At 59.2% G+C, this 226,835-nt stretch carries 215 protein-coding genes, 1 tRNA gene and 2 other RNA genes (2 of these 218 cut by a window edge); 115 read left to right on the forward strand and 103 right to left on the reverse strand.

Annotated elements, in window-relative coordinates; genetic code table 11:
* From B0E33_RS20600 to B0E33_RS20610, 3 genes are all read right to left on the reverse strand, one after another.
* Positions 1-444: the beginning of an NAD-dependent succinate-semialdehyde dehydrogenase gene (locus tag B0E33_RS20600; RefSeq protein ID WP_077292278.1), read on the reverse strand. 993 nt of this gene lie to the left of the window's left edge; the window shows 444 of its 1,437 coding nt (coding positions 1-444); it begins with the start codon at positions 442-444; its stop codon lies off the left edge, out of view.
* 96 nt (positions 445-540) lie between these two features.
* Positions 541-1,506, reverse strand: a complete 966-nt coding sequence (locus B0E33_RS20605) for a LysR substrate-binding domain-containing protein (protein WP_077292279.1) — start codon at positions 1,504-1,506, stop codon at positions 541-543.
* A gap of 10 nt (positions 1,507-1,516) precedes the next feature.
* The gene (locus B0E33_RS20610) at positions 1,517-2,287 is read right to left on the reverse strand and encodes an aspartate dehydrogenase (protein ID WP_077293497.1); all 771 of its coding nucleotides are present in this window, start codon (positions 2,285-2,287) and stop codon (positions 1,517-1,519) included.
* Between the two features lie 143 nt (positions 2,288-2,430).
* Here B0E33_RS20610 and B0E33_RS20615 point away from each other — a divergent pair, with 143 nt between their 5' ends.
* The 5 genes from B0E33_RS20615 to B0E33_RS20635 all read left to right on the forward strand — a co-directional run bounded on the left by B0E33_RS20615 (position 2,431) and on the right by B0E33_RS20635 (position 6,945).
* On the forward strand, positions 2,431-3,384 hold the full coding sequence (locus B0E33_RS20615; protein ID WP_077292280.1) for a dihydrodipicolinate synthase family protein: 954 nt from the start codon (positions 2,431-2,433) through the stop codon (positions 3,382-3,384).
* Between the two features lie 147 nt (positions 3,385-3,531).
* On the forward strand, positions 3,532-4,074 hold the full coding sequence (locus tag B0E33_RS20620) for a 3-hydroxyanthranilate 3,4-dioxygenase (protein WP_062487951.1): 543 nt from the start codon (positions 3,532-3,534) through the stop codon (positions 4,072-4,074).
* Between the two features lie 27 nt (positions 4,075-4,101).
* Positions 4,102-5,079, forward strand: a complete 978-nt coding sequence (locus tag B0E33_RS20625) for a TRAP transporter substrate-binding protein (RefSeq protein ID WP_077292281.1) — start codon at positions 4,102-4,104, stop codon at positions 5,077-5,079.
* Between the two features lie 64 nt (positions 5,080-5,143).
* The gene (locus B0E33_RS20630; protein ID WP_077293499.1) at positions 5,144-5,683 is read left to right on the forward strand and encodes a TRAP transporter small permease; all 540 of its coding nucleotides are present in this window, start codon (positions 5,144-5,146) and stop codon (positions 5,681-5,683) included.
* Complete coding sequence (locus B0E33_RS20635) at positions 5,680-6,945, forward strand: TRAP transporter large permease (protein ID WP_077292282.1); 1,266 nt, start codon at positions 5,680-5,682, stop codon at positions 6,943-6,945. The genes B0E33_RS20630 and B0E33_RS20635 overlap by 4 nt, the downstream gene beginning before the upstream one ends.
* Positions 6,946-7,011: 66 nt before the next feature.
* Here B0E33_RS20635 and B0E33_RS20640 read toward each other — a convergent pair whose 3' ends face one another.
* From B0E33_RS20640 to B0E33_RS31420, 4 genes are all read right to left on the reverse strand, one after another.
* A complete protein-coding gene (locus B0E33_RS20640; protein ID WP_062487959.1) occupies positions 7,012-7,890 on the reverse strand; it encodes a M48 family metalloprotease in 879 nt (292 codons plus the stop codon).
* A 185-nt stretch (positions 7,891-8,075) separates the two neighbouring features.
* Entirely contained in the window at positions 8,076-8,444 is a 369-nt protein-coding gene (locus tag B0E33_RS31240) for a hypothetical protein (protein ID WP_206051386.1), read from the reverse strand.
* Positions 8,405-8,800, reverse strand: coding sequence for a helix-turn-helix domain-containing protein (locus tag B0E33_RS31245; protein ID WP_206051387.1), 396 nt, complete (start codon positions 8,798-8,800; stop codon positions 8,405-8,407). Before B0E33_RS31245 ends, B0E33_RS31240 begins: the two co-directional genes overlap by 40 nt.
* Positions 8,797-9,282, reverse strand: a complete 486-nt coding sequence (locus B0E33_RS31420; RefSeq protein WP_156912455.1) for a hypothetical protein — start codon at positions 9,280-9,282, stop codon at positions 8,797-8,799. The genes B0E33_RS31245 and B0E33_RS31420 overlap by 4 nt, the downstream gene beginning before the upstream one ends.
* A 223-nt stretch (positions 9,283-9,505) precedes the next feature.
* Between B0E33_RS31420 and B0E33_RS20655 the strand changes: the two genes are divergently transcribed.
* From B0E33_RS20655 to B0E33_RS20665, 3 genes are all read left to right on the forward strand, one after another.
* Positions 9,506-10,369, forward strand: a complete 864-nt coding sequence (locus B0E33_RS20655) for a glycosyltransferase family 2 protein (RefSeq protein WP_167579575.1) — start codon at positions 9,506-9,508, stop codon at positions 10,367-10,369.
* Positions 10,370-10,431: 62 nt separating this feature from the next.
* Positions 10,432-11,559, forward strand: coding sequence for a hypothetical protein (locus tag B0E33_RS20660; protein ID WP_077292286.1), 1,128 nt, complete (start codon positions 10,432-10,434; stop codon positions 11,557-11,559).
* A 5-nt stretch (positions 11,560-11,564) separates the two neighbouring features.
* Positions 11,565-12,386, forward strand: a complete 822-nt coding sequence (locus B0E33_RS20665) for a hypothetical protein (RefSeq protein WP_077292287.1) — start codon at positions 11,565-11,567, stop codon at positions 12,384-12,386.
* Here B0E33_RS20665 and B0E33_RS20670 read toward each other — a convergent pair.
* From B0E33_RS20670 to B0E33_RS20715, 9 genes are all read right to left on the reverse strand, one after another.
* Positions 12,377-12,826: a hypothetical protein gene (locus tag B0E33_RS20670; protein WP_077292288.1), complete on the reverse strand. Its 450-nt coding sequence runs from the start codon at positions 12,824-12,826 to the stop codon at positions 12,377-12,379. The genes B0E33_RS20665 and B0E33_RS20670 overlap by 10 nt on opposite strands.
* A 3-nt stretch (positions 12,827-12,829) precedes the next feature.
* A complete protein-coding gene (locus B0E33_RS20675) occupies positions 12,830-15,013 on the reverse strand; it encodes a glycosyltransferase family protein (RefSeq protein ID WP_077292289.1) in 2,184 nt (727 codons plus the stop codon).
* A 47-nt stretch (positions 15,014-15,060) separates the two neighbouring features.
* Positions 15,061-17,037, reverse strand: coding sequence for a caspase family protein (locus tag B0E33_RS20680; RefSeq protein ID WP_167579576.1), 1,977 nt, complete (start codon positions 17,035-17,037; stop codon positions 15,061-15,063).
* 20 nt (positions 17,038-17,057) lie between these two features.
* Positions 17,058-17,651: a hypothetical protein gene (locus tag B0E33_RS20685; protein ID WP_077292291.1), complete on the reverse strand. Its 594-nt coding sequence runs from the start codon at positions 17,649-17,651 to the stop codon at positions 17,058-17,060.
* Between the two features lie 592 nt (positions 17,652-18,243).
* Complete coding sequence (locus B0E33_RS20695) at positions 18,244-19,407, reverse strand: M20 aminoacylase family protein (RefSeq protein ID WP_077292293.1); 1,164 nt, start codon at positions 19,405-19,407, stop codon at positions 18,244-18,246.
* Complete coding sequence (locus B0E33_RS20700) at positions 19,408-20,223, reverse strand: ABC transporter permease (RefSeq protein ID WP_077292294.1); 816 nt, start codon at positions 20,221-20,223, stop codon at positions 19,408-19,410.
* 1 nt (position 20,224) lies between these two features.
* Positions 20,225-20,953 carry an ABC transporter permease gene (locus tag B0E33_RS20705; RefSeq protein ID WP_077292295.1) on the reverse strand — a complete coding sequence of 243 codons (729 nt, stop codon included), beginning with the start codon at positions 20,951-20,953 and terminating at the stop codon, positions 20,225-20,227.
* An 80-nt stretch (positions 20,954-21,033) separates the two neighbouring features.
* Positions 21,034-21,813, reverse strand: a complete 780-nt coding sequence (locus tag B0E33_RS20710) for a transporter substrate-binding domain-containing protein (RefSeq protein WP_023000375.1) — start codon at positions 21,811-21,813, stop codon at positions 21,034-21,036.
* 76 nt (positions 21,814-21,889) lie between these two features.
* Positions 21,890-22,663: an ABC transporter ATP-binding protein gene (locus tag B0E33_RS20715; protein ID WP_031269084.1), complete on the reverse strand. Its 774-nt coding sequence runs from the start codon at positions 22,661-22,663 to the stop codon at positions 21,890-21,892.
* A gap of 299 nt (positions 22,664-22,962) precedes the next feature.
* On the opposite strand from B0E33_RS20715, the gene B0E33_RS20720 reads away from it, so the two are divergent.
* The 3 genes from B0E33_RS20720 to B0E33_RS20730 are packed head-to-tail and all read left to right on the forward strand — an operon-like array spanning position 22,963 to position 26,418.
* Entirely contained in the window at positions 22,963-23,607 is a 645-nt protein-coding gene (locus B0E33_RS20720) for a TetR family transcriptional regulator C-terminal domain-containing protein (protein ID WP_031269085.1), read from the forward strand.
* Positions 23,608-23,617: 10 nt separating this feature from the next.
* Positions 23,618-24,811 (forward strand): pyridoxal phosphate-dependent aminotransferase, encoded by a 1,194-nt coding sequence (locus B0E33_RS20725; RefSeq protein WP_077292296.1) that lies wholly within the window; start codon positions 23,618-23,620, stop codon positions 24,809-24,811.
* Complete coding sequence (locus B0E33_RS20730; protein WP_077292297.1) at positions 24,802-26,418, forward strand: 5-guanidino-2-oxopentanoate decarboxylase; 1,617 nt, start codon at positions 24,802-24,804, stop codon at positions 26,416-26,418. Before B0E33_RS20725 ends, B0E33_RS20730 begins: the two co-directional genes overlap by 10 nt.
* 22 nt (positions 26,419-26,440) lie before the next feature.
* Here the strand turns inward: B0E33_RS20730 and B0E33_RS20735 are convergent, their stop codons facing one another.
* Positions 26,441-28,468 (reverse strand): sensor histidine kinase, encoded by a 2,028-nt coding sequence (locus B0E33_RS20735; protein WP_077292298.1) that lies wholly within the window; start codon positions 28,466-28,468, stop codon positions 26,441-26,443.
* Between the two features lie 51 nt (positions 28,469-28,519).
* Between B0E33_RS20735 and B0E33_RS20740 the strand changes: the two genes are divergently transcribed.
* The 3 genes from B0E33_RS20740 (at position 28,520) to B0E33_RS20750 (ending at position 30,785) form a co-directional block, all read left to right on the forward strand.
* Positions 28,520-29,173 (forward strand): response regulator, encoded by a 654-nt coding sequence (locus tag B0E33_RS20740; protein WP_077292299.1) that lies wholly within the window; start codon positions 28,520-28,522, stop codon positions 29,171-29,173.
* Between the two features lie 101 nt (positions 29,174-29,274).
* Positions 29,275-29,928 carry an SH3 domain-containing protein gene (locus B0E33_RS20745; RefSeq protein WP_077292300.1) on the forward strand — a complete coding sequence of 218 codons (654 nt, stop codon included), beginning with the start codon at positions 29,275-29,277 and terminating at the stop codon, positions 29,926-29,928.
* An 83-nt stretch (positions 29,929-30,011) separates the two neighbouring features.
* The gene (locus B0E33_RS20750; protein ID WP_156912456.1) at positions 30,012-30,785 is read left to right on the forward strand and encodes a hypothetical protein; all 774 of its coding nucleotides are present in this window, start codon (positions 30,012-30,014) and stop codon (positions 30,783-30,785) included.
* Positions 30,786-31,188: 403 nt separating this feature from the next.
* Here B0E33_RS20750 and B0E33_RS20755 read toward each other — a convergent pair whose 3' ends face one another.
* Positions 31,189-33,021 carry a vWA domain-containing protein gene (locus tag B0E33_RS20755; protein ID WP_077292302.1) on the reverse strand — a complete coding sequence of 611 codons (1,833 nt, stop codon included), beginning with the start codon at positions 33,019-33,021 and terminating at the stop codon, positions 31,189-31,191.
* 123 nt (positions 33,022-33,144) lie between these two features.
* Positions 33,145-33,555, reverse strand: a complete 411-nt coding sequence (locus tag B0E33_RS20760) for a hypothetical protein (RefSeq protein WP_077292303.1) — start codon at positions 33,553-33,555, stop codon at positions 33,145-33,147.
* Positions 33,556-33,898: 343 nt separating this feature from the next.
* Between B0E33_RS20760 and B0E33_RS20765 the strand changes: the two genes are divergently transcribed.
* Positions 33,899-35,482, forward strand: a complete 1,584-nt coding sequence (locus tag B0E33_RS20765) for a PAN domain-containing protein (RefSeq protein WP_077292304.1) — start codon at positions 33,899-33,901, stop codon at positions 35,480-35,482.
* A gap of 56 nt (positions 35,483-35,538) precedes the next feature.
* On the opposite strand, the gene B0E33_RS20770 is transcribed toward B0E33_RS20765, so the two are convergent.
* The 6 genes from B0E33_RS20770 to B0E33_RS20795 form a co-directional block, all read right to left on the reverse strand.
* Positions 35,539-36,966 (reverse strand): carnitine 3-dehydrogenase, encoded by a 1,428-nt coding sequence (locus B0E33_RS20770; protein ID WP_077292305.1) that lies wholly within the window; start codon positions 36,964-36,966, stop codon positions 35,539-35,541.
* On the reverse strand, positions 36,963-37,727 hold the full coding sequence (locus B0E33_RS20775) for an SDR family oxidoreductase (protein ID WP_077292306.1): 765 nt from the start codon (positions 37,725-37,727) through the stop codon (positions 36,963-36,965). Before B0E33_RS20775 ends, B0E33_RS20770 begins: the two co-directional genes overlap by 4 nt.
* 1 nt (position 37,728) lies before the next feature.
* Entirely contained in the window at positions 37,729-38,646 is a 918-nt protein-coding gene (gene bcoG / locus B0E33_RS20780; RefSeq protein WP_031269089.1) for a 3-dehydrocarnitine:acetyl-CoA trimethylamine transferase BcoG, read from the reverse strand.
* Positions 38,647-38,758: 112 nt separating this feature from the next.
* The gene (locus B0E33_RS20785) at positions 38,759-39,541 is read right to left on the reverse strand and encodes a carnitinyl-CoA dehydratase (protein ID WP_023000390.1); all 783 of its coding nucleotides are present in this window, start codon (positions 39,539-39,541) and stop codon (positions 38,759-38,761) included.
* Positions 39,541-41,568 (reverse strand): acetate--CoA ligase family protein, encoded by a 2,028-nt coding sequence (locus B0E33_RS20790; protein WP_077292307.1) that lies wholly within the window; start codon positions 41,566-41,568, stop codon positions 39,541-39,543. The genes B0E33_RS20785 and B0E33_RS20790 overlap by 1 nt, the downstream gene beginning before the upstream one ends.
* Positions 41,569-41,571: 3 nt before the next feature.
* Positions 41,572-42,732 (reverse strand): acyl-CoA dehydrogenase family protein, encoded by a 1,161-nt coding sequence (locus B0E33_RS20795; RefSeq protein WP_077292308.1) that lies wholly within the window; start codon positions 42,730-42,732, stop codon positions 41,572-41,574.
* Between the two features lie 77 nt (positions 42,733-42,809).
* Here B0E33_RS20795 and B0E33_RS20800 point away from each other — a divergent pair, with 77 nt between their 5' ends.
* Positions 42,810-43,757 carry a GlxA family transcriptional regulator gene (locus tag B0E33_RS20800; protein ID WP_077293501.1) on the forward strand — a complete coding sequence of 316 codons (948 nt, stop codon included), beginning with the start codon at positions 42,810-42,812 and terminating at the stop codon, positions 43,755-43,757.
* A gap of 67 nt (positions 43,758-43,824) precedes the next feature.
* Here the strand turns inward: B0E33_RS20800 and B0E33_RS20805 are convergent, their stop codons facing one another.
* Positions 43,825-44,187, reverse strand: a complete 363-nt coding sequence (locus B0E33_RS20805) for a hypothetical protein (RefSeq protein ID WP_023000394.1) — start codon at positions 44,185-44,187, stop codon at positions 43,825-43,827.
* 374 nt (positions 44,188-44,561) lie between these two features.
* Here B0E33_RS20805 and B0E33_RS20810 point away from each other — a divergent pair, with 374 nt between their 5' ends.
* Positions 44,562-45,044, forward strand: coding sequence for an RNA polymerase sigma factor (locus B0E33_RS20810; RefSeq protein ID WP_023000395.1), 483 nt, complete (start codon positions 44,562-44,564; stop codon positions 45,042-45,044).
* Positions 45,045-45,077: 33 nt separating this feature from the next.
* On the opposite strand, the gene B0E33_RS20815 is transcribed toward B0E33_RS20810, so the two are convergent.
* A complete protein-coding gene (locus B0E33_RS20815) occupies positions 45,078-45,401 on the reverse strand; it encodes a hypothetical protein (RefSeq protein WP_152505949.1) in 324 nt (107 codons plus the stop codon).
* A gap of 214 nt (positions 45,402-45,615) precedes the next feature.
* Positions 45,616-46,344 (reverse strand): LexA family protein, encoded by a 729-nt coding sequence (locus B0E33_RS20820; RefSeq protein WP_167579577.1) that lies wholly within the window; start codon positions 46,342-46,344, stop codon positions 45,616-45,618.
* Between the two features lie 178 nt (positions 46,345-46,522).
* Here B0E33_RS20820 and B0E33_RS20825 point away from each other — a divergent pair, with 178 nt between their 5' ends.
* The 5 genes from B0E33_RS20825 (at position 46,523) to B0E33_RS20840 (ending at position 48,635) form a co-directional block, all read left to right on the forward strand.
* Positions 46,523-46,870 carry a hypothetical protein gene (locus B0E33_RS20825; protein WP_077292311.1) on the forward strand — a complete coding sequence of 116 codons (348 nt, stop codon included), beginning with the start codon at positions 46,523-46,525 and terminating at the stop codon, positions 46,868-46,870.
* Positions 46,870-47,286 (forward strand): hypothetical protein, encoded by a 417-nt coding sequence (locus B0E33_RS20830; RefSeq protein WP_077292312.1) that lies wholly within the window; start codon positions 46,870-46,872, stop codon positions 47,284-47,286. The genes B0E33_RS20825 and B0E33_RS20830 overlap by 1 nt, the downstream gene beginning before the upstream one ends.
* Before the next feature lie 156 nt (positions 47,287-47,442).
* Positions 47,443-47,607 (forward strand): ribosome modulation factor, encoded by a 165-nt coding sequence (locus B0E33_RS30975; RefSeq protein ID WP_023000400.1) that lies wholly within the window; start codon positions 47,443-47,445, stop codon positions 47,605-47,607.
* 86 nt (positions 47,608-47,693) lie between these two features.
* Positions 47,694-48,077: a DUF6362 family protein gene (locus B0E33_RS20835; RefSeq protein WP_023000401.1), complete on the forward strand. Its 384-nt coding sequence runs from the start codon at positions 47,694-47,696 to the stop codon at positions 48,075-48,077.
* Positions 48,078-48,341: 264 nt separating this feature from the next.
* Positions 48,342-48,635, forward strand: a complete 294-nt coding sequence (locus B0E33_RS20840) for a DUF6916 family protein (protein ID WP_031269092.1) — start codon at positions 48,342-48,344, stop codon at positions 48,633-48,635.
* Between the two features lie 57 nt (positions 48,636-48,692).
* On the opposite strand, the gene B0E33_RS20845 is transcribed toward B0E33_RS20840, so the two are convergent.
* The 5 genes from B0E33_RS20845 to B0E33_RS20865 all read right to left on the reverse strand — a co-directional run bounded on the left by B0E33_RS20845 (position 48,693) and on the right by B0E33_RS20865 (position 52,113).
* Entirely contained in the window at positions 48,693-49,241 is a 549-nt protein-coding gene (locus B0E33_RS20845) for a GNAT family N-acetyltransferase (protein WP_077292313.1), read from the reverse strand.
* Complete coding sequence (locus B0E33_RS20850) at positions 49,238-50,461, reverse strand: DUF8189 domain-containing protein (RefSeq protein ID WP_077292314.1); 1,224 nt, start codon at positions 50,459-50,461, stop codon at positions 49,238-49,240. Before B0E33_RS20850 ends, B0E33_RS20845 begins: the two co-directional genes overlap by 4 nt.
* 64 nt (positions 50,462-50,525) lie before the next feature.
* Positions 50,526-51,053 carry a phage tail protein gene (locus B0E33_RS20855; protein WP_023000405.1) on the reverse strand — a complete coding sequence of 176 codons (528 nt, stop codon included), beginning with the start codon at positions 51,051-51,053 and terminating at the stop codon, positions 50,526-50,528.
* Between the two features lie 10 nt (positions 51,054-51,063).
* A complete protein-coding gene (locus tag B0E33_RS20860; protein ID WP_077292315.1) occupies positions 51,064-51,582 on the reverse strand; it encodes a phage tail protein in 519 nt (172 codons plus the stop codon).
* An 18-nt stretch (positions 51,583-51,600) separates the two neighbouring features.
* On the reverse strand, positions 51,601-52,113 hold the full coding sequence (locus B0E33_RS20865; protein ID WP_023000407.1) for a phage tail protein: 513 nt from the start codon (positions 52,111-52,113) through the stop codon (positions 51,601-51,603).
* 521 nt (positions 52,114-52,634) lie between these two features.
* Here B0E33_RS20865 and B0E33_RS20870 point away from each other — a divergent pair.
* Positions 52,635-56,891: a choice-of-anchor D domain-containing protein gene (locus B0E33_RS20870; RefSeq protein WP_077292316.1), complete on the forward strand. Its 4,257-nt coding sequence runs from the start codon at positions 52,635-52,637 to the stop codon at positions 56,889-56,891.
* Between the two features lie 55 nt (positions 56,892-56,946).
* Here the strand turns inward: B0E33_RS20870 and B0E33_RS20875 are convergent, their stop codons facing one another.
* The 7 genes from B0E33_RS20875 to B0E33_RS20905 all read right to left on the reverse strand — a co-directional run bounded on the left by B0E33_RS20875 (position 56,947) and on the right by B0E33_RS20905 (position 64,722).
* On the reverse strand, positions 56,947-57,699 hold the full coding sequence (locus tag B0E33_RS20875; protein WP_023000409.1) for an ATP-binding cassette domain-containing protein: 753 nt from the start codon (positions 57,697-57,699) through the stop codon (positions 56,947-56,949).
* Positions 57,696-58,907, reverse strand: a complete 1,212-nt coding sequence (locus B0E33_RS20880) for an alanine racemase (protein WP_077292317.1) — start codon at positions 58,905-58,907, stop codon at positions 57,696-57,698. Before B0E33_RS20880 ends, B0E33_RS20875 begins: the two co-directional genes overlap by 4 nt.
* 14 nt (positions 58,908-58,921) lie before the next feature.
* Positions 58,922-59,875, reverse strand: a complete 954-nt coding sequence (locus B0E33_RS20885) for an ABC transporter permease (RefSeq protein WP_031269094.1) — start codon at positions 59,873-59,875, stop codon at positions 58,922-58,924.
* Between the two features lie 67 nt (positions 59,876-59,942).
* Positions 59,943-61,010, reverse strand: a complete 1,068-nt coding sequence (locus tag B0E33_RS20890; RefSeq protein WP_055655587.1) for a substrate-binding domain-containing protein — start codon at positions 61,008-61,010, stop codon at positions 59,943-59,945.
* A gap of 137 nt (positions 61,011-61,147) precedes the next feature.
* Positions 61,148-62,203: a substrate-binding domain-containing protein gene (locus B0E33_RS20895; protein WP_077292318.1), complete on the reverse strand. Its 1,056-nt coding sequence runs from the start codon at positions 62,201-62,203 to the stop codon at positions 61,148-61,150.
* A gap of 24 nt (positions 62,204-62,227) precedes the next feature.
* Entirely contained in the window at positions 62,228-63,508 is a 1,281-nt protein-coding gene (locus B0E33_RS20900) for a M20 family metallopeptidase (RefSeq protein ID WP_077292319.1), read from the reverse strand.
* Positions 63,508-64,722, reverse strand: coding sequence for an ROK family transcriptional regulator (locus tag B0E33_RS20905; RefSeq protein WP_077292320.1), 1,215 nt, complete (start codon positions 64,720-64,722; stop codon positions 63,508-63,510). The genes B0E33_RS20900 and B0E33_RS20905 overlap by 1 nt, the downstream gene beginning before the upstream one ends.
* A gap of 526 nt (positions 64,723-65,248) precedes the next feature.
* Between B0E33_RS20905 and B0E33_RS20910 the strand changes: the two genes are divergently transcribed.
* The 4 genes from B0E33_RS20910 (at position 65,249) to B0E33_RS20925 (ending at position 68,451) form a co-directional block, all read left to right on the forward strand.
* Positions 65,249-65,731, forward strand: a complete 483-nt coding sequence (locus B0E33_RS20910) for a hypothetical protein (RefSeq protein WP_077292321.1) — start codon at positions 65,249-65,251, stop codon at positions 65,729-65,731.
* Entirely contained in the window at positions 65,703-67,283 is a 1,581-nt protein-coding gene (locus tag B0E33_RS20915; protein ID WP_156912457.1) for a terminase, read from the forward strand. The genes B0E33_RS20910 and B0E33_RS20915 overlap by 29 nt, the downstream gene beginning before the upstream one ends.
* A gap of 44 nt (positions 67,284-67,327) precedes the next feature.
* Complete coding sequence (locus B0E33_RS20920) at positions 67,328-67,759, forward strand: hypothetical protein (protein WP_077292323.1); 432 nt, start codon at positions 67,328-67,330, stop codon at positions 67,757-67,759.
* Between the two features lie 74 nt (positions 67,760-67,833).
* Complete coding sequence (locus B0E33_RS20925; protein ID WP_062488037.1) at positions 67,834-68,451, forward strand: hypothetical protein; 618 nt, start codon at positions 67,834-67,836, stop codon at positions 68,449-68,451.
* 14 nt (positions 68,452-68,465) lie between these two features.
* Here B0E33_RS20925 and ftrA read toward each other — a convergent pair whose 3' ends face one another.
* Positions 68,466-69,467: a transcriptional regulator FtrA gene (gene ftrA / locus B0E33_RS20930; RefSeq protein WP_077292324.1), complete on the reverse strand. Its 1,002-nt coding sequence runs from the start codon at positions 69,465-69,467 to the stop codon at positions 68,466-68,468.
* 79 nt (positions 69,468-69,546) lie between these two features.
* On the opposite strand from ftrA, the gene B0E33_RS20935 reads away from it, so the two are divergent.
* From B0E33_RS20935 to B0E33_RS20950, 4 genes are all read left to right on the forward strand, one after another.
* Positions 69,547-69,903, forward strand: coding sequence for a rhodanese-like domain-containing protein (locus B0E33_RS20935; RefSeq protein WP_077292325.1), 357 nt, complete (start codon positions 69,547-69,549; stop codon positions 69,901-69,903).
* 106 nt (positions 69,904-70,009) lie between these two features.
* Positions 70,010-70,264 (forward strand): hypothetical protein, encoded by a 255-nt coding sequence (locus tag B0E33_RS20940; RefSeq protein ID WP_023000448.1) that lies wholly within the window; start codon positions 70,010-70,012, stop codon positions 70,262-70,264.
* Between the two features lie 132 nt (positions 70,265-70,396).
* On the forward strand, positions 70,397-70,996 hold the full coding sequence (locus tag B0E33_RS20945) for an FMN-dependent NADH-azoreductase (protein WP_031269103.1): 600 nt from the start codon (positions 70,397-70,399) through the stop codon (positions 70,994-70,996).
* A gap of 749 nt (positions 70,997-71,745) precedes the next feature.
* Entirely contained in the window at positions 71,746-72,891 is a 1,146-nt protein-coding gene (locus tag B0E33_RS20950; RefSeq protein ID WP_023000450.1) for a DUF2336 domain-containing protein, read from the forward strand.
* Between the two features lie 5 nt (positions 72,892-72,896).
* Here the strand turns inward: B0E33_RS20950 and B0E33_RS20955 are convergent, their stop codons facing one another.
* A complete protein-coding gene (locus B0E33_RS20955) occupies positions 72,897-73,523 on the reverse strand; it encodes a LysE family translocator (RefSeq protein ID WP_023000451.1) in 627 nt (208 codons plus the stop codon).
* A 50-nt stretch (positions 73,524-73,573) separates the two neighbouring features.
* Here B0E33_RS20955 and B0E33_RS20960 point away from each other — a divergent pair, with 50 nt between their 5' ends.
* Positions 73,574-74,410: an extensin-like domain-containing protein gene (locus tag B0E33_RS20960; protein ID WP_167579579.1), complete on the forward strand. Its 837-nt coding sequence runs from the start codon at positions 73,574-73,576 to the stop codon at positions 74,408-74,410.
* A 73-nt stretch (positions 74,411-74,483) separates the two neighbouring features.
* Positions 74,484-75,704 carry an alanine racemase gene (locus tag B0E33_RS20965; protein WP_055655505.1) on the forward strand — a complete coding sequence of 407 codons (1,221 nt, stop codon included), beginning with the start codon at positions 74,484-74,486 and terminating at the stop codon, positions 75,702-75,704.
* Positions 75,705-75,874: 170 nt separating this feature from the next.
* Here the strand turns inward: B0E33_RS20965 and B0E33_RS20970 are convergent, their stop codons facing one another.
* Positions 75,875-76,315 (reverse strand): BA14K family protein, encoded by a 441-nt coding sequence (locus B0E33_RS20970; protein ID WP_062488097.1) that lies wholly within the window; start codon positions 76,313-76,315, stop codon positions 75,875-75,877.
* A 183-nt stretch (positions 76,316-76,498) separates the two neighbouring features.
* Between B0E33_RS20970 and B0E33_RS20975 the strand changes: the two genes are divergently transcribed.
* Together B0E33_RS20975 and B0E33_RS20980 are read left to right on the forward strand one after the other, a co-directional pair.
* Entirely contained in the window at positions 76,499-77,263 is a 765-nt protein-coding gene (locus tag B0E33_RS20975) for a HugZ family pyridoxamine 5'-phosphate oxidase (RefSeq protein WP_077292326.1), read from the forward strand.
* Positions 77,264-77,620: 357 nt separating this feature from the next.
* Positions 77,621-78,223 (forward strand): DUF1062 domain-containing protein, encoded by a 603-nt coding sequence (locus B0E33_RS20980; RefSeq protein ID WP_228148137.1) that lies wholly within the window; start codon positions 77,621-77,623, stop codon positions 78,221-78,223.
* 115 nt (positions 78,224-78,338) lie between these two features.
* On the opposite strand, the gene B0E33_RS20985 is transcribed toward B0E33_RS20980, so the two are convergent.
* Positions 78,339-80,093 (reverse strand): methyl-accepting chemotaxis protein, encoded by a 1,755-nt coding sequence (locus tag B0E33_RS20985; RefSeq protein WP_077292328.1) that lies wholly within the window; start codon positions 80,091-80,093, stop codon positions 78,339-78,341.
* Positions 80,094-80,315: 222 nt separating this feature from the next.
* On the reverse strand, positions 80,316-83,900 hold the full coding sequence (locus tag B0E33_RS20990) for a hydantoinase B/oxoprolinase family protein (protein ID WP_077292329.1): 3,585 nt from the start codon (positions 83,898-83,900) through the stop codon (positions 80,316-80,318).
* Between the two features lie 202 nt (positions 83,901-84,102).
* On the opposite strand from B0E33_RS20990, the gene B0E33_RS20995 reads away from it, so the two are divergent.
* On the forward strand, positions 84,103-84,345 hold the full coding sequence (locus B0E33_RS20995) for a hypothetical protein (RefSeq protein WP_077292330.1): 243 nt from the start codon (positions 84,103-84,105) through the stop codon (positions 84,343-84,345).
* Between the two features lie 2 nt (positions 84,346-84,347).
* On the opposite strand, the gene B0E33_RS21000 is transcribed toward B0E33_RS20995, so the two are convergent.
* A complete protein-coding gene (locus B0E33_RS21000; RefSeq protein ID WP_077292331.1) occupies positions 84,348-85,799 on the reverse strand; it encodes a glycosyltransferase family 39 protein in 1,452 nt (483 codons plus the stop codon).
* Between the two features lie 223 nt (positions 85,800-86,022).
* On the opposite strand from B0E33_RS21000, the gene B0E33_RS21005 reads away from it, so the two are divergent.
* From B0E33_RS21005 to arsH, 7 genes are all read left to right on the forward strand, one after another.
* A complete protein-coding gene (locus B0E33_RS21005) occupies positions 86,023-87,018 on the forward strand; it encodes a TRAP transporter substrate-binding protein (protein ID WP_077292332.1) in 996 nt (331 codons plus the stop codon).
* Between the two features lie 75 nt (positions 87,019-87,093).
* Positions 87,094-87,651: a TRAP transporter small permease gene (locus B0E33_RS21010; protein WP_077292333.1), complete on the forward strand. Its 558-nt coding sequence runs from the start codon at positions 87,094-87,096 to the stop codon at positions 87,649-87,651.
* Positions 87,651-88,955: a TRAP transporter large permease gene (locus tag B0E33_RS21015; RefSeq protein ID WP_077292334.1), complete on the forward strand. Its 1,305-nt coding sequence runs from the start codon at positions 87,651-87,653 to the stop codon at positions 88,953-88,955. Before B0E33_RS21010 ends, B0E33_RS21015 begins: the two co-directional genes overlap by 1 nt.
* Positions 88,956-89,157: 202 nt before the next feature.
* Entirely contained in the window at positions 89,158-89,616 is a 459-nt protein-coding gene (locus B0E33_RS21020) for a winged helix DNA-binding protein (protein ID WP_208984317.1), read from the forward strand.
* A 66-nt stretch (positions 89,617-89,682) separates the two neighbouring features.
* The gene (locus B0E33_RS21025) at positions 89,683-90,021 is read left to right on the forward strand and encodes an ArsR/SmtB family transcription factor (RefSeq protein ID WP_023000467.1); all 339 of its coding nucleotides are present in this window, start codon (positions 89,683-89,685) and stop codon (positions 90,019-90,021) included.
* A 16-nt stretch (positions 90,022-90,037) separates the two neighbouring features.
* Positions 90,038-90,451 carry an arsenate reductase (glutaredoxin) gene (gene arsC, locus B0E33_RS21030; RefSeq protein WP_055655490.1) on the forward strand — a complete coding sequence of 138 codons (414 nt, stop codon included), beginning with the start codon at positions 90,038-90,040 and terminating at the stop codon, positions 90,449-90,451.
* Positions 90,444-91,184: an arsenical resistance protein ArsH gene (gene arsH, locus B0E33_RS21035; protein ID WP_206051388.1), complete on the forward strand. Its 741-nt coding sequence runs from the start codon at positions 90,444-90,446 to the stop codon at positions 91,182-91,184. The genes arsC and arsH overlap by 8 nt, the downstream gene beginning before the upstream one ends.
* Before the next feature lie 19 nt (positions 91,185-91,203).
* Here the strand turns inward: arsH and B0E33_RS21040 are convergent, their stop codons facing one another.
* Positions 91,204-93,408, reverse strand: a complete 2,205-nt coding sequence (locus B0E33_RS21040; protein ID WP_208997674.1) for a putative bifunctional diguanylate cyclase/phosphodiesterase — start codon at positions 93,406-93,408, stop codon at positions 91,204-91,206.
* 366 nt (positions 93,409-93,774) lie between these two features.
* On the opposite strand from B0E33_RS21040, the gene B0E33_RS21045 reads away from it, so the two are divergent.
* The 3 genes from B0E33_RS21045 (at position 93,775) to B0E33_RS21055 (ending at position 96,239) form a co-directional block, all read left to right on the forward strand.
* A complete protein-coding gene (locus B0E33_RS21045) occupies positions 93,775-94,467 on the forward strand; it encodes a J domain-containing protein (RefSeq protein WP_077292335.1) in 693 nt (230 codons plus the stop codon).
* A complete protein-coding gene (locus B0E33_RS21050) occupies positions 94,464-95,228 on the forward strand; it encodes an N-acetylmuramoyl-L-alanine amidase (protein ID WP_077292336.1) in 765 nt (254 codons plus the stop codon). Before B0E33_RS21045 ends, B0E33_RS21050 begins: the two co-directional genes overlap by 4 nt.
* A 411-nt stretch (positions 95,229-95,639) precedes the next feature.
* A complete protein-coding gene (locus B0E33_RS21055) occupies positions 95,640-96,239 on the forward strand; it encodes a lytic transglycosylase domain-containing protein (RefSeq protein ID WP_023000473.1) in 600 nt (199 codons plus the stop codon).
* Positions 96,240-96,328: 89 nt separating this feature from the next.
* Here B0E33_RS21055 and B0E33_RS21060 read toward each other — a convergent pair whose 3' ends face one another.
* Positions 96,329-97,003 (reverse strand): pyridoxamine 5'-phosphate oxidase family protein, encoded by a 675-nt coding sequence (locus B0E33_RS21060; protein ID WP_077292337.1) that lies wholly within the window; start codon positions 97,001-97,003, stop codon positions 96,329-96,331.
* 84 nt (positions 97,004-97,087) lie between these two features.
* Between B0E33_RS21060 and pdxR the strand changes: the two genes are divergently transcribed.
* A complete protein-coding gene (gene pdxR / locus B0E33_RS21065; protein WP_077292338.1) occupies positions 97,088-98,560 on the forward strand; it encodes a MocR-like pyridoxine biosynthesis transcription factor PdxR in 1,473 nt (490 codons plus the stop codon).
* An 11-nt stretch (positions 98,561-98,571) separates the two neighbouring features.
* On the opposite strand, the gene B0E33_RS21070 is transcribed toward pdxR, so the two are convergent.
* The 4 genes from B0E33_RS21070 to B0E33_RS21085 form a co-directional block, all read right to left on the reverse strand.
* Positions 98,572-99,222 carry a 3-oxoacid CoA-transferase subunit B gene (locus B0E33_RS21070; RefSeq protein WP_077292339.1) on the reverse strand — a complete coding sequence of 217 codons (651 nt, stop codon included), beginning with the start codon at positions 99,220-99,222 and terminating at the stop codon, positions 98,572-98,574.
* On the reverse strand, positions 99,222-99,875 hold the full coding sequence (locus tag B0E33_RS21075) for a CoA transferase subunit A (RefSeq protein ID WP_077292340.1): 654 nt from the start codon (positions 99,873-99,875) through the stop codon (positions 99,222-99,224). The genes B0E33_RS21070 and B0E33_RS21075 overlap by 1 nt, the downstream gene beginning before the upstream one ends.
* A 129-nt stretch (positions 99,876-100,004) precedes the next feature.
* Positions 100,005-101,690 carry a methyl-accepting chemotaxis protein gene (locus B0E33_RS21080; RefSeq protein ID WP_077292341.1) on the reverse strand — a complete coding sequence of 562 codons (1,686 nt, stop codon included), beginning with the start codon at positions 101,688-101,690 and terminating at the stop codon, positions 100,005-100,007.
* Between the two features lie 12 nt (positions 101,691-101,702).
* Positions 101,703-102,305, reverse strand: a complete 603-nt coding sequence (locus B0E33_RS21085; protein ID WP_208997675.1) for a hypothetical protein — start codon at positions 102,303-102,305, stop codon at positions 101,703-101,705.
* A 428-nt stretch (positions 102,306-102,733) separates the two neighbouring features.
* Between B0E33_RS21085 and rnpB the strand changes: the two genes are divergently transcribed.
* Positions 102,734-103,156, forward strand: an RNA gene (gene rnpB, locus B0E33_RS21090) — RNase P RNA component class A.
* Positions 103,157-103,169: 13 nt separating this feature from the next.
* Here the strand turns inward: rnpB and B0E33_RS21095 are convergent.
* Both B0E33_RS21095 and B0E33_RS21100 read right to left on the reverse strand, forming a co-directional pair.
* The gene (locus B0E33_RS21095; RefSeq protein ID WP_077292342.1) at positions 103,170-104,657 is read right to left on the reverse strand and encodes a flavin-containing monooxygenase; all 1,488 of its coding nucleotides are present in this window, start codon (positions 104,655-104,657) and stop codon (positions 103,170-103,172) included.
* A 94-nt stretch (positions 104,658-104,751) separates the two neighbouring features.
* The gene (locus tag B0E33_RS21100; protein WP_077292343.1) at positions 104,752-105,198 is read right to left on the reverse strand and encodes a cupin domain-containing protein; all 447 of its coding nucleotides are present in this window, start codon (positions 105,196-105,198) and stop codon (positions 104,752-104,754) included.
* A 125-nt stretch (positions 105,199-105,323) separates the two neighbouring features.
* Here B0E33_RS21100 and B0E33_RS21105 point away from each other — a divergent pair, with 125 nt between their 5' ends.
* The 20 genes from B0E33_RS21105 (at position 105,324) to recN (ending at position 129,646) form a co-directional block, all read left to right on the forward strand.
* Complete coding sequence (locus B0E33_RS21105) at positions 105,324-106,376, forward strand: AraC family transcriptional regulator (protein WP_208997676.1); 1,053 nt, start codon at positions 105,324-105,326, stop codon at positions 106,374-106,376.
* 414 nt (positions 106,377-106,790) lie between these two features.
* Positions 106,791-107,258 carry a division/cell wall cluster transcriptional repressor MraZ gene (locus B0E33_RS21110; protein ID WP_023000484.1) on the forward strand — a complete coding sequence of 156 codons (468 nt, stop codon included), beginning with the start codon at positions 106,791-106,793 and terminating at the stop codon, positions 107,256-107,258.
* Positions 107,255-108,295 (forward strand): 16S rRNA (cytosine(1402)-N(4))-methyltransferase RsmH, encoded by a 1,041-nt coding sequence (gene rsmH, locus B0E33_RS21115; RefSeq protein WP_077292344.1) that lies wholly within the window; start codon positions 107,255-107,257, stop codon positions 108,293-108,295. The genes B0E33_RS21110 and rsmH overlap by 4 nt, the downstream gene beginning before the upstream one ends.
* A gap of 1 nt (position 108,296) precedes the next feature.
* On the forward strand, positions 108,297-108,650 hold the full coding sequence (ftsL, locus tag B0E33_RS21120) for a cell division protein FtsL (RefSeq protein ID WP_023000486.1): 354 nt from the start codon (positions 108,297-108,299) through the stop codon (positions 108,648-108,650).
* 10 nt (positions 108,651-108,660) lie between these two features.
* Positions 108,661-110,373 carry a peptidoglycan D,D-transpeptidase FtsI family protein gene (locus B0E33_RS21125; protein WP_023014553.1) on the forward strand — a complete coding sequence of 571 codons (1,713 nt, stop codon included), beginning with the start codon at positions 108,661-108,663 and terminating at the stop codon, positions 110,371-110,373.
* 101 nt (positions 110,374-110,474) lie between these two features.
* The gene (locus B0E33_RS21130) at positions 110,475-111,944 is read left to right on the forward strand and encodes a UDP-N-acetylmuramoyl-L-alanyl-D-glutamate--2,6-diaminopimelate ligase (protein ID WP_077292345.1); all 1,470 of its coding nucleotides are present in this window, start codon (positions 110,475-110,477) and stop codon (positions 111,942-111,944) included.
* Entirely contained in the window at positions 111,941-113,371 is a 1,431-nt protein-coding gene (locus tag B0E33_RS21135) for a UDP-N-acetylmuramoylalanyl-D-glutamyl-2,6-diaminopimelate--D-alanyl-D-alanine ligase (RefSeq protein WP_077292346.1), read from the forward strand. The genes B0E33_RS21130 and B0E33_RS21135 overlap by 4 nt, the downstream gene beginning before the upstream one ends.
* A 10-nt stretch (positions 113,372-113,381) precedes the next feature.
* Positions 113,382-114,467, forward strand: a complete 1,086-nt coding sequence (mraY, locus tag B0E33_RS21140) for a phospho-N-acetylmuramoyl-pentapeptide-transferase (RefSeq protein WP_023000490.1) — start codon at positions 113,382-113,384, stop codon at positions 114,465-114,467.
* Positions 114,468-114,471: 4 nt separating this feature from the next.
* A complete protein-coding gene (gene murD, locus B0E33_RS21145; protein WP_077292347.1) occupies positions 114,472-115,872 on the forward strand; it encodes a UDP-N-acetylmuramoyl-L-alanine--D-glutamate ligase in 1,401 nt (466 codons plus the stop codon).
* A 1-nt stretch (position 115,873) separates the two neighbouring features.
* Positions 115,874-117,031, forward strand: coding sequence for a putative lipid II flippase FtsW (gene ftsW, locus B0E33_RS21150; RefSeq protein ID WP_023000492.1), 1,158 nt, complete (start codon positions 115,874-115,876; stop codon positions 117,029-117,031).
* Between the two features lie 17 nt (positions 117,032-117,048).
* On the forward strand, positions 117,049-118,155 hold the full coding sequence (murG, locus tag B0E33_RS21155; protein WP_077292348.1) for an undecaprenyldiphospho-muramoylpentapeptide beta-N-acetylglucosaminyltransferase: 1,107 nt from the start codon (positions 117,049-117,051) through the stop codon (positions 118,153-118,155).
* Positions 118,152-119,552, forward strand: a complete 1,401-nt coding sequence (gene murC / locus B0E33_RS21160; protein WP_062488129.1) for a UDP-N-acetylmuramate--L-alanine ligase — start codon at positions 118,152-118,154, stop codon at positions 119,550-119,552. Before murG ends, murC begins: the two co-directional genes overlap by 4 nt.
* Positions 119,553-119,564: 12 nt before the next feature.
* Positions 119,565-120,536, forward strand: a complete 972-nt coding sequence (gene murB / locus B0E33_RS21165; protein WP_077292349.1) for a UDP-N-acetylmuramate dehydrogenase — start codon at positions 119,565-119,567, stop codon at positions 120,534-120,536.
* On the forward strand, positions 120,536-121,462 hold the full coding sequence (locus B0E33_RS21170) for a D-alanine--D-alanine ligase (RefSeq protein WP_023000496.1): 927 nt from the start codon (positions 120,536-120,538) through the stop codon (positions 121,460-121,462). The genes murB and B0E33_RS21170 overlap by 1 nt, the downstream gene beginning before the upstream one ends.
* A 23-nt stretch (positions 121,463-121,485) precedes the next feature.
* Positions 121,486-122,364 carry a cell division protein FtsQ/DivIB gene (locus B0E33_RS21175; RefSeq protein ID WP_023000497.1) on the forward strand — a complete coding sequence of 293 codons (879 nt, stop codon included), beginning with the start codon at positions 121,486-121,488 and terminating at the stop codon, positions 122,362-122,364.
* Positions 122,361-123,683 (forward strand): cell division protein FtsA, encoded by a 1,323-nt coding sequence (gene ftsA / locus B0E33_RS21180; protein WP_023000498.1) that lies wholly within the window; start codon positions 122,361-122,363, stop codon positions 123,681-123,683. The genes B0E33_RS21175 and ftsA overlap by 4 nt, the downstream gene beginning before the upstream one ends.
* Positions 123,684-123,798: 115 nt before the next feature.
* Complete coding sequence (gene ftsZ, locus B0E33_RS21185; protein WP_077292350.1) at positions 123,799-125,577, forward strand: cell division protein FtsZ; 1,779 nt, start codon at positions 123,799-123,801, stop codon at positions 125,575-125,577.
* 257 nt (positions 125,578-125,834) lie between these two features.
* Entirely contained in the window at positions 125,835-126,779 is a 945-nt protein-coding gene (gene lpxC, locus B0E33_RS21190; RefSeq protein ID WP_077292351.1) for a UDP-3-O-acyl-N-acetylglucosamine deacetylase, read from the forward strand.
* Between the two features lie 264 nt (positions 126,780-127,043).
* A complete protein-coding gene (locus tag B0E33_RS21195) occupies positions 127,044-127,856 on the forward strand; it encodes an outer membrane protein assembly factor BamD (protein WP_023000501.1) in 813 nt (270 codons plus the stop codon).
* A gap of 122 nt (positions 127,857-127,978) precedes the next feature.
* Entirely contained in the window at positions 127,979-129,646 is a 1,668-nt protein-coding gene (recN, locus tag B0E33_RS21200; RefSeq protein WP_077292352.1) for a DNA repair protein RecN, read from the forward strand.
* 87 nt (positions 129,647-129,733) lie between these two features.
* Here recN and B0E33_RS21205 read toward each other — a convergent pair whose 3' ends face one another.
* On the reverse strand, positions 129,734-129,967 hold the full coding sequence (locus tag B0E33_RS21205; protein ID WP_023000503.1) for a hypothetical protein: 234 nt from the start codon (positions 129,965-129,967) through the stop codon (positions 129,734-129,736).
* A gap of 148 nt (positions 129,968-130,115) precedes the next feature.
* Here B0E33_RS21205 and ligA point away from each other — a divergent pair, with 148 nt between their 5' ends.
* From ligA to B0E33_RS21220, 3 genes are all read left to right on the forward strand, one after another.
* Positions 130,116-132,269: an NAD-dependent DNA ligase LigA gene (ligA, locus tag B0E33_RS21210; RefSeq protein WP_077292353.1), complete on the forward strand. Its 2,154-nt coding sequence runs from the start codon at positions 130,116-130,118 to the stop codon at positions 132,267-132,269.
* 292 nt (positions 132,270-132,561) lie between these two features.
* Entirely contained in the window at positions 132,562-132,858 is a 297-nt protein-coding gene (locus tag B0E33_RS21215; RefSeq protein WP_077292354.1) for a GIY-YIG nuclease family protein, read from the forward strand.
* Positions 132,859-133,248: 390 nt separating this feature from the next.
* Positions 133,249-135,687, forward strand: coding sequence for an ATP-dependent helicase (locus B0E33_RS21220; protein ID WP_055655459.1), 2,439 nt, complete (start codon positions 133,249-133,251; stop codon positions 135,685-135,687).
* 135 nt (positions 135,688-135,822) lie between these two features.
* Here the strand turns inward: B0E33_RS21220 and B0E33_RS21225 are convergent, their stop codons facing one another.
* Positions 135,823-136,389 carry a tetratricopeptide repeat protein gene (locus B0E33_RS21225; RefSeq protein ID WP_077292355.1) on the reverse strand — a complete coding sequence of 189 codons (567 nt, stop codon included), beginning with the start codon at positions 136,387-136,389 and terminating at the stop codon, positions 135,823-135,825.
* Positions 136,390-136,528: 139 nt separating this feature from the next.
* Between B0E33_RS21225 and B0E33_RS21230 the strand changes: the two genes are divergently transcribed.
* On the forward strand, positions 136,529-137,419 hold the full coding sequence (locus B0E33_RS21230; protein WP_023000508.1) for a 50S ribosomal protein L11 methyltransferase: 891 nt from the start codon (positions 136,529-136,531) through the stop codon (positions 137,417-137,419).
* Positions 137,420-137,633: 214 nt separating this feature from the next.
* On the opposite strand, the gene B0E33_RS21235 is transcribed toward B0E33_RS21230, so the two are convergent.
* Positions 137,634-137,837, reverse strand: a complete 204-nt coding sequence (locus B0E33_RS21235; protein WP_051990144.1) for a hypothetical protein — start codon at positions 137,835-137,837, stop codon at positions 137,634-137,636.
* A gap of 248 nt (positions 137,838-138,085) precedes the next feature.
* Here B0E33_RS21235 and B0E33_RS21240 point away from each other — a divergent pair, with 248 nt between their 5' ends.
* Positions 138,086-139,900, forward strand: coding sequence for an aminopeptidase P family protein (locus B0E33_RS21240; RefSeq protein ID WP_077293513.1), 1,815 nt, complete (start codon positions 138,086-138,088; stop codon positions 139,898-139,900).
* Positions 139,901-139,969: 69 nt separating this feature from the next.
* A complete protein-coding gene (locus tag B0E33_RS21245) occupies positions 139,970-141,004 on the forward strand; it encodes a phytanoyl-CoA dioxygenase family protein (RefSeq protein ID WP_077292357.1) in 1,035 nt (344 codons plus the stop codon).
* Between the two features lie 42 nt (positions 141,005-141,046).
* Here the strand turns inward: B0E33_RS21245 and B0E33_RS21250 are convergent, their stop codons facing one another.
* The gene (locus B0E33_RS21250; protein ID WP_208997677.1) at positions 141,047-142,711 is read right to left on the reverse strand and encodes a chloride channel protein; all 1,665 of its coding nucleotides are present in this window, start codon (positions 142,709-142,711) and stop codon (positions 141,047-141,049) included.
* Positions 142,712-142,961: 250 nt separating this feature from the next.
* On the opposite strand from B0E33_RS21250, the gene B0E33_RS21255 reads away from it, so the two are divergent.
* Complete coding sequence (locus tag B0E33_RS21255; protein WP_023014552.1) at positions 142,962-144,776, forward strand: chloride channel protein; 1,815 nt, start codon at positions 142,962-142,964, stop codon at positions 144,774-144,776.
* A gap of 75 nt (positions 144,777-144,851) precedes the next feature.
* Here B0E33_RS21255 and B0E33_RS21260 read toward each other — a convergent pair whose 3' ends face one another.
* A complete protein-coding gene (locus tag B0E33_RS21260) occupies positions 144,852-145,391 on the reverse strand; it encodes a thioesterase family protein (RefSeq protein WP_023000514.1) in 540 nt (179 codons plus the stop codon).
* 76 nt (positions 145,392-145,467) lie between these two features.
* Between B0E33_RS21260 and B0E33_RS21265 the strand changes: the two genes are divergently transcribed.
* Both B0E33_RS21265 and B0E33_RS21270 read left to right on the forward strand, forming a co-directional pair.
* On the forward strand, positions 145,468-146,898 hold the full coding sequence (locus B0E33_RS21265) for an FAD-binding oxidoreductase (RefSeq protein ID WP_439126665.1): 1,431 nt from the start codon (positions 145,468-145,470) through the stop codon (positions 146,896-146,898).
* A gap of 181 nt (positions 146,899-147,079) precedes the next feature.
* Complete coding sequence (locus B0E33_RS21270) at positions 147,080-150,928, forward strand: AsmA family protein (protein ID WP_077292359.1); 3,849 nt, start codon at positions 147,080-147,082, stop codon at positions 150,926-150,928.
* 246 nt (positions 150,929-151,174) lie between these two features.
* On the opposite strand, the gene B0E33_RS21275 is transcribed toward B0E33_RS21270, so the two are convergent.
* The 4 genes from B0E33_RS21275 to ssrA all read right to left on the reverse strand — a co-directional run bounded on the left by B0E33_RS21275 (position 151,175) and on the right by ssrA (position 152,830).
* Positions 151,175-151,408: a ribbon-helix-helix domain-containing protein gene (locus B0E33_RS21275; RefSeq protein ID WP_023000517.1), complete on the reverse strand. Its 234-nt coding sequence runs from the start codon at positions 151,406-151,408 to the stop codon at positions 151,175-151,177.
* 6 nt (positions 151,409-151,414) lie between these two features.
* The gene (locus B0E33_RS21280) at positions 151,415-151,693 is read right to left on the reverse strand and encodes a DUF4169 family protein (protein WP_077292360.1); all 279 of its coding nucleotides are present in this window, start codon (positions 151,691-151,693) and stop codon (positions 151,415-151,417) included.
* A 17-nt stretch (positions 151,694-151,710) separates the two neighbouring features.
* A complete protein-coding gene (locus B0E33_RS21285) occupies positions 151,711-152,286 on the reverse strand; it encodes an SspB family protein (protein WP_023000519.1) in 576 nt (191 codons plus the stop codon).
* A gap of 174 nt (positions 152,287-152,460) precedes the next feature.
* Positions 152,461-152,830: a transfer-messenger RNA gene (gene ssrA, locus B0E33_RS21290) on the reverse strand.
* Between the two features lie 155 nt (positions 152,831-152,985).
* On the opposite strand from ssrA, the gene B0E33_RS21295 reads away from it, so the two are divergent.
* Positions 152,986-153,780, forward strand: a complete 795-nt coding sequence (locus tag B0E33_RS21295) for a thymidylate synthase (RefSeq protein WP_062488153.1) — start codon at positions 152,986-152,988, stop codon at positions 153,778-153,780.
* Between the two features lie 12 nt (positions 153,781-153,792).
* Here B0E33_RS21295 and B0E33_RS21300 read toward each other — a convergent pair whose 3' ends face one another.
* Positions 153,793-155,127, reverse strand: a complete 1,335-nt coding sequence (locus tag B0E33_RS21300; protein ID WP_077293515.1) for a multicopper oxidase family protein — start codon at positions 155,125-155,127, stop codon at positions 153,793-153,795.
* Positions 155,128-155,340: 213 nt separating this feature from the next.
* Here B0E33_RS21300 and B0E33_RS21305 point away from each other — a divergent pair, with 213 nt between their 5' ends.
* Positions 155,341-156,411 (forward strand): serine hydrolase domain-containing protein, encoded by a 1,071-nt coding sequence (locus B0E33_RS21305; protein WP_077292361.1) that lies wholly within the window; start codon positions 155,341-155,343, stop codon positions 156,409-156,411.
* Between the two features lie 221 nt (positions 156,412-156,632).
* Here B0E33_RS21305 and B0E33_RS21310 read toward each other — a convergent pair whose 3' ends face one another.
* The 3 genes from B0E33_RS21310 to B0E33_RS21320 all read right to left on the reverse strand — a co-directional run bounded on the left by B0E33_RS21310 (position 156,633) and on the right by B0E33_RS21320 (position 159,153).
* The gene (locus tag B0E33_RS21310; protein ID WP_077292362.1) at positions 156,633-157,991 is read right to left on the reverse strand and encodes a GH1 family beta-glucosidase; all 1,359 of its coding nucleotides are present in this window, start codon (positions 157,989-157,991) and stop codon (positions 156,633-156,635) included.
* Between the two features lie 107 nt (positions 157,992-158,098).
* Positions 158,099-158,782, reverse strand: a complete 684-nt coding sequence (locus B0E33_RS21315) for a DUF2461 domain-containing protein (RefSeq protein ID WP_077292363.1) — start codon at positions 158,780-158,782, stop codon at positions 158,099-158,101.
* Positions 158,779-159,153, reverse strand: a complete 375-nt coding sequence (locus B0E33_RS21320) for a TfoX/Sxy family protein (protein ID WP_077292364.1) — start codon at positions 159,151-159,153, stop codon at positions 158,779-158,781. The genes B0E33_RS21315 and B0E33_RS21320 overlap by 4 nt, the downstream gene beginning before the upstream one ends.
* A gap of 150 nt (positions 159,154-159,303) precedes the next feature.
* Here B0E33_RS21320 and B0E33_RS21325 point away from each other — a divergent pair, with 150 nt between their 5' ends.
* From B0E33_RS21325 to B0E33_RS21350, 6 genes are all read left to right on the forward strand, one after another.
* Complete coding sequence (locus tag B0E33_RS21325) at positions 159,304-159,822, forward strand: dihydrofolate reductase (RefSeq protein ID WP_077292365.1); 519 nt, start codon at positions 159,304-159,306, stop codon at positions 159,820-159,822.
* 21 nt (positions 159,823-159,843) lie between these two features.
* The gene (locus B0E33_RS21330) at positions 159,844-160,317 is read left to right on the forward strand and encodes a GNAT family N-acetyltransferase (protein ID WP_023000527.1); all 474 of its coding nucleotides are present in this window, start codon (positions 159,844-159,846) and stop codon (positions 160,315-160,317) included.
* Between the two features lie 232 nt (positions 160,318-160,549).
* On the forward strand, positions 160,550-161,743 hold the full coding sequence (hflK, locus tag B0E33_RS21335; protein WP_023000528.1) for an FtsH protease activity modulator HflK: 1,194 nt from the start codon (positions 160,550-160,552) through the stop codon (positions 161,741-161,743).
* 2 nt (positions 161,744-161,745) lie between these two features.
* Positions 161,746-162,681, forward strand: a complete 936-nt coding sequence (gene hflC / locus B0E33_RS21340; RefSeq protein WP_023000529.1) for a protease modulator HflC — start codon at positions 161,746-161,748, stop codon at positions 162,679-162,681.
* Complete coding sequence (locus tag B0E33_RS21345) at positions 162,678-162,863, forward strand: DUF2065 domain-containing protein (RefSeq protein ID WP_023000530.1); 186 nt, start codon at positions 162,678-162,680, stop codon at positions 162,861-162,863. The genes hflC and B0E33_RS21345 overlap by 4 nt, the downstream gene beginning before the upstream one ends.
* Before the next feature lie 131 nt (positions 162,864-162,994).
* Positions 162,995-164,482: a DegQ family serine endoprotease gene (locus B0E33_RS21350; protein WP_031269138.1), complete on the forward strand. Its 1,488-nt coding sequence runs from the start codon at positions 162,995-162,997 to the stop codon at positions 164,480-164,482.
* A gap of 463 nt (positions 164,483-164,945) precedes the next feature.
* On the opposite strand, the gene serB is transcribed toward B0E33_RS21350, so the two are convergent.
* Positions 164,946-165,836 (reverse strand): phosphoserine phosphatase SerB, encoded by an 891-nt coding sequence (gene serB / locus B0E33_RS21355; RefSeq protein WP_077292366.1) that lies wholly within the window; start codon positions 165,834-165,836, stop codon positions 164,946-164,948.
* Here serB and miaA point away from each other — a divergent pair.
* The 3 genes from miaA (at position 165,820) to B0E33_RS21370 (ending at position 168,164) form a co-directional block, all read left to right on the forward strand.
* On the forward strand, positions 165,820-166,788 hold the full coding sequence (gene miaA / locus B0E33_RS21360) for a tRNA (adenosine(37)-N6)-dimethylallyltransferase MiaA (RefSeq protein ID WP_322853548.1): 969 nt from the start codon (positions 165,820-165,822) through the stop codon (positions 166,786-166,788). The genes serB and miaA overlap by 17 nt on opposite strands.
* A gap of 210 nt (positions 166,789-166,998) precedes the next feature.
* Positions 166,999-167,538, forward strand: coding sequence for a GNAT family N-acetyltransferase (locus tag B0E33_RS21365; RefSeq protein ID WP_208997678.1), 540 nt, complete (start codon positions 166,999-167,001; stop codon positions 167,536-167,538).
* Between the two features lie 80 nt (positions 167,539-167,618).
* Positions 167,619-168,164, forward strand: a complete 546-nt coding sequence (locus tag B0E33_RS21370) for a GNAT family N-acetyltransferase (protein WP_167579580.1) — start codon at positions 167,619-167,621, stop codon at positions 168,162-168,164.
* Positions 168,165-168,188: 24 nt separating this feature from the next.
* Here the strand turns inward: B0E33_RS21370 and B0E33_RS21375 are convergent, their stop codons facing one another.
* On the reverse strand, positions 168,189-168,767 hold the full coding sequence (locus tag B0E33_RS21375) for a TetR/AcrR family transcriptional regulator (protein WP_077292370.1): 579 nt from the start codon (positions 168,765-168,767) through the stop codon (positions 168,189-168,191).
* A gap of 119 nt (positions 168,768-168,886) precedes the next feature.
* Here B0E33_RS21375 and B0E33_RS21380 point away from each other — a divergent pair, with 119 nt between their 5' ends.
* The gene (locus B0E33_RS21380) at positions 168,887-169,303 is read left to right on the forward strand and encodes a 4-oxalocrotonate tautomerase (RefSeq protein ID WP_077292371.1); all 417 of its coding nucleotides are present in this window, start codon (positions 168,887-168,889) and stop codon (positions 169,301-169,303) included.
* 85 nt (positions 169,304-169,388) lie between these two features.
* Here B0E33_RS21380 and B0E33_RS21385 read toward each other — a convergent pair whose 3' ends face one another.
* The 5 genes from B0E33_RS21385 to B0E33_RS21405 all read right to left on the reverse strand — a co-directional run bounded on the left by B0E33_RS21385 (position 169,389) and on the right by B0E33_RS21405 (position 176,100).
* A complete protein-coding gene (locus B0E33_RS21385) occupies positions 169,389-169,934 on the reverse strand; it encodes a P-loop NTPase family protein (protein WP_023000538.1) in 546 nt (181 codons plus the stop codon).
* 136 nt (positions 169,935-170,070) lie between these two features.
* Positions 170,071-171,627, reverse strand: a complete 1,557-nt coding sequence (locus B0E33_RS21390) for a 2-isopropylmalate synthase (RefSeq protein ID WP_023000539.1) — start codon at positions 171,625-171,627, stop codon at positions 170,071-170,073.
* Positions 171,628-172,193: 566 nt separating this feature from the next.
* Positions 172,194-173,282 carry an HD-GYP domain-containing protein gene (locus B0E33_RS21395; RefSeq protein ID WP_077292372.1) on the reverse strand — a complete coding sequence of 363 codons (1,089 nt, stop codon included), beginning with the start codon at positions 173,280-173,282 and terminating at the stop codon, positions 172,194-172,196.
* Positions 173,279-175,600 (reverse strand): ATP-binding protein, encoded by a 2,322-nt coding sequence (locus B0E33_RS21400; protein ID WP_077292373.1) that lies wholly within the window; start codon positions 175,598-175,600, stop codon positions 173,279-173,281. Before B0E33_RS21400 ends, B0E33_RS21395 begins: the two co-directional genes overlap by 4 nt.
* Positions 175,597-176,100, reverse strand: coding sequence for a putative pterin-binding protein (locus B0E33_RS21405; protein ID WP_077292374.1), 504 nt, complete (start codon positions 176,098-176,100; stop codon positions 175,597-175,599). Before B0E33_RS21405 ends, B0E33_RS21400 begins: the two co-directional genes overlap by 4 nt.
* Before the next feature lie 437 nt (positions 176,101-176,537).
* On the opposite strand from B0E33_RS21405, the gene B0E33_RS21410 reads away from it, so the two are divergent.
* Complete coding sequence (locus B0E33_RS21410; RefSeq protein ID WP_156912460.1) at positions 176,538-176,774, forward strand: glutathione binding-like protein; 237 nt, start codon at positions 176,538-176,540, stop codon at positions 176,772-176,774.
* Positions 176,775-176,830: 56 nt separating this feature from the next.
* On the opposite strand, the gene B0E33_RS21415 is transcribed toward B0E33_RS21410, so the two are convergent.
* Positions 176,831-177,595: an SDR family NAD(P)-dependent oxidoreductase gene (locus B0E33_RS21415; RefSeq protein WP_077293517.1), complete on the reverse strand. Its 765-nt coding sequence runs from the start codon at positions 177,593-177,595 to the stop codon at positions 176,831-176,833.
* Positions 177,596-177,770: 175 nt separating this feature from the next.
* Between B0E33_RS21415 and B0E33_RS21420 the strand changes: the two genes are divergently transcribed.
* Positions 177,771-178,667 carry an AraC family transcriptional regulator gene (locus B0E33_RS21420; RefSeq protein ID WP_077292376.1) on the forward strand — a complete coding sequence of 299 codons (897 nt, stop codon included), beginning with the start codon at positions 177,771-177,773 and terminating at the stop codon, positions 178,665-178,667.
* A gap of 24 nt (positions 178,668-178,691) precedes the next feature.
* On the opposite strand, the gene B0E33_RS21425 is transcribed toward B0E33_RS21420, so the two are convergent.
* The 3 genes from B0E33_RS21425 to B0E33_RS21435 all read right to left on the reverse strand — a co-directional run bounded on the left by B0E33_RS21425 (position 178,692) and on the right by B0E33_RS21435 (position 181,965).
* Positions 178,692-179,603 carry a PhzF family phenazine biosynthesis protein gene (locus tag B0E33_RS21425; protein WP_077292377.1) on the reverse strand — a complete coding sequence of 304 codons (912 nt, stop codon included), beginning with the start codon at positions 179,601-179,603 and terminating at the stop codon, positions 178,692-178,694.
* A gap of 227 nt (positions 179,604-179,830) precedes the next feature.
* Positions 179,831-180,982 (reverse strand): GNAT family N-acetyltransferase, encoded by a 1,152-nt coding sequence (locus B0E33_RS21430; protein ID WP_077292378.1) that lies wholly within the window; start codon positions 180,980-180,982, stop codon positions 179,831-179,833.
* 80 nt (positions 180,983-181,062) lie between these two features.
* Positions 181,063-181,965, reverse strand: a complete 903-nt coding sequence (locus B0E33_RS21435; RefSeq protein ID WP_023000550.1) for a pirin family protein — start codon at positions 181,963-181,965, stop codon at positions 181,063-181,065.
* Between the two features lie 245 nt (positions 181,966-182,210).
* Between B0E33_RS21435 and B0E33_RS21440 the strand changes: the two genes are divergently transcribed.
* From B0E33_RS21440 to B0E33_RS21455, 4 genes are read left to right on the forward strand one after another with little or no spacing between them, the layout of a single operon-like run.
* Positions 182,211-183,134: an ABC transporter ATP-binding protein gene (locus tag B0E33_RS21440; RefSeq protein ID WP_077292379.1), complete on the forward strand. Its 924-nt coding sequence runs from the start codon at positions 182,211-182,213 to the stop codon at positions 183,132-183,134.
* A gap of 7 nt (positions 183,135-183,141) precedes the next feature.
* On the forward strand, positions 183,142-183,633 hold the full coding sequence (locus B0E33_RS21445) for a GNAT family N-acetyltransferase (protein ID WP_023000552.1): 492 nt from the start codon (positions 183,142-183,144) through the stop codon (positions 183,631-183,633).
* Positions 183,630-184,391 (forward strand): ABC transporter permease, encoded by a 762-nt coding sequence (locus tag B0E33_RS21450; RefSeq protein ID WP_023000553.1) that lies wholly within the window; start codon positions 183,630-183,632, stop codon positions 184,389-184,391. Before B0E33_RS21445 ends, B0E33_RS21450 begins: the two co-directional genes overlap by 4 nt.
* A gap of 36 nt (positions 184,392-184,427) precedes the next feature.
* Positions 184,428-185,315, forward strand: a complete 888-nt coding sequence (locus B0E33_RS21455; protein WP_077292380.1) for a D-alanyl-D-alanine carboxypeptidase family protein — start codon at positions 184,428-184,430, stop codon at positions 185,313-185,315.
* Here B0E33_RS21455 and B0E33_RS21460 read toward each other — a convergent pair.
* The 3 genes from B0E33_RS21460 to B0E33_RS21470 all read right to left on the reverse strand — a co-directional run bounded on the left by B0E33_RS21460 (position 185,306) and on the right by B0E33_RS21470 (position 188,581).
* Entirely contained in the window at positions 185,306-186,493 is a 1,188-nt protein-coding gene (locus tag B0E33_RS21460; protein ID WP_077292381.1) for a GGDEF domain-containing protein, read from the reverse strand. The genes B0E33_RS21455 and B0E33_RS21460 overlap by 10 nt on opposite strands.
* Positions 186,494-186,812: 319 nt before the next feature.
* Positions 186,813-187,832, reverse strand: a complete 1,020-nt coding sequence (gene ilvC / locus B0E33_RS21465; protein WP_006935853.1) for a ketol-acid reductoisomerase — start codon at positions 187,830-187,832, stop codon at positions 186,813-186,815.
* 98 nt (positions 187,833-187,930) lie between these two features.
* Entirely contained in the window at positions 187,931-188,581 is a 651-nt protein-coding gene (locus tag B0E33_RS21470) for a TetR/AcrR family transcriptional regulator (RefSeq protein WP_055655398.1), read from the reverse strand.
* A 270-nt stretch (positions 188,582-188,851) separates the two neighbouring features.
* Between B0E33_RS21470 and B0E33_RS21475 the strand changes: the two genes are divergently transcribed.
* Both B0E33_RS21475 and B0E33_RS21480 read left to right on the forward strand, forming a co-directional pair.
* Entirely contained in the window at positions 188,852-189,292 is a 441-nt protein-coding gene (locus B0E33_RS21475) for a L,D-transpeptidase (protein WP_077293519.1), read from the forward strand.
* A gap of 223 nt (positions 189,293-189,515) precedes the next feature.
* A complete protein-coding gene (locus B0E33_RS21480; RefSeq protein WP_077293521.1) occupies positions 189,516-190,562 on the forward strand; it encodes a transporter substrate-binding domain-containing protein in 1,047 nt (348 codons plus the stop codon).
* Positions 190,563-190,572: 10 nt separating this feature from the next.
* Here B0E33_RS21480 and B0E33_RS21485 read toward each other — a convergent pair whose 3' ends face one another.
* Positions 190,573-191,472, reverse strand: a complete 900-nt coding sequence (locus B0E33_RS21485; RefSeq protein ID WP_077292382.1) for a LysR substrate-binding domain-containing protein — start codon at positions 191,470-191,472, stop codon at positions 190,573-190,575.
* A gap of 167 nt (positions 191,473-191,639) precedes the next feature.
* Here B0E33_RS21485 and B0E33_RS21490 point away from each other — a divergent pair, with 167 nt between their 5' ends.
* From B0E33_RS21490 to B0E33_RS21505, 4 genes are all read left to right on the forward strand, one after another.
* Positions 191,640-192,770 (forward strand): TauD/TfdA family dioxygenase, encoded by a 1,131-nt coding sequence (locus tag B0E33_RS21490; RefSeq protein WP_023000560.1) that lies wholly within the window; start codon positions 191,640-191,642, stop codon positions 192,768-192,770.
* Positions 192,767-193,537, forward strand: a complete 771-nt coding sequence (locus B0E33_RS21495; protein ID WP_077292383.1) for a class II aldolase/adducin family protein — start codon at positions 192,767-192,769, stop codon at positions 193,535-193,537. Before B0E33_RS21490 ends, B0E33_RS21495 begins: the two co-directional genes overlap by 4 nt.
* A gap of 425 nt (positions 193,538-193,962) precedes the next feature.
* Positions 193,963-194,556 (forward strand): DJ-1/PfpI family protein, encoded by a 594-nt coding sequence (locus B0E33_RS21500; protein ID WP_077292384.1) that lies wholly within the window; start codon positions 193,963-193,965, stop codon positions 194,554-194,556.
* A 235-nt stretch (positions 194,557-194,791) separates the two neighbouring features.
* Positions 194,792-195,142, forward strand: a complete 351-nt coding sequence (locus tag B0E33_RS21505; RefSeq protein ID WP_023000563.1) for a ribbon-helix-helix domain-containing protein — start codon at positions 194,792-194,794, stop codon at positions 195,140-195,142.
* 99 nt (positions 195,143-195,241) lie between these two features.
* Here the strand turns inward: B0E33_RS21505 and mdoH are convergent, their stop codons facing one another.
* The 7 genes from mdoH to gatC form a co-directional block, all read right to left on the reverse strand.
* On the reverse strand, positions 195,242-196,996 hold the full coding sequence (mdoH, locus tag B0E33_RS21510) for a glucans biosynthesis glucosyltransferase MdoH (protein ID WP_077292385.1): 1,755 nt from the start codon (positions 196,994-196,996) through the stop codon (positions 195,242-195,244).
* 1 nt (position 196,997) lies between these two features.
* Positions 196,998-197,366: a hypothetical protein gene (locus tag B0E33_RS21515; RefSeq protein WP_077292386.1), complete on the reverse strand. Its 369-nt coding sequence runs from the start codon at positions 197,364-197,366 to the stop codon at positions 196,998-197,000.
* On the reverse strand, positions 197,363-198,955 hold the full coding sequence (locus B0E33_RS21520) for an OpgD/OpgG family glucan biosynthesis protein (protein ID WP_228148032.1): 1,593 nt from the start codon (positions 198,953-198,955) through the stop codon (positions 197,363-197,365). Before B0E33_RS21520 ends, B0E33_RS21515 begins: the two co-directional genes overlap by 4 nt.
* A 199-nt stretch (positions 198,956-199,154) precedes the next feature.
* Complete coding sequence (locus B0E33_RS21525; RefSeq protein WP_077292387.1) at positions 199,155-200,264, reverse strand: NAD(P)/FAD-dependent oxidoreductase; 1,110 nt, start codon at positions 200,262-200,264, stop codon at positions 199,155-199,157.
* Positions 200,265-200,709: 445 nt separating this feature from the next.
* Positions 200,710-202,194: an Asp-tRNA(Asn)/Glu-tRNA(Gln) amidotransferase subunit GatA gene (gene gatA, locus B0E33_RS21530; protein ID WP_023000568.1), complete on the reverse strand. Its 1,485-nt coding sequence runs from the start codon at positions 202,192-202,194 to the stop codon at positions 200,710-200,712.
* 12 nt (positions 202,195-202,206) lie between these two features.
* Positions 202,207-202,680, reverse strand: a complete 474-nt coding sequence (locus B0E33_RS21535; RefSeq protein WP_077292388.1) for a GNAT family N-acetyltransferase — start codon at positions 202,678-202,680, stop codon at positions 202,207-202,209.
* A 14-nt stretch (positions 202,681-202,694) separates the two neighbouring features.
* The gene (gene gatC, locus B0E33_RS21540) at positions 202,695-202,982 is read right to left on the reverse strand and encodes an Asp-tRNA(Asn)/Glu-tRNA(Gln) amidotransferase subunit GatC (RefSeq protein ID WP_077293523.1); all 288 of its coding nucleotides are present in this window, start codon (positions 202,980-202,982) and stop codon (positions 202,695-202,697) included.
* A gap of 156 nt (positions 202,983-203,138) precedes the next feature.
* Between gatC and B0E33_RS30980 the strand changes: the two genes are divergently transcribed.
* The 5 genes from B0E33_RS30980 (at position 203,139) to B0E33_RS21560 (ending at position 206,541) form a co-directional block, all read left to right on the forward strand.
* The gene (locus B0E33_RS30980) at positions 203,139-203,522 is read left to right on the forward strand and encodes a darcynin family protein (protein ID WP_156912461.1); all 384 of its coding nucleotides are present in this window, start codon (positions 203,139-203,141) and stop codon (positions 203,520-203,522) included.
* Positions 203,515-204,123 (forward strand): TetR-like C-terminal domain-containing protein, encoded by a 609-nt coding sequence (locus B0E33_RS21545; protein ID WP_167579581.1) that lies wholly within the window; start codon positions 203,515-203,517, stop codon positions 204,121-204,123. The genes B0E33_RS30980 and B0E33_RS21545 overlap by 8 nt, the downstream gene beginning before the upstream one ends.
* A gap of 151 nt (positions 204,124-204,274) precedes the next feature.
* On the forward strand, positions 204,275-204,769 hold the full coding sequence (locus tag B0E33_RS21550) for a YHS domain-containing (seleno)protein (protein WP_031269160.1): 495 nt from the start codon (positions 204,275-204,277) through the stop codon (positions 204,767-204,769).
* A 191-nt stretch (positions 204,770-204,960) separates the two neighbouring features.
* Positions 204,961-205,758 (forward strand): siderophore-interacting protein, encoded by a 798-nt coding sequence (locus tag B0E33_RS21555; protein ID WP_206051389.1) that lies wholly within the window; start codon positions 204,961-204,963, stop codon positions 205,756-205,758.
* A 168-nt stretch (positions 205,759-205,926) separates the two neighbouring features.
* A complete protein-coding gene (locus B0E33_RS21560) occupies positions 205,927-206,541 on the forward strand; it encodes an MliC family protein (RefSeq protein WP_077292391.1) in 615 nt (204 codons plus the stop codon).
* A gap of 74 nt (positions 206,542-206,615) precedes the next feature.
* On the opposite strand, the gene B0E33_RS21565 is transcribed toward B0E33_RS21560, so the two are convergent.
* Positions 206,616-207,632 carry a 1-aminocyclopropane-1-carboxylate deaminase gene (locus B0E33_RS21565; protein ID WP_023000576.1) on the reverse strand — a complete coding sequence of 339 codons (1,017 nt, stop codon included), beginning with the start codon at positions 207,630-207,632 and terminating at the stop codon, positions 206,616-206,618.
* Positions 207,633-207,789: 157 nt separating this feature from the next.
* Between B0E33_RS21565 and B0E33_RS21570 the strand changes: the two genes are divergently transcribed.
* From B0E33_RS21570 to B0E33_RS21580, 3 genes are all read left to right on the forward strand, one after another.
* The gene (locus B0E33_RS21570; RefSeq protein ID WP_075283526.1) at positions 207,790-208,254 is read left to right on the forward strand and encodes an Lrp/AsnC family transcriptional regulator; all 465 of its coding nucleotides are present in this window, start codon (positions 207,790-207,792) and stop codon (positions 208,252-208,254) included.
* A gap of 212 nt (positions 208,255-208,466) precedes the next feature.
* A complete protein-coding gene (locus B0E33_RS21575; RefSeq protein ID WP_077292392.1) occupies positions 208,467-209,681 on the forward strand; it encodes a GTP-binding protein in 1,215 nt (404 codons plus the stop codon).
* Positions 209,678-210,310 carry a DUF1826 domain-containing protein gene (locus tag B0E33_RS21580; RefSeq protein ID WP_077292393.1) on the forward strand — a complete coding sequence of 211 codons (633 nt, stop codon included), beginning with the start codon at positions 209,678-209,680 and terminating at the stop codon, positions 210,308-210,310. Before B0E33_RS21575 ends, B0E33_RS21580 begins: the two co-directional genes overlap by 4 nt.
* Positions 210,311-210,334: 24 nt before the next feature.
* On the opposite strand, the gene B0E33_RS21585 is transcribed toward B0E33_RS21580, so the two are convergent.
* The 6 genes from B0E33_RS21585 to B0E33_RS21610 all read right to left on the reverse strand — a co-directional run bounded on the left by B0E33_RS21585 (position 210,335) and on the right by B0E33_RS21610 (position 215,232).
* On the reverse strand, positions 210,335-210,877 hold the full coding sequence (locus B0E33_RS21585) for an NADPH-dependent FMN reductase (protein ID WP_167579582.1): 543 nt from the start codon (positions 210,875-210,877) through the stop codon (positions 210,335-210,337).
* 89 nt (positions 210,878-210,966) lie between these two features.
* Complete coding sequence (locus B0E33_RS21590; RefSeq protein WP_023000581.1) at positions 210,967-211,590, reverse strand: LysE family translocator; 624 nt, start codon at positions 211,588-211,590, stop codon at positions 210,967-210,969.
* Between the two features lie 45 nt (positions 211,591-211,635).
* Positions 211,636-212,220, reverse strand: a complete 585-nt coding sequence (locus tag B0E33_RS21595) for an HD domain-containing protein (RefSeq protein ID WP_077292395.1) — start codon at positions 212,218-212,220, stop codon at positions 211,636-211,638.
* Entirely contained in the window at positions 212,220-212,969 is a 750-nt protein-coding gene (locus B0E33_RS21600; RefSeq protein WP_077292396.1) for a pyridoxine 5'-phosphate synthase, read from the reverse strand. Before B0E33_RS21600 ends, B0E33_RS21595 begins: the two co-directional genes overlap by 1 nt.
* A gap of 102 nt (positions 212,970-213,071) precedes the next feature.
* Positions 213,072-214,799: a saccharopine dehydrogenase family protein gene (locus B0E33_RS21605; RefSeq protein WP_077292397.1), complete on the reverse strand. Its 1,728-nt coding sequence runs from the start codon at positions 214,797-214,799 to the stop codon at positions 213,072-213,074.
* The gene (locus tag B0E33_RS21610) at positions 214,792-215,232 is read right to left on the reverse strand and encodes a thiol-disulfide oxidoreductase DCC family protein (protein ID WP_077292398.1); all 441 of its coding nucleotides are present in this window, start codon (positions 215,230-215,232) and stop codon (positions 214,792-214,794) included. The genes B0E33_RS21605 and B0E33_RS21610 overlap by 8 nt, the downstream gene beginning before the upstream one ends.
* Positions 215,233-215,487: 255 nt before the next feature.
* On the opposite strand from B0E33_RS21610, the gene B0E33_RS21615 reads away from it, so the two are divergent.
* Positions 215,488-216,747: a GGDEF domain-containing protein gene (locus B0E33_RS21615; protein WP_062488204.1), complete on the forward strand. Its 1,260-nt coding sequence runs from the start codon at positions 215,488-215,490 to the stop codon at positions 216,745-216,747.
* 85 nt (positions 216,748-216,832) lie between these two features.
* On the opposite strand, the gene serA is transcribed toward B0E33_RS21615, so the two are convergent.
* A complete protein-coding gene (gene serA, locus B0E33_RS21620; RefSeq protein ID WP_023000587.1) occupies positions 216,833-218,077 on the reverse strand; it encodes a phosphoglycerate dehydrogenase in 1,245 nt (414 codons plus the stop codon).
* A 273-nt stretch (positions 218,078-218,350) separates the two neighbouring features.
* On the opposite strand from serA, the gene B0E33_RS21625 reads away from it, so the two are divergent.
* Positions 218,351-219,094, forward strand: a complete 744-nt coding sequence (locus B0E33_RS21625; RefSeq protein WP_156912462.1) for a hypothetical protein — start codon at positions 218,351-218,353, stop codon at positions 219,092-219,094.
* A gap of 62 nt (positions 219,095-219,156) precedes the next feature.
* Here B0E33_RS21625 and B0E33_RS21630 read toward each other — a convergent pair whose 3' ends face one another.
* The 3 genes from B0E33_RS21630 to B0E33_RS21640 form a co-directional block, all read right to left on the reverse strand.
* The gene (locus tag B0E33_RS21630; protein WP_077293525.1) at positions 219,157-219,969 is read right to left on the reverse strand and encodes an arylamine N-acetyltransferase family protein; all 813 of its coding nucleotides are present in this window, start codon (positions 219,967-219,969) and stop codon (positions 219,157-219,159) included.
* A gap of 181 nt (positions 219,970-220,150) precedes the next feature.
* Positions 220,151-220,723 (reverse strand): acetolactate synthase small subunit, encoded by a 573-nt coding sequence (gene ilvN, locus B0E33_RS21635; protein WP_023000590.1) that lies wholly within the window; start codon positions 220,721-220,723, stop codon positions 220,151-220,153.
* A 29-nt stretch (positions 220,724-220,752) separates the two neighbouring features.
* A complete protein-coding gene (locus B0E33_RS21640; protein WP_055655364.1) occupies positions 220,753-222,528 on the reverse strand; it encodes an acetolactate synthase 3 large subunit in 1,776 nt (591 codons plus the stop codon).
* Positions 222,529-222,798: 270 nt separating this feature from the next.
* Here B0E33_RS21640 and B0E33_RS21645 point away from each other — a divergent pair, with 270 nt between their 5' ends.
* Positions 222,799-223,155 carry a hypothetical protein gene (locus tag B0E33_RS21645; RefSeq protein WP_077292400.1) on the forward strand — a complete coding sequence of 119 codons (357 nt, stop codon included), beginning with the start codon at positions 222,799-222,801 and terminating at the stop codon, positions 223,153-223,155.
* A gap of 80 nt (positions 223,156-223,235) precedes the next feature.
* Positions 223,236-223,311 (forward strand) — tRNA-Lys (locus B0E33_RS21650).
* A gap of 129 nt (positions 223,312-223,440) precedes the next feature.
* Here B0E33_RS21650 and B0E33_RS21655 read toward each other — a convergent pair.
* Positions 223,441-223,848, reverse strand: coding sequence for a hypothetical protein (locus tag B0E33_RS21655; protein ID WP_055655361.1), 408 nt, complete (start codon positions 223,846-223,848; stop codon positions 223,441-223,443).
* A gap of 432 nt (positions 223,849-224,280) precedes the next feature.
* On the opposite strand from B0E33_RS21655, the gene B0E33_RS21660 reads away from it, so the two are divergent.
* Both B0E33_RS21660 and B0E33_RS21665 read left to right on the forward strand, forming a co-directional pair.
* Entirely contained in the window at positions 224,281-224,997 is a 717-nt protein-coding gene (locus tag B0E33_RS21660; RefSeq protein WP_023000594.1) for a hypothetical protein, read from the forward strand.
* Positions 224,975-225,430 (forward strand): hypothetical protein, encoded by a 456-nt coding sequence (locus B0E33_RS21665; protein ID WP_077292401.1) that lies wholly within the window; start codon positions 224,975-224,977, stop codon positions 225,428-225,430. The genes B0E33_RS21660 and B0E33_RS21665 overlap by 23 nt, the downstream gene beginning before the upstream one ends.
* A 4-nt stretch (positions 225,431-225,434) precedes the next feature.
* On the opposite strand, the gene B0E33_RS21670 is transcribed toward B0E33_RS21665, so the two are convergent.
* Complete coding sequence (locus B0E33_RS21670; RefSeq protein ID WP_023000596.1) at positions 225,435-225,698, reverse strand: hypothetical protein; 264 nt, start codon at positions 225,696-225,698, stop codon at positions 225,435-225,437.
* A gap of 558 nt (positions 225,699-226,256) precedes the next feature.
* Positions 226,257-226,835, reverse strand: partial view of a malonyl-CoA decarboxylase gene (locus B0E33_RS21675; protein ID WP_077292402.1) — the 3' portion only. Its footprint extends 696 nt past the window's final position; only the last 579 of its 1,275 coding nucleotides appear in the window; the start codon falls outside the window, past its right edge; it ends in the stop codon at positions 226,257-226,259.

Below are 226,835 nucleotides of genomic sequence, written 5' to 3' on the forward strand. Positions count from 1 at the left end.
GGGAGCCAGCCCGAGCGTCACACCGATCGGCTGGTGATGCACCAGGTAACGCACGCCGGGCGCCGAAGGGATGACACGTCCGTAGCTACGGACGGCTTCTCCGGCGTCCCATTCGAAGAACTCACAGCCCCGAATGACCTCCAGACGCGCCTGAGCCAGCGGTTTGCCGTGTTCGGCGGTGATGGCCCGGGCGATCTCTTCCTGTCGTTCGCGCAACAGGGCCGAAGCCTTCAAAATGATGTCGGCACGCTCGCGCGGGGCCGTGCGGCACCAGACTCGGAACCCGGTTTCCGCCGCTTCAAGCGCATCGTCGAGATCGGAAATGCGCGCATGCGGAAGACGACCGATTTCCTCTTCGGTCGCCGGGTTTACAACCGTCAGATCGTCACGCGTTTTCCGCCACTCTCCGCCGATATAAAGGCGCAGGTCCGGGTAGATGCTCATGTTGTCCTCGCAATCAGTGTGTTGCGGTCAACGTGTCACGCGCCAGCTCCGGCTCTCAAGTGAATTGAACTGATACTGATATCCGTTTGCCTGATATCAGATTAGGGTCTGACCATATCTCATCTGCGTTGCGGCTTGCCGCAGCGCGGTCAGGAATGCGGCCCCAGCGGGTGACAGGCTCTGCTCGCCGCGGTGCGACACCCCCACCGGTCCCGCCCCGAAGGGTACGGTCCAGTCGACCTGCGTGAGGAGCCCGCGTTCAATATCGAGCGAGGCGACATGCGCAGGCATCAGCCCGACGAAGTCATGGCTGCGCAATAGCGAGCGATTGGCCAGATAGGAAACGGACTCGATGGCGACCACCGGCACAAATTGGTCCTGCTTGACGAAATACTGGTCGGTTTGGCGGCGAAGCGTTGTTTCGACCGGCGGCAGGATCCAGCCGAAAGGCATGAGCTGTTCGAATGTCGCCGAGCGTGCCTTCGTCAGCGGGTGTTGGGGGCCGACAATTGCCAGAACGCGTTCATCGAAAAACTTCTCCTGGACGATTTTTGCACGGTGCCGCCGGCTGGGAAGACGCCCGACAACCATGTCGATCTCGCCGGACAAAAGAGCCGGCATCAGGACCTCGTTGGTGCCTTCCACGATCTTGATCGCAACCTTCGGACGGTCTTTCAGAAGCGTCTCGATCGCCGCAGGCAGTAGGGCAGGGGACGCGGCAAGCAACGTGCCCACAACAACCCGGCCGCTGTTGCCCTCGTTCAGGTCGTCCAGTTCCTGTGCGGCGTTCGATACCTGCGCAAAGATCAGCTTGCCGTGACGGATCAGAGTCGCGCCGAAGACCGTAGGCACCACACCGCGATTGGTGCGTTCGAACAGCTTGACCTCGAAGTCGAGTTCCAGATCCTGGATCATCTTTGTGGCGGCAGGTTGCGAAATGCCGAGATCCTGCGCTGCGTTCTGGATGCTGCCCTGCTGGCCGACAGCAATCAGAAGCCTGAGCTGACGCAGTTTCAGGCGGGTCAGCGCACGGTCGACGATACGGGTATGCCGGGTAACCAAATGCGATACCTCAGATCACGATAGCTGATTGTTGGCGCTCGATGGCGGCAACGACGCTCATCGCCGCAAGGGCGGAGCTGCGCGGATTGTCCGGGAGCGCACGTCCCTCTATGTGGAACGTGAAACTGCCGAATGCGCCGGAGGCCTTAACCTCGTGGATGTTTGCCGCTATGCCGGGATCGGCGATCAGCCGAACTTTCGTCGCTTCAAAACCTGCCCCGGCCAGCGCCACGGCGGCGGCGACATTGGCGTTCTTCGGGTAAAGGGTCGCTGCCTGCCGTGCGCTGCCCTCGAAATGTGTAGCTGCCTGGTCGAGCGTGTCCAGGTCCAGCCGGTCTTCTGCCGGCGAACCCTTCCAACTCTGTGGAGGTTTTCGGCCTGTATAGGTAACCTCTGACAGCCCGCCAACCTGCGCAGCCCGCAGGCAGTCGAGAGCTCCTATCGATCCGCTTGCCAGACGAAGCCGGGCACCGCCCCGCTCGGCTGCCGAATTCAATCGGCTGTAAAGATCGGTGTCGGCCAGCGCTCCAAGGGAAACCGTGACGAGGTCGATGCCCCGCTCGAGGATGGCCGGTCCGTGTTCTGCCAGGGCCGCGTGACCCGCGCAATCGATCATCACATCGACATCACCGGGCAATTCGTTCACGTGCAGGACACGCAAGAGGCCGTCGTTGTCCTTGCCGACAGGCGGTTCGGACCTGACAAGTACCGCATGCGTCGCATTCAGACTGGTGCAGACATAGCGCGCGATAGCGCCTTCGCCAATGATCCCGATTTTCATGGTTCCCTTCATGCGGGCTTAGTTATCCGAATTTCAGGGAGGTTTGATATACAATTTTTTGATAGCCATATCCGTGCAATCTGTTGGCGCTTCCGTTTTGTCCCGGGCCTTTATACGGCCGAAGATTAACGGGAGCACACCCAGTGGACTATGCAAAACACGAAGCAAAGGCACATGCCCGCGAGACGATGCGCGGCATCTGGGCGGCTGCTTTGAATCCTTTCGACAAAGACCTGGCATTCGATGAGGCCGGGCTGCGCCGCAACATCCGCCACTGGATCGACGACCTGGGCATCAGAGGCCTTTTCATCGCCGGCAAGCAAGGCGAGTTCTGGTCGATGTCGCTGGAAGAGCGCAAGCACAATATGAGCGTTGCGGTGGACGAATGCGCCGGCAAGGCCGGAACAATCATGTCGATCTCCGACCAGAACGTCGGCACTGTGCTGGAGCTTGGGCGTCATGCCGAAGCTTGCGGTGCCGATTACGTTGTGGTTCACGCGCCGATGCTCAGCTTCTGCCACGACCGGGGCGAGGTTCTGTACAATTACTACAAGTATCTGTGCGACAGGCTCGATATCGGCATCGCCATGTGGAGCCACCCTGACAGCGGCTACCTGATGGAGCCTGAAACCTGCGCGCGGATCGCCGAACTGCCCAATATCATGGCAATTAAATATTCCGTCCCGCGTGAGATGTATGCACGACTGACCCGGATGGTCGGCGACAGGATACTGGTTTCGACATCCGCTGAAGAAGACTGGCTCGACAATATCGAGGAGCTGGGATGGCAGCTTTACCTCTGCTCGTCTCCCCCCTACCAGATCCAGACCCGGAACGACCGCCGGATGCACGAATACACCGAACTAGCCTTTGCCGGAAAATTCGACGCGGCCCGGCGGGTCCGCGACAGCCTGGCGCCGGTGCGCGAGGCAATCCGCAAGACGAAGCCAGGTGGCAAACCAACTGCGCACGGCAAATACTGGCAAGAGCTTCTCGGCCAGGTCGGCGGCCGGGTCCGCCATCCCATGCTGGAACTGACGGAGACAGAAAAGGCCTCGGTCTGCGCCGCGTTCGAGGATTGTGGCCTGCATCTGTGATGCGGCCAGCGGCCGGAAAGTCGGTCAGGTTCAGGGCGTCCGGGTATCACGAATCCGGATATCCAATTTCCCGGAAACAAATGTTTCTTTGCTTCAATGTCACCTAGGCTGAGCCATGCCGAGGTGAGGTTTATTCGAGAGGTGGCTATGTCCAGATTGAGTGCATTCAACTTCAAGCAATGGATCGACGAGCATCGCCATCTGCTGAAACCGCCAGTTGGAAACCAGCAGATCTGGGAAAATGCAGACCTGATGGTGACCGTCGTCGGCGGACCCAACAAGCGCACTGACTATCACGACGATCCAGTGGAAGAGTTCTTCTATCAGCTCGAAGGCGACATGGTGCTGAAGATCTACGATGGCAAGGAATTCTACGATGTGCCGATCCGCGAAGGCGAGATCTTCCTGTTGCCACCGCACGTTCGCCATTCACCGCAAAGGCCACAGGAAGGTTCGATTGGCCTCGTGGTCGAGCCCAAACGCCAAACCGGAGAGCTCGACGCCATCGAATGGTATTGCTTCGACTGCGGAACGCGCGTGCATCGCGCAGAGATGCAGCTGGAATCGATCGTGAGAGACCTGCCTCCGGTTTACGAGAGTTTTTATGCGTCCGAGGAAGCACGCACGTGCCCGAACTGCGGAACGGTGCATCCGGGTAAGGAACCGCCCGAGGGCTGGGTGCAGCTCTGAGCGTTCTCAGTGTAAAGGGAGGAAAACATGAAACTTATCGCCAAGATGCTTGCAGGTGCCGCGATCGCGTCGGCCTTTGTTATGCCCGCCACTGCAAAAGACTTCCGCATCGGCCTGATAACACCGCCGCCGCATATCTGGACCAAGGCCGCTGAAGCCTTCGGCGCGGAACTGGCGGAGAAAAGCGGCGGAACCCACAGTCTGACGGTCTTTCCAGCCCGTCAGCTTGGAAACGAGGCGGAGATGCTGCAGCAGTTGCAGACCGGTGCTCTCGACATGGCCTTTATGACCGTGGCCGAAGTCTCCAATCGCGCGCCGGACCTAGGGGCATTCTATGCGCCTTATCTGGCAAACGACGTGGCTCATGCCGGGCGCATCCTGCGATCGGATACGGCAAGGAGTCTGCTTGACCAGCTTCCCGCCACCGTTGGCGTGGTCGGGACCGGTTACGGCATGGCCGGTCTGCGCCAGATTGTCAGTCGGGGCAAAGTGACCTCCGCGGCCGATCTTGCTGGGCTAAAACTCCGGATCACACCGTTCGAACCGATACTCGATTTCTACAATGCCTTGGGCGCGGCGCCGACGCCCATGCCGCTGCCTTCGGTCTATGATGCGCTCGCCAATGGTCAGGTGGACGCGATCGATATGGACGCGGAACTGATCTGGGTCCTGAAATACTACGAGAATGCCGACACAATCGTGCAATCGGATCACATGATGTTCCCGATGGTCGGTCTTGTTTCGGCCAAGGTCTGGGCAGGTCTGCCGGAAGATGACCGGGCGCTGATCGGGCAGCTCATGTCGCAGCACGTGGACAGCACCATCGACAGTTACATCGGCAAGGAACAAGGGTGGCTGGACCAGATCGCTGGTACCGGCAAGACCTACACCAAGGTTGGTCCGGAGTTTTTCGGCGATGCGGTGGACCAGTGGAATGCAATCTGGGTCGAAAAATCCTCTGCACTGAATGACCTGCGTACCGTTTCTGCGGAAACGGCGAACTGACCTGTTCGAACAGGAAACCGTGGCGCGCGAGATCCCGTGCCGCGGTTTCTTATTGGAGGGCTTCATGTTGATGCGTATCTCGTCGGCCTGGGCGCGGATTGAAATTGCCCTTGCCGCATGTCTGGCCGTTTCCGTGACGCTGCTCATCCTTCTCAATGTTGTTACCCGCAGCCTCGGCTCGGCCCTGTACTGGGTCGATGAGCTGGCGATCTACGCGATGGCATGGATGACCTTCCTGGGCGCTTCGGCTGCGATCCATTTCGGCCATTCCGTTGCCATCACCGTTCTGACCGACGCTTTACCGGCCGGAGCCAGGCGGGTCGTGGCAATCCTTGTCGATGTCATCGTTCTGGTGTTCGCGCTTTTCATGCTCTGGTTCTGCTGGCGCTGGTTCGGCCTTTATATGCTGGGGCAGCAAGGGTTTGATGTGCTGGCCTTTCAGGCAAAAACCTTCAATTTCATCTATGCAGAACCGACGACCACCCTTGGTATTGGCAAGGTGTGGGTCTGGAGCGTGATGTGGCTGTTTGCCTTCGGCGCGACACTCCACGGCCTGGCCAATTTGTTCTCCCGCCCTGGAGCTGTAACGGAACCTGCGCAATGACGCCGCTCATCTTCATCGTCAATCTGCTACTCGCGGTTCCGGTCGCCCTGGTCCTTGCGCTGACGGCGATCTGGTACATCTGGGAATCCGGTAACACCATTCTTTACGACAGCTTCGCTCAGAAGATGTTCTCAGGAATTGAGAACTACGGGCTTCTCGCCATCCCGCTTTTCATGCTGACCGGCGAAATGATGAACGAAGGCGGTATGACGCGGCGCCTGATCAATGCAGCCCGGATCTTTGTCGGCGGTTTTCGCGGTGGGCTTGCCTATATCAACCTGCTGGCCAACATGTTCATGGCAGCGATCATCGGTTCGGCCACTGCACAGATCGCGGTGATGGCGCGCGCCATGACGCCGGAAATGGAAAAAGAGGGCTACGACAAGGGTTTTGCCGCAGCCACCACGGCGGCAGGCGGTCTGCTTGCCCCCGTCATTCCGCCGTCGATGATGTTCGTAATCTTCGGCGTTCTGGCACAGATCCCCATCGGCGACATGTTTCTGGCAGGTGTCGTGCCGGGACTGATGCTGGCGGTTTCCTTCGCGTTGGTTATCGCGGCAGTCGGTTTCCTGCGTGGCTTTCCAAGAGGAGCCTGGTACACGGGCCGCGAGGCCGTATCCGCTCTGCTCTTTTGTCTGCCGGCAGCCCTCATTCCGCTTGCGATTATTGGCGGCATTCTTTTCGGCATTGCGACACCTACGGAATCCGCGGCCATTGCCTCACTCATTGCGTTTTTGGTCGGCTGGCTCGTCTACCGCGAATTGAAGCCGTCCACTCTCTTTGCAATGTTCAGGCGTACCGCGGTCAGTGCCTCGATGATCATTTTCATGATCGCCGCCGCCAACGTGTTCGGTTGGGTGATTATCTACGAAGCACTGCCGCAGAAACTTGCCAGCCTTATTACTTCGCTCACTGCCGATCCGTTTGTGTTCCTATTGATCGTCAACGTGGTCCTGCTAGGCGTTGGCATGGTGATCGACGGCATCGCCGCGGTTATTCTGATTACCCCGATCCTGCTGCCCATTGCGATGAACAACTATGAGATCAGCCCTTACCAGTTCGGTGTCGTGATCTGCCTGAACCTCGTCCTCGGGCTGCTGACGCCTCCTGTTGGTGTGGGCCTATATATTGCATCGACGATGAGTGGCACCTCACCGGGTCGTATCCTGCGCGCACTCTGGCCATTCCTGCTGGCGGTCGCGGTGGTTTTGATCCTACTCAGCCGCTTTCCATCGCTCTCCACCATGCTCATCCAGACATGAGCCTGATGGGGCTTTGGTCCTTCGGGCTGTAGCCGCGTCACGTGAGAGCTGACTGGTTGCGCATCTTCAGGACACCCGTTTTGAGACCTCTTCATGGCGAAGTTCCGCCGGAGGGTGGGAACGCATTAGCCACGTACTGAATGTGTCGTTCTTTCTTTCGCCCAATTCCGAGAAGTCATCCAGGATCTCAGAAATCCCAACGCCATCCATAAGCCGGGCCGCAAAGCGGTCGGCTTCGTATTCGGTTAGCCTGGATACCGAGCTGTTGAGCATTTGGGCAGCGTTGGCCGGAATGCGCAAAATCGCCGTGATGGCGGTGAAGAGGAACCCGATGAAAGGAATTCGGTTGAGCGTGCCGTTTGCCAAACCAATACCAAGGTTGACCGGCAGATTGAGATAATGGAGGAACATCAGGATCCGGGTATCCCAATTACACAGGTGTCCAATTTCGTGAGCGGCTATTCCGGCAAGGCGCTCGATGCCAGATGGTGTGTCTCCGTATTTCAGCAGCAGCCCCTTCGTAAAGCAGATCCGATTATGGGCGTAGGCAAAGGCATTGAGTTCACCGCAATCCTGTACTCGCCAAACGATCCTGGGAAATTTGATCTCGGAGACAGACGATCTTTCCTGCAGGACTGCCTCAACTTTGCTGATCAGGTCCATTTCCCTTTGAGAAGGGCGCCTTGTAGCGAAGGTGATATCGAAAGCGCCTGCACCGACTGACGGTACTTTGGCAACAAAGACTGCCGGCAGAAGCGCTAGTCCAAGCGCCAGGACAAAAACCTGCCAGTCCTGAAGAGGGATGTCGCCAACTAAGATCGAGTACGGCAACGACAGTATGTTGAAAGAGAGCATAACCAGGCAGAATGCCGAGGCTGCTGCGGCGATCAGAGCGACGGAACGGACTAGTTCAATAGCTGCAATCCTTGTGATGATTTTTAACATGAGTATTCCGGACTTATGAAAACGAACTGCTACTTTTAAGTGCATTTTTCAACAATTCACCAAAAAGAAGATGGCTGAGCAATTCGAGTTCCCGCCTGCCTGCGCCAAGTTGCAGAAACTTGCGACCCTTGCGAGGTTTTGTGCCCCAACGAAATGGCGCCTTGCGCTTGTTGGATCTGCCAAAGTCATGCCGCGTCGAGGTACGCTGAGTGTGAAACCGATTGGTGCGCGATTGCCGGCAGTCTGTTCAGAAAATAGGAAAGGCAATCCTGCTCCTTGTCTGAGCCATCTTCCGGTGGCCAACTGCCTGGAAGCTGATATCCGGATGATCCGTTGACGCTGGTTGCGAGTTTGAACCGCGCCAGGTCCGGCAGGGTCTTTTCGGCGAGCCAGGCGTTCCACTCATCGACCTGCCGGGTCTGAGCCGTTGGCAGGACGACGACGGGAATGGAGCGGCGTATGACGGCCTTCGCGTGCGGCTCGCGCGCGTTAGGTTTTTTATTTTTTTCTTTCTCTAAGTTTGGTGGACAGATTTGACCACCTTCGCCAGACACATCTGACCGCCTTCCGGGACAGATTTGTCCGTCTTTTCTCGAAGCTCGCAGGCCTTTAAGATCGAGGCGTCGGTAGGGCAATACTCCGTATTGTGCCCGACGCCATTCCCGCGTTGAACGCAAAGCCATTCACCGATTTCCAGATCTCGGATGGCGCGTTGGATGGACTTGATACTCTTGCCGGTTGCTTCGGCAATGGTCTTGTAGGACGGCCACGCCTTCTCGGTGTGGCCGTTCACATGTGCGGTCACGATATATAGTGCGACGCACTTGGCATTGTCGTTGATATTGGCATCACAGCTCAGCAGTCTCAGCCACTGAAGCTTCACTTCCCGGAATGGACGGCGCTCGCTCATGCGTGCCTCCAGAGACCTGCCTGGAAAGCAATTTCGAGTGAGGCAAAGCAGCAAAAAGGTGGGACAACGGCCATTGTAAGCCATTGAAATCCTTCAGGTAGGTGTTTTGTCCCACCTTCTGCTAAGCTATTGACTTTCTTCAGTTTGGCTAGGCTCTCCGGGCCCACCATTTTTCTTTTCTCCCACTCGCATTTGCCGTCCGAAGAAAGCTGATCCTGTTCTGCTGATGTGCAGTCCCGGAATTGCTCAATCGCCGGCGTCTGCCTGGCGCTGTTGCGGCATTGGGGAGGACCGGCAGTTCGCCGTTCTCGATCACCGGTGCGGCGCTGGACCGGGATGTGGCGCTTGTTGATGCGGGGCTGAATTTCGGTGTGACTGACAACCTCAACATCACTGCCGACTACACCGGCTCCTTCTGTGAGCGCCTGCAGGACCACACTTTTGCTGCGAAACTCAGGGCAAAGTTCCAAGGAGGCTGGCATGGGTTTATGCGGTCTTGTCGATCCCGATAGAAATGGCTGCCAGGAACGAAAGATGCCCCGCGATGCTGGACGAGGCCATGTTAGGCGCTTAGCTTTATTCGGACGGCCCGAGGGAGCCCTACGTGGGCCACATCGTCGATCAAGTCAGCCACGTGCTGCAACGTTGAACGGATGTGTACACACTCGACGGGCTTCATGATCGGGCATGAACGGGAACGTGAGTTTGGCTTCCTACACGCAGGCAATAGGGCATTTCGAGAACGGCGAATTTGCAAAGGCGCAGCATGCCGTTTCCGCCTGCCTGCAGGAGATCTACGCGAATATTCATGGCTTCGTCCTGACAGAAAACCTTCAAAACATATATGGCACGAAAGTTTCGGTGATTGTCGTTTCCCATCGGAGCGGCCTTGAGGCCTGCGAGGTTGGCCGGGGTATCGAAGATTTCATCCGCCGTCCGGACGTCGAATTGATTTTCGTCGGCAATGGGCCTGGAGCCGCTGAGGGGGCATCCGGCCCGTATGCTGACAAGGCGCGGGTATTCGGCTTGCCGGAGAATATCGGCTGTTCGGCGGCGCGAAACGTCGGTGCCTATGTCGCGCGGGGGAGCTGCCTTCTGTTTCTGGACGATGATGCATCGACGGGCGTTGCAGATCTTGATCTGCTTGCCGGCACCTGTATCGAGCGCAGGGCCATGGCTGTGCGCGGGCGCATTGCGCCGAAGTCCGGTGCCGGATTGACGGGCAACCACTACAATCTCGGTGACAGTCTGAAACCCGCACCGCCCACAACGGAGGGGTTTTCCGCCTGGCAGGCGGCAGCCTTCGAAAGATACGGCGGATTTGATCCGCTTCTGGCGGGGCACGAAGGCATGGATCTTTGTTGCCGGATGCTGGGCGAGACGGATGCGAAGCAGTTCCTGTATCAGCCCGGCGCAGTGATGCGTCACGACTATGCCGGAGACGACCGGCAATGGTTGCAGAAGGTGGAGAAGCTTCAGCTTTCGGACAGGTATCTTGCGTTCAAGGGGATAGACAAGGACCGGGTTGCCGTCGCCTTCAAGGAGGTTGAGAAGGCGGATGCTGTCTGACACGTCAACGAATGCGCCATTCGCACGCGGGAACGCATTCAAGACCTTTCCGGGCAAACTGCATGGATAGGCCTGACGACACCTGGCTGAGCCAGCGCTTTTGTTCCAATCCGTTCGAGCGAATCGAAACCCTGCCGAACCAGGACATTCACTTCTGTCCCGCAGCCTGGCAACCGGCTGCAATCGGCAGTCTGTCTGACGATCCTGAAACCGCCTGGAACTCGCCCAAAGCCCAGGACATACGACGGTCGATCCTTGCGGGTGACTTCTCGCATTGCTGCCATTTGAAATGCCCACGTATCACAGGGCGCGATCTTCCGGCGCGCGAGGAGATCCTGTCGGAAATAGACCCGTCTCCTGCGGTGGCCTACTATCGGGAGATCATCAAGACTGGCAGGACCCGACTGGACAAGCCTCCAGCGTGCGCCAGCCTCGGTCACGACCTGAGCAGCAACACCGCCTGTCCTTCGCAGGCGACAAAACCGGTTCAACTGAAAAAATACGATGCCGACCGGCTCGACTGGATCTTCAACGAACCGTACGCGCGCTTTCTGTCCAAAGCTGATCGAATAACCATCGGCCGTGAAGGCGAACCTTTTGCCAGCCGGCATTTCCTGAACTTTCTGAAGACCTATTGCGCGGAGATAGAGCCGAGAAAGGCGCTGGACCTTCACACCAATGGCCTGCTGCTGACGGAAGCTGTCTGGAACCGGCTCGATCTTTGGAGCCATGTCGGCAGCGTTCATGTGTCTGTCGATGCCGCGACCCCGGAAACCTATAATGAACTGCGGCCAGGCAGGCAGTTGGTTCAGCTCCTGCCCAATCTGTCTTTTCTCGGCCATTTGCGCAGACTGAAAGCCATAGACACCTTCCAAATGAATTTTGTCGTCCGGCAGGAAAACTACACAGAGATGCCGGACTTTGTCCGTCTTGCACGCCGGGTTGGGGCAACAGGTGTTCTGTTCCACCGGGTTCACGATCAGCAGGTTCGGGAGGAAGGTGAAGGTCCTGCGGTCGACGTCGCTGACCCTCGCCATTCTGATCATGAAGCGTTGCAGTTGATCCTCGAAGACCCGGTTCTGAATGCTCAGGACGTCGAATTGGTTGATCTGGGACTTGCCCCACGGCACAGGGAACTTTCCGGGGCAGCGTGCTCAGGCGCAACGCCTGATCAGGTTCGGCAAGGCTGAGGTCCATGGTGCATCATCTCATCCTGCTTTCATCGGGAAGAAGCGGCACGCATCTGCACCAGACCATGATGCGGAACGGACTTGAAAAGGCCGTCGTTCTTGGCGAGCTGTTCAACCCGTCGTCTCCGTTTGGTCTTGAAGCCCAGACGCCGGACTTCATCGCAATGCTGGAAGAAGAAAGCGGCATTGAGGTCGACCCGGGCAAGGCAAGAGCGCTGGCCAACTTTTTCAGGGACGATCCGGTCTTCATGCTGAGTGCGCTCGCCAGGGTTTGCGACCGCCTTGGTCAGGACTATCTGTGCTATTCGATCCTGCCGAAGCAATTGGCCGGCAGGTCGATCGAAGACATTCTGTTCCGGTTTGACTGCTCCTGCACCTTTCTCACAAGGCCGAGGTTCGCCAGATATGTCTCTCTCGTAAAGGCGCGGCAGCTCGGGGCCTGGAAGTGGGTCGATACCACGTCCCTGAAACCGGAAATAACGATGGAAGGGTTCCTGGAAGATGCAAGAGCCACAGACGACTGGTTTCAGTTCCTGTCGGAAAGGGCGCTGACTGCGGGGCTGGACGTTCGACACCTTTCCTATGGCGCTGATCTCAACCAACCGGCCCGGACCGCGTTTTACAGCCTGCAGCGGAAGTATGAAGGCATCTGCGAGCTGTCCGCCTTCGATTTCAGCCTGATCCCGGATTTCAAGCAGGAACGGGAGGCCGATCCTTTCCGGTCGATTGGCAACGGCGAGCATATGCGGGACGCTCTTCATCAAGCTTCCTTGCTCGATTATGCCTTTGCCGAGCCCGCCGTCTTTTCAGCGGATGGTTATGTCTGATCCCCGCTCGGCAGCGATTGAACATAGCCTTCCGGCGACGTACCGATGGTGAACTCGAAATCCGGCGACCAGCTCTCCCGGATGCGGGCTATCCGGCGTTCGAGATAGAGGTCCCAGTTGGCCGAGGCACCACATCGGGGAAGATCCGAAGACATCGGCAGGGTTTCGAAAAAGAGGCCTCTGCTTCTGAGTGCGGAGAAGTACCTGGGCGGGCACACGACGACGATCGTTTCGAACTCCGCGAGCTTCTCCAACTGGTCTTTCAGCGCGCTGGACAGGTGATCGCCTGCCTCATCGAGCGCCCAGACAAGCGCGACTGTTCCTTGTCTGCGGTGTTCCGACAAAAGGGCTGCGCTGTGCTTGGTGTTGGTTTCAAGTTTCCGGATGCTGCCGAGGGCAACCCGTAGTCCGATCTTGCGAAGGCTGCGTTTGAAAGACACGGTTCAACGCTCCTCCAGGGGATTTGCGGGAAGCTGAGCGACCGCCTGCAACAGATGTGCAGTCTGCTGCGCACCGTTCCACCAGCCGGACTTTCTGAGGCACGACCGAGCCAGCGATTGGCGGAAATCGGGATCGAGCATCTGCACAAGATGGTCTCCGATTGCGTATGGATCCTCGGCAGGTGAGGTGAGGTTCCACCCTGCGCGCGCGCCATATTCCGCGCGGGCTTCTTGCACATCCATGATCGGGTTGCTGTTCGGAATGAAGATCGACGGCAGCGCGGCGGCAATGTTTTCGTGAAAGGTATTGTATCCGGCCGCGCAGACGGCAAAGTCGAAGGCTTTCAGATACTGCCCGAGCGGATAGACCTTCCGCATCACCAGGCGCTCATGGAAATCCGCGTACTCCTCGAAATGAAGCGGGGACCTGACGTCGACCGCGATCACCTGCGGATGCCTGTCCAGAAACTCCAGCAGACGTGCCCGGGGAAGGGACATGTCGAAATTTGCTTCCGAGCCAAGTTGCACGAGACAAAGGATCGCGTCGTCCGGCAGGTTCAGCGCCCGTCTTGCGGTGGTTCTGTCAAAGAGCTGATCTCTTGGCGTCATCAACACCGGGTCGACCCGGGTGACGCTGTTGGGGTTGGGGCGTGAATAGCCTTCGTCCAGAGGCGCGCAGAGTTCCCCGGGTTCGATGATTGCGTCGAAGAAGCCTTCCCGGGAGATGCTGTTGGGCTGGGGCGTGCGCCAGAGGCCGCGCCGGATCCAGACGCTGGTGGCGCGGCCGTAGCTTTCAACCGCGTCCACGAAACCTGCGTACGGCAAGTTGCCGTCAAACAGTGTGAGGCAAGGCTTGTAGTGGCTGAGCGCCTCGCGCAATTCCTGAAAGAAATAGCTGTTCCAGGCTTTGAAATCCAATTCCAGTCTCTGCCGGAAAGGCCGGAATTCGGCGAGATATCCCATGGACCTTGCAATTTCGATTGCTTCGGAAAGCGAGAAGAAAACGACATTCGCACTCGGGCCGATCGCCCTGGCGATGGCAAGCTGCCGGGAGAGATGCCCGAGGCCGACGCCGTTGGAAGTGATCGTAAGCACGACCGGGGCAGGGGCGGGTCTGCGTGTTTTCGGGGCAGGCAGGGCGGCGACAGAGGGGGCGGCGATTTTTTCGAATTTCGCGGTGAACTGGTCCAGGCCAAACCGCTCCTCCACAAACGTGCGTGCCTTTCGGGAGGTCGTTTCATAAAGCTGAGGATCCGTACGAAGCTGCTCATAGACCAGTGGTGCTTCGTCCGGCTCGGCATAAAGGCAGGCATCGGAAAAACTGGTTTCCATATAGCGCGGAACGACGCAGGGCAGTCCGGTGGCAAGGGCTTCGAGCACACAATATCCGAACGCCTCGATCAGCGCTTTGGAATGGAAATAGCTGTAGATGTCGAGCCCTTGAAGAAATCCGGAAATCGGTCCCTTCGAGAAGGGCAGAACCTGCCAGTTGGACGGCAGGTCTTCGAACTGGTCCACGAAGCTCTGCGGCACGCCCATCATGCGGAAGGCAAAGTCAGTGGATTGCGGATAGCAGGTCGTGGCGACCGATAGAGACGGCCATTTGTCGGCGCTGGGGCGACTGTGGCGGCCGATGACCAGAGGGGATTTCGGTTCCCGGGATTGTTTCTCCGGATAGTCGGCCAGATCGATCAGATTGGCCCAGCTGCCCTGGTGAACGGCGTGGGACAGGCCGTTCACCACAAGGTCTTCGCGCACGATCTCGCTCACCGGCAGGAGTTTGAGCGAGTGGCCATACCAGTCGGAGATGAGCGCCGACCAGTGATCTGCCGGAAAGGCACGTTGTCCGTCGCGGTTTCGTATCGTCTGGTGCACGACAAGGTAACAGGCATCCGCATCGAAACGGGTTCGGCATTGCACCCGTTTGTCCAGCAAGGTCGGGTGATACAAAAGCGCGACCCTGGACCGCGGTCTTTCGTTCTGCGGAACAATGACGGTGCCGGTAGCCCTGATCTCGGCGAGTACGGATGCGTTCAAGGTCCGGTTTCGGGAAAAAAAGGGGGAACACAGCGGTATGATACCGGCTTTCAACCCGGCTTGCTTGCAGGCGCGAAGATCATATTTGAGCGATGTGGACGTCCCGCCGGGAAAGCGCAGGTCGGCCAGGTATAGGACGTCAAATTCCATGTGCCGGTCGGCCCCCCAGGAAATCCATCAAACGATCTTGCCGGAAATCACGATGGGGAGCCACCATAGAGCCGCCAGGACTCCAGTCCACGGTTGAACAGAGGGCCCGGAACACCATCCAGCGTGCCCTCATAGTATCCGGCAGACTGCAATCTGGTCTGGATCTCAAGGATGGTATCGCGCGACCAGCTGCGGGCGTCGGAAGAAATCTTCGCAAGTGTTTCGCCGCTGTCCACCGTCAATGCGGACAACAACAGTTCCGATGCCTTTTGTGGTGATTTGTCGGTGTGGAAACCTTCGTCGTAAATCGCAGCGGCGGCAAGGGCGCCTTCCGCGTATCCCTGCTGTGCGGCCAGTTCGAAATAGGCCGCTGCGTCTTCGGGGGTCTTGTAAATGCCTTCCTTGGCAAAGACGCCCAGATTGTAGGTCGCTCTGGCGGCGCCTTCCGAGGAGGCATATTCCAGAAGGGTAATTGCACGCGGAACATCACGAGCCCCACCTGTGCCGTTATAGAGGGAAACTGCAAGGTTGATGGCGCCGTCGGCGCTGCCGTTGGCATAGGCGCGTTCGAACAATTCGCGGGCTTTCAGCAGGTCCTTGGGCAGCCCCTGGCCGAGTTCGTAGAGGAGGCCAAGGCTGACGAGTGCCCTTGTGTCGCCTGCAGCTGCTGCCTGCTGATAGAGATCGACGGCAATCTTGGTATCGCCTGCGGCTGCCCGTGCCCGCGCCAGCAGGGCCTTGTAGTGCGGCACATCCGGATAGTCCTTGACGGCCTGCTCGCAGGAATGAATGGCCGCCCCGGAGTTCTTTGCCAGAAGGTTGAGAGAGACGCCCCGGTAGATGACGGTTGAATCGTTCGGGTGTGTGGCGAACCGCCTGCACAGTTCGGATTGCGTCAGATTGTTCGGATTGTTGGGCATCATCTGGGTGACAAGCGTTTTGGCCTGCTCCAGATATTGCCCGTCCGGAAATCGCTCGATGTAATACTGCAGCAGGGCCCGGTTACGGGAGGCCAGGGCGTTGGACCAGATTTCCTCTTCCAGACTTGCGAGGCCGACCGATGGCGTCGGCAGGACGCCGTTCGTGTCCTTCAGGGCTCTTTCGAGGATCGTTTGCGCTTCATCGACAAACCTGCCTTCCGGATAGCGCTGCAGGTACAGCTGGATCAGCCTTGGATCTTCCTGCTGCACCGACAGCTTCCACAGGCCCGCTTCAAGGTCGCCGTCCGACTCCGGGCCCGGCTTGAAATAGAAATCGGGTTTGACCGAGAACTGGACGTAAGGCACCTGGGCGCCACCGGTTTCCTTGCGTACGTTCTGGTTCACGTCCGCCAACACGGACAGGACCTCGCGGCCGGAGGAGTGCATGTAGGACAGGAGCGCCGTCGCGTAGGGACTGTTGTCACCCGCGCCGTCATAGGCAACCTTGCCTGGTTGTGTGGCGTAGCCGATCAGAAACCCGCTGACATCCGGCGGTGGTGCCAGGCCCACTTCCAGGCTCTTGATGCGATCCTGAAACGGATTGTTCTGGCAGGCGTCCAGGAAGACCATCTTGAAGGCGCTGCTGCGCCCGACAAGCTTGAGCAGCTCATCGAAATGAATGCTGTCGCTGACAAGCGTATCGATGTCACTGATCCGTGAATCAACCGGAATGAGATAGTTCTTGCCCGCCAGTTGAACGCCATGCCCGGCGTAATAGACCAGTACGACGTTCGCGTTGCGCCGAATGGTTGCCTGGGAGAACTCTTCGGCCTTCTTCAGGAAGGCCTCCTGCGTTGCATCCAGGATCAAGGTGACGTCGAAGCGAAGGGTCTGCAGGGTTGCAGCGATACTCTCCGCATCATTGCGTGCATTGGGGAGTTTCTCGCCATTGTAGTTGGAATTGCCGACGATCAGCGCCATACGCGTGTCGGGTACAAGCTGCTGGGCTCGTGAGGTTTCAGGTAAGGAAACCGAGACAACGAGTATCAGGCCTGACAGAAGCAGGACCTTCTCGAGAAGTTGCCGGACCAAATGCAATTTCATGGTTTGGAACCGCATTCCGCTCAAATTGAAATCATGGACGCCAGATTGACTTCGACCGCCGCGATGGTCTCGGTCAGGACAGCTCGCTGTTGCTGCTGCAGGTTCGTGATGACGGTGTCCTGGGACCGGACGATCTGAATGCGCTGAACCTTGCTGATGCCTTCGCGGACCGCTTCAAGAGCTGCTTCGCCACTTTCGGCCTGCTCGACTTTGACGACCATTTCGCGAACAATCGGCAGGGCCGACTGCGCAACAGCGCTTCCATTTTCCGCTTCACGCGCCAGCCGATTTTCCAGATCCTGCAGGACTTCGGTAATGCATCGGACCGGTTCGATGCCGCGCAATACCTTCTGCTTGCAGCGTTCACAGGCGTTATTGACCCGAACACGGTTGTTCAGGAACCGCTCGAGAATGGCTCGTTCCCGGGCCACGGTTGTCGGTTCTCCATCGCCTTTCGGAATCAAGAAAAACGGTCTGACCGCTTCCTTGCCGGAGCCTGCCTTGACACTTGGGGATTCGCTTTCGTAAGCGGCGATGGTGATCGGCTTGCCGTTTGGATTTTCCAGCTTGCTGCCTGCGGCTGACGGGTCAAAGGACTCATCAAAGGGCAGCATCGTGCTCCTTGTAAAAATCTGCTGTGCGTTCGAAAGCTGCCAGGACGTATTCCTGACTGGATCGTTCAAGGCCTGGGTGCTGGCCTTGGCCGAACTTGTCGCGCCTGTTAGCCAGGCCACCAAAATAGACGCAATAAATGATAGGAAACCGAGCATCTTACGCTTGGTAATCTCTGCCATACTTCACCGAATTTTTAAAACTGACTTAGCGTTCTATGACACTTTCATCAGATAATTGAAAAATTTGCATTGTCGGCGGCTCACTACATCCTATCAAGTACAGAGGTTTAGTGAAGCAAAAATTCGCGCCATCGCCTGCCTGGCGATCGGGCTTGCCGTCCCATGAGTGGGCTGTGAGAGCTTTGAAGCGGTGGAGACCCGACGTGTGTCCGATTGAATTTCGCAGGTGAAGCGTAACGCTCCGGCCGAGAAGGGGTTTCCTGTCGCAAAACAACAGGATAGGGCAGGCCAGGTGGCCTGCCCACTATTTCGGGAAACGTCGTCCAGTTGCAATATGAAGGCGTCTGGCCGGTGAAATTTCACCAGACGCTCCGTTTGCAGGCAGGTTCAAATTGTGGTGATTTCCGTTGCGTTACTTGCTCGACAGGAAATCTTCCGCCAGCTCCACCCAAAAACTCGTGCCGATAGGCAGGATGTCGTCATTGAAGTCGTACTTGGGGTGATGCAGGGGCGGGTCGCGATCGGTTCTGGCAGTGCCGAGCATGAAGTAACAGCCAGGCCGTTCTTCCAGGAAATAGGCAAAGTCCTCGCTGCCCATGAAGGGACGGGTGAGGTCTGTGACTTTTTCCTCGCCGGCAAAGCGCCTGGCAAGGTCACGCAGGTAGCCGGTCTCGGCCGTGTGGTTGATCATCGGCGGATAACCGCGCTCATAATCGACCTCGGCCCGCATGCCGTAGCTGGCAGCCTGTCCTTCGGCAATCATGCGGATACGCCGTTCCAGCTCGTCGCGCACATCCGGTTCCAAAGCTCGAACGGTCAGGTTCATTTCCGCCCGCTCGGGGATCACGTTGCTGGCGATACCGCTGTTGAAGGCACCGACCGTGATCACGGCGGACTGCAGCGGGTGGATGTTGCGCGCGGCGATAGTCTGTAGCGCCATGATGATGCTGGCGCCGCATACGATCGGGTCGGATGCCGCCTGCGGTTCTGCGCCATGGCCTCCGTGGCCGACAACGGTAATCTTGCACTCGTCGGCAGCTGCCATCATCGGGCCGTCCCGGAAGGCAAATTGTCCGAAGGGCAGGCTCGGGTCATTGTGAAGGCCGAATACGGCATCGCACGGGAAGCGCTCGAACAGCCCGTCGTCCATCATCAGCCTTGCGCCGCCGAAGTTTTCTTCCGCTGGCTGGAAGATCAGGTGCACCGTTCCGTCGAACTGCTTGCGTTCCGAGAGGATTTTCGCGGCGCCGAGCAGCATGGCCGTGTGGCCGTCATGGCCGCAGGCGTGCATGACACCGGGATGGGTGCTGGCATAGTCCGCCCCGGTTTCCTCCAGGATCGGCAGGGCGTCGAAATCCGCACGAATGCCGATGCTTTTCGAAGACGTGCCATTGCGCAGGGTTGCGACAATGCCGGTTTTTGCCAGGCCACGCGTAACCTCGTAGCCCATAGCAGCCAGTTCACTGGCGACGTAGTCCGAGGTCTTGAATTCCGACAGGCCGATCTCGGGGATCGTATGCAGATGGCGCCTTGTGGCGACGATTTCGGGAAGGAAGTTGGACGACTGAACGGTCATTTACGCACCACGGCTGGGGATACGGTTTTCCAGGAAGCGGAACAGCAATACCAGAATCCCGGTGAGACACATATAGATCAGTGCAAGCAGCAGCAGAGGCTCATATGTGAGATATGTATCCTGCCGAACTCTTGAAATGATCGCATAGACATCGACCACCGTAATGGTCGCGACAAGCGGTGTCGATTTCAGCTGCAGCACGGTTTCGCCGCTCAAAGTTGGCAAGGCACGGTAGATGGCGCGCGGTAGCCAGATGCGGTGGAACATGGTGAAGCGGCCCATGCCAAAGGCACGCGCGGCTTCCAGTTCGCCCCTTGGCACACCGGCAAACGCTCCGCGCATCACTTCCCCCTCATAGGCGGCAAATGACAGCATCAAGGCCGTGAAGCCATACGGCCAGGCCTGGCGCAGATAGGGCCAGAACATCGACTGCCGGATTTCCGGATACTGCGCGAACACCGAGCCGAGGCCGTAGTAGAGCAGCCAGAGTTGCAGAAGCAGCGGTGTGCCGCGGATCAATGTGCAGAAACCACGGGCCAGCCAGGCGAGTGGTCTTGGTCCGGTGACCTGGACAAGGCCCAGGCCTATGGCAAGGAGAAAGCCGACGGCTGCCGTCGAAAACAGCAGAAACAGTGTTTCCCAGATGCCGTGGAGCAGCTTCCATTGGTATTTGGGCAACCAGTCCCACCGCAGGAACCAGATCGCGCAGAAGACGATGCCTGCGAAGACGGCAAGCAGGAAGATCCTGTGCGGTTCCAGCAGTCGGCGTGGCGGCGGCGGCACATAGGCGGGCATTGTGATCTTGGTTTCGCTCATCTCACACAGGCCCCGCAATGCCGCGCCTTGCGCGTTTTTCGATATGGGCGATGACGCGGTTCGAGACCAGGGTCAGCGTGAGATACATCACGCCTGCGGCGCAATAGAACAGCATGTAGGCCTTGGTGCTGCCGGCTGCCTGGCGGGTCACCAGCGTCAGTTCCGAGAAGCCGACCACGGCCAGAAGGGCAGTATCCTTAGTGGCGATGAGCCAGAGATTTGAAAGACCCGGAATGGCATAGGGCAACATGGCCGGCAGGGTGATGCGGCGCAGTGTCTTGAAGGGCGACATGCCGTAGGCACGGGCTGCCTCTATCTGTCCGGGCGGTACTGCCTTGATGGCACCACGCAAAACTTCGGTCGAGTAAGCGCCCTGGACAACGCCGATGACGAAGATGCCGGCGGCAAGGCCGCTGATGTCGACCCTTGGCAGACCGACCAGCATCAGCAGCGTATTCACCGCGTCTGTTCCGGCGTAATAAAGCAACAGGATGAGGACAAGCTCGGGAACGGCTCGGATGACGGTGGTGTAGACCTCAAGCAGGTCGCGCAGGATCGGGCCGCCGTAAAGCTTTCCGAAGGCGCCGCCGATACCGATCAGCAGACCCAGGCCAAAACCGCCGACGGCGAGCTGCAGCGAGGCTGCGAAGCCGGCGAGTAGAACTCCGCCCCAGCCCGGTGGCGACAGGGCGAGCAGATCGAGATTGAGAAATCCGGAAGGGGCAGCCATCGGCAGCGGTCAACCTTGCTTTGAAAGTGTCCGCCCGCGCCCGAGGGCGCGGGACGGTTTCCTAAGGGTGATCCGGCCGCTTAGCCGCCGTAGATGTCGAAGTCGAACCAGTTCTTGGAGAACGTTTCATAGGTCCCGTTCTCGCGGATCGCCTTGATCGCGGCGTTGACCTTGTCCTTCAGTTCCGTGTCGCCCTTGCGCAGGCCGACGCCAACGCCGGCACCGAGGATCGCCGGATCATCCTGGACGTTGCCCTTCAGTTCGCAGCAGGCACCTGCATCGGACTTCAGGAAGGCGTCGAGCGCGATGGCGTCCGCCTGGACGGCGTCGAGGCGGCCAGCGGCGAGATCCTGGTTGGCTTCATCCTGGGTCTGGTACTGCTTGATCTCGGCAGCGCCTTCGCCGAAATACTTTTCGGCATAGTCGGCATGAATGGTCGAAACCTGAACGCCGATGATCTTGCCGGACAGGCCTTCCGGAGTCGCGTCGAAATCGTCACCCTTGGCACCGATGATGCCGGTCGGAGTGTTGTAGTACTTGTCGGAGAAATCGATGGTCTTCAGGCGCTCTTCGGTGATGGACATGGAGCCGATGATCATGTCGATCTTGCCGGATGTCAGGGCCGGGATGATGCCGTCCCAGGCAACTGGCGTGACGACGCAGTCGAGTTTGGCTTCCGCGCAGATCGCGTCCATGAATTCGATTTCCCAACCGATCCACTTGCCGCTGGAATCGGGAGAGGTGAACGGCGGGTAGGGCTCGGCTGCGACGCCGACCTTTACTTCCTCAGCCATGGCGCCGGTGAACGCGGTGGTGGCCAGTGCGGCTGCTGCGAATGCTGTCTTCAGAATATGTTTCATGCTGTTCCCCTGTTTTTTAGACTTCTCGTGCCGGACCTTCCGGCAGGACCTCCCCGCGAAACGTCTGCGGGAGGGTCTAGTTGATCGAGCTGATGAATTTCTTCAGCCGCTCCGATTTCGGGTCACCGAACACCTGGTCCGGCGGGCCCTGTTCCTCAATGATGCCGTTGTGCAGAAAGATGACGTGACTGGCGACTTCCCGCGCGAATTTCATCTCGTGGGTAACCAGGATCATTGTCCGCTGTTCACGGGCCAGATCGCCGATGACGCCGAGGACCTCTCCGACCAGTTCCGGATCGAGAGCGGATGTCGGCTCGTCGAACAACATGGCGAGCGGCTGGACGGCAAGAGCACGGGCGATGGCTGCACGCTGCTGCTGACCACCGGACAGGAAGGCCGGATAGGCATCCTGCTTCTCGTGCAGTCCGACACGGCGCAGCAAGGTTTCGGCGATGCCGACGGCCTCGTCGCGTTTCATGCCCAGAACGTGGATAGGCACTTCAATCACATTTTGAAGCACTGTCATGTGCTGCCACAGATTGAAGCTCTGGAAAACCATCGCAAGCTGGCTGCGAATGCGCTCGATCTGCCTGCGGTTGGCAGGGCGCAGGCCATGGTGGCCGTCGTTTTTCAGGTCGATTGTCTCACCATGGATGGTGACCGACCCTGCGCTGGGCATCTCAAGCATGTTGATGCAGCGCAGAAAGGTTGATTTGCCGGAGCCCGATCCGCCGATGATCGCAATCACGTCGCCCTGCCGGGCCGTGAGCGAGACACCCTTGAGCACCTCAAGAGCTCCGAAACGTTTAAAGAGGTCGCATACCTCGATGGCTGGCGCCGCTGGTTCCATCCTACCGCCATTGCCCGGCCTGAGCCGGTGCACTGTTGTTTCTGTTCCCCGCTGACCTCGTCTTTTTTGCCGGTGCGGCGTCAGCTCTCCGCCCGGTAAGTGTTGTCAGCTTTGCACTTGTCTCGTAATTATTCAACCGTATAATAACGAAAAAATCGATGCCGGTGCGTCAGGCGACCGGAGATCATGGCGGAGGACACAAGAATGGCGCGGGAGGCGAAAGCGATGGCTGCAGCATGGTGCCTGACTTCGCCTGCGAACCCGTCAGTGCGCGGGATTCTGCCGGTCCGGAGCCTGTCATGAGCCGTCGCCCGTTCCATCGCGCAAGTGAGGCCGAGCGACGTCAGGATCTCATCCGGGCGACGCTGGATTGCATTTCCGAATTTGGTCTGCGCGGCGCGACCGTTCGTGAAATCGCGGCACGCGCCGGTGTCACCCCCGGCCTGATCCGCCATTATTTTTCCAGCAAGGACCAGATGCTGCAGGATGCCTATCGGGAAGTCATGACCGGAATGACATCCACTGTGGCGGCAGCTGCCGATGGTGATCAGCAGAGCCCCAGGGCACGACTGCACGATTTCATCGTGGCCAACCTGACGCCGCCGGTTGCCAACGCTCGGACGTTGTCGCTCTGGGCTGCTTTCATCAGTCATGTGCGCGTCGATCCGGCATTTGCCGAAATTCACCTCGAGAGCTATCTCGCTTTTCGGTCTGTGCTGGAAACCCTCGTCGCCGAGGTGCTGGCCGAATCGGGTGAGCCACCCGATGCAAAGCGGTGCCGGGAGCTGGCAATTGCGATCAACGGCGTGATCGACGGTCTGTGGATCGAAGGCACGCTGGTGGGTCACCTCTTTTCCGAAACGCCCCTTCCGGGCGTTGCCATCCGGTCCGTCGAGGCATTGCTTGGCGGAATAAGCCTTGCCGCCAAACCACACTCAAACTGAGAGACCGACTATGCGTTATGCGTCGATCACCGACCGCCTTGCCCACCTGGGCTCGGGAAAATGGACTGTCCACATCAAGGCGCGCGAAATGGCGGCTGCGGGCGTTCCCGTCATCGAGCTGACGATCGGCGAGCCGGACATCCTGCCCGACGAAGCCTTGTTCGAGGAAGCCAACCGGGCGATGAGGGCCGGCCGTATCCGTTATTCCAACGGTCGGGGCGAGCCGGGTATCGTTGCTGCATTGACGGAAAAATATCGCAAGCGCCGGCCTGACGTGAACGAGCAGAACGTCCTGTGTTTCCCAGGCACGCAGACTGCCCTTTTTGCGGTGATGCTGGGCCTTGTGGAGGCAGGCGACGCCGTTCTGGCAGGTGATCCGCTCTATGCCACCTACGAAGGCGTTATTGCCGCGACCGGTGCGCACATGGTGCCGGTGCCGCTCCGCCCTGAAAAGGGTTTTCACCTTCAGGCGGAAGATCTAGAGAAGGCAGTCACTCCGGACAGCCGGGTGCTCCTGCTCAATACGCCGCACAATCCGACCGGGGCGACGCTGACGGCTGACGAAATTGCCGCCATCGGTGAGGTCTGCATCAAGCACGACCTCTGGATCGTCTGCGACGAGGTGTATGAAAAGCTGATCTTTAAGGGAAGTTTCGCTTCCCCCTTCGACCAGCTGGCGCTGGCGGACCGGACCATCGTGGTGTCCTCTATCTCCAAGTCTCACGCCGCCCCCGGCTTCCGGTCTGGCTGGGCAATCGGTCCGGAAGAATTCTGCACGCGGTTGCTGGCGGTGTCCGAAACCATGCTTTTCGGCGGACAGCCGTTCATCGCGGACATGACAGCTATGGCGATTGCCGGGGATTTCGACACTGCCGAGCGCATGCGGGAGAGTTATCTGCGGCGGGCGAAGCTCATCATCGGGCATCTGTCCGGACACGGCGCCCTTAAGCCCATGATGCCGGAAGCCGGCATGTTCCTGCTGGTGGATGTCAGCGCAACGGGACTGGATGGCGCCACCTTTGCCGAAAGGCTGCTGGAGGAAAAACAGGTCGCGGTGATGCCAGGGGCCTCCTTCGGCGATCAGGCGACGAATTTCATCCGGTTGTCGTTGACGGTGGCCGATGAAACGCTTTCCGAAGCAACAGACCGCATCGCGGCCTTTGCGGACAGTCTCGACGACGAGGAGAGCCGCAAATGGGCGTAGTGACCAAGACGGTCGGTGAGGCCCTGATCGATATTCTTGAAGCCAATGGCGTGGAAGCCGTCTTCGGCATTCCGGGCGTGCACACGGTCGAGCTTTATCGGGGGCTGGCTGCGTCCGAAATCCGCCACATCACCCCGCGCCACGAACAGGGGGCCGGGTTCATGGCGGACGGATATGCCCGCGTGACCGGGAAACCCGGTGTCGCACTGGTGATCACCGGCCCTGGCCTGACCAATACGATCACCGCGATGGCGCAGGCCTATCAGGATTCCGTGCCGATGCTGGTGATCTCGGGCGTCAATGCACGCGCAAGCCTTGGCCATGGCCGGGGCAAGCTGCACGAGCTGCCGGACCAGCGCGCCATGATGGCACCGCTTGCGCTGATGACACACACGCTTCTGGAACCTGCAGATCTGCCGGCTGTCATGGAGCGGGCCTTCGCGATCCTGCAGTCGCGGCGTCCGGGGCCGGTCCATATCGAAATTCCAACCGATGTGATGGTGGAAAAGATTGCCGTTGGCGACTTGCGCCCCTCAAAGGCCTGCGGCCCGCGGGCGGCTCAGGCACAGGTGCTGGAGCTTGCCGAGAAATGCCGCAAGGCCCAGCGCCCGGCGATCCTGTGCGGTGGCGGTTCTGTTGCCGCCGCAGACACGATCCGTTTGCTGGCGGAGCAAATTGATGCGCCGCTGATCACCACGGTCAACGCGCGGGGCATGTTTGCGGGACATCCGCTCTCCGTTCCGGCCAGCCCGAGCCTTGCCGCCGTCCGGGACCTGCTTGCAGCCTCCGATCTGGTGATTGCGCTCGGCACGCAGATGGGACAGACGGATTACGACATGTATGCCGATGGCGGCTTTCCGGAGCTTGCAGATCTGGTGCGGGTGGACATCGATTCAGACCAGCTTGCCCGGGGGCCTGAGGCTGCGCTGCCGGTTCTCTCCAGTGTCGACCAGTTGCTGGACGATCTTCTGCCGCTGCTTGAAGGTCCCGGTACGGCGGCGGCGGAGGGTGCCGCGCGGGCCAAGGCTTGCCGAGAGGCGGTTTCAACCTGGTTGAGCCCCAAGATGCAGGCGGAAATCGGCGTTCTGGAGACGATCCGCGAAACGCTGCCCGGCTGCATCATCGTCGGCGACAGCACGCAGGCCATCTATTCCGGCAACTTGTCCTTTGAAGCAGGCCGGCCGCATGGCTGGTTCAACGCGGCAACAGGGTTCGGTGCACTTGGGTATGGCCCTCCGGCCGCGATCGGTGCCAGCATCGGCGAGCCTGAAACGCCTGTGATCTGCCTTGTGGGTGATGGCGGGCTTCAGTTCTCGCTTGCCGAAATTGGCTCAGCCAGGGATTGCGGAGCCAGGGTGATTTTCCTGGTCTGGAACAACGACGGTTATGGCGAAATCCGCACCTACATGCTGGATTGCGGGATTGAACCGGAAGGCGTGACGCCATCAGCACCCGATTTTGGCAAGATCGCCGACGCCTATGGTTTGCCGTCCGTGCGTCTTGATGACGTGTCGGAGCTCGGGGCCGCTCTGAAGCGGTTTTCAGACCTGTCCGGACCAAGCCTGATCGAAATCCACGAAACAGGCACGCGCGGGGCGACCGCCTGACGTGAGACCCTGCGGGCTTTGCTCAGCTTGAGGCCGGCAAGGACAGCCTGAATTGCGTTCCCCTGCCTTTTACAGACTGGCAGGTGAACGCAAGCCCGTGTTCACGCGCAAGGTCGTGACAGACCGAAAGACCAAGGCCATGTCCGCTGGACGTGCTGCCTTTCTTGTAGGCTTTCAGGAAGGTTTGCTGTTCTGTCTCGGTCAGGCCTGGTCCCGTATCGAGCACACAAAGCTCCAGGGCCTGTCCACGGTTACGGACGCCAATCAGGACCTTGCCTTTTTCGGTGTATTTGACCGCGTTGGAGACCAGGTTGCTGGCAATGCGCATCAGGACCATGGGGGGGACAGCTGTCTTGCGGGTTGATGTAACCCGTCGCAGCTTCAGGCCTTTTGAGATCGCTTCCTCGCCAAACATCTGCTGGACCGTGTCGAGAACAAGCGAAAGTTCGTAGCTCTCCATTTCCGCCGGTTCTGCGCGGGTGATGGCGATGTCTTTCTGGGCGTGGTCTTCTTCGCCGGTTGGATCGGAGCTTTCGGCTGTCCCTATGCCATCGTTCCGCGGTGCCGTTTCCGCCAGATAGGAATTCGACAGGGCCTCCATGTAGTCGAATGCCTCTGCAAGACGTTGGCGAACCGGCGGTTCCATATGGTCGGCAAGATGGTCGAAGCTGAGCCTCAGTGAAGTGATCGGCTGTTTCAGATCATGGGAAGCAGTCGCCAGTTGCCGCTGACGCAGGCTGGCCAGATCGCGGGCACGCGTGTAATTGCGCTCGGCCACGAGCAGCTCTCGACTGCGCTTTGCTTCCGCTTCAAGGGCAGCGATTTCGGCCTGAACGGCATTTGCGTGTTTGTGGCGCAAGGCAACGATATGGGCGGTCAAACCGGTCATGGTGGCAATCAGCAGGCAGGAGAAAATACCCTTGACCGTGCTCGCAACTGGCAGGATTTCAGTCTCGAGGCCAACGACCATCAAGGCAATCAGCCCAACGACCAGCACGGTGCCAAAGGCTGAAACCAGTTCCGAGCTGACATGTGCCGCGCCTTCGCAGCGTCGCCAGCTGCGGCCTGCCAGGAAAACGGAAATGAACATCAGCGCCAGCAGCACATAGCCGAAAAACGCGACATAGGTGCCGGGCGAAAAGAAAGACAACCCGAAACCGGCTATCGATAGAGCGGAAAAGGCTGTCAGGCCGATGGAAAGTCTTGTCTCGCGGCCTGTGGTGGCGACAGAGCGGCCGGAAATGACGAAGCCGAGGCCGGATAGGGAGAACAGCAGGAAGAAGCCTGTCGGAGACTGGAGTTCAGGCCTGTCGGGAAAGAAGAACCGGAACCAGAGGCCGTCAATATAAGCGATGAAAGCAAGTCCGAGCCCGAACTGGACGGCGTAGAGCATGCCGATCCAGTTTTTCATGGCCAGATGAAAGCCGAAGAAGAAAATCAGGCAGGAGATCGTGAAGGCGTAGAACGCCGTATGGGTGATGCCGGACGCAAAGGCTGAGGCTTCAAGCTCCACCGGTGTTTCCAGCGCCATCTTGAAGGACTGGAAAGGCCCGAACTTGAAATTCACCAGGAGGGTGACCCGCTCTTGCGGCGCGATGTCGAAGACAGGCGTGCGCAACCTTGTGACCGAGTGGTCTTCCGGTGCGAAGGGTTCGAAAATCGAATAACTGATCAGGCTTTCGGTAAAGCCGCTTTCGCGGATGACATAGGCATCCAGTTCGCTGACCAGCGGCAGGTCGATCGTCAGCACGAAAGGATCCGGCGCACGGCCATCGTTCAATGTTGCGTTGACGATCTCGACAGCGGCCCAGGCTTCCGGCGCATAGTTCGTTTCCAGCAGAGAGGCCTTGAGGGTCGGAGAGAATTTGCCGGAGCGGAACCGGTTCAGGATGTCGGCAAGAGATGCTGTCGGATCGCTCTCATAGACCAGATGCGGCTTCAGGTCGCCAATCCCCTGGCCGGGCTCGAGGCGCACAGTTTCTGCCCGGGCGATGCCGGTCACGAGAAGGCTGAAAAACAGAAGGGCCCACAGGTGCAGAATTCTGGTCATTTCCCCAAAGGCATGTCAGATAGAAGGACTGCAGCTGCTGGATCGAGAGCCGTGAAAGATCAAAGATATAGTGCCATCATTGCAGATGATCACGCAATCGTTCGCTCGGGCTTGCGCGACGCTCTGGAAAAGCCGGGCCTGATCGAACCGGAGGGGATCAACGTGCTGGCGGAAGCCGGCGACGGTCTCAGCGCGATAGCCGAAGTGCGCAAGCAGCGGCCAGACCTCCTGTTGCTGGATGTCTCCATGCCGATGGCAGGCGGCGTGGAAGTGCTGATCGAGGCAAGGCGCTGGTCGAAGGAAACGAGGGTGGTCGTGCTGACAGGCATTTCCGCTGTCGGGCTGATATCGGATCTCATCGAGGCCGGGGTCGATGGCCTGTTCTCGAAGGCGTCGGACAATGCCGAGTTCTACCAGAAACTACCAGGTATCCTGCGCGGACAGCGGCATATTTCGGATGTGTTCCTGAAGATCCTGGAAGAGACGCCCGCGCCACCGGTTCTGACGGACCGGGAACGGCAAACGCTGAACCTGATCCTCGCGGGGCGGTCCAACAAGGAAATTGCCGAAGGACTTGGCATCAGCGTCAAGACCGTCGACAAGCACCGTACCAGCCTGATGCAGAAGCTGAACGTGCATTCGGTGCCGCAGCTGATGGCCAAGGCGCTGAAGGAAGGCATGATTGATCCATCGCGGGAACTTTGACCGGAGAATGCCTGTTCTGGCCGGAATGGGGGATCGGCCCCATGGCCGGCAGTCAGCCGCCATGCGTTACTGCTGCAAGTGACCCGTAAAAGGATTGTGCCATGCGCCCCTGTTTCAGACTTTCAGCCACCTCGCTTGCCGCGATACCCGTTGCCAGCATGCTGATCACGGGCTCGGTCCAGGCGCAGGATGACGGTTTTCGCGAGATCCGTGTTGCTCCCGGCACGGCGGTCGCCGCCAATTTCATGGATGTGCTGATGCCGTTTCTGCAAGGCCATCCGGAGAGTGACGAAGGCAATGCTGCGCTCGACCTGAAGGTGCGCAAGGCCGACAGCGGCTACAGTGTCGATATCGTCATGACGGGATATCTTGATGACAGCCTTTCAGGTGAGCATTACAGGGGCACCGTTGTTCACACGGCGACGGGCGAATGGGAGCTTCTGCAGATGAAGGTCAAACCCTTGTGCGCACGTGGTGTGAATGTCGGGGGGATCTGCACCGCATCCGCAGCACCACCTGCCATGTTCCGGTCTTCCGGCGCCGTTGATGGCCGGTTGATGTGCGTCAGCATTGCGCAGGACGATGTTCTGAATGTACGGCAGGGCCCCGGAACACGGCATGCCGTTACCGGCGCTCTTGCGGCGGGAACCTGTAATGTGGAACTTTCCGAGAGCTGTGAGGGAAGCTGGTGTGAAATCCGTTCGGGGGCAGTGTCCGGATGGGTGAATACCCGTTACCTTGAGCCCGCCAATTGAAAGACATATCGACGAGCCCCATGCCGGTCAGAAATCAGCATCAGCGCAGATCTGCCAAAAGCCTTCTCATCGGCGGCTTGCTGATGTCTTGCGCAACTGTCGCGGTTCTGGCCAGCGGCTTGCCCGAGCCGACATTCCTGGAAAGCGGCAGCAACGACCTGATCCGCTTTCAGAAAGGTGAGGTGCCTGCACCACCGATTACGCTGGAGGCCGCCCCGTCAGCCGCTCCGGAACCGGTAGAACCTGCCGAGATGCATGCGCCCGAGCACCGGCTGATGGACAGCGAGGGGGCCGCTGCCGAGATTGCCCCTCCACCGCCAGCGCGGCCGCAGCCACCGGCGCTTGCACCTGCACCCTCCGACGCCCCATCCTGGACGGACCGTATGGATCTGGAGTTAGATCGGGCCATCGACCGGACTGCCCCCCAGAGGGAACGGGTTGCGCCGGCTGCAGCGCCGAAACAAAATTCGCAAAAACGGGAAGCCACTGGTGCGGACTCTCAAGGCTTGAACTCTGCCATAGAAAAGTCCGCCGCAAGGCGTGCGCAGGAACCGGCTCCACTGGAGGAAGCCGCAGATGCCGATGATGCGATTTCCGCGCGGCTGGTGACGGTCTGCCTGACCAATCCGGACGATGCCAGCGGCGCCAAGGGCTTTGATATCCGGCGAGATGGTCCGCCGCGCTATGTTGCCGATGTCGGCGCGACGGCCTGTGCCCGCTTCGAGCCAACGCGCCATACGATCTATCTCTGGAAGACCAACGACCTGGGTGCCCTGTCGCTGATCCTCTCCAGCCGTCTCGATCTGGTCGAGGCAGATGGGACGCAAGTGTCCCTGGACTGGTTGCGGGACCGGTAACCGGCCCGACAGCGCAAACGCGCAGCCACCAGATTTATTCTCGAATTTGTCAGTCGTCCGTAGGGCTCTGGGAATGAGTGGATCCCGGGTCTCGCGTTGCTCACCCGGGATGACATTCGAGGACCTTTTCCATCATCATCCCGGCCAAGCGCAGCGCGAGCCGGGATCGGGGAGGAACGGGATCCTTTTTAGGTGCCCATTTCGCCGACCCTCGGCTCCCCGATCCCGGATCTTTGCTGCGCTGCGTCCGGGATGACCAAAGGAGGGATGACCATAGGAGGGATGATCAACGGCGGGATGACCATTGGTGGGGAGGCGAATGGAGCGACGGACAACTTGGGGAGAAATACAAACAGAAACCGGCAGGCGGGCCTGCCGGTTTCTATGCGGGCGGTGGGGGAACCTAGCGCTCGGCGACGACCGCGAGACGGACGAGGGTCAGGAATTCAGACCGGTAGCCGAAGCGGTCAGCGCCCTTGTTCTCACTGGCGAGTTTTTCAATCGCCTTGAAATCCCAATCTCCCAGGTGATCGGTGCCTTTCAGCTTCTGCCCGAAGGCAGCAACTGACGCGGCAAAGAGGGTTTCCGACATCGGTATACCGCTTGTGTCTGCCATGATCGGTGTCTCGATCAGGGTACTTTCCTTGTCTCCGGGCAGCTTGTAGCGCAGCTTCACGAAGGCGAGTTCACCCGAATAGGAAGCGCGAACGGGTTCGATCTTCTCCTTGGGGCCGTAGCGCAGGTCCGAGAATTTTTCCGCCGGCGAGCCGACAGGGGTGATCTCATAAAGGGCCGTGACGTTGTGGCCCGCGCCGATATCTCCCGCATCGACCTTGTCGTTCCTGAAATCCTCAGTTCTGAGCGCCCGGGTTTCGTAGCCGATCAGGCGGTATTCGGCGACGGTCTCCGGGTTGAATTCGACCTGGATCTTGACGTCCTGGGCGATCATGGAGATGGAGCTGACCACCTGGTCCACCAGCACCTTGCGGGCTTCGGACAGCGTGTCGATGTAGGCGGCAACGCCCTGTCCGTTCTGCGCAAGGGTCTGCATCAGTTCATCGTTGTAGTTGCCGCGGCCGAAGCCGAGAACGGAGAGCGCTGTGCCGTTTTCCCGCTGTTCAGAGACATAGCGTTTCAGGCTGTCCGGATCGGAGAGGCCGACGTTGAAGTCGCCGTCGGTGGCCAGGATGATCCTGGTCTGCTCGCCGTCGCCGGTCATTGTTTCGGCCAGAGCGTAGGCTCCTTTCAGACCTTCATGACCTGCCGTTGAGCCTCCGGAGGTCAACGCGTTGATCTTTTCCAGGATCCGGCTCTTGTCGGTAACCTTGGTCGGTTCCAGTAGAACACCGGAGCTGCCGGCGTATGTGACGATCGCCACTTCGTCCTCGTCGCGGAGCGTGGACAGCAGCAGGCGGAAGGATTGCTGCAGCAGCGGCAACTTGTTGGCATCGGCCATGGAGCCGGAGGTGTCGATCAGGAACACCAGGTTCTGCGGGGGAAGGTCATCGAGCGGCACCTTGTAGCCCTGGATGCCGACCTGCATCAGCCTGGTGTGTTCGTTCCACGGGGTGTCGATCACGGAAACATTGGTGGAGAAGGGGTGACCGCCCTTTTCGGGTACGGGATAACTGTAATCGAAGTAGTTGACCATTTCTTCCACGCGCACGGCATCCGGGTTCGGCAATCGGCCGCCGGACAGCGTGCTGCGGACATAGGAATAAGAGGCGGTGTCGACATCGACGGAGAAGGTCGATACCGGGTCCGCGCTCGTGCGTTTCAGCGGGTTTACTTCTGCGGATGCAAATCGCTCCCGGTCTGCAGGCTGAACGGCTGGCATTGCCGGTGGTTCGGACTGAGCCACCTTTTTCGGGGCAGAGCCGCCACTGCCGGAGGAAAGTGACATCAGGCCGCCGGTGGCTGCCTCCGAGCCAATCATTATTTTGTCCTGAAATGCCGGGGCCGGGGCCGGGGCAGGCTGCGGGGCTACGGCCGGACGGGAGATGTCCGCGATGACGGAGTGGCTTTCTTCCTGTTTCCTGCACTGGGTTGTCGAAGCCGAGGCATCATCGTCTCGCTCACCTGCAATGGTCATCCGGCCGGCTTCCTCCGCCGGGCTTGTGAGCTTTTTCCCGAGCTCCTGCCAATCGATGGTTTGCGAGGCGATGCCGGCGAAGGCGATTGTCATCAGCGAAGCGGAGCTGATCAGCAAGGTTCTGGGCATGTGTTTGCCAAACATGAGACAAATCCTTTTCGTCGCCCGGAGGAAAGGTCCGGGTGTCGGGGTGATGGGGAAAGGTTGGGTAATGTGCCGGGCAAGAGCCGCGCCCTCACGGCGCGGCCTTGGTGTGTTTGCCGGGTGTTACCGGAACACGATGCGGTAGCTTGCGCCCTTGCGGCAAACCGAGGTGCTGGAGTCCGCGTACCAGGTTTTGAGGAGGTTCCAGCGGCCGTTGGATTTCAGCTTGCGGAACTGGACCCGGACAAAGGTGCTGGCGTTGTTCACGCCTTCCAGGTTCCGGGTGACCTTGTAGGTGCCACCGTGGGCGATGACGCGGTTGGAAATGTTTTCCGAGCGCCAGCGGTTGGAACCGAGGTCACGGTAATCGAGATCGTAAAGCTGGATCGGCTGGCCGGTGTTGTTCTTCACCGTGATGTTGACCTTCTTGCAGATGTCGAACAGGGCGGCGGCCGGGGTCACGGCTCCGAGGGAGGCAACGCCTGCAATGGCGAGAACGCTGGCGGCTGCTGCGGTTTTGGCAAGGGCTTTCATTGGTCAATTCCTTTCTCTTGAATAATCTCCTTTCGGAGGGGGTATCGATCTTTCGATGAGAGAAAGGTGCCAGAACGAGCGGGGTGTCAGTATGGGGTCGATACCCCAATCGCGCGTCTGGCGAGGTACCTGAAAGCGGGCCGGTCACCGCAACCGGCGGGTTGAAGACACGCTTCGATATTTGGTCTATTGCTGCTTCGTCGCCTGTTTTGAAAAACGATTTCGAGATGACGATTTCATTCCAGGACCGGCCGTACCGGTCGACCTGAGGCTCCGGTTTTTTCGGGTGCCCGATCAGCCCTGCCAAAACTATTTAAACGGACTGCCTGGAGAAGGAGTGCCCATGATTTCGAGATGCCTGGTGTTTATCCTGTTCTGTCTTGCCGCAACGGTGGCAAAAGCGGCCGATGTGTTTCCGTCGAACGCGGAAGGTTGCGACTATCATTTGCGGGGTCAGATCGTCTCGGGGGATGCGGAAAAGCTCAGGGTTCTGCCGATCAACTCGCAAGGCATCACGCTGTGCCTCGATAGCCCCGGGGGCAGCTTTGCGGAAGGAAAGCGGCTGTTCGACACGATCTGGGACCAGGATATCGCAACCATGGTGCGTTCGGGAGAACGGTGCGAATCCGCCTGTTCGCTGGCTTTCCTTGGTGGCAGCATGCGGATCGGGACAGCCGTGATCCGCTTTCAGATGCGCTCTCTGCGTCCAGGGGGCAAGCTCGGTTTCCATTCGCCTAGCCTCAACCTGCCCAACGAGAACAGTTACCCTGCCAGCGAAGTCCAGACCGCCTTTGCGATTGCGCTGAAGGCTGCCGAATCCTTTTTCGATATCAAGCTGAGCGAAGAGCACGACGTCGAGGCCATGACGGATTTCCTCTATCAGCGGATCCTCGGCACGCGCCCCGAAAACATGTTCCACATAGAGAGCATCGGCGATGCGGTGCTGGCCAATATCACCGTCACCGGATTGACACCGCCAGCCTCGATTACGGAACGTGAAATCGCAAATATCTGCGACAACGCCTATGCGGCCAATCTGATGGATGGTCGGCCGGGATATACGACCAGTTCACAATACTACGACGAAATCCTGATCGGCGATCCGGATGGAGACCGGAAAGTGGTGCTGACAAGGCAGGGAGAGGACCTGGTCGGCAAGGTCTTCAATTATGATACTCCGAGCAAATTCTCTGCGCTTGGCTGTTCGGTCCGGATTTCCGACGACTGGAAACGGTTTTGGGATACCGATTACAGTCCGCTCAGTGTCCGTTTCGAGCAGTATTCCGTTGGTGACGATTTCGGTGACGGGGAGGCCGAGGAATTTTCCGCGCCTTACTGGTATCTGCTGTCGGCTTCCCTGAAGCTTGACCAGCAGGCCGAAAGAAACGTAGCCGAACAGAATGCAAGTGCACCCGCATCTGCAACTGCTGCGTCAGGCGAGGGCGGTTTCGTTCGCCTGAGCGGTTATGATCTTTACGGTGGTGATCTGCCGGATGGTGTGCTCCGCAACATGAGCGCGGAGGACTGTATCTCGTCCTGTGGCGCCAGAAGCGGTTGCGATGCCGTGACCCATGACCGATGGAACCGGATCTGCATTCAAAAGTCCGTCGGTAACAGCAATGGCAGGCTCTATCTTCTTTCCAAGGCCGACACCTATGTGCAGCGGGCTGCCGCCGGGTCTCTCAAACCCAATCTGAGCGTGCCTGTCCAGACGTTCACCAAACAGAACAAGGGCTTTCCCGGACAGCCGGATGAAAGCCTGCAGGCGGGATCGGCCGGCCAGTGCGAGACGCTCTGCACGGAACGCACCTGCCTCGGGTTCAACTGGTCTGCCGGGTCGGGAAGATGCGATCTGTTCGCGCGGCCGGGTGTCTATTCCGACGCCGAAGGTATCGTGGCCGGGTTCATGGTTCAGCCGGCCCAATAGGACCGCCCAACAAAACAGGCCCGTCCGCGGTTCCTTTGACCGCGGACGGCGTCTGATCAGACCGCCTTCTGTCCGACGAAGCGGCCGGCACCTTCCGGAAAAGGCAGGGCCTTGTGGGCATCGGCGAAGGCCTTGAGCTTCTCGCCGACTTCCGCTCCCGGCAGGGAACTGGCGCGGGTGTTGAGATCGACATGGAGCAGAAGGGTCTCCATGGTCGCGGCAAGTTTGCCGTCAGCGTTTTTCAGGAAGTGGAACAGCTGCATCTTCTTGCCTTCCCCCTGGAGCACCTGGGTCGTGACCGTCAGGCGTTCACCCGCCAGAAGCTCGTCCAGGTAGCGCAGGTGATTTTCAACGGTGAAGTAGCTCTTGCCGGACGCGATATAGTCGGCATCCGCGCCGATCAGCTCCATGAACCGGTCGGTTGCGGCAGCACCTGCTTCCAGGTAGTGCGCCTCGTTCATGTGGCCGTTGTAGTCGGTCCAGCTCTGCGGGATCTGGCGGTCTCCCATGATCGGCAGTTCAGCCTCCGCCGGTGCCGCCAAAGCCCGTTCATGGGTGTTGAGAACGCCGCCTGCACCGCTGCCGCTTTTCTTTAGCGCTCGCATCATGCCGACGAGATTGTCGTCGCGCAGGCGTTCCAGCTCGCGAATGGAGCGATGGCCGGACTGGGCATCGGACTGACCGGCGATCAGGTCGACCAGCTCGTCGGTGAACTCCGGCACGTCCATCAATTTGGTCCAGGGCCAGGAGAGGCATGGACCGAACTGGGCCATGAAGTGCTTCATGCCGGCTTCCCCGCCGGCGATACGATAGGTCTCAAAAAGGCCCATCTGTGCCCAGCGCAGACCGAAGCCCATGCGGATTGCCTCGTCAATTTCTTCGGTCGTGGCAATGCCGTCCTTCACCAGCCAGAGCGCCTCGCGCCAGACAGCTTCCAGGAAGCGGTCGGCAATGTGGGCGTCGATCTCCTTGCGGACATGAAGCGGGAACATGCCGATGCTGCGCAGGACCTCGGCTGCGCGAGCGGTTTCGGCCGCATCACCGACAAGTTCCACCAGCGGCAGCAGATAGACCGGGTTGAACGGGTGGGCGACGACGACGCGCGCGCCTTCGCTGGTCAGTTCGGACGGCTTGAAGCCGGATGTCGACGAGCCGATGACGGCGGTCTTGGGCGCGAGCTCAGTCAGGCTGCCCAGGACCTTGTGCTTGAGGTCGAGGCGTTCGGGAACGCTTTCCTGCACCCAGGCAGCACCAGCGGCTGCCTCGGCAAGATCTGAATGGAACGACAGTTTGCCTTCGTCCGGCAGGCGCTTGTCATAGAGCGCGGGCAGGCTGCGGCGCGCATTGTCGATGACTTCGCCGATCTTGCGTTCGGCTTCCGGGTCGGGGTCGAAGACGGCAACGTCCCAACCGTTCAAAAGGAAACGGGCGGCCCAGCCGCCACCAATCACGCCGCCGCCGACGATGCATGCTTTTTGGGTCATGGTGCAAGTGTCTCCGTGTGGCCGTCGATGGCCAGGATCTGTCCTGAAATGCGGGCGCCTGCTTCGGACGCCAGAAAGTGAATGGTGTTTGCCACATCCTGGGCAGTGACCCAGGTCTTGAGTGAAACACCCTTGACGTAGCTCTCTCGAATGGCCTCTTCGGTCTCGCCGCGCGCCCTGGCTTCCATCGCGACGACCCGATCCATCCGCTCCCCTTCCACCGCGCCCGGGCAGACCGCGTTGACGCGAATGCCGTGGGGGCCGAGCTCCATTGCGAGCGTCTTGGTGAGGCCGACAATCGCCCATTTTGCGGAGGCGTATGGCGAGCGGAACGGGTAGCCGTAAAGTCCGGCGGTCGACGAGGTGAGCGTGATCAGACCGTGCCCCTGAGCTTTCAGCATTCTGGCCGCCCAGCGGCAGGTCAGGAAGGCTCCGTGGAGATTGGTCGCGACGCAGCGTTGCCACTCCGCGTAGTCCAGCGTCTCGATCGCCCCTGCAGGGCCGCCCGTGCCGGCATTGGCGCAGACCACGTCGATGCCTTTCCAGCGGTGTTCGAGGTCGTTCAGGAACGCGGACATTTCCGCTTCGCTGGTGACATCGGCAACAGCAGCGATCGCCTTGCCATTGGCTTCCGAGAATGCGGAAACGGCTGCAGGATCCGCATCACAGATCGCGACTTCGTCTCCGTCTGCCAGGAAGCGTTCCGCAATGGCGCGGCCGATCCCGGACGCTCCGGCCGTGACGAGGATCCTGCGGCTCATGTCAGGCGCTCACCGGCGCACGTTTGGTCAGGCCAAGCTTTTCACGAACGGCCTGCGGGCCGATGATCTTGGCACCCATGCCTTCAACAACGCCGACGGCCTTCTCGACCAGCTGTGCATTGGTGGCAAGAACGCCTTTTTCGAGGAAGATGTTGTCCTCGAGGCCAACACGCACGTTGCCACCGGCCAGGATGGAGGCTGCCACATAGGGCATCTGATCGCGGCCGAGACTGAAGGCCGACCAGGCCCAGTCATCCGGAATGGCGTTGACCATGGCCATGAAGGTATTGAGGTCGTTCGGCGCGCCCCAGGGCACACCCATGCAGAGCTGCACCAATGCCGGGGAGGCAAGCGTGCCTTCCTTGACGAGTTGCTTGGCAAACCAGAGGTGGCCGGTGTCGAAGGCTTCGATTTCCGGCTTCACGCCAAGTTCGGTCATCATGGCTCCCATGGCACGCAGCATGCCGGGGGTGTTGGTCATGACATAGTCGGCTTCGGCGAAATTCATGGTGCCGCAGTCGAGTGTGCAGATTTCCGGAAGGCACTCGCGAATATGGGCCATGCGCTCCGTTGCGCCGACCATGTCGGTTCCCTTTTCAACCAGCGGCAACGGGCTTTCCGTGGACCCGAACACGATGTCGCCGCCCATGCCTGCGGTGAGGTTCAGGACCACATCCACATCGGCGGCGCGGATGAGATCCGTGACTTCCCGGTAGAGGTCAAGCCGGCGGGAGGGGGTGCCGGTTTCCGGATCGCGCACGTGGCAATGGACGACGGCTGCCCCCGCCTTGGCGGCGTCGATGGCGCTGTCGGCGATCTGCTTCGGGCTGCGCGGCACATGCGGAGACTTGTCCTGGGTACCGCCCGACCCGGTGACGGCGCAGGTGATGAAGACTTCGCGGTTCATGGTCAATGGCATTTGGTTCTCCTGGATCAGCGACAGTTCAACCGGAACCGATTGAACTGCCGGAAACTGATTGTTTTTAGCGTGTCAGGTCATCTTGTTGGCGTTCATGCCGAAGCAGGATGATCTAGCGGCCCTTCCAGACCGGGTCTCGTTTTTCGGCAAAGGCGCGGGCGCCTTCCTTCTGGTCTTCAGAGCGATAGAGCTTTTCGACCGTTTCGAACTGGCTTCCGGTGATGCGGTTGAGCGCGTCCTGGAATTTCATGTCTTCTGCCTCGCGCACGATTTCCTTCAGCGCCGCATAGACAAGCGGGGGACCGGAAGCGAGCAGCTCGGCCAGTTTCCAGGCTTCCGCCATCAGGTCCTTTCCAGGATAGATGTGGTTGATCAGGCCCCAGCGAGCGGCTTCCTCTGCTTCGATCCAGCGGCCGGTCAGCAGCATTTCCATGGCGATGTGATAGGGAATGCGCTTCGGCAGCTTGATGCTGGCGGCATCGGCCACGGTGCCTGAGCGAATTTCCGGCAGGGCGAAGGAGGCGTGCTCCGCCGCCAGGATAATATCGGCAGACAGGGCAAGCTCGAGCCCGCCGCCACAGCAGATGCCGTTGACGGCTGCTATAACCGGCTTGTTGAGGCCGCGCAGCTCCTGCAGGCCGCCGAAGCCACCCTTGCCGTAATCTCCGTCGACGGCATCGCCACCGGCGGCCGCCTTCAGGTCCCAGCCGGGGCAGAAGAATTTTTCCCCGGCACCGGTCACGATGGCGACGCGCAGGTCCGGATCGTCCCGGAAGTCGGTGAAGACGTCTCCCATGATCCGGCTGGTCATCAGGTCAATGGCGTTGGCCTTCGGCCGGTCGAGCGTGACAGCCAGTATGTGGCCGCGTCTTTCGGTCTTGATGGGGTTTTCCATCAGTTCCCTCCCATTCTTACCAGTGCATCGGCGGCGACGGCAAAGTCCGCACCGCAGAGCAACGGGTTGATTTCTACTTCTTCGACCGGTGCCGACAGAACAAAGCTCTGCACTGCCTGCACAGCTTCAACAATCGCTCCCAGATCGCAAGGCGGCTTGCCGCGATATCCGGTCAGGACACGGCCGATCTTCAGATTTTCAAGGGCCTTTTTGATCTCGTCCTCGCCTGCTGGAACGATCAGCGAGGTGCTGTCTTCCAGAAGTTCGGTCAGGATGCCGCCTGCTGCGAGCGTCAGGACGTAGCCGTGAGCCGGATCCCGCACAATGCCGACCAGCAGTTCGCCAAGGCTGGCGGTGATCATCTCTTCCACCAGAAACGACGAGGCCGGCATCCCGCTTGCGGCGGAGTGGACCTCGCAAGCCGATTGCAGATTGAGGGCGACTGCTCCGGCTTCGGTCTTGTGGGCAATGCCGGTGCCCTTCAGCACCACCGGGTATCCGATATCTTCGGCAGCCCGTGCTGCCGCTTCCGGACCTTCTGCAAAAGTGCTCGCGGGAACCTTGAGGCCATGCTTTTGCAGCAAGGCTTTTGCCTCGTGTTCGGAAAGAAGGCGGGGATCAGCGACAGCTTGAGGAACCCGGATCGGTTCCGGCGAAAGTGGTCTTGCCAGAAAGGCAGCCGCCTCAATGGCCGTCAGTGCATCGTCCAGCCCGCAGAGAGGCACGAGATCACGCTTCATCAGATCGGCTGCAAAGGTTTCCGGCATGGTTTCGGGGAGCGAACTCAGGATCGCCATCGGTTTGCCGGAAGCTTTCATCGCCGCTTCCACCGGCTCGATCACCTTCAACCAGTCTTCCGGGTCACAGCGATCCATTCTCGGAATATCGAGAATGACGATGCCAAGGGCGATGTCCGCCTGCATCATGGCAGTGTAGCACCGGGTCATGGCCTCGCCGTCACCCCAGATGTAGGTGTGGTAGTCGAGTGGATTGGCGAGAGCGACCTTGGGCCCGAGGGCCTCTGACAGCGCGGTTCTTTGCGCGGGAACGAGCGGCGGGAAAGTGATCCGACGGCCGACGGCGGTGTCGGCAATCAGGCTGGCTTCACCGCCCGAGCAGGACATGGACACAATGTTGGTGCTTGGCAATGGACCTGCGACGTGGACCAGCTTCAGGGTTTCCAGAAGGGCTGTCAGGCTGCCGACCCGGGCAATGCCCAGCCGGTTAAAAAGAGCGTCGGAACCTGCCGTGCTACCGGCAAGGGCGGCCGTATGGGAGACTGTTGCGGCTTGGGCGGCCTCGGATCTGCCGACCTTGACGGCCACAACCGGTTTGCCGAGTGCGTGCGCCTTGCGTGCGAAAGCCTCAAAGGCGGCAAGATCATCGAGCCCTTCGATGTGCAGACCGATGGCGGTGACCCGGTCATCGTCCAGGAGGGCGCTGCCAATGGCGGACAGGCCCGTTTGGGCCTGATTGCCGGCGGTCATTAGATAGGCAATCGGCAGGCCGCGTGTCTGCATGGTCAGGTTCAGCGCGATGTTGGACGATTGCGCGATGATCGCAACACCGCGGTCGACCGGGGTCAGGCCATGCTGATCCGGCCACAGGGCCGCGCCGTCGAGCGCGTTGAGAAAGCCATAGCAGTTGGGGCCGAGGATCGGCATCTCGCCTGCCGCCTCGATCAGGGCGGCCTGAAGATCCGCGCCGTCGGCAAGCTCCCGAATTGCTTCGCTGAACCCGGAGGCAAAGCAGATGGCACCACCGGCACCGAGGCGTGAAAGCGAGCGGACAATCTCGACCGTCACGTGCCGGTTGACGCCGATAAAGACCGCGTCGGGGGCGGCGGGAAGATCTTCCACAGTGGCATAGGCCCTGCAGCCGTCGATCTCTTCACGGCTCGGATGGATCGGCCAGAGATCACCCTCAAAACCGGCCTTGCGGCATTCCCGGAGCACGTTCCGGCACCAGGAACCGCCACCGATAACAGCGACCGTGCGTGGCCGGAGCAGGCGTTCGAGTGAGCGCATGGATCAGGCTCCGAGCGGGCGGAAGATGTCGCGACTGATGATGTGGCGCTGGATCTCGCTGGTGCCATCCCAGATCCGTTCCACCCGGGCGTCGCGCCAGAAACGTTCGATGGGGAAGTCGTCCATCAGACCCATGCCGCCGAAGATCTGCAGCGTCGTGTCGGTGACGCGCGCCAGCATTTCGGTCGCGTAAACCTTGGCACTTGCAATCTCACGGTTGGCGGGCAAACCCTGGTCGAGACGCCAGGCTCCGGCAAGCGTCAACCAGTCGGCGGCATCGATCTCGGTGATCATGTCGGCGACCTGGAAGCTGACGCCCTGGAACTTGGCGATCGCCTGGCCGAACTGCTTGCGCTCGGCGGCATAGTTCACCGCATAGTCGAAACAGCGACGGGCGCGGCCAACGCTCATGGTGGCAACCGTCAGACGGGTGGCATAAAGCCATTCGTTCATCACCTCGAAGCCACCGTCGACTTCGCCGAGCACCTGGCCGTCCGGCAGGCGGCAATTGTCGAAATAAAGAATGCAGTTCTTGTAGCCCCGATGGCTGACGGAGCGATAGCCGTCGCGCACCTCGAAGCCGGGTGTGCCCCGGTCGACCAGAAAACAGGTGATGCGCTTCTTGGGGCCTTTTGGTGTTTCGTCAACGCCTGTCGCCACAAATACGATGAAGAAATCCGCGTGTTCGGCGCCGGAGATGAAATGCTTGGAGCCGGAGACCACCCAGTCTCCTCCGTCGCGCACCGCCTGGCATTTCATGCCGCGCACATCCGAGCCGGCATCGGGTTCGGTCATGGCCAGCGCGTCCATCTTCTCGCCGCGCACGGCCGGCAGAAGGTAGCGCTCGATCTGCTCGCCCTTGCAGGCCATCAGGATGTTCTGGGGACGGCCGAAAAAGTGGTTCAGCGCCATCGATCCGCGCCCCAGTTCCCGTTCCACCAGGGTGAAATCAAGATGGCTCAGGCCGGCGCCGCCCACTTCTTCCGGGAAGTTACAGGCGTAGAAGCCGAGATCGATACATTTGCGCTTGATCTCCTCGCCGAGTTCGGCGGGCACCTGGCCCGTCTTCTCGACAAGTTCCTCATGCGGGTAAATCTCGTTTTCAACGAAGGACCGGACCGTGGAGACGATCATCTCCTGTTCTTCGCTCAGCCCAAAATGCATCGGAATCTCCTCTTGCCTCAGGTCGACGAGAGTGAGACAAACGGGCTTGCTCCATTGTGCAATTTTGGTTTGAAATCATGCCGATTTCACAAAAATCGAATTCGGTTCGAAAAATCTGCGTGCTGTTGTTCGAAAGCTTTTCGAACCACTGCCTGGCAAATGCGATCGAGCCGTTCCGGGCAGCAAACACGATTGCCCGAAAGCAGCTCTATTCCTGGCAGCACGTGAGCCTTGCCGGAGGGACCGTCACGTCGTCCAGCGGTCTGCCGGTGGCGACGTCTGCCTGGTCGGAGGCAAAGCCTGGTGGCGATTATCTCTTCATCATGCCGAGCTACGGTTTCGAGGCTTTTGCAGGTCAGTCAACCGTGCGCGCCTTGAAGGCCGCAAGGCAACGGTTCGGCACGTTGGTCGGCATGGATACCGGCGCATGGCTGTTGGCGGCCGCCGGTTTGCTGGAAGGCCGCAAGGCAACGATCCACTGGGATGAACTGACGGGATTTGCCGAAAGATTTCCGGATGTCGATGCAGTGGAGGACCGTTTTGTACTTGATGGCAACATCTGTACCTGCGGCGGGGCGTCGACCACATTCGAACTGGCGCTGGAGCTGATCAAGCGGCATCACAGCCCGATGTTCGCGCTCGAGGTGGCAGCCCTGTTCATGTATGGCGACAAGCTGGACATGCACGATCCGCACAAGCGTTTGTCGGCGGATGCCCTGGTGCGCAGCGCGACTGCGCTGATGCGGCGGACCATCGAGGCACCGATGCCGATTGAAGATCTTGCCCGGCAGCTGAAGGTGGACCAGCGTACCCTGGAGCACCGGTTCCAGCGGGAAATGTCGATGACGCCACTGGGGGTCTACAAGGCGATCCGCCTGCGCGAGGCGCGCCGGCTTGTGGAATTGACCATGCTGGGGATTGCCGAAATTGCAGAGCGTTGCGGCTATCGCAACGCGAGTGCAATGACCCGAGCCTACCGGCAGGAATTCGGCCAGTCGCCGCGCGAGCACCGGCGAAGCAGATAGTCCCGGCCGAAAAACGAGAAAGGCCGCGCTAGACGCGCGGCCCTTTCTTGGAAGGTTTGAAAAGACCTTACTTGTGCGGGAAACCGGCTTTTGCTGTACCGTTCCAGTCGCCCTGGAAAGGCAGGATATGCAGCGGCTTCTTCGCCCTGGCACCCTGTGCCCTTGCACCGGCGACCTGTTGCTGGGCAACTGTCAGCCGCTCTTCGCCATTGTAACTGCCGACAACCGGCAGGATCAGCAGATTGCCGCTGCGCGCTTCAGCCAGAGCCTTTGCATTGACGGTCTGCTGGATGCGGACGGAAACAGGCTTGTCGCCGTTGAGATCACCGCGGGTGTCGTCCGGGTCGATGGCGAAGGCATTGCCGGCCAGCGCGCCGGATACAAAGGCTGCGGTCAGCAGGGTCGACAGAATTTTCTTAGAAGTACGCATGATCTTGCTCCATGTGTCTGTTTAAACTCATGAATGACTGCAGAGCGCTGTTTGCCCCGCAGGCTGTTCATGCCGGGAACAACGACACGAATGCTGATCGGTTGCGGCGGTGGCGGTAATAACATCAACACAAAAACATGAGGCCCTGTGAGAGGGTTCAAGCCTTGCGAGGCGCGTGTTTTGACACCACGCACGCGTTCATCATGATCATTCGGCAAGCGGTGCCCGGCTCACCGACCCGTGAAAGGCGTGGGAGCTGAAGAGGCCGTTTTGCATCTGTTTTTCAAACCGCGATGACAAGCTCTTGAGCGCGCTTCTGCCAACACCGTCACCTCTTACATCTCGTCCAGAAACAGCAGAACAGGAATGTCACGATGGCCTGCACCAAGGACGACTTCACCAGAGACCTTCAGAGCGAAATCCCGCATCTGCGCAGATACGCCCGCTCTCTTACGCGAAACCCTGAAGCCGGTGATGATCTGATGCAGACCTCGCTGGAAAAGGCGCTGCGGCATCACGCCAGCTTCCACTGCGGTACGCAGCTGCGCCGCTGGCTGTTCACGATTGCCCGCAATGCCTATCGCGACGAAAGAAAATGGCTTGCCCGGCGGGGTGACCACCTGCCCATCGAGGACTGGCTTCAGGAAACCCAGGCAGCGCCCGCTCAGGAAAAGCATCTGGAGCTGGAAGACGTTGCCAGGGGCATCGCCGGACTTCGGCCGGAAGACAGGGATGCTCTCGAATTGCGGGTGTTTTCGGGCCTGTCCACCGGGCAAATTGCCAAGCAGACGGGTGTGGCCGTCGGAACGGTGAAAAGCCGGCTTTCCAGGGCGCGGCACCTGCTTGCTGCCGTCTGACCACCGGCAGGCGCTTCGCCTTGTCTTTCGGCGTCAGGCCGCGACCCTGGCCGTGACACCGGCAAGCCGGGCGGTCAGACGTTCGGTTCGATAGTCTGACCAGTTTTCCGCGGTTTCCTCCTCGTCTTCCCCGATCTCGGGGAAGGCGGCGGACAGGACCGCGCTGGTGATGTCGTTGCACCAGCCTTCCGCGGGATTGAATTCCAGAACCGCCTGAACCTTCTCGAGTTGCCCGGCCTGAAGATCCTCGATGATCCTGTGCAGGCTCATGTCTGCCAGATCGGTTTCCGGCGTATAGAAGCAGTTTCCGAGTTCGCAAATCACTGAATAGAACGACATGTCGAGGTTCAAAGCCAAAAAAGCCTCCATCTAAAATACGTTGAAAGCGTATACGCAAATTGCGTACATGTCAAATCTTCGTTAATCGGCTATATGACAAAAGCGTATGACCGCCCCGAAGTGTTGGCGTCGCGTCAAGACGTGATCGGTCGCGATAGACCGGTTGCGCGAAATGCGCGAGGGGGCGGGCCGAATTTCGGCCTGAGAAGAAGTGGAGGCGGGGTCGGCGGCGCTAGACGACCTGCCGGATGACGCTCAATACCTTGGCTATGATGCGGACTTCCGTTGCTTCTTCATCGTGCTCGTTGAAGATCACCGGCTCCTGAAAGCGCGGATCGTTGGATTCCGGTTGCAGTTCTATCTGGCCGTTCCGGCGAATGATCCGCTTGGCGGTGCGTTCGATGGTATGGCCACCATCTCTGGTCCGCTCCACGACGGCAAGGTCTCCCGACTTGATCTCGATGCCGGCTTCCAGATAGTCGACGCACAGGATCAAATCGCCGCTCCATGCGATCCGGTTGAGGCTTTCGCCATTGATTTGCAACAGATATTGGCTTTCGCTCGGAAAGCGAAGGTCTCCCGCGAAACTGGTTTTCTTGGTGGCGTCCGTCTCGAACAGTCCGGACTCCATCCAGAGGCCGGCAGCCACCTGGCCCTTGATCTCCAGAGGTGTAGCGGCTCTTGACGGTGCGCTGGAGGCATCCAGATCGGTGATGGAATCGGGGGCGAGCGCAAGAATGTCTTCCCGGGTGATCGGTTGCTCGCCCTTGCCCAGGAGGACAGGAAGAAGCTTCGCCACGAAATCCGACGGCAGTGCAGGTTTCAGGTAGTCGGCGCTGAAATAGCGCTGGATGGAAGAGGCGTTCTGATAGCCCATGGCCCGTGCGATGGCGCGGATCGACAGGCCGCTGCGGTCCTTCAGGTCCACAAGCTGGCGGGAGACTGCAGATTGTTCGTCCATATCCATAATTCGGTCACCAGGTCACGTAAGATGCATACGTATTAGCAGTAAAAACGTACGGAGTCCAGTTGACATACGTACGCAATAAGCGTACAAAATTTGAGTCATCAAGTGAATGCGTGGGAGTGACGATGGAAGCTCAGACAATCCTTCGACAAATGGCAGAGGAGACCGGCCGATGAGGGACCTGAAGGACGAAATTGAGGAAGCGCAGGCAAAGGTTGCGCATCTGAGGATCAGGGCGGAACGACCGAGTGCCCGGCTGGAAGACGAGTTCGCGTTGGAAAAAGCGCGCAACAGGTTGCTGACTCTGGAGTTGCGGAACCTGAAGCAGGGCAGGGACGTGCGCGGCAGTTCCAGCCCGAAGGGCAATCCGGGTGTTGTCGGGAGCAGGCAGCACATGAGGCAAGCGCCCTTCGCAAAAAGAACAAATAGTGAACAATTGCCGCGTACGGCCAGGGAAAAGGCAGAAGCGGCTTTTGCAGCGGTGCAAGGTATCGCGGCGGAAAAGAAAGGTCGGGTCTGATGGCTTCGGGAGGACTGGTCGACAGGATCGCTGCTGAGTATGGCGTTCATTTCATCAGCCACACCAGACGGGTGCAAGGTCGGCACCAGTCGAAGGCCCGCAGAACTTGCCAGACCCTGCTGACGAAACACGGGGCGGAACATCTGCGCCTCGTCTTCGGTCTGATCAACACCGCGGAGAACCGGGGGAACTGGTCAGCGCCATGCTTTACTGCCGTGTCCTGGCTTGTCTTGAACAAGCCGGACTGGGTGGAACGGCGAGGTTTTCTGGACCAGTTCGACAGGATCGATCTGGAAGAGTTGCTTGGCAGTGCAAGACATATAAACCCCTCCGCTCCGACCCTTACGCTCGCCGTTCTGCTCTCCTACGAACTTGACAAACTCCTGGAAACGGGTCGGGAGGGGATCGCTGCATGAGCACTATTGTCAGTTGGTGTCGGTTGATTACACTGCGGCCGTCAATCTTCGGCTGTATTGAGTCGCTCAGGGGTTGCACGCTTGGCTTGCCGCGCTCGGGGGGAGGCGGCGCCGGACGGATCTTTCACCGGTATTTTGAGAGAGGGGGTTTTGAACATGAACGGTTACCTGACGAAGGCACAGATTTTTGCCTTCGAACGCGGAGCGACCGCGTGCCGGGAAGGCAAGTCCCGTGAGGACAATCCTTATCCGCCGAAGGCCGATTATTTCGGTTTGTGGGAAGAGGGCTACCAGAAAGAGCGTGAGGGCCAGGGCAAATAACCGCCTCAGGCCTGCATCTTTGCTGCCGCGGGGCCGTTTGAGCGGCCGCGCGGTTCTGTGCCCACTACAGTTTCAAGAGAGACGATATGGAAACAAGCGTACCTGACCAGATCCTGGCCCGGTTGACGGAGGCTGTCGAAGTGATTGCGGTAACCGGAAAGGGTGACGGACCGCGGGCGGTTCTGGCAAGCTGGCCCGAATGCCAGGGCAAGATCGCCCGGCGTCGTCGCACCTACCCGCCCCGGGCGATCAGCCGGGCTGAAGAGGCGATCACCTGGTTCTCCCTGATCGAGGACCCGGATGCGCGCCGCGCCCTGCAGTTCGAAGTGATGTGCAAGGCGGGCGGCGGCAAGTTTTCCCGGATCTGCGAAAAATACGGCTGGAAACGCTCAACGGTTACCAGTCGGAACAAGGCTGTTCTGCGCCGGCTGGCGAAAAGGCTTGGTGAGGAAAGCCCCGTCGATCACTGAACGCTACGACGTCGGACCGGAGGCGGGCTGGTGCCTTGCTGATCCGGGAATTGGCTTTTGAAAGAAGAAGTCATTCCTCCTGCGTTGCGCCAATGCAGGAGGAATGCACGGCTTGAATGACGGGCTTCGCCCTTGTTCTCAAAAGGTATGCAACAGGTTTTGCAATCGCCCCTTTACGGTTGTTGGAAGTTTGAACTACAACTTTTTAATTGCTCGTCCCCGCGTCGACGCCGGGACATTTGGATAGATGGTTTGGAGAAATTGATGACCGACTTGAAAACACTGACCCTTCACGACTTTGAAAAGCTGCTGGATCAGGTGTTCGAGGTCAGGTCGGTTCCGGCTGATATCCAGTTGTCCCTCGTGGAGGTCAAATTGATGGGCTCCGGCGAGCGGCAGGGAGGGGCTTTTTCCACGTTGTGGCAAGGTCCGCAGGAGCCATTGCTGGAGCAATCCATCTACAGGCTCTATCGGCCGGATTTCGGCGAGCAGGACGTGTTTCTGGTTCCGGTTGCGCAGAAGGAAGCCGGCATTCAGTATGAAGCCGTGTTCACCTGATCGCATACTGTCTGACAGGCTGGTGGCCGCCGCAGTCTGGTGGCCGGGCTCGCTGCTTCAGGTTCGGCAGGGGTGTTCCATGAGGTCATAGACGCCCTTGTTTCCCCGCTTTTCGAAGCCGAGGCGGTGATAGAGTCGCATGGCAGGATTTTCCTTTTCGACATGAATGGAAAGCGCTTTTCCAGCGTCTCGCGCCTCTTCCATCAGGTCCTGCAAAACGGCGCTGCCAAGGCCTTGTCCTTGTACTTCGGGTATCAAGGCGATGTCGATAATCCGGTGTTCGCGGGTCCAGCGTTCCAGATAAAGCCTGCCAACAGGTCTGGCGTCTCGTTCTATCACCAGCCAGAGGGCATCAGGATAATGCTCCTGATAATGTCTGTGCTGGGCCTCGAATTGCATCGCGATAAAGGCCTGCTTATCGGCTTCCGTCCATGGAGTGCGCGCAAGCTCTGCCTCGCGCGTCGAACGGTATAGGCTTGCCAGGAACGGAAGATCGCCCGAATGCAAGGCCCGGTAGGTGATGCCCCGGGCCGCCGCGCGTGCGCGCGGGGCCAGGGACATGTCTGTCTGCGGCATCGGCAGATCGATCGCAAGCGCGGTCGTCATTCGGTGTTCGGCGTGACGTCCCGGGTCAGCGCGCTTACGGAAAGCGGTCCGCCCAGGGAAGTCCAGGTTGCCGACCAGTGATCAAGCGATATCTGAGGCAGGTAGGAAGCCGTGTTTGACGCCGGATCGAGGGCGAAAAGGCTCAGGAGCGTATTGGCGTTCGGCTGAAGTTTGAGCGTGCTGCCGCCATCCGCATGGGCAATGACCCGTGGAGCCGTCCAGGAGGTTTCCACGGAACTGGTCTGGTAGCTTGCGTAGACCGGACTGTCGGATCCTGAGACAGTCAGCGCAACCAGATAAATTCCTCCGTTGGAGGAGTTGGAAGCGGCCATGCTGCCGACAGGCGCATCAAACGTTGCAAACAGTGCCCAGTCGGAGAAGTCGAGTGAACTGACTTCGTCCTGAGCTTTCATGTAAATCTTGTTTCCGATGCGGGCAAAGATGTGAACGAGCGCATTGCCGTCGATGCAAAGGACAAGCTGTTCGAAGCCGGTCAGGCCGCCACTGATATCTTGCCAACCTTCCCAGCCCTCCGGCAGAAGCGGCCTGTCGGTGGACTGGAAGTTCAGATAAGGCACGCTGTCCAAATTGATGCCGGTGAGAATGATGCGGCCATCGGCATTCTGGGTTGCGGCGAGGCTCCGCAGTGCCCCTGCCATTTGTTGCCAGTCCGCCCATGGCTGGCTCGGTGGAATTTCGACCGGTACCGTAACTTCAATTGGTGTCGTCGTGCCTGGCGGGACCACCGTGATGGTTTCCATCTGTACCGTGTTGTTGTTCTGGAAGCGCCACCAGATGGCGTTGTCCGGCGCCGAACTTGTGACGAAAACGTTCTGCCGACCGGTGACGCCGTTGATCAGCAACGTATCATTGAAACCTGGAACGCCGGCCGGTTTGCCGAGATCAAGCGGGTCAGCAAAACGCTGTGGTGCGTTTTCGTCCCGGTTTTCGCGGATATAGGCCAGGTTTCCGGACCCGCTGTCTTCCGCAAGCAGGGCAACGTAGCCTTCCTGGGTCACGGATGCGTTGAGCCGTTCGGTGGCAAAGCTTGAATTCGTTAGCTGAGTAAAGGAGGCGCTGAAAGCGCCGTTCTCAGACGTCTGATCCTTGTACTCAAGTGCTCCGTTCGGTGTGACTGCGGCAAAGAAAATCCGGAAATAGACCGGATCGGCCGTCACGTTCCCTTCAAATTCCTCGGGAACTGCTTCTTCGACTGACATGATGCGTTTCCTCTTGCTGATCTGAAGCCGGCGGCCTGGCCTGTCCGGCAACGTCCTGCATTGGTTAGCCGCGGGAGGGGTAAAGCCCCTGGAGCGCAATAATGAAGTTCAGCGTCAGATACGGCTGAACATTGTCGTGTGACTGGCTACCGCCGGTGGCGGACAGCGTTTCCATGGCCATGTCGACCTGGTTCGTCTGAGTGTCCGTGTGGTAAAGCGAATCCAGGCCGGAGCTGGAAAAGGACGTCGATGACGAGGGGCCGGGAACGCCGCCGCTGCCACTGGTTGCTCGTGCCGTATGAGAATGTGAGGGGATCTGCGCTTCCGTCAGGGTGACGGTCGTAACACCAACCTTTTCCCCCAGTCTGCGGGATGTGAGGCCAGGGCCTCTGCCTGGATGCATCGGGGCACGGCCCTGCAGATCCGGCAGACCCATGGTGCTGCGCCCATCGCCGCCGTAGGTCGTTCCAATAAGAGAGAACAACGCCGTGTTCTGGGAGATGGGAAGGAGCTGGCCGTCACAAAAGGCCCAGCTTCGAGGGGCGAAATTGCCTGCGAAAATTCGGATTTCAGCGATAAAGGGTTCCGACATGGTTCGCCTCCTAATGCCTGCTGGGGTAAACGCCGTAGAGCGCAATGATGAAATGCACGCATATTGTCGGCATCAGGTTCGTGTGCGACTGGGAGCCGCCAGTGTTTGAAATCATGTCTTGCCCCATGGAAATGTCCTGACTGGCATCGGCGTAGAAGCTCACGCCAGCGCCGGCTGCCGGAACATGCGTCGCCGGCGACGTCTGGTCGGCCAGGCCAGTGTTGGCATTGAAGCCATGCGAGTGACTGGCAAGCTGGTTGACCGTGAGCGTTTCCTTTTCCGACCCGCTTTTGGAGCCGAGCCGCCGCGGGCTGAGGCCGGGGCCGGTGCCCGCGTGCAGCGGAATTCGTCCGCGCATGTCCGGCAGACCGAATGTGGTTCGGCCATCTCCGCCGTAGATGGTTCCAAGGAGTGAAAACAGGGCATCGTTTTGGGAAACTGCCAGCAGCTGACCGTCGCAGTAGGCCCAGCCGCGCGGTGCGAAATTACCCGCAAACATGCGGATTTCACCGACGAAAGGTTCAGACATTCTATGTCCTTTCGGAGATTAGTTGCGGGACGGAAACAGGCCTTGAAGGGCGATGCAGAAATTGAGCGTCAGGTAGGGCTGCATGTTGTTGTGCGCCTGCCCGCCACCTGCGTTGGTCACGGTCCCTGATCTCATCTGCGTCATCGTGCCGACTTCGTAAGGCCGATAGGCCTTGTCCGGTGCGATTTCGGATCCAAACAGGGCCATGTTGGGCGTTCTGCTGTTTCCTGCGGTGGAGACCGCTTTCACCGGGTGGGAATGTTCCGGGATTTCAGCTGCCGTGAGTGTGACGGTTTCCGCTCCCCCCTTCTGGCCGAGCTGATATCCGGCGCCCTCGTGGATCGGCGTCCGGCTGCGCAGGTCGGGCAGGGCGAATGTCGTCCGCCCATCTCCTCCATAGGTCGTGCCCAACAGCGAATAGAGCGACTGGTTCTGATTGATCGGCAAAATCTGTCCGTCGGTAAAAGCCCAGCCGCGTGGCGCGAAATTGAAGCCGACAATCCGTATTTCGGCGAGAAATGGTTCTGACATGTTTCCTCCCGTTGCTTCCGAAGGAAGTTTCGGTCTTGCAGATGTTGTCTGGATTTCCTGCTCTTGCGAATCACAGGTTGTATGAAAGAGAAATTGGACTCAAATTACATTGCAACCTTCACATACATATATTTCTAAATGCAATTAGAAAACTCCGAAATCAGTTCCTGAATTGTTGAGTGTTCGTTACTGGAAATGGTGTTGAAGATTGCCAAATTCTGCAATTTTTAAGGGAATTATTCGCCTTAAAGAGGATTAAAATCAATTCTGACCAAATCTTTCAACCATAGTTAGAATTTGTCAGAATTGATTCCTTTTTCCTGACGCAGATGTGGTCAGTCAAAAATGTGATCGGATTTGCGCTTGAATTCTATTTAAGTTTGAGCGTAGTAGAATTTAAACCAAAGATTGTTTTGATAAAAATCACGTTATAGTTGTGTTTGATTTCGTATGGTTCCTGCTGACTTGAAGGAAGCAGAACCAGCTCGGGGGGTGGTTATGAAAAGTGACGGTTCGGCACTATGACGAACTTGTTTCTCTGCTTGCAGGCTCTTTCATCAGGTGCTGCAAAGCGCTGTGGCGGTACCGGTTTGCGAGCTGTTTACGGGGTTTTGCTGACCTGTCTTTTTCTGATTTTATTCTCTTCCGGGTCCGCTCAAGCGTCTTTCACAGACTGTCCCGCGAATAACGATGAATTTGATCCGTTGACGCTCAATTTGACGGTTGACGAGTGTACACTTGAAACTGGAGCCGCAGGATCCGCAGGAGGCGACGATCTGATACAGATTCAGTTCGTTTCCGGAGCAGACGCCAATTTTTTCATTCTCGATCCCGGTGCAGGCGGCTCCGGTGGCAACGACCCTCGGGATCTGGTGTTTTCCGTGAATAACGGTTCACCACAGGGAACGCTTGACGCAGACAATGGGTCGCTTGTTAACATCAATTGCAGTGCAGGCTGTGTCGTCTCCGGTACTCATGGTGGTACGCCATTTTCGTTCACATATACGCAGTCTGCTGGCGGGGGCTCACTCGGGTCGGCGGAGATAAATGTTCAAGGCAACGGGACAAGTATTGTCAGCGGCGACACGACTCCGTCTACTGCGGACGATACCGATTTCGGCGATGTTCTTGTTGTTGGAGGCTCCAATGCCAACACATTCACGATCCAGAACACGGGAACTTCTGCCCTAACGCTGACAAGCGTGACGTCTTCGAACAACACGCAGTTTGCGATAACCGGCACAACAAGTGGGACCATTTCTGCGTCTGGATCTAGCACTTTTACAGTGACGTTCGACCCCACTTCTTCAGGCAGCCACACTGCGACAATTACAATTGTTTCAAACGCTTCCAATGAAGATACTTACACGTTCACGGTTCAAGGAAACGGCGTCGCACCGGAGATCAACGTTCAGGGGAACGGGACAAGTATCGTCAGTGGCGATACGACGCCGTCCGCAGCGGATGATACCGACTTCGGCAACGTTTCGGTTGCGAGCGGATCCAACGCAAATACGTTCACGATCCAGAACACCGGAACAGATGCGCTGACGCTGACGAGCGTGACATCTTCCGACAACACGCAATTCGCATTATCCGGGACGACCAGCGGCTCGATCGCCGCCTTGGGGTCTGCAACGTTCACGGTCACTTTTGATCCCAATGCCCTGGGAACGCAGACGTCGACAATCACGATTGAATCTAACGATCCCGACGAAGGAACATACACGTTTACTGTTGGAGGCACGGGTGTGGCACCGGAGATCAATGTCCAGGGGAACGGCACTAGTATCGCCAGTGGTGATACGTCGCCGTCGGCTGCGGACGACACCGACTTCGGTAGCGTTTCAGTGTCCAGCGGAACCAATGCGAATGTCTTCACGATCCAGAACACGGGTACTGACACGTTGACGCTGACGAGCGTGACATCCTCGGACAATACGCAATTTGCGGTGTCGGGCACGACGAGCGGTTCGATCGCCGCCCTGGGGTCGGTGACGTTCACGGTCACTTTTGATCCCAATGCGCTTGGAACCCAAACGTCGACGATCACGATTGACTCCAACGATGCCGACGAGGGAACCTACACATTCAGGGTACAGGGAACTGGAACGTCCACGCCGAGTTTCACGCAGTCCTTTGCTCCGGCGACCATTCTGTCAGGTGGAACCTCGACGGTTTCCTTCGTCATCAACAACTCCGCTAACGCTGTCGCCGCGACCTCGCTGGATTTCACCGACAATCTCCCCGCAGGATTGACAGTTGCCTCGCCTGCAAACGCCTCAACCACCTGCACCGGGGGAACGATAACGGCGACGACAGGTTCTGGTGTGATTTCCTACACCGGAGGCACCGTTGCGGCCGGGGGCAGCTGTTCCTTGAGCGCGGACGTTACCGGCTCCACAGATGGTTCCTTCGCGAACACAACTGGAGACCTGACCTCCAGCCTTGGAAACTCCGGAACGTCTTCAAGCACTCTGACGGTTGCTACTCCTGAAATCGACGTGCAGCGTCCCGCAGGAAACTCTATTGCGGATAACGGAACGGATGCTCAGGGAACAGTAAACGTGGGAGACCAGCAAACACTGGTCTACACGATCGAAAACACGGGTACCGCGACGCTCACCCTGACCGGAACGCCAACCAGTGCCTCGGCAAGCAATGTTTCGGTCGATTCAATCTCCGCGCCGGGGCTCACAACGCTCGCGGGTGGTGCATCGACCACCTTCACTGTTCTCTACACGCCTACTGCAATTGGCAATTTTTCGTTCGAACTCGATATTCTCAGCGATGACGCCGACGAACCCACGTATGACATCCTGGTGAGCGGTACTGCGATTGGCAGTCCGGAAATCGAGGTTTCATCGTCGACAGGCAATGCCGTATCGGACGGGGGGACAGACACCGTTCCCGGAATTGTCATGCCGGGAACAACGTCGACCATCACTTACACGATCACGAACACCGGGTCGGCCGTCCTCAACCTCACAACTCCAACGGTTGGTGCGAATGTTACCGGCACAAGCAACGTTACAGTCAACAGCTTCACATTGAGTTCCAACACCGTAAGCAGCGGTGGTGGAACGGCGACGCTGGCTGTGGCCTATACGCCAACAGCGCCTGGAGCGTTCGGGTTCGACTTCAACTTCGCCAATGACGATGCGGACGAAAACCCCTTCAACGTATCGGTGAGCGGGACGGCAAGCGGGGCGGCGGCGGCGCTGTCGGTCGTGTCGGGGTCCGGGCAAAGTTCCGAAGTCGGAACCCGGTTCGAGGCAGTTCTCGTCGCGAGAGCGACAGACGTCAACAACAACGCTGCTGCAGGTGTCACTGTAACATTCACTGCACCGGCCGGTGGCGCGTCACTGACTTTTGCGAGCACGGGAACCAACACGGAAACGGTGACCACGGCTGCGGACGGAACGGCGACCAGTTCCGTCATGACCGCAAACGCGGTTGCCTCGTCCTATAACGGCGGTGGTGCTCTCACGCCATATTCGGTGACGGCGAGTGCCACGGGGCTGAGCAGCGTCAGCTTCTCTCTCACCAATGACCGGGACGCATCGGCCGATATCCAGAAAACAAAGGAAGTGATTGCCTCCTTCGTGACAAGCCGGGCCAATGCGATCGTGTCCGGACAGCCTGATATCGTCTCGCGCCTGACCAGCGGCCCCTTTGGGCGGCAGCGTGGCCGCAACGGGTTCAATTTCGACGTTACGCCCACCTCGCAGTCCGGAAACTTCCAGTTCTCCCTGCGCGCCTTTGCCAATTCGCTTCAACAAGGTGGTGGCACAGGAAACAGTGCGGCAATGGCAGGAGCCGGGAGCGGCGTTCGCGCTGCGAATGCCGAGCCGGAACGGTACGCGGTCTTCGACAATTTCACCTCCTCCGGCACGATGAGTTACACGGCCGTCGGTCCGCAGGTGATGCAGGATGATACCCTCGCGATCCTGAGCGGCACCAACGGAGATGCACCTTCAGGCGGCGAGGGCAGTGCCGAGTGGCAGTCGGGATGGGACTTCTGGGCCCAGGGAACGTATGCAATTACCGACAACAACAGCAGCAACAGCAAGACCGGGCTGTTTTTTGCCGGGGTCGACTATCGCTACAAGGACCGGGCCGTCCTGGGCTTGTTGGGGCAGCTCGACCTGACCGAGGAAAGAAACGGTGCCGCAGATACCTCCGCCGACGGCGTCGGCTGGATGGCTGGCCCTTATGCTGTTCTCCGGGTTCATCAGAATTTCTACCTGGATGGTCTGGCGACGTATGGCCAGTCCTACAACACCGTGAACGCGCTTGGGCTTTTCGAAGATGATTTCAGAACGCAGCGGTTTCTGTTGCAGGGCGGTTTGACTGGCGACTTCAAGCTCAGTGAAACGACCAGGGTCAGTCCATTTGCCCGCATCACCTATTACTACGAAGAACAGGAAAGCTACACGGACACATTGGGGCGGCTGATCCCGTCACAGGATTTCGATCTGGGGCGGCTCGAGTTCGGACCAAAGGTCTCCTGGGACCTGCAGTTGAACGAGCTGCTGTTCTCGCCGTTCCTGTCGCTCTCCGGGATCTACGACTTCAACAAGTTGCAGGACGATACCCCGACGGATGCGACGCTTGCCTCTTCCGATGAAGATCTGCGGGCACGTGTGGAAGCTGGCGCGGGCCTGCTGGTGCCCGGCCGTAACATCCAGATTTCCGGGGAGGGCTTTTACGACGGGATCGGGACGTCTGACTTCCGCTCGTATGGTGCGACGCTTAACGTCACCATTCCGTTCTGATGTGAACAGACCAGCCTCCGGCAGTTGCCGGAGGCTGATTGTTCTGGCTGAAGGTTCAGGCTGCCTGGCCGGAAACGCCGGTAATCATGGAGACGATTTCGTTCTTGTCTGTCTCGCTGGTCTTGCGAACGCCGATCTGCTGACCGCGGCGCAGGACGCAGATGCGGTCGGAGAGGCGGAAGACCTGATCCAGACTGTGGCTGATGATCAGGATGGCGAGGTTCTTTTCCTTCAGCGATGCGACCAGCTGTTCGACCTTGGCCGTTTCCGCGACGCCCAGGGCCGCCGTCGGTTCGTCCAGCAGAACCAGCTTGCTGGCCCAGTGGGTGGCCCGCGCGATGGCAATGCCCTGCCGCTGGCCGCCACTGAGATCTCGAATGACAGAGCCGGCGGAGGGGATGCGGACATCGAGTTCGTCGACCAGCTCCTGGCATTCCCGGCGCATGCGCTTCTTGTCGAGCAGCCCGAAGGGCGGCTTGGTCAGTTCGCGGCCGAGGAACATGTTCATGTAGACCGGCTGCTGGTCGGCAAGGGCGAGGTCCTGGTAGACGACCTCGATGCCGAGACTGCGGGCCGAGCTGGCGTCTGAGAAAGATGCCGGCGTGCCGTCCAGCAGGATGTCACCCGAGGTTGGCTTATGGACGCCGGAGATGATCTTGACCAGCGTCGACTTGCCGGCGCCGTTGTCGCCGACAAGAGCAACGATCTCTCCCGCGTGAAGGTCGAGTGAGAAGTTCTCGATAGCGACCACGCCACCGAACGCCTTGTGGATGTTCTTCAGGGACAGAACGGGATTGTCGGCGGTCATTGCTGGAACGCTCCCGGCCAGGAGACGGCATCTCCGAAGCCATTTTCGATTGTGGTGACGGCAGGCGTGCCAGCGCTGACACCGGAAATGCCGACGACAAGCGCCCGTGTGACGAAGGCCTGACCGCGGAAGCCGAAGACCACCGTGTCACCGGCGCGCACGGGTTTGGGCGAGGTGGCGTCGATCATCGCGTAATAGTCGATCGCGGAATAGTCGGGTATTTCGACCTCAAGCAGATCAGACTGGCGGGACGTCGGCTCCGAAGAGACGAGGGCCTTGACCGGGTACTTCGGGAAGACCGGATCGATGTAGAGGCCACCACCGAAGCAGTAGGCCTTGCCACCGTGGTAGTGTGAGACTTCCGAGAGATAGAGCACGGCAGGATCTTCCGGCAGGTCTTCCACTGCATGAAGAGGTGTCGTGCCGTGGAGACCGTTGCCCGGTTCGCACTGGGTGGCACCGGCTTCGGCAAGGGCGCCGAGCACTGCGGAGGACGTGGTGCCAGGAGCGTTGATCTCGATACGGCCGCGACCTGCGCTTGCCAGTGCTTCGGCGGCACGGGCGAGGGTCGACAGGTTTGGTGTCGGTTTGACCTTGCGCGTTTCCAGATCGAAAAGCAGGGCGGGGAAGGTCGTGATGCCGGCAAAGGCTCCACCTTCCAGGGCATCGAGTTCGGCTGCTACGGCGACAATGTCTTGCGCGTCAAAGCCGCCTTCATGGCCACGATAGAACGTGTCGCCCTCTGTCTGGATCCGGGCGAGAAGATTCTGTGTCCGACCGGCGGCTTTGGCGGCAGCGGCGGCTTCCTGTGCTTTCTCAGCCGAGAAGACCGTCCAGTAATCCGGTTGCAGTTTCGCAGCGGCAAAAGCGGCTTCCTGCCTCGGAACCTGGACCAGGTGGCCGAGATGCCCGGTCTTGAGGCCGGCACGGTCGCAGGCGAGAGCGCAGGCCATGTCGACGGCAACGGATCTTTCGATGCCGCCGCGCATGACCGCCTGGCAGAAACCGGAATGGCGTCCGACCTGTTTGGTCATGGCGAAGGTTTTCAGGCCGTGCTTGTCGGCCTCGCCCTTGAAAAGTCGAGCGTTGCGTTCGACCGCGTCCAGATCGAGAACATAGGCATTGGCAGGGATCTTGCCGGCCTGATGCAGCGCCATGGCGGCTTCGATGAAGGCCGGATTGCGGCGCATGAGAACGTCGAGAAACATCGTGGTCCTCCAGGTTACCGGCTGGTGTCGCGCAGGGAGACGGCGACTGCGACGAGAATGATGAGACCGCGGACGATCATCTGGTCGGAGACATCGAGCCCCATCAGGATCAGTCCGTTGTTGAGCATGCCCATCAGCAGCGAGCCGAGCAGGGCGCCAATGACGGAGCCCTTGCCGCCGTTGAGGGCGGTGCCCCCGACGATGACGGCTGCGATGACCGTCATCAGGTCGCTTTCGCCGAGCGTGTATTTGGCAGCCTGAAGGCGGCCGGCGTAGAGCAGGCCGGCAAGCCCGGCCATGGCGCCGCACAGCGTCAGCACGCTGAGGCGGATGCGCGGAACCTTGATGCCGGAAACCTGGGCGGCGCGGGGATTGTCGCCCGTTGCCACCACATGGGCGCCAAAGCGGGTGTTACGGTAGACGATATGGCCGATGACGACGGCAGCGATGGTCCAGATGACCAGTGAGGGGATGGAAAACAGGCTGCCGGAGCCGAAGATGCCTGCGAAGGTGTCGTTGAGGACCGGGATCGAGCGCAGGTCCGTCATGGAGCGGGCGATGCCGGCGAAGAGGCCCATGGTGGCCAGCGTCACCAGGAAGGACGGCAGGCGCAGATAGGCGACAAGGACGCCGTTCATGGCGCCGATCAAGGCACCGGCGCCGATGCCGGCGATGACGCCGACGACCAGCGGGTAGCTTTGCAGGGCAAGCGCTGCGGCGAGCGCCGAGACGGCAACGACTGAGCCGAAGCTGAGGTCGATTTCCCCGGCGGACAGCGCGAAGACCAGACCGATCGCCATGATCGTTGCCGGTGCGGTCTGCAGAACGATGTTGGTCAGGTTGCGGGGCGACAGGAAGCCGACGTCGTGAAGGGTGAGAGCAAAGAAAAGAAAGATTCCGAGAAACCCGAAATAGATCACGCCTTGCTTGTAATCGAGTTGTCTTAGTCTCGAAACCGCCTGGGTCATGGATTGCCTCAAGTTCGAAGAGGTAGGTGACGGCAGGCCGCAAGGCGCGGCCTGCACGGAAAGGGATTTACTTGGCTGCTTCGGCAACGCTTTCGGGCGGATCCATCTTCATGGACTTGTTCCAGCCTTCGGTGACATTATCCGTACCAACCGTGATGGCGTCGACCACCAGGAACGGATCGACGGACTTGCCGAGAAGGCTGGCTGCAGCGGACCGGGCCGCGTAGACGCCGATGCTGTAGGCTTCGTCCGCGATGATCGCCGCGGTGTTGCCACCCTTCAGCATGTCGAGGGCAACCGGCTCGTTGAGGTCGATGGTGACCACCCTGGTGGTGTCGTTGCCCTGCTGGCGCAGAACCGAGAGGACGCCAAGGGCTGGTTCTGCCCACGGCGTATAGATGCCGCCGAGATCCGGGTTCCGCGACAGCATCGCCCGGGCGATGTCTTCGGCGTTTGCGGGATCGGTCATGCCGGACTCGATGGCGATTTCCATGTTCGGAAACTCGTTTTCGATGGTCCATTTGAACGCCTGGTCACGCTGGTTGGTGACCGGGAAATCCGCATCGTGGAACATGTAGCCGACCGTACCCGTCTCGCCCATGGACGCAGCGAGTGCCCGGGCGGCCTTTTCGCCGATCTGAACCAGGTCGGCGGAGACGACGGTGACATAGTCCTTGCCATGGGTGAAGCCGTCGACGGCGTTGTCGACGAAGACAAGCTTCACGCCGGCATCGCGGGCGATGCCGTAAACGGTCTGTGCTGTGGTGGGGTCGATCGGCAGGGATACGATGATCGACGGCTGGTTGGCCATGATCGTCTCGACGTCGGACTTCTGGCGGGCAGAGTCAAAGCCGGCGTCGGTCTCGGCAACGACCTTGATGCCGAGCCGTTCGAACTCGTCCTTGGCGCCGCGTGCGACCGCGTTGGACCAATCGTAGAGCTCGTGCCAGGCAAAGGCGGCCGTGTAGTTGCCTTCGGCAACTTTCGCGACTTCGGCATCGGTCAGTTCGAGCGTTGCGACCGGGGTCGGGGCTTCGCCCTTCGGGCCAACCGTTTGCGGGCGGTCAGCAGCCGAGGCCAAGGCGGTCATGCCGACCAGCAGTGTCGACGCCAGGAGTGTCTGTAACTTGAACATGCGACTTCTCCGTAAGGTTCGGTATTAACCGTCGGAAAGACGGTGTTGCTTCTCGGAGGTCCGTGCGGGTTTTTAGAATTGTTGTGAGGACCTGTTGGCCGGCAGGCTGTGATGGGGCAGCCTGCCGGAATGCCGGGTCAATTCGCGGAGGTAACGCTTGCCGGCGGGTCGATGTTGAGGGACTTCTTCCAGCCTTCGGCAACGTTGTCTGCAGTCACGGTGATGGCCGGTGCCGCGATGAAGGGCGGAACGTCCTTGTCGACGAGGCGCAGGGCTGCGGCAGCTGCCATGGCGCGGCCGAGTTCATAGGCTTCGTCCGCAACAATGGCTGCGACGTTGCCGCCGCGGACCATGTCGAGAGCTACCGGCTCGGACAGATCGAGCGTGACGATCTTGGTGTCCTTGTTGCCGTTGGCACGCAGGGCTGCGAGCACACCTTCGGCCGGGCCGGCCCAGGTCACATAGATGCCGCCGAGATCCGGGTTCTTGAGCAGCATGGCGTTGGCGATTTCCTCGGCGCGAGCCGGGTCGCTGATGCCTTGTTCTGCAACGATCTTGATGTCCGGATAGTCGTTTTCGATAGTCGACTTGAAGGCGTTGTCACGCTGGTTGGTCACGTAATAGTCGGCGTCGTGGAAAATCCAGCCGACGGTGCCCTTGCCGCCCATGGCGCTGGCGAGCGCGTCGGCAGCCTGTTTGCCCATCTGATAGAGATCGTCGGTCACGATGGCCGCATAATCGCGTGGGTGCTCATAATCGGCGGGCAGGTTGGACAGGAACACCAGGGAAACACCGGCATCGCGGGCTTCCTTGAAGGCGGCGGCGGATGTGACCGGGTCAAGCGGTAGCGACAGGATGATGTTGGGTTCCTTGGCCATGGCCGTTTCAACGTCGCTGCGCTGCTTGGCGGCATCAAAGCCGGCGCTGGTGGTTGCGACAACCTCGATGCCGAGGCGCTTGAACTCGTCCGTTGCACCGGCTGAAACCGCGTTCACGAAATCGGATTGGTCGTGCCAGAGCAGGGCGGCCTTGTACTTTGCGTCCTTGATGGCGGCGACGGCATCGTCGGGAACCGTCACCTCGGCGGAAAGCGTTGCCGCTTCGCCCTTGGGACCGACCGTCTGGGCCATGGCGGAGACGGACATCAGCCCGAGAAGGGCGGATGTCGCCAGATGTTTGACTAGCAGTTTCATTTCTAACCCTCTGTTATGTTTGGTTCAGTCTGCTTCTTCTTCCAGGCCGCAATAGTCGGCCACGAACAGCGCGAAAGCCCTGACGGCTGCCAGATAGCTTTCCACCTCGATGCGCTCTTCGAATGTGTGTGCGACGCTGATGTCCCCAGGTGCGCAGTAGACCGCGGGACAACCGATCTCGTTGACAAGAAAGGGAGATTCCGACCAGTAAGGCGCACCGCCGATGGCACCGCCGGAAAGGTTCTGGCCATTCGTGGCAACCTCGACGCAGCGGGACAGCTGCAGGGCGGCGGGGGTTTCGCGGGAGATCTCGACGGGTGAGCCACCGAAGCGGTGATCACGGCCGGCGGGGTACGCAATCCCGATGCCGATGCCGTCGGCCACTGGCGCCGACCGGACGACCGCTTCAAAGGCGGCGACCGCCTCATCCAGGTTCTCGCCGGGGCGGAGCTTGCGGATCAGGGAGAGCTTGCACTCGCCCGGAACGGCAATATAGCCGCCGCCATTGATATGCGTGACGAGGATGGAGGAAGCGCCGACCAGATCGTGCTTCGGTCCTGCTGCCAGTTCCGCCTCATGTTGCCAGAGGTTGCCCAGAATTGCGTGGGTTGCCTTAAGGGCATCGACGCCCAGCTCCGGCGTGCCGAAATAGGCGGATTTGCCGGTTATGGTGATATCGGCAATGAAGAAACCGATCTGGGCCGTGTAGACATCCAGCCTGGTCGGTTCGACATAGACCGCGAAATCCGGCTTTGCGATGGTGCCGTCCTTGACCCTTTTGACGAGATCGTGTGCGCCGGCACTGACGCCGGTGCCCGGTTCGCCGCTTTCCTCATCGCCGATGAAAGCGAAGGAGAGGCCGCCGGCGGGACGGTAGCCTGCCTTCTGCAAGAGCCTGAGGCCGCCAAGTGCGGCGCAGATGCCACCCTTGAGATCACAGGCGCCGCGGCCCCAGATCTCACCGTCTATCAAGGCGCCGCCGAAGGGGCTTTCCTGCGGCTTGCCCTGCCAGGCTTCCTGCCAGCCGCGCACATGCACGGTGTCGGTGTGGCCGACGAAGAGGAGGCGCGGGGCATCGTCACCGGTGACCGGCTGGTGCTGGCCCCAGACGTTGAGGCGGCCGGGCAGGAATTCGCCGGAGCCGGTTTCAAGACCGAGCGTTTCCATTTGCGACTTCAGGAAGGTGGCAAAGCCGGTTTCGTTGCCGGTGACGCTGTCAATCGACAGTGCGCCGCGAAGCAGGTCGATGTCGGCGTCCCGGTCCTGCGTGGTCAGCAGCTTTTCATGCAGGTTTGAGGAAACCATCAGGCCGCTCCCTTCTTGAAGGTTTCGATGGACGGCGGCGGAACGGCGATTTCAACGCCCTTGAGGCCTTCGGTGAAAAGCGACAGGTGCAGACGGGAGAGGGCGACGGAGGCACCGCCGGCAAGGGCTGCGTGATTGCCGAGGGTCGACTTCTCGATCAGGACAGGGCGGGGGAAGCATCTGGAGACGAACTTGCGAACGTTGCCAAAAAGCTCATCCCGCGTGCCGATGGAACCGCCGATGACGATGCAGGACGGGTCCATGACCGCTGCCAGCGCTGCCATGACGCGGGCGACCTGGCGGGCGATCTCTTCCAGCGTTTCTGTGGCGGCAGTGTCGCCTGTGTTTGCGGCGTCGAAGATGTCCGGCACGTCCAGTGTTCTGCCGGTCTTGCTTTTATAGAGATCGGTGATGGCGTGGGTGGCGGCGACACGTTCCAGGGCACCGACTTCCAGGCTTTCCGGTTCGAACGGATCAGCGCCGAAGGGCAGGTAGCCGATTTCACCGGCAGCGCCGTTCATGCCCCGGTGGAGCTGGCCACCGATGACGATGCCTGCACCGATACCGGTGCCGATGGAGACGTAGATCAGGTCGTCCTTGTCGCCGCGTTTGGTGAGCCAGTGTTCTCCCAGGGCAGCAAGGTTGACGTCGTTTTCGATAAAGACCTCGATGCCGAGGATCTCGCGCCAAAGACCAGGGGCGTCGATGTCGCCGATGCCGGGGATGTTCGGGGCCATGCGGATGTGGCCGGTAGCCGGGTCCGGAGCGCCTGGTACGCCAATGACGGCGACACGAGGCAGCTTGAGCGAGGGGCTGGCTTCGGTCGCTGCCCGGCGGATGAGGTCCGCGACCTGATTGACGACGGCAATGCCGCCCTGCCTGTCGGTCGGCTCCACCAGCTCCGAGACGACGGCCCCGGTCAGGTTGCAAATGGCAACACGGATCTTGGTGCCGCCGAGATCGACGCTGGCAACGGATGCCGCATCCGGCACGATTTCATAAACCACGGCACGGCGGCCGATATGGCCTTCGGTCTGTCCAACCGTGCGCACCCAGCCTTCTTCTTCCAGATTGCCGACGATTTCCGAAACCGTCTGTTTCGACAGGCCGGTGATCTTGGAGACGCTCGCCCGGGAGATCGGGCTGTAGCTGGCAATCGCCTGGACGATGGCACTCAAGGACATGCGTCTGGAGATGTTCGAGGGGTCTGCCAAGGCTACGCTCCATTAGTTCGTTCTGTCACCGAACTAATTAGATTTTGAGACACGAGTCAAGCGGTGCATTGAAAAATCGGGAGAGATTGAAAGCAGGTTGAGGGGGGCGGCGAGAGAAAAACGATGTCTGAGCAATCGAAAAGACAAGCGCGTGAAGGCAGTTGCGGGTGGGGCAGGAAGGGCCGAAAAAAATGTTCCGATGCGCACAACGGAGGCAGTCACCAAGTTCCTGTTTGCAAGAGTGATTTTGAAAAATGCGGTCTAAACAGTGGCTTCAGACATTGGGGCGACGTGGACAGCTTCGACAAAACCGGGCAAAAAGGGGCTTCCTTATTTTACCGTGGATCAGTGTGCCCAAGAGGCCTGGTACCGGTTTTACGCTTCTTCCCAAAACCAAAGACAATTTCAGCAAGGCGCAGGCTTTTGCATCTGGTGCTTCGAGCGCCGGGGCCAAGGACCGGCGGTGGGGAAGCTGCGGACCGTGTCTTGAACTGACCTCCAGACGACTTGCAGGAAAGTGCGACCCATGACTTTGCCAGAAGGGGGTGGCAGCGCGCTGAAGTGGCCGACAGCCAGAGCGCGCCGGAAGGTGTGCGCGGAGTTTTGCGCGCATATTGCCGCCGGATATTCGATCGACAGTTTCCCGGACGCCGACCGCCGGACGATCCGCTATTACGCCGAACAGTTTCCCGAGGACTTTCCACCCGCAAGGCTGGAGGAAGCCGCCCGGCGCGGCCTTCTGGAGTGGGAGCGGATCGGCAAGGACGGCGCCAGCGGAGAGCTGGCGAAATTCAACGCCAGCGCCTGGACCTTTGCCATGAAGAACCGCGCCGGCTGGCGAGACCGAACGGAGCCGGACGCCTGGCCGGTCTGGAGCGGGCCGGAAGACAGCAAGACACTCGAGACCTTGAAACCGCGCAGCTCGGAGGAAATCGCTCTGGGCGTGATGGCATTGCTGACCGGAAAGGATACGCCAAAGGATGGCGACGGCCCTCGAAACGCTGATTGACCATATCGACCGCATGCCCGCGGACGAACGGGTTGCCCTGCAGAAGCAACTGGATGAGGCGGGCGTTCTGGACCAGTTCACCGTCTGGCGGCCGCAGGCCGGACCGCAGACGGAGGGGTATTTCTCCGAAGCCGATCTGACGCTTTACGGCGGCGCGGCGGGCGGCGGCAAGACGGACCTGATTGCCGGGCTGGCGCTGTTTGCCCACCACAAGGCAGCGATTTTCCGTCAGTCGCTCAAGTCCCTGAAGGGCTTGAGCGAACGCATGAACGCACTGATGCGCCAGGCGGGCATGGGCAAGATTTCCGGCAATCCGCCAAGGTGGACTGGGCCCGACGAGCGGCTGATCGAATTCGGCCACCTGGGGCTGCCGGGGGCGGAAGAGGACTGGCAGGGGCGCGACCATGACCTGAAAGCCTTCGACGAGGGCGCGCAGATGGACCCGCGCAAGATCATCTTCGTGCTCGGTTGGCTGCGCACGACGCGACGGGGCCAGCGTTGCCGCGGTTTGATTGCCACCAATCCGCCGCTGGGCGGGCAGGGGGACTACCTGAGCGACTGGTTCGCGCCCTGGCTCGATCCGCTGCATCCGCTCTACGGCAAGGTGCAGCCGGGCGAGATCCTTTGGGCGGTTTTCATTGACGACGGCGATGCCATTCGCACGGTGTGGGTGGACGGGCCGGAGCCGGTGGAGATCGAAGGCGAAGTCCGCACCCCAAAGAGCCGGACCTTCATTCCCGCACGGCGGCAGGACAACCGCTTTCTGGGAACGGACTACGATGCCCAGCTCGACCAGATGCCGGAGCCGATGCGCACGGCGCTGAAGACCGGAGACTTTCTGGCGGCCCGGCAGGACCACGAGTGGCAGGTGATCCCGTCCGACTGGGTGGACCTTGCCTTCGAGCGATACGACCAGGGCATCGATCGGGACGAACCGATGACAGTGCTGGCGGTGGATGTTGCCCAGGGCGGCAAGGACCGGACGGTGCTGCAGCCGCTGCATGGCCGGCGCTTTGAAACCAACATCGTGCGCAAGGGCACCGACACGAAGGATGGTGCGGATGTCGGTTCGCTGATCATCCGCGAGCGGCGCGACAATGCGATGATCGTGGTGGACTGCACGGGTGGCTGGGGCGGCGATACGGTTGGGTTCCTGAAGCGGGAAAACAATATTCCGGTCGAAAAATGCGTCTTCTCCGCCCAGTCGGGCGAGAGTGCGAAGGACAGCAGGATCCCGTTCTACAATTTGCGCGCCGAACTCTATTGGCGATTGCGCGAGGCCTTGCACCCCAAGAGCGGGCTTGGGCTGGCAATCCGGCGATCGGCAACGGTGAAGGCGCAGTTGACGGCGCATCGATGGAAGATGCGAAACGGGAAAATCCTGATTGAGAGCAAGGAAGAGATCAAGGAACGGCTGGGCTCTTCCCCGGACGAGGCGGATGCGATTGTCGAGGCATTGGGATGGAAACAGAAAGCGGAGCTGAAGAAGGTTCTGAGAACCGGGGCCGAAAGCCGGATGGCGCCACTGGGCGACCCGCTGGACGGTTTCTGATCCGCGACCTTTGCCTGCGGGACGCCAGCTTCATCGCTGCCAACATGCGCGATCAGGACCTGCGCGAGATCGCCTGTCTGTGGAAGGAATGGGACACAAGGGCGCTGGCGGCCTGCGCGTTGCAGACGGCGGTGCCGGGCATGGTGTGGTCGCTCTGGTACGACGGCCAGCCGGCGGCGGCCTATGGCTTCAGCCGGGCGTCCGCCTTCGATCCGGACCACTGGCAGGCCTGGGCCTTCGGCACGGACCGATTCCACCGATGTGTGCCGGCGATCACACGGCACTTGCTGGATATCCGGCAGATTGTGGAACGGGATTGCCGGCGGCTGCAGGTGATTACGCTGGAAAATCATGACATTGCCCATGGCTGGATCGAGGCGCTGGGCGCAACACGGGAAGGGCGGCTGAGCGCCTATGGCCGGGGCGGCGAGGACTTTTATGTCTATGCCTGGGTAAGGGGGGACAAGCGGCCATGAGCGTTGTTCGAAACCGGGAAGGCTGGTAGCGTCCGGCCATTGCTATTTTGACGTTTTTATCTGGAGGCTCAGCCTTGTCTTCATCCAAGGACGATCTGCCTGTCGGGCAGATGACGAAACATTTCGCAGGCAATATCTCTCAACTGAATGCCATCGTTCTGTCCGACTATCGCAGGACCGAGGAAAACATCGGTTATCACAAGGGCCGCCTGGACCAGGGTTTCAAGCTGCTGGTCCTCAAGCACTTGCCGCTGCCGGAAGTGTTCGAGTTTCAGGGCACGACCTTGCGATCAGGCGGGCGGTATGGCCTGCCGGAGGAAACGCAGGAGGCGGACAGGCGGCGCGCAACCGTGCATGACGGCATTCTGGCGGACCGCGGCGCTGCGGGATACCGCGATCTGCAGACCCGCGCCCTGAGCCTTGCAACCGTGACCGGGCCGAAGCGGCTGGTGAAGGTCATGCCCACGATCCGGCATGACGAACATATGGCCCCTCGCGATCAATATCCGATGGGCGGCGGTTTTCTGCAGTGGGACCTGAAGAAGCCCGGCTTGCCGTTTTTCTGCGCGGCGCATTTTAAACCGGGCGGCACGGTAGTGACCGTGGACGGCATGTTTCAGGTGAACTCGGACAACTTTCTGGCCGATTATCCGCAGCGCGAGAAGCTGCAGAAGTATCTGCAGACAGTCTAGATTTCATACCACATTTAGACAGTGCGGGCAGCGAAGCGGATGCGGTAGTCGGTCGGGCGCAGGCCGAGTTTCTTGCGGAAGTGGTGGCGGAGCGCGTGGGCGCTGCCGAAGCCGACGCGGGCCGCGATCGTTTCCATGTCGTCGTCGCCCCGGCTGAGGATCTCCTTGGCGGCCTCCAGACGCTCTTGAACCAGCCACTCGCCCGGTGTCAGCCCCGTTGCTTCGGTGAAGCGGCGCTGGAAGGTGCGCGGGCTGAGGCGGCAGAGGGCTGCCATGGTTTCAATGGTCCAGGCCGTCTGCAGCGCCCGCCTGACCCGCTCCAGAACAGGTGCGATTTCGCTGCCCCCGCGATGAGCGACGGGGCGTTCCAGGAACTGAGCCTGGTCACCGGTGCGGTGGGCGGGAACGACGAGGCGGCGCGCAACGGAGTTGGCCTTGTCGGCCCCGTAATCCTGGCGGATGATCTCGATCATCAGATCGATGCCGGCGGCGCTGCCCGCAGACGTGTAGATCCGGTTTTCCTGACGATAGAGCGAGGCCTCGTCGACGGTGACGGCGGGACGCCGTTCGCGCAGCTTGTCCGCGTAGCGCCAATGGGTGGTGGCGGAGCGACCGTCGAGCAGACCGGTGGCTGCCAGTACGAACGCACCGGAACAGATGGACACGAGCCTCGCGCCCCGGCTGTGTGCCTCGCAAAGCCGTTCGGTAAGCGCTTGGGGAACCGGGCAATCCGCCCCTTTCCAGCCGGGCACCACGATGATGTCCGCCTCGGCTATGCGTTCCGGGCCATGGTCTGGCACGAGTGTCAGGCCGCCATGGGCGCGTAAGGGGCCTTCCTCGACCGGGCAACTGGCGAAGCGGTACCAGTCGGTGCCGAATTCGGGGCGGGCCAGACCGAATATCTCCGCGACGATACCGAACTCGAACGTGCAAAGCCCGTCGTAGAGAAGAGCGACAACAAGCGGGCCTTCCGGGGCGGAGGGGGCAGCGGTTTCAGGGACTGTGTCTTTTGTCATGATGTTTACGTATATAGTCAATCGCGCCAATTGCCAATCGGCGTTCAGACGGCGACAAACAGCGGGAAAGGAGACCTTCATGACCAACAATGTCACCGCTGTTCCGGCCGCGCCGAGCGATCTCGCCAGGGAACATTTTGCCGCTGAATTTACCTTCGAGGCCGATTGCTGGGATGTGCACGACGCCCTTCAGGGCGAGCCTGGCTTTGTGTTGCTGGATGTGCGCAGTCCGGCGCTGTTCGAAAAAGGCCATGTGCCTGGCGCGATCAACCTTCCCCACGGCAAGATCATCCGTTCCAAGATGGCCAGGTGGCCGGAGGAGACACTGTTCGTGACCTATTGCGCCGGCCCGCATTGCAACGGTGCCGCACGGGGGGCGTTGCGGCTTGCGGAATTGGTCCGCCCGGTGAAGATCATGGCAGGTGGCGTTATCTGAATGCCAATCCGGATTTTGGCCGGGATGATGGCCGTGCCAATGCCCGCGTGTTGCGGTGCAGCCGGTGGTTCGACGAAATCAAACAGGGCTACGCAGGGGGCGTGCAATGAACGAAGATCAGATGCGGGAAATTGCCCGTGAAGGTGGCAAAGAAGGCGGCCGGGAGGCTGCTCAAGAAGTGCTCAAGGCGCTCGGCGTCGATATCGAGAACACCATCGAAGCGCAGAAAGACATGCACTTTCTGCGTGATCTGCGAAAAGGAACGTCCAGCGTCAAAGGCAAGGTGATCAACACAGTTGTGGGGGCGTTGGCGCTGGCTGGCCTCTACAAGCTTCTGTCGGGAATTAGATGGGGGGCTTGAATTCTCAAAAAGGCATTGTTCGTTAACTTGACATACTGTTCACCATTTTAATGCTAGTTATTCGAAAATATCAAAACTATCTCCAATTAACGAACAAACGCCGATGCCGGTTTTGAAACTTTGGAGATCAAGATGTCCTCACCGTTGAAATCAATTCTGCATGTCAATGCCTCAGCACGTACCGCCGGTTCAGTGACGCGTGACCTTGGGCAGACCTTCGTGACTCGTTTGCTGGCAAAATCACCAGATGCAAAAGTCCTTACTCGCGATGTTTCCCAAGGGGTACCGTTCCTGAGCGAAGAGTGGATTGGCGCGACTTTTACAGATCCTGCTGCACGGAGTGCAGAACAAAAAATGGTGCTTGCTCTGTCCGACACGCTTGTTGGAGAATTGAAGGAGGCAGACACCATCGTAATTGGGACGCCTGTTTACAACTTTTCTATTCCGGCTACGCTAAAAGCCTGGGTTGATATGATCGCGCGAGCAAGAGAGACGTTTCAGTACACTGAGAACGGACCTGTCGGTCTGCTTCAGGGTAAAAAGGCTTACGTCATCATTGCCTCTGGTGGAACCAAAATAGGATCAGAGATCGACTTTGCCGGAAACTACCTGAAGCATATTCTTGGCTTTATCGGCATCTCCGATGTGACAATGATCGCGGCAGATCAATTGATGATCGAACCGGAAAACCGTGACGCAGCACTGGCTCAAACGATTGAGCTGGCCGCATGAGCGGAACCTGTGTTTAGGCCTGATATACCAGCGTTTGAAATTGCGGAATGCAACAGGCTTCCTGCGAAGTGAAATTTTTGGTTGTGTCTTGGCAGCTGCGTCAATTGCCCAGTCTCCAGTACGTTCGGGTGCTATTTCTCACCCTGGACACCCGTACGAGCGATCAATTCTGGAATCAGCACAGCGTCTTCGGCGGCTGCACCTTCTGGTGCAGCCGACTACGCCGGGAATCTAAAATTGTTTGTTGAATTGTCCTGCTGTCTGCTCGGCGCAGCTCGTTTTCTTTGATTTCTTGCCGTTTGGTTCAGATTGCACCAACTACAATTGCAGCCAAAAACGCAAAGGCTGCTAGGAAGGCAATCATGTTCAGGTTCCGTACAAGGGTCATATGTCCGCTCCCGATTACCTCTTTCTGACGGGGTGATACTAAGTCAGCATAATGCCGAAGCGAAGCAAAAAAGATGCTGCAGCGCAGCGGAGAATTGCATTCCAGGGTTGTGTTTGTTGAGGAAGCATTAAGTAAAGCCTTGATTGGAAACGTTCACTGCCTTTTGCGAAAAAAACAGAACTAATTTGTCCTGGAGATGCGATCGAGGGTTGCAAATATTTATTTGGCGCGTCGAATTATTTGTGGAGAGGCCTTCCTGCTGCTGGCCGTTTCTCCAGTTTATGCGGCGATCAACGGTAGCTTAATGTTAAGGGCCTGCTGATAATGTCGAGGCTTACGCGACTGTCGCGCCGGAGTGTCGATGATCAATCTTGCAAAACTTGCTGATCTGGCGAGGGACACAAGTGCTGGAGGGCGCAAAAGCCTGGTCAGCATGCTGACGGACCTGTTCGTGAACTCCGGTGACGACCGTGACGAGCAGATCAGCCTGCTATTTGGCGACATCGTTCTCAAAGTTCTCGGACAGCTGGAGGAAGAAACCAGGATCATTCTGTCCAAACGAGTTTGCAAGGAGAAAGATGCTCCTCGTGAACTGATGGTGAAGCTGGCACAGGATGAATTTCCGGTTGCCGGCCCGGTTCTGGAAAACTCACCTGCACTCACCTCAGAAGACCTGGTTGAGATCGCATGTTCTGCGTCGATGGAGCATCTGGGGGCAATTGCCGGGCGTGAAACCGTCGACAAGGCAGTTACCACTGTATTGGTGGATCGGGGGGATACGGCGGTTTTAAGTAAAGTCGCTGAAAACCAGGGTGCAGAGTTCGCTGATGCATCCTTCCTGAAATTGGTGGAAAAAGCCCGATCGAGTGAAGCAATCCAGGCTGCCTTGATCAACCGCACCGACTTGCCGGATGCAGCTGCTCATGCCTTGCTGCCTTTCTTGACGGAAGAGTTGAAAGAAAGGGTCAGTGCACTCGGTGCCGACAGCACGCTTGTTCAGCTCCTGGCTGAACGTGCCGCTACCGAAGTGGCCGCTCGTGCGCACAAGCTTGAAGAGGCACGTGAACAATCCAACGCATTGATCCGTGACGTGGTGAGCAAGAAGACCAAAATCGATGATGCCGTGACCTTGTTCGCCCGTTCGGATCGAACAGCGGAGCTGGGTATGTTGCTTGCCAAGGTAAGCAATCTGCCGCCCAGTGCGGTATCCCAGCTCTTGTTCAGCGCAAGCGACAAGCCATTGATAATTCTTTGCAAGGCGAACGGCGTTACAGCCGAAGCCTACAAGGATATTCTCACGATGAGGGCCAGGCGGTTGCGCATTGGCGGATTGGAGCTGAATGCCGCCATCCAGCGTTATGCAGCGCTTAGTGAAGATGGCGCTCGCAGATCACTTGAAACCTTGAAGCAATCCGGTGCTAATTTCGGTTTGAAAACTGAAGAAGAAAAAACCGAAGCGGAAGCCGTACGGTCAAAAAAGAACATTCCCTTCGCATCAAGTCGCTGATTTTTTCAGTTCGCAGATCTCTGCAATGTTGCCGTCATCGCCGCAGCGGAGATCAGGAATGCGCCGCCCACCTTGTTTACCAGTCTAAGCAGGGAAGGACTTCTCAGTTTTTGTCCGAGGGCTGCTGCTGCATAGGCGTAAACAGCTGCATTCAAAACACCCAATGCGACGAAGGTCGTTCCCAAAAGTGCGAGCTGCGGGACAACTGGGGCGTGAGGTGCGATGAAGTGTGGCAGGAAAGCCATAAAGAAAACAATGCCTTTTGGATTGAGCGCTGTGACCACATATGCATGCCAGAATATTTTTCTGGGGGGAACATCGGCAACCTGATGCGGCCCAAGTGCAGTTGGCCGGCTTCTCCACATTTTCAGACCAAGCCAGACCAGGTAGATCGCCCCTACCCATTTGAGCACGGTGAATGCTGTTGCAGACGTCGCCAGAATGGCACCGAGACCCATCAGCGACGCAGCTGCTGCTGTCGCGTCCCCCAAGCCAACACCCAATACGCTGGCAACCGCAGACTTGCGTCCCTGGGTCAAAGCATAGCTGACAACAAGCATGATCGTCGGACCCGGGATGGCGAGGACGATCAATGTGGCAATCACATAGGCGAAAAAGAGTTCTAATGTCATGGGGAGCCATCCACTTTTGGGGTCATGCAACCATAGACGCAGGACAAGCGTTGATCAATCATGAGGGTCGCTGGCAAGTACAATGTGCGGAGTTGGGAATGCACTTAAACGTCGTGTGGATTTGTACTGCTCTCGCGTTGTGTTGCCTGCTGCCTTTAGATGTTTACGCAAATCCTCCATTGCCACAGGAAAAGCCGCTTCCAGGCCTCGGTAATTCGCAATTCATCGAGGGGGTTGATGTGCCGGCGATCAAACCAACTACTCTTCCGGAAGAGCTTTTGGCAGGACCTGACGACAGTGGCAGAAAAGCTTCTGCGGGCGAATCCTCCACACCGGCAACTTGCGATATTCCGGGTGCTACTTTTGAACAACTTGCTCCCATGCAAGGGGATCAAGCTGATGAGGATTGCGGGATCACCGTACCTGTCAACCTTTCTGGGTTACGTGGCGAGGATGCCGAAGTGACTTTCCCGATGAAAGCCACGCTATCATGCGGTTTTGCGACGTCACTTACAGCGTGGGTGATTGAAGATGTCTTGCCCATTGCACAAGCACAGTTCGGGAATCCAGTGTCCGAGTTTCTCACAGGCCCTGGTTATCAGTGTCGCCGACGAAACAATCTTCCAGATGGAAAGCTCTCCGAACATGCGCTTGGCAAAGCCATTGATATTGTGGCCTTCCGATTAAGTGACGGTACTGAGATTTCAGTTGAAAAGGATTGGGCGCGCAACACGCAGAGCGGAAGCTTCCTGTCCGCCATACACAAGGCTGCCTGTAAAAGGTTCACCACCGTTCTCGGCCCCGATGCAGACCCAAATCACAAGTCTCACTTCCATCTCGATATCGGATGCCACGGCAAGAGCTGTAATTACATTATCTGCCAATAACCCAATCCCGGCTTGCAAATCAGCCTCAAGCTTGTTCCTTTCTATTCGATGACTTCTAACGCCGGAAGGACTGATGGAACGTTATAAAACAGCTATTGACGCCGCCTTGGATCTTCGTCCCGATCAGCCTGTGTATTGTTTCCGGCCGGACGTGCTCAGGCATGACGCACAGCAATTCCAGTCGCTCTTCCCCGGCAAGACGGCTTACGCGGTCAAGACGAATGGTGAGCCATTTGTCCTGGAGGCACTGGCAAAGGCCGGGATCAGTTGTTTCGATGTCGCATCGCCTGCAGAGTTCGCCGCGGTGAAAGAGGCAGCGCCGAAGGCTGAGATGCTTTACATGCATCCTATCAAGGCACAGTCGGACATTCGGCTAGCTTTGGAAACCTACGGTATTCGAACCCTTTCGCTCGACCACGAAGACGAAGTCGCGAAGATCCTGCGTGTTGTTAGGGCCCTTGATATAGATCCTGGAACGATCACACTCTTCGTTCGTATCGCCACCAAGGGGCATGCTGCTTACGAGTTGTCGAAGAAGTTTGGCGCGGCTCCAGGTCACGCCGTTGAATTGCTACAACGGATCGACCGTATCGGGTTCAAATGCGGATTGTGTTTTCACGTTGGAAGCCAGATCGAAGAACCGGAAACCTATGAGCGAGCGCTGGCTTCTGCCGATTGGATCAGGTCACGTGCTGGCGTTCCCGTTGTGGAGCTTGATGTCGGGGGAGGGTTTCCGGCCGTTTATGGTCACGATCCGCGCCGCAAAGCGCCTGAGATGCCCTCGCTCGTGGAATTGATGGGGCAGTTGAAAGCCGATATCGCTGATTGGCAATTTGATGACCTGCCTCTTGTCGCCGAGCCAGGCAGAGTGATCGTGGCCCGATCGATCTCTCTCATTGTCAGAGTACTGTTGAAAAAGGGGCGCCGTCTTTACATCAATGATGGCATCTGGGCGTCTCTTTCCGACAGTTGGACCGGAAAGATCACGCTGCCGGCTCGTTTCATTCCGGATCCGGCTCGCAAAACACGGGCTGGTCAGCCCGACAAGATTGTTCCCTTCAAGGTCTGCGGCGCAACCTGCGACAGCGTTGATATTCTTTCCAGGCCTTTCTGGCTGCCGGAGACAGTCGACACGGGAGACTGGATCGAGATTGGCCATATCGGTGCCTACAGCTTGTCGCTTCGCACAAGGTTCAATGGATTTTATCCCGACAAGGTCATTGAAGTCGACACGCCGTTCGATTTCGGTGCTGCGCCGGAAGGTTTCGCTTCAATAGAAACCATGGCGGATTGATGCAAACAGGCTGATTGAACGAAACAACCTGGTTGCACTTGCCCACCGAGGCTGTTCAGTTCCCTTGGAGCATGACCCTTCTGAAAAGAATGACAACAAACGGGTGACCGGTTCGGCCGGTCGGTCGTTTGTTGCCACGAGTTCTTCAGTACCACCAGGCGGGCGCAAGCTTATTGGCAGAAACGCTGTTCACCCTGGTAGGTGGTATAGGTACCGGTCGACGGGTTGAACGACCGGTATTTCGATGAGCAGTACTGGTACCAGGCAGGGCTCCACGGCTGATAACCGATGGCCGTGTTGACGCGACCAGGATAGGGAGCCGGCGGGTAGTGATTTACCGGCGGCGGGCCTGCGTAGCTCGGCTGGCGGGTCGCACCCAGCAGAATTGCTCCTGCAGCGAGGCCGATGACACCTGCCGCGACAGCCGCGCCAAGATTATCATTGTTTTTGTGTCGGTTATGATTTCGATTATTGTGTCTCTGGTTATGGTGGTGGCCGCCACGGTGGTCACGCCAACCGTTGCGCGAGCCGGCTTCAGCAGCCGCGAAGGTCGGCAAAAGAAGGGCGCCAGTGAGGGCGGCGGCAACAAGACGTTTGCTCATGGTCTTCATTGGTTTTCTCCAAAGGCAGGCGCTGTTCTCGATTGGCGCCGTATCTGATGGTGAGACAATCGCATAGGCGCCCTGAACCGGTTCTGAGATGTCTGTTCATCTGACGTTCAGAATTCGGGGGGAAGGCGAAAACCGTGGAATGCAAATTGTCTGCGCCGACAGAAAACAGAACTTGGAGGGGCCGTGAGCCTGGAAAAAGAACCGAAATCAGTAATCCGGCCGACCGATGATCAAGCCAGAAGATTGGCTAAGGAGTTGATCAGAACCGCGAGGTTTGGTGCTTTGGCGGTGCTCGAAGCCGAAACGCGGCATCCACTTGCCAGTCGGGTTGCGGTGGCGACCGATTTGGATGGTGCACCTGTCATCCTCACAAGTACATTATCCGGACACACGGCGGCAATTCTGGAGAACCCTTCATGTTCGCTATTGTTGGGCGAACCTGGAAAAGGCGATCCGCTCGCTCATCCGAGAATTTCTCTTTTCTGCAAGGCAGTGAAGATATCGAGAGGAAGTTCGGATCATGAGCGGTTGCGCAACCGTTACCTCTCTCGTCATCCCAAAGCCGAACTTTATGTCGATTTCGGAGACTTTTCCTTTTTCAGGTTGGAGCTCTCCAGGGCCAGCCTGAATGGAGGCTTTGGCAAGGCTTTTGAATTGGAGGAAGAGGACTTATTGGCAAAAGTTAGTTCGCCTGGTGACTGGTCTTCAATGGAAGCCGGAGCGGTTGCGCATATGAACGCAGACCATAGGGATGCGGTGAAACTTTATGCGCAGAATTTGCTGAAGGCCGGAGAGGCCAATTGGCGGCTTGCCTGTCTGGATCCCGAAGGCGTTGATCTTGTGGCTGGAGATAAGGTTGAACGTCTCTGGTTTGCAGATCCATTGGAAGATCCGTCTGAACTGAGGCCTGCACTGGTCGCTCTGGCTTTGCAGGCGCGCAACACCTAAACACAATTCAAACGACGTCTCGTCGAAACTCCAAGTTGAGCTTGCTTGTCATTTTCGTAAGCGCTATCGAGGCTCATCTGTTTCAATTTGGACGTTTGTTTTGCCAACACTCTGACCGGTCATCGATCCCGCCATGCATTCGCTCGAATGCGTCATGAACTTTGTTCGTCCTGGCGGCGGATCGGGGCCGGTGTGGCTTGGCCATGCGCATCTGATCCTGTTTCGGCTCACTGCATACATTTCGAAATAGCTTCCAGCCAGACTGAGTGCCGATAGCTGACGCTGTCCGGCCGTCCCGACTGCCTGTGACGGACTTCCCGTGCGAGGAAGACCCACGGAATGTCGTCTATATTGAACATGGAATGGTCCGTTGTCCGTTCTCAGACACCTAGAATAAAGCGTCCCTGCCAACGATGCGGATTTGTGAAACCTTTTGGTTCGACGGGCAAATTCCGGTTGAACGCGAATGGAAGCCAGCTTGACGCCTGGCTGATCTATCGTTGCGATGACTGTGGAAGCAGATGGAACAGGGCCATTTTTGAACGTCGAGCCGTGAGCAGCCTTTCGGCAGAACTCATCGAAGCCTTGCAGGGGAACGATGAGGGAGTGGCGAGCACCTTCGCCTGCAACACCAAAGGGAGAGGCGGAGGCAAGGGGGGCACTGATTTCAGCTTGAAACGACGAATGGTTGCCAGCGACGGTGCAGATGCCTGCAAAGTGGCGCTGACAATCCTGAATTCGGATCACGTCCAGGTTCGTCTGGATAAGGTCCTTGCAAAAGGGCTTGGTCTCTCGCGCAACCGCGTTCTGCTTCTGGTGGAGCAAGGGTCGCTGAGATTTCCCATGAACAATGTGAAGATCTTGAAGAGACGGGTTCCCGACAAGATCTGTATCGAGCTTTACCTTGGTCCGGCAAGCGACAGATCGGTCATTTGGAATTTTCTGGTCTGCACGGATTAACCGCAGGAACGGGAGTTGAAAACCGGACGGCTCCAGATCCCCGTGTCCGCGTTGCGGACACGGGGCAACGGTCAGTCGTTTTGGCAGGTGTTCCGGAGAGCGTGGCGAGCAGTTGTCAAGCTGCGCGCAGGTGACCGAGAAAATCGCCTAACCCGTCGCGAATTGTCGTTATCTGGGAGGAAATGTTCTGAATGCCTCCCACGACTTCCTGCACCCTGTCGCCGGATATCTGCGCTGCCTGGTTCACTTCGGAGATATTGAAGGTAATGTCGGCACTCCCTTGCGCGACCTGATGCGCGTTTTTGGCTATTTCTGACGTAACTGCGTTTTGCTCTTCAATCGCAGAGGCAATTCCGGAAATCTGTTCGCGAATTTCCATCATGGCTTTGACAACCGTGGTAATTGCATCAGAACAGGTTGCCGCCCCGGACTGGACACCGCTCAGCTGTGAACCAATCTGATCGGTTGCCTGTCCGGTTTGCGTGGCTAGCGCCTTTACTTCAGAAGCCACGACGGCAAATCCCTTGCCTGCTTCGCCAGCTCTCGCTGCTTCGATAGTTGCGTTCAAGGCCAGCAGATTGGTCTGGGCAGCAATGTCGCTGATCAGTTTCAGGACATCCGTGATCTCCTCTGCCGATGTAGACAGTTTTCCGACTGTCTCTCCGGAAACTTCGGCCTGTTCAGATGTACGAGAGGTGGAGGAATTCGCGAGTGTAATCTGGCGGCTGATTTCGTGAATTGAACTCGCCAGTTCCTCAGACGCGGATGCAACAGATTGGACCGATGCTGTGGCCTGTTCGGCTGCAGCGGCAACCGTGTTGGACCTTTCAATGGTCTCATGACTGTTGCGCGCCAATTCGTCGGCACCGGACGCAAGTTCACTCAATGCAGAAACCGCTGTGTCGCAGCTGGTCATCAGGAGCCTTTCAAGCTCGTCGGCCAACCGCAATCTTGTATCGCGACGATCCGCTTCTGCCTGCATTTCTTCTTCGCGAGCCTGTTCCTGCAGGCGCTTCATCTCGATCGTGTTTTCACGGAAGGTTTCGAATGCGCTTGCCACCTGACCGATTTCGTCATTCGTGCGTACATTGACTTCCACATCCGTGTTGCCTCTAGCGAGCTCCAGAAGGCCTGCGGTGACCTGGTGCAAGGGACGGGAAATCAGATATCTGGCGAAAAGGACTGAGCCGACAAGGCACAAAATCAAAGTCAGCGCCGCGGTGATCGCGATTTGCTGAAAGGCCTGTTTCTCGTGTTCTTCTGCAGATGACGCCGCTGTTTGCGTAAAACGCTCGATCTCGGTGAGTAGCGACACCAGTTCATGGTCGAGGCGAGTCTGTTCCTTTTCCAACTCAACGAGAAGGGTGCTCGCATCGGAGAGGTTGTTCTGTTCGATCTTCGCCAAGATACCAGCTATTTCTGCAGAATAGGTTTGGTACTCGTTCTCGATGCGTTTGAGCTGTTCGAGCGTTTGGGAAAACTCGTCCCTTTGCGTATCGGATGCCGACTTTTCCAGCGCCGAAAGGGCGAGTGCTTCCGCTTTCAGAATTTCATCGGAAACCTGTTCGTTCAGAGCGGCCAAAGTGGATTTCAAGGCAGCGGTTGATTCAGCATCTTCGCCGGAGGTCAGGCCGGATACGCGCATGATCCGTTCAATCACCGCTGCCTGCTGTAGTTGATGATTGGCAACCTGACTGATTGCTTGCGTGAGTGGAATATCCTTTTCCGCAATGTTTTGAAGTTCCTTCCCGATCATTCCCATCTGAACGATGGCAACTGCGGCCACAACAAGCAGGCCAAGACTGAGGAAAGCAACCAATGCTAGAATTTTTGCGGCAACTGAAGTTGCAATGGGATTTGATGCAAACATTTCTCAAAAGCCCGAGTTTCTCAGCGCCATAGGCAGCGCCAGAGTTGAGGTTGTGTCAGTTTAGGCGGACTCAGATTGAAAAAACGGTAAACTTTGTCCCTGAGAGAAAGAATAATTCTCGTATAGGTAGAAGTGACGATGTGCATATCTACAGCGAGATAACAAAAAAACGGCCACCCAATCAGGTAGCCGTTCTTTTTCTTCGATCTATTGGAATTTGGATCAGGCGTGGCCCCAACCGCCCGCTGTGGGCGTGATAACGGTGACCGCTTCTCCTGCCTCAAGAACCGTCTGATCACAGCCCTCCAGTTGTTGGATCTCGCCATTCAGCCGCCGAACTTCGGTGCGGCCGAGTTCACCGTCGCTGCCACCGTCCAATCCTTTCGGCGGAACAGTACGGTGTGACGCCAGGATCGCGCAGTCCATTTTCTCAAGGAAACGCAAGGTCCGTTTGGTACCATCACCTGCTGACCATTTGCCTTTGCCACCGGACCCCTTGCGGATATGGAAATCCTCCAGGAGAACCGGGAAACGGAACTCCAATACTTCTGGGTCGGTTAGCCGCGAGTTGGTCATGTGGGTGTGGACACCATCCGTACCATTGAAGCCAGGCCCTGCCGGCGAGCCGGAACAGATGGTTTCATAGTACTGATACGTGTTGTTGCCAAATGTCAGGTTGTTCATCGTTCCCTGAGCATTGGCCATGGCACCAAGAGCTGCGAAGACGGCATTGGTGACATGCTGGGACGTTTCCACGTTACCCGCCACGACCGCAGCCGGATAGGAAGGCCGCAACATGCAGTCATCCGGGATGATGATGTTGATCGGTTTGAGACAGCCGGCGTTCATCGGAATGTCGCCGTCTACCATCACCCGGAAGCAATAAAGGATTGCCGCACGGGTCACAGGTTCCGGCGCATTGAAGTTGTTCGGCTTGACGCCGGAGGTCCCGGTAAAGTCGACCGTTGCCTCGCGCTTTGATTTGTCGACGGTAATCTTGACCTTGATCACGGAGCCCTGGTCAGTCGGATACTCGTATTCGGAGTCCTTCAGCGCCTCGATCACGCGGCGAACGCTTTCTTCCGCGTTGTCCTGAACGTGCCCCATATAGGCCTGGACCACGTCCAGTCCGAAGTGGGTGACCATCTTCCTAAGTTCCTGGATACCCTTTTCGTTTGCGGCGATCTGTGCGGACAAATCGGCGACGTTCTGATGCGGGTTGCGGGCGGGGTAGGGATGGTTGGTCAGAAGCTCAACCAGTTCCTGTTCGCAGAAACGTCCTTCGTCGACGATCTTGAAGTTGTCGAACAGAACACCTTCCTCGTCCACGTTGGTCGCGCGCGGCGTCATGGAGCCTGGGGCAGAGCCGCCGACATCAGCATGGTGGCCACGGGACGCCGACCAGAAAAGGATCTCCTTGCCTTCGTCATCGAAGACCGGCGACACAACTGTGATATCCGGTAAGTGCGTGCCACCGTTGTACGGGGCGTTCAATGCAAACACGTCGCCCGGCTTGATCTTGCCCTTGTTGAGCTTGATGACCGTTTCCACCGAACGGTCCATGGACCCCAGATGAACCGGCATGTGTGGTGCGTTGGCAACCAGTGCACCGTCTGCGTCGAAGACGGCACAAGAGAAATCAAGACGTTCCTTGATGTTGACCGAGTATGCGGTGTTCTGAAGGGTGACCCCCATCTGTTCCGCAATAGACATGAACAGGTTGTTGAACACTTCGAGCATGACCGGGTCGGCGTGCGTTCCGATGGCTTCTGCGCGTTTCAACGGCACGATACGCTTCAGGATCACGTGATCCTTTGAATTGATTTCCGCCTGCCAGCCGTCTTCAACCGCGATCGTGGCATGTGGTTCGATGATCACCGCCGGTCCGGTCACCTTCATGCCCGGTTTCAGCACTTCGCGTTTGAAGATACCGGCCTTGTGCCAGGTGCCTTCGGAGTAAATGCTTGTGGAGGTTGCCGGGGAGGCCGTCCCTGTGGCCAATGTCAGATCCGGCTCGGTGAGACCGGCGCCGCCACCGGCCGTTTCGACTTCCAGGGCTTCAACGACGACCGGTTTTTTCTCATAGGCAAAGCCGAATTGTTTTTTGTGTGCATCCTCAAAGGCTGCCCGCATTTCAGAGACGGACCCGAGGGGGACCGGTAGCGGCGTGTCCGTGCCGTCGTAACGCAAATGCGCGGTTGCGGTCGTGCGGCGCGCGGCGGCAGTGATCGACTGCCTGTCGAGTTCTGCTTCAGTCTGGCTGGCAAGCTGATCACGAAGAGCCTGCAGTTCAGGGATCAAATCGTCCGTAAGTGTCTTCACGACGGCCTGTTGCCGGTCTGCGCGGATATCAGCCAGTCCCATGCCGTATGCCGACAGGATGCCCGAGAACGGGTGCAGAATGACGGTCTTCATGCCGAGACTGTCAGCAACGCGGCAGCCGGTCTGGCCACCAGCGCCACCGAAGCAGGTCAACGCGTATTCGGTCACGTCGTAGCCGCGTTGGACCGAAATCTTCTTGATGGCATTGGCCATGTTCTCGACGGCGATTTTCAAGAAGCCGTCTGCAACATCTTCCGGGGTGCGTCCATCGCCAATGCGCACAGCCAGATCCGTGAAACGTTTGCGAACTACATCGCCGTCAAGCGGCTGATCCTGGTCCGGGCCAAAGATCTTCGGAAAGAATTCCGGTGCCAGTTTGCCTGTCATCAGGTTGGCGTCTGTAACGGTGAGTGGCCCGCCGCGTCGGTAGCAGGCCGGACCCGGATTTGCCCCGGCTGAATCGGGGCCCACCTGAAAGCGGCCGTCTGCATAATGAAGGATCGAACCGCCGCCAGCTGCAACCGTATGGATCATCATCATCGGAGCGCGCATGCGCACACCGGCGACTTCCGTTTCGAATGCGCGTTCGTAGTCGCCGTCGTAGTGGCAGACGTCTGTAGACGTGCCGCCCATGTCAAAACCGATGATCTTTTCGAAACCGGCCATGCGTGAGGTCTCGACTGCGCCGACAACACCTCCGGCCGGGCCGGACAGGATTGCGTCCTTGCCCTGGAAGAGGTCTGCAGCGGTGAGACCTCCGGAAGACTGCATGAACATCAGCCGCGGACCTTCGCCCAGTTCTTCCTGTACCTGGTTCACATAGCGTCGCAGGATGGGTGACAGATAGGCGTCGACCACAGTGGTGTCGCCGCGTCCCACCAGCTTCATCAGCGGTGACACTTCATGGGACACAGAGATCTGCGGGAAGCCGATGTCTTCAGCAATCTTTTTCAGAAGTTGTTCATGGGCCGGATAGGCGTAAGCGTGCATCAGCACGATTGCGATGGAGCGAATGCCGTCATCCCATGCGGCCTGCATTGCACTACGGGCCTGTCCTTCGTCCAGCGCGAGTTCCAGTTCGCCATCGGCGCGGACACGTTCGACAATCTCGTGGACGCTCTCATAGAGCAGCTCAGGCTTTATGATTTCCTTGGCAAAAATATGCGGTCGCGCCTGGTAGCCGATCTCGAGGGCATCCCGAAAGCCTTTCGTGATGAACAGAGCTGTTCGCTCACCCTTGCGCTCCAGAAGTGCATTGGTGGCAACGGTCGTGCCCATCTTTACGGTCGCGATCTTGTCCGAGGGAATAGTCGCGCCTTTTTCCACACCAAGCAATTCCCGGATGCCTTGAATGGCGGCATCGCGATAGGCTTCCGGATTTTCGGAGAGCACCTTGTGCGGATGCAGCGTGCCGTCCGGTGACCTGCCGACGATGTCGGTAAAGGTGCCGCCACGGTCGATCCAGAAATCCCACTTGGCTGTCATGATCTTCCCTCTGATGCTGCCGGCTTTAAGGAACACGCGATTCCATGCCGATAATTAGCGTTTTGATAGCAAGTGAATTTATGCTGACATTTTATCGATAAAATGTCGATGAAAAAATCTGAATGGGTTGTTATTTGATCTTTTTATCGCCTGCGGTACCCCCATATGACCTTGTGGTAAAAGGGAAAACTGAAAGCTGGCGATGTTGGAAAACGATAAATCAGAAGAACGGGATCCGTTTCTGCTGCGTCTGGCGGAGGCTGTCGACTTCACAATCAGTATACTGACAGCAGACCTCTGGTTCGTTGGCATCTTCCTGCTTGTCGCCCTGTTTCTCGGCGTTTCCCTGCTTGGGCTTTTGCTGGAAGTTGCAATTGGTGCAGGGGTACTTGCGGCTGTTGCTGTCTGTTTCTGGTTGTTTTGCGACTTGCATCCAGGCGAGTGAGATTATTCGACAGGGTCTCGCTCCAAAAGTGTCAGGCCACTGGCTCCCCAGCCAAAGCGCCTGGCTGCCGGAGTGCCTTCCCGCGGGGCAAAGGCTTCTTGCGCTTTGCTTAGTTCATCACTGCTTGTGTGGACGATCAATAGCCATCGGGCATCAGCGGTGCCCTTGTTTATTTCGGCAATTGTATCAACTGGCGTGAAGGTGTTGGGGTCGCGCAGGTAATAAGACAGGGCCGGTGCGGCAAATCCCTTGAACAGCAAGAGATGATCGCCATCGGCTTTCTGTTCCAGATAGTCACGTGCGATCAGGCGCCATTCGGGGCGTATTCTCTCCAGCAGCGTGAATTTCAATTCGGGGAAACTCAACCATATCGCGGCAGCAAACAGTGCGATCGGTGCAACCTGTGGCGCCAGGCGCTGGGCTGTTACCGAGGCGAGCAGGATAAGCCCTGGCCATGCCGCGATCAGGTATCGATCAAAAAGGATCGGCTGCACGCTTATGGAATAGAGATAGGCCAAAAGCGGTGGACCAACGGTGTAGGCAAAGCAAACGAGGATTGCATCCGTACTTTGCGGTTTGCCGAAGTACCTGCCTGGCAGGTGAACGATGGTCAGGAGACTGGCGACAGCCAAACCTGCCAGCACCCAGAACAATGGCAGTGACCCGGCTATGCTGAAAGCGATGTTGATGAGAAACGTCGGATCAGGATAAGCAATCCAGAAGCCTTCTTCGGCCACCGACCTTGCTCGCATCGCCAGGATGATCAACCAAGGTAAAAAGGCAAGCGCGCTTGCTGCCATTGCAAGGCAGACAAGAACCGCATTGGTGAGACTGATGCGGCCGGATTTCAAAATGCCGGTCAATGCCAGGATGCCGCAGACCACACCAACGGATGCGAAGCCCAGAAGGGCGTAGATGTGACTGTAGAGGAACAGGGCTCCAGCCACTCCAAGCGCTACCAGCCGCCAGGCCGATGACCTTTCAAGGTTTTTCAGAACCAGAAGCAGAAAGGCGAGCCCGCATGTTGCCAGCAGGGCATACATGCGGGCTTCTGTCGAATACCAGATGTGGAACGGTGAGACGGTCAGGAGAGCGGCAGCAAGCAGGCCAGTGGTGTTTCCGGCCAGCGTCTTGCCAGTCAGAAAGATTAGCCAGACGGCAAGAACGCCCAACAGCACGGATGGCAAGCGCAATGCTGTTTCACTGTCACCTGCCAAGGGCATCGTCAGCCAGAGCAAAATATTATGCAGTGGCGGATAATTGTCAGCTGCAACGGCGGTCAACAGCTCGGCGATGGTTCCCTTGGACTGGATCCAGCTGACGGCTTCATCGTACCAAAGGCTCGTCCTGTCCAGGTTCTGAAAGCGTAGCAAGGCCGCCACTGCCAAAATGAGCGCCAAAATCAGGCGGTTGGCGCTGTTGCCAGTCAAGAGGCGTTGGTTGGTGTTTGGCACGAATTCAGGTTTCCAGGTTGTCTGGCCGGAACGCTAGCCAATCCTTTTCGCGGAGGGAAGGACGCTTTGGTTTTGAAGATGACAATTACAATTTATCGATAAATTGTTGATGTTGGTGATTTTTGAGTCTAGTGTTTGTGAAGATGTGCTCCACAAGGTGTTCGAAGAATGCACCTCGAGCAGCATCCCGACGGGTAATCCCCGCTTCCTAGAGGAGAAAATCATGCTGCAATCTCGTTCCCTGACACGTGCCGGAATCCATCTGGCTGCTGCCGCCGCATTCGGCCTTGCGGGTTTCACCGCTGCTTCCGCTGAAACCAAGTGGGACATGCCGACACCTTATGGTGACAGCAACTTTCACACACAGAACATTGCCGCCTTCGCTGAAGAAGTGAAGGAAAAGACTGACGGCTCGCTGGTCATTCAGATCCACTCTGCGGGATCGCTGTTCAAGCATCCGGAAATCAAGAACTCGGTCCGCAAGGGGCTTGCCCCGATCGGCGAAATTCTGGTGTCCCGCCTTTCCAACGAAGACGCGGTCTTCGGAGTGGATTCCGTACCTTTCCTGGCTCCGTCCTATGATCAGGCCTGGAAGCTTTACCAGGCGTCGAAGCCTGCACTGGAAGAAAAGCTCGGCGAGCAGGGACTGCAGCTGCTTTATGCCGTGCCGTGGCCGCCACAGGGTATCTACGCCAAAAAGGAAATCACCAAGGGTGATGATCTCAAGGGTTTGAAATTCCGTGCCTACAACACAGCGACTGAACGCCTGGCCCAGCTGGCTGGCGCCGTGCCGACGCAGGTTGAAGTGCCGGATATTCCGACCGCCTTTTCCACCGGTCGTGTCGAAGCCATGATCACGTCACCGTCCACCGGTGCGAATTCCAAGGCCTGGGACTTCCTGAGCCACTATCATGACACCCAGGCCTGGCTGCCGAAAAACATGGTGTTCGTCAACAAGGGTGCTTTCGACGCCCTGAGCGACGACGAAAAGGCAGCTGTCCTTGAAGCCGCCGATGTTGCTGAGAAGCGCGGCTGGGAAGCATCCAAGGTAGAAACCAAGACGCAGACCCAGGTTCTTGTCGACAACGGCATCACTGTCGTTCAGCCGAGCAGCGAGCTGATCCAGGATCTCGCAGCAATTGGCGAGACGATGGCTACCGAATGGCAAGAGGAAGCCGGTGAAACCGGCCAAGCCGTTCTCGAAGCCTATAAAAACTAAACAGCTAAAGAAGCGCCGGACCTAACAAGTCCGGCGTTTTTTTAATATCAGCTGCACATCCGGTAGGGGAAGCCGATGCGAAAGGCTTTGAATACGCTTTATCAAGCGTCAACGGCTATGGCTGCGTGTTGTCTCGTTGTCATTGCCAGTCTCGTTGTTCTTCAGGTGTTTGGACGCATATTCGACTGGTCTCGAACGGTTTTTGGTCTTGAGCCACTCGGGCTGCAGGTTCCTTCACTTGCTGAAATTGCAGGTTTTCTGCTGGTAGGGGCATCCTTTCTTGCCCTATCCGGGACGCTGCGCAACGGTGATCACATCAGGGTCGCGATCCTGCTGCAGTCCGTGCCCAAAGCTGGGGCGCGTATCCTGAATGTCTGGGCGGTTGCGGTGGCTCTTGCGCTGGCGGCATTCTTTACGTGGAACGCCGGACAGCTTGCGCTCGACAGCATCAAATTCAACGAAACCTCCTACGGCGTCATTCCGATCCCGCTCGTCTTTCCGCAGTCGGTGATGACTTTCGGACTGCTGGTATTCTCAATCGCTTTGCTGGACGACCTGATCATGGCGCTCACTGGCAAGGCGCCGAGTTTTGAATCGGTCGTGAAGGCCGATCCGATAGAGGGGAAAGAATAATGGATCTCTCCCTTGTCGCCCTCCTGCTCGGCATTGGAATGCTGGCGGCGCTTGCAACCGGTATCTGGGTAGCCGTTGCGCTGTTTGCCGTCGCGCTTGCTGCAATGATGGTTCTTGTATCTGCGCCTGCCGGTCCCGTTCTGGCAACGACGGTTTGGGGGGCATCGAACTCCTGGGATCTGACGGCGCTGCCCATGTTCATCTGGATGGGTGAAATCCTGTTCCGATCTCGTCTGTCGGAGGACATGTTCGCCGGTCTTTCGCCCTGGATGCGCAATCTGCCGGGCCGGCTGCTGCATGTGAACATTCTCGGGTGCGGTATCTTTGCCGCCGTGTCGGGTTCTTCAGCCGCTACCACCGCCACCATCGGTCGTATGTCTCTGCCTGAATTGAAGCAGCGCGGGTATGACGAACGCATGGCGATCGGCACGCTGGCAGGGTCGGGCACACTGGGCCTGCTCATTCCGCCATCGATCATCCTGATTGTTTATGGCGCTGCGACCGAGCAGTCGATTGCGCGGTTGTTCATGGCAGGCGTTCTGCCAGGGGCAATGCTTTGCCTCCTGTTCATGGGCTATGTCGCGATCTGGGCACTGCTGAACAAGGACAAGATGCCTGCGAAGGAGGAAGTCATTCCCTTCATCGAGCGACTTCTTGCAACGCGCAGGCTGTTTCCGGTGATCGGTCTGATCGTCGGTGTGATCGGCTCGATCTACGCGGGTCTTGCTTCGCCCACAGAGGCGGCGGCCATCGGCGTCATGCTTGCCTTGCTTCTGTCCTGGGTAAGCGGAACGTTGAGCCGCAAGAGCTTTGCTGAAGCGTTGATGGGCGCAACGCGAACATCCTGCATGATCGCGTTCATTCTGGCCGGCGCAGCATTCCTGACCGTTGCCATGGGGTACACCGGCATCCCGCGTGAGTTGGCTGCCTGGATCGGTTCGCTGAACCTGTCACCCTACGCGCTCCTCATTGCCCTGACGCTGTTCTTCGTGGTGCTCGGGTGTTTTCTGGATGGCATTTCGGTGGTGGTTCTGACGACCTCCGTGATCCTTCCGATGGTGGAGCAGGCAGGCCTCGATCTCATCTGGTTCGGTATTTACCTGGTGCTGGTGGTCGAAATGAGCCAGATCACGCCACCTGTCGGGTTCAATCTGTTCGTGCTGCAAGGCATGACGGGGTACAACATCTTCAAGGTTGCCCGCATGGCCTTGCCGTTCTTCCTGTTGATGATCCTGGCAATCGTCTTGATTGTGACCTTTCCGGGCTTGGCTCTTTGGTTGCCGCAGACGATGTTGAGCAACTAGTGCATTCCTCCCCGTGACCGAATAGGGGCGGATGTACGCACACCTTTGAAACGATCAGAAAAGGGCCTTCGACCGGTTTCGGTCGGAGGCCCGCTGAAAAACCAAACTGTGCCGGAGATCAGATGTGACGGATAATCCCGACTCCAGAAGCGATGCCCCCATCGGGCCTGTTGTCTCTGCAGCGCATCTTGCCTCCGGTGCAATGCCTGCGCTTTCGGAGATCGAATTCGCGGTGACCATGATGGTCAATGCCTATCACCGATGGATGGTACGCTGCATGGCGGCCAGCGGGTCGCAGGGGCTTGGTCCCCTTGATGTGCTTGTGCTTCATTCGGTCAATCACCGCGGCCGAGCAAAGACACTGTCAGACATCTGTCTTGTGCTGAACATCGAAGACACTCACACGGTTACCTATGCGCTGAAGAAGCTTGAAAAGGCTGGCCTCATTTCATCTGGCCGTCGGGGCAAGGAAAAGACCGCCGAAATCACGAAATCAGGCGAAACTGCCTGCCTTGAGTACCGGCGTCTGCGCGAGGCTCTCCTGGTCAAGCCAATGAAGGCGCTGGGCCTCGACGAAAACGAACTCTCCAAACTTGCCGCTACATTGCGACTGGTGTCCGGCAACTACGATCAGGCCGCTCGCGCCGCTGCAGCCATGTGATATGCACACAGGGGAATGTTCGCGTTCATTTGTTGAATATTCCAAAATTTCTTGTGGTATCGAATTATGGAAGATCAGGAAGCAGTCTCTGCATTGGGTGCCTTGGCACAGGAAGACCGGCTGGCGGCGTTCCGGTTGCTGATGACGGTCGGGCCAGATGGGTTGCCGTCCGGCTCGGTTGCCGAGCGACTGGACATACAGCCAACCAGGATGTCGTTTCATCTGACCACGTTGGAACGGGCCGGGCTGCTGACGACCCGCCGGGAGGGCAGGCATATTCTTTATGCGGTCGACTATGACCGCATGCGGAACCTTCTGGGTTTTCTGATGGAAGACTGCTGCGGCAACGATCCCGCTGTCTGCTGTTTTCCGGCAGCAGATTTTAAGAAACCTTCGGGACTTTGACAGGACGATACCTCACATGAGCATGACGATTTATCACAACCCGAAATGCGGCACGTCCCGCAACACGCTGGAAATGATCCGTAAATCCGGCGTTGAGCCGCAGGTTATCGAATATCTGAAAACACCGCCGAGCCGCGAAGAACTCGTTGACCTCATCAAGCGCACCGGTCTTCCGGTGCGGGACATCCTTCGCCAGAAGGGAACGCCCTATGATGAATTGGGTCTCGGTGAGGACAGGTGGACGGACGACCAACTGATCGATTTCATGATGGAACATCCGATCCTGATCAACAGGCCGATCGTGGTGTCGGAAAAAGGCGTCCGCCTGTGCCGTCCGTCCGAGAAGGTGCTGGACCTGTTGCCAAAGGATATCGGGTCTTTCACCAAGGAAGACGGCGAAGTGGTTTCGTCCGGAGCGCCAGATGCCTGAGCCGAAAAGTTCGCATGCAGACTTGAAGAACGTGACGGCGGCAGACTTTCAGGAAATCGACCGGGAGAAGTTGCAGGTTCCAACGGGGCCGTCGCATCCACCGCGGATATTGCTGCTCTATGGTTCCCTGCGCGAGCGGTCCTACAGCCGCTTCCTCGTGCACGAAGCACAAAGACTGCTGCAGGCTTATGGTACGGAGACCCGGATCTACGATCCATCAGGTCTGCCGCTTCCCGATGACAGCGGTGCCGATCATCCCAAAGTCACCGAACTGAGAAATCTATGTGCCTGGTCCGAAGGACAAGTTTGGTGCTCTCCCGAACGCCATGGGGCAATGACCGGTGTACTCAAGTCGCAGATTGACTGGATCCCGCTGAGTTTTGGCGCCATCCGGCCGACACAGGGCAAGACACTGGCCTTGATGCAGGTTTCGGGAGGTTCGCAGTCTTTCAATGCAGTCAACCAGATGCGTGTCCTCGGCCGCTGGATGCGGATGGTTACCATCCCCAATCAGTCGTCGGTGCCCAAGGCCTACCAGGAATTTGACGACGATGGCCGCATGAAACCATCGGCCCTTTACGACCGGGTGGTCGATGTCATGGAAGAGCTCGTCAAGTTCACGCTGCTGGTTCGTGGCCGATCGGACTATCTCGTCGATCGTTACTCCGAACGCAAGGCAGACCGCGAACGGCAGTCGGCCGCTCAGGATGCCGCAGCCGGGGTCAGCCTCTGAAAACCTTCAATCGCGGTTTTCAGCCTGCAGTCTGCAAGGGGACCTGCTCAATCTGCGGCGTCGGGTCTTCGCTGTTCCCACCAGTCGCCGGTTGCGGGGCAGCGGGCCTCACGCTCTTGGCAAGTTTGGGGGCAAGGCGAATGCGCGGTGGCACCTGCGCCGACGTCGCTTGATGCTGCATTCGGGGGAACCAGCGTCTACCGGCTGGGCTGAGTGGAAACACCGGATACGCGGCCTCGTGTTTTGCAACTGTATCAGGTTTGCCGAACAGGAAACCCTGGACGAGATCGCATCCGGCCGCGCTCAGCAGAATGGCCTGTTCCTCGGTTTCGACACCTTCCGCGGTAATCGTGACATCCAGCGAGCGGCCGAGGCCCACGATCGACGTCACGATGGCGTCGGTACTGGCATCCTTGCCGAGGTTCTGTATGAAGGCCTTGTCGATCTTGATCTTGTCGAAGGGAAACAGGCTCAGGTAGCTCAGCGATGAATAGCCGGTTCCGAAATCGTCCATGGCGATAGAAACACCCATGTCGCGGATCTGCTGAAGTGTCTCGATCACTGCGTCCGTGTTCGAAATCAGCAGGCTCTCGGTGATTTCAATTTCAAGCCGCTTGGGGTCTAGACGGGAATTCTGAAGCGCCTGGGCAACGCGTTTCTGGGTTTCGCCGGCAATGAACTGAGCGGGAGAAACATTGACTGCGACCTTGCGCGAGCGGTCCTGCCATAACGCTGCTTCGCGGCAGGCGTGGTTGAGGACCCATGTTCCGATTTCCTCGATAAGGCCCGTGTCTTCTGCAATCGGGATGAAATCGTCCGGCCGGATGATACCCTTGGTGGGATGGTCCCAGCGGATCAGCGCCTCATAGCCTTTCAGTGTTCCGTCCTTCAGCGCATATTGCGGCTGATAGAGCAACTTGAACTGGTTGAACTTGAGTGCTTTGGCGAGTCCTTCTTCCACTTCCTTGCGTTTCTGCGCCTCTGCATCAAGGCTTTGTGTGTACCACGAGAAGGTGGAACGCCCGCTGTGTTTGGCCCGATATAGAGCAAGGTCCGCGCAATGAAGCAAACGAGAGGAGCGCCAGGAGCCGTCGGTTGCCCTTGCAAGACCAATGGACAGCGAAATCCTGATGTCCTTGCCGTCGATCGTGCAGGGAGCTTCGGTTGCGGCAATCATGTCCGTTGCAAGTCGGGTCATGCGGGCGGGGTCGGACAAGGATGTCAGCATGACAGCAAATTCATCGCCTGAAAGGCGGGCGACCAGGTGGTTTCCGAAAACCGCCTTCAGGCGTTCCCCCACGATCTGAAGAAAAACGTCGCCGATGCCATGACCATAGGTGTCGTTGATTTCCTTGAACTTGTCGACGTCGATCAGCATGACGCCGATATTGGAAGCCTTGGCCTGTGCAAGGCGCAGCGCCTCGGTCAGGCGCGCGTTGAAGACGGCGCGGTTCGGCAAACCTGTCAGCGTGTCGTGATGTGCCAGATACTGAATGTCTCTGCTGGTCTGGAGCTGGTCATAGAAGCGCAGCCAGAGGAGAATGCCAGCAAACATGAAGGAGGCCAGGCAAAGACCGCCAATCGCGGCACTGATCAACCAGATCAGCGGCGTGAGGCCATTCAGGATTTCCGACTGGGTCACCAACAGCAAAAGCCCCGGAAAGTCCGGGGAGGCTCCTTCGGGACGGTAGGCAATCAGTGCATTCGCCCCAAACGATCCGTGCCACGACATGTCCGGGATGGCAACGAGCGGGCTGTTGCCGTTCAGAGCGGCCTTGGCCTGCGAGATCGTATTACTGGTACGAAGCCGCCCTTCACTATGCCAGTGAATTTGCACCGGTGAGGGGCGCTGGAGGCTGGATCCGGTTGGCGCAGGGAAGATCGCGACCGCGTCCAGTACCTTGGATGTCTCCGGAGCCTGGCCGGCATTGCGTTGCAGTTCGCCAACCAGGTCGTTCGGCTTCCGTCTGTCGGCAGAAGCCTCTTCGGTCAGCCGCAATGCGGACATGTCGGCTGCCGGTTCGGTTTCGATCCGGCTCGCCAATGCCTGCAGGATCGAGTTGAAAGTCTTTTCCTGCGGCAGGAAAGCTTGCTCAAGACCCCGGACGACCAGCCAGTGCGTTAGAAGACGATTGCTCGCGTAGACACCCAGCGCCAGCGTCAGCACCAGCGACATGGAAATGAAAAAAATGACAATGTTGCTTCTTCCCAGGGGGACTGCCATCCGGCGAGGAACCATCTTGCGAACACGAGTCGCGAAAGGCTAAGCGTAATTCCTTTAACCATCATGAATCGCAAGGTTGCTCAAACCCAAGGGAAACCCGAGGAAAATGGTGGGGCAGGCCTGGCTGTCCGCAAACTGCGGAGCTGCGTTGCAGTGGTCCATTCGAAGGTCCAAAACATCGGCGTTCGGGAACTCGGTTTTCGCTTGTCCAGGGGCGCGACCAGCTGAAGCACCAATGGGGACAGGCGAGCGTTGATCTGGTCAAATCCGGCCCATGCCGATAAGAGTCTGCAACGCATCGATTCATGCGGTTCACGGCAAGCTTTCCTGCCTGCCTTTTCCCACCGGCCCAGCGGGAGCTGAAGTGTGAGTGTCTGGAGTAGCCTCGGCGCTATTGTAAGTTCGATCGGATCAGGAGGGGCGCAGATCGTCGACCGCCTGGTCCAGCTCGTGCTTGCGCGGCCGGAGGGGACCAACAGTGTCGGTTTCACCGTTGCGATGATTGCGCTGTCGGCCAAGATGGCCAAGGCCGATGGTGTGGTGACCACCGATGAAATTATCGCTTTCCGCGAACTTTTCGATGTACCGCCCAACGAAGAACGAAATGTCGCCCGCCTGTTCAATCTGGCGCAGGAAGACATTGCCGGCTTCGAGGTCTATGCCAAGAAACTGGCGGATCTGTTCCCATACGACCGCAAGACGCTGCTCGACATTCTGGATGGGCTTTTTCACATTGCGAAAGCTGACGGCGTCGTCCACGAAAGCGAAATAGGCTACCTTTCCAGAGTGGCGGAGGTCTTCGGGATCGATGACCGGGAGTTTTCCAGGATACTCGCCAGACATGTGCGCAATGATGGCAACCCCTACGAGGTGCTGGGTTTGGGACCGGAGGCAAGTGACGGTGAACTCAAGTCCCATTACCGCCGAGAGGTCCAGGAAACGCATCCCGACCGGCTGATCGCAAGAGGCGTTCCGGAGGAGTTCGTCAGGATTGCGAATGATCGTCTTGCGGCGCTGAACGAAGCCTGGGCGAAGATCTGCGCGGAAAGAGGTATATGAGCGTTGCGACTGATACCGGTGTGAAGGCCAGGGTCCATCCGTCTCCCAACCACGGACAGCGGGCACAGGGAGCCCCTGTGGATATGGTCGTGCTCCATTACACCGGCATGCCGACCGGCGAAGAAGCCTTGCAGCGCCTGTGTGATCCTCGTTCGGAAGTCTCTGCCCACTATGTCGTCAACGAGGATGGCAGCATCCTGCAATGCGTGCCGGAATCCCGCAGGGCCTGGCATGCGGGGCGGAGCTTCTGGAAAGGCGAGACCGACATCAATTCCCGATCGATCGGCGTCGAGATTGTCAATCCGGGGCACGAGCACGGCTATCAGCCGTTTCCGGAGCCACAGATCGAAGCCGTTGTCGCGCTTGTTGGCGATATCTGTGCCCGTCACGGGATCCATCCGTGGATGATCCTGGCGCATTCGGATATTGCTCCTGCCCGGAAGGAGGACCCGGGTGAACTGTTCCCATGGGATCGCCTGTCAGAAGCCGGCATCGGTTTATATGTAAAACCGTTTCCACTCGGGGCAGGCCTGCTGATGCAGGAAGGCGATAGCGGCCAGCCTGTTGAAGCGGTGCAGTCAATGCTCGCACTCTATGGCTACGAGTTGGACATCACCGGGGACTTCGACTTGAAGACACGCCAGGTGGTTGCCGCGTTTCAACGCCATTTCCGACCAGAGAAGGTTGACGGTGTCGTCGATCAATCGACCATCGAAACGTTGCATGCGCTGCTGCGCAAGCTGCCTTCCCTGTCAGCCTGATCGAACGGTCGGTTTGGTTTTTGTGCGGTTACGAGTTCGGACCAACGAAATAAACGCGCAGTCAACAAAATTAGTTCCCGCAACGCAGCATTTTTAGACGGCTCTGCGCCACGAGTGGTCACAGAATTTCTTCTGATGGCCCATCCATTGCCGAATTGCTTGCTAATTTTGGCCACAAACTACAGAAAATGACTAAGAACAGCATTAAATTCCTGTAATTTTATGTAATAATTTGAAATAATTCGTGATGTATTAGCGCCCATTTTCGTCCAATAGCTCCGGCATTTCTCCCGCCTGATTTCAACGCAACGAAAACCAAAAGGGCTGGACTGAATGTTACGGTCATTCAAGACACTTACTGGGGCGCTGTGCCTTTTCGCCTATGCAACCACTCTTGCAGCACCGGCTGCAATGGCTAAAGGTACGGGTTCCGGGTCGGAGCCGATCCTCCATATCATCGACCCGGACAAGAAGAGCGAACCTGCCGAAGCCAAGCCGTCGGTCGGCTCTGGTTCCAAACCGATCCTGCACATCATTGAATCGAGCAAGCAGGAAACGCAGGAAAAACCTGCCAAGAAGACAAGAACTGCCAGCCTGACGCGCAAGGTGTCCCCGAAGCGGACGGCTGTTGTCAGCAACGACAAATACGCCAAGCTCATCCGAAAGGCCGCCGCCAAACATGGTGTGCCGGTCAAGATCGCCAAGGCAGTGGTCCAGGTGGAGAGCAACTTCAATCCGCGTGCACGCGGCAGCGCCGGTGAAGTCGGTCTGATGCAGATCAAGCCGGCAACCGCGCGTGGCATCGGCTACCGCGGGTCGACCAAGGCGCTCTATGACCCCGAAACCAATCTGGAATGGGGCATGAAGTATCTTGCCGGCGCACACAAGAAGGCGGGCGGCGACGTTTGTGGCACCATCTTGCGCTACAATGCCGGCCATTTCGCTAAGCGGATGAACCCGGTCAGCAAGCGCTACTGTTCCAAGGTCAAGCAGATCCTGGCCTCCAGCTAAAAGCAGCAGGGCGGTCAGCCGTGGGCAAACTGAAAACCCCGCCGGGATTTCCGGCGGGGTTTTCTTTTTGTGTGCTGAAGGCTGTCAGCTTATGCGAACTTCCTGCGGGCGGCTGGAACCGAGGCGGGAACCGGCGTTTCGGCAGGCACATCAGGGGCCGACAGGGGCTGGCCGAGTGCGGTCACCACAGGCACCACACCAGCCCATATATCGGTCCCGAGATCTTCCTTGTCGTCCACCGGTCCGCCGGTGCGGACCTTCGTGCTGACATGGTCGATATCCATGACAAGCACACCGGTTGCCTTGTGTTCCTTCGGCATCATTTCGCGGCATTCATCCCAGCGGCCAGGCAGCAGATGGTCGGTGATAGCGGCCAGGGCCTCGATCTGTTCCTGTTCGCTTTCGACAAGCCTCGCCGTGCCATGCACGATCGCGCAGCGATAGTTCATGGAATGATGGAAAGCGGAACGCGCGACCACCAGACCATCTACAAGTGTGACGGTAAGGCTCGCCGGTACGCCGTCCGCGTTTGACTTGATGATGCGGGTGGTGCTCGCTCCATGAATATAGATGCGGTCGTCGATCCGGGCATATGCCATCGGGATCACCATCGGTCGGTCTTCGTGAATGAAGCCGCAATGGGCGACAAGGCCCGCATCCAGAATGTCGTAGGCAACGGTCCTGTCGTATCCGCCGCGGTTCATCTGGCGGATCTTGGCATAACGGGGCAGATCCGCTGCCTGGCGTTTTTCCAGAGTGGACATGGTCTCGTCTCCAATTGACTGTTTGTCTTGTGTTGTGCTGTTTGTCCGATAAATTGGCTCCAAAGAAGGTCCGGTTTTTGGAAAATGACAGAACCAGTTTTTCCTGAAGGCATCCTGTCTCTTGAGCGGTCGGCAGACGTGCCATTGGCGGAACAGATCTATCGCGGCTTTCGTGACGCCGTGCGCACAGGCTTGCTGCGCTCGGGAACAAAGTTGCCATCCACGCGGCGGTTGGCGGCGTCGCTCAACGTTGGACGCAACACCGTCAACACGGCTTATGACCTTCTGCAAGCCGAAGGTGTGATCACCGTGCGCACCGGCGCTGCTCCCCGCATTACCGAAGGGCTGGTGCTGGAAGGTGTGCAGGCGCAGCGCAAGGTGGAAGCATTCGGGCTGAAGCTGTCGCAACGAGGCAGGACACTGAGTGCCAACTTGCGCGGCGAGGGGTGGGCCTATCGCCAGGGAGGCTTGCAACCGGGTGCGCCAGCACTTGATCTGTTTCCCTACGAGGAATGGGCAAGATCACTGCGCAGGGCCGCCCGGCTCGAGCGCAGCGCGGATCTCCACTATCAGAATTTTGCCGGTCTTGAGGTGCTCAAGCGGCAGATCGCCCGGCACCTTGCGGCCGAACGCGGGGTTCGGGCTGACCCTCATCGGATTCTTGTCACCAGCTCAACACAGGCCAGCCTGACGATGCTCAGCCAGGTGCTCACTGATCCGGGTGACGACGTCTGGCTGGAGGAGCCCGGCTACCTCGGCGCGCGGACGGCCTTTTCCGGGGCAGGTCTGACGATCCGGCCGCTGCCGACCGACGGCGAGGGCGCGGACGCGTCGAAGATGGCTCATCTGGATCAGCCGCCAAAGCTGATCTATGTCACACCGTCCCATCACTATCCCCTTGGGGCACGCATGCCCTTGGCGAGGCGTCTGATGCTTCTTGATGTTGCGCGCACCTGCGGCGCGGTGATCCTGGAAGACGACTATGACAGCGAGTTCCTGTTCGAGGGCCGGCCTGTGGCTGCGCTGCACGGTCTGGCGGATGAGGGACAGGTTGTTTACATGGGCACGTTCGCGAAGAGCCTGCTCCCCGGGCTCCGGATTGCCTATTGCGTCGTGCCTGAGGTTCTTGTGGCCCCGCTCACCCAAACCATGCGCAATATCGGCTGTTCTGCCAATGTTCAGGCCCAGGCTGCACTCGCCCACTTCATGGATTGCGGGGCCTATCAGAAGCACCTGAAACAGATCCGTCCGGTCTATCTCGAGCGGGGGACGATGCTCGCCGGCGCGTTACGGCAGAGGCTGGGCAATCGTGTGGAAGTTGCGCCTCTTACAGGCAATGTGCAGTTGACGGTCATGTTCCGGGAGCCCGTCAACGATATTGCCCTTGCAGTCGCCATGCAGGACCACGGCTTTGCCGTTTCACCGCTCAGCAATTGTTATCTAGCCGCAGGAGGGCGGCCGGGGCTTATTGTCGGCTTTGCCGGTGCGAATGCACGGCAGATCGAGGAGGGCGTGGACACCCTTGCCGGTTTGCTTGGTACTGGACACGCGCATTGACCAGTCTTCCTTCAAAGCCGCATGGTCGGGACGTCCCCGTGAACGATCAGCGAGGCTTCTGTTGCGGAGATGACATCATCGACACTCAGGCCGGGGCCCGTTTCTCGAAGGACGAGGCCGTCGTCCGTGGGTTCGATCACGGCCATTTCCGTCACGATCAGGCTGACACGACGGCGAGCCGTCAGGGGAAGTGTGCATTCCTTCAGGATCTTGGGGTGGCCCTTGGCCGTGTGAACCATTGCGACGATCACCTGTTTGGCGCCGGCCACAAGATCCATTGCACCGCCCATGCCCGGAACCATCTTGCCCGGTATCATCCAGTTCGCGAGATAGCCACGTTCATCCACCTGCAGGCCGCCGAGAACCGTCATGTCCAGATGGCCGCCGCGGATCAGGCCGAAGCTCATGGCGCTGTCGATGGAAGCAGCTCCCGGAACGGCGGTCACGAAACCGCCGCCGGCATCGGTGAGGTCGGGGTCTTCCATCCCTTCCGGCGGGCGGGCGCCCAGGCCGATCACACCGTTTTCGGCCTGAAAGAAGACATGCACTTCCTTCGGCAGGTAATTGGCCACCAGTGACGGCAGGCCGATGCCGAGATTGACCAGCGTACTGGCCTTGATTTCCTGTGCCACGCGGCGGGCGATGATTTCCTTGTCGTCCATCAGGCTGCCCTTTCCAGAAGATGATCGACGAGAATGCCGGGTGTTTTCACGCTATCTGGCGAAATCACACCCACGGGTACGATCGTGTGCGGTTCCGCGATAACGGTCTTGCCCGCCAGAGCCATGGTCGGGTTGAAATTGTGGGCGGTGAGGGAATACTCCAGATTGCCGACGTAGTCCGCCCGGTAGGCGGCCAAAAGGGCGAAATCGCCATGGATGGGGGTCTCCAGAAGATATTCCTTGCCGTCGACGGTGATCTTCTGCTTGCCTTCTTCGACGAGCGTGCCGATGCCGGTCGGGGTCAGGATGCCACCCAGACCGACGCCGGCCGCCCGGATGCGTTCGACCAGCGTCCCCTGGGGAACCAGTTCGACATCAATCTCGCCGGATATCATCTTCTGCTGGGTTTCCGGGTTGAGGCCGATGTGAGAAGCGATCACCCTTGAAACCGAACCTGCGCTGACGAGCTTGCCGATGCCACGACCCGGCATGGCCGTGTCATTGGCGACAATCGTCAGGTTTCTGGTGCCTTTCGCCACGATGGCGTCAATCAACCGGTGGGGCGACCCCACCCCCATGAAACCTCCCACCAGCAGGGTGGCTCCGTCTGGAATGAGGTCCGCAGCTTCCTGCGTCTTGATCGCGTGTTTCACGAAAACGTCCCCCGGAATGAAATCCTAAGGGGACGTTAGCCGCTGGCGTCGCACAAGAGAAATGAAGTTTGTGCGACGCAGTATTATTACCGAGACCGTGAACCCACTACAGGGCTCGATCAAGGCTGGTTACGCTGCCCGCACCTTGCCCAGGAAGTCCTGCATGGCGTGGCGCAGTGTATTGGACTGTTCATGCAATTCGCCGACAGCCGCATTCATGTCCGAGCTCAGGTTTGCCGTTTCGCTGGCAGCGCCACTGACCTCGGAAATGGATCTCGAAACGCTTTCGGTACCCTGTGCGGCTTCGGAGACGCTGCTGGCGATTTCGGTCGTTGCCAGGTTCTGTTCTTCCGCTGCACCGGACATGGCGTGCGTGTTTTCCGAAATCTTCTGGACGAGACCGGCAACAGACTCGGTTGCTTCTGTCGAAGCATCCGCGGCCTGGCGCATTTCCGTGATCTGCCGGTCGATTTCCTCCGTCGCCTTGGATGTCTGTTCCGCGAGTGCCTTGACCTCGGATGCAACAACGGCAAAGCCCTTTCCGGCCTCGCCGGCACGGGCAGCTTCAATGGTCGCGTTGAGGGCGAGCAGGTTGGTCTGTTCGGCAATATCGGTGATCAGCTTCGTAACGTCGCCGATGCGCGAAACCACCTGCTGCACCGTCGCCACGGCTTCGTTGGATCGCCCGACTTCATGTTCCGCTTCCTGGGCGATTTCCGAGGATGATCGCACCTGTTCCGTGATTGCACGGATGGAAGCTGAAAGTTCCTCTGTCGCGCTGGCAACGGTATTCACGTTGGTGGTTGCCTGTTCTGCTGCTGCCGAAACGGCCAGGGCCTGGTCCGTGGTGTTGTTGGCAATCGTTGACAGTGATCCGGCGGAACTGGTCAGCGCATCCAGTCTTGTAATCATCCCGTCGCAGATGTTGAGGACAGTTGCTTCGAAGTCGCTGGCAACCTTCTCCATTTCCTCGCGCTTGATGCGTTCGGCGTTGATGCGTTCCGCTTCAGCCTGTTGCTCAAGTTCGCGTGTGCGGATCAGGTTTTCTCGGAAGACGCCGAGCGCGCGGCCGAGAAGACCGATTTCGTCCTTACGGTCGCTGATATCAACCGTCTGAGACGTGTCTCCGGCCGACAGCTTGTCGGTTATGACGGACAGTCTCGATAGCGGCGCTGAAATCGCGATGTGATTGAGGAAGCCGAGGATCATCGCAAGCACGGTGAGGATCAGTGTGCTGGAGAGCGAGACGATCTGGACCGTGTTCAGTGACCTGTTCTGGGCAATAACCGATTTCTGCCGTTCCGCATCAACCGCATCGGCAAGCTGTCGGCTTTGCTGCTGAACAGCTGACAAAAGACCCGAGCTTTCCGGTGTCAGGTCAATCGCACGCGCCATGTCGACCGTCTCCGGTGTGCGCATAAGTTCGATCTGGCGTGCGGCAATCTGGCTGTACCAGGTTTCCCAGCTTGATTTCAGTTCGGAGAGATGGCTTTGAAACTCAGGCAGGCTCGCGTCGACAAGTGAGCCGACTTCCGAAAACCCTGTCTGAATTTCATCGTTCAGATCCTGGGACCGGGTGAGAAGATCTCGGTTGCCGGTGAGCAGAAAGGATTTCACCGACAAAGCCTGCGCTGCGATCTTTTCCGTGAGTTCAGCCGTTTCCACGTTGAGATCCGACAGGTTGTTTGCTGTCTTGACTTCATCCAGAGCCGAATGCGTCTGATAGGCACTCATGCCACCGGCCACTGCGCCGACCAATGCGAGCGTCAGGAACCCTGCGGCGATCTTTTTGCTGACGGATAGATTTTTGAACATGGTATTTCCCGCTTAAGATCCCGTACCGTGACGACGCATCAGTTCGGTCAGGTTGAATTCGACTGTTGCAGCCCCGATGGCTTTCTTGGTTTCGGGGTCAGTGATCGTCATGTTGAGCTGGGCACGCCAGATCTTGCTGCCGTCGTCCCATTCCGGTTCGTCGATGAAAACGGTTTCAGGGCCGTTCGGGAAGGTCTTCTGGAACTTGGCCTCGTCTCCCTGCCAGTAGTCGCTGGTAATCGCACTTTGCCCGACGTTCAGACCGTTCGCGTCCATGACGAAGATTTCAGGATAGAGGCCGAGGGACCCTGCCTGAACGCGCAGGAGGTAGATCGACAAGGGGGCGGACAAGGTCGCGGAAATCAGAGGCTTGTCCGCTGCTTCGCGTTCCTGTCGCCATTGGGCGTCCAGTGCGTCGATGTCTGCCTGTGAAAGAGACCCGCGCAAATTGTTTTGTGCGTTGATCGACAAGGCGACAATCGGGTTGGAAAGCCATTCGGCAACGGCTTCCACAATCTCCGGCTGGATCAACGCTTTCGCATCGGGCGGTGTTTCCGCAGCCTGGGCTGCAGTTGCCAGCATGATCGCAGGCAGGAAGACGCACAGTTGACGCATTTTTAGCTCCATGTTTGTTCCCATTACCTTCCGTCACATGGGTTTCTTATTGCTTAATATTTCGGCAACGGCGGGAAAAAGTTTTTATCTTTCGATGACCTAGTAAAAATTTATATTGATATTTTTTACAGTAACTAGAATTACTTTCCTCTTTTTCCGTTCCGGGGTTGGCGGGTTTTGCCGCAGGCTCTTGGGTGCCTGGCCCGATGGCACCTTGACAGTTTTGCCAGTCTATAGCCCTGCAAGAGCTAGCTTGCGTGAGGATTGTGAAGCGTACGAACGGGTGAGGAGGGGGGGCAAAGTCGCAGCCGCCAGTGGACGGCAGGTTGGCGGAATGACACAGGACCGGGACGCTATCCCGGGAATTCGCGCAGCACGGCATCGACTGTCGCTTGACCTTGTCCGCAAAGCCTCCTAAGTCCCATGCGCCAGTCGGTCGGACAGCCGCTGCCGCAAGTGCCGAAAGGCCGCGGGGGAGGAAAGTCCGGGCTCCATGGAAACACGGTGCCGGGTAACGCCCGGCGAGGGCGACCTTAGGGAAAGTGCCACAGAAAGCAAACCGCCCCGGACAGATCGAGAGATTTTCCCGGGGTAAGGGTGAAAGGGTGGGGTAAGAGCCCACCGCGCAACTGGCAACAGCGGCGGCATGGTAAACCCCACCGGGAGCAAAACCGAATAGGGACAGCGCGAACCGGAGCGATCCGGTTCAGGCCGGTTTCCAGGCCAGTTGTCCGGGTTGGTTGCGATAGGCGTCTGGCAACAGACGTCACAGATGAATGGCTGTCACGTCCGCGTCAGGTCTCGTATCTGACCGGGCCATACAGAACCCGGCTTACAGGCCGGCTGGCTCTTAACCTTCCCTGTTCAGCCCGCTGCATATTGCGGCGTGCTGCCAAGAAATGTCCCGTAAGCTTCTGCGTTCGGGTAGGAGAACTGCTCCGCCAACGGGTTTGCGCGTTTTCGCTTGGCAGCCCCCATATCCGCCAGCAGTTCATCGAAGTGCCGGAAGTGGAAGGGGGCAGAGCAAAGACCGCCATAGACCTGGGCAGCCGGCCGTTCCCGCCGCCGCCAGTGGAGCATCTGGTCGATGTTGGTGCGCATTTCCCTATCCGTCGGCTGATGAGCCAGTTGCCCGTCGGCATACCGAACCAGCCAGTTGGCAATCATTTCCGCCGACAGCACGGTGCAAAAACTGGAGTTGAAGCCGACAAAGCCCATGTCGGGCAGGTCTGGGTTCACCGACAAACGGTAGACCCTGTATTGCCCGTCGGGCTCTATCAGTTTGTCCCGGTATTCCTTCGCCAGATAGGGAATGCCGAGTTTCCAGCCCACGGCCAGCACAGCCAGATCACAGGGCAGTGCTTCTCCCGTGGACAGGATGACCTGGCCATTCTCATAGCGCGCGAAGGTTCCTCGAACCGGGCGGATGCTGCCCGCTTCAAAACCTTCGAAAAGCCCCGGTGTCACGATCGGCAACGAACAGGAGGCGTCCTTTTCGATCGGGATATCCGGAACCATGTCCCATTTCTTCAACTTGAGCTGAAACTTGAGCAGGGTTTCCAGCCCTCTGAAATTTGCCCAGATCAATGGCTTGAAGGCAGCAGAGACCGCTTTTGCAAGGCCGGTCCGGCCCCAGCCGTTGAATTGCTGTTCCTGGGCGCGCATGTAGAGCAGGCGTTTGAAATTGATGCCACCGACAAAATAGGGCACGCGCCAGACCGGTTCCCGGTAGACCAGCGTGACCGATTTCGCACCGTTTCTGGCGGCGTTGACCACCAGGTCGGTCGCGGATTTGGAGCCGCCGAGGACGATCACATGTTTGCCCCGCGCCATGCTGCTGTCGGTATAGTCCGAGCTGTGCAGCACCTGGCCGCCGGCGGCCTCGAAGGCTTCTTGCCCAGGGTGGAAAATGACGTTCTTGTCCGAAAACTGGCCGGTGCAGATGGCGACGAAGTCGAAGTCTTCGCACCAGGTTCTGCCGGCCGCCTCAAGTGTCAGTGTCCAGCCCGGATTGCCATCCTTGCGGCGATCCATGGACAGGACATTGGTGTTCAGCCGGAACAGGCGGCCGAGTTTGTGTTTTGTCGCATAGGCATGCAAATAGGCATGTACCTGAGGCCCTTTCGGCCATTCTGGATAGTCGTCCGGCATGGGCAGGTCGGTGAAGCGGTAAAGGTCCTTGGGCGACTGGGTCTGCACGTCCGGATAGGACCGCGACAGTTCCCAGACACCACCGAAATCGTGGCTTCGCTCGAAGCCCATCACCCTGTGCCCGCGTTCGTCAAAGGCTTTTGCAGCCGCAAGCCCGCTCACGCCGCCGCCGATTACGGCGACAGTCTTGCGTTTCGTCATTCTCGATGTCCTCTCGCCTCAGGGGGCGCCGGCAGTGTGGTATCTGCCGGCAATCCACCCCGTCACTTCAAAAGCTGGATCTGGCCGTGTTGGCTCATGCCTGATCGGGAGGCGGCAGAAAGTCGATCTCATGCAAGGCGGAAAGCCGGACCAGTTCAGCCGGATCTGTCACGCCGTCGAGCGCGCCGAAGAGTTCGAAGAGTTTACGGGACGGCGCAACGCCGAAGACACAGGTGGCCGTCTTGCCGGACCTGTTGAAGATGCCGTGGGCTTCACCCATCGGCATGCGGATCGTGTCGCCCGCCTTTGCCTTGTGGGTCTGACCACCCATTTCGACTTCCAGCTCCCCTTCCAGCATCACGATCCATTCGTCCTGGGTCGGATGTATGTGAGGTGGGACAAAGGTCTCCGCCGGAATGAGCGCATGCCAGATGAAGGCGTTGCCGCTCAGGAGTTTCGGCGTATAGGTGTGCCCGACCACATTCCAGCTGATATTGTCCAGTCCCGCGTTCGCTGCGGTAATGCCTGCGCCATCTTGCATGATTGTTCCCCTCATCGCTCATTTGGTGCGCTTTGGTCTTTCGACAGGTGAAAGGCTAAGCGCGGCTCGATGGATTTCTTTATCCAGAAAGCGAAATTACTTGGCCGGATGCAGTAAAATGACGCATGGCACACAAGGTGGCGCTTGAAAGGGCCTCGCAGCAGCGGCATGCTTCCACAATGTTGTCTCAGGCAGAAAGCAAAACGCCGCTCGATCGTTTCAAATGCTTCGAAACCACGGATGTGGACGAAGCCAGGGAAATCGTTGCCCGTCACTTCTGCAATCATCGCCTGGGGCGTTTTTCGGCATCCGACAGGTTTGATGCCTGCCAGAACCGGGCGCGTGGACAGCATCTTTCTCTCAACTACCTGCGGTATGGCGCTGATGTGGCGATCGAGCCAGGAGAACTTGCCGAGTTCTACCTGATCCAGCTTCCGATTACCGGCGCGGCTGAGGTCCGCAATGGTCGTCGTTCCATGGTGTCAACGCCGAGGGTTGCCTCCATTCTCAATCCGGACCGGCACACTGCCATGCGCTGGCATGCCGGCTGCCAGCAGATCCTTCTTCAGATCGAGACCGGTTTCCTGCAGGAAGTTGCAAGCAGAATGGCCGGTGTGAGTGTTGGTCAGGTTCGCTTCGAACCCGAATTCAATCTTCTGTCTCGCGCTGGTGCTGCCTGGCGCCGTCGCTTGCGCGGTGTTCTGGGCGCAGTCGAGGAAGGGCGGGTTTTTCAGGGGGGAGGGAGCCCGGAACAACGCCATCTGGAAGAAGCCCTTGTCGGAGCGCTGCTGGAATTTCAGCCGAACACCGCATCGCCGCTGCTGGAACGGCGGGAGACCGGCAGGTCACCGGCCATCCTGAAGCGTGCGGTCAGCCTGATCGGCGAGCGTTTTGCCGACGACATCAGTCTTCTGGATATCAGTACCCACGCAGGAACCTCGCCCCGGAACCTTCAATTGCAGTTCCGGCAGGAATACGGCTGTACTCCACTTCAGTACCTCCAGGACGTCCGGTTGAGTTATGCGCGGCACCTGTTGTTGTCGGAGGGGCACAGTCTGCCCGTGGCAGAGGTGGCCTACCGGTCCGGCCACCGGCACCTGGGCCGGTTCTCGGTTGCCTACCGGGAGCGGTTCGGCGAGACACCAGGGGCCACGGGTCGGGCGCTCAGGTTCGGTTGAGACACTCGCCACAAAGGCGGTTTTCTTTCTCCACAAGTCTTTCCAGATAGGCAGAAATTGCCGGTTTTCCGGGCTTCGATGCGGAAAACCTCCGTATTCCTGCGAATCCGATTCTCCAATTGTGTCAAGGCTTCATTAAGCATGTTTGCCTTAAGGTCTCTCGACGGGGTCGTGTGCGATCAAATCGAGCCGGAATCCATGAGATTCCATTGACCGCCCATGATTTCCCATGGTATCCCATAAATACCCAGAATGGGGAGCGCGGGCCCATCTCAGTAGGGTCATGGACATCGATTTAACGGTTCTGAAAGTGCCGTTTTTGCAAATTGCGTGTCCGGGCAAGTTGCCGGCCTTCCTCTCATTTGCGGGTGAACTTGGGATTTAAACGGGTGGGGACCCGTTTCGAGGGGATGAATGGCCGGCTTTGTTTCTCACTTTACCAACCGGCTGGATGCCAAGGGTCGCGTGTCGATCCCGGCGCCCTTCCGTACGGTATTGGCGAGAGATGGATTTGAAGGCCTTTATTGCATTGCTTCTTCACACTGCGCGGCTGTCGACGCGGGCGGAAACGATCTGCTTGCTGAAATCAACAAGCGCTCGGAAGCCTTTGCAAAGCTCTCTCCCGATCATGATGCACTGGCGATCGCCCTGTTCGGTGCCAGTGAAAACCCGAGGATCGATGGGGATGGCCGCATGACCATTTCCGACATGATCCGCGAACACACCGGAATTACCGACCAGGTCACCTTCGTCGGCATGAATTACAAGTTCCAGATCTGGGAACCTGAAAAGTTTCGCGAGTACCGCGCAGAGGCCCAACGGCGTGCGCTCGCGATGCTGTCGGGGCAAAGCTCCGCATCCTCTCAGGGAGAGCCGGTATGATGGCGCTCGGCGACAGAGACGTTGCTCCTGACGCTGGCGGACCCGAGCGCCATGTGCCGGTTCTCCTGAAAGAGGTTCTGGAGTGGCTTGCACCGCAGCCCGGCGAGGTGATTGTCGACGGTACTTTCGGTGCCGGAGGTTATTCCCGCGCAATTCTGGAACGTGGTGCCCATGTGATCGGTATCGACCGGGATCCGGACGCGATTGCTGGCGGGCAGGAGCTTGTGAAAGCTTCCGAAGGCCGGTTGATGCTCGTGCCGGGTCAATTTGCGGGTCTTGAAACGCATGCCCGCGGTTGCGGTTTTGATGGTGTCGACGGTGTGGTTCTCGATCTCGGCGTTTCTTCCATGCAGCTTGATGAGGCCGATCGCGGCTTTTCATTCCTGCGCGATGGGCCGTTGGACATGCGTATGGAGCAGGCCGGGCCATCGGCTGCGGATGTCGTCAATGAGCTGCCAGTGAAGGATCTGATCCGCGTCATCGGTCTGTTGGGCGAGGAAAAGCGGGCGACGACAGTTGCGCACGCCATCGACAGGGCCCGCAAGGAAAAGCCATTCACCCGGACCTTGGACCTGGCGAACCTGATCGAAAAGGTGCTTGGCCGGTCGCCCAAGAAGGCACAGATCCATCCGGCAACGCGAACCTTCCAGGCGCTGCGGATCTATGTGAACGGCGAGTTGCATCAGGCGGCTGAAGCGCTGGGCGCGGCCGAGCGGATTCTGAAGCCGGGCGGACGCCTTGTGCTGGTGAGTTTCCATTCCCTCGAAGACCGTATCGTCAAGCGGTTCTTCCAGGATCGGACCCGGACCCGCGGTGGCGGATCACGACATTTGCCGGAGGAAGACGTGCCTCCGGCGACATTCGAATTGTTGACGCGCAAGGCGGTGGAAGCTGCCGACGCTGAAACGGATATCAATCCGCGGGCAAGATCCGCGAAGCTTCGGGCCGGGCGGCGGACCGAAGCTGAGGCGCGAGAGCTGGACATCCATCAGGCGGGTGTCCCACGTCTCGCAGCCTTCCATGGGCTAGGGGGCTAATATGGTTCGAACGCTGAACATCGTGTTCATACTGGCGGTCGTGATCGGCGCGGCGACGGTCTATGACATGAAGCTCGCAGCGACGAAGTCTGCGGAGAAGGTTGCCGATCTGAAGCGGCAGATCGATGAGGAGCGCGACTCCATCCGTCATCTGAAGGCGGAGTGGAGCCTTCTCAACAAGCCGGACCGGCTGCAGTCCCTTGTCGAACGCTATAACGATTATCTTCTTCTTGAACCGCTTGATGTGAAGCAGATCGTGACAACGGAAGATCTCCCGGCGCGTCCTGTGATGCTGGAGCCAATCGGTGGCAGTCAGATGGGCGGCTATGCCGGCTCGTCTGCTGTGATCCAGTGAGGGCGCGGTCATGACGATGGTTAGTGAACCGGCCAGCTTCCTTCAGGTAAGACGGGCTCATCCGCGGGCGACAAGGGACTCCGTCTCCGCCAGCGCGGTCAAATCCCGTGTCTATGTGGCCATGCTTGCCTTTGCCTGCGTCTATGTTGCGATCGCGGGCCGGCTGGTCATGCTGGCGCAAATGGAAGAGGCGCCGTCCCATGCCTGGATTTCGGCGCAGGATTCCGTTGCCGCCTCGCGTCCGGACCTGATCGACAGGAATGGCGAGATCCTTGCTACCGACATCAAGACGGCTTCGCTTTACGCTGAACCGCGCCGCATCATGGATGTGGATGAGGCGGTCGAGGGGTTGATCCGTATCGTGCCGGATCTGAACGAGGGTCTGGTGCGTCGCCGCCTGGAAAGCGGCGCCGGCTTCGTCTGGCTTAAGCGCGAAATGACACCGCAGCAGGCAGAAAGAGTTCATAATCTCGGCCTGCCGGGTATCGGCTTCCTTTCGGAAAACCAGCGTTTCTACCCGGGTGGGCCGACCGCGGGCCATATCGTTGGTTCCGTCAACGTCGACAATCAGGGCCTCGCCGGGATCGAAAAATACATCGATGACTCCTGGTTGAGGGACCTTCAATCGCTTGGCTTTACGTCGGACCGTACGATGGAGCCGGTGAAGTTGTCCGTCGACCTGCGCGTCCAGCATGTCGTGCGCGATGAGCTCGTGAAGGCGATGGAACGCTACAAGGCGATCGCTGCGGCCGGTATCGTTCTGGATGTGAAGACCGGCGAAGTGGTCGCCATGTCCTCCCTGCCGGACTACGACCCGAACGACCGGGCCCAGGCCCTGGAAAAGGACCGCCTGAACCGGGCAACCGGTGGTGTCTTTGAGATGGGGTCGGTCTTCAAGACATTCACCACCGCAATGGCGCTGGATTCGGGGGCTGTTTCGATCAATGACAGCTTCGATGCAACCCGTCCGATCAGGGCAGGCGGCCGCACGATTTCGGATTTCCACGGGAAACACCGAATCCTGTCGGTGCCTGAAATCTTCATCTATTCTTCCAACATCGGCACCGCAAAAATGATGCTGGCGACCGGTATTGCGCGCCAGCAGGACTTCCTGAAGCGGCTGCATCTGACTGACCGTCTGCAGACCGAGTTGCCGGAAAATGCAGCGCCGCTGTTGCCGCCGAAATGGAACGAGCTGGCGGCGATGACCATCTCGTTCGGGCACGGTATCTCGGTAACGCCGATGCAGACCGCCGTTGCCGCCGCAGCGCTGGTGAATGGTGGCGTCCTGCTTCCGCCAACCTTCCTGCCGAGAAGCCCCGAAGACGTGCAAAAGCTTGGCAAACAAGTTGTTTCTCCGGAAACGAGCCGCATGATGCGTTATCTTTTCAGGCTGAACGTGCTCTCCGGTTCGGGCCGCCGGGCCGATGTCCCAGGGTACACGGTCGGTGGCAAGACGGGCACCGCGGAGAAGATCGAGAACGGTCGATATGTCAACAACAAGCGCCGCAACTCGTTCCTGTCGGCTTTCCCGATGGACGACCCGCGCTACGTGGTTCTGGTCGTTATCGACGAGCCGAAACCGGAACGCGACGGCATTGGTGCGACGGCTGGTCTGAACGCTGCGCCGATGGTTGGCGCAATCGTTCGCCGCTCGGCTCCCATGCTTGGTGTGATGCCGCGGTTCAGCAAAGGGGATGAACCAATCGAGATTTCCTATTAAGGAGACGAGTTGAGCTTTGAAAACCGGCGGGGTCGCAGCCGAAATCCGGTTTTCCGAAAAAGCTCATTAATGACGACGCACAAACCGGATGATCGGGTGAGATGGATCTTGAGTATTTAGCTGCCGGGCTGACCTTGCCCGAAGCGGCAGAGGCTCGGAAAATTACGGGGCTGACGGCTGATAGCCGCAAAGTTCAGCCGGGCTTCTTGTTTGCCGCCTTCAAGGGGGCTTCCGTCGACGGGACAAAGTTCGCCCCGGACGCAGCAGCGGCCGGGGCAATTGCCATTCTGTGTGCTGAAGAGGCCGCAGATGCAGTGCGTGCACAGGTGCCGAACACGGTTGCCGTTGTCAGTGCCGCAGAGCCTCGTCAGGTCTTTGCAAGAATGGCGGCCCGTTTCTACGGAGCTCAACCCGACACAATCGTTGCCGTAACCGGAACTGCGGGCAAGACATCCGTTGCTCATTTCGCCCGCCAGATTTTCCAGTCTGCAGGCCATCCTGCCGCAAGTCTTGGTACACTGGGCGTTATCAAGCCGGATGGAGAAAGCTACGGCGGACTGACAACGCCGGACCCGGTTGCCTTGCACAAGCAGTTGGCGGAGCTGGAAGAAGAAGGTGTCAATCACGCGGCGCTTGAGGCCTCTTCGCACGGTCTCGATCAGTACCGGCTGGACGGTGTTCGTCTGACGGCGGCCGCCTTCACCAATCTTGGCCGCGATCACATGGATTATCATCCGACGATCGAGCATTACCTGAATGCAAAACTTCGCCTGTTCAAAGAGTTGCTTCCGTCAGGCGGCGCAGTGGTTTGCGATCCGGGTGAGAAATTTGCTGACAGGGTCATGGCGGTCGCGCAGGAGCGAGGATTGCCGCTCTTCACGGTCGGAGAAACCGGCCGGAACCTCACCCTGACTGGCCTGAAACCGATGGGGGCAGGGCAGGAACTGACGATCCAGAGTGCGCGCGGCGAATACAAGGTGACGCTGCCCCTGATCGGCCGCTTCCAGGTTTCCAACGCACTCATTGCTGCCGGTCTCGCGATTGCCGCTGGGATCGACACGGGAACTGCCTTGCGGGCCCTTGAAAACCTGAAGGGGGCTCCAGGCCGTCTTGAACTTGCCGGCAAGACGCCAGCAGGCGGACTGGTTTTTGTCGATTACGCCCACAAGCCGGACGCGCTTGATAACGCCCTTGCGGCTTTGAAGCCGTTTGCCCGTGGCAAGCTGTCCGTGATCATCGGCGCCGGTGGCGACAGGGACCCCGGAAAACGCGAGCTGATGGGGGAAGTCGCGGCTCGCAGGGCCGATCTGGTTATCGTCACGGACGACAACCCGCGCTCGGAAGATCCGGCGACCATTCGCAAGGCGGTGTTGGGTGGCGCACCCGATGCAATGGAGATTGGCGACCGGTATGAAGCGATCGCAGAGGGAGTTCGCCGCCTAAAGGATGGCGATATCCTGTGTGTGGCCGGAAAAGGTCACGAAACGGGCCAGATTGTTGGCGACACAGTGATTCCCTTTTCCGATCACGAAGCCGTAAAGCGCGCCATCAGTCTTGAAGGAAACACATGAGCGACCCGCTTTGGACCCTTGATGCCTTTGTTGAAGCCGCCGGTGGCCGCCTTCAGGGTGATGCTGGCGCTGAAATTACCGGTATATCCATAGACAGCCGGACGCTGGAGCCGGGTGATGCATTCGTCGCGATCACCGGCGACCGTCTGGACGGGCACGATTATGTTGCCGCCGCACTGGAAGCCAGCGCATCTGTGGCGCTGGTTGGCGAGGATCGCTTGTCCGACCTGCCCGAAGATGGCCGCTACGTGGTGGTGGACGATCCGCTTGAAGCCATGCGCAAGCTCGGTGTTGCTGCGCGGGCCCGCAGCAATGCCCGCATTGTCGCGGTCACCGGTTCTGTCGGCAAGACCGGCACGAAGGAAGCGCTGCGCCTGACACTGACAGAATCCGGCAAGGTTCATGCCTCGGTTGCCTCTTTCAACAACCATTGGGGCGTACCGCTGACATTGGCACGCATGCCCGCCGACACGGATTTCGGTGTCTTCGAGATCGGCATGAACCATGCGGGCGAAATCTCGCCGCTGGTAAAGATGGTGCGCCCGCACGTGGTGATCATCACCACCGTTCAGCCGGTACACCTGGAATTCTTCGACAGCGTCGAGCAGATAGCCAAGGCAAAGGCAGAAATTTTCGACGGACTGGAGCCTGGTGGAATTGCGATCCTGAACAAGGACAATCTGCAATTCGACCTGCTGAAGTTTCTGGCGGCTGCTGCCGGTGTTTCCAAAATCCAAACATTTGGCGAAGACCCTTCGGCAGACAGCCATCTCCAGAAGGCCGTTTCCTATCCGGCCGGATCGAGTGTCGACGCCAGCATTCTAGGCCAGGAAATCACCTACAAGATCGGGGCGTCGGGCAAACACCACGTCAAGAATAGCCTGGCGGTCCTGACCGCGGTCGTGGATCTGGGGGCGGATCTTGCAAAAGCAGGACTGGCACTCGATTCCATGCGCGCACCCAAGGGTCGCGGCGAGGTGACCCGTCTGCCCATGCAGAAGGGCGAGTTCAACCTGATCGACGAGAGCTACAACGCCAATCCCGCCTCTATGAAGGCAGCACTTGCCGTTCTAGGCGAGGCGCCTGTCACAAGGCCGGGTCGCCGCATTGCCGTCATTGGAGACATGCGCGAACTGGGGACCGATGCCGACCGTTTGCACGCGGAGTTGCTCCAGCCGATTACCGACGCCGATATCGACGCGGTCTATTGCGCGGGCCCGCACATGCATGCGCTCTGGAAGCTGCTGCCGCATGACCTGCGCGGACACTACTGCGAAGAAGCAAAAGACCTGGAAGACGTGCTTTTGGGCGACGTCCGTTCCGGTGATGTTGTTATGATCAAGGGATCGCTCGGAACCCGGATGGGCCCGCTTGTCGAGGCCTTGAAAAAAGAATATCCGCCTGCGGACGACACCGCAGCGGCGTAAGGGGCATTGGATGTTTTATTTCTTGGGGCAATTCGCGGATCAGATTTCAGCGCTGAACGTGTTCCGTTACATCACTTTCCGAACCGGTGGCGCGATCATGACCGCGCTGTTTTTCGTTTTCCTGTTCGGACCGAAAATCATCGCCAGTCTTCGGATCCGGCAAGGGCATGGGCAGCCGATCCGCGCTGACGGACCTGAAAGTCATCTCCTGACCAAGAAAGGCACGCCCACCATGGGCGGGTTGATGATCCTGTCAGGGGCCCTGGTCGCGGCATTGCTTTGGTCGGATCTTTCCAACCCTTACGTCTGGGTGGTCATCGGCGTCACCCTCGGGTTCGGCGGCATTGGCTTTTATGATGACTACCTGAAGGTCACCAAGTCCTCGCACAAGGGATTTGGCGGCAAGGCCCGGTTGGGCCTGGAGTTCCTGATCGCTGGCGGCGCGGCCTTCGCGGTTACCCTTCTGGATGTGTCCGAATACTCGGAAGCGATCACTTTTCCCTTCATCAAGGATCTGACGCTCAATCTCGGTCTTTTCTTCATTCCCTTCGCGGCCTTCGTGATGGTTGGCGCGGGGAATGCGGTCAACCTGACCGACGGTCTCGATGGTCTGGCAATCGTACCGGTGATGATCGCCTGCGCGTCCTTCGGCCTGATTGCCTATCTTTCCGGTAATGCGGTTTTTGCCAGCTATCTCCAGATCCACCACGTTGCCGGCACCGGTGAACTTGCCGTCATCTGTGGTGCCGTGATCGGCGCGGGTCTCGGCTTCCTGTGGTTCAACGCTCCTCCGGCCGCCATCTTCATGGGTGACACCGGATCACTTGCTCTCGGCGGCATGATCGGCGCGATCGCGGTTGCCACCAAGCACGAGATTGTTCTGGCCATCATTGGAGGCCTCTTCGTGCTCGAAGCCGTGTCGGTCATCGTGCAGGTGTTTTCCTTCAAACTGACCGGCAAGCGGGTCTTCCGCATGGCGCCGATCCACCATCATTTCGAGATCATGGGCTGGACCGAAAGCCAGGTGGTGATCCGCTTCTGGATTATTTCCGTCGTGCTTGCCCTGCTCGGCCTCGCAACCTTGAAGCTGAGGTAGGCGCATGATCCCGGTCACCACATTCGACGGCAGAAAGGTTGCCCTGTTCGGGCTCGGCGGGTCCGGGCTTGCAACGGCGCGCGCGCTGAAGGCGGGCGGTGCGGATGTGGTCTGTTTCGACGACAACGAAGCCCGGGTCGCACAAGCTGCCGGCGAGGGGCTTGCAACGCAAGACCTTCGGGACCTTGACTGGTCGGACGTTGCCGCACTGGTTCTTGCACCTGGTGTGCCGCTGACCCATCCGGTGCCGCACTGGTCGGTGGAGCTGGCGCGTGATGCGGGCGTCGAGATTGTCGGCGATGTCGAGCTTTTCTGTCGCGAGCGGCGCAAACAATGCCCGTCCGCGCCGCTGATTGCTATTACCGGTACCAATGGCAAGTCGACGACCACGGCCCTGATCGCGCATCTCCTGAAGGCCCTCGGCCGGGACGTGCAACTCGGCGGTAACATCGGGACGCCGGTTCTGGAGCTGGATCCTCCGCAACCCGGTCGGCATTATGTAGTGGAGTGCTCTTCCTACCAGATCGATTTGGCGCCGAACTTGGATGCAACGGTCGGCATTCACATGAACCTGTCACCGGATCATCTCGATCGTCACGGGTCCATGGAAAACTACGCCGCTATCAAGGAGCGGCTTGTTGCCGGTGCCAAGGTCGCGGTGGTGGGAGTTGACGACCGGTTGTCCTCAGCAATTGCCGACAGGCTTGAACTTGCACGCAAGCCCGTGTGCCGGATCGCTGGTGAGAAGGAACTCACCAACGGTATCTACGCTCGCCACGGACGACTGATCGAGGCGCATGACGGCAGCCAGATCGAAGTGGCGCTGCTTGGCGGGATCGACAGCCTCCGCGGTGACCACAACGGCCAGAATGCGGCGGCTGCCTTCGCGGCTCTGCGTGCGCTGGAAATTCCGGCAGCGCAGATCGCGGAAGCCCTCAAGACCTTCCCGGGACTTCATCACCGCATGGAAGTGGTGGAGAAGAAGGGCCGGGTTCTCTATATCAACGATTCCAAGGCTACCAACGCTGACGCTGCGGCCAGAGCATTGGCAAGTTTCGACCGGATCTACTGGATCGCGGGCGGTCGGGCCAAGGCGGGCGGTATCTCCTCGCTGGACGAATATTTCCCGAAGATCGCCAAGACTTTCCTGATCGGAGAGGCGGCTCAGGATTTCGCCAAGACGCTGGATGGCCGCGTGCCCTTCAAGATCAGCGGAACGCTGACCCAGGCCGTGCAGGACGCCGCTGCCGAGGCGGCAGAGGACGGTGCCGCGGAAATCGCCATACTTTTGTCGCCCGCCTGTGCGAGCTTCGACCAATTCCCGAATTTTGAACTGCGGGGCGCTGCTTTTGTCGATGCGGTGCGTGCCTTGCCCAATTCCGGCAATACCCAGGAGGTCGCCTGATATGGTTTCGCGCGCCGATCGCAGCCGCTTTGCGGAATGGCTCTGGACAGTGGACCACTATCTGCTTGCCGCCTTCAGCCTGCTGATGGTTGGCGGTGTGGTGCTTTCGTTTGCAGCCAGTCCGCCGGTTGCCGAACGCATCGGCGTTGAAACCTTCTATTTCGTCAAGCGACAGGCCATGTTCCTGATCCCGGCCCTGACGATCATGCTCGCCGGCTCGCTGATGACGCCGCGCATGGTCCGGCGAGCGGCACTCATCCTGTTCATCGTGTCACTACTGATGATGGTTGCCACCCTGTTCCTGGGGTTTGAGGCCAAGGGTGCGCGGCGCTGGATCTATATCGCCGGGTTGTCGATACAGCCGTCCGAATTCCTGAAGCCGGCCTTCGTGATCCTGATCGCCTTCCTTCTGTCGGAAAGCGGCCGCCGGCGCGAGGTGCCTGGGGTACTCTTCGCCTTTGTACTCTTTGCGGTTTGCGCGGCTCTCCTGATCGCCCAGCCGGACTTCGGTCAGACCATGCTGCTCGGCCTGGTCTGGGCAGGGCTGTTCTTTCTGAACGGGATTTCCTGGCTCATCATCATGGCGCTTGGCGTCATCGGGATCGTCGGCCTGTTTGCCGCGTATGCCTTCCTACCGCACGTGACCAACCGCGTGGACCGGTTCCTGGACCCAAGCTCCGGTGACACCTTCCAGATCGATACGGCCAAGGATTCCTTTCTTGCAGGTGGGTGGCTGGGCCGTGGTCCGGGGGAGGGCACCGTCAAGCGGATTCTGCCGGACAGCCACACAGACTTCATCTTCGCCGTTGTCGGCGAGGAGTTCGGCGTAATCGCCTGTCTGCTGCTTGTCTCCGTCTTTGCATTCATCGTCTTGAGAGGCCTGCGTCACGCCAGCCGTGATCAGGATGCCTTCAGTCGTCTTGCCACAGCAGGACTGACCGTGCTGTTCGGCCTGCAGGCCACGATCAACCTCGCGGTGAACCTTCACCTCATTCCGTCCAAGGGCATGACCCTGCCTTTCGTTTCCTACGGCGGGTCGTCGCTCTTGTCGTCCGCCATGACCGCTGGTGCCATTCTGGCGCTCACGCGCAGGCGGCCGCAGCCGTCGCGCGGTGATGTCGTCACGGTGAGCCGGCTTTCACCCTCTTCCCTGATGTAAGGCCCCAAGCCGCACTCATGAGCAAAACTGTTTTACTGACGGCCGGCGGAACGGGCGGCCACCTCTTCCCCGCACAGGCGCTGGCCAGCGAGTTGATCCGGCGCGGCTGGACCGTGGAACTTGCAACCGACGAACGGGCCGACAAATACGGCAGCGCCTTTCCCGCTCGCAAGGTTCACATCATCGCCTCGGAGACCATCCGGGGGCGCAATCCTTTCCTGCTGGCGAAGACTGCAGTAAAACTGTTTCTTGGAACGCTGCAGGCACGCAAGGTGATCAAGGCCTTGAAGCCGGATGTCGTGGCCGGGTTTGGTGGTTATCCGACGTTTCCGCCGATGTATGCTGCCCGGCTCACGGGCACGCCCTCCATCCTGCACGAAGCAAACGGCGTCATGGGGCGGGCCAACCGCCTGTTGGCGAAGGGCGTGACCGCCATTGCCACAAGCGTTCCGATCGAAGATCTGCCGGCGGATTTCAAGGCCAAGCTGACTGAAACGGGCAACCCTGTTCGGGATGCCGTCCTCGCGGCTGCGGAGTTGCCCTACTCGGCACCGCTCACTGGTGGAACGTTCAACCTGCTGGTCTTCGGCGGATCCCAGGGCGCGCGTTTCTTTTCCGACCTGTTGCCGCCGGCGCTTGAAAAACTGCCTGCCGACATCCGCGCCCGTTTGCGGATCGTGCAGCAGTGCCGTCCGGAGGACATGGAGCGGGTTCAGGCGGTTTACGACAGTCTGGGCGTTCAGGCCGAATGCGCGCCATTCTTCCAGGACATGCCACAGCGGATTGCCCAGGCGCATCTGGTGATCTGCCGGTCCGGTGCGTCGTCGGTCAGCGAGCTCAGTGTGCTTGGCCGTCCCTCCATTCTGGTACCGTTGCCCGGGGCCATTGATCAGGACCAGGCTGCCAATGCCAAGGTGCTTGAAAAAGCAGGTGGGGCCTGGCCGATCCGTCAGGTCGACCTTTATCCGGAGCGGTTGGCCCAGGAAATCACCCGATTCATGAATGCACCCGAAATGCTGGGCGAAGCAGCGCAAAAGGCGCGCAGCGTCGCCAGGCCTGACGCGGTGAAAAGACTTGCCGACCTCGTCGAGAAGGTCGCAGCAAAACAAGGAGAACGGCCATGAAGATGCCGCAGGACATCGGACCGGTTCATTTTGTCGGCATCGGCGGTATCGGCATGAGCGGGATTGCCGAAGTGCTGAAGACCCTCGGCTACACGGTACAAGGCTCGGACATGGCGGAAAACGCCAATGTTCAGCGACTTCGTGACAACGGCATCAAGGTTTCCATTGGCCATGCCGCAGAAAACCTGGGCGATGCCGAGGTGCTGGTCGTGTCTTCCGCCATCAAGAAGGACAACCCGGAACTGGTCGCGGCCCGCGAAAAGCTGATCCCTGTGGTGCGACGGGCGGAAATGCTGGCCGAGCTGATGCGCTTCAAGCAGGCGATCGCCGTTGGCGGCACACATGGCAAGACCACGACCACATCGATGGTGGCCGCTCTTCTCGATGCCGGTGGTCTGGATCCGACGGTGATCAACGGCGGTATCATCAATGCCTATGGCACCAATGCCCGCATGGGCGAGGGTGACTGGATGGTTGTCGAGGCAGACGAGAGCGACGGCACCTTCGTCAAGCTGCCGGCTGATGTCGCCATCGTCACAAACATCGATCCGGAGCATCTGGATCACTACGGCGACTTCGCTGGCGTACGCGCTGCCTTCCGGCAGTTCGTTGAAAATGTGCCCTTCTACGGCTTTGCCGTCATGTGTCTCGACCATCCCGAAGTCCAGACGATGATCGGGACCATCGAGGACCGGCGTGTCGTCACCTATGGCGCCAATCCGCAGGCCGACGTTCGCTACACCGATGTGTCGATGGATGGTGGCAAGTCGATCTTCTCCGTGACCCTTCGTGATCGCCGCAGCGGGCAGGTGATCGAACTGAACGACCTGACGCTGCCGATGCCGGGCCTTCACAACGTTTCGAATGCCACCGCGGCAATCGCGGTTGCCTCACAGCTTGGCGTCGAGGCGGACGATCTCAGAAAAGGCATTGCGGCCTTCGGCGGCGTCAAGCGGCGCTTCACGCACACCGGTACGGTGGGCGGCGTTCAGATATTCGACGATTACGGCCACCACCCTGTTGAAATCAAGGCCGTGCTCCATGCGGCGCGCGAGTCGACAAAAGGCAAGGTAATCGCGGTGATGCAGCCGCATCGCTATTCGCGCCTGCACAGCCTGTTCGATGATTTCTCGAACTGCTTCAACGATGCGGATGCGGTGATTATCGCTCCTGTCTACGCCGCGGGGGAGCAGCCGATCGAGGGAGCGGCACATACCGATCTCGTCTCGGGCATGAAGACCCGCGGTCACAGAAACGTTCGGGCGATCGAGGGCCCGGAAGAGCTGCCGGCGCTTGTCAAGGAACTGACCGAGCCGGGCGACTTCGTGGTTTGCCTCGGGGCCGGCAACATCACCCAGTGGGCGTACGCGCTGCCGAAACAGCTGGAAGAGCTTTAAGGAGGACGTCACATGGCGTTTCCCGATCTGCTGGAGCAGTATCCGGAGCTTGCCGAAGGTATCGGCGGCAAGCTGACGGCCAACCAGCCACTGTCTGCGGTCACGTGGTTCCGCACTGGTGGTCCCGCGCAGTTGATGTTCCAGCCGGCGGATGAAGACGACCTTGCTGCCTTCCTGAAAAAGCTTCCGAAAGATGTTCCGGTGCTGCCGGTAGGGCTGGGTTCCAACCTGCTGATCCGTGACGGCGGCCTGAAGGGCGTTGTCATTCGCCTGAGTGCAAAGGGCTTCGGTTCCATTGAGGAAGTCGGCGGTAACAGGTTGAAGGCAGGGGCGGCCGTGCCGGACAAGCGTCTGGCGGAAGCTGCGGCCAAGGCCGGTCTCGGCGGTTTTGCGTTTTACACAGGTATTCCTGGCGGTCTGGGCGGTGCGCTGCGCATGAATGCGGGCGCTCACGGCACGGAAACCCGCGAGCGCATGGTGGAGCTGACCGCGGTCGACCGGAACGGCAACCGCCACGTTCTGACGAATGAGGACATGGGCTATGCCTATCGCCACTCGGAGGCTTCGAAAGACCTGATCTTTACCTCCGCCGTCTTTGAAGGCGTGCCGCAGGACGAAGCCTCGATCCGGCAGGAAATGGCCGACGTTGTCGCCCACCGTGAACGGGCGCAGCCGATCCGTGAAAAGACCGGCGGATCCACCTTCAAGAACCCGCCCGGTACGTCGGCATGGAAAGAGGTCGACGCGGCAGGCTGCCGTGGCCTGACCGTCGGCGGAGCGCAAATGTCCGAAATGCATTGCAACTTCATGATCAATACCGGAACGGCCACCGGACATGATCTCGAACTGCTGGGGGAAACCGTGCGCGCGCGCGTGCTGGCGCACAGCGGCATCCGCCTGGAGTGGGAGATCAAGCGCCTGGGTGAATTCGGTTCAGAGGGGGCTATCGAGCCATTTCTGGGCAAGGAAGGGGAGGCTGCCTGATGGCAAGCAAACATGTCGCTGTTCTGATGGGGGGCTGGGTTAACGAGCGTCCTGTAAGCCTCGCCAGCGGCAAGGGCTGCGCCGATGCGCTGGAAGAAGCCGGCTACCGGGTGACCAGGGTCGACGTTGACCGCAATATTTCCGCTGTTCTCAAAGATTTGAAGCCCGATGTGGTCTTTAACGCTCTTCACGGTCCCTTCGGCGAGGATGGCTGCGTTCAGGGAATATTAGAAGTTCTTAACATCCCGTACACACATTCCGGTGTGCTCGCCTCGAGCCTTGCAATGAACAAGGTGAAGGCAAAAGCGGTGATGAATGCAGCCGGAATTCCGGTCACGGAACACCTTGTTGTCAACCGCCGGGAGATCACCCGCGAGCATCCGATGAAGCCGCCATATGTGCTGAAACCCATCAACGAGGGATCGAGCTTCGGGGTGCTGATTGTCAAGGAAGATCAAGAGTTTCCGCCACAGGAACTGGGTCGGGAGGACTGGCCTTACCCTGACGTTCTGATGTGCGAAAAGTTCATCAGCGGGCGGGAGCTGACCTGTGCCGTCATGGATGATACGGCCCTGGGTGTCATCGACATAGTGCCGTTAGGTCACGGCTTCTACGATTACGACGCAAAATATGCACAAGGCGGTTCAAAACACATTCTTCCTGCAAAAATTTCACCGATTGTTTACCAAACCATAGAGACACTAGCAGTTAAGGCGCATCAGGCTCTGGGTTGCCGCGGTGTTTCCCGCGCCGACTTCCGATTCGATGAAAAGGAAGACGGATCCGGAGAGCTGATTTGCCTAGAAGTGAACACGCAGCCAGGCATGACGCCGACTTCTCTTGTGCCCGAAATGGCGGCCCACAAGGGGATGAGTTTCAAGGACCTGGTCAGCTGGATGGTTGAGGACGCGAGTTGCTGTCGATAAGGCGCAAACATTACCGGGACGCGATGACCCCGCTGGAGGCCGAACTGGCTCCGCGTGGGCGCGGTGTGCCGCGTTTGCACCGCCAGCCGGTGTGGCGTTCGGCCGGGCGCCTGGCAGATCTGCCACGCTGGTCGGGATCTGCTGCTGCGCTGACTTTCTTAACCTTAACAATTGGTTATGGAATAGTCATAGGGGGGCACGGCCGGCTTGTTGCCGACAGCCTCCTGTCCGCTGCAGGTTTCGGCATCGAGGCCGTCAAGCTGTCCGGCCAGCGTGAAATCAACGAGTTCCAGATCCTGGAAGCGCTGGAAATTCACGAAGGTTCCTCGCTCGCCCTGTTTGATGCCAATAGCGCTCGCGAGCGTCTTAACGAGATGGCCTGGGTGAAGAGCGCTTCGGTGATGAAGCTCTATCCGAGCACGCTGCAGATCAACATCGAGGAACGCGTGCCCTATGCGCTGTGGCAGCGCGGCGACATGGTCTCGATCGTAAACGAATCAGGTGACGTGATCACCGACGAGGTGGATGGGCGTTATGCCAACCTGCTGCTTGTCGTGAACCACGGTGCTCAGCGCCGGGCATCCGAGATCAACACCGCGCTGGAGAAGGTCCCGGGCCTGCGTCCGCGCGTACGCGCGGCGTTCCTGATCAGCGATCGCCGCTGGGACCTGCAGCTTGAGAACGGGATTTCGATCCGCTTGCCCCAAGACAACATCGACGCCGCCTTGGCAGATCTGGTGAAAATGGATGAAGAAAGCGGGCTTCTGTCCCGGGATATCGTTGCCATCGACATGCGTCTGGCAGACCGCGTGACCGTGCGCCTCTCCGACGAGGCTGCCGAACAGCGCAAGGTCATGACGGGCGGCAAGGGCCGCTCAGGCAAAAAGGAGCGTGACACATGAGCCGCTCCGACAACAACCTCTACCTGCCGAAGATGCGGCCGCTGCCGAGCCGTCGTGCCGTCATCATGTCGGTTCTGGACGTGGGCTCCACGAAGGTCTGCTGCCTGATCGCCAAACTGGTGCCGCAGGAAGAAAAGGCAATTCTCTCCAGCCGCTCCCACAAGGTGGAAGTGCTGGGGTACGGTTATCAGCGCTCGCGCGGGATCAAGTCCGGCGTCGTTGTCGACATGGATGCTGCCGAACAGGCCATCCGTCTGGCAGTCGACAGTGCCGAGCGCATGGCCGGCGTGACGGTCGAGTCGCTGATCGCAAACATCAGCTGCGGACGCCTGCAGAGCGAGATCTACAGCGCCAATGTTCCGCTGGCAGGCGACAGCGTGTCTGAAGCCGATATCCAGCGGGTGCTTTCCGCCGGCTCCAGCCACTCGGTGACCGACGGCCGGGCCGTCACACACGCCTTGCCGATCTCCTATTCGCTGGACGGCAGCCGCGGCATCCGCGATCCGCGTGGCATGATGGGCCACAAGCTGGGCGTCGACATGCAGGTCGTGACGGCGGAAGTTCCGCCTGTGCGCAATCTGGAACTGTGCATCAACCGCGGTCACCTTCATGTGGAAACCATGGTGGCGACGCCGTTTGCCAGCGGCCTGTCCACCATCGTGGATGACGAAGCCGAGCTTGGCGTCGCCTGCATCGACATGGGCGGCGGTACGACGACATTGTCGGTCTTCGTCGATGGCCACATGGTGCACCTGGATGCGATTGCCGTTGGCGGCAATCACGTCACCACCGATATCGCCCGCGCTTTCGCAACCCGTCTGCAGGATGCGGAGCGCCTGAAAACCCTTTACGGCTCGCCGCTGGCGTCCAGCTCGGACGATCGTGACATGCTCACTGTGCCGCCGCTGGAAAGCGACAGCGACCTGCCGAACCAGATCCCACGCTCGGCGTTGACCCGGGTTATCCGGCCGCGCGTGGAAGAAATCCTTGAACTCGTGAGGGATCGGCTTACGGCGTCCGGCTTTGCCGGGCGTGTCGGTAAGCAGATCGTTCTGACCGGGGGCGCAAGTCAGCTCACGGGTCTTGGAGAAGTTGCGCGTCACATCCTGGGGCGCAACGTCCGTCTTGGCCGGCCTCTAGGCGTCGCCGGTCTTCCCGAGGCTGCCAAAGGTCCGGCTTTTGCCGCCGCTGTCGGTCTCTTGATTTATCCGCAGGTCGCTCAGATCGAACAGTTCGAACACAAGAACCGGAGATCAGGGTGGGGCGGGCAATCTGGTTACCTGGCCCGCGTGGGCCAATGGATCAGGGAAAGCTTCTGACGACATGAGCCAAGAAGACGACATCCAGGAAGTTGAACTGCCAGAAATGGCAGAGGAGATTAGGGAAGAAGAGGCTACTCCCGTACCGGGGGCGCCAGTGGGTCGCGAGGATAATATGACCATCAACCTGAAGATGCCCGACATTCAGGAGCTGAAGCCACGCATTACGGTCTTCGGCGTCGGCGGCGCGGGCGGAAACGCCGTCAATAACATGATCACTGCAGGTCTCCAGGGCTGCGACTTCGTCGTTGCCAACACGGATGCCCAGGCACTGGCCATGAACCATTCAGACAGGCTCGTCCAGATGGGCGTGGCCGTGACTGAAGGTCTTGGCGCAGGCTCCCAGCCGGAAGTCGGCTGCGCAGCTGCCGAGGAAGTGATCGACGAAATCAACGATCACCTGTCCGGATCGCACATGGTGTTCATCACCGCCGGCATGGGCGGTGGTACCGGCACCGGTGCCGCACCCGTTATCGCACGGGCGGCACGCGAGCAGGGTATACTGACGGTAGGTGTGGTGACCAAACCGTTCCAGTTCGAAGGCGCTCGCCGTATGCGGATCGCCGATTCCGGTATCGAGGAACTGCAGCGGAGTGTCGACACACTGATCGTCATTCCGAACCAGAACCTGTTCCGGATTGCAAATGCCCAGACCACCTTCGCCGACGCATTCGCGATGGCCGACCAGGTGCTTTACTCGGGCGTTGCCTGCATCACCGACCTGATGGTGAAGGAAGGTCTCATCAACCTCGACTTCGCCGACGTTCGCTCCGTGATGCGCGGCATGGGCAAGGCCATGATGGGCACCGGCGAAGCCAGCGGTGAAAAGCGTGCACAGCAGGCAGCGGAAGCTGCCATTGCCAACCCGCTGCTCGACGAATCCTCGATGAAGGGCGCAAGAGGCCTGCTCATCTCCATTACGGGCGGCAACGACCTGACGCTGTTCGAAGTGGATGAAGCGGCTACCCGCATCCGCGAGGAAGTTGACGCCGACGCCAACATCATTCTGGGCGCGACCTTCGACGAGACGCTGGATGGTCTCATCCGCGTGTCCGTCGTTGCAACCGGCATTGACAGGGAGGAAGGCCTTGCGGCCAACACGTTTCCCGGAACAGCATCTCAGCCTGTAAAGGCGGAAGCTCCGGCAGCAAGCCGGACGCCGGAAATCAACACTCAGCGCCCGGCCGCTCTGGCTGAAAAGGCTCACGCCGAAAATGCCGCTGCCAAGGCCGTTGCCAATCTGGAACGGGAACTTGCCATTCCGGATCCGCAGCCGGTCGCCGTTGCAAGCGATCCGGCTGTCGAGATCAAGAAGGTGCAGCCGGCAGCAGGTTCGCTTGCAGCCAAGCCGCAGATGCTCGACATCGAAGACGAAGCCCGGGCACCTGTTGCAGAAGACATGCCGGTCAGCCAGCCTTACATTCCGCCGGTTGCCGCCGAGCATAACCCTGCACCGCGCATGCCGCGGGTGGAGGATTTCCCGCCGATCGCTCAGCGTGAAATCCAGGCAAAGCAGCAGACTGCAAATGTAGCCCAGCCTCAGCAGGCCGTTGCCCAGCAGCGTCCTCAGCAGCCTGCTCCGGCACAGAGCTATGAAGAGCACGTCGAAGACGACCGCCGCCCGATGGGGCTGCTGCGTCGCCTTGCAAGCGGCCTTGGCCGTCATCACGAAGAAGATCAGGAACATGACATGGCTGCCGCACCGGTTGCCCGTCCTGCTCCGCAGATGCAGCCGGCCCAGCAGGCCGCCCCGCGTGCGCCCCAGCAACGTCCCGCAGCCCATGGCGCTGCAGGCCAGCTGGACAACACCGGGCGGGCAACGCCGAAGCCGGTAACTGCAACAGAAGACGAACAGTTGGAAATTCCGGCGTTTCTTCGCCGCCAGGCCAACTGATTCGAGACCCGATCATCTTCCCTGATCGTTACAGCCCGGAGTTCACGCTCCGGGCTGTTTCCGTAACGGAACAAATTCTCGTTTTAATTCAGTGATTTGAAAGCCTGTGAATCGTTACAAATCGTAATAAAGCTTTATTTCGCCCAATTGGGGTTCGGGACTATGTTCCCAGCCAACGCGGGATCGTTAAAAGTCCGTAACCCTTTAAGGGCAAATAGAGGGCTTGTTTCCGCCGCAAACCGGAAGGGCAGGGTTTTATGACCGCATATGTTGACCGACAGACGACGCTAGCCGATCAGGTGACCCTGACCGGGATTGGCGTTCATTCGGGCAAACCCGCGTCGATCACTCTCGTACCGGCCGAAGCTGGTGTGGGGATTGTGTTCACCCGCACCGACCAGGAAAACTCCACCGAAGTTCCGGCACTCTGGAACAAGGTATCCGCAACAGCACTTTGCACCGTTCTCGGCGATCCTTCCAGTGAAGGTGTCGCGACCGTTGAACATCTCATGGCAGCTCTTTTCGGCATGGGTGTCGACAACCTGATCGTAGAAATCGACGGTCCGGAAATGCCGGTCATGGACGGCAGCAGCGTTGCGTTTGTCGAAGCAATCGAGCAGATCGGCCTGAAACGCCTGGACCGGGGACGCCGGTACCTGAAGGTGAAGAAGACCGTTCGTGTCGACAACGGCACGGCATGGTGCGAGCTGCACCCCTACCACGGCACCAAGTTCGATATCACCATCGACTTCGACACGCCGCTGATCGGTCGCCAGCAGTTCTCTTCCGACATCACCCCGGACGTGTTCCGTGACGAGCTTTCCCGTGCGCGCACCTTCGGCTACGTGAAGGATGTCGAGCAGCTTTGGAAGATGGGCTTTGCCCTGGGTTCGTCGCTGGAAAATTCCGTGGCGATTGCCGAGGACAAGGTTCTCAATCCGGAAGGCACCCGCTGGCCGGACGAGTTTGCACGTCACAAGGCGCTGGACGCGGTTGGCGACCTGGCTCTTGCCGGTCTGCCGATCCTGGGTCTCTACCGCTCCTACAAGGGCGGGCACAAGATGAACCACGCGATCCTGGTCAAGCTGTTTGAAGATCCGAGCGCGTTCGAAATCGTCGAGTCGCCTGCATTCCGCAAGGTCGGCCAGGTCGACAAGGGCGGTATCGCAGCCGCTGCAGCTTTCGGGCCTGACGTCTCCTGATATAATTTTGATCGGCCGCTTTGATGAAGCGGCCGTTTTCTTTTCGGCGGAATTCGGAACCTATTTGGACCGGTTGCCATAAAATTGCTCAAAAAAACCGTCAGATGGCCGATGAGGACGTGACGGGGACCGGTGATTTCCGCTAAACACTCCTGTCGATAAATTTGCAAGGCCGCATGACATGGGCCTTAGGGGCCGGAAAGGTCCGGGAGTATAGGCGTGAACGGAATGGATACTGGTTCTGAAGTGAACAGAGCCAAACACATGAAAACCTTCCTGAGATTGGCCGTTCTGGCTGTACCGCTTGCGCTTGCCGCATGCGGTGGCAAGGACGATCTCGATGAGCTGGCACTCAACGATACGCCGCCGGAAGTTCTGTTCAACGAAGGCCTGTCCCTGCGCGCGCAAGGCAAACTGCGCGATTCGACCCAGAAATTCGAAGAGCTCGACAAGCTCTATCCCTATTCTGAATACTCCAAGAAGTCGCTGGTGAACCTGGCGTTCCTGAACTACTCGCGCGGCAAGTACACGGAAACCGTAACTGCGGCGAAGCGGTTCGTGACGCTCTATCCGGGGGACGAGGATTCAGCCTACATGCTGTATCTCGCCGGTCAGGCCTATTTCCGCCAGATGCCGGACATTACCCGCGACCAGGCCGTGACCCGGAAGGCAGCCGGTGCGTTCAACGAGCTGATCCAGCGCTTCCCGGAATCGGAATATGTGCCGGATGCCGAAAGCAAGCTGCGCATCGTGCATGACCAGCTTGGCGGCAAGGAAATGCAGGTCGGTCGCTTCTATCTGAAGAAGCGCAACTACATCGCGGGGATCAACCGCTTCAAGACAGTTGTCGTCGATTACCAGACCACGCGGCATGTGGAAGAAGCCCTGTTCCGCCTGACCGAAGCCTACTACGCGCTCGGTGTCGTCAACGAAGCGCAGACGGCCGCAGCCGTGCTCGGGCACAACTACCCGGACAGCCAGTGGTACAAGGACGCCTATTCGCTGCTCAACAAGGGTGGGTACGAGCCTTCCGAAGACAGCGGCAGCTGGATCAGCCGCGCCTTCAAGAGCATCTGACGCCTAGTTTAATCCCGAAATGGCTTCAGCCTCGCAAATGAGGTTGAAAAGGCCCAAACAGGCTCTTTCAAGACGCTTCGGTCCTCCTATATGGTGGGCCGAACTTTAAGGAGCATCCCTTCATGCTGGTCGCGCTGTCTATCCGTGACATCGTTCTGATCGACCGTCTTGACCTCGAATTTGCCGCCGGCATGTCGGTTCTCACCGGCGAAACCGGTGCGGGCAAATCCATCCTTCTCGACTCCCTGTCGCTGGCACTCGGCGCGCGTGGTGATGCCGATCTCGTGCGGCATGGCGAGGCGCAAGGACAGGTGACGGCTGTCTTTGATGTGGCGGCGGATCATCCCGTTCGCATGTTCCTGCGCGAGAACGATGTCGATGACGATGGCGACATCATCCTGCGCCGTATCCAGACGTCAGACGGCCGCACCCGGGCCTTCGTCAACGATCAACCCGTCAGTGCAGGACTGCTGCGCCAGGCGGGCGCGCTGCTGGTGGAAATCCACGGACAGCACGATGACCGTGCCCTGGTTGACCCGGAAAGCCACCGGGCTCTCATTGATGTTTTCGGAGGGCTGACGGCCGAAGCCGAGGCCGTAGCACAGGCCTTTGCCACCTATCGCGCTGCCGACAAGGCGGTGACAGATCACGAGAAACGTATAGAAGCCGCGCGCAACGAGGCTGATTTCCTGCGTGCTGCCGTCGATGAACTGTCAGCCCTCAAGCCGGAAACCGGCGAAGAGGAGCAACTGGCGGCCCGGCGGACGGACATGATGGCGGTCGAGAAGATTGCCGGTGATCTGAACGAAGCCTTTGAAACCTTGAACGGCACTGCGTCGCCAATCCCGGAACTGGCCAGCTTGCTGCGGCGTCTGGAACGCAAGGCCGACCAGGTGCCCAATCTTCTTGGCCAGCCCGTCCGCACGCTTGCCGAGGCGATGGATCTTCTGGAAGAAACCCGCGGCGGACTGGAAAGCGCATTGCGTGAGACCGAATATGATCCACGCGAACTGGAAGCTGTCGAAGAGCGGCTGTTTGCGCTTCGTGCTGCCTCCCGCAAGTTCTCGGTGCCGGTTGACGAACTGTCCGCCCTGTGTGCCCGCATGAGCGGCGATCTGGCCGATCTCGATGCCGGTGAAGACAAGTTGGCGGCGCTGGTGAGTGCTGCTGGAAAAGCCCGTGCCGAATACGACAAGAAGGCAGCCAGCCTCTCGGACAAGCGGCGGAAGACAGCCAAGGCACTGGAAAAGGCTGTTGAAATGGAGTTGCCCGACCTCAAGCTGGAGCGGGCGAAATTCATCGTCGAAGTTGAAAGCAATCCGGAAAACCGCAGCCGTTCGGGCATCGATCAGCTGGAGTTCCATGTCCAGACGAACCCAGGCACGAAGCCGGGGCCGATGATGAAGGTCGCGTCTGGTGGCGAGCTTTCCCGTTTCCTCTTGGCCCTGAAGGTGTCTCTCGCCGACAAGGGCTCTGCCCCGACGCTTGTTTTTGACGAGATCGACACAGGGGTGGGCGGTGCAGTGGCCGAGGCCATCGGCCTGCGTCTGGCACGACTTGCCGGCAGCGTTCAGGTTCTGACGGTTACCCACGCCCCGCAGGTGGCAGCTCGCGCTGCAGGGCATTTCCTGATCGCCAAGGAAGCGACCAGGAAGGACCGGGTGGCAACACGCGTCCAGCGTATTGATGAAGACCACCGCAGCGAGGAAATCGCCCGGATGCTTGCCGGCAGCGTTATCACGGAAGAAGCCCGCGCCGCAGCGCGCAGGCTGCTGACGGCTGCGGAATAGGAAACAGGATCCGGAGAGGTGGACAAAAAAAGGGCGGGTTAGCCGAAGCTCCCGCCCTGTGGTGCAGTTTTCAAATGAGAAATGGTCTTACGGCTCCTTGACGAGCGGTGCTTCCTTCATGTCAGGCAGCTTCAGTTCACCTTCTCCCAGGTTGGGGACATTCAGCTCGATGCTCAGCTCTTCGTCGTTCGTGAAAAAGCCATTGGCATAGAGCAGGCCGCCTGCGATCAGCGCGACGACAAGCGCTCCGGCCATGAACCAGCCAGCGCTGTTGCCGTTCGTCTTCTCGACATAATGCGTTTCACGGTCCTGATAAGCCATTCGTGTCTCCTCATTCCAACATTGACCAGCATCGAGTTTTGCCGGTTCGATGTGCTATCAACGCTTGAGCCCGCCATTCGGTTCCGGTATCCGATTTTATCCGGTCATCAACTCGGCCTGTCCCGCTGACACATTTCGTGAAGACATCATGACTGACACTTCCTTCGCCCAAACCGACATCGACGCCCTGACGCAGGAGCAAGCACAGGTCGAGCTGAAACGGCTGGCGGCGGAAATCGCCGAGCACGACCGCCGCTATCACCAGGAAGATGCCCCGGTGATCTCGGATGCGGACTATGACGCGCTGCGCCGGCGGAACGCGTCCATCGAGGCCCGGTTTCCCAATCTCATTCTTGAAGACGGTCCCTCTGCACAGGTAGGGGCGGCCCCTGCGTCCGGTTTCGGCAAGATTACTCACCGGGTGCCGATGCTGTCGCTGGACAATGCCTTCAACGATGACGACGTCCGGGACTTCGTCGGTCGCGTGCGCCGGTTTCTGAAGTTCGATCCGCTGATGGGGTCTCTGGCAGTTACCGCGGAGCCGAAGATCGACGGTCTGTCGCTGTCTCTTCGGTATGAAAACGGCACTCTGGTTTACGCCGCAACGCGAGGTGACGGCACCACAGGTGAAAACGTCACCGAGAACGCGAAAACGATCAAGGATATTCCGGAAAAGCTGTCCGGCACGGTGCCGGGCGTCGTTGAAGTGCGCGGCGAAGTCTATATGGCGCACAAGGATTTTCAGGCGCTGAACGAGCGCATGGCAGCCAATGGCGGCAAGGTTTTCGCCAACCCGCGCAATGCTGCGGCCGGCTCGTTGCGCCAGCTGAAATCCGAAATCACGGCATCCCGCCCGCTGCGGTTCTTCGCTTATGCCTGGGGCGAGATGAGCGAGCTGCCGGAAGACACCCAGTTCGGCATGGTCAAGCAGCTGGAAACCTGGGGTTTTCAGGTCAATCCGCTGATGAAACGCTGTGAAACCGTGGAAGAGCTCCTGGGGGTCTATCACGGCATCGAGGAAAGCCGTGCCCAGCTCGATTATGATATCGATGGTGTGGTCTACAAGGTCGACCGGCTGGACCTTCAGGAGCGCCTCGGCTTTGTCTCGCGGTCTCCCCGGTGGGCGATCGCTCACAAGTTCCCGGCCGAACAGGCCTACACCATCCTCAACGACATCGAGATCCAGGTTGGCCGAACAGGTGCCCTGACGCCGGTTGCCAAGCTGGAGCCGATCACGGTGGGCGGTGTCGTCGTTTCAAACGCTACCCTCCACAACGAAGACTATATCAAGGGTATTGGCCAGGACGGAGAGTCGATCCGTGGCGGCAAGGATCTTCGTATCGGTGACACGGTGAAGATCCAGCGTGCCGGCGACGTCATTCCGCAGATTGTCGATATCGATCTGGACAAACGCCCCGATGGGGCGGAAGCCTTCGAGTTTCCAACTGTCTGCCCCGCCTGCGGTAGCCACGCGGTGCGCGAGGAAAAGGAAAAAACCGGACGCCGTGATGCGGTGCGCCGCTGCACCGGCGGTCTGATTTGCCCGGCCCAGGCAACGGAAAAGCTCAAGCATTTCGTCTCGCGCAATGCCTTCGACATCGAAGGCTTCGGCGACAAGCAGGTCGACGCCTTCTACAAGGAAGGCCTTGTGATGGCCCCGGCGGACATCTTCACGCTGGAGGAGCGGGACAAGCGCTCTCTCACCAAGTTGCGCAACCGGGAAGGCTGGGGGGCCGTTTCGGCGAAGAACCTTTTCGAGGCAATCAACGCGCGGCGAGAGATTGACCTTCATCGTTTCATCTTCGCCCTTGGCATCCGTCACGTGGGCGAGGGCAACGCCAAACTTCTGGCACGTGCCTATGGCTCCTGGGCGGCGTTCTATGCTGCCATGAAGGCGGCGCATGACACGGCGGGTGAAGCCTGGACAGAGCTCAATGACATCGACGGCATCGGCCATATCGTTGCCGAGGCGCTGGCGGAGTTCTTTGCCGAGCAACACAATCTCGACCAACTCGACGCGCTTCTGGTCGAGGTGTCACCCAAGGACGCTGAAAAGATCAACGCCTCCGGCTCACCGGTCGCAGGCAAGACAGTGGTTTTCACCGGCTCGCTGGAACGAATGACCCGCGACGAAGCCAAGGCCATGGCCGAACGCTTTGGTGCCAAGACGGCAGGTTCCGTCTCGAAAAAGACCGATCTCGTGGTGGCCGGTCCTGGTGCTGGTTCAAAGCTGAAAAAGGCGCAGGAGCTGGAGATCGAAGTCATCTCCGAGGATGACTGGTTCGATCTGGTGGGGGCCTGAGGCGCTCCTACCTTCTCTATCTCTGTTTTGCGAAGATAAGGCAGGGGCGGCATGATGCACGGGCTCCCTTGTTTACTGGATCCCCGCCTGCGCGGGGATGACAAGAGAGAGGCTTCGGGACATGGCTTTGCTTCTTGTCATCCTGGTTTGTCGCGTAGCGGCAAGACCGGGATCCAGTAACCCCTGTGCTCGCTGGAACCACAAACCTCTGGGGTTCCTGAAACCGTTATCGGCAATGCCAAATCAAAAGCACTAACGTATATCCGGGAAGAATTTCAACGAAGGCTCCACGTTGCACCTCGATCAGCAATACTATGTCTACATTCTTGGAAGCGGACTGGGCGGCACGCTCTACGTCGGGGTGACGAATGATCTGTTGGGCAGGGTTTCGCAGCACCGTGAAAGCATCGGAAGCCAGTTTACCGCGAAGTATGGCGTGCATCGGTTGGTGTATTACGAAGTTCACGAGGAAATCGAGTGGGCGATCAAGCGGGAAAAACAGCTCAAACGCTGGAATCGTGCCTGGAAGATCCGTTTGATCGAAGAACGGAATCCAAACTGGGACGACCTGTTTGCTAAACTGGTTTGACACTTTTGCGTCGCTTCGATCGTTTGCTGCGCATGGCTTGTTCTCCCGCCACTTGGTCAAGCAACAGGCTCCCTTGTTTACTGGATCCCCGCCTGCGCGGGGATGACAAGAGAGAGGCTTCAGGGCATGGCTTTGCTTCTTGTCATCCCGGTTTGACGCGTAGCGGCAAGACCGGGATCCAGTACCCCCTGTGCTCGCTGGAACCGCAAACCTCTGGGGTTCCTGAAATCTGTCGCGGCTTTGTCAAAGGAGGCGGCCTCACGCAGTTGCCGGTTCAAATAAGAAAAGCCCGCTTCTTGTCCCCACCAAATCGGTCATTCCTGCCTCGCCAGCGCCGGCATGTTGCTATATTGTTCTCAAAACAAGCGCTTGAAACCGGACCAGTAAACCATGACCGACCCGGACGGGTACGACGATTCCTTTGACGATCCATTCCAGCCTATCGGCACGCGGGCGGAGTCCGCGCCTGCTCCCGTGCGGCCGCAAGGAGGGATCGCGGCCAGGGCGATGGCGGCACGGCGGGCGCCGGACTATCTGACGGGGCTGAACCCGGAGCAGCGGCTGGCGGTGGAAACAACCGAAGGGCCGGTTCTGGTGCTGGCTGGTGCCGGTACGGGCAAGACCCGCGTGCTGACAACACGCATTGCGCATATCCTGGCAACCGGCTTGGCGCGGCCGTCCGAAATTCTGGCTGTCACGTTCACCAACAAGGCTTCGCGCGAGATGAAGGAACGCATTGCCGGTTTTGTCGGCGGCAATGTGGAAGGCATGGCGTGGCTCGGCACGTTCCATTCCATCTGTGTGAAGATCCTGCGCAAGCATGCCGAACTTGTCGGCTTGAAATCGTCCTTCTCGATCCTCGACACCGATGATCAGATCCGCCTTATCAAGCAGATCATCCAGGCCGAGGGGCTGGACGACAAGCGCTGGACGGCCAAGGCCTTTGCCGGGATGCTGGATGGTTGGAAAAACCGGGCTCTGGGACCAAAGGATATCCCGGAAGGCGAGGCGCGGGCGTTTGCCAACGGCAAGGGCCGAAAGCTCTACGAGGAATATCAGGAGCGTCTGTCGATCCTGAACGCGGCCGATTTCGGTGATCTGCTTTTGCATGTCATCACGCTGTTCAAGACGCAGCCGGATGTCCTCAAGGAATATCAGCGCCGCTTCCGCTACATGCTGGTGGACGAATATCAGGACACCAACATCGCGCAATACCTGTGGCTGCGCCTGCTGGCCCAGGGCAACCCGAATGTCTGCTGTGTCGGTGATGATGACCAGTCGATCTACGGCTGGCGCGGCGCGGAAGTCGATAACATCCTGCGCTTCGAACATGACTTCAAGGGCGCTACCGTCATTCGCCTGGAGCGCAATTACCGTTCGACCAGCCATATCCTGGCTGCCGCATCCCACCTGATTGCCTTTAACGAAGGCCGGCTCGGCAAGACGCTGTTCACGGATTTCGAGGAACCCGACCACGACCTGGTGTCGGTGGCCTCCGTCTGGGACAGCGAAGAAGAAGCGCGTACCATCGGCGACGAGATCGAGACCCTTCAGTCGCGAGGTCATTCGCTCAATGAAATGGCGGTTCTGGTGCGGGCATCCTTCCAGATGCGCGAGTTCGAAGACCGGTTTGTCACGTTGGGGCTTAACTACAGGGTCATCGGCGGTCCGCGCTTTTATGAGCGCATGGAAATCCGCGATGCCATGGCCTATTTCCGCTGTGTCGCGCAGCCTGCGGACGATCTGGCGTTTGAGCGCATCGTCAACACGCCGAAGCGCGGTCTTGGCGATGCGACGCTGAAACTGGTCCATGGTGTTGCCCGGGCAGAGCGTATTCCACTGATGCAGGCGGCAAGCCAGCTTATCGATACCGAAGAACTGAAGCCGAAGCCGCGTAACGCGCTGAAGTCCGTGCTCGACAACTTCGAGCGCTGGCGGCGTCAGCTTGACCAGATGAAACACACCGAACTGGCGGAAATCATCCTCGATGAGAGCGGCTACACCGAGATGTGGCGGCAGGACCGGTCGGCGGAAGCGCCGGGACGCCTCGACAACCTGAAGGAACTGATCCGGTCTATGGACGAATTTGAATCCATGGCCGGTTTCCTGGAGCACATTTCCCTCGTCATGGACCGGGACAGCGCGGATGCGACCGACGCCGTATCCATCATGACGTTGCACTCGGCCAAGGGGCTGGAATTCGACACGGTGTTCCTGCCCGGCTGGGAAGAGGGGCTGTTTCCCCACCAGCGCGCGCTGGATGAATCCGGTCGCGCCGGCCTGGAGGAAGAGCGCCGGCTGGCCTATGTCGGCATCACCCGGGCGAAGAAACGCGCAAAGCTCTATTTCGCGTCCAATCGGCGAATTCACGGCCTCTGGCAGTCAACCGTTCCCTCACGGTTTCTGGACGAGCTGCCGCCGGACCATGTCGAGATTGCCGAAGCTTCGTCCAGCTATGGCGGCTATGGCGGTGGCGGCTACGGACCGTCCCGGTTCGACAGTCATGATCCCTTCGACAAGGGCAGCTACTCCACGCCGGGTTGGCAACGTGCGCAGCGTGCCAAGCAGTCCTCCAGCGGATTTTCCGATGGCGGCGGCCGTGGGTATCAGTCCGCGCGGCAAAAGCGTCAGGGGCCGTTGACCATCGAAGGAGAGCTGGTGGCGAAATCCGTCAGTGACACGCCATCGCAATTCTCTCTGGGTGAACGCGTGTTCCACATCAAGTTCGGCTATGGCGCCATCAAGTCGATCGAGGGAAACAAGCTGACGATCGACTTTGAAAAGGCAGGGGTGAAGAAGGTCATCGACAGTTTCGTCGAACGGCACTGATCGGCTGGTTGCAAAAACCAGTCCGGTGAACTGCTTCTGACGGCTACGCTCCAATAGAACCGGGAATGTGGTCTCGCGCCTGATGTATTATTGGGTTGGCCCCAAAGCCTGTGGCACGTTGAGCATGGGGCCGTTCTAGAGATCGACACCTTGCGGTTTGATCAGCATGTCGCGTTCCTTCAGGTAGGGATGAATACCGACGGCCTCACGCAGCACTTCCTGCCCCAATTGCACCCTGCCGAGCGTCATGAAGATGATTGCCTTGCCGGACATGGCGCCAAAGTGCCGTGGTTCCAGGGCAAGGGCGCGTTCGATATCTTCGAGGCTGGCTTCGTAATTACCCTGCAGGAAGAGGATGAAGGCACGCTGGTTCCAGCCTTCCGAGTAATCCGGTGCTTCTTCCACGACCGTGTCGAGCAGATCCTTCGCACCCTGAAAGTCATAGGATCCTCGTTTACGCATGGCCTCGTCCACCTTCTGCCGGATCTCCGGCGTGGGGGCGGCATCCAGCCAGGTGTGCCAGATGCTATCTTCGATCTTGCTGGCCGCCTCTTCATTCGGAGCGTTCTTCAAGGCTTCAAACAGTTGATCCTGCTCGGACGTTGCCCAGGCGGGGAGGATGAGAAGCTGGAGGCAAAGAAGGGCAGCAACCAGACATCCGGTCACTTGCAGCCAGTTTAGGTGCGAACGGGGGCAAGTCATGGGTGTTTCCTCGCATTTCCAAATGAAATGGGGCACAGACCCGGTTTGCCCAGTCCCGGGACCGTTTCAAGCTGGCATCGCTGGCCGCTTCCCGCTATACCGCACGCCTTGACCCCAATAACCACAGGCGCGAGCGGCGATGAAAACCATCCGGGTGCGGATCACGGCTGAAGAACTGGAAGCCAAGCGGATCTCCGAGATTCTTGAACGGGCGTTTGAGGACGACGGCAATCCGGTGACCATCTACGAAGCAACGCCGGACGGACGCCTGTGGGCGGCTGAAATTCTTCTGTTCGACATGGAGCCGGAAGAGGCGGCTGCGACGGTGCGCGACCGTGTCGGCGCCGATGCATTTGCCGCGCCGCTGGAAGCAGAAGAACTGCCGGATATCAATTGGGTCGAGAAGAGCCTGGAAGGGCTGAAGCCGGTAAAGGCCGGTCGTTTCGTTGTTCACGGCAGCCACGATAGAGACAAGGTTCCAGGTGGGGCCATCGGCATCGAGATCGAAGCCGCGCTTGCCTTCGGAACCGGTCACCATGGCACGACCGCGGGTTGCCTTGAGGAAATCGACAGGCTTTTGTCCATGCGCGCGTATGACAGCATTCTCGATCTTGGAACGGGAACAGGTGTGCTGGCTATCGCCGCAGCGCTTCAATCCCGCCAGTTGGTTCTTGCAACCGATATCGACCCTGTTGCGACGAAAACGGCGCTGGAAAACGCCCGGCTCAACGGTGCGGGGCATCTTGTTCGTGGGTTTACCGCCAATGGAATTGAAGACCGCCGCTTCCGTCTCTTTGGTCCGTTCGATCTGGTGATCGCCAACATCCTGGCGCGGCCGTTGATGAAGATGGCGAAGTCCATCGGTGAACGCATGACGCCGACCGCAACCCTCGTGCTGTCCGGCCTCAGGGTGGAAGACGGCCCCCGGATCCTGTTCGCCTACGGCTGTCAGGGTTTCATTCTGGACAGGCGCGGCGAAAAGGACGGCTGGTTGACGCTTACTCTTGTGCGGGGACGTAAACAGGCCTGACTGCGTCCGCAATCTGCCAGGAAGCAGCGATGATCATCTCCTCGCCCGCAAGACGCTCGTCGTCGTCAAGCTCCGCAGGATGAGGGAAGGGGAGAGCCGTTTCTATTATTCTGGTGCCCGGAAATCTTGACTGCAGATACAAAAAGACCCGCCGAAATTTTCGGCGGGTCTTTTCTTGTGCACAGTGGTCTTTACTTAAACCGTCCTGAGCCCCTTAGAACGCGCTGGTAGAGGTGCCTTCGCGCTCGAGCTGGGCGCGGTCGTAGCCGTGGGAGGCAAGGGTCGCGTCGTCCAGTGACAGCAGGTAGCCGTTGACATAGCGGCGTGCCTGGATGGAGCGGGCTTCAATCATGCGGTCGAAAGCGCGGCGCATGAAGCTGCCGCCGGCGCGGGTCGAGGTGGTTGTTTTCATGGTCATCGTGGTCATTCCCATTTGAAGTTTAAGAGCTTCCCTAGGGAGAAACGTCTTTTTTCTTGTCTGAACCCTATATGCGCCTTTACCGGGACCTCAGGTAGGCCTTGAAACGCATGCCAGCCTTGCGCTCTTCGCATATGCGAAAGATTTTGCTGCAGTGCGAAATATAGGGAAGATTATGCTGCTGAACCAATTCAAGCGGAATAATTATCCAGCTTGATCGGATGGGGCCGCGAAATTATCTTGCGGCCATGTTCCAGACCTTTGACGATCTCAGTGATCCTTCCTGTGGCGCGCCGCATGCGGCGCTTCTCAGAGCCGAACTCTCCCGCCGTGGTCTCGACGGCTTTCTCGTGCCGCGCGCCGATGCGCATCAGGGCGAATATGTGCCGCCGCATGATTGCCGCCTCCAGTGGCTGACAGGCTTTACGGGATCTGCCGGCATGGCGGGGGTTCTGGGGGAAGAAGCCGCGATTTTCGTTGACGGCCGATACACCATTCAGGTGCGTGACCAGGTCGACATGGCGGTCTTTCCGGCGCGCCATCTTGTCAATGAGCCCGTGACTGACTGGCTGGCCGAACGACTGCAGCCAGGGCAGAAGCTGGGCATCGATGCCATGCTGCACACGGTGCGAGAGGTTCGCCGTCTCGAGGAGATTTGTGAGTCGGCCGGCGCCACTTTGGTCAAGCTGAACGACAACCCGGTTGACAGTGTCTGGATGGACCGTCCGGAACCGCCGCTTGGTCAGGTTTTTCTCTATCCGGTTGAGCTTGCCGGACGCGGTGCGGAGGACAAGATTGCCGAAATCCAGTCGGCCCTCGCAGACAAGAAGGCGGATGCCTGCGTGCTGACGCAGCCCGACTCGATTGCCTGGCTGTTCAACATCCGTGGGTCTGACGTCACCCATACGCCGTTGCCGCTCTCCTTCGCCACGGTTCCGGCAGAAGGCAAGCCGTCCCTGTTCATTGATGGCCGCAAGTTGTCCAATTCCGTTCGCGATGCACTCGCCGATCTGACGGACCTCAGTGAACCGGCTGATTTCAAGCCGGGGCTGGAGGGGCTCGGCAAGGCTGGTGCCAGGGTGATGATTGATCCGGGCCTGGCGGGAATCGGCATCGCCGACGCCATCACCAAGGCAGGTGGAACCTTGCTGGAAGCGCAAGACCCGATCCTGCTGCCGAAGGCGATCAAGAACGAGACGGAACTGAAAGGCGCGCGCACCGCGCATGTCCGCGATGCAGCTGCTTTCGTCAATTTTCTGTGCTGGTTTGACGAAGTTGCCCCCAAGGGCGATCTCGATGAGATCGCCGCTGCGGAAAAGCTTGAGGAGTTCCGCCAGGAAACCGGCGTTCTGAAGGATATTTCCTTCGACACGATTTCCGGTGCGGGCCCGAACGGGGCGATTTGCCATTACAGGGTCAGCCGGTCCAGCAATCTCAAGATCCCGGTCGGCAAACCGTTCCTGATCGATTCGGGTGCCCAGTACGAAGACGGTACCACCGACATCACCCGCACACTTGCGGTCGGGGAAGTCGGCACGGAGATGAAGAAGCACTACACGCTGGTGCTGAAGGGACATATTGCGATCTCGACGGCAAAGTTCCCGGAAGGCACCACGGGTGCGCAGCTCGATACGCTTGCCCGGATCGATCTGTGGAAGGCCGGTCTTGATTTCGACCATGGCACCGGACACGGCGTCGGTGCCTACCTCAGTGTTCACGAAGGACCACAGCGCATTGCCAAAACCGGCACGGTGCCGCTGAAACCGGGCATGATCCTGTCGAATGAGCCGGGCTACTATCCGGCGGGCGAATACGGCATCCGGATCGAAAACCTGGAAGTCGTCACGCCTGCGCGTGATTTGCCGGGTGGGGAACGCCCGATGCTCGGCTTCGAAACGATAACCCTTGTGCCCATGGATCTTCGGTTGATTGAGCCTGCTCTGCTGACGGTGGCCGAGCGCGACTGGTTGAACCGGTATCATGAGAGGGTCCGTGCCGAGATCGGCCCCCTTGTGGGCGCGAAAGAGCGGATCTGGCTGGAACAGGCGACAAAAGCGATCTAAAAGATCCTGAAGGCCGGTTTCGACCGGCCTTCCTATTTTGAATTCTTGTTTATCGAGCTGAGGTTTTCAATGCGCGCCGCGGATGTTCTCAAGATGCCGCTTTACGCTGCCGAGCTGGCAACCGGAGCCAAGTCGTTTCGGGACAACCCGCTGATTGGCAGCCGCCGGCTGAACGAGGCCGGGTTGCACGCCAAGCGCATCAAGCTGGCGGAATCCATGGCGGATTCGCGCCGCCGCAGGTTGGAGCACCTGCTGCCGGAAGCTGACCGCGCTGCTTATGCAAAAGACGGATTTATCGCCACCCGCAATCTTCTGCCGGAAGATGAACTGGCGGCGCTGCGCAAGGAAGTTGAAACAACGCGCTTCGATGCCTGGGACATGCGCCAGGGCAATGCCGTCACGCGGTTCGTTCCCCTGCCGCCCAGTGTGCTTGCAGATTTGCCGCATCTGAAGGCCTTCGTCTGGAGCAAGCCGTTCCAGAACGGTCTGCGTTATGTCGGGTCGACCAATGGTGATCCACTGGTCTACCTGCATATCGTCATGACCAATCCGGACACCAAGCGGAAGGCCGACCCGCAAACGGCGTTCCATTCCGACACCTTCCACCAGACCGCGAAATCGTGGTTCTTCCTCTATGACATCGATGATGCCGAGGGACCTTTCACGTATATTCCCGGATCGCACCGGCTGACGCCGGAACGGCTGGAATGGGAACGTGAACAGAGCCTGTCGGCCTGTGGCGACAAGAACACGCTGCATGCTCGCGGTTCCTTCCGCCTTGCTCCGGAAGAACTGGGTCGGCTGAAATATCCCGAGCCGGTGAGGTTCGCAGTTCCCGGCAACACGCTGGTCGTTGCCGATACCCACGGCTTTCATGCCCGCGCCGCCAGCAAGCGACCGTCGGTACGCGTGGGCATTTATGGCTCGCTACGTCGAAATCCATTCCTGCCGTGGGCGGGGTTTGACCCGTTCGATCTGCCAGGCCTCAGGGGGCGCCAAGCCCGGTTCTACATGGCCCAGAAGGATCTGCAATTCCGCCTGAAAGGCATGGCATCGCATCGCTATGCGGGCAAGATCCTGGTAACGGAACCTTCGAAATTCTGACCTTGGGGACTATCCTCTAGGCGGAATTCCTGCAGGTGTCCGTTAGTGGTGCTCTTCCTCGTTAGCCTTGATCAGCTCCGAGTTGAAGTGATTGAGCGCCTTTACGTGGCGCGCCTGTCCGACGATCCTGGTTGCATCTTTGGTGCTGACGACGGGAAGCGAGGCTTCTCCGCAGGAATCGAAGCTTTTCAGTGCGCTTTCAAGCGAGTCTGTATCATGAAGGTAGCTGCCGTCCTGACCGGGTCGGAAAATGCAATCCTCCTCATTGGCCGGGGGAGGGTCCATGAAATCCTTCACCTTGACCGTTTCTCCCAGAAAGCGGTGGATGCCGTCATTCACGAAATAGCCGCGCAAGCCAAGCAGCCAGTGGAAATAGGATTTGCCATGAACGGCCTGCGTCAGGCCCGTTGCGATCGACACGGTCAGCAGCAGGGCGATCGAGAGCGTGTAGCCGCCGGTCAATTCGAAAACGATCATGGTTGTTGAAAAGGGCGCGCCGAGAACTGCTGCTGCAACGGCCCCCATTCCCAGGATCGCGTATAGCCCCTCGCTTGAAGCCAGTTCGGGAAAGACGGAGGCGGCAATCAGCCCGAAGGCGCCTCCGGTCATTGCCCCCAGATAGAGCGATGGCGAGAAGATGCCGCCGCCAAAACGGGACGCCAGCGTGATCGCGGTCGCGGCCGTTTTCGCAAACAGCAGAGCGAACAGCATCGCAAGGGGCAACTGGTCCTTGAGGGCGGCGTCCGTGGTCTCGTAGCCGACGCCAAGCACGTCGGGAAAGACCAGAGCAATGAGCCCGACCGCGAAACCACCAATAACAGGCCGCAGCCAGACCGGCATCGAAATGTTCCGGGCAACCCAATCCGTTCCGATCAATGCAAACTGGAACAGGATTGCCACGAGGGCGGAAACCAGCCCCAGAAGCGCAAAGGCGGGAAATTCCCAATAGGAGGTGATCTGGTGTCCCGGGATCACAAAGGCGGCAACGTCGCCGAACCAGAGCCGGGAGAATACGGTTCCCGTTACGGCGGCAATCGCGATGGGCGAAATGGCCGACATCGCATAGTGCCCGAGAATGACCTCATGTGCGAACAGAACGCCTGCGATAGGCGCGTTGAAAGAGGCGGATACCGCACTGGCAACGCCGCAGGCCAGCAGAATGCGATGCGCGGAATCCGGCAGCTGAAACAGGCGCCCGACCGATGCACCGATGGTTGCTCCCAGGTGCACGACGGGGCCTTCACGCCCGGCACTAGCGCCGGAGCCGAGCGATAACGCCGTGATTAGGGCTGATGATATGCCCGGCCAGAACGGCAGCCCGCGTCCGCCTTTGACACGAGCCTCGATCACGTCCGCCACGCTGAACGTTCTCTGCATCGGTTGCATGTACTGAAGCAGCAGGCCAACCAGCAATCCGCCAATGGTGGGCCCGGCAACGATCACGTACCACGGCAGTGTCGCGGCGGCGCTCACGACACGTTCCGTCGCCGTGCCAAGCCAGGGCAGCTGCACCAGGCTGATGATCTCACGGAAGATAATGGCCGCCCAGGAGACGAAAGAGCCGATCAGAAGGGCCAGCAGCCAGACGATATGGCTTTTCTGACGCAGAAATTCCCTGAAGTTGAACCCGATGCCAGCGAGAAGCCCGGCGATGCCGGAACGAATGGAAGGGGCGAGCCTGTAAAGAAAGTTCAATCGGTCTGGCATTTGGTCGGCGTGACTCAACTGAGATTAAAAGCCAATCTGAATTACGGCCCCATTTTACGGAGGAACCGCGTCACTTCACCGTCAAAATTGAAAAAATCCGGCTTGTCCCTTGATTTTCATGTGTTCAGGTTTAAGGAGAGGGGGTCGAAGCCTTCAGGCCATGTCGCCATCCCGGTCGCCTAGACCGGCTGTTTTGGGCTCCGGCAAATCGCCAGAAGTAGCCCTCTTAGCCAAGAAGTGTTGGCCTGCCATGTCCGTTGTTGAACCGTCCGATACCCCGTCACTGTCCGGTGACGGCCCCCCAGACGCGCGCGAAGAACGCGTATTTTCCGTGCCCATGTTGTGTCTTGTGGCGTTCTTTATCGGGATCGTCGCAGCCATTGGTGCGGTTTTCTTCCGATATCTGATCTCGGTCGTTCATAATCTTTTCTACTACGGAAAATTTTCGACCGTTTACGACGCCAACCAGTTTGCCGATGCCAGTCCGCTTGGCGCTCTGGTCATTCTCGTACCCGTCGTCGGTGGTTTGATCGTGGTGTTCCTGGTGAAAACCTTCGCTCCGGAGGCCAAGGGACACGGCGTGCCGGAGGTGATGTTCGCGGTCTACCACAAGAAGGGCGACGTTCGCGGCGTGGTGGCGCTGGTGAAATCCTTTGCTTCGGCGATCTCCATCGGAACCGGTGCATCCGTCGGCCGCGAGGGGCCGATCATCCAGATCGGCGCCTCCTTCGGTTCGACGATCGCCCGGGCGCTGCATCTGCCGCGCTGGCAAAAGATCACGCTGCTTTCTGCTGGGGCAGGGGCGGGGATTGCCGCCACCTTCAATACGCCGCTTGGCGGGGTGCTCTTTGCTGTCGAGATGCTGTTGCCCGAGGTCAGCAACCGGACATTCCTGCCCGTGGTCGTTGCCACGGCGACAGCCACATACGTTGGCCGGATTGCCTTTGGTCTCGACCCGGCCTTTATCGTGCCGATCTCCGCGGAAGAGGCTATCGAAGCCATCGCGCCGATCCAGCTGGGCGCCTATGCACTGCTCGGTGTCCTGGCCGGTATTGCCTCCTGGGCCTTCATTCGCACGCTCGCCTGGTGCGAGGACCTGTTCCCCAAGCTCCCGGGCAATGACTACACCCAGAACATCATCGGCATGCTGATCATCGGCACGCTCAGCTATGTTTTGATGCTCACCACGGGGCATTACCACACCGCAGGCGTCGGCTATGCCACGATCCAGGATATCCTGAATTCGACCCCTTACACATTCATACTGCTGGCTGTTCTCTTCATTGCGAAAATCATCGCGACATCGATCAGCCTTGGTGCGGGGGCCTCCGGCGGTGTCTTCTCGCCGTCGCTGTTTATCGGTGCGACGCTTGGCGGCATGGTCGGTGTTCTGTGTTCCTACCTGTTCCCGGACAGCGGATTTACGGCGGTGGAATTCGCCCTTGTTGGCATGGGAGCGCTCGTGGGCGGTGCAACCGGCGCATCGATGACTGCCATCGTGATGATCTTCGAGATGACCCGGGACTATAACGTCATCGTGCCGCTGGTTCTGGCGGTCGCGATTGCGGTCGGTGTCCGGCGCTGGCTGATCAAGGACAACATCTACACGGTCAAGCTGCGCCATCGCGGCAAACCGATCCCGCTCAACCGGCACACCAACATGTATCTGGTGCAGCCGATCAAGGAAGTGATGGCAAAGAACTTCGTGATCCTGCCGCTTGATACACCTGTCCAGGAAGCGATTTCCGCCGTGAGTGCCGATGGCGGATCCCACATCATCGCGTCCGACGGGCCCCGGATTGCCGGCTTTGTGCGCCTCGGCACCATTCCTTACCAGGCCGACCGCTTCGCCGGGCAAACGCTGCGCGCGATCCTCTCAAGCGATTTCGTGATTGCACCGGCAACCAACATCATGAATTCGGTGATCACCCGCATGAACAACCGCAATCGCAGTTGCGCGATCATTGTGTCGGGCGATGGCCGTATTCCGCGTCCGGATGATGTGGTCGGGGTGGTCGATTCCAAGGAAATCGCCGGCGTCGTCGTCTCCAACCACTACGGCTGAGGCCATCGGTTCGGATGTCAGCCCGTGGAGTGGTTTGCCGATCCACGGGCTTTTGTTTTCGCGTCGATCAGTTGCTCAGGGTTTCTTGCGGATCTCGATATGGCGTCCAGCCCGTTCCGGGCGCGGCAGACTGGCATGAGCTTGCGACAGGGCCGTCAGGTTGGCCGCAATGTCCTCCGGCCAGGGAGCGACCTTGCGGGCGTTCATGTCGACATGAAGGCTCAGTTGTTCTGATGTCGCCGACAGCCAGCCTTCCTCGGCGTGGCGCAGTTCCTGATAGAAATGCGCACGCTTGGCGTCGAAATCGACAAGCTGAAGCGTCGCGATCACCTTCATGCCGGCGCTGAGTTCGCGCAGGTAGCACACATGTACCTCTGCGGTGAAGAACGAGCCGCCACGGGTCTTCACATAGTCGGGACCCATGCCGAGACGGTGAAAGACCTCATCGACAGCCGTATCGAACAGGACGTTGTAATAGGCCATGTTCAGATGGCCGTTGTAATCGATCCAGTCGTCCCTGACCGTCATGATTTCGCTTTCCACCGGCTTTGCGTCCCAAGTCACCTTCACAATCCTCCTTGCGCCATTGTGTCCAACCTTGCGGGAAATGCCCATTAGGCTTTGACCTTTCGGGCCGGGGCTAACATATTCGGTTTTTTACCGCGCAGACAAAGTCGCGGCCCCAGGAGGAATGAGAATGCCGGAATTGGCAACCGCGTCCGACGGAGCGCAAGTCCTTGAAAAGAATGGCGCGATCGGCGCTGCCATCGAAAAGCTGACGGGCCTGTTCAAGGACCGTTGCTCCACGTCCATGGCTCTGCGGGAACAGCATGGCCACACCACCACCTGGTTGAAGAATCAGCCGCCCGATGCAGTTGTCTTTGCGGAGACGACCGAGGAAGTCGCCGAAGCCGTCAAGATTTGCGCAGCTCACAAGGTTCCCGTGATCGCGTTCGGCACGGGGTCCTCGCTTGAAGGGCATGTGAATGCACCGTTCGGCGGCGTTTCCATAGACCTGTCCCGCATGAACAACATTCTGGAGGTCAATGCGCAGGATCTGGATTGCAGGGTCGAGGCCGGGGTAACGCGCAAGCAGCTCAACAGCTTTATTCGCGACACCGGCCTGTTCTTTCCGATCGACCCGGGGGCGGATGCCAGCATCGGCGGCATGGCGGCGACCCGTGCATCGGGCACCAACGCTGTTCGATACGGCACGATGAAAGACGCAGTCCTCGGCCTCACCGTGGTGACCGCGGACGGACGGATCATCAAGACGGGTGGCCGGGCGAAGAAGTCCTCGGCGGGTTATGATCTGACTCGGCTTTTTGTCGGCTCTGAAGGCACGCTCGGCATCATCACCGAGTTGACCTTGCGCCTGAACGGTCAACCGGAAGCCATTTCCGGTGGCGTCTGCCCGTTCCCGGATGTTGCATCCGCCTGCAATGCTGTCATCACCACCATCCAGATGGGTCTGCCTGTCGCGCGTATCGAGCTTCTGGATGAAGTTCAGGTGCGCGGCTGCAACATCTATTCCAAGCTGGATCTGCCTGAAACTCCGACGCTTTTCCTTGAGTTTCACGGATCTGAAGCCGGGGTGCAAGAGCAGTCGGAAACTTTTTCGGCGATTGCCGAGGAGTTTGGCGGCGGGCCATTCAAATGGGCGACAGCGGCCGAAGACCGGACGAAACTTTGGGCAGCCCGGCATGACGCCTATTGGGCGGGCAAGTCGCTGAAGCCTGAAGCCAGCATCATGGTGACGGACGTGTGCGTGCCGATCTCGCGGCTTGCGGACTGCGTTGCCGCCACGGCCGAGGATATCCGCAACGAAGGTTTCCTGGCGCCAATCGTCGGTCACGTGGGTGACGGTAATTTCCACGTTCAGATCCTGGTCAACCTGGACGATCCGGAAGAAAAGCAGCGGACGGAGGACTTTGTCGGACGGCTTGCGCTCAGGGCCATCGCCATGGGGGGTACCTGCACCGGCGAACACGGTGTCGGCCAGGGCAAGCAGAAATACATGGCCAAGGAACATGGCGAAGCGCTTGATGTGATGCGCGCTGTCAAACTGGCGCTCGATCCTCACAATTTGATGAATCCCGGCAAGATCCTGCCGCAGTCATGATATTGTATCGAATCAGTTCAATAAGCTCGTTTTGCTCCGCCGGACGCCGCAGGGCGGCGATCCGGCCGGCGCCGGAAATCCTGTGTTTGCACTGCAGCACGGATCGGCTACATCTATCCGGTACGATATCCGGTGACTTTGGAGAACAAGGAGACAAGGCCTGAACTCCGTCTACATCACGTTGGGTGTAACAGTCATTCTGGTGCTGGTGGCAGCGCTGGTCGGGCCGTTCTTTATCGACTGGACCGTCTATCGGTCGACTTTCGAAAGCTATGCGGAGCGCGCGCTCGGGCACAGGGTGACTGTGCTGGGGGAGGCGGACCTGCGGCTTCTGCCTGCGCCCTCCATCAGTTTTTCCGACGTGCGTGTCGGTGGTGCCGAAGATCCGCTGCTGGTGGTGTCGCGCTTCGACATGCGCATCGAGCTTCCGTCGCTGCTGAAGGGCGAGATTCGGGTTCTCGACATGGAACTCGATCGTCCGCACCTGTCACTTTCACTTGATGAGGCTGGTCGACTGGACTGGCTGACGGCCATGACGTCGAGCGGCGCCATTGCCAAACTGGCACCGGATGACCTGTCCTTCGAAAAGGTGACGATCCGTGACGGCGCATTGACGATCGTCGATGCGCGGTCCGGCGAAATCAACCGGATTGATGACGGAAATCTGGTCGTGTCCGCACGCTCGCTAGAAGGCCCGTTCCGGGGCGCCGGCAGTCTCACGCTGAATGGTGCGCCCTATACGGTCAGTCTTGCGACGGGTCGCGCACAGGAAAACGCGGGACTGCGCGTCAAAGGCGAAGTCACGCCCACCGACAGGCCGGTGAACTTTGCTTTCGACGGTCAGCTTCAGGTGGCCGACGCCGCGCCCGAATTCGACGGCCGCTTCACCATCGCCTCTGTTGCGCTGGAAGAAAACGATCCGAATATCTGGCAGGCGGAAGGGCAGTTCACTGCCGATATCGCCGAGGTGGCGGTTCCTGAGTTCGAGTTCCGCTATGGTCCCGAAGACCGGCGCCTGAGCATGACCGGCAATGCGGATCTGATCTATGCCGGCGAAAAGCGTTTTGAAATCCGTGCGAAGTCGAAGCAGGTCGATCTGGACAGGTTGCTGGGCGGTGGACCGCAATCCCCCGTCGACATCAACGAGGCGGCGACACGGCTAATTGCTGCCCTGCGCGTCGTGCCGCTGCCGTCCATCGACGGTGCTGTATCCATGGATGTTCCGGCGCTGGTGGCCGGTGGCGGCATCATCCAGAATGTTCGCCTGGATCTTGAAACCATGCTGGGTGGCTGGCGCGTCGCGCGCCTTGCCGGACGCCTGCCGGGCCGCACGACGGTTGCCACCCAGGGCGACCTCGGCCTGGAGCCGTCTTTGACCTATCGCGGTGCGGTGTCTATCAGCTCGGACCAGCCGGGGTCGCTTCTCAGCTGGTGGCGGCAGAAGGAAGCCGGCGTCGGTACTATCGAACCAGTTTCCCTGGAAGGACGATTGAACCTGGTGCCCGAAGGAGCGGCGCTGGACAATCTGCGTCTGACCATTGCCGGTTCCGAAGCCCGCGGCGGCCTGGCTTACCGCATTCCACGCAGCGGCAATTCGGAATTCTCGCTCTCTCTGGAAGCTGACCGGCTCGATCTGGACCAGATCGAAAACCTGGCTGCGCTGCTTCACCCTCAGGCTGTCGAAGCGGGAGAACCGGCAGATCCCAAAGGCCTCGATGTTTCCTTGCGCCTTCGTGCCAAACAGGTGGTGGCACGCGGCGTCGAGGGCGAAGGTCTGGCGCTGGAGGCAGAGTATTCGGACGGCGGCGTCAGGATCGACAGGCTGTTTGCAAATGACCTTGCAGGCGCCCGGCTCGATGTCTCCGGCGATATCCGCAATCTCTTTTCAGCACCTGAGGGAGCTGTGTCCGGAACGCTTGACGCCCGGGACCTGTCCGGTCTTGTTGCGCTGGCAGGCGGGTTGTTTCCCGAAACAGTCTTTGTTGAACGGCTGGAGCGCGCAGCCGCAAGTCTGGTGCCTGCCAAGTTCGATGCCGAGTTGAAGGCGGCTGCGGTTGGCGAAGCAACGGACATGACACTGCGCCTGGATGGGAGCGCGGGCGGCGCCGACGCTGCGATCAATGCAGAGCTCAAGGGCCGTGTCGACCAGTGGCACGATGCCGAAGTTGCCGTCGGTGTGGAACTGAAGGGCCCGGATGGCGGCCGGCTTCTGCAGCAGCTCGGGTTTGATGTCATTCCTCTGGAAGCTGCCGGAACAGGCCATCTGGCGCTGAATGTTTCCGGCATCCCGGCAAAGGGGCTGGCCACCGACCTTTCCACGGAGATCGGCGGATCCAGCGTTGAAGCCAACGGAACCTTGACCCTGAAAAAGGATGAGGCGCCGGAATACCTTGTTTCGGTGACCGCAGAGACAGCGGACCTTGGCCCGCTGGCGTTGATGGCCGGTCGGGTCCTGCCGGTCATGAGCGGCACGATCCCTGCAGCGCTTTCGGTCGATGTCGAAGGGATTGGCAGCTCTATGGCTGTCAGCAGGGCTGAAGGCTCGCTCGGAACGACGACGTTCGAAGGTCGTCTGGAAGGCGACCTTGAACCGGCGCCGGGCGAACGTAACAGACGTTTTTCCGGTGAGATAACGGTGTCCGAGGCCGATCTGCGCACAATGACGGAACTGGTCCTTGGTCCCGATCAGTGGTTCTCGGCTGGGGACGGTTCAAGCATCTGGCCGACAACCCCGTTCGGATCGCCGCTTCTGGATGGCCTCGACCTGACCATGCAGTTCAAGGCAGACAGAATGCTGCTGGACGAAGACACCGCCATTACCGGTCCGAGTGCCGAAATTCGCCTGTCTCCCAGCCTGTTCCGCCTCGATGGACTGCAGGGGGCCTTTGCCGGTGGTCAGCTTGACGGCAGCCTCTCGATTCGCCGGACCGAGGCGGAGGCCGCGGCTTCCGGCCGGGTGAAACTGGACAATGCCGATCTGAGGCAGGTGTCCTGGCGACCGGACAACAGGGCGGTCGCTTCCGGCACGCTCGATCTTTATCTGGAATTCGAAGGGGCGGGACGCTCGATCTCGGCAATCGTGTCAGGCCTCAACGGCGGCGGCACGTTCTCGATGGAAAACGGCGACTTCCGCGGTCTAAATCCGCAGGCCTTCCCGCTGGTGACACGCGCGGTGGATGCGGGACTGGATCTTCAGGAGAACAAGATCCGTGACGTTTTCGTCAGCCACATGGCGGCGGGAAGTCTTCCGTTCAAGCGCGTTGACGGCACGCTGACAATGGTGGGCGGACGACTGAGCGCCCGCAACGTTGTTGTCGATGCCGAAAAGGCGGAGATCTTCGGCAGTGCCGAAGTCAATCTCGCCAGTTACGATCTCGATGCGGATTTCTCGTTGAAAGTCGATCCGGGCGAGGACGCGGTCACCGGTGCTGAACCGCAGGTCGGGCTGTTGTTCGAGGGTGCGGTCGAGGCTCCGGAACGCCGCATCGACATCGCGCCGTTTACCGCCTATCTCACCCTGCGTGCCTTTGAGCGGGAGGTTGAACGCGTCGAGAAGCTTCAGGCGGAAATTCTGGAACGTGACCGGCTTGTGCGGGAACTGAAAAACCAGCGGGAAGGCGAAGCCCGCCGGGAACGTCAGGCAGCCCGGGCGGCCGAAGAGGAGCAGCTTCGTCTTGAGCAAGAGCAGTCCGGCGAAGACATTCAGCCTCAGCCGGATCCGGACAAGCAGGAAAATTCAGCCCTTCCGCAAAAGACCGACGATGCGCCGCGCAGGGAAACCCGCGCCGCGCCGCCGCCAGTGCCTGCGCCAGCCCCGGCACCGGCCCCGGCTGTTGCCGCGGCTCCCTTTGCAGAGCGCATTCGGGCCGTGTTGGAGACGCCGGACCTGGAAGACCTGACCGCAGCGCCAGATACTGCCCCGGTCACCAATCCTTCGAACAGCCTGCCCCCCCTGGACCCGCCGGTTTCCATTGAAGACCTTCTGACACGCGACGTCGGCTCGCCGCTGGTCCTGCCCGGCGCGCAGTGACAGGCTGGTACGACGGGCCTTCGCTCGTTGATATTGGGCAGGTGTTGCCTGAAGCCCATTGAACGGCGATCGGAAAAGAAGCCGCCAGTCCTTTTCACTCAAAGTTTCAGCAATCTCTACTCAGGATGAGGGAGATGTATGTTGCAGAGGCGGCAAGAGGGCTGAAGCTCAGAGGCAGTTCGGGCACTTCTAGCTGCGCTGTGGGCAGGCGAAAAGCAGGGGACTGGAAATCAGATTGTCAGCCGTTCATCCCTCCGAAATCAGACCAGCTTCCATTTGGACCCGTTTCAAGGCCCAGACCCTGACTGCCGAAGACAGCGGGTCTTCCGGGTCGCGGTTGTCGTCGATTTCGGCAATCAGTCCGGCGAGGGACTTGTTCGCGGCGTCGGCGTACGCGTCGACGACGTCCCAGAATTCCGGTTCCAGCGCCAGGCTGGTGCGGTGGCCATGAAGGGAAAGAGAGCGCTTTAACAGAGCCATTGGCGGTCAGCCGCGATCGCCGGAAGGGCCCGGTTCAGAAGGTTCGGCTTCGATTGTGTTCGCGTCTGTTGTTGCTTTGTCGGATGGTTCGGCATCCGGGCCGTCAGGCTTTTCCAGAAGATGCCCGTCGACATGGGCATCCAGCGTTTCCCGGCGTTGGCGGGCCGCCTCACGTTCGGCTTTGGACCGGCCATACTTGCGCCGGTTGTCCTCGGCCGTCTTTTCCTTGTCCTGACGGTTCTTCTGCTTGCGCACCATGCGCAGATTGATGATCTCCGCGCTCATGGGAAAGGCTCCCGATCTCAGGTCTTCTTGCGGAATGCATCCAGGGAAACGACTTCGCCACCACCGTCACTGCTTTCGGCAGCTTGCACGGCAGGTTTCGCCTTGGTGTCTGCAGTTGCAGCTTCCTTGTCGCCTGCGCCGTCGTCCTGTCTGGCTTCGTTGTCGGCATGTTCCTGCTCGGCCCTGGCAAGTTCTTCCACGGCTTCCAGCAGCTCTTCCGGCAGTTCTTCCGCCGTTTTGCCGGGATCGAACTCCAGCGCGAACTGTACGGACGGATCGAAGAAACCCTTGATGGCAGAAAAAGGCACCAGCAGCTTTTCCGGCACGCCGCCAAAGGACAGGCCAACCTCGAACGCATGTTCGCCGATGGCAAGATCCCAGAACTGGTGCTGCAGCACGATGGTCATTTCCTGCGGATAGCGCTCCTTGAGTCGCTGGGAAATGCGCACGCCAGGAGCATTGGTGTCGAACGCGATGTAGAAGTGATGGTCTCCGGGCAGCCCGGTACGACCGACTTCGGCAAGTATTTTCTTCACCGCTCCACGCAGCGCGTCCTGGATCAGAATATCGTATCGCAGAAGGTCTTCAGACATCGGTTTTCGTCGAATCTCGCTGGAAAAGTCCACTATCAGGAGCACATTGACGGGCCGAGATCAAAAAGAAAAGGCTCTTTTCCAAGTGAACCCAGATTAATGTGTGCAACCCGGCAATCATCGCTCATTGGTCATGCAACCTATGTAGGACGCTGCAAATACATGGGAAGATCAAGTGGAGGCTTCTGTTGCCAGGTGCCTCCGAACCCCGCCCGTGAGTGCTACCTCAAAGGACTTAGTGGACTACCGGCGCAGCGTTACGCTGCGACAGCGTTGTCCATAGCATAGTTGTCATTTGCAACTATTAAGAAAGCCCGATAACGGTGGTACAATGCCGAGCAAAAGCACAGTCTTTACGCCCTCGTCGATCCTATTTCGCCCCCGCCGAAACCCATGGAGTTTCCGTAGCTTAGCCCCATGGGCTTGGGTGGAGGCGCCGGGTACCGCCCCCGGGTCCGATAGGTTTATTGCACTGACCATTTATTGCCATAGCTGGCGAACCAGCAGCCCTGATATAAGGTCTTCGGTCTTGAATTGAAAGAGGCTTCTGGCAATCCGTGTCGTTTGCCGGCTTGGCTCCTGGCCATTCTTCCACAGTTCGCCCAAGTTGGGGAAAGTGCAGGGAAGGGGCTGTCTTTTCGGGAAAATCTGCCAAGTTAACCTCAAACTCCAGATCTCCTGACCGCGAAGGCTTCCGCCGTGCAGCAATATCTCGATCTCTTGTCAAAAATCCTGGACGAAGGCGTTGATCGGGGCGACAGGACCGGAACGGGCACGCGCTCGATCTTCGGCCACCAGATGCGCTTCGATCTCTCGCTAGGCTTTCCCTGTGTCACGACAAAGAAGCTGCACCTGAAGTCGATCATTCACGAGCTGCTGTGGTTCCTCGCTGGCGATACCAACATTCGGTATCTGAAAGAAAACGGGGTGAAGATCTGGGACGACTGGGCGGACGAGAACGGCAATCTCGGGCCGGTCTATGGCTACCAGTGGCGGTCATGGCCGGCGCCGGACGGCAGGTCCATCGACCAGATCGCCAATCTGCTGAAGATGATCCGGACCAACCCGGAAAGCCGGCGGCTGATCGTCTCGGCGTGGAACCCGGCTCTGGTCGACGAGATGGCGCTGCCGCCGTGCCATTCGCTGTTCCAGTTCTACGTGGCTGACGGCAAGCTTTCCTGCCAGCTTTACCAGCGGTCGGCGGATGTCTTCCTGGGCGTGCCTTTCAACATCGCCTCCTATGCGCTGCTGACCATGATGGTGGCCCAGGTGACCGGCCTGAAGCCCGGCGACTTTGTGCACACGTTCGGTGATGCGCATCTTTATGCCAACCACTTCGACCAGGCCCGTGAGCAGCTCACACGTTCGCCGCGGCCCTTGCCGGAAATGAAGATCAATCCGGATGTCACGGATCTCTTTGCGTTCAAGTTCGAAGACTTCGAACTGACCGGCTACGATCCGCTCCCGCACATTGCCGCACCGATCGCGGTCTAGCCACCGGCTGTTTCAGCTCACTTCGAACCAGGTCATCATGCCCGATGCCGCATGACCGAGCATGTGGCAATGGATCAGCCATTTCCCGGGATTGTCCGCAACAAAGGCGATCTTGACGGTCTCGCGCGGCTGGCTTGTGAAGGTGTCGCGCCAGTCGGGGTTCTCCAGTTTCGTGCCATTGCGCTCGATGACGCGGAAATGATGGCCATGCAGGTGGATCGCATGCGGGAAAGCCGTGTCGTTCCGGCTTTCCAGAACGATCGTGTCGCCGCGCTTGGCGGAAAACATCGGATCATCTTCCATACCGGCCACACCGTTGAAAGCCCAGAAGAGTCCCTCGGACATCATCTGGCGCATGTCCATCTCGACGCCGTGTCTCATCATCGACTGCATGCCGCCCATGGCTCCACCCGCCATCACTAATGGCAGTTCCCAGGGAGAGCTCAGATCGGGTTCAGGCAACCGGTTCGGCGGTGGCAGCACGAGTGGCAGGTCTTCGCTTTCGGTTTCCGAGACGACGAAGTTGGCGAAGGTGAATGGCTTGCCGGTCATCATCTCGAATGGCAGCTTGCCGGTTTCCTGAGGTCGCAGCACCAGATCCATGCGCTGTGCCGGCGCCAGTTGCACAGTGCCCTCGATCTCCCGCGCGGTGTCAAAGGCCTGCCCATCGAGCCCGATTATCTTCGCACCAAACCGCGCCGGAGCCAGATCAAGGATACGCGCCGTGGAGGCGTTGATCAGGCGCAGCCGGTGCCAGCGGTCCTTCTTCAACGCAATGTCCGGCATCGAAGCGCCGTTGATGGTCAGCCAGTTGCCCAGACGTCCGGCATGGGCAAAGTCGTGCATGGCGCCGAAGCTTGCGGTTTCCAGGATACCGTTTTCGTCCAGACGCCAATCGTTGAGGATCAGCGTGATGTCACAATCGGGGTCGAAGGACTGCTCGTCGTCCTCGACTATCAATGCGCCCGCGAGGCCGCGCGGCACCTGGTTCCAGCTCATGTTGTGGGCGTGGTACCAGAAGGTGCCTGCGTCCGGCACGACAAAGTCGTAGTCGAAGCTTTCACCGGGGGCGACGGGGGGCTGGGTGAGGCCGGCAACACCATCCATGGCATTGTCGATGCGGATGCCGTGCCAATGGACCGAGGTGGGTTCGTCGAGGTTGTTGGTGAAGCGCACTCTGACGCGTTCGCCGCGCTTGACCCGTATCTGCGGACCGGGCAGCCGGTCGTTGTAGAGCCAGAGATCCGAGAGGCCGCCATCCTTGCCATAAAGTCGGGCCTGTCCCTTGACCGCCGCAAGGTCGAAGAAACCTTCTTCCGTTTTTGCCAGAGCAAATGCTGGTGACAAGGCGGTAAGACCTCCTGCCACCGATGCTTTCAAGAACGAACGCCGATCCACTCTCCCACCTTCCTGACGCAAGTTGCTTCTCCCTGTCACTATGGTGGTTCCAGTTGGTGGAAGGTCAAGCTCCTCGCACGGCAATAAACCTTTCAAATAACGCTCGCATTTGGCGATGAAACTGCCGACACTTCCTTCAGGTTTCACGCAAGGGAGCTCTCCATGAAGTCAACCGACGGTCTTTCGCTCTCACCCCACGCGGCGGCTGCCGAGCGTCGCAGGTTCGATACGTCCCTTGGCCGCAAGCTCTGCGCCGGTGCCGAGGCAGGTTTGTTGCCGCATCTTCATGTCGTGATTGCAGAACGCGGCGGTGAGACGGTTCTGGAAAGTTATGGCAAGGGAGAGGACGAAAACTGGGGCCGTCCGATCGGTGAGGTAACCTTCGGCCCCGAGACCCTCCACGACCTGCGTTCTATCACCAAATCCATCGTCAGCTTGCTCTATGGCATTGCACTGGAGCGGGGCGAGGTGCCGACGCTCGATACGCCGGTCCTGGAGCTTTTTCCCGAATATGCCGACCTTGCCGCGGATCCGAAACGCATGGAGCGGACCGTGGAGCACGCCTTGACCATGTCGCTCGGCATGGAGTGGGACGAGACCCGCCCCTATACCGATCCGGAAAACAGCGAAATCGCCATGGAAATGGCCCCGGACAGGTACCGTTACATTCTGGAGCGGCCGCTGGTGGGAGACCCCGGCACCCGATGGATCTACAGCGGCGGAGCCACCGCGCTGGTGGGCGAGATCCTGCAACGGGGAACGGGGCAGAAGCTGGCCGATTATGCAAGGGAACGCCTGTTTTCGCCACTTGGCATAAATCAGTTCGATTGGTCTATCGGCCGGGATGGGGCCTATTCGCCGGCGTCCGGGCTGAGGTTGGCTGCGCCGGATCTGCTCAAGATCGGACGTCTCGTTCTTGACAACGGTATCTGGCAGGGCCGGGAGATCGTTCCCGAAGCCTGGATCCGGGCTTCACTGCAGCCAATCATCGAAACCAGCGAAGGACCGGGATACGGCTATTTCTGGTTTTGCGGCCAGGTTCCTGTTCTGGCTCTTGGCGGCCCGACACCCTGGTTTGCCGGCTTTGGCAATGGTGGCCAGCGGCTCTGGCTGTGCCCCAAGGCCGATGTTGCGGCCGTCATCTATTCCGGCAATTACAACGACTGGTCCGCCTGGATCCCTCCGACCCGGGTCTGGAGCGAGATCATTCTGGCGAATTTACGGGAAGCGTAGCCTCGCCTTTGAACGCCTGATCCTGACACCAATACATCCTCATCCTGAGGAAGCGCGCAGCGCTGTCTCGAAGGATGGGCCCCACACGCTGAATATGCCGCCCATCCTTCGAGTCGCGAGCAGGCTCGCTCCTCAGGAGGAGGGGAGAGGAGGCTAGGTTAAGTTAAGCGTGCGTGCTGGTTCCACTGATCCGCAATATAGGACGAAAGCTCGAAGCGTTTTCACCCCTGCCGATGCGCTTCCAAGAAATCCCGGTACCACAGGGCACTGTTCTTCAGCGTACGGACCTGGGTGCCATAATCCACGTGAACAATGCCGAAGCGCATTCGGTAGCCCTCGGCCCACTCGAAATTGTCCATCAGGCTCCAGAGGAAATAGCCCTTCACCGGAACGCCTGCCTCGCGTGCATCGGCAATGGCACCGAAATGTTTTTCCAGATAGTCGATCCGGCGGTGGTCGTTGACGACACCGTCCTGCGGCTCGTCATTGTAACAGGCACCGTTTTCAGTGATGTAGCAGTCCGGAAGCGGGTAACGGGTGTCGAGATCCTTCAGGAGATCCGACAGGCCCTTTTCATAGACTTCCCAGCCGATATCGGTCAGCTCCGGCCCTGGAGTTGGGGGAACCGTCTCGGCCATCGGATAGACCGCGCTGGCATTGGTGTCTGCTTTCACGCGTAGCGGCGTGTAGTAGTTCAGCCCCCACCAGTCGAGAGGCTGGTGAATGGTTTCAAGGTCACCGTCGCGAATGTCCATGTGGTCGCCAAAGGCGCTGAGCACATCCGCCGGATAGCTGCCCTCGAACATCGGTTCGAAGAAAATGCCGTTGTTGAACTGGAAGGCCCGGTCTGCCGCTTGCCTGTCCTGTGGCGTGTCGCTGACCGGATAGACGGAATGGGCGTTGATGACGATGCCCATCGGCAAGTCTGGCTTTACGGACCGGGCAGCCTGAACGCCCAGGCCATGTGCCAGGTTCAGTGTGTGCACACTGGCTGCAAATGCCTCGATGCTTTTTTCTCCTGGAGCATGGATGCCGTAGAGATGGCTGAGATGACAGATGCACCAGGGTTCGTTGATGGTCGCCAGTGCGTCCATCCGGTCGCCGAGCCGTTTGACGACAATCTCCGCATAGTCCGCAAACGTTTCTGCCGTGCTGCGGGCTGTCCAGCCGCCGTCGCCCGCCAGGGTCAGCGGCAGATCCCAGTGGTACAGCGTCGGATAGACCTTCAGACCACGGGCAACCATGCCATCGATCAGCCGGTCGTAGAAGTCGAGACCCTTCTCGTTCACCGGGCCTCGGCCATCGGGAAGAATGCGCGGCCAGGCGATGGAAAATCGGTAGGCGTCGACGCCGAGTGACTTGATCAGATCCAGATCGCTTTCCCAAAGATGATAGTGGTCGCAAGCCATATCTCCGGAATGCCTCTGGTAAACGCGACCGGGCATCTTCGAAAAGGCATCCCAGATGCTGGGTTTGCGGCCATCTTCGCTGGTTGCTCCCTCGATCTGATAGGCCGCGGTTGCAACACCGAACAGAAAATCGCCGGGAAAACGGAGCGCAAGGTCTTTGGGAAGTGCCATGGAAACTCATCTAGAGTGGAAACGCGAATGCGATGGTCATAGTTTCCAAAGCGCTTTGGATCAAGTGATTTCGTCTTGCGTTCTGGGTATTCTCCGCAGCCAATGTGTCAGGTCAGGTGCGCGTGAAGCGTCATCAGCCAGCGCCAGAAGGGGAGTGCTGGTTCAAAGAGCCTTGCAATCGCTTCGTGGCCGTTTGCCCCCTGAAGCGACCCGATGTCGCTGACGTCTCGCCAAACGGCGAGGCCCTTGTGCCGGGCGAGACCACTGCGCGGGTGGCCTGCGGGAAAGCCGCGAGGAACCTTGGCAAGATCTGGGGCGGACATTTCAAACCCGGCAGCCGTCATATGGGCGATCAGATCTCCGATGTCCTCGCCGTTGTCCGTCTCGAGTGTCTGGAGAAACGATCCGAGTACCGGTTTTGAAAACCGCATGCACCCTGCGCCGATGCGCACATGATCGGCTTCCACGGACAGGAAGAAGCTGGGCGGTTGCGCGTCCTTGCCCTGGAAAGCGGTGTCCTGCGGCCAGAAGGCCATGCGGACGTGGGTGTTGTAGGGTGTCTTGTCCCTGGTAAAGCGTAGGTCCCTGTTGATGCGAAATTGCTTCGAGGTGAGGTCGTGTCCGCAAAGCCGCGAGAGCGTTTCGGCAAGCCTGCCGCGAACCGCGTCGGCCGGATCCCTGACGAAGCGCTGGTAATCGGCCTTGTGCGCTTCAAACCAGTCCCTGGTGTTGTTGGCGGCAAGCTCTTCCAGAAAGCGGAAGGTTTCTGGCTGAAAACCGGAGCCGTTCATTTTGCCGTCTTTCCGGTTTTCGGCTTCTTGGGCCTGGCAGTCTTGGGCGGCAGTGCGCCGACATAGGATCTGGCCATATCGATCCAGCTCTTCAGGTCTTCGTCGCTTTCGATCCCTTCCGGCTCGACCCGGATAAAGCCGGGCATGGGCCGGCCCCCCATGTTGCAGACCGAGGCGAAGGGCCTTGTCATCGCCTTTTCCTGCTGTTCGGTTCCCACACGTGCCATCAGCCCGCGTTTGGAGGCGCAGACCAGCATGTTGCCGTCGATCATGAAACAGGTGGAGCCGAACATGCGCTTTTGCTCGACTTTTTCATCCGGGATCAACGCGCGGGTGCGTTCGATCAAGACGGTTTCCATCAGGTCGGACATTCCGAAAGTCTCCTGGTCGTGGTGGTCCAGTTTCAAGGACGTGCCAAGGGGCGCTTATCCGACAGCCTGGCAAGAAAAATGTCTGCGATTTTTCCTGGCTCACGTTTCCATGCTAGGAGGCGTTTGAGGAATTGAAAACCGGATTCGGAGATGGCTTTGCCGGAACTTGTCTTGATTGCCGCGGTGGCACGAAACGGGATTATCGGGTCCGATAACGACATGCCCTGGCGGTTGCCGTCGGATCTGAAGTATTTCAAGCGGCTGACGCTTGGAAAGCCGGTCATCATGGGGCGCAAGACGTTTCTGTCGTTCGGCGGCAAGCCCTTGCCGGGACGTCCGCATGTGATTGTTTCCAGGGATCCGGAATATGCGCCGGAAGGTGCGGAAGCTGCGACGTCCCTTGAAGAGGCGCTGCGACGGGGAGTGGAACTGGCAGCGGATCTTGGCGTCGACCAGGTCATGTGCATCGGCGGGGGGCAGCTTTACGCCCAGGCGATCGGTAAAGCCGACCGTCTCGAGATCACCGAAGTGGACGCGCAGCCGGCGGGAGACACCCGCTTTCCGGACATCGATCCGGCGGTGTGGCAGGAAGTCGGTCGGGAGCCGGGCCAGCGCACCGAACGCGACAGCGCAGATTTCACCTTCGTCTCCTACCGCCGCAAGGCTTGAATACCTATCGGATCCGTTGTCATGAGTTTACCCGCCAATCTAACGGCCAGATGGGCCACTTTCGATGAGCTAAGCCTCAACGACCTCTATGGAGTTCTCAAACTGCGCCAGGATATATTCATTCTGGAGCAGGCGTCTTTTTACGCCGACATCGACGGCAAGGACCAGACGGCGCTGCATTACCTCATCAAAGACGAGGAGGCCGGAGCGCTTCTGGGCGCAATCCGCCTGTTCACAGAACCGCAGCAGGGCCGTGCCCGCATCGGCAGGGTGGTCATTGCCAAGGCAGGCAGGGGGAGCGGGCTCGGGCGTCTCATGATGCAGGCCGGCATCGACAAGGCGGAGGCCCTGGTTCCCGGGTGTGAGATCCACGTTTCCGCACAGGCTTACCTGGAGGCTTTCTACGGCTCCCTGGGCTTTGCGACGGTGTCTGAAGAATACATCGAGGATGGTATTCTGCATGTCGACATGATCCGTTCCGCCAACGTGAACTGAGCCCGTCTTTTCGGGGCAAATTCCGGCGGGGTGCGGCCAAATGTTCCGTCGGTCTTGACAGTCTCTCCGTTTACCACCACCTGCGGCACGGGAACACGCGGGTTTTGGGAGGTTTTTACGTGGGGCTTTCCGTTGAAAGCATACGGTAACCTCCCTATAACCAACGGTGAGTCAGAACGGGTGAAAATCCCTGTCCGGGATAACGTGCCGGACGACAAAGAAGGAAGTTTTGATGCCTTGGAGCAATCAGTCAGGTGGCGGTGGCCCCTGGAAAGGTGGCGGAAACAACGGCGGCCCTTGGGGCAGCGGCGGTGGCGGCGGCGGTAACGGCAACGGCCCGTGGGGTGGAGGCTCCAACCGTGGAGGCGGAAACCCACCCGATCTTGAAGAGCTCCTGAAACGTACCCAAGACCGCATGCGCAACGTCCTTCCGGGCGGTGGCGGCGGCGGCCTGGGTTTCATCGGCGGCGGGATCGTGGTCGGCGTGGCGCTTATCGTCTGGCTGGCCTTCGGCTTCTATGTTGTCGATGAAGGCGAGGTCGGTGTCGAATTGGTACTCGGCAAGGTCGAGGATCAGACCCCTCCTGGCCTGAACTACAACTGGCCTTATCCGATCGGTGAAGTTTACACTCCGAAAGTCGAACTGCAGCGCGAAACCACTGTTGGCACAGAAGAAAACGTCAGCAGCTCCGGCGTTGTGCGCGCACGCGACGTTCAGGAAGAAAGCCTGATGCTGACCGGCGACGAAAACATCGTCGACGTCGGTTTCAAGGTCCTGTGGCGTATCCGGAATACCAACGAGGGTATTGCCGACTTCCTGTTCAATATCCAGGATCCGGAAGCGACCGTGAAAGCCGTGGCCGAAAGCGCGATGCGTGAGGTTGTTGGCGGATCGAAGATCGACTCCATCCTGACGGAAAATCGTGTTTCCATCCAGAACGACGTTGCCAGCCTGATGCAGAAGACACTCGACAGCTATCAGTCGGGTATCGAGATCGGCGAAGTCCAGATGCAGCGCGTTGACCCGCCTGCGCAGGTTATCGACGCCTTCCGCGACGTGCAGGCCGCACGCGCCGACGAAGAGCGCATCAGCAACGAGGCCAAGGCCTACGCCAACCGGGTGGTTCCGGAAGCGCGCGGTGAAGCAGCACGCGTTCTGGAAGCGGCAAACGCCTACAAGGACCAGACCATTGCCGAGGCAACCGGTCAGTCCCAGCGTTTCACCAAGATCTACGAAGAATACAGGAAAGCACCGGACGTGACCCGTGAGCGTCTGTATCTCGAAACCCTGGAAAAAGTTTTGGGCTCGAACAACAAGATCATCATCGACAGCGACTCGACAGGCTCCGGCGTGTTGCCGTACCTGCCGCTGAATGACCTGAACGGGCGTCAGACCGCCCCTGCACAGCGCGCGGGAGGCAACTGATCATGCGTAGTGGTATTCTTGCAATCGTCCTGCTGATCGCAGCGGTCGTCGCCTATCTCTCGGTCTTCATCGTCAATCCGACCCAGCAGGCGCTTGTCCTGCAGTTCGGTAAGATCGTCGAACAGCCGAAGAAGGAACCGGGTCTCTACTTCAAGATCCCGTTCGTTCAGAACGTCGTCTACTTCGACAAGCGCATCCTGAACCTGAACATGCCGCCGCTTGAGCCGATCACCTCGGACAAGAAGCGTCTGATCGTGGATGCCTTCGCGCGGTACCAGATCTCCAATCCGGTGTTGTTCTATCAGCGTGTCCAGAACATCCAGACCGCCAACCGGCGTCTGTCGACGTTCCTGCAGTCCTCGCTTCGTTCGGAAGTCGGCCGCACCAGCTTCGTGGCACTTGTTCGCGACGACCGTACCGGCGTGATGGAAAACATTCGCCGCGATATCGATGCCAATGCCGAACAGCTCGGCATCGAGGTGATCGACGTGAAGATCCGCCGTGCGGATCTGCCGGACGCCAACTCGCAGGCAATCTACGCCCGTATGCAGACCGAGCGTCAGCAGGAGGCCACGGAAATCCGTGCACAGGGTGAAGAAGCTGCCCGCAGGATCCGGTCCCGTGCGGATCGCGACGCGACCGTTCTTGTTGCTGAAGCACGCCGTGACTCGGAAATCATGCGTGGTACCGGTGACGCTGAAAGAAACAGGATCTTTGCCGAGGCATTCGGTGCCGATCCGGAGTTCTTCGCCTTCTACCGGTCCATGCAGGCCTATGAGGCAGGATTGCGGTCCGGCGATACCAGCCTGGTGCTGTCGCCTGATTCAAGCTTCTTCCGCTTCTTCAAGGACCCGACCGGTATCTTGCCGGCTCCGGGTGCCGATGGAAACGGTAGCCAGGGCGTATCCGACCGGAATCCGTCGCTCGCTGCACAATGAGCGAACTGGTAACGGCGCTCGGCCTGGTCCTGGTGCTTGAAGGTGTTCTCTACGCGCTTGTGCCCGGTGGCATGAAGTCCATCATGCGCAGCGCGCTGGAGACACCGGACCAGACCTTGCGGGCAACTGGCCTGATCGTGGCGGTTATCGGCGTATTTCTTGTGTGGATCATTCGCGGATAACGAAAAGTTTTCGGGCGGGAGGCGCAAAATCTTCCCGCCCGTTCTATATTCTGAACCAAGGACCGGAACAAACCCATCGACTGTCAGCATTCTGACTGCAGTCCAACCGGCTGGGATGAGGAGAAAGCCCTATGGCTCCACTAAGTATTCGCCGTCGGATGACCAGGATCGCCGCAGTCGCGGCGGGCATCGTAATCGGTGGAATGGCAGCTTTTCAGCCTATCCAGGCAGCATACGCACAAGGACCTGTGTCCGTCGCGGATCTGGCGGAAGGCCTCGCGGATGCAGTGGTGAATATTTCCACCGCTCAAACCGTGCAGGGCCGCCGTTCGGTGCCGATGCCGCAGGTTCCGGAAGGTTCGCCCTTCCAGGAGTTTTTTGAAGAATTCTTCAACCGGCAGAACCGGGACGACGACCAGCCGCGGCGGGTTCAGTCGCTGGGTTCGGGCTTCGTCATTGACGGGGAAGCCGGCATCATTATCACCAACAATCACGTTATCGAAGGCGCGGACGAAATCACCGCCAACTTCAACGACGGCACCAAGCTGAAGGCGACGCTCCTCGGCACCGACGAGAAAACCGACCTCGCAGTGCTGCAGGTGGAGCCGACCACGCCGCTGAAGGCCGTCAGTTTCGGCGATAGCGACGCCATTCGCGTCGGCGACTGGGTGATGGCGATCGGCAACCCGTTTGGTCTGGGCGGCACCGTGACCGTCGGTATCGTGTCCGCACGAAACCGCGACATCAACTCCGGTCCGTACGACAACTTCATCCAGACGGATGCCTCCATCAACCGGGGTAACTCGGGCGGACCGCTGTTCGACATGGAAGGCAACGTGATCGGCATCAACACGGCCATCATCTCGCCGTCCGGCGGCTCCATCGGCATCGGCTTTGCGATCCCGGCCAACACCGCCATGAACGTGATCGATCAGCTGCGCAAGTTCGGCGAAACCCGCCGCGGCTGGCTGGGTGTTCGCATTCAGGAAGTCACGGACGAGATTGCCGACAGCCTGGCAATGGACAAGGCCATGGGCGCGCTGGTTGCCGGTGTGACCGACGATGGTCCGGCGGCCAAGGCGAAAATCGAACCGGGTGACGTGATCATCAAGTTCGACGGCAAGGATGTCGACACGATGCGCGAACTTCCGCGCATGGTGGCGGAAACTGAAATCGGCAAGGAAGTCGAAGTCACGGTTCTGCGCAAGGGCGAGGAAGTCGCCATCAGTGTGATCCTCGAGCAGCTTGTTGAAACCGAGGTGACCGAAGCCAGCGCAACCGAGGAAGAAGAGCCTGCGGAAAAGCCGGTCGAAAAGAGCGAAGTGCTCGGCATGTCGCTTGCCGTTCTGGACGACGCCTTGCGCAAGCAGTTTTCCATCGATGAAGACGTCAGCGGTGTTGTGGTCACGGAAGTGAAGCCAGGCACCTCTGCGGAGGAAAAGCGCGTGATGGCTGGCGATGTCATCAAGGAAGTCGCTCAGGAAACGGTCGAGACGCCGGAAGACGTCATGGCCGAGATCGACAAGCTGAAAAAGGACAACCGCCGCTCGGCCCTGCTTCTGCTGGCCAATCCGACGGGTGATGTCCGCTTCGTTCCGGTGCGGATCGAAGACGAGTAATCCTTCCGGACTTCGGAAGCTGAATGCAGAAGGGCGCCGTGAGGCGCCCTTTTTTCTGCTTTCAATCTCCTGCACGCTCTTACTGAAGATGGCTGAAGGTCTGTCTGGAACGGGAAGGGTGGATGCTTTGGAGCAAGGGGCCCATCCTTCGAGACAGGCCCCCACGCTTCCTCAGGATGAGGTTGGTAGTGGGGCGGAGTTGGGGGCTTGGAGGATGTTGATGGCCTTGGCGAGTTGGATGTGCCGTGGGGCGAATTGACGGTTTGTGGCCTAACCACTTCGAAGAGTTTTGTGTTCGACATCCCCACACACTCTCCCTCATCCTGAGGAAGGCCGGAGGCCTGTCTCGAAGGATGGGCTGCATACTCCGTCGAAAGGTTCATTCCTTGAAAGACAAGAAGGACCGCCCGCGCGAGGCGAGGCTTCGAAACCGCTCAAATCAGGATTGCCGCAGGCCCGCGCCTTAACTCAGAACGAAATCGCTTTCCGCGTAGCCTTGCAGGTAGAGCAGGGCTGTGAGGTCGCCGTGGTCGATGCGGAAGTCGGCGGCGGCGGCGACTGCCGGTTTGGCCCTGTAAGCGACACCGGCTCCTGCGCGTTCGATCATGGCAAGGTCGTTTGCGCCATCTCCGACCGCAAGCGTATCTGCGAAATCAAGGCCGTGCTCCGCGACGAGATATTCCAGGCGGGTGCGCTTGGCTTCGCGTCCGAGAATCGGTTCTCCGACCTTGCCTGACAGTTTTCCGTCCACTTCCAGCAGCGTGTTGGCCTGGTTCTCGTCAAAACCGATCAGCGTCGCGACAGCAGATGTGAAATGGGTGAAGCCACCGGAAACAAGGGCGCAGTAAGCGCCGTTTGCCTTCATCGTCTGTACCAGCGTACGGCCGCCCGGCATCAGCTGGATCCGCTTGCTGAGCACCGTTTCAATGGCAGACACCGGCAATCCGGCGAGAAGGCCAACACGTTCGCGCAGGGCCGGTTCAAAATCGATCTCGCCGCGCATCGCCCGCTCGGTAATTTCCGATATGCGATCCTTGAGGCCAAGTTCAGCCGCCAGTTCGTCGATGCATTCCTGGCGGATCATGGTGGAATCCATGTCGGCGATCAGCAGGTGCTTGCGGCGGCCGGTTTCCTTCTGCACAAAGACGTCGACGGGGGCACGACCAATCACTTCGCGCAAGATACCGTCCGCGGCACTTGCATCCAGACCCTCAAAGCGGATATCCGCTGCGACACCTGCAGAAAGACGTGTCGAGGTTCCGGTAACGCCGAGTGCGTCGGATGCCTGCCGAACCAGATCCTCGTCGACTGCCGGCGCAGCAGGAGTGGACACCAAAGTGGCAACAAAAGACATGGACGGTTCCCTGGACGACGATGACGGCACGCCCGCAACTGCCAGGCGCGCCATTCTGATAGCCGGGCCGACAGCCAGCGGCAAGTCCGCTTTGGCGTTGACGCTGGCCAAAAGGCTGAATGGTGTCATCGTGAATGCAGATTCCATGCAGCTTTACGAAGACTTGCAACTGGTGAGCGCACGCCCCAGCTCGGCAGAGGAAGCTGAAGCACCTCACAGGCTATACGGCGTGTTGCCTGCATCGACTGCCTTTTCGACCGGCGACTGGCTACGCCTGGCGGAACGGGAACTGCAAGATGCCTGGGGAAACGGCCAGATGCCTATCCTCGTCGGTGGCACCGGCCTCTACTTCAAGGGGTTGACGGAAGGCTTTGCGGAAATGCCTGGCATTCCGGAAGAGATCCGTGCCAGGGCGAGATCCATTGCCGACACGCAAGGTGTGGAAGGTTTGAGGCAGCACCTGATTGCCGAGGGAGATCCTGAGTCTGCCGAGGCGCTGGTTGATCCGCAACGTCTTGCCCGTGCACTGGAGGTTCTGCTGGCAACCGGCCGCCCTTTGAAGGCGTGGCAACAGCACGCCCAGTCTTCGCCTCTTCTCAAGCCGCAGGCGTGTCACCGGATCGTTCTGGCACCGCCGCGGCCCTGGCTGCATGATCGTATCGAGCAACGGGCAAGGTTGATGGTTTGCGAAGAAGGCTTCAATGAAGTGCGGGCCCTGCTTGAACAAGGCCTATCGGATAAGTTGCCAGCGATGAGGGCAATCGGCGTGCCGGAACTTGGCGCCTATCTTGCCGGAAAAGCCGATTATGCAGAATCCATCCACAGGCTGACTGTTGCAACGCGTCAATACGCAAAGCGTCAGGAAACCTGGTTTCGCAACCAGATGTCGGATTGGCAACGGGTTGATCCTTCAAACCTAATTGAGATGGAGGCCTTTCTCCGAACGGTTTGACGGCTCAGCGTCAACTTCTGATGTGTGCGGTGCAGCAGTGGTGTGAGCGTAACTCTTTGGTATTGCGAATATATTTTTGTCAAAATTGATCTTATACTTTTGTCTGCCATGGCAATGGCACAATTCAGGGTTACATGGCTAACATGCGTTCGGTGGCGGGATTCGCCGCCGCTTGTAAGGCCTGAAGAAATCCTAGACTGGGAGGTCACGGTGCAGACGATCATACTCGAATGCGGTTCAGTGCGGCTCGTCCCTTTCAAGCCAACCGATATTCATCTCGTCAAAGATCTTCACTCCGATCCTTACGGCAACCGATGTACAGAATATTCCACCAATTGCACCGTCGTTGATGCGGAAGAACTGGTGCGGTCTGCTCAGCAGAACCAGGACGACCTCGGGTTTGCCAAGTGGAAGGCGGTGTCTTCCGATGGGGCATTTCTGGGCTGGGCCGGGTTTACGCCTGTCAGCGAAACTTCCGAGATCAGTCTGAACTATTGCCTGCGTCTCGACGTGCTGGATCAGGACTCGGATCTGCCCAAACGCCTTTGTGCCGCCTTGTCAGACTGGTTCTTCGAAAACACCTATTTTTCCCATCTGGTCGCTGTGGTGCGCACCGACAACCGGACCATGCGAGAAGTGGTCAAGGGCAACGGTTTCTATCACCGCGAGAGCAAAGTGATCGAAGGCATGCAGGCGGACGTGTTTCAGCTCCTGAGCCCGTCTATGCAATCCTATCTCATGAGTGCTTAGGCATTTTCGAGGCTTACGGGACCTCGGGAAATGCGTCGGGACCGTGTCTGCCACGGTCCCTTTTTTTGAGAGTGACCCATTTGAACACACCCATTCTGACAACAGGCAGGCTGCGCCTGTTGCCTTTTTCCGAAGATGACTTCCCATTGTTGCAGGACCTTCATTCAGATCCGGAGGTCAATCGCTATCTGTCTCCGGGACCGGCGATCATGGATCCGGCGGAAGTGCGCCGGCGGCTGGCGAATTACGTCGGCGATCACCGGGTCACCGGGATGTCCAAATGGAAACTGGAGACGGTTGAGGGAGCCTTTATCGGCCGGGCGGGGTTCTCGTTCGAAAGGAACCCGGAAGGCTATGAACTTGGCTACAGCCTGAAACGGTCAGCCTGGGGGCAGGGCTATGCGAGCGAGATCGCGCGGGCTCTTGTCGGTTGGTTCTTCGACACAACACAGAACGATCACATGCTTGCCTATGCAGTTGCGGAACATAAGGCTTCGCAGCGGGTGATGCAGAAGGCAGGACTGCATTTCTGGCGAGAAATACGAAAGCACGGATTGCATTGCCGGTTCTACCGGATCACGCGCCGGCAATATCTTCAGTCTCTGGAGCCTGGCACGGGCGGTTGATCGCTTGAGTGCGATTGGTCGCCATCAAACGCCGGCAGCCTGCAAGGCGGCGGGCAGGGCGGCCGCTGTCACGGTTTCGGCAAGGGCCTCATCCGACATGGCCCGTGCCGTGGTCAGTCCTCCAATCAGGAGACTGAGAAAAACCCAGGCGCGGTTCCGCCGTTCAGACGGGGTGCCTTCCTTGAGCCCCTCGGCAACGAGTGACGCTATTTCCTGCATCTTGTCATCATAGAGTTTGCGGGTCTCAGGCTTGGCCCGTGCGACATCGGGCGATAGAGCGGTCATCGCACAGCCGCAGGCGCGGTCCTGCCGATGCGCCGTGCCGAGATAATACCGTGCAAATGCCTCGACCCATTTGTCGCCGAAACGTTCCCGGTAGTCAGGAATGGTGGTGATTACTTCGTCCAGTCCCTGTTCCAGCGCGGCGTGAAAGGCCCCGTCCTTTGATCCCAGGTGCGCGTAGAATGCACCCGAAGTAGCACCCGCCGCCTTTGCGATCGCGTCGACACCAACCCCGGAATATCCTTCGCTCCGGAAGGCCCTGCTTGATGCGTTGAGCAAGGCTTTTTGGGTTTCTGCCTTGCGAAGTTGTTGTTTTGCCATGCGGTTCTCTCGATTAAAGAACGATCGTTATATATTTTATTGACTTCATAACGATCGTTACATAAATAGAGTGCGTCAGAAAATATAACGAACGTTATATTTAATCGAGAGGAACGGAAATGCCACTTGCACTCAATTACACCCAGGGCGTGATGAGCGAAGATGCCGGTTTGAAAGCAGGCAGGAAAATCACCGAAGCCTTCCTGAAATGGCACGGGCTTGGTGGCAACAAGGTCATGACCCCCAACGTGACCATGCAGATACAGGCACTGCCGAAGAACGGGGCGCTGTCCGGCGGCGAGCCGGTGGAAGGGGCCTGGCTGGAATGCAAGACGCCAAGTTTTGCCCTGGCTGCGCGGGACGTCCAGGTCGGGTTCTTCAAGGAAGCAACAGACATCATCGCCGCGGCGGCGGAAGGGCGTTTGCCACGGGACCACATCTATTCAAACGTGGTGCACACTGTGGACGGGACCTGGAACCTGGACGGCGAAGCCATGACCAACAGCCAGCTTTCCGAACGGATTTCGCAGGGTTGACGTCACAACACGGTTTGAAAAGGGGCCGCTTCTGCGGCCCTTTTGGCAGATCCAGGGGCTTTTTGCCGGCAGGTAACGGGAGAATTCAGGAAACCGGTCCGCTCTCGAGTGAGCCGAGAAATCGCTTCAACTGGCGTGGACGGATGAAGACATGGCTCACTCCGGAGAACACCCTGATGCTTTCCAGATCACGTTCCCGCCGCGTCCGCCTGTAGTTCAGAACGAACTTGAAAAACGGCCAGTCGAAGCGCTCCAGGCAGCCATCCGGCAATTCGCCGCTGCGGGTGCCACCGCGGCCGAGAACGGAGCGCTTAAGCACTCTCGTCGCACAGAGAAACGTCTTAAAATCGAGGTAGATGAGCGTATCGGCTGCTTTCAGGCGAAGGTCCAGGGTGCTGCCGTAGTTGCCGTCCATGATCCAGCGCGGGCGAGCGATCAGCTCTTTCATGGTGGCGCGCCAGACTTCGGGGGAAGGGCGCTGCCAACCCGGTTGCCAGTAATGACTGTCCAGATGAATGACGGGCAGGCCGGTCAGGTCGCTCAAGGTTCGGGCCGCACGGGACTTGCCGGCCCCCGGGCATCCGGCGATCACCACGCGCTTCATCTCTCCGTCTGTGCCAAGGCTTTCCACCCGTTTGTCCTCCCCGACAAAACAAAGCCTCCTGAACCTTACCGGAAAATCGGTGGTGCAGGAGGCTTTTCGTGTCAGGTCCGAAATCGGGCGACAATACAGTCACCGTGATCCGGAGCTTTTGGTGGTTCCGGCGTTAGACGGCAGCAAGCGCGCCCGGGTTGCCGGTCTGCTGGCGCAGGGCCAGCTTGTTCATGGCCGAAACATAGGCACGGGCGGAAGCGACCAGTGTGTCGGTGTCCGCTCCCTTGCCCGTGGCAATGCGGCCGCCGGCTTCCAGGCGCACGGACACTTCGGCCTGTGCGTCGGTGCCTTCGGTCACCGCATGCACCTGGTACAGCGACAGCTTGGCTTCATGCGGCACGATTGCCTTGATGGCGTTGAACGTGGCGTCGACAGGACCGTCGCCCGTGGCTTCCTTGGTGACGTGCTGGCCGTTGACGTCCATGGTCAGGATCGCCTTCTGCGGGCCACCTGTACCGGCAATTACCGTCAGCGCAATCACCTTGGTGCTTTCGCCCAGGATGCTGATTTCGTCCTCGACCAGGGCTTCGATGTCCTCGTCGTAGACGTGTTTCTTGCGGTCGGCGAGGTCCTTGAAACGGCGGAAGGCATCCTGCAGGGCATTGTCGCCCAGTTCGAAGCCCAGTTCTTTCAGCTTGTCGCGGAAGGCGTGGCGGCCGGAATGCTTGCCCATGACCAGCGAGGTGGCTTTCACGCCAACGTCTTCCGGGCGCATGATTTCATAGGTTTCGGCGTTTTTCAGCATGCCGTCCTGGTGGATGCCGCTCTCGTGGGCAAAGGCGTTCTTGCCGACGATGGCCTTGTTGTACTGAACCGCGAACCCGGACGCGCCCGCCACCATCTTGGAAGCGCGAACCATGAATTTCGGGTCGATCTGGGTCATGTAGGGCAGGACGTCGCTGCGGGTGCGGATCGCCATGACGATCTCTTCCAGGGCAGCATTGCCGGCGCGTTCGCCCAGGCCGTTGATGGTGCATTCGATCTGGCGGGCACCACCGGCGACACCGGCCAGCGAGTTGGCAACGGCCAGGCCCAGGTCGTTGTGGCAGTGGACCGAGAAGATCGCCTGGTCGGCATTCGGTACGCGCTCACGGATCTGCTCGAACATGGACTTGTATTCGTCCGGGGTGGCGTAGCCGACCGTATCCGGCAGGTTGATGGTGGTGGCACCGCACTTGATTGCGGCTTCCACGCAGCGGCACAGGTATTCGATCGGCGTGCGCGTTGCGTCCATTGCGGACCATTCGACATCGTCGATCAGGTTGCGCGACCGTGTCACCGTGTCGGTGATGATTTCCAGGACCTGTTCTTCGGTCTTGTTCATCTGGAATTTCAGATGGATCGGCGAAGTGGAAACGAAGGTGTGGATGCGGCCCTTGCCGGCGTGTTTCACGGCTTCGCCGCAGCGGTCGATATCAGCGTGGATGGCGCGGGCCAGACCGGCAATGACGGAGTTTTTCGAGCGCTTGGCAATTTCGCTGACGGCTTCAAAATCGCCGTTCGAGGCAATCGGAAAACCGGCTTCGATGATGTCGACACCCATGTCGTCGAGAATTTCCGCGATCTGCAGCTTTTCTTCCAACGTCATGGAGGCGCCGGGCGATTGTTCGCCGTCGCGCAATGTGGTGTCGAAGATCCGGACCTGGTCCTTCTCGGAAGTGGCAGTCATGTCGTTTCGTCCCTGGCTTGGATCGGGCCTTAGGTCGCTCGGGTAAGGAAAGGCGTGGCGCGATCCGATGGTCGTGATGCGGTTTTTTGAAAACTCTCCCCTAAGTGCCCGTTCCGCCTAAAGACAAGCGAAGCAGCCGACGCTCAGGGGCATCTAAGAAGGAGGAGATCGCCAAGTAGAATGAGGCCGCCGCGCTGAGCCAGCGCGTTGCGAGAAGATCCAGAAATGTCGCGAACCGCGATCATGGGTCTGTCTTGGCCTTTGGTCGTCTTTTCAACTGGTCCGCCAAGCGTGGCGCAAAAGCGTGACCTGACGGTTAATGGGGACTGTTCATAAGTCAGGATGAACCATGATGCAACCAGCTTTTCCGAAGCTTGCACATTTGGAGCCCCCTTGGCCTGGCGTTTCAGGGATCGGCGATAGCTTGCGCAAACAAGATCTGAGCCGCTGCAAAGGCAGGAGGCAAAGGCATTGTGCCCAAAGCGGTTCCTCTCCCGCCGCGTTGATCGCACCCAATCCAGGGCGATTGCCGGTGTCTGTGGTAGACGCCTTGCGGACTGACCGCCTCAGCCGTTTTTGGCCAGGGGAATGGGCTCGTCGGCAAACCTGGCCTGGATCTCCTCCACTTCCTTCTTCTTGCTCAGGAAGGCGGCAATGCACTCCGGGTCGAAGTCGCTGCCTGATTTTTCTTCCAGAAAGCTGAAGGCCCGTTCGTTGGTCCACGCGGACTTGTAGGGGCGTTCCGTCGTCAACGCGTCGAAGACGTCGGCAACGGCCGCTATCCGGCCGACAAGTGGAATTTCTTCTCCACGCAGGCCATTGGGGTAACCGCTGCCGTCCCAGCGTTCGTGGTGTGTCGCGGCAATCTGGGTCGCGACCTGCAGCAGTCGGCAACTGGAGCCCTTGAGGATGCCGGCGCCGATTTCCGTGTGCCGGTTGATTTCTTCGCGTTCTTCCGGGGTGAGGGGGCCGCGTTTCAGCATGATACGGTCCGGAATGCCAACCTTGCCGATGTCGTGCATCGGTGCGGCCATCTTGAGGTCTCGCCGGAACTCCATGCTCATGCCGAGTTCTTCGGCAATCAACTCGCAGAAGTTCGCCATGCGAAGGGTATGCATGGCCGTGTCGAGGTCCTTGTATTCGGAAGCAAGGATCAGCCGGTGAACGATTTCCTCGCCGCGCTTCCGGAGTTCGGTCGTTGCCCTGTCGACTTCCTCTTTCAGCCATTCCGCCCGGGTGGCGAGTTTGCGCTGTGCCTCGGCCAGCTTGGTCAGGTTCCGGACACGGGCCTTGAATTCCACCACCTCGAGCGGCTTGTTCAGAAAATCGACAGCACCGGAGGTCAGGGCCTCGATGCGCGTGTCCCGGTCCTTGTCTGCCGTCACGATCACCATCGGCTTGTCAGTATGGGCGGGGTGCTGATGAATTTCCTTGATGAGCTCGATGCCGTTGAGGCCCGGCAATTGATAGTCGATGATCGCCACATCGAATTCGACCATGTCGAGTGCCGCGATCAGGTCGATGGGATGGGAAAAGCTGACTGCGTGGCATCCGGGGATGCGCTCCACAAGCCGTTCCATGATCATGCGGTTGGTGGGATCGTCTTCGACCAGCAGGATGCGGAAATCGGTGTCGGCAAGCGGTGTGTCGGTCATATCGCAATCTTCCGGTATCTGTTTTTTGCTTTTTCCAGCTCCACCGTCAGGAGTGTCACCTGGTTGGAGGTTTCGATGCTGGTGCGAAGTGCGTCCGCAGTTTTTGAGAGGGTCGTAAATCCGAGATTGTCCGCCGCACCTTTCAGTGTGTGCAGCAGCCGGTCGTAGCTTTCCCCATCACCCGAGCTTGCTGCCTCGGTGACTTGCACAACGAGAGTGTCGGCATTTTCAAAGAAGGCATTCACCAGAGAATGGAAAATCTCCTCGCCAAGTTCCTCGCGCAGCTCAGCTCGTCGGGCATCCCCTTTCTCTTCTCCGGCAAGGCGAACCACATTGGCATTTGGCGTCGCGGCGTCGGATTGAGCCGGATGCATTGGTTCCGTCGGTTCCGGAGAACCTGGGGATGTCGGCAGGTCGGTGGTGCCTTCTGCTGAAGTGTCCGAAGGACCATATTCACGCAGGATGGTCGCAAGCCTCTGGAAGGTGACGGGCTTGGACTCGAAGGCATTCATGCCCGCGTCCAGGCAGTCCTGGCGGTGCCGGTCGGAAGCATTTGCCGTCATTGCGATGATGGGCAGCTTGTCGAATGGAGCGCCGATGTTCCGTATCAGCCGTGTTGCCGCGATCCCGTCGAGATCAGGCATCTGCACGTCCATCAGCACGAGATCGAAAGTGGCGTCCTGCACACGTTTGATTGCCTCCCTGCCGTCGCTGGCAACGATGACTTCCTGACCCAGTCTCTCCAGCAACTTGGTTGCGACACGCTGGTTTATGACGTTGTCCTCCACGAGCAGAACACGCAGACGGGGGATCAATGCAGTTGGGGGCGAACCGCTCTCCAAACCGGTGAGATTCGCCGCAGGGGCGTGTGCCAGTTGAACCGGCAAGGTGAAGCTGAAGGTCGCGCCTTCGCCAGGAACACTGAACACACCTATCGATCCACCCATCGCCTCGACGATCTGTTTGCAGATGGCAAGGCCGAGGCCTGTGCCGCCAAAGCGTCGGCTGATCGAGGAATCGACCTGGTGGAATGCGGTAAAGAGCTGCTTTTGTGCCTCTTCGGCAATGCCGATACCGGAATCCTTGACGCTGATCTTCAGTTCCAGGGTCTCGGCGATAACTTTTCCGGCAACCACATCGACGTGGATTGAGCCGTTTTCGGTGAATTTCACGGCATTGGATAGCAGGTTGAGCAGGACGCGCTTCAGCCGGGTGGGATCGCTCTTGATGAAAGCTTTTTCAAGCGTCGGGTCGATATGAAGTTTGAGCTCGTCATTTTGCTCGAGCGCCTTGCCTTCCACGACAGCTGCCGCCTCTCGCACCAGTTCGTCGAGCCGGAAGACAATCTGTTCGGTCTCAAGGGATCCGTATTCGATCTTCGCAAAGTCGAGGATCTCGTTGATCATCTCCAGCAGTGTATTGCCGGAACTTGTGATGGTGCGGACGTAGCCGGTTTCTTCTTCCGGAAGCTGTTTTTGTGCCAGAAGTTCGGCCATGCCGAGAATGCCGTTCAGCGGGGTGCGGATTTCATGTCCGATCGTGGCCAGAAACTCCGACTTGGCCTTGTTGCCAGCTTCTGCTGCTTCATAGGCTTTCTCGAATTCCTCTGCGGCCTTGTTCATGTCTTCTCGCGTCTGTTTCACGATGCGGACCTGCAGAAGCATATGCAGGGCGAGAAAGAGCGCGGCGACGACGATCGCGAACATGAAGAGGAAGGCCAGCATCTGCACATGGAAGACGTCGTTGCGGGCTTCGGCGCGTGCTTCTGAAATCGTCGCGTTCGTGCGGACAAGAAATTCGTTCGTGGCGCTACGAATTTTTTCGAGCGTTTCTTCGACAGGCGCAAAGTCGATGTCGGAGTAGTTCTTTTTCGCTGCGATTTCATTGAAGACAGGTTCGATGGCCAGGATCTTGGTCTGAATGGTCGTGATCCTGGATCTGAAGTTCGGACTTTGCTCGAAGAAGACGTTGTATTTGGAGTTGGCGAGGACCGAGAGACGCGAATAGAGGATGTCATAACGCGTTACGAGATCTCGCGGTGCTACGGCTTCCTGCGCCGCTTCGATACCGGCCTCGCCGATACGATATTTGACGTGTTGTACCAGCTCGTAGACGGCACGTGTTTCGCGGTCGAGCTGATAGACAGCCCAGATTGCGTCTTCACGGATAGCGTCATGCAACTGGCCTTCACGTTTGACCAGCATTGAAAAGATGGCAAGGACCGTACAGACAAGAAAGATCTGGACGACGAGAACGGATTTCGTCGCCCTTGCAGCCTGTTCAACGGCCTTGCCGCCTATTTCGAGCTGATTTTTCACTCGACTACTTCAACTTCACGGATTTGCCAGACCGAACGGGAGAAGTATTTCTCGTTGAAGAGTTCCGGGTTCGTGTCGAAAGGGTAGATCAGGAACAGGGGGCCCTTGTCGCGAACGGACATGTAGTCGCCGTTCATTTTGGTCGCCAGCATCGTGTCGAAGTCCTCGGCATCTTCTACCGGTACTTCTGCACTGTAGTCGTTGAGAGCCTTGACGATCAGTTTGGAACCGCGTGCGCCAACTTCCTCCAGCACTGCGCGCAGCTGAGGGCCGGAAAAGGCAGTGGTGCCCTCAGTCCAGGGTGTCTCGAGCGTCTTGGAGATTTCTGTAAGGCCTTCCAGCATCTCCATGTCGAATTCAGCGCTGTCACCTTTGTTGGTGTTCTTGATGTTTCCGGTCACAACGAGGACGACATCACCTGTTGGTGCCGGAAGGTTGGCAGCCTGAACGGCAGAGCTGATCATCAGCGCCCCAGCCAGGAGGCTCAGTAAGGTTTTCATGGCGTTTCCCTGTTTACTTGTGCGTTACTGTAATTTTTGACAGTAAACTTGTTTTCATTAGTTCCTCTGCGGAACTTGGATACGCCAAGAGCCTTTAATCAAATGCAAATTAAATGGGCAAACATCTGGTTAACTTCATCAAGTAAAGTAAATATTTTTGTCATTTATGTGTTTTAAATCAATATTTTAAAAGGTTGCGATGTGATGAATTTATTTAATTCGAGCACGAGTAAATGACACAGTGATGGCTCGCTGCAAGCAGGTAGAGTATTGTGATTTATTACTATTCAATGGCAATGCGCGTTTAAGCGTTTGGGTCTCATTCGGATGCGCGGAAATGGCGCTCAAGAAGCGACGATCCGGGCAGCGTTTCAACGGGATTGCGCCGAAACGCTTCCGTTGGCAAACAGCCGCCCATGGGCGCCGCGCAGACGGCAATGGCGGGTACGTCCGCGTTTTTCGATATCCACCTGGAGGGGCGGGCCTACATGTTTGGGGACAGGGTGACCGTAACCGATTTTGCGGTCGGTGCCTTGTCGGCGTTGGCGCTGAACCCGCAATCGCGTATGCCGTTGGAAGGCCATGCCAACATCATTGCCTGGTATCAGCGGCTGGAAGCAGTGCCGAGCTGGTCCATTACGGCACCTGCACGCCTGATGGAAGCTGCCGAATAGGCCATGCACGCGGCGGCCGGGATCCGGCCGCCGCGGCACACTGCTGACTTAGGGTGTCAGAGGTTCTGACCGCCCGAGACTTCAATGCGCTGGCCGGTCATCCAGCCGGTATTGCCGCTCAAAAGCGCGGTGATGGCTCCGCCGATGTCATCCGGAAGGCCGGCACGGCCCATGGCTGTCATGGAGGCGACCACCTTGTTGAGTTCCGGATTGTCACGCACGGCACCGCCACCGAAATCCGTTTCAATGGCGCCAGGCGCCAGCGTGTTGACGGCGATGTGTCGAGATCCCAGTTCCTTGGCCAGATAGCGGGTCAGAACTTCAATCGCGCCTTTCATGGTCGCGTAGGCGGAATAGCCGGGCAGGGAGAACCGGGCAAGGCCGGACGATACGTTCAGAATGCGGCCGCCATCCGCGATCAGCGGTAGCAACTGCTGGGTCAGGAAAAAGACTCCCTTCACGTGAACATTCATCAACTGGTCGAAATCGGTCTCAGTCGTCTCGGCGAATGGCTTGTGAATGCCCGTGCCGGCGTTGTTGACCAGGAAATCGAAACTGTCGCGCTGCCAGGTCTGCTGTAACACGGTTTTCAATGCGTCCGTGAATGCGGGGAAGCCGGATGTGTCGGCAGTATCGAGCTGCAGGGCAACAGCCCTGGCACCCAGCGCTTCCACTTCGGCAACGACCTGTTCGGCCTCTTCCTTGCTGGTCCTGTATGTCAAGACCGTGTCGATACCGTTCTTGGCAAGATGAAGAACAGTGTTGCGGCCAAGGCCGCGGCTGCCGCCGGTGATGAGGGCGATCTTGGGGGAGGTGGTCATGTTATTGGCTCCAGTGTTGTGGGGCGTGATGTCGATGACCATGAGATAGTCCGTAGCGAGACGTGTTGTGTGCCGGTTTCTCCAGAAGACTTGCCTGATCCTACAAATCAGGCAACCTGCATGCTTGCCATCACCAACCGGCGGGCGTATCGCTGGGTTCTTGACGGAGGGAACCATGCAGGCAGACGAGCTTATCCGGAAAGTTGTTGCATTTGCTGATGATCATGGCGCGGGGGGCGATCCTTTTCCTGTTGGTGCTGGTGGCATGACGCTGGTGCGTCAACGCCGGCCAACCCTGATCTATCCGATCGTCTACCAACCGATTTTCTGCCTGGTTCTCCAAGGGGAGAAGCAGACATATCTCGGATCGAATACCGTCCGGTTCGGTGCCATGCAGTCACTGATTGTCGGGCTGGATCTGCCCGCGCAGGCACGGGTCGTGCGTGCGAGCCAGGCCGAGCCCTATGTTGCGCTCGCCATTCCACTGGACATGGCACTGATCCGCGAACTTGCTCTGGAGCTGGACCGGCCGGGTAAAACATCTCTGGCTGCACGCGCCGTTGCAAGCGGCAGGGCAGATGCGGCAATCGTCGATGCCATGCGGCGCCTGTTCGAGCTTGCGGAGATGCCGGAGGCAGGCAAGGTGTTGCTGCCGTTGATCTTGCGAGAGATCCACTACTGGCTGCTGACCGCCGAACATGGCGCGATCCTGCGTCAGATTTCAGAGCAGGACAGTCACGCGGCCCGCATCGCCAAGGTCATTGCCGGCATACGCCGGAACATTGCGGCGTCCTTGCGGGTGGACGATCTTGCCGGTGAGGCAGGTATGAGCGTGTCTGCCTTCCATGCGCACTTCAAGGATATTACCGGCACCAGTCCGCTGCAGTTTCAAAAGCAGTTGCGGCTGATGGAGGCACGCCGGCTGCTGCAGGCGGAAAAACTGTCCGTCTCGCGCGCGGCGTTCCAGGTGGGTTACGAAAGCGCGACCCAGTTCAGCCGAGAGTACGCCCGGCATTTCGGTCTGCCGCCGCGCGCCGACAAGGCGAACGAACCTGCCCAGGCGGCCTTCTGACCGTCCGGGCAGCGTCTGATTTGATTAGAGGAACAGTTCGCCCCGAGCGACAAGCGTCGCCTGACCGCCGATCCTGACCGCATGCATCTTGCCGCCCTCGATGTCGATTTCAAGGTCGATCAGGGATGGCCGTCCCATCTCGAAACCCTGTTCGATGCGGATATGGTGGGTGCCGTTGGGAAGGTCGTCGTAGTAGTCGACCACACCTGCGAATGCCGCTGCGGCAGAACCTGTCGCGGGATCTTCTGGAATACCCATGTCGGGCGCAAACAGGCGGGCGTGGAAAGCGCTGTCATGGGAGCGGGTTTCGCGGCAATAGACATAAGCGTCCGTATTGCCGTTCTTGCCGAAGCCCGCGTTCCACATGGCCGGCACCGGTTTGGCGCGCGCCAAGGCATCCAGATCGCGCACCGGCACGAAGGTGAAGGGAGGGCCTACGCGGAAGCGGGAGGGGCCATGGTTCTCGAACCCGATGTCACTCGGCTCCAGGTTGAGCGCGGCGGCGATCAGTTCGACGTTGTTGGTCGGTCCGGCGGGCTCCGGCAGGCTGGGAACGTCGAACTCGGCAAAGGCGGCTGCGTGCTCGCGCAGGATAACCGCGCAGCGCACGGTGCCGATCTGCTGCTTCAGAACAACAACGGCATCCTGCTCGCCCGAAATATCGCCAAAGCGTTCCGTTGCCAGAAGGATGGCCGTACCGACGGTCGGGTGCCCGGCGAACGGCAATTCCATCTTGGGAGTGAAGATCCGCATGGTGGCGGAATGCCCGGGCTTTTCCGGCGGGAAGACGAAGACCGTTTCGGAAAGATTGAACTCACCGGCGATCTTCTGCATCTGCTCGTCGCTCAGCCCCTCGGAGTCCAGAACCACCGCCAGGGGGTTCCCGGCAAGGCTCGTGTTTGTGAAGACATCCAGGATCGCGTAGCGGCGGCTCATACTTCTCTTCTCCCTGTCGCCGCCTGCCGGCCTTCAAACGAAGTCAGGCGAGGGGCTCAAACGTTGTAAAACAACCAACCTGTCCGCATCGGACGGCCCGTGCAAACCACGGTGCCGGCTTCAAAGGTGAGCGGACTTTTGCATTTTCAGGCAAGTCCTGCCAGTGCTTAGTGCGCATTCTTGGTGAACAAAATATTGCCGTTCCCGGCCGTCTCGCCGAGTGCCCTTCATGGCAGCAGATATTTGCCGAGCGAGCGGGCGTAAGGCACGATGGCACTGTCCTCAAGGTCTGCGCGCGTGCGAATGATGCGCATATCGGCAAGCTCCTGTTCTTCCGACGCCTCTGAAAAACGCAGGATCTCCGTGCGCAACTCTTCCGCGAGGCGGGGGACATCCATCAGCTGGCCGATGGAAATTCGCCAGCCGTCGAATGTCACCAGCAGCCCGGCAGGCTGGACGTCGTCTCGTTTGAGGCCTGTTTCCTCTTCAAGTTCCCGGTAGATCGCCCCGACAACGTCGACCTTGCCATCTTCGGTCAGGTCGGTCGGGTCGAGATTGCCACCCGGAGGGTAGATCATGCCCGCTGTGGCGGTCTTTCGGGACATGACACCATAAAGCAATGCGCCCTCGGCGGACCTCAGGATGGCGGAGCCGAAGAGATTGAACGAGCTTGCATCGGGCGCACCCCAGTCGCGCCACGCCAGGAAAGCGGCAAAGGAACATTCCGCGCAGGTGCCGTTAAAGGTGCCGTCCTTGAACTCGAACCCGGTCAACTTCATGGTTCGGCCATTCCAAAGCATGGGAATGCGCTTCCTGGCTTCCTCGAAATACGCATCGATGGCGTCTGCATGCTTCGTTTCAAAAGCCCAGGGTTTGTCCGAAACCTCGATGTTCAGCGCTTCCACCCGGTAAACCGCAGGTGCCAGCGGTTTTTCCATCAGGGGGATTTCCTTGCCGGGCGACATCTCGCTTGGTCGAGTCGCCATCGTCCGAAACCCGCGCTTTTCGTAAAAGGGGCCCGCGTTGGCGTCGCTTTCCAGATAAAGCCGGCTCAATCCCTGTCGGTGGGCATGATCCTCCGCGCGCTTCAGCAGAAGGTCGCCAATGCCCTGACGCTGGGCTTCAGGGGCAACAAACAGGAAATCGACAAGCAGCGTATCTTCTCTTTGGGGAGAGAGACCGGAAAAGGCTATGGGCTGACCGTCCCGCTCTGCAACGGTGAGCGTCAGGGACTGGATGGTTGCCTCGGATATTCGCCAGTAGTCGCGAAACTCTGCCATTTTTTCCTCCGGATAGCCCCAGGAGGCCTTGGCGCGATGGAGGATATCGGTGAGGGCAGGGGCGTCGGCCTCTGTGGCCGGGCGGAGTTTCAATGGCATGGGCTGTCCAGATTGATTGTATCCCGGACAGCCCTAGCCAGACTTTGTGAAAGTTACAAGGCAGCAGGTTCTTTTCAGCCCTACCGGATAAATGTGCCGTTCTGCAGTTCGGTTACCGCCTGAATCAGCTCCTGGCGGGTGTTCATCACAATGGGGCCGTGCCAGGCCACGGGTTCCTTGATCGGTGCACCGGAGACCAAAAGGAACCGGATGCCTTCCTCGCCTGCGTGAACGACGATCTCGTCGCCGGAGCCGAAGATCACCAGAGAACGGTTGCCGGTCTCGTCACGGATCTTCAGTTCCTCGCCGCCGAATTCCTTTTCCGTCAGAACCCCGAACGGGTCGGACGCTCCTTCGAACGTGCCGGAGCCTTCGAAAATGTAGGCAAAGGTCTGCTTGTATGTGTCGACCTTGAAGCGTTTCTTGTGACCAGCCGGCACATGGATGTCGAGATACTGCGGATCGGCGGCGATACCGTCGACCGGGCCGCGCTTGCCCCAGAACTCGCCACAGATGATTCGTGCGGAAGTGCCGTCGTCATCGGTTACAACCGGGATCTCTTTCGACGCGACATCCTGGTAGCGCGGTGCGGTCATCTTCAGCGAGGACGGCAGGTTCGCCCAGAGCTGGAAACCGTGCATGCGGCCATTGGCGTCGCCCTTTGGCATCTCCTGATGCATGATCCCGCGCCCGGCTGTCATCCACTGGACGTCGCCCGCACCCAGGTTGCCGCTGTTGCCCAGACTGTCGCCGTGTTCAACGGTGCCGGCCAGCACGTAGGTAATGGTTTCAATGCCGCGATGGGGATGCCAGGGAAAGCCCTTCAGATAGTCCTCGGGACGTTCGTTGCGGAAATCGTCCAGCAGCAGGAAAGGATCCAGCATTTCCGGATCCTGAAATCCGAACGCTCGCTCCAGCCGGACGCCGGCGCCTTCCATGGTTGATTGTGTGCTGCCGATGTGGGTTACGGGGCGGATGGACATGACTTGGTTCCTGATGCGGATTGACTTTGAGGGAAAGATAGCGGCTCGCAGGGCAAAACCTAGTCTTGGCTCTGCAGACGCAGTGTTTCGAAAGACGAAACAGTGATGTCGTCAGCCGGATAAGGCCCGACCGGACGGTGGCTTACGGCCAAAGGGTTGCATCTTGCGGACGGTCCGCCCACATGCAAGTGTGCACGCCTGTTTGGCCGTCTGGTCAAATCCCCAATTCCGAACCGGTTGAAACGATGGCCCCGATACTTTCCGTACGCGACCTGGAAAAAACCTATGAAGGTGGCTTCCAGGCTCTCAAATCCGTGTCTCTGGATATCCAGCAAGGAGAGGTGTTTGCGTTGCTCGGGCCGAATGGCGCCGGCAAGACAACATTGATCAGCACGATTTGCGGCCTGGTGCGGCCGACCTCCGGCAGTATTCACGTGTGCGGCCATGATGCCTTGAGCGAGTACCGCGCTGCCCGGCAGATGATCGGTCTGGTGCCTCAGGAGATGCCCACGGCTCCCTTCGAAATGGTCGGTGATACGGTCGCCTTCAGCCGCGGCCTGTTCGGCATGAAACCCGATCCGGCACGGATCGAGAGCATTCTCAAGGACCTGACGCTCTGGGAAAAGCGCAACAACCCCATCATGGCCCTGTCCGGGGGCATGAAGCGCCGCCTGCTGGTCGCCAAGGCGCTGGCGCACGAGCCGAAGATCCTGTTCCTGGACGAGCCGACAGCCGGTGTGGATGTGGAACTCAGGCACGACATGTGGCGCATCGTTGGGGAGCTCAAGCAGAAGGGCGTCACCATCATCCTGACCACACACTATATCGAGGAGGCCGAGGAAATGGCCGATCGTGTCGGGGTGATCAACAATGGTGAGATCATCCTCGTGGAAGAGAAGGCAGAGCTCATGCGCAAGCTCGGGCGCAAGTTGCTGTCGCTCAGCTTGACGGAGCCGCTCGTCGAGATCCCCGGCAGTCTTGCCCGCTACGATCTGAAGCTCGAGGATGACGGCCGCAGCCTGGTCTATACCTACGATACCCAGGCTGACCGGACTGGCATCACATCGCTTCTGACCGATCTCTCCCAGTCTGGCGTGCGTTTTCACGATCTGCAGACGGATCAGTCGTCGCTCGAGGACATCTTCGTCGGTTTGGTCAGTCAGGGATGAGGCGGCGATGGACACCGGTTTCACCATTCGCAAGGCGACACTGGACGACTGCACGGCACTGACGGACCTGTGCATGCGCTCCAAGCAGTCGAACGGCTATGACGATGCTTTCATGGCCATGTGCGCCGAAGAACTCAAGGTCCGCGACAGCTGGATCGAGGAGCACGATTTCTGGCTGGCGCAGGACGCAGGCGGTGAGCCCGTCGGCTGTATCCGGCTGTCCATGGAAGACGACGGTGAAACAGGGGAACTGGAGACCTGTTTTGTCGACCCTGCCTGGCAGGGACGCCGCGTCGGCCGGGCGCTGTTCGATGCGCTTTATGAAAGAGCGCGGAGCCTTGGTCTGGTGAGGATCGGTCTCGATGCGGATCCTTTTGCAGAACCTTTCTATGCCCGCATGGGCTTCAAGACCATTGGCCGGTCTCCATCCGGCTCGATCCCGGGGCGCACGTTGCCCCGAATGGAACTCATTCTGATTTCGGGGCAGCAGGGCACATGAATTTCGAAGCGATCAAAGTCATCTACCTGGCCGAAATGGCCCGCACCCGCCGCACGATCATGCAGAGCATCATCTCGCCGGTGATTTCCACGGTGCTTTATTTCGTTGTCTTCGGGGCAGCCATCGGCTCTCGGATCTCCGAGGTCGACGGTGTCAGCTACGGCGCCTTCATCGTGCCCGGGCTGATCATGCTGTCCCTGATGACACAGAGCCTCTCCAACGCCTCCTTCGGCATCTATTTCCCGCGGTTTACGGGCACGATCTTCGAGGTGCTGTCGGCGCCCGTGTCGTTCCTGGAAATCACCGTTGCCTATGTCGGGGCGGCGGCTACGAAGTCGATCCTGGTCGGGTTGATCATCCTGATCACGGCGAGTTTCTTCGTTCCGCTGGAAATCCAGCACCCGGTCTGGATGGCAGCGTTCTTCCTCCTGACGGCCGTTACATTCGCCCTGCTCGGCTTCATCATAGGCATCTGGGCCGACAATTTCGAAAAACTGCAGTTTGTGCCGCTGTTGATTGTCACGCCTCTGGCTTTTCTGGGCGGCAGCTTCTATTCCATCAACATGTTGCCGGATATCTGGCAGAAGATCACGCTGATCAACCCGGTGGTCTACCTGATTTCCGGGTTCCGCTGGAGCTTCTATGGTCAGGCGGACGTCAGCCTTTGGCTGTCGCTGCTGGCAACGATGATCTTCCTCGGCGGTTCACTGGCCGTCATACATTGGATTTTCAAGACCGGATACCGCCTGAAGGCTTGAGGTATCCGGCCGAAACGCGAGTTTAAGAGAGCGGGAATGCGTGCGTCTGTCCTTTTGAAGAAGGCTTCGATCTTCGTTCTGGCCGGGTTTCTGGCCGCCTGTCAGACGGGGCAGGGGCCAGCCCCGACGCCCGTTACAAGTGCAGCGCCTGCCGTTCAGACGGCACCTCTTCCTGCCGTTGCCTATGCGCCGGAAACGGCAGTTGAGCGCGGGTTCTCCGCGCTGGTGCTGAATGCGTCGACCGGCGAAGAGCTTTATGCGGTCGATGCGGATGCACCGCGGTATCCCGCTTCGCTGAGCAAGATGATGACGCTCTACCTGCTCTTTGATGCGGTTTCGCAAGGGCGTTACACGCTTTCCACCCCCTTGAGCGTTTCGGCCAAGGCAGCATCGCAGCCGCCGGCAAAGATCGGCATCAAGGCAGGGTCGACCATCACGGTCGAGCAGGCGGCAAGGGCGCTTGCGGTCAAGTCGGCCAATGACGTCGCCATCGCCGTTGCCGAAAATCTGGCCGGAAGCGAAGCGGCCTTCGCCCGGCAGATGACGTCCCAAGCGCGGGCTCTTGGCCTGTCGCGTACCCGTTTCGTCAATGCCACGGGCCTGCCTGATCCCGCGCAGGTGTCGTCGGCGCGTGACATGGCAGTGCTTGGTCTCGCCCTGAAGCGGCGGTTCCCGCAATACGGCAGCTATTACCGGGCCAAGTCGTTCGACTACAACGGCCGCACCTTCCGGGCCACCAACAACCTGGTCGGCAAGGTTGCCGGTGTGGATGGTCTGAAGACGGGCTATATCCGCATGTCCGGCTACAATCTGGTCGCGACCGCCAACCGGGGCGGCAAGCGACTGATCGTCGTCGTCATGGGCGGGGCGAGCGAGGCGGCGCGGGACAAGGAAGTGACACGGCTGCTCGAAGCCTATTCCTGAGCGGCCCGCAAAGGTTCGGCTGGTATTGCACCGGAAACCTTCTCGACAACCGAGACCCGATTGCGCCCGGTCCGTTTGGACAGGTAGAGGCTCTCATCGACTGTCTTGAGCAATTCGGCTGACGGCAGCTGGCTGCCGTCGCCGTGATAGACACCTGCCGACGCCGTCAGATTGAAGTCCTGCGGTGCGAATTCGAACCGCAGGTGGGAAATGCGCTCGCGCAGGCGATCGGCAACCCGGAAGGCGTTCTCGCGCGAGATGGACGGCAGAAGCACCGCGAATTCTTCGCCGCCGAGGCGGGCAAAGCAGTCGTTCTGGCGCAGATGCGCCTTCACTTCCGAACAGACCTTCACAAGCGCTTCGTCGCCTGCGACATGTCCGAACCTGTCGTTCACCTGCTTGAAGTGATCGAGGTCGAAGTGGACCAGACCGAAGTCGTCCTTCTGCGTTTCCTGCAGGAGGCTTTCCAGACGTGTCTGAAACTCTCTGCGGTTGAAGGCGCCGGTCAGGGGATCGCGCCGTGCCGCTTCCCGGTTCCGGTTCGCCACGAGCTCGAACGACAGTGCAAGGGAGAAAGCGCCGGTCAGACTGACGAAGACGAGTGCGCACATCAGGTGAATGTCGACAATCAGGTCGTCGATCATGCCTGGCCCTTGCGGGCCGCCGGAAACAAGTCCGTGCACCGTGCGCAGCACACCTTCGGCAGCCAGAAAGAAGAACGCCAGGATGAGGCCGATATTGGAAATCAGACCCCGGAACGGCCTTGAAGCGTAGACGGTAATGGTTGCAACGGACAGCAGCGTGAACACCACGTTGGAGGCCATGTACGCAAGGGCGTAGTTGGAAAGCAGATATGCGCAGCCTGCGACGATGCTGTAGGCAAACGCGGGCGCGACAACATTGCTGAGCTTGCTCGGCATATCCGCCAGAAGGCGTGCCGCGTGCCAGTGACAGCCAAAACCGAGCAGCAACAGGGTGTTGGGGAGCAGATAGGCGACCAGGGGCGGCAGCATGCTGCTGAGCGCAAAGCAGATCAGAGACGACGCCAACAGGGTATTTGCAGCGGCCCAGCTTAACCAGTGAGCGCGTGGACTGGTCTGCAGGGAAATGGCCAGGAAGCAGATGGCAAAAATCGACAGCAGAAGCACATTTGCCGAAAAGAGTGTCGATAGATCCATCAAGGCAGTCTCCGGAACCGGTTCCTCAATCTCACAAAGGATAGTGATTACGTTACGGGATAGGGTCTTGCAATCCGGTTAGCCGCGATAAAAAAACTTTTATCAAATAGGGAACTCAACGCTTTGGTCCCGTTTACGATACCTGTGAAATTTGCGGAGGGAATACGGCATCTTTGGGGCGGCAGGGCGGTGGTGGTCGAGGGCCGCTTATTTATAACGCCTGCACCCGGATATCTATTTGACGACCAGCAGGAACCGGCAAAAAGAAACCCCGCTGTTGCCAGCGGGGTCTCGTTTCGGGTCGATGGGGCGAACCTTGTTAGTTCTTGGTCTTGTCGACGAGCGCGTTGGACTTGATCCACGGCATCATGCCGCGGAGTTTTTCGCCAACTTCCTCGATCTGGTGTGCGTCGTTCAGGCGGCGGGTTGCCTTGAACTTGGCAGCGCCTGCACGGTATTCCTGCATCCAATCGGAAGTGAACTTGCCGGTCTGGATGTCTGTCAGGACGCGCTTCATTTCCGCCTTGGTTTCCGGCGTCACGATGCGCGGACCAGTCACGTACTCACCCCACTCTGCAGTGTTGGAGATGGAGTAGTTCATGTTGGCGATGCCGCCTTCGTAGATCAGGTCGACGATCAGCTTCACTTCGTGCAGGCACTCGAAGTAGGCCATTTCCGGAGCGTAGCCGGCTTCAACCAGGGTTTCGAAACCGGCGCGGATCAGTTCGACGAGACCGCCGCACAGAACAGCCTGTTCGCCGAAGAGGTCGGTTTCGCACTCTTCCTTGAAGGTGGTTTCGATGATGCCCGAACGGCCGCCGCCAACGCCACAGGCGTAGGACAGGCCGAGGTCATGGGCATTGCCGGAAGCGTCCTGGTGAACAGCGATCAGGCACGGCACGCCGCCACCCTTCATGTATTCGCCGCGCACGGTGTGGCCCGGGCCCTTCGGTGCAACCATCAGAACGTCAACGGTCGACTTTGCCTCGATCAGGCCGAAGTGAACGTTGAGGCCATGTGCGAAGGCGATTGCAGCGCCGTCACGGATGTTGGCTGCGATGTGGTCCTTGTAGATGTCGGCCTGCAGTTCGTCCGGGGTTGCCATCATCATCAGGTCGGCCCAGGCAGCAGCGTCAGCCACGTTCATGACCTTGAAGCCGTCAGCTTCTGCCTTCAGAGCGGTCGTGGAGCCCTCGCGCAGGGCAACGGCGATCTCCGTGCAGCCGCTGTCCTTGAGGTTCATGGCATGGGCGCGGCCCTGCGAGCCGTAGCCGATGATGGCGACTTTTTTGGACTTGATCAGGTTAAGATCAGCATCACGATCGTAATAAACGCGCATGGGTTCCTTTCTCCCGTCTGCATTCTGTCGTTTGAAGGCCGGTTTTCCGGTCTTGATTGGTTCTGGTGTTTCCCAGTGGTTCCGAAGGTTCGCGGCGATCAGGCCCCGAACAGACGGTAAAAGCGATCGACGGCCACTTCGGCCTGCGATTTCAGATCCTTCTCGGCAGGACCGGCGGTCTCACCCAGAAGGAGGCGGATATGGACGTCCCGAATGGCAAGGCCGTAAAGCACCTGGTAGGCGTCTTCGGATTCGTCGAATTTCAGAAGGCCGTGGCGGCGGCCGCTGTCCAGCATGGCGCGCGCGCGGGCGGAAATCATGTGTTTGCCGCGCACCAGCAGAAGCTGGCCGAGGCGGTTCGAATTGGTGTTGGACTGGCCGATCGACAGCCGGTTCAACGCCAGCGAGGTTTCGGAAAACAGGACACCCAGCAGGGCTTCGACAAAGGCCGTCACATGTGCCCGGAACGTCGCCGCATCGGCGGTGGCGCCAGCCTCGGAAGGAAACTGAACCTGGCTGGCCTGGAAGGCGACAACCGCAGCCAGCAGGCCGTCACGGTCGCCGAACCACTTGTAGAGGCTTTCCTTCGAGCAGCTTGCCGTGCGGGCAAGACCTGCCGTCGTCAGCGCCTTCTCTCCACCTTCGACCAGCAGCGTCAGCGCATGTTGCAACACCACCTGCTGGCGCGGCGAAAATTCGGGCGCTGCATCCGGGCGGGAGGTGGCAATATCGTAAGCGGTCGCTGTCATGTCTCAGGTCGGATCGTTGATTGTCAGTAGGGAACCGTACGGTACGGTTCGGGTGGGGTTATGGCACCGGCGGCTGGGCAGGTCAAGGGTAATTTTGCACCTGTTTGGCGAACGTGCGCATCTGGGCAAGCACTCTGGAACGTGCGCTTCAAAGCGTGATCGGAGTAGACGTTTACGCTTACTTCAAGTTTGGCTTGCGTCTCGAAGAAATTGCGGATTAGATTTTCGTATTCAATTTTGTTGTCTTGTTTTTTCTTGGGTGCCTTTGAGATGTTGACCATCAAAAAACTCATTGCCGGGCCGTTGTTGCTGGCCTTTCTTGTCTTGGCTGCCACCAGCGCAAACGCTGCACCTCGGGTAACCGCAAAGATCGATCTTTCCGAACAGCGGCTTTATTTGTACGTCGACGGGCGTTTGCGAAACAAATGGCCGGTTTCGACGGCACGCAAGGGATATCGCACACCAACGGGAAGCTGGCGCCCGACCCGGCTGGAACGCGACTGGCACTCGCGCAAGTACAACTGGGCACCCATGCCCTATTCGGTCTTCTTTCTCGGCGGATACGCCATACACGGCACCAACGATCTCAAGCGGCTGGGCCGTCCTGCCTCGCACGGATGCATCCGGCTCCATCCCAAGAATGCCGCTCAGCTTTTCAATCTTGTGCGAAAGGTCGGCCGTGCCGACACGAGGATCGTGATCACGCGGTGAGTTGAGGGGGCAATTCATCCGTTGCTACCACCGGCCGTATTCATGAGCAGCCTGTGTGGGCACAGGTTGCATGGTTTTGGCGTGGCGGCTTACCCTTCAGGAACTTTCTGGGTGATTCCCCTTCTGCCAAGCGGAGGCCATCGTGACCGCCTGCTCGAATTTCTGTCGATGCCTGTCAGCTGCCCTTGTGCTCTGCCTGTCGATTTTTCTCGCGCTGCCGGCATTGGGGCAGACGGCGGAGGAGGACGACAATCCACCGCTGCCGGGCTCGCCGGTCAGCGTCGGCCTCTACATCAGCCCTCCTTTTGTCATGGAGGAAGAGCCGGGTGTCTATTCCGGCATGGCGGTGGACCTTTGGGAAGCACTGGCGCAGAAAAACGGAATTCTCTACGAATATCGGCTCTTCCCGACCATCCGGGAGCTGGTGGATGCAGCGGCGGACAAATCCATCGGTATTGCCGTCACCAACCTGACGATCACCCGCAAGCGCGCCGACAGGATCGACTTTACCCAGCCCTGGTTCGATGCGGGCCTGCGCATTCTCGTGCCTGACAGTCAGGGAGCGAGTTTCAGCGAGGTGATAACGGGCCTGCAGGAATCCGGTTATCTGAGAGCCTATGGCTGGCTGGCGCTTGTGATCGTGTTTGCAACAGCTCTGATGACGCTGTTCGACCGGCGTTTCGACAAGAACTTTCCCCGGGGCTGGCCGGAAGGGGTGTCTGAGAGCTTTTATGCGGTCATGTCCGTGGTGACATCCGGCAAGGCACCTTCGCGCAAGAACCTGTTTGGTTGGCCAGGCCGCATCTGGCAGGCGCTCTGGCTGGTCTGCGGCATTGCGGTGATGGCCTATGTGACCTCGTCGGTGACCAGCGTCATGACAACCCTATCGCTCACAAACCAGATCAACAGTCTTGCCGATCTGCCGGGCAAGAGTATCGGCGTCTTCGCCGGCAGCGTGGCCGAGGAGTTCGCAGAAGCATCCGGTTGGTCGCACCGGTCATTTGACGACATCGAAGGTGCCGTCGCTGCTCTGCGCAATGATGAGATTGACGCTGTTGTGGGCGATGCGCCTGTCCTTGAGTATTACGCTCACAGTCACCCGCGGGCGAATGTCGAGGTGATCGGTCCGATCTTCGAACCGGACAAATACGGCTTTGCCCTTGCACACGGCAGTCCGTGGACACGGCCGTTGACGCTGGAATTGCTGACGGCGCATGAGACGGACATGATCGAGCAATTGCGCGTGCGCTACTTCGGCGACGAGCGCTAGGAGCCATTCCCTAGAGCTGTGGCTGCGCGGCAGCCCTCAACCAGTCAACGACAATGGCGGCCGTTTCCCGGTTCCGACTGCGGTGCGACAGCACGGCATGATAGGCGTTGTTTGGCTGCAGCGGCGGCAGACCAGCAGGGACCAGCAGGCCGTTTTGTACGTGGTCACCGGTGATCGAGCGCCAGCCGAGCATGACCCCGTGACCCGACAAGGCCGCCTGGGTGGCCTGGACATAGTTGGAAAACCGGAGGCCTTTGGCCGAACCGGCAGCCTTCTGCCCCGTGCGGGCAAGATACTCCTGCCAGGAAATCCAGCGGCGATCGCTGGTGTCCACATGGATCAGAAAGGCTGACCCCAGGCTGCCGCCATCGGCGCGGATACGCTCGGCAAGGGAAGGGGCGCAGACGGGCTCAACCAGCTCGCGGAACATTTGTTCGACCATGCCGTCGTCCCAGCGGCCGTCCCCATAGCGCATGGCGATATCGGTCCCCTGGCCAAGCCGGGGGACCTCCTGCTGCGTGGTGTGAACGTTCACCGGGATTTCCGGGTGGTCCAGATAAAACGCCTCAAGCCGGGGCATGAGCCAGTAGGTGGCGAAGCCGACGGTGCAGGCAACAGTGACAGAGGCACTGGCGGGATCGGCAAGTGTCTGGATGTCGTTCAGGGCTTCGCTCAGCCGTTCGCGGTTTTCGATCACTGCTTTCAGCAGGATCTCACCAGCGGCAGTGAGGCCGGCCGGCCTTGTGCTGCGATCGATCAGGGCGGTGCCGACGTGCTCTTCCAACTGTCGCAGGGACTGGCTGATCGCCGACATGGATACATTCAATTCGCCCGCCGCCGCCTTGGTGCCTCCCGCGCGTTGAACCGTCTCGAAGACGGTGAGCAGCCTGAGCGGGGGGAAGCGGAGCATTTGTCTGTCCAAGTTAAGTGAATGCTTAAGTTAAGTTTCGATTTTATCACCTTTCCAAATCGCCAGTGCAAGAGCAACTTCACAGAAAGTAACTGGAACGCAGCGCTTTGCAGTGACTTGTGTGAAGTGTCTGCAAGGCTGATGAGCTAAACTTAAGGACGGATCTGATGCTTGGAACTGGTGATGCGGGTGTGTTGCTGCAGGAAAAAGGACTCGATGTGCCGCTGAGCAACGGGCAAACCGCCTATTTCAATTACTACTGGCTGCGCGACAATTGCCCGAGTTCCTTCGACCCGGAAACCCGCGAACGCGTCAACGACATCTTTGCCCTGGACGAAGCGCCAAAAGCAGCCTCCGCCGCCATCGTGGGAGGCGATCTGGAAATCGCCTGGGCCGGCACAAACGACGTCTCCCGGCTGCCGCTGTCCCTGCTCAATGCCTATTCCAATGGCGAAAAGCGCCCCGATATCGCCAACCTTCAAAGAGTGCCCTGGTACGCTGACCACTATCCGAAGATGGCCCGTTTTTCCTATGACGAGGTTACCAACGACACCGCGCGTCGGCGCGACTGGGCCAAGGCGATGCTGACGGATGGTGTCGCGCTCTTGACCGGCTTGCCGGATACGGATGAAGCGCTCACCGACACGGCCGGCCTGATCGGCTATGTGCGTCCGAGCTACTTCGGTCTGACGTTTGAAGTAAAAACCCACATCAAGCCGACCAACCTTGCCTTCACTGCCAAGGCCCTGCCGCTTCACACGGACTTGCCGGACGAGGATCTGGCGCCGGGCGTGCAGTTCCTGCATTGCCGGGCCAATTCGGTCGAGGGTGGCAACAGCATCTTTGTGGACGGGCTGGCTGTCGCGGAAGACTTCCGCAAGGCCTATCCGGAAGACTTCGAACTTCTGATCACCGTGGATGTGCCCTATTTCTGCGAGCATGACACGTTCGACATGCGGTCCCGCCAGCGGGTGATCGAGCTGGACGAGCACGGTAATATTTCGGGTGTCACGATCAGCCAGCATCATGCCGATATCTTCGATATGCCGCAGCATGAACTCGACCGTTACTACCCGGCCTTCTGCCGCTTCGGACGGATGATGCGGGACGACAAATACCTGATGCGGTTCCGTCTGAATGCGGGCGAATGTATTGTCTTCGATAATCACCGCATCGTGCACGGTCGGGCTGCCTATTCGGCAACCAGCGGCAATCGGCACCTGCGTGGCTGCTATACCGACAGGGGCGAGCTGCGCTCCACTTACCGGATCCTGTCCGGGGAAGGACGTTTCAAATGAGTGTCGTTACGGATGTACGCTTCGGGGCTGACCCGGACCGGCAAAGCGAACAGGCCCTGCGGGAAGACCTCGCAGCTGCCTTTCGTCTGGCGGTAAAATTCGGCTGGAGCGAATCCGTCGGCAATCATTTCAGTGCCGCGGTTTCCGAAGATGGTTCGAAATTCCTGATGAACCCCAAATGGCGACATTTCGGGGAAATCAGGGCCAGCGACCTGTTGCTGCTCGATGCCAATGATGACACCGTGATGGCGGGCGAAAATGCCCCGGACCCATCCGCCTGGTGCATCCACGGCACGGTTCACCGGGAAAATCCCAAGGCGCGGGTTCTGTTCCACTGTCACCCGCCCAATGCGACCGCGCTGGCGACGCTACAGGATCCGTCGATGAAACCGATCGACCTGAACACCGCCCGTTTCTTCGGCAAGGTTGCGGTTGATCTCGGCTTCGGCGGCATGGCTGACGAGGCGGAGGAGGGCAGGCGGATTGCCGAAACACTCGGCGATAAGCCGGTTCTTGTAATGGGCAATCACGGGGTGTCGATTTCCGCCGTCACTGTCGCTGAAGCCTTCGAGCATCTCTATTTCTTCGAACGGGCTGCTGAAACGCTATTGAAAGCCTATGGGACCGGTCAGCCGCTGGCTATCATGTCGGACAACCTGGCCGCCAAGACGGCTGCCGAATGGGAGCCCTATGTCGGCATGGGCTATGCCCATTTCGACTATTGGAAGCGTGATCTTGACCGGAGCGAGCCGGATTACCGCGACTGAGTTCCATCGATGCCGACTTGCCTTCGCCTCTCCAATGCGGGGAGGCGAAATGCATTTGGGCAAAGCATGGCAATCCTTCTTGGTGTCGCCCCGGACAAGCGCAGCGCAGATCCGGGGCCTTTTCGCAAGGCACATAGCGGCATCGCGTGAGCTGGAAATCAGATGTCAGTGTGAGCTTCAGCGAGCTTCTGATCATTGATCATCATTCAATCTTGAGCAGGAGCACCTTTGTCGCAAAATAGGTCAGAGATCGGACCGGCGTTCGGCTTCCGCCTCACTTGTCTTGAATGACGGGCGGGCAAATATTCCTGCGAAAAACTCCCAAAACTGCAGAAATCTAAGCTGTAGTAGCGACCTAATACCCGTTCAAACCCGCCGGCTGCTAGCCTTTCTCCATCGCAATTTGCCAAGCTGGAGGACAGAGCATGAGCGCGAAGAAGATCCTGATGATCACGGGCGATTTCACCGAAGATTATGAGACCATGGTGCCGTTTCAGACGTTGCTTGCCATGGGTTACACGGTCGATGCGGTATGCCCCGGCAAGAAGGCCGGCGAGACGGTCGCCACCTGTATCCACGATTTCGAAGGCGACCAGACCTATTCGGAAAAGCGCGGCCATAACTTCACGCTGAACGCGACCTTCGCCGATGTCGACGTTGTCGGTTACGATGCCCTGGTAATCCCGGGTGGACGGGCTCCGGAATATCTGCGTCTTGATGCGGCTGTCATCGATGCCGTGAAGCATTTCATGGACGCGGCCAAGCCCGTTGCCGCAATCTGTCACGGCGCGCAGATCCTGACTGCTGCCAAGGTGATCGAGGGCCGCACCGTCTCGGCTTATCCGGCCTGCCGTCCGGAAGTGGAGCTTGCAGGCGCCACCTATGCCGAGATCGCAATCGACGGCGCCGTGACCGACGGCAACCTTGTTACCGCCCCTGCATGGCCGGCGCATCCGGCATGGCTGTCGCAGTTCCATGCGGTTCTAAGCGGTGCGACCGAGGGTTCCCTGGCTGCCTGAGGCAAACGGTGCGGGCCAACAAATTGCCCGCACCATCATCTCCGTTTGCCTGGTCCGAGAAAAAGCAAGAGTGGTGCCCCGAAGGGGGCGACAAGTCCCGGGCCCGCCACTTACACGCTACCTGACCTCTTTCCCGCACGCGGGAAGCGGACTAGGCTGAGTTCAAATAACGGGCGTTGATATACCGAGACAGCTCCACGATTTCAGCTCGCCAGTCCGTCACGAAGGAAACATCATGTGCAAGCTCTTCATCGAGGCAGATTCCACGCTTTGGGAAAGCACGACAAAGTCGCTGCGCATTGACGGCATGGTGACATCGGTGCGGCTGGAAACCTTCTTCTGGAAGGTTCTGGACGAGATCGCCGGACGGGACGGCATGAATGTGGTGCAACTGATCACCAAGCTTCACCACGAGAGCATCGACGCGGGACATGATCTCGGAAATTTCACGAGCTTCCTGCGCGTTTGCTGCGGCCGGTACCTGGCCTTGCAGCTGTCTGGCGATGTGCCGACCGACAAGCGCCTGCCCATCGCGGGTTTGGATGCGGACGGCATTCTGGAAGCCGAAACCGGCCGTATTCATTGAGACATGCGCTGGAATGAGTGCATGAGCTTTCCCTGGTCATCCCGGTCATGCACCACGCTGCCGGGATGACTGATCATGTGCTGGTGAAACAGCGCCGTGTCAGGCGGCCGCTTTTTGCGAAAGCGCCAGACGCATGTCTTCGGCGACCGCAACCGGGCCTGCCTCGGTCGGGACCTGGAAGAGCCCCAGTTTCTTCGTGACCTTGCCCAGCAGCACCGACGCGGTCATCCAGACCAGGAGCGGAGCGACAACCAGTGGCAGGGCAACAGGCAGCAGCCAGTAGAACATCTCCGGCGCATAGGTGTGCGAGAAGGCGATTGCGCCGGCACCTGCAATGCTCATCCACCAGGTGGCGGAAAACGCCGCGGTGATCGGCAGCGAACCGTCGTCCCGATCGGCTGTCGGCCAGCCGCTGTCAGCGCCCGTCAGCACCTGAAACACCGAGCGGCAGTGGAACATCATGTGGATAGGTGCAAGGATCGAGGTCAGCAGGATTTCAAGGAGAAAGCTGATCAGAAGCCGCACCGGACCGCCGAAGTCCGCCGAGTTGCCGCCAAACAGCGCCCGGGCAACAAGCAGCAGCTTGGGCAGGATCAACAAAGCCACCAGACCGAACAGCAGGGCGAGCGCCGTGGTCGTTTCCGGATGCGGAAAGACCGGGAACGGCGAATGACCGTCGAAGTAGACCGGGGGCGGAGCGACCAGCGGAGCCGCAAGGCTTGCCAGCAGGAAGATGCACCAGATCGGCGAGGCCAGGTAGGCAAAGACGCCTTGCAGGATCGAAATCCTGCTCCAGAAGCGGAAGCGTGGGGCCGCCAGAATGCGGCTGTGCTGCAGATTGCCCTGGCACCAGCGCCGGTCACGCTTGGCGTAGTCGACCATGTTGGCGGGGGCTTCCTCGTAGGAGCCCGTCAGGTCCGGGTCGAGACGTACCTTCCAGCCGTCGCGCGCCAGGAGCGCAGCTTCAACGGTATCATGGCTGAGGATATGGCCACCAAAGGGCGGTTTGCCGGTAAGCGGAGCCATGCCGCAGGCAGCTGCAAATGCGCGGGTGCGGATCAGCGCATTGTGTCCCCAGAAGGTGCCTTCCTCGCCCTGAACGGCGGCAAGGCCGCGCGCGAAGTAAGGCCCGTAGAGACCGGTCGCGAACTGCAGGAGGCGTCCGAACAGGGTGGAAAGCCCGATGATCTGCGGCAGCGACTGCAGCAGCCCCAGGCGCGGATCGGCTTCCATGCGCCGGACCATTTCCAGGATGGTCTTGCCATCCATCAGGCTGTCGGCATCAAGCACCAGCATGTAGTCGTAGGCACCGCCTGATGTGGTCAGGAAGTCGGCAATGTTGCCTGCCTTGCGGCCAATGTTCTGTTCGCGCCGCCGATAGAACAGGCGTCCGCCGGCGTTCTGGCGAACAAGCAGTCGCTCATAGGCACGCTGTTCTTCCTCGCCGACATCCGACTTGGTGGTGTCGGACAGGACGAAGAAATCGAATCGGTCCGCCGCGGGCAGGGCGGCAACCGATTTCATGATGGCTTCCAGGCGAGCGAACACCGGACCGGTTGCTTCGTTGTAGATCGGCAGCAGAACGGCGGTGCGACCTTCGGGCAGAGCTTCTGCCGTTGCCCTTTCCTCAGGCGGAAACAGGATGCCGAAGAGTGCGATACATCCGCCCCAGGCCAGCCAGAAGCTTGCTACCGCCATCAGCGCGATGCGGACGATGTCCAGCCAGTCGAAACCGTCCGACTGGACAACAATGGCAAACATGTACGAAGCGCCCGTGGTCAGGCACAGGGCGATCACTGCCATGGCCAGCCGCCGGAAGGCCGTCGACCAGGCTTCGGAGCTGGCCTTCTTCATGTCAGCGGTCCTTGGCTGGAACCGGAACGCGCTTCAACTGCGGAGCAAGTGGCTGCACAGCCCGTTGCCACAGGGCGACAAGCGGGGCAAAGCGCACGGCCAGTGGCGGGTTGAGGTCGTGATGGGGCATTTCCAGCCCGTGACGGGGTGCAGGCACCGGCAATGTCCTGATGAAGGCTGCCCGGTCTTGCGGCGTGCAGGCACAATGGTCGATACCACGGCGCGTGGCGGCGGAACCGGACAGAACGGACAAGAGGACGTCGTCGCCAAGGTCAGGCCGCTTCAGGACAGTCCTGATTTCTTCAAGCAGCTTACTGTCGGCAAAAAGGGTCGGACTGGTCGTCTGATCGATACTAACATGCGATGTCATCTGTTCCCACTCCACTGATACATCCAGGTTTCCGTTACATCGGTCCCGTCGAGTTGCAGGGCGAGAATGAACTCGACCGGTATTTCCTCGTCGTCCCGTGCGATATCGAGCACGGCACGCCAGCTGCCGCTTTCCAGCCGCTGGACGAACTGATGCTCCACCTTGCCGTTCTGCAGGGTCAGTCTCGGTGTCAGAGGAGCTTCCGCCCCCATGTCACCCAGATTTCCGCCGGCAAATTCCACGACGAACTTGCGCAGTTTCGGGTCCGGATCTGAGGCAGCCGCGCCACCATGCCCTGTGCTGGTCGCGATTACCTGTGCCAGCTCGGTTCCCGGTTCCGGTTCACGGCCCCAGATCATCCGATAGGCAAAGCGATGTTCGGAGCCTGCCTTGGCGCCGTTTTCCGGCACCCAGCAAGCAACGAGGTTGTCGTAGATCTCTTTTTCGGCCGGGATTTCCGCCAGCATGACCTGGCCGTTGCCCCAGTCGTTGATCGGCTCGATCCACAGCGACGGACGGCGCTGATACTTGGCTTCCGTGTCCTGGTAATGATCGAAATTCCGGTCGCGCTGCAACAGGCCAAAGCCTGCCGGGTTCTCCTCGTTGAAGAAGGACAGAGCAAGCTTTTCCGGATTGCGGGCCGGCCGCCACAGACGCTGGCCATTCTGGCGCAGGATCAAGAGACCGTCATTGTCATGAACTTCCGGGCGATAGTCGTCGAAGTTGGTGCGGTCGTTCTCGCCGAACAGATACATCGAAGTCAGTGGCGCAATTCCGAGGCGTTCGACATCGTCGCGCAGGAAAATGTGCGCATCCACTTCCACAACCGTGTTGATGCCCGGCTTGATCGTGAACTGGTAGGCACCGGCAACGCGCTCGCTCTCCAGTTCGGCATAGAGCCGCATTTCGGCAGCGCCGTCCGTCGGCCGCTCCAGATAGAACTTCGTGAAACGTGGAAACTCTTCCGGTCCGGCGATGGCCGTATCGATCGCAAGTCCGCGTGCGGACAGGCCGTAGACGTTGCCCTTGCCGAGCGCACGGAAATAGCTTGCCCCCAGGAACACCACCAACTCGTCGAAATATTCCGGAGTGTTCAGCGGATGGTGCAGGCGGAAGCCGGCGATGCCCGGCAGATCCACATCCTTGAATTTTTCCGGATCCAGCGGCTCGCGATATTCAAAATCCGCGCCGGTGAAGTGCAGTTCGCTGATATTGCCGTCGACGATCTCATAAAGTTCCACCGGCTCCTTGTAGAGCCAGCCCGGGTGGAACGCCTGAAGCTGATAGTTGCTGCCGGTGTCCTTCCAGACGGACTTTTCGGGATTGAACCGGATTGCACGATGCTGGTCATAATCGAGATTGGCGAGGATTTCGGGAAGAGCCGGTACATCGGGCGCAAATGCGTTCCCGGCCTTTTCTTTCATGCGCTCGACGAGCGCGGAAAAGTTAAACTCTTCGCCTGCCGCAAAGGCTCCGCCTGTTTGTGCAGGTGCGGTATTCTCTGCTGCGAGTGCAGTGCGGATGTCCGCGCCTGCCAGAGCACCGGCCGCCAGGGCCGTTGCCGATAAAAACGTGCGCCGATTGATCACGACGATTGGCCACCTTGTTGAAATTAAAGTGTTCTTTTTGGTTCACTTTTGAATGAGCACGCGCACTGCAGCAATTTTATGGAGAAAACCGGTCCAAAAAATGGCATTCCTGTGCAATGCAACATCGTACGCTTGTTCGTTCGACTTTCAAACGTCCAAACAGCCGGTTGGTTTCATATTTTTTTGAAAAAAGTTCCGCTCAGAGACCGATTGTAACCAGCTGGGAAACGTAACTTCCGATTGCTATTGCCGATGTGAGGCCGGGGGATTCGATTCCGTAGAGCGTGACCAGGCCCGCAAGGCCATGATCTGACGGCCCGTCAATTCGGAAATCGGCCGCGGGTTCACCCGGACCGGCGATCTTGGGCCGGATGCCGGAATAGTCTGGCAAAAGTGCATCGTCCGGCAGGCCGGGCCAGTAGCTGCGGATGGCGGCATAGAACCTGTCGCCCCGGGCGGGATCCACCTTGTAGTCGGCAGCCTCCACCCATTCGACATCCGGACCGAAGCGTGCCTGGTGCTGCAGGTCGAGTGTCAGGTGAACACCGAGCCCGCCGGGTTCCGGCACGGGGTAGATGAGCTTGGAAAAAGGGGCCTTGCCCTGAAGCTTGAAATAACTGCCTTTTGCGAGGTAGGCGGCCGGTGGCTTGGCACCCTCAAGCCCGGCAGCCAGGGCAGGTGCGCCGTGGCCTGCGGACAGGATCAACTCCTTGCAGGTGAGGGCATAGGTTTCCGTTCCCTCCGTTTCCGCATGCACCCGGTAACCGCCATCAGCCAGGCGCTCGAGGCGCGCAACTCTCGTGTTCAGCACAACCTGACCGCCGTTAGCCTCGAGCTCTCCCTGTAGAGCCAGCATGAAACCGTGACTGTCGACGATGCCTGTGGAGGGGGAATGCAGTGCGCCGGTGCAGGCAAGCTCCGGTTCGGCTTTGTTCAGGCTGTCCTGGTCCAGGAATACGAGATCTGTAACGCCGTTTTCCGCCGCTTTGCGGCGGATTGACTGCAGTTGCTCCAATTGATCGTTATTGGACGCAACGATCAGTTTTCCAATCTGCTCGAAACCGACGCCATTCTCGGCACAAAACCGGTAAAGCCGTTCTTTGCCCTCCACACAAAACCGAGCCTTCAGGCTGCCCGTGGGATAGTAGATGCCCGCGTGGATGACTTCCGAATTGCGGGCGCTGGTTTCCGATCCGATCAGGCCGTGCTGTTCCAGCACCATGACCTCGCGGCCGGTCAGCGCCAGTTCACGCGCAATCGCAAGTCCAACGGCACCGGCACCGATAACGAGGGTTTCAATGTCATGCATGGTGTCGCCGGCAATCCTGGTTGCGCGTTCTTTTCCTTGTCAGCCCGTCATGCCACGGCTTGCTCCAGACGTCGATGCTGGAATTGCGGATGGACACACGGGCCTGGAAGTCAAATCAACGAACTTCGCTCTGCCTTGGATTGAAACCCATAATCCACGCTCCGTTATTGCCAGGCTCGACCCGGCAATCCATCCGGTTCGTATGAGGAGCCGCAAGCATCAGCGAATAACGATGAAAGGGCGCGGCTTCAATGCCACGTCTGAGCCATGGCATGACGGTGGAGGGATGTTTGCTCCAACCCAGTTCACGCCAGGAACATGCTCTGACGCGGACTGCCGGCTCAAAGCGACGGCAATGTTATGGTCAGGCTGTGACGGACCGGAGAAAATCGGGTGTGCAGCCCCGGGCCGATGAACGGTCCGGGGCGCATATCAACAAACGGGATCAGCTCCACCAGGCTTCCGGTGAGAACGAGCCGGCGGCATCTTCGATGACCTGACCGACCTGGAACAGGGTGCTTTCCTCAAAGGGTTTGCCGATCAGCTGAAGACCGAGCGGCAGGCCATTGTTGTCGAGGCCGGCCGGGACGGAAATGCCCGGAAGACCGGCCATGTTGACGGTCACGGTGAAGATGTCGTTGAGGTACATTTTCACCGGGTCGGAATGAAGGTCCTGGTCGGCAACGCCGAAGGCTGCCGAAGGGGTTGCCGGGGTCAGGATCGCGTCGACGCCGTTTTCCCAGGCCAGGTCGAAGTCGCGCTTGATGAGGGTGCGAACCTTCTGGGCCTTCAGGTAGTAGGCATCGTAGTAACCGGCGGACAGCACATAGGTGCCGATCAGGATACGGCGCTTGACCTCTTCCCCGAAGCCCGCTGCACGGGTGTTCTCGTACATCTCGACGATATCCTTGCCCGGAACGCGCAAGCCGTAGCGCACACCGTCGTAACGGGCGAGGTTCGAGGAAGCTTCTGCCGGTGCCACGATGTAGTAGGCCGGCAGGGCGTATTTGGTGTGCGGCATTGCAATGTCGACGATTTCCGCACCGGCGTCCTTCAGCCAGTCGATTCCCTTCTGCCAGAGCGCTTCGATGTCGGCAGGCATGCCGTCCAGACGATATTCCGCCGGAATGCCGATCTTGAGGCCCTTCACGGATTTGCCGATGGCCGCTTCATAGTCCGGCACAGGCAGATCGACCGAGGTGGTGTCCTTGGCGTCGACGGAGGCCATGGATTTCAGCATGATCGCGCTGTCCCGAACGGTGTGAGCAATCGGGCCGGCCTGGTCGAGCGAGGAAGCAAAGGCAACAACGCCCCAGCGGGAACAACGGCCATAGGTCGGCTTGATGCCGACAGTGCCGGTGAACGCGGCCGGCTGACGGATGGAGCCGCCGGTGTCGGTTGCGGTGGCACCCATGCACATGCGGGCGGCAACGGCGGCGGCAGAACCACCGGAAGACCCGCCGGGGACGAGATCCTGGTTCGAGTTCTTCTTCCGCCACGGGTTGATCACCGGACCGTAATAAGAGGTCTCGTTGGAGGAGCCCATTGCGAACTCGTCCATGTTCAGCTTGCCGAGCATGACCGCGCCGTCGGCCCACAGGTTGGACGTAACAGTGGATTCATAAGCGGGTTTGAAGCCGTCCAGAATGTGGCTGCAGGCCTGGGTGTGTACGCCCTGGGTGGCGAAAAGGTCCTTGATGCCAAGCGGGATGCCTTCCAGCGCACCGCCTTCGCCTTTGGCAAGCTTGGCGTCGGATGCCTTTGCCATGTCGCGCGCCTTGTCGGTGGTCACGGTGACATAGGCATTCAGCTTTTCATTGGCGGCTTCGATGTTCTTGATGAAGGCATCGGTCAGTTCCAGGGACGTGTAGTCCTTGTTTTTCAGGCCTTCGCGGGCCTCGGCAATGGTCAGTTTGGTCAGATCGGTCATGGATTTGAACTCTCAGGCGGCCACAAGCGGCCGGGAATAGAAGATGGAATAGGGACTGTCGGGATAATCGAGCACCGGTCCGCAGCGGCTGAAGCCGGCTCGTTCATAGATGCGCCAGGCTGCCGGGTGTTTGTCGCCGGTTTCCAGAACGAGCATGGAAATGCCCTCCCGGGTTGCCAGCTCAATGATCCGGTCCAGAATGCTGCTTCCCAGGCCGAGGCCCTGATAGGCCGGTCTGGTGTACATGCGCTTGACCTCGGCAATGCCGTCGGCGTGCCGGTGTAGGGCACCGCAGGCAGCTGCCTTGCCGTCAATCCGTGCAACGAAGACAGTCGTTGCCTCGCCGGACATCTCTTCAGCCGTCATGTGGTAGCAGGCCTCGGGCGGGCTAAGTGTCAGCAGCAGGTCGTTCAGCTCGGCAATCATCTCGCCCATGTCGGCAGACAGGGGCGTTTCGACGGCAATAGCTGGAACGGGTGCGATCATCCGGCTTCGTCCGCTTATTCGACGACTTTCGGCACCATGAAGAAATGATCTTCGGAGGCCGGTGCGTTCAGGGTGATGTCGGCAGACTTGTTGCCGTCGGTTACGCCGTCAGCGCGCTTTTTCATGGTCTGTTCAACAACGGACGTCAGCGGCTCGACGCCGGAAATATCGACTTCGTCCAGTTGCTCGACAAAGCCGAGAATGGCGTTCAGTTCGCCAGTCATGCGGGTCGCGTCTTCTTCGCTCACCTTGATGCGCGCCAGCCGGGCAACGCGTTTCACCGTATCGGTATCAACAGACATGTGTTCCTCGTCGTTACTGGTGCCTGAAGCGGAAATCCGCTCATGGCTTGCGCTCTTCTTGCGGCGGCCGCGCGGGGAAGGCAAGAGCGCAGGCTTGCCTTGCGGGAGAAATCGGAATAAATCGGTACCATTGGGAACCGAAATAGGGATTTGCACGTGATCCAGTCTTGCGAAAAGATCCTGCCATTGCCGATGGCGGCCATCGTCTATCTGGCTTTCGAACCAGCCTGGCTGGCGCTCAGCCGCCAGGAAAGAGGCGAGATTGCCGGCCAGATCGGCACAATCCTGGCGCGTCATCCAGAGGTTGCCTTCGAGTGGTTCGACGCCGATGCCCTGGCAGGCGGGTTTTCGGATTTCGCGATCTGCCGGTTTTCCGACATGCGCGCCTATCATCACTTGTGGGAGGAACTGCGCGACACGGTGATCTTCTCAAAACCCTATGCGCGGATCGTCAACGTGACGACCGGCATCGAGAATGGCTTTCAGGACTACGAGGCAAATCTTCAAAGTGCTGCGGTTGAGGAGGCTGGAGATGCCTGAGGAAGGCATTGCCGGCCGGCCGCGGGAGGGCCGGGTCAGCAAGGCGCTTCTGGAGGCCACGCTGATTGAGCTTGCCGAAAACGGCTATGAAAAGACGACGATTGCCGCCATTGCGGCGCGAGCGCGCACCAGCAAGCAGGCGGTCTACCGGCGCTATGCGGACAAGGGGGCGCTGATTGCGGCGTCTGTCGAAGCAGCTCTTGCCAGCGTGAACCCGGCACCGCCTCAGCGGGGTAGTGTTGCGGAGGATCTGCGGCAATGTCTGTCGAACACCGTTGCGGCCTTGCAGGATACCGCGTTGGGCGCGGCGGTTCGGGCACTGGTTCCCTGTCGAAGCAGACCGGACCTTGCTGGCGTCCTCGATGAGGCGGAGGCTGCCAGACGTCTGGTCCTGCGGCAGATCTTCATCGCGACCCCGTTCGAAGCTGACATGGAAGCGCGGATCGACCTGCTTCTCGGCCTCATCTATTTTCGCCTGCTGATCCGCAATATCAGGATCGAGACGAGGGACATAGAAACGGCCATCTATCTGGTGCTGGGGCTGGTGGCACCGCGCCAACCTGTATCACGCCCGGATCTGCCGGGCCTCCCCGGATTGTGAAGTCAGCCGCCATCACAATTTTCTCGCCCGCCGTTAGCGGCTCTGTGATCAAGGGTGATTGGCCAAATTCTGCGGCAGAAGACATGTTTTTTTCCGCGTGGAGCGTTAGGCTTCACCTGAACACGCCATTCACACCCCAATGGAGACGCACATGCCGCTCTATACGTCCAAATCCGTTCTGCTGGGACTGACCGCGCTCTTCTCCGCTGCTGCCTTTACCGCTTCCGCTGATGAGATCACCACTTTCACCAAAGGCGGGGCTGCAATCGGCGGCACCGATCCGGTTGCCTATTTCACGGACGGCAAGCCTGTTGCCGGCTCCGATGAATTCACCGCAGAGTACGACGATGTGACCTGGAAGTTCTCGTCCGCGGAAAACCGTGACAAGTTTGTTGCCGACCCGGCGAAATATGCCCCTCAATACGGCGGCTTTTGTGCCTTCGGTGCCGCCATGGGTTTCAAGGTACCGGTGGTGCCGGAGGCCTGGTCGATTGTCGACGGCAAGCTTTACCTGAACAACTCCCTGAAGGTGCAGGAGCGGTTCGAAGAAGATGTGCCGGGATACATCCGCAAGGCGACCCTCAATTGGGACATCATCAAGGAGAAGAACCCGGGTGATCTGAAAGAGCCGATCATCCGCGACTGATCTGCCGGGTGTTTTTCTGGCCTGTGCCCGTCAATCGGCGGGCTCAGGCTTTTTTCCGGAATAACATGAACCGCGCACGCGCAGGTCTCTTCTGCAAGGTGCCGTTACACTTTTCCGAAAGGCAGATCTTTAAATCGGCTATCGTCGATGTTAAATCTTGAGATTATAACTCAAGATTTATGAGGTCCTCCTTGGCCACTCCTGCGAAACGCCAGCCCAGATTTCTAACCGTCAAGTCGACGCACTACCTCAGTCCAAATCTTATCCGTGTCACCTTTGCCGGCCCGGAGTTGCAGGGTTTTCCCGAAGGGCACGAGGGCGCGAACTGCAAGTTGTTGTTGCCGCGCGACGGCGAAAGCCGCGAGGCCTTTGAAGCGCATTATGCGCCGGACGGGCCTTCCGAACGCGTCCATCCGGTTCGCACCTATACCGTCCGTTCTTTCCGCCGAGATACGCTGGAACTCGATATCGACTTTGTTGCTCACGGCGACGAAGGGCCTGCAACGCGCTGGGCACAGCGGGCGGCAGAGGGCGATTTCTTGGGCTTTCTCGGCCCAAGCCAGCCGAAAATCACCGAGTTTCATGCCGACTGGTATTTGCTGGCCGCAGACCTTTCGGCAATGCCGGTGGTCGAAGCGACGCTGGAGGCTATGCCGCGCGAGGCAAGGGGTCTTGTCCTGTTCGAAGTTCCGTCAGAAGCCGACAAGCGCGAGATTGCAGCACCAGAAGGCGTGGAAATCAGATGGCTGGTACAGGAAAACCCGCATCTGCCTTCAACCGCGCAGGTTGACCTCGTAAAATCTCTGGAATGGCCTGCGGGAACAATCCAGACCTGCATTGCAGGTGAAAGCTCCGTCATTCGGGCCCTTCGGGATCATCTTCACAACGAACGGAAAGTGCCGAAGGCGGACACCTACATTTCCGGCTACTGGAAAATCGGACTTGTCGAGGACGAGCATCAGCAGCTCAAACGGGCGGAAGCCGCCTGAGGCCTCATGCTGGAACATCGCACTTCTCGCCGGTTGGGCTCGCTCCAACCGGGTGGATGCAGAACGCCGGTCTGACCGTGTGGTCGAATATCTGCCTGCGACCCAAATCTTGCCATCAACCTGAGATCCGTTAGATCTGTTGTTACAGGTCTTTCGGGAGGCATTCTCATGCGTGGTTTTGCAGTTGGTCTTGGGCTCGTTGTTGCCGGGTTCGCCTTTGTGCCGGCGGCTTGGGCAGCCGGCCCGGCCTTCGATTGTGCGAAGGCGGAAAGTTCGGCCGAAAAGCTGGTCTGTTCGAATGATGATCTGGGAACACTGGACCAGAAACTGGCAGATATCTATGAAGGCGCGGTTGGCGTCGTGAAGTCGCTTGATGCGGGCGCCGAAGAGGAACTCAATACGCTGAAGGCCTATCAACGCGGCTGGGTGAAAGGGCGCGACGAATGCTGGAAGAGTGACGACGAACTCTCCTGCGTCCGCTCGTCCTATGAACGCCGGATCGCGGAACTGACAGCGCGCTATCAACTGATCAAGGGACAGGCACCGGTCTTTTACACCTGCAACGAAAACCCGGCAGATGAGATCGTGGCGACCTTCTTCGATACCGAGCCACCGTCTGCACGGTTGGAGCGCGGTGACACGACGGAAATCGTCGTGCAGGGACCGAGCGGATCCGGCGCGCGTTACGAAGGCGATTTCGGCATTTTATTCTGGATAAAGGGAGACGAGGCCATGGTGGACTGGCCTCAGGGCACGTCTTTCGATTGCAAGGTGCGAAGCTGACAGGTCTTTGACCGCCTGTCAGACCGCAGAAAAAAGTCGGCCGTTGCGATAAGGCAGCGGCCGCCTGCTCATAATCAGCCGTCCTTGTAATAGTAGCTATAGCCATTGAGGGCGGGGGCACCGCCGAGGTGCGCATAGAGTACCTTCGATCCGGCGGGAATCTTGCCAAGCTTGACCAGGTCGATCATGCCTTGCATCGATTTGCCCTCGTAGACCGGATCGGTGATCATTGCCTCGGTCTTGGCGGCAAGCCGGATGGCGTCGTTTGTCTCTTCAGAGGGAACACCATAAGCCGGGTAGGCGTAGTCGGGATTGATCACGATCTCGTCGTCCCGGACCGCGCGGCCAAGTTCCACAAGGGAGGCCGTGTTGTCGACGATCTGGCGAACCTGCGCACGGGTCTGGTCAAGGGTGCCGGAGGCGTCGATGCCGATTACGCGATCCGCCCGGTTCTGGTCGGCGAAGCCCACGATCATTCCGGCCTGGGTGGAGCCGGTGACCACGCAGACGATGATGTAGTCGAAGGTAAAACCGAGCTCTTCTTCCTGCTGCTTCACTTCCTCGGCAAAGCGCACGTAACCAAGGCCGCCGTATTTGTGGACGGATGCCCCGGCAGGAATGCCGTAAGGCGTGCCACCCGCATCGCGCACGGACTGCATTGCGTCTTCCCAGCTCTGGCGAATGCCGATGTCGAAGCCGTCGTCGACCAGACGGGAATCCGCCCCCATCAGACGCGTCAGCAAAATGTTGCCAACCCGGTCGTAGACCGCATCGTAGTGCGGTACCCATTTTTCCTGCACCACAACGCATTTCATGCCGATCTTGGCGGCGGTGGCTGCAACCATGCGGGTGTGGTTGGACTGCACACCGCCGATGGAAACCAGCGTGTCTGCGCCGGAAGCGATCGCGTCGGGCACGATATATTCCAGTTTCCGCAGCTTGTTGCCGCCAAAGGCAAGGCCGGAGTTGCAGTCGTCCCGCTTTGCATAAATGTCCACCTTGCCGCCAAGCGCTTCGGAAAGCCGGGGTAGAGGTTCGATGGGCGTTGGGCCGAAGGTGAGGGGATAGCGTTCGAACTTGCTGAGGTTCATGGAGCACACCGGATTGATTGTTGACCCTTTGAGCCTTGCAGAAATATTCAGAAAGGTGCTTTCAAAGTTTGATGTATTTTTTCTGTCAATGAGAACTTGAAGCGGATATTGATTCATCAATCATCGAATTAAGGTCAAAAAACTGAAAGATTCTTCCATGGCTGGTGAGCTCGACCGGATTGACCGCAAAATTCTCAAGCTGCTGCAAGAAGATGGCCGCCTCAGCAACGCCGAACTTGCCGGTCTTGTAAATGTCAGCCCGGCGACCTGTCACAGGCGGACGCAGCGGCTGTTCGACGAGGGTTTCATTCAGGGCGTGCGCGCGCATATCGATCCGCAAAAGGTCGACAGATCTGCCCTTGTGATCGTGGGTGTGGTGCTGGACCGGTCGACCCCGCAAAGTTTTGCCGAGTTTGAAGAAGTGGTTCGCAAGGCGGACTTTGTTCTCGATTGCCACCTGGTGGCGGGCGACTTCGATTACTTCCTGAAGATCCGCACACGGGACATGGCGGACTTCAACAAGCTGCACGGCGAAAAGCTGATTGCGTTGCCGGGTGTGCGGCAGACCCGCACGTTTTTTGTCATGAAGGAAGTGACGGACAACGCGCCGCTGCCTTTCTGAAACAGTTCGGGTTCCCTGGCCGGCCGGTCGCCGGCCTCGCAGACCGGACGACTGATGAGCGCCCCGGATCTGCTGCCTGAAATTCCCTTCCATTGTTCTGCCGTCAGTGAGCCTCGATCGCCCTGGTTTAAAAAACGGTTGCCTTGGTCGCCGGCAATAAAGTACAGATTTGATATGTAATAACATAACATATCAAACTTGCTGGAGGCCTTATGTCCGATCGACGCCTGCCTGTAACCGTGCTGTCCGGGTTTCTTGGAGCGGGAAAAACCACCTTGCTCGATCGCATCCTCAACAACCGTTCCGGATTGAAGGTGGCTGTAATCGTCAACGACATGTCGGAGGTGAATATCGACGCAGACCTGGTGCGGGCAGGCGGTGCGGAGCTGAGCAAGACCGAGGAAACCGTTGTCGAGATGTCCAACGGCTGCATCTGCTGCACCTTGCGCGACGATCTGCTGAACGAGGTTCGCCGCCTGGCTGGCGAAGGGCGGTTCGACTACCTGCTTATTGAATCAACGGGGATATCCGAACCGTTGCCGGTGGCAGCGACTTTCGAATTCCGAGACGAAGCCGGCGACAGCCTCGCCGATGTGGCAAGGCTCGACACGATGGTGACGGTGGTCGATGCGGTCAATCTGCTGAAGGATTACTCCAGCCATGATTTCCTGAGCGATCGGGGAGAGACGCTGGGCGAGGAGGACGAACGCACGCTGGTGCATCTCCTGACGGACCAGATAGAGTTTGCCGATGTGGTGGTTCTCAACAAGGTGGGTGCCGCGTCGGCCGGACAGGTGGATGCTGCCCGCAAGATCATCCGCAGTCTCAACGCGGATGCGAAGATTATCGAGACCGACTACTCGGAAGTCTCGCCTTCCGACATCCTGAACACGGGGCTCTTCAATTTTGAAAAGGCTCATGAACACCCGATGTGGGCCAAGGAGCTTTACGGCTTTGCTGACCACATTCCCGAAACCGAGGAATATGGTGTTGCCTCCTACGTCTACCGGGCACGGCGGCCATTCGATCCGGAAAAGATCCATGAGCTGCTCAATGGGCAGTTACCGGGCGTGATCCGCGCCAAGGGCCATTTCTGGATCGGCAGCCGGCCGCAATGGGTGATCGAGTTCTCGCTGGCCGGGGCGCTCTCCAGCATCAGTCCGCTTGGCACCTGGTGGGCGTCGGTGCCGAAGGAGCGTTGGCCGGATGACGACCGCGCCCGGGCCTATGCGAAGTCGCTCTGGGTCGAACCGTTTGGCGACCGGCGGCAGGAAATTGTCTTCATCGGTGCGGGCATCGACTGGCCGCTTCTGAAAAGCCGGCTCGACGCGTGCCTGATCGGCGAAAACGCGGGTGACGAACTTTCGGCCTTTGCGCAACTGCCGGATCCCTTTCCAGCCTTCCGCCATGCGGACCGCGCAGCATGACAGCGCTGGAACCGAAGGCGGACGCCCTTTCGAACGGGCCTGCCGCACGGGATGTGATTATCGGCCGGGATCCGGACATTCTCGCCGACATTCGCGATCCGGGCATCGCCGCCGCTATCTGGCGTCGAACGCCGGATCCCGAATTTCAGAGGTGGGTGAATGCCTTGCCGAAAGACAACCTGCCGGAACTGCGCACGGTGGTGCCTGTGCATCTGGCAGAGGCGGCTGTCCGGGCGGCTTGCGAGAGCCATGGACTTCCTGCGTGTCGGGAGAGGGACATACTGGCAAGTGATGTCGGGGCACTTGCCCTGATGCTGGCAAAGACGCTGACAGTGCGTCTGCTGCGATTGCGGCTGGATGTTTTGGAAGACGTCATGTGTCCGAAGTTCCACCTGGACAATGTTCGCGCCCGGTTGTTGTGCACCTATCGCGGGCCGGGCACGGAATATGTTCCGGAAAATGTGGCCGAGGAGCCTGGCCGCATCCGTCAGGTGCCGCCTGGGGGCGTTGCCGTTTTTCGCGGCCGTCAATGGTCTTGCGGCGAAAGAACCGCTCTCTTGCACCGGTCTCCGGCCGCAACTCCGGCAGGTGGCCCGCGGCTTCTTCTGGTGATCGATCCGGCAGACTAGGCGGGCTGCATTTCCGAAGGGGCCTCAGTCACACTCTCGGCTTAACCAGGTTTGATATCGGTCGAGGTGTCGCGTGACGATCGCGGCAAGGGAGGCATCCGTACAGATCATCTCAGGGGTGATGGCATTGCTGGTGAGGCCAAGCGAAAATCCGGCTTCACTGACGATTTCGGCGGACATGGTCCGGAGGATCTCTTCCAGCTGAACCGGGGCAAAGGCGTGGCGGGAGGTGACGTGGGCAAGCGCGACCGGCTTGCCCGGAAACTTCTGACAACCAACCATCCAGTCGAGAGTGTTTTTGAAGCTGCCGGGCAGTGCATGCATGTATTCCGGCACGGCGAACAGCAGCCCGTCGGCGCGCGCAACCTGTTCGCGCAGGTCGATGACGATCTCCGGCAGGTGGTCGGTAATATCCAGATCCGGCACGAAATGCGGCAGATCGCCGATGCGGTCATAGCGGTTGAGAACGAGCCCGTCGGGCGCCAGTCGTTCTGCTGCGCTCAGCAGGGCCAGATTGGACGATGCGGCACGAAGACTGCCGCAAAATGTAAGGATCCTGAAGGGCAAGGGACTGGTCCGGTTGAAGGAGGCTAGGGGCGAGCCTATCGGATTCGCCCCGTATCGTGATCCCCCAACGACCGACCAGTTTGTGCCTTTTACCGGCTGGCAGCGGCCAGTGCTGCACCAAAGCCGACAAAGAGCGTGCCTGTGATCCGGCGTACCCACAGCATGCGCTTTGCAGACGTCAGGAAGCGGCGCATGTGGCCACCTGCGTAGGCAATTGCGGCATGGTTGGCGAAACACAATGCGGCGTAGGTGAAGGACAGCACAGAGATCTCCGTGAGATCGATGCCGTCGGCGCGCATGAATTGCGGGAACAGCGCGGTGATGACCAGAATGGCCTTCGGATTGGTGACGGAAACGAGCAGCGCTTCCAGGAACAGCTTTCTGGGGCTTTTGCGGGCAATCAGGACACCATCTTCCACGTGAAAGGCAGACTTGTCGCGCCAGATCTTGAGGCCGATGAATATGAGATAGGCGGCACCAATGACCTTCAGCACCGTGAAAGCCACGGCGGAGGCTGCCATCAGGGCGCCGAAGCCGAGGGCGACCGCGTATCCCAGGATTACCAGTCCCGTGGCATTGCCTGCCGCGGAAGCGAGGGTCGCGTTACGGCCGAACCGGAGCGTGTTGGAAATGGCCAGCATGACTGCGGGGCCGGGACTGACGGCAGGCAGGAGCGAGACGGCAATAAAAACGAGCCAAAGATCTATCGGCATTTCGGTTCTCGAGCAAAGGCTGCGGGGTGCAGCCGGAAGGATGTTTCAGGGCAGCAGCCGGCCGTCGCGTACGGCCTTGTTCAGCAGGTCCTGGGCAAAATCCCAAAGACCCGGGAAGGGAGACAGGCGGGATTCCTTCGTCAGCTTCAACGCTTCGGCGGAAATGGGTTCATGGGTCGGATCGTCCAGGCCGGATGCAAAGACCAGCACCATCGGATGCAGCGCGTCCATCGCATTGGCGAATTTCGCCTCCGGTGTTTCGTTGGCTTCGAACTCCAGCCAAAGAGCCTTGAAATCCAGGCCTTGCGATGAGGGAAGCAGGGCGAACAGTCGGCTTGCGGCTGCCTGTTCCAGATCCTTGATGCCGGCCCGATTGTCGTCTGTGACCCAGTGGTCGCCTGCGTCGATCTCGACCAGGTCGTGAACGGCGAGCAGCTTGACGACGTGGTTGATGTCGGTGCCGGCAGGGGCGTGCTCGGCAAGCGTCAGCGTCTGCAGGATCACGTGCCAGCAGTGCTCGGCCGTGGTCTCGCGCCGGGCGCCGCCCGTGAGCTGGTTCAGCCGGACGACTTCCTTCAGCTTGTCGGTTTCCAGAAGAAACGCGACCTGCTTCTCCAAAGTGTCGTTCATCAGATCTCGCCCATGGCCCGGCGGAAGCGGGCAACGCTTTCGGCAAAGCCATGGATCAGCGCATCGGCAGTAAAGCCGTGGCCGATCGACATTTCCCGAATGAAGGGCGCGCGCGCCATCAGGGCAGGTATGTTTTCGACGGTCAGATCATGTCCGGCATTGACGCCGAGCCCGCAGGCCTGGGCGGCTTCCGCCGTGGCGACAATCATGTCGAGTTCCTTTTCGGCGCGTGCCGGGTCGTCGTAGCAGGCACCATAAGGGCCGGTGTAGATCTCGATACGTTCCGCCCCGAGCCTGGCAGCGTGTTCGGGGGCAACCGGGTCCGGATCGCAGAAGAGCGAGACTGTAACCGCCCACTCCTTGGCGGCGGCAATCGCCGTTTCCAGCGCGCCGGTGTCTTTCGAAAAGTCCCAGCCATGGTCCGAGGTGGACTGCTGCGGGTCGTCCGGCACGAACAGGACCTGTTCGGGGCGGGCTTCCTCCACCAGCTTCATGAAATCGGGGGCCGGATAGCCTTCCAGGCACAGTTCCTTGTTCGGGAACCGGTCCTCGATCAGCTCGGACAGCTCGAACACGTCCGTCTTGCGGATATGGCGTTCGTCCGGACGAGGATGCACGGTGATGCCCTTGGCGCCGGCTTCCATCGCGATGGCCGCAAGGCCAGTCACGCTCGGCCAGGGCAGATCCCGGCGATTTCGCAACATGGCGATGGCGTTGACATTGACGGAAAGGCGCGAAACGGCAGGCATGATTGATAGTCCGGTGAAAACGGTTCTGATCTGGCTTTAAGAGACTGGGTCAGGTTCGCAAGATTGTGTCAAAAGCCGTTGAAGTCAAACGAGGAATTGTCACTAGAGACAATGTTTTTCAGTGTTGGTCGTTGTCGGATTTCCCGTGAGATTGTGTTGGAGGGGCTTCAGCCACCCTTGATATCGCACGAGCCGCCCGAGACCAGGCAGGGAGATCTCGACGTCGAAGCGGAAGATGCCATCCGGTGCCGTCTCGGCTGTTTCGCTGATCGGCAACAACCAGCGCGGCAAGGGAATGCCAAACAGCTTGCCACTGCGAACGGGATAGGCGAGCGCATCGCCTTTCAGGTTCAGGTGAATGTTGAACGTTGTTGGTCCGAAGCGCTCCTGAACCACGCCGGACCCCGGTGCACCTGACAGGCTGAGCACGGAGCGGAAAGTCTTGCCGCCGAAATTGCGCTGCCAGATTTCCTTGTCGCCCTGCCGCTTGATGGTCACGTTCACCGGAGTGGCATCTGCTTCGGGCGGAAAGCCGACGATACGGCACAGCAACTGGCCGAGCCGCGAGGTGCCGCGCGTGACCTTTGCCTCACCGATCCATTGCCGGCGGTCAAACACTGTGTGAAGGGAGCGGATCCTTTCCGGCAAAGCTTTGAAGGTGCTGCTGCCGAGTGCCTGCTGGAACAAGACCGGTGCCGCCTGCTTTGCAGAGAAGGTGCGAACGTTCAGATGAGCGGTGGCCTCCTCGACATCTGCCAGTTTGAATTCACCAAGGCTTGGCCGCGCTCCGGCTGGAACAACACCTTCGACAAGGTGCTTGCACAAGATAGCGCCCGGGACTGCCGGGATATGCGGCCCGTCGCCAGCTTCCGCAATCAGAGACCAGCTGGCGGCCAAGGGCTGGCCGTCCTTGCCAAGCCCGGCAAGCCGGACTTCCATGCCGCCGCGGTCGGACCCGAACCGTTCGAACCAGCCCGCGACAGTACGAAGGAGTGGAGCGGCAGCTTGTAGTGACCTGACAAGGCGAAGTCGCACCAGCCAGGAGAGAGCCCAGAGGCCCAGATGAAGGAGGGAGAGTTCAAGTCCCGCCCGGAACAGCACCGTTCGGGCGTTGTAGACCTTGGGAAAGAGTGTCAGATCCGGCGCGCCGATGAAACTCGACCAGCGCTTTGAAAGGCCGCTGCTGCCTTCCGGGCCGATCCGGCGCCGGGAGAGACCGGACCAGCCGATGACTTTTGTCCATCCGCCATCGCGGTAGACGGAAACGGGCTTGCCGGACTGGGTCAGGATCGCTTCGATGACGGAGAGGCCACGAGGTGCACGATTGCCCGGCAGGATAGTGCTTTCGATCAGGTCGACTTCTGAGAACTCATGCCGAAGAGCTTCGACGGCAACCGAAGAGAGGGCCGGTACGCTGGAAACGCCTGAAAGCACGGTCAGTCCACTCAAGCGTGCTTGCTCGTCGAGCACAGTAATACCGCTGGTGAACCCGGCATCGTCGGAAAGATCCAGATAATGGCTCCCGGCGGCAAGGGCGGCTTCCGCAACAGCGTAGGGGGATTGCCGGTAGGCCTGAAACGGTCCGGCGGCGTCGACGGTGACGAAGGGGCGAAGGGCGAGAAGGGCAGCAGCGAAATCAGGTGCCGTACGATCCAGAACGGCGGTAGTGCCACCATGCCGGCGACAGAAGTCTTCAGCCTTTTGCTGGCTGCGGCCTGCGACGATGACGTCCAGATGCTCGTGCCTCAGCAGCGCCTCGGCCAGCTTTCCGCCGAAAACGCCATAGCCACCGAGAACGACGATCCGCTTCTTTCGGGAAAGTTCAGTCAAGGAGCCGTTCCTTCAGGGCCGCCGACGGCAGGGGACAGGTTCGTCTGCCGAGCCGATAGCGGTTTTGGGCAATCCTGTCATAAGTCCAGTCCGCGAGCCTGCGCGGCAGAAGATCCAGTACCGTGAGCGCCTTCCAGGGCCAGCCGAGACTTTTCATGGCTGCGGTGAAGGACGCCATTTGGGTGTAGGCCCGGCCGCGGCAGATAACGATGTTGGTTTCCATCTTCTGCGGGTCGAGCCCGTGGTGCCGGTAGAGTGCCTGACCGATGTCCGAGTGGGCGTCGACAAAGCGAAAGCCTGCTGTCCGGTCGTGCCTGGCTACGAACCGGGCAAAGCCGGAGCACAGAACGCAAATGCCATCAAAGACGATCAGGTTGTCGGGAAGATGTGCAAGGGCAGGCGGGGCCGGTTTGACGTTGCGTCTGGTATCCATCGTCTTGGGGCTTTCGCGGGCAATGACAGGTTTCCGCCTCTCATGTAGGGTTGCAACGCAGGGTTCGGCGAGCCCGCACAAGGTCGCAGTACAGTATTACGACTAGGTTTTCAGGTTCCGCCGTTTCCTCTAAGACTGGCCGCAAGGGGCCCGATTCTTAAGCTTGTTCCGGACTGAAACCGATTTCGGTGTCGATCCGAACGAGAATCAATGCATACATCGAGGTCTCGGATCGAGAAAACTACCAGGTAATCCATGGCCATCTCCAACGCGCTCCTCCTCTTGGCCCAGGCAGCCGTTTATTTCATCGTCATGATGAGCCTTCTGCGGGCTCGTCAGGTGATCGGTATCGGCGTCTTCATGTGCGCGCTTGGTGTGATGCATTTCCTGGAAACATATCTTGCAAGCGTCTTTTACATCGAGTTGCCGTTCGGCATCGTCTCCCCCGGGTCGACAGTGCTCTTTTCCGGCAAGCTTCTGATGATCCTGCTGCTTTACATCCGCGAGGATGCGCTGATCGTCCGCCAGCCGATCTACGGCCTGTTGATCGGCAACTTCCTGATCGTCGCGCTGGTGATGATCCTGCGGAACCACGATACCATCTCGGTCACGGACGGCCGCAATCCGGATTTCGCCTTTATCGACGAAATGGGACTGCTGATGGTCTGGGGCACCATCTTGCTGTTTGTCGACGCGATCGCGATCATCGTGCTTTATGAGCGGATCGGCAATTGGGTCGGGCGGCACCTGGGCCTGCGTTTCCTGATCTGCGGCGCGGCGGTGCTGACTTTCGACCAGGCCGGGTTCTTCCTGGCGCTGCATTATGTTTCCGGTGCGCCCTGGCATGTGTTTGTCGGCGGCTGGGCGGCCAAGATGGTGGCGACGCTGGTCTATACGGCGCTGTTCATCCTCTACCTGAAGTATTTCGACAACGAGAGCAGCTGGCTCACCAATAGGTCCTTCAAGGACGTGTTTCAGGTGCTGACCTACCGCGAGCGCTATCACAAGCTTCTGGAAGCTTCCATTCGCGATCACCTGACCGGCACGCTACACCGCAGCCAGTACGACCAGAATGCGCCCAAGATCCTTGCCAAGAACCTGCAGGAAAACCGGCCCCTGTCCCTGCTTGTGATCGACATCGATCACTTCAAGCAGGTGAACGACCGGCATGGCCACCAGGCCGGGGACGAGATCCTGAAGATGGTTGCCCGGCTTCTGGCCGACAATCTGCGTTCCGACGATCACCTCTACAGGGTGGGCGGCGAAGAGTTCGTGCTTCTGTGCGAGAAACTGTCGGTGGAAGGCGCGACCTCCATGGCCGAGCGGCTGCGCAAGGCGATCGAGCGCTTCAGCAAGATCTATCTTCCGGAAAAGGTAACGGTCAGCATCGGTCTGGCCAGTGCGCCGCAGGACGGCGAGACCATGGAGGCCCTGTTCAGGCAGGCGGACCTTCGTCTTTATGAAGCCAAGAAACAGGGACGCAACCGGGTCTTCAGCCCGGTCACGGTGGATTAGACCAATCTGGTAAGCCAAAGCATTTGAAAAAGAAAAAGCCCTGGAAATGTTCCAGGGCTTTTGTCGTTTCTGAAGGCCGGGACGATCAGACCCGGTTGAGCAGCCTTGCCCGGATGGTGTTGGGCAGGGTGCGGATCTCTTCCAGAATGCTGACCGGATCTTCCACCGGGCTGTCGACATCCAGAACAACGTAGCCGATGTCCAGATGGGACTGCATGTACTGGGCACAGATGTTGAGGTTGTGCCGGGTGAAGAGGTCGTTCAGCGTGCGCATGGCTCCGGGAGCATTGTGGTGCACCTGGATGAAACGCGTGGCCGACGTGCCCTTGGGCAGTTGAACCTGCGGGAACGAGACGGCGCCGATGGTGGACCCGACATCGGAGTATTCCACCAGTCGCTTGGAGACTTCCTCGCCGATCCGGTCCTGGGCCTCTTCCGTCGAACCACCCACGTGCGGGGTCAGGATGACGTTGTCGAGGCCGCGCAGCGGCGACAGGAATTCGTCCTTGTTGGACTTCGGCTCGACCGGGAAGACGTCGATGGCAGCGCCTGCCAGGTGACCGGACTTCAGCGCGGCGGCCAGAGCGTCGATATCGACAACCTTGCCGCGGGCGTTGTTGATCAGGAACGCGCCCTTCTTCATCTTCGAAATCTGGTCAGCACCGAACATGTCGCGCGTTTCCGGCGTATCGGGAACATGCAGGGACACGACATCGGATTCAGCCAGCAGGCCATCGAGGCTTTCGGACGGCATCACGTTGCCGTGCTGCAGCTTGTCGACGAGATCGAAGTAGATCACCCGCAAGCCCATGGCCTCGGCCAGGTTCGACAACTGCGTGCCGATATTGCCGTAGCCGACGATACCGAGTGTCTTGCCGCGAACTTCGTGGGAACCGGCAGCGCTTTTCATCCAGCGGCCTTCGTGGGCCGCGGTGGATTTCGGGAAGACGCCACGCATCAGCATGACGATTTCGGCAACGGTGAGTTCGGCCACGGATCTCGTGTTGGAGAAGGGGGCATTGAACACCGGGATGCCGCGCGTAAGCGCGCCCTTGAGGTCGACCTGGTTGGTGCCGACGGAGAAGCAGCCGACGGCAACAAGGCTCTTGGCCGCTTCCAGAACCTCTTCGGTGACCTGGGTACGGGAGCGGATGCCGAGCATCTGGACGCCCTGCAGCTTGTCGATCAACGCGTCCTTTTCCAGGGCTCCGGACAAGACTTCAACATTTGTATAACCGTGTTTTTCAAGAACCGCGCGCGCGGTCGGCGAAATGCCTTCCAGCAGCAGCCAGCGGATCTGGTTTTTCGGCCGGGAGAGACCGTGAATCATGGCGAAATGCCTTTTGGTCTGATTGGTTTGAATCGCGCCGGATCGGCGCTAACAGCGCGCGTGTCGTATACGCGCTCGTTCACGTCGCGTCTAGGGCGCCATTTTGATGGAACGCAAGCCGACACCGCGCGTTTTGTCATCCCGGTGTTTGTGAAAGCGGTTGCTGACGGACGCCAGCCTGTGCCAATAAGCGGCGGGGGCGCGTTTCGGCCGGATCTCCAACCGGCTGCTTGAATAATATCCAACACCAAGCGAGAGCAGGGACCCCGATCCATGTTGAATTTGAGCGGGCCTCAATTCGATTACGAGCCATATCCCGTTTGCTATGTAACAGATGTATTGCCGCCGGAAATGTACCGGTCACTCGTCGAGAGCTATCCTGACAAGGATCTGTTCAAATACATGCCAAACCTCGGGCACAAATATTCTCTGTCCGACATCAATAATCCGGATAACTACTACAAGTTCCTGTCAGAAGCACCTGATTGGAAAGCGTTTTACGATCATGTGAAATCCGAGAACTTCATAAACAACGTGCTGGATATGTTGGTCGCCAACAATATCGACCTGGGTCTGCGCCGGCTCAAGGTGATTGCGAAGGACGGGAAGCGGAAGGCCAGCCTGCTGAGTCGCCTCCGTCGCCAGACCGAGATCAGTGCCCGGTTCGAGTTCTCGATGATGCCGGCAAACGGCGGTCAGATCCTGCCGCACACCGACGCTCCGCATAAATTGATCACACTGGTTCTGTCCATGATGGAGCCGGGAGCCTGGGATCACGCATGGGGTGGTGGCACGGCGGTGTGCCTTCCCAAGGACCGGACGAAGGTCTTCAACCACATCAACAAGGCGATGCCTCTCGAGGATGTTGAAACGCTGAAGACGTTCCCGTTTGAGGAAAACCAGTGTGTCCTGTTCGTGAAGACCTACAATTCCTGGCACCACGTCGCGCCGATGACCGGACCGGACGACGCACCCTTGCGCAAGACGCTGACGATCAACATCGAGAGCAAGCTTTAGGGAAGGCGAGGCCTGTGGAAAAGCTGCAGGCCTCTCGGTATTGTGCTGCTGTTGCACCCAATTCAGTCGAGACGGGGCAGATCCCTCAATCGCAGGGCAATGGCTCGCACCGTGTCTTCGTCATATCCGAGGCCAAGGTCGTTGCGCATGAAGCGGCCAAGGTCTTCCGCTTCCTCGATCAGCCACTCCCGCTTGTTGCCGCCACCGACAAACCGGGCCCGGCCGTCCAGAAAACTGATGAAACCCCGATCCGTCAGCCGGTAGAATTTCATGCTGCCCGCAAAGGACTGCCTGGGCGAGGCGGCGCACAGGAAATTGGCGGCTTCAATGTCGACAGGGCGGACGTCTACCCGGTCAAATCCGTAGAGCGCGAACCAACCCTCCTCAGTCTGTCGTTCCAGTACGTGCTCTCCTGACGCAGCTTCAAGGCGTATCCTGTAGACTTGGTCGCGGACCTGCTGGCGTTCTTCTGAAATGCGCACGGGCTCGGCTGGAGCCTGGCCGCCGAACCCGGCATCGACCAGCCATTCGCTGCCATCACACGTCACGACATGGGCAAGGTGTGAGCGTGCTCCACCCTCCGCCGCCCCCATGCGAACCCGGGCAAGCACCTGCCGGGAGGAAAAACCGATGGCTGCCAGTGCGTCACCCAGCAGAGAGTTCAGCTCGAAACAGTAACCGCCGCAACGGTGTTGAACGAGCTTTTGCCAGAGGCTGTCCCGGCCAAGCTCCGGAACCTTGCCAAGAAAAGGCAGAACGTTTTCGAACGGGATTGCGCTGATCTGGGCGGCCTGCAGGGCTCGCAAGCCGTCCAGGGTGGCCGGGCACGTCTCCAGGCCAATCCGCTCAAGATAAATATTAAGATCGAAGGGCATGGGCAGGTTCTGTCCGGTTTCGAGGTGTCCGATGCATGTAGGCAAGTCTTCGGCTGTTGCCAAGGAACACGACGGCGGGAGTTCGCCCGACCTGCTGTGTGCCGTGCCTCAACATGGGCAGGAAAACAAAAAAGGCCCGCCGCACCGGATGCGACGGGCCTTGCGATCAGAAACCGATCTCTTAAAGGCCTTCCGGTCCGCGCTGAACGGCAGCAACGCCGGTGCGGGAGACTTCGACCAGACCGAGCGGTTTCATGATGGAGATGAACTGCTCGATCTTGGAGGTCCGGCCGGTGATCTCGAAGACGAAATGTTCCGTCGTCGCGTCGATCACGGTGGTGCGAAAGGCATCTGCAAGGCGCAGGGCCTCCAGGCGCTTTTCACCGGTGCCTGCCACCTTCACCAGGGCAAGTTCACGTTCCAGCGGCTTGTCCTGGTTGGTGCGTTTGGCGCGAACGGTCAGGTCGGTCACCCGGTGCACCGGCACCAGCCGGTCGAGCTGGTGGCGGATCTGCTCGATGATCATCGGCGTACCGGTGGTCACGATGGTGATGCGGGACAGGTGTTTCTCGTGTTCGGTTTCCGACACGGTCAGGCTGTCGATGTTGTAACCACGGCCGGAGAACAGGCCGATCACGCGGGCGAGGACACCCGGCTCGTTGTCAACGAGCAGCGATAGGGTGTGGGTTTCGATTTCGTTGCTGACTTCGGCCAGGAAATAGGCGGAAGGCGCATCAACATTCTGTGCGTTCATTTTCTTAAAGTCCTTTTGCCTATTTCACCTTAAACGAGCGACTTGCCTTCGGCGCTGATGGCGTTGGCAACCGCTTCGTCGTTGGCTTCGTCCGGCAGCAGCATTTCGTTGTGAGCCTTGCCCGAGGGGATCATCGGGAAACAGTTGGTCAGATTGGCAACGCGGCAGTCGAACAGGACAGGCTTGTCGACGGCAATCATTTCCTCGATTGCCCCGTCCAGATCGCCCGGCTTTTCGACCCGGAACCCGACCCCGCCGTAGGCCTCGGCCAGCTTGACGAAGTCCGGCAAGCTGTCGGTGTAGGAATGGGACAGACGATTGCCGTGCAGCAGCTGCTGCCACTGGCGCACCATGCCCATGTACTGGTTGTTCAGGATGAACACCTTGACCGGCAGGCCGAACTGAACGGCAGTCGACATTTCCTGGATGTTCATCAGGATCGATGCATCGCCGGCAATGTCCACGCACAGCGCGTCGCGGTGGGCCACCTGCGCACCGATGGCAGCCGGCAGGCCGTAGCCCATGGTGCCGAGGCCGCCGGAGGTGAGCCAGTGGTTCGGCTCCTCGAAGCCGTAGAACTGGGCCGCCCACATCTGGTGCTGGCCGACTTCGGTGGAAATGAAGGTCTTGCGGTGCTTGGTCAGTTCATAGAGCCGCTGGATCGCATATTGCGGCATGATGACGTCGCTGTTCGGCTTGTAGGCCAGCGAGTTGCGTGCCCGCCACTGATCGATCTGCGTCCACCAGTCCTTCATGGCCTTGGCGTCGGATTTCAGCGAAGAAGACCGCCAGATCCGCACCAGGTCTTCCAGCACGTGGGCGACATCGCCGATGATCGGCAGGTCGACATTGATCGTCTTGTTGATGGAGGACGGATCGATGTCGATATGAATCTTCTTCGAGTTCGGCGAGAAGGCATCGGTCCGGCCGGTGATGCGGTCGTCGAAGCGGGCCCCGATGCAGATCATCACATCGCAGTCGTGCATGGTCATGTTGGCTTCGTAGGTGCCATGCATGCCCAGCATGCCGAGCCAGTTGTCGCCAGACGCCGGATAAGCGCCGAGGCCCATCAGCGTGGAGGTGATCGGGAAGCCGGTCAGCGACACCAGTTCGCGCAGCAACTGGCAGGCCTGCGGGCCGGAGTTGATCACACCGCCGCCTGTATAGAGAACCGGCTTCTTGGCGTTGGCCATCAATTCGGCAGCCATGCGGATGCTGGAGGCATCGCCCTTCAATTGCGGACGGTAGCTCTTGTGCGCGGCAGCCGGGTTCGGCGTCGGGCCCTGGTATGTGCCGGTCGCGAACTGAACGTCTTTCGGAATGTCGACGACAACCGGGCCCGGACGGCCGGAAGTGGCGACATAGAAGGCTTCATGCAGGATGCGCGGCAGGTCGTCGACATCGCGAACCAGCCAGTTGTGCTTTGTGCAGGGGCGGGTGATGCCGACCGTGTCGCACTCCTGGAAGGCATCGTTGCCGATCAGATGGGTCGGTACCTGGCCGGAAATGCAGACAAGCGGAATGGAATCCAGCATGGCGTCGGTCAGGGCAGTCACCATGTTGGTGGCGCCTGGACCGGAGGTGACCAGGGCAACACCCGGTTTGCCGGTGGAGCGGGCATAGCCTTCGGCGGCATGGCCTGCGCCCTGTTCGTGCCGTACGAGAATATGCTCCAGACCTTCCTGCTGAATGATCTCGTCGTAAATGGGAAGCACAGCACCGCCCGGGTAGCCGAAGATCGTGTCAACTCCCTGGTCTTTCAGCGCCTGGATGACCATTTCGGCGCCGGTCATTTCCCGTGTCATTCGTTTCGTCCTTGCATTCTCGCCTGTGGATCAGGCTTTGGCTCACATAACTGTTTGTTCTTCTGTCAATCCTGCCCGATCGGGCGCGGACTGATAAAACACTGTCTGTCTGGCCCGACGCATGCGGCGTCAAAGATCCGGGCAGTGGTGGAAAATGCGTGGTCAGGAGGCGGGTACAAAAAAAGGCCCCTTTGGGAGCCTTGGTCGCGCGCCATCCTGTCCGTACGGGGTTATCCCGCCGCGGAGGCGCGCTTTCCTACTACTACTAGAATGAGCGACATTGCCATGTCGTCCCGGTCCTTTGATGCTGCAGGCCGTCTGGCCCGGTTCGACGTCGTTGTGGAACTCCCGAAACCGGGTTTGTCCCGCCAACCTGAGGCAAGCCGATATGACAGCGACTTCAACAAGCTGGCCCAAGCCCGTCACGTCTGCCCCGGTCTTGATGCGCCGCACCCTAGTCAGGCGGACAAAACCGGTCAAGCCTTAATTTCGAAAATTGCGCAAAAGATCGAAGATGTTTCTGAAAGTTGCCTTTCAGGCGGCGTTAATGAGCTTTCCTTCCGGCGGCTGCGGATTTTCTCCGGGTTGCGTTCCTCGCAGACCGGCCATGATAAAAAATTGTCATAAAAACCGTTGCGCCAAATCGGATCGCACTATATACACCCGCCATCCGACGTGCCGCGCGGTTCTCGCGGCCCTGTCGCTTTGGGTGTGTAGCTCAGTTGGTAGAGCAGCTGACTCTTAATCAGCGGGTCTGGGGTTCGAGCCCCCACTCACCCACCATTTTCTTCTCCTGGAAATTATGCAAATGCCAAGGCGCCGCGAGTTCGCGCCGTGCTTCTTATTGTGCATTTTGTCGAGATCTGTGGCCGCCGGTCGACGGCCACGAGATTCAGTGCGTGGTTGCTGCGATCAGCAGGGGAACTCGTTCGTGATGAATTTCGAATCCTTCAAGGTGGTGAAACAGGTGTTGCCGTCCTTGAAGTAGGTGTTCTCGTGGCCGCAGACCATTGTCTCGTCCCGGAAGCCCTGTTCACAAAACTGGCCGTCCTTCACTTCCCATTTCAGTGTTTTCTTCGCGGGCTTTTTACCCGTCACGGTCACCACGGCGATCTTGTTGCCGTTGTCGTTCCACTCGACAATCCAGTCACCGGCTTTCTTGCCGTTTTTTCCGTAGAAAATTCCTTCGATCTTGTTGCCGGACAAGATCTCGATCCGTTCGGCTTCTGTCATCGGCTTGGCTGATGCCGGAAGATCCTTGGCGATTGAGCCAGTTGAAATTGCACACATTGCAGCAAGCAAGAAAAGTTGCTTCATCATCGTGTTCTCCAATCAAGTTCAATATCAATCAACAAGTCCTTGCACAGTAACGTCTGAACTGTAGTTGTGCCCGGTGACGGTGACAACTTGATCAAAGGATGTGTTTGGCGGTGCGAATCCAAGAGGGACGATGACCCCTTCGTGAAGGGGAAATCCGGCCGCGTGGAGTTTCATTCGCACAGCGGTGGATAACCGGCTTGCCTTGCTAGCGGTGAATCTCCGGTTGAAAACTCCCGTTCTTTCAAACCGGTACCCGCAAGTTTTAACCTTGATATTTTTTCTTGTTTGACCGCCTTGGCAGACAACTTAACGTGCTGCCAAGCAGGGAAAATCGGTGCCTATTTAATCTATTGGCAAACAAGGCGATCGCCGCGTTTGACGCGGCCGCTCTTTGCAGGATGCGGATGAAGGGCAACATCAGACGGGACATCCATGCATAAACTGGATTTCGAGTTGGACAAGGCACAGCTGAAACGTGCCTGGGGCGTTATAGACAGGGAGTTTCAACGCCTGGGGCTGATGCTGCGCCGCGGGTCGGATTTCGATGTTGTCGAGGCCATGGCGGCGGCCAGCGGCCTGAAGCGGCTGGAGGGGCATTTTACCCCCAGTCTCAACACCTATACGCCTTCACAGGCGTTCTGGCTGGCGCTGGTGGATGAGGAAGACCGGATGGTCGGGCGGGTGTGCGCCCGTTTCGACAGAATGGCCTATCCGATGACGCTGACCGATTTCTGGCGCAAATATTTTCACCGCTGCTACCCGGATGCGGAGGGCGGCAAGGTTGTGCTGAGTGACAAGCAGCCGCGCGTTGGCCGGCGCATTACTGGCGACGTTGTTTATCTGGGCGGGACGGAAGTTGCCAAGGAGTGGCGCGGTTCGAAGCTCGGCGGCCTGCTCAACCAGATGGCCCAGATCGAGGCATTGGACGAGTGGGGCGCCGGCTTCTATTACGGCTGGGTGCAGGGTTTCAACTTCATGGACGGCTTCTGGCGCGACTGCGGCTTTACCCGTGCACACTTTCATGCACTGAACTGGGTTGAGCCGCTGCCTGGTACGCTGGATGCCAATCTGATTTTTGTTGCGAACACAGCTGACGATGTGTGCGATCTGATTGATAGGATCGCGAATGGACTTCAAGCAAAGTCATGAGGCAGAAAATCCGCGTGAACCCGGCACTGGTGCGGAATTTCACGAGGAGACGCTGCAGCGTCATGTCCGGCACACCTTCGCCCAGCTTGTTGCCTGTGCGCTGGATGTCGAACCAGGGCTCGCCTTCCATGGCGATCTGGTAGGCATCAGCAACACCCTGGCGATAGACAGAGGGCAGGAAGCTGGTCGGCGGACGTGGTGTTTCCGGGTCAAGAGCCTGTGGAAAGAACCGGCGGAAGGTGCTGTGCTTGCCCACAAAGGTCAGCGGCGGCACGTCACCCGGCTCGGCAGTCGGCAAGGTCATCAGCAGATACGGGCTCAGCTGCGTCATGCGGCTGTCCTGCACGATGATGCCTTCGTTTTCGCGCCAGGTCTTGAACAGAAACTGCGTCTTGTCTCCCGCCAATCCGTTTTCGATCAGCGAGAAGGGTAGCGGCTCAACAAAAGTGTTGATGCTCATGGACGCCTCCAAAGGGACTGGATTTCGGAAGAAACCCCTTCTGCATGGCTTCGGCATAGATGTCATATCTTGCCGCTGCCGCCAACTGGGCACGTTCGCCGTCGCTCAGCAGGCTGGTCTGGTCGTGGTCGAACAGATCGAAGCAATGGAAATCGAGCAGGAACAGACAGTCATATCTTGCTGCAATTTCAAATATTTCCAGGAATTCGAGCTGCTCTTTGGTGTATTGATCTTCGCTCATCCCTGCCGCCTTGTCTTTACATGTCATTTTTTGTTTTGCCTTTCAGACAATTTCCGGCGTCAAGAAACCCATTGAACGGTCTGCTCGCCTGGAAAGCGGCCGGCTTTTCCCGCCGGTACATCTTCCAGACGTCCCCTGATGTGCAGAGGCCGCTTCAATCCGAGATTGGTATGGATCCCGTTTCGCCAATCGCAGATTAGCAAAGAATTTTGCTGCACGCGAGATTTCTTCTTCAACTTTCCTTAGGTGTTACCCAAGAAGCGAAGAAGTAGTCGCCCGTGCACTGTCACGTCACCTGCAAGTTGACGGTTTTGAAGCCGAAGACAAGGCCAAGACAGCCGGAATCCACCTTTCCGGCAGCGTCAGGAAAACGCCGGGACCGAAAGCTATCGGTTGGGGAGGGGCGGCGGGAATCGCTTTGACCCCTGATGCGCCAAGCCCGGTTCCAGCTGTCGTTCTGATCAGGACAGTTAGCGCGCCAGGGTGGACGAATGGCGCCGGCTCGGCGGGCAGGGCACCGGCAGCATGAGCTGCGATTGGCTCCCGACCCGTGCGCCTTCACGCCTGTTGTGCAGCTTCCGCTTCGCGCAAATCCAGTTTCTTTGCGGCCGCGTCCAGAGACCTGATGTCCGAAGAGGCGACGATTTCCCCTGCCGCCGCATAGCGGTCGTGGTTCTGGGCCACCTTGCCGAGATCGTAGAGGTAATTCACCATCACGCCGGCAGATTGGGCACGGCCCTTTGCGGAGGTGTCGGCTTCTGCGTGGACGGCATGCACCAGTGCGCCGTTGCCCAGATGGAAGCGGGCCACCGGGTCAACCGGCTGTCCGTCCTCGCGGCGGGCAAACAGAAGATAATGCGCGGCGAGGGTGCGCAGCAACTTCGGGTCCGCGTCCTGAAAAGCAATGCCTTCCGCCGACAGCCATTTCGTCAGGCCAGGGATCGGCGACAGGGTGACGAAGGTTTTCAGTCCCGGCAATTCTGCCGAAAGATCGGCCGCCACCTGCTTGATCAGGGAGTTGCCGAAGGAAATGCGGGCCAGGCCTTCCTGACAATTGGAAATCGAATAAAACACGGCGGTACGGGCCGTGGCCGATGTGATGGGTTCCCTGTCAGCTGCCAGAAGGTCCTGGATGGA

It is taken from the genome of Roseibium algicola, from assembly GCF_001999245.1.
Lineage (GTDB): Bacteria > Pseudomonadota > Alphaproteobacteria > Rhizobiales > Stappiaceae > Roseibium > Roseibium algicola.

Excerpts from the sequence above, each read along its gene's own strand:
- B0E33_RS20995 (WP_077292330.1), top strand. The coding sequence starts at position 84,103 with ATGTTGGAAAACGATAAATCAGAAGAACGGGATCCGTTTCTGCTGCGT.
- B0E33_RS20635 (WP_077292282.1), top strand. The coding sequence starts at position 5,680 with ATGACGCCGCTCATCTTCATCGTCAATCTGCTACTCGCGGTTCCGGTC.
- B0E33_RS21535 (WP_077292388.1), bottom strand. The coding sequence starts at position 202,680 with ATGATCGCACCCGTTCCAGCTATTGCCGTCGAAACGCCCCTGTCTGCC.
- B0E33_RS21610 (WP_077292398.1), bottom strand. The coding sequence starts at position 215,232 with ATGGATACCAGACGCAACGTCAAACCGGCCCCGCCTGCCCTTGCACAT.
- B0E33_RS21055 (WP_023000473.1), top strand. The coding sequence starts at position 95,640 with ATGGCTAAAGGTACGGGTTCCGGGTCGGAGCCGATCCTCCATATCATC.
- B0E33_RS20915 (WP_156912457.1), top strand. The coding sequence starts at position 65,703 with ATGGCGACGGCCCTCGAAACGCTGATTGACCATATCGACCGCATGCCC.
- B0E33_RS20880 (WP_077292317.1), bottom strand. The coding sequence starts at position 58,907 with ATGTTTCTCGACGTTCTCATGCGCCGCAATCCGGCCTTCATCGAAGCC.
- B0E33_RS20850 (WP_077292314.1), bottom strand. The coding sequence starts at position 50,461 with ATGTCAGTCGAAGAAGCAGTTCCCGAGGAATTTGAAGGGAACGTGACG.
- B0E33_RS20945 (WP_031269103.1), top strand. The coding sequence starts at position 70,397 with ATGTCCTCACCGTTGAAATCAATTCTGCATGTCAATGCCTCAGCACGT.
- B0E33_RS21095 (WP_077292342.1), bottom strand. The coding sequence starts at position 104,657 with ATGACGAAACGCAAGACTGTCGCCGTAATCGGCGGCGGCGTGAGCGGG.
- arsC (WP_055655490.1), top strand. The coding sequence starts at position 90,038 with ATGAGCATGACGATTTATCACAACCCGAAATGCGGCACGTCCCGCAAC.
- B0E33_RS20665 (WP_077292287.1), top strand. The coding sequence starts at position 11,565 with ATGGTGCATCATCTCATCCTGCTTTCATCGGGAAGAAGCGGCACGCAT.
- B0E33_RS21570 (WP_075283526.1), top strand. The coding sequence starts at position 207,790 with ATGGCTGGTGAGCTCGACCGGATTGACCGCAAAATTCTCAAGCTGCTG.
- B0E33_RS21390 (WP_023000539.1), bottom strand. The coding sequence starts at position 171,627 with ATGACTGCCACTTCCGAGAAGGACCAGGTCCGGATCTTCGACACCACA.
- B0E33_RS20755 (WP_077292302.1), bottom strand. The coding sequence starts at position 33,021 with ATGTTTGGCAAACACATGCCCAGAACCTTGCTGATCAGCTCCGCTTCG.
- B0E33_RS21020 (WP_208984317.1), top strand. The coding sequence starts at position 89,158 with ATGCCTGCGCTTTCGGAGATCGAATTCGCGGTGACCATGATGGTCAAT.
- B0E33_RS21310 (WP_077292362.1), bottom strand. The coding sequence starts at position 157,991 with ATGGCACTTCCCAAAGACCTTGCGCTCCGTTTTCCCGGCGATTTTCTG.
- B0E33_RS21560 (WP_077292391.1), top strand. The coding sequence starts at position 205,927 with ATGCGTGGTTTTGCAGTTGGTCTTGGGCTCGTTGTTGCCGGGTTCGCC.
- B0E33_RS21060 (WP_077292337.1), bottom strand. The coding sequence starts at position 97,003 with ATGTCCACTCTGGAAAAACGCCAGGCAGCGGATCTGCCCCGTTATGCC.
- B0E33_RS20775 (WP_077292306.1), bottom strand. The coding sequence starts at position 37,727 with ATGAGCCGCAGGATCCTCGTCACGGCCGGAGCGTCCGGGATCGGCCGC.
- B0E33_RS21285 (WP_023000519.1), bottom strand. The coding sequence starts at position 152,286 with ATGTCTGAAGACCTTCTGCGATACGATATTCTGATCCAGGACGCGCTG.
- ilvC (WP_006935853.1), bottom strand. The coding sequence starts at position 187,832 with ATGCGCGTTTATTACGATCGTGATGCTGATCTTAACCTGATCAAGTCC.
- B0E33_RS21475 (WP_077293519.1), top strand. The coding sequence starts at position 188,852 with ATGTTGACCATCAAAAAACTCATTGCCGGGCCGTTGTTGCTGGCCTTT.
- B0E33_RS20955 (WP_023000451.1), bottom strand. The coding sequence starts at position 73,523 with ATGACATTAGAACTCTTTTTCGCCTATGTGATTGCCACATTGATCGTC.
- B0E33_RS21655 (WP_055655361.1), bottom strand. The coding sequence starts at position 223,848 with ATGATGAAGCAACTTTTCTTGCTTGCTGCAATGTGTGCAATTTCAACT.
- serA (WP_023000587.1), bottom strand. The coding sequence starts at position 218,077 with ATGATTCACGGTCTCTCCCGGCCGAAAAACCAGATCCGCTGGCTGCTG.
- B0E33_RS21405 (WP_077292374.1), bottom strand. The coding sequence starts at position 176,100 with ATGAAAACCTTACTGAGCCTCCTGGCTGGGGCGCTGATGATCAGCTCT.
- ftsZ (WP_077292350.1), top strand. The coding sequence starts at position 123,799 with ATGACCATCAACCTGAAGATGCCCGACATTCAGGAGCTGAAGCCACGC.
- B0E33_RS21580 (WP_077292393.1), top strand. The coding sequence starts at position 209,678 with ATGACAGCGCTGGAACCGAAGGCGGACGCCCTTTCGAACGGGCCTGCC.
- recN (WP_077292352.1), top strand. The coding sequence starts at position 127,979 with ATGCTGGTCGCGCTGTCTATCCGTGACATCGTTCTGATCGACCGTCTT.
- B0E33_RS21425 (WP_077292377.1), bottom strand. The coding sequence starts at position 179,603 with ATGAGCCGCCGCTACGCGATCCTGGATGTCTTCACAAACACGAGCCTT.
- B0E33_RS21125 (WP_023014553.1), top strand. The coding sequence starts at position 108,661 with ATGACGATGGTTAGTGAACCGGCCAGCTTCCTTCAGGTAAGACGGGCT.
- B0E33_RS21440 (WP_077292379.1), top strand. The coding sequence starts at position 182,211 with ATGGCCCCGATACTTTCCGTACGCGACCTGGAAAAAACCTATGAAGGT.
- B0E33_RS21110 (WP_023000484.1), top strand. The coding sequence starts at position 106,791 with ATGGCCGGCTTTGTTTCTCACTTTACCAACCGGCTGGATGCCAAGGGT.
- B0E33_RS21330 (WP_023000527.1), top strand. The coding sequence starts at position 159,844 with ATGAGTTTACCCGCCAATCTAACGGCCAGATGGGCCACTTTCGATGAG.
- B0E33_RS21630 (WP_077293525.1), bottom strand. The coding sequence starts at position 219,969 with ATGCCCTTCGATCTTAATATTTATCTTGAGCGGATTGGCCTGGAGACG.
- B0E33_RS21450 (WP_023000553.1), top strand. The coding sequence starts at position 183,630 with ATGAATTTCGAAGCGATCAAAGTCATCTACCTGGCCGAAATGGCCCGC.
- B0E33_RS21525 (WP_077292387.1), bottom strand. The coding sequence starts at position 200,264 with ATGCATGACATTGAAACCCTCGTTATCGGTGCCGGTGCCGTTGGACTT.
- B0E33_RS21325 (WP_077292365.1), top strand. The coding sequence starts at position 159,304 with ATGGCTTTGCCGGAACTTGTCTTGATTGCCGCGGTGGCACGAAACGGG.
- B0E33_RS20610 (WP_077293497.1), bottom strand. The coding sequence starts at position 2,287 with ATGAAAATCGGGATCATTGGCGAAGGCGCTATCGCGCGCTATGTCTGC.
- B0E33_RS21435 (WP_023000550.1), bottom strand. The coding sequence starts at position 181,965 with ATGTCCATCCGCCCCGTAACCCACATCGGCAGCACACAATCAACCATG.
- B0E33_RS20950 (WP_023000450.1), top strand. The coding sequence starts at position 71,746 with ATGATCAATCTTGCAAAACTTGCTGATCTGGCGAGGGACACAAGTGCT.
- B0E33_RS20970 (WP_062488097.1), bottom strand. The coding sequence starts at position 76,315 with ATGAAGACCATGAGCAAACGTCTTGTTGCCGCCGCCCTCACTGGCGCC.
- B0E33_RS20910 (WP_077292321.1), top strand. The coding sequence starts at position 65,249 with ATGACTTTGCCAGAAGGGGGTGGCAGCGCGCTGAAGTGGCCGACAGCC.
- B0E33_RS20695 (WP_077292293.1), bottom strand. The coding sequence starts at position 19,407 with ATGACCGTTCAGTCGTCCAACTTCCTTCCCGAAATCGTCGCCACAAGG.
- B0E33_RS21575 (WP_077292392.1), top strand. The coding sequence starts at position 208,467 with ATGTCCGATCGACGCCTGCCTGTAACCGTGCTGTCCGGGTTTCTTGGA.
- B0E33_RS21500 (WP_077292384.1), top strand. The coding sequence starts at position 193,963 with ATGAGCGCGAAGAAGATCCTGATGATCACGGGCGATTTCACCGAAGAT.
- mdoH (WP_077292385.1), bottom strand. The coding sequence starts at position 196,996 with ATGAAGAAGGCCAGCTCCGAAGCCTGGTCGACGGCCTTCCGGCGGCTG.
- B0E33_RS21005 (WP_077292332.1), top strand. The coding sequence starts at position 86,023 with ATGCTGCAATCTCGTTCCCTGACACGTGCCGGAATCCATCTGGCTGCT.
- B0E33_RS20965 (WP_055655505.1), top strand. The coding sequence starts at position 74,484 with ATGGAACGTTATAAAACAGCTATTGACGCCGCCTTGGATCTTCGTCCC.
- murC (WP_062488129.1), top strand. The coding sequence starts at position 118,152 with ATGAAGATGCCGCAGGACATCGGACCGGTTCATTTTGTCGGCATCGGC.
- B0E33_RS20710 (WP_023000375.1), bottom strand. The coding sequence starts at position 21,813 with ATGAAACATATTCTGAAGACAGCATTCGCAGCAGCCGCACTGGCCACC.
- B0E33_RS20825 (WP_077292311.1), top strand. The coding sequence starts at position 46,523 with ATGAGGGACCTGAAGGACGAAATTGAGGAAGCGCAGGCAAAGGTTGCG.
- arsH (WP_206051388.1), top strand. The coding sequence starts at position 90,444 with ATGCCTGAGCCGAAAAGTTCGCATGCAGACTTGAAGAACGTGACGGCG.
- B0E33_RS21350 (WP_031269138.1), top strand. The coding sequence starts at position 162,995 with ATGGCTCCACTAAGTATTCGCCGTCGGATGACCAGGATCGCCGCAGTC.
- B0E33_RS20865 (WP_023000407.1), bottom strand. The coding sequence starts at position 52,113 with ATGTCAGAACCATTTCTCGCCGAAATACGGATTGTCGGCTTCAATTTC.
- serB (WP_077292366.1), bottom strand. The coding sequence starts at position 165,836 with ATGTCTTTTGTTGCCACTTTGGTGTCCACTCCTGCTGCGCCGGCAGTC.
- B0E33_RS20725 (WP_077292296.1), top strand. The coding sequence starts at position 23,618 with ATGCGTTATGCGTCGATCACCGACCGCCTTGCCCACCTGGGCTCGGGA.
- B0E33_RS21625 (WP_156912462.1), top strand. The coding sequence starts at position 218,351 with ATGTTGAATTTGAGCGGGCCTCAATTCGATTACGAGCCATATCCCGTT.
- B0E33_RS20990 (WP_077292329.1), bottom strand. The coding sequence starts at position 83,900 with ATGACAGCCAAGTGGGATTTCTGGATCGACCGTGGCGGCACCTTTACC.
- murB (WP_077292349.1), top strand. The coding sequence starts at position 119,565 with ATGGCGTTTCCCGATCTGCTGGAGCAGTATCCGGAGCTTGCCGAAGGT.
- B0E33_RS21015 (WP_077292334.1), top strand. The coding sequence starts at position 87,651 with ATGGATCTCTCCCTTGTCGCCCTCCTGCTCGGCATTGGAATGCTGGCG.
- B0E33_RS21615 (WP_062488204.1), top strand. The coding sequence starts at position 215,488 with ATGGCCATCTCCAACGCGCTCCTCCTCTTGGCCCAGGCAGCCGTTTAT.
- B0E33_RS20935 (WP_077292325.1), top strand. The coding sequence starts at position 69,547 with ATGACCAACAATGTCACCGCTGTTCCGGCCGCGCCGAGCGATCTCGCC.
- B0E33_RS21645 (WP_077292400.1), top strand. The coding sequence starts at position 222,799 with ATGAGCGACATTGCCATGTCGTCCCGGTCCTTTGATGCTGCAGGCCGT.
- B0E33_RS21050 (WP_077292336.1), top strand. The coding sequence starts at position 94,464 with ATGAGCGTTGCGACTGATACCGGTGTGAAGGCCAGGGTCCATCCGTCT.
- B0E33_RS21470 (WP_055655398.1), bottom strand. The coding sequence starts at position 188,581 with ATGACAGCGACCGCTTACGATATTGCCACCTCCCGCCCGGATGCAGCG.
- B0E33_RS21305 (WP_077292361.1), top strand. The coding sequence starts at position 155,341 with ATGAAGTCAACCGACGGTCTTTCGCTCTCACCCCACGCGGCGGCTGCC.
- B0E33_RS20810 (WP_023000395.1), top strand. The coding sequence starts at position 44,562 with ATGGCCTGCACCAAGGACGACTTCACCAGAGACCTTCAGAGCGAAATC.
- B0E33_RS20805 (WP_023000394.1), bottom strand. The coding sequence starts at position 44,187 with ATGCGTACTTCTAAGAAAATTCTGTCGACCCTGCTGACCGCAGCCTTT.
- B0E33_RS20675 (WP_077292289.1), bottom strand. The coding sequence starts at position 15,013 with ATGGAATTTGACGTCCTATACCTGGCCGACCTGCGCTTTCCCGGCGGG.
- B0E33_RS20730 (WP_077292297.1), top strand. The coding sequence starts at position 24,802 with ATGGGCGTAGTGACCAAGACGGTCGGTGAGGCCCTGATCGATATTCTT.
- B0E33_RS20765 (WP_077292304.1), top strand. The coding sequence starts at position 33,899 with ATGATTTCGAGATGCCTGGTGTTTATCCTGTTCTGTCTTGCCGCAACG.
- B0E33_RS20860 (WP_077292315.1), bottom strand. The coding sequence starts at position 51,582 with ATGTCTGAACCTTTCGTCGGTGAAATCCGCATGTTTGCGGGTAATTTC.
- B0E33_RS20630 (WP_077293499.1), top strand. The coding sequence starts at position 5,144 with ATGTTGATGCGTATCTCGTCGGCCTGGGCGCGGATTGAAATTGCCCTT.
- B0E33_RS20720 (WP_031269085.1), top strand. The coding sequence starts at position 22,963 with ATGAGCCGTCGCCCGTTCCATCGCGCAAGTGAGGCCGAGCGACGTCAG.
- B0E33_RS20980 (WP_228148137.1), top strand. The coding sequence starts at position 77,621 with ATGGAATGGTCCGTTGTCCGTTCTCAGACACCTAGAATAAAGCGTCCC.
- B0E33_RS21130 (WP_077292345.1), top strand. The coding sequence starts at position 110,475 with ATGGATCTTGAGTATTTAGCTGCCGGGCTGACCTTGCCCGAAGCGGCA.
- B0E33_RS21660 (WP_023000594.1), top strand. The coding sequence starts at position 224,281 with ATGCATAAACTGGATTTCGAGTTGGACAAGGCACAGCTGAAACGTGCC.
- B0E33_RS20795 (WP_077292308.1), bottom strand. The coding sequence starts at position 42,732 with ATGCATTTTGGGCTGAGCGAAGAACAGGAGATGATCGTCTCCACGGTC.
- B0E33_RS20625 (WP_077292281.1), top strand. The coding sequence starts at position 4,102 with ATGAAACTTATCGCCAAGATGCTTGCAGGTGCCGCGATCGCGTCGGCC.
- hflK (WP_023000528.1), top strand. The coding sequence starts at position 160,550 with ATGCCTTGGAGCAATCAGTCAGGTGGCGGTGGCCCCTGGAAAGGTGGC.
- B0E33_RS21430 (WP_077292378.1), bottom strand. The coding sequence starts at position 180,982 with ATGCCATTGAAACTCCGCCCGGCCACAGAGGCCGACGCCCCTGCCCTC.
- B0E33_RS31245 (WP_206051387.1), bottom strand. The coding sequence starts at position 8,800 with ATGAGCGAGCGCCGTCCATTCCGGGAAGTGAAGCTTCAGTGGCTGAGA.
- B0E33_RS20870 (WP_077292316.1), top strand. The coding sequence starts at position 52,635 with ATGACGAACTTGTTTCTCTGCTTGCAGGCTCTTTCATCAGGTGCTGCA.
- B0E33_RS20940 (WP_023000448.1), top strand. The coding sequence starts at position 70,010 with ATGAACGAAGATCAGATGCGGGAAATTGCCCGTGAAGGTGGCAAAGAA.
- B0E33_RS21600 (WP_077292396.1), bottom strand. The coding sequence starts at position 212,969 with ATGCCTGCCGTTTCGCGCCTTTCCGTCAATGTCAACGCCATCGCCATG.
- B0E33_RS21455 (WP_077292380.1), top strand. The coding sequence starts at position 184,428 with ATGCGTGCGTCTGTCCTTTTGAAGAAGGCTTCGATCTTCGTTCTGGCC.
- B0E33_RS20785 (WP_023000390.1), bottom strand. The coding sequence starts at position 39,541 with ATGGAAAACCCCATCAAGACCGAAAGACGCGGCCACATACTGGCTGTC.
- lpxC (WP_077292351.1), top strand. The coding sequence starts at position 125,835 with ATGACCGCATATGTTGACCGACAGACGACGCTAGCCGATCAGGTGACC.
- bcoG (WP_031269089.1), bottom strand. The coding sequence starts at position 38,646 with ATGCCATTGACCATGAACCGCGAAGTCTTCATCACCTGCGCCGTCACC.
- B0E33_RS20920 (WP_077292323.1), top strand. The coding sequence starts at position 67,328 with ATGCGCGATCAGGACCTGCGCGAGATCGCCTGTCTGTGGAAGGAATGG.
- B0E33_RS21420 (WP_077292376.1), top strand. The coding sequence starts at position 177,771 with ATGCAGGCAGACGAGCTTATCCGGAAAGTTGTTGCATTTGCTGATGAT.
- murD (WP_077292347.1), top strand. The coding sequence starts at position 114,472 with ATGATCCCGGTCACCACATTCGACGGCAGAAAGGTTGCCCTGTTCGGG.
- ilvN (WP_023000590.1), bottom strand. The coding sequence starts at position 220,723 with ATGAACGCACAGAATGTTGATGCGCCTTCCGCCTATTTCCTGGCCGAA.
- B0E33_RS21345 (WP_023000530.1), top strand. The coding sequence starts at position 162,678 with ATGAGCGAACTGGTAACGGCGCTCGGCCTGGTCCTGGTGCTTGAAGGT.
- B0E33_RS20680 (WP_167579576.1), bottom strand. The coding sequence starts at position 17,037 with ATGAAATTGCATTTGGTCCGGCAACTTCTCGAGAAGGTCCTGCTTCTG.
- B0E33_RS21320 (WP_077292364.1), bottom strand. The coding sequence starts at position 159,153 with ATGTCCGACCTGATGGAAACCGTCTTGATCGAACGCACCCGCGCGTTG.
- B0E33_RS21640 (WP_055655364.1), bottom strand. The coding sequence starts at position 222,528 with ATGACACGGGAAATGACCGGCGCCGAAATGGTCATCCAGGCGCTGAAA.
- B0E33_RS20705 (WP_077292295.1), bottom strand. The coding sequence starts at position 20,953 with ATGGCTGCCCCTTCCGGATTTCTCAATCTCGATCTGCTCGCCCTGTCG.
- pdxR (WP_077292338.1), top strand. The coding sequence starts at position 97,088 with ATGACAGAACCAGTTTTTCCTGAAGGCATCCTGTCTCTTGAGCGGTCG.
- ligA (WP_077292353.1), top strand. The coding sequence starts at position 130,116 with ATGACTGACACTTCCTTCGCCCAAACCGACATCGACGCCCTGACGCAG.
- B0E33_RS21105 (WP_208997676.1), top strand. The coding sequence starts at position 105,324 with ATGGCACACAAGGTGGCGCTTGAAAGGGCCTCGCAGCAGCGGCATGCT.
- B0E33_RS21375 (WP_077292370.1), bottom strand. The coding sequence starts at position 168,767 with ATGGCAAAACAACAACTTCGCAAGGCAGAAACCCAAAAAGCCTTGCTC.
- B0E33_RS20820 (WP_167579577.1), bottom strand. The coding sequence starts at position 46,344 with ATGGACGAACAATCTGCAGTCTCCCGCCAGCTTGTGGACCTGAAGGAC.
- B0E33_RS20700 (WP_077292294.1), bottom strand. The coding sequence starts at position 20,223 with ATGAGCGAAACCAAGATCACAATGCCCGCCTATGTGCCGCCGCCGCCA.
- B0E33_RS20830 (WP_077292312.1), top strand. The coding sequence starts at position 46,870 with ATGGCTTCGGGAGGACTGGTCGACAGGATCGCTGCTGAGTATGGCGTT.
- B0E33_RS21250 (WP_208997677.1), bottom strand. The coding sequence starts at position 142,711 with ATGCCAGACCGATTGAACTTTCTTTACAGGCTCGCCCCTTCCATTCGT.
- B0E33_RS20890 (WP_055655587.1), bottom strand. The coding sequence starts at position 61,010 with ATGTTCAAGTTACAGACACTCCTGGCGTCGACACTGCTGGTCGGCATG.
- B0E33_RS31420 (WP_156912455.1), bottom strand. The coding sequence starts at position 9,282 with ATGCCAGCCTCCTTGGAACTTTGCCCTGAGTTTCGCAGCAAAAGTGTG.
- gatC (WP_077293523.1), bottom strand. The coding sequence starts at position 202,982 with ATGTCTGTTGATACCGATACGGTGAAACGCGTTGCCCGGCTGGCGCGC.
- B0E33_RS20640 (WP_062487959.1), bottom strand. The coding sequence starts at position 7,890 with ATGTTAAAAATCATCACAAGGATTGCAGCTATTGAACTAGTCCGTTCC.
- B0E33_RS21025 (WP_023000467.1), top strand. The coding sequence starts at position 89,683 with ATGGAAGATCAGGAAGCAGTCTCTGCATTGGGTGCCTTGGCACAGGAA.
- B0E33_RS20900 (WP_077292319.1), bottom strand. The coding sequence starts at position 63,508 with ATGGTTTCCTCAAACCTGCATGAAAAGCTGCTGACCACGCAGGACCGG.
- B0E33_RS20685 (WP_077292291.1), bottom strand. The coding sequence starts at position 17,651 with ATGCTGCCCTTTGATGAGTCCTTTGACCCGTCAGCCGCAGGCAGCAAG.
- B0E33_RS30975 (WP_023000400.1), top strand. The coding sequence starts at position 47,443 with ATGAACGGTTACCTGACGAAGGCACAGATTTTTGCCTTCGAACGCGGA.
- B0E33_RS21070 (WP_077292339.1), bottom strand. The coding sequence starts at position 99,222 with ATGGACGACAAGGAAATCATCGCCCGCCGCGTGGCACAGGAAATCAAG.
- murG (WP_077292348.1), top strand. The coding sequence starts at position 117,049 with ATGAGCAAAACTGTTTTACTGACGGCCGGCGGAACGGGCGGCCACCTC.
- B0E33_RS20620 (WP_062487951.1), top strand. The coding sequence starts at position 3,532 with ATGTCCAGATTGAGTGCATTCAACTTCAAGCAATGGATCGACGAGCAT.
- B0E33_RS21590 (WP_023000581.1), bottom strand. The coding sequence starts at position 211,590 with ATGCCGATAGATCTTTGGCTCGTTTTTATTGCCGTCTCGCTCCTGCCT.
- B0E33_RS21410 (WP_156912460.1), top strand. The coding sequence starts at position 176,538 with ATGGCGGGTACGTCCGCGTTTTTCGATATCCACCTGGAGGGGCGGGCC.
- B0E33_RS21260 (WP_023000514.1), bottom strand. The coding sequence starts at position 145,391 with ATGGGCATTTCCCGCAAGGTTGGACACAATGGCGCAAGGAGGATTGTG.
- B0E33_RS21040 (WP_208997674.1), bottom strand. The coding sequence starts at position 93,408 with ATGGCAGTCCCCCTGGGAAGAAGCAACATTGTCATTTTTTTCATTTCC.
- B0E33_RS20895 (WP_077292318.1), bottom strand. The coding sequence starts at position 62,203 with ATGAAACTGCTAGTCAAACATCTGGCGACATCCGCCCTTCTCGGGCTG.
- B0E33_RS21670 (WP_023000596.1), bottom strand. The coding sequence starts at position 225,698 with ATGAGCGAAGATCAATACACCAAAGAGCAGCTCGAATTCCTGGAAATA.
- B0E33_RS21565 (WP_023000576.1), bottom strand. The coding sequence starts at position 207,632 with ATGAACCTCAGCAAGTTCGAACGCTATCCCCTCACCTTCGGCCCAACG.
- B0E33_RS20735 (WP_077292298.1), bottom strand. The coding sequence starts at position 28,468 with ATGACCAGAATTCTGCACCTGTGGGCCCTTCTGTTTTTCAGCCTTCTC.
- B0E33_RS21235 (WP_051990144.1), bottom strand. The coding sequence starts at position 137,837 with ATGACCATGAAAACAACCACCTCGACCCGCGCCGGCGGCAGCTTCATG.
- B0E33_RS21315 (WP_077292363.1), bottom strand. The coding sequence starts at position 158,782 with ATGAACGGCTCCGGTTTTCAGCCAGAAACCTTCCGCTTTCTGGAAGAG.
- B0E33_RS21175 (WP_023000497.1), top strand. The coding sequence starts at position 121,486 with ATGACCCCGCTGGAGGCCGAACTGGCTCCGCGTGGGCGCGGTGTGCCG.
- B0E33_RS21225 (WP_077292355.1), bottom strand. The coding sequence starts at position 136,389 with ATGACTTGCCCCCGTTCGCACCTAAACTGGCTGCAAGTGACCGGATGT.
- B0E33_RS21495 (WP_077292383.1), top strand. The coding sequence starts at position 192,767 with ATGAGTGTCGTTACGGATGTACGCTTCGGGGCTGACCCGGACCGGCAA.
- B0E33_RS21100 (WP_077292343.1), bottom strand. The coding sequence starts at position 105,198 with ATGCAAGATGGCGCAGGCATTACCGCAGCGAACGCGGGACTGGACAAT.
- B0E33_RS21545 (WP_167579581.1), top strand. The coding sequence starts at position 203,515 with ATGCCTGAGGAAGGCATTGCCGGCCGGCCGCGGGAGGGCCGGGTCAGC.
- B0E33_RS21245 (WP_077292357.1), top strand. The coding sequence starts at position 139,970 with ATGCGCGCCGCGGATGTTCTCAAGATGCCGCTTTACGCTGCCGAGCTG.
- B0E33_RS20800 (WP_077293501.1), top strand. The coding sequence starts at position 42,810 with ATGCCGATTTCACAAAAATCGAATTCGGTTCGAAAAATCTGCGTGCTG.
- B0E33_RS20985 (WP_077292328.1), bottom strand. The coding sequence starts at position 80,093 with ATGTTTGCATCAAATCCCATTGCAACTTCAGTTGCCGCAAAAATTCTA.
- rsmH (WP_077292344.1), top strand. The coding sequence starts at position 107,255 with ATGATGGCGCTCGGCGACAGAGACGTTGCTCCTGACGCTGGCGGACCC.
- B0E33_RS21515 (WP_077292386.1), bottom strand. The coding sequence starts at position 197,366 with ATGACATCGCATGTTAGTATCGATCAGACGACCAGTCCGACCCTTTTT.
- B0E33_RS20760 (WP_077292303.1), bottom strand. The coding sequence starts at position 33,555 with ATGAAAGCCCTTGCCAAAACCGCAGCAGCCGCCAGCGTTCTCGCCATT.
- B0E33_RS20845 (WP_077292313.1), bottom strand. The coding sequence starts at position 49,241 with ATGACGACCGCGCTTGCGATCGATCTGCCGATGCCGCAGACAGACATG.
- B0E33_RS20840 (WP_031269092.1), top strand. The coding sequence starts at position 48,342 with ATGACCGACTTGAAAACACTGACCCTTCACGACTTTGAAAAGCTGCTG.
- B0E33_RS20660 (WP_077292286.1), top strand. The coding sequence starts at position 10,432 with ATGGATAGGCCTGACGACACCTGGCTGAGCCAGCGCTTTTGTTCCAAT.
- ftsL (WP_023000486.1), top strand. The coding sequence starts at position 108,297 with ATGGTTCGAACGCTGAACATCGTGTTCATACTGGCGGTCGTGATCGGC.
- hflC (WP_023000529.1), top strand. The coding sequence starts at position 161,746 with ATGCGTAGTGGTATTCTTGCAATCGTCCTGCTGATCGCAGCGGTCGTC.
- B0E33_RS20745 (WP_077292300.1), top strand. The coding sequence starts at position 29,275 with ATGCGCCCCTGTTTCAGACTTTCAGCCACCTCGCTTGCCGCGATACCC.
- B0E33_RS21255 (WP_023014552.1), top strand. The coding sequence starts at position 142,962 with ATGTCCGTTGTTGAACCGTCCGATACCCCGTCACTGTCCGGTGACGGC.
- B0E33_RS21395 (WP_077292372.1), bottom strand. The coding sequence starts at position 173,282 with ATGACCGACACACCGCTTGCCGACACCGATTTCCGCATCCTGCTGGTC.
- B0E33_RS21240 (WP_077293513.1), top strand. The coding sequence starts at position 138,086 with ATGTTCCAGACCTTTGACGATCTCAGTGATCCTTCCTGTGGCGCGCCG.
- B0E33_RS21280 (WP_077292360.1), bottom strand. The coding sequence starts at position 151,693 with ATGAGCGCGGAGATCATCAATCTGCGCATGGTGCGCAAGCAGAAGAAC.
- mraY (WP_023000490.1), top strand. The coding sequence starts at position 113,382 with ATGTTTTATTTCTTGGGGCAATTCGCGGATCAGATTTCAGCGCTGAAC.
- gatA (WP_023000568.1), bottom strand. The coding sequence starts at position 202,194 with ATGACCGATCTGACCAAACTGACCATTGCCGAGGCCCGCGAAGGCCTG.
- B0E33_RS21265 (WP_439126665.1), top strand. The coding sequence starts at position 145,468 with ATGAGAATGCCGGAATTGGCAACCGCGTCCGACGGAGCGCAAGTCCTT.
- B0E33_RS20715 (WP_031269084.1), bottom strand. The coding sequence starts at position 22,663 with ATGGAACCAGCGGCGCCAGCCATCGAGGTATGCGACCTCTTTAAACGT.
- B0E33_RS21505 (WP_023000563.1), top strand. The coding sequence starts at position 194,792 with ATGTGCAAGCTCTTCATCGAGGCAGATTCCACGCTTTGGGAAAGCACG.
- B0E33_RS21010 (WP_077292333.1), top strand. The coding sequence starts at position 87,094 with ATGCGAAAGGCTTTGAATACGCTTTATCAAGCGTCAACGGCTATGGCT.
- B0E33_RS21445 (WP_023000552.1), top strand. The coding sequence starts at position 183,142 with ATGGACACCGGTTTCACCATTCGCAAGGCGACACTGGACGACTGCACG.
- B0E33_RS20875 (WP_023000409.1), bottom strand. The coding sequence starts at position 57,699 with ATGACCGCCGACAATCCCGTTCTGTCCCTGAAGAACATCCACAAGGCG.
- B0E33_RS21665 (WP_077292401.1), top strand. The coding sequence starts at position 224,975 with ATGGACTTCAAGCAAAGTCATGAGGCAGAAAATCCGCGTGAACCCGGC.
- B0E33_RS21485 (WP_077292382.1), bottom strand. The coding sequence starts at position 191,472 with ATGCTCCGCTTCCCCCCGCTCAGGCTGCTCACCGTCTTCGAGACGGTT.
- ftrA (WP_077292324.1), bottom strand. The coding sequence starts at position 69,467 with ATGACAAAAGACACAGTCCCTGAAACCGCTGCCCCCTCCGCCCCGGAA.
- B0E33_RS21170 (WP_023000496.1), top strand. The coding sequence starts at position 120,536 with ATGGCAAGCAAACATGTCGCTGTTCTGATGGGGGGCTGGGTTAACGAG.
- B0E33_RS21230 (WP_023000508.1), top strand. The coding sequence starts at position 136,529 with ATGAAAACCATCCGGGTGCGGATCACGGCTGAAGAACTGGAAGCCAAG.
- B0E33_RS20855 (WP_023000405.1), bottom strand. The coding sequence starts at position 51,053 with ATGTCGGAACCCTTTATCGCTGAAATCCGAATTTTCGCAGGCAATTTC.
- B0E33_RS21205 (WP_023000503.1), bottom strand. The coding sequence starts at position 129,967 with ATGGCTTATCAGGACCGTGAAACGCATTATGTCGAGAAGACGAACGGC.
- B0E33_RS20750 (WP_156912456.1), top strand. The coding sequence starts at position 30,012 with ATGTCTTGCGCAACTGTCGCGGTTCTGGCCAGCGGCTTGCCCGAGCCG.
- B0E33_RS20790 (WP_077292307.1), bottom strand. The coding sequence starts at position 41,568 with ATGCGCTCACTCGAACGCCTGCTCCGGCCACGCACGGTCGCTGTTATC.
- B0E33_RS20835 (WP_023000401.1), top strand. The coding sequence starts at position 47,694 with ATGGAAACAAGCGTACCTGACCAGATCCTGGCCCGGTTGACGGAGGCT.
- B0E33_RS21135 (WP_077292346.1), top strand. The coding sequence starts at position 111,941 with ATGAGCGACCCGCTTTGGACCCTTGATGCCTTTGTTGAAGCCGCCGGT.
- ftsW (WP_023000492.1), top strand. The coding sequence starts at position 115,874 with ATGGTTTCGCGCGCCGATCGCAGCCGCTTTGCGGAATGGCTCTGGACA.
- B0E33_RS21595 (WP_077292395.1), bottom strand. The coding sequence starts at position 212,220 with ATGAACGACACTTTGGAGAAGCAGGTCGCGTTTCTTCTGGAAACCGAC.
- B0E33_RS21415 (WP_077293517.1), bottom strand. The coding sequence starts at position 177,595 with ATGACCACCTCCCCCAAGATCGCCCTCATCACCGGCGGCAGCCGCGGC.
- B0E33_RS20885 (WP_031269094.1), bottom strand. The coding sequence starts at position 59,875 with ATGACCCAGGCGGTTTCGAGACTAAGACAACTCGATTACAAGCAAGGC.
- B0E33_RS21080 (WP_077292341.1), bottom strand. The coding sequence starts at position 101,690 with ATGTTCAAAAATCTATCCGTCAGCAAAAAGATCGCCGCAGGGTTCCTG.
- B0E33_RS21085 (WP_208997675.1), bottom strand. The coding sequence starts at position 102,305 with ATGCGTCAACTGTGCGTCTTCCTGCCTGCGATCATGCTGGCAACTGCA.
- B0E33_RS21380 (WP_077292371.1), top strand. The coding sequence starts at position 168,887 with ATGCCACTTGCACTCAATTACACCCAGGGCGTGATGAGCGAAGATGCC.
- ftsA (WP_023000498.1), top strand. The coding sequence starts at position 122,361 with ATGAGCCGCTCCGACAACAACCTCTACCTGCCGAAGATGCGGCCGCTG.
- B0E33_RS21220 (WP_055655459.1), top strand. The coding sequence starts at position 133,249 with ATGACCGACCCGGACGGGTACGACGATTCCTTTGACGATCCATTCCAG.
- B0E33_RS21490 (WP_023000560.1), top strand. The coding sequence starts at position 191,640 with ATGCTTGGAACTGGTGATGCGGGTGTGTTGCTGCAGGAAAAAGGACTC.
- B0E33_RS21195 (WP_023000501.1), top strand. The coding sequence starts at position 127,044 with ATGAAAACCTTCCTGAGATTGGCCGTTCTGGCTGTACCGCTTGCGCTT.
- B0E33_RS21460 (WP_077292381.1), bottom strand. The coding sequence starts at position 186,493 with ATGGATCTATCGACACTCTTTTCGGCAAATGTGCTTCTGCTGTCGATT.
- B0E33_RS21550 (WP_031269160.1), top strand. The coding sequence starts at position 204,275 with ATGCCGCTCTATACGTCCAAATCCGTTCTGCTGGGACTGACCGCGCTC.
- B0E33_RS20770 (WP_077292305.1), bottom strand. The coding sequence starts at position 36,966 with ATGACCCAAAAAGCATGCATCGTCGGCGGCGGCGTGATTGGTGGCGGC.
- B0E33_RS21275 (WP_023000517.1), bottom strand. The coding sequence starts at position 151,408 with ATGGCTCTGTTAAAGCGCTCTCTTTCCCTTCATGGCCACCGCACCAGC.